The sequence below is a fragment of the Williamsia herbipolensis genome, from assembly GCF_000964005.1.
Classification (GTDB): domain Bacteria; phylum Actinomycetota; class Actinomycetes; order Mycobacteriales; family Mycobacteriaceae; genus Williamsia_A; species Williamsia_A herbipolensis.
On record NZ_JXYP01000021.1, the window covers coordinates 57,672 to 288,357 of the forward strand.

Below are 230,686 nucleotides of genomic sequence, written 5' to 3' on the forward strand. Positions count from 1 at the left end.
CCAAGGCCCTGGCGCTCGCACGCGCGTTCCACGCCGCCGGCCACCGTGTGGTGCTCGTCGAGTCGACGAAGTACCGCTGGACCGGACACCGGTTCTCCCGCGCCGTCGACGCCTTCCACTGCACCCCCGAACCGACCGCACCCGGATACGCACAGGCCCTGCGCGACATCGTCGTCGACGAGGGCGTCGATGTGGTGGTGCCCGTGTCGAGCCCGGCGTCGAGCATCCACGAGGCGGCCGCCCACACACTCCTCGACGAGCACTGCGAGGTCGTGCACGGCGACGAGAAGACGGTGCACATGCTCGACGACAAGGACGAGTTCTCCGCCCACGCGGCGTCCCTGGGTCTGGCGGTCCCGCACTTCGCGCGCATCACCGATCCGGTACAGATCGACGACTTCGACTTCCGTCCGGGCCGCGAGTACATCCTCAAGCGGATCGCCTACAACCCCGTGGGCCGGATGGACCTCACGCGCCTGCGACGCGAGACCCCCGAGGAGAACACCGCTTTCGCCCGCAGCCTCGGGATCTCGCCCGACGATCCCTGGATCCTGCAGGAGTTCATCGAGGGCACCGAGTACTGCACGCACGGCACGGTGCGCGACGGGCGTCTCCAGGTGTACGCCTGCTGCGAATCGTCGGCTTTCCAGATCAACTACGAGATGGTCGACAAGCCCGACATCCGCCGCTGGGTCGAGACCTTCCTCGCACCGCTGGACCTGACGGGGCAGGCGTCGTTCGACTTCATCGAGGCCTCCGACGGCACCGTCTACGCCATCGAGTGCAATCCGCGGACGCACTCGGCGATCACGATGTTCTACGACCACCCCGGCGTGGCGGCGGCGTACCTCACCGACGACCACCCCACCGTGGTCCCGACGGCATCGTCGCGCCCGACGCACTGGATCTATCACGAACTGTGGCGACTGCTGACCGAGCGGGGACGTCGTGCACGGCTGGCGAGCATCCGGCGCAGCACCGACGCGATCTTCGACCGAGACGACCCGCTGCCGTTCCTGATGGTGCACCACGTGCAGATCCCGTCGCTGCTGGTGAAGAACCTGCGTGCGCGACGCGGGTGGAGCCGCATCGATTTCAACATCGGCAAGTTGGTGGAGAACGGTGGCGACTGATCCCGTGACCGACGTGCCGAGGCGGCCCGAGCGCACCCTGGTGCTGCACCTCGTGGGGTCGCCCGTGGACGAGGCGTTCGCCGACCTGTCCCGCCTCTACGCATCGGGGTGCCTGGAGTCCCTGCGCGCCGACACGCGGTACGACAACCGGATCGCCCACGTGGCGCCGGGAGGTCGGTGGTCGTTCCCCGACGACCTGACCCCGCCCGGGATCGCCGCGGCCGAGGAGTTCTCCGCTGCTCGGGCGTTGGAGATGATCGAGTCGTGGGGCGTCGACGTCGTCGTGCCGCAGATGTTCTGTCGACCCGGGATGACCTCGTACCGTTCGGTGTTCGACGTGCTCGGTATCGGGCGACTCGGCAACTCCGGTGAGGTGATGGCCATCGCCGCCGACAAGGCGGCCACCCGCGCGATCGTCGCGGCGGCGGGGGTCGCCGTGCCCGACGGCGAGGTGGTGCGGCGCGGCGACGCACCGACACTGTCGCTGCCGGTGGTGGTCAAGCCCGTCGACGCCGACAACTCCGACGGCGTGACGCTGGTCCGGGACGCCTCGGAGCTGCCCGCGGCCCTCGATACCGCTCTCGCACTGGGGGATTCTGCGCTGGTCGAGTCCTTCGTCGAGCTGGGGCGTGAGGTGCGATGCGGCATCATCGTCCGCGACGGTGAGCTCGTCTGTCTCCCACTCGAGGAGTACGCCGTCGATGCGGAGACCAAACCGATCCGCGATCGCGCCGACAAGCTGGCACGCTCCGACGACGGTGACCTCTTCCTCGTCGCGAAGGACGCCGACCACGCCTGGATCGTCGACGACGACGATCCGATCGTGGCGGTGGTGCACGAGGCCGCGCGTCGGTGCCACCGCGCGCTGGGGTGCCGCCACCACAGCCTGTTCGACTTCCGGATCGACCCGGAGGGCACGCCGTTCTTCCTCGAGGCGGGGCCCTACTGCTCGTTCGCCCCGGGCAGCGTGATCGCGGTCATGGCGAAGGCCGCGGGTATCGGGCTCGACGAGGTGTTCGCCATCGCGCTCGCGGAACTGCGCGCCGAACAGGAGAAACGATGAAGCACACCGCACTGGACCCGCTGGGCGCCGAGGTGACCGGCGTCCGCGTGGGGCCGCTGGAACCCGCCGACACCGACGAGTTGCGGACGCTGCTCGCCGAGCACGGGGTGATCATCCTCCCCGACCAGGACATCAGCGACGACGACTTCCTCGCGTTCCTGCGCAACTTCGGCGAGACGGTGTTCACCGTCGGGGAGACGCCGGTGGCGGGGCGTCCGGAGTTGAACGTGATCAGCAACGTGGGACGCTCGACCCCGCCGCGATCGCAGTTCCACGTCGACACCAGCTACGTGCGACATCCACCGGTGTACACCGCGTTACGAGCCGTCGACGTCCCCCTCGAGGGCGGTCAGACCCTGTTCAGCAACCAGTACCGGGCGTTCGAATCGTTGCCGGAGATGGTGCGTGAGGATCTGTCGGGGCGGACGGTGACCCACGTGGTGACCGGCCTCGACCTCGACGACGACGCGGAGACGTCGGCGGTGCACCCGCTCTGCGCGACGCACCCGATCTCGGGCCGCACGGCGCTGTATCTCTCGACGCCGCAGCGGTGTGCGGAGGTGAGTGGGCTCAGCGAGGAGGAGGCCGCCGACACGGTGGCGTCGCTCCTCGAGCACAGCACCCGTCCCGACAACGTCCTCGCCCACCGGTGGTCGCCGAAGGATGTCGTGATGTGGGACAACCGCTGCGTGATGCACAAGGCGGACCACTCGGGTGTGGTGGGCGACCGCATCATGCACCGCGGGATGGTGGGCGGGTAGGACACCGCGGGATGGTGGGCGGGTAGGACACCGCGGGATGGTGGGCGGGTAGGACACCGCATGGTTGCGGGGGTCGGACACCGCCGATGATGTTCGGTCCCTGAGGTTTGGTCCGGGGAGTCGCCGGGTACCCGGTTCGCACGGGTGTCGCGGCAACGGCATCGTGGACGTCGACGTCAGAGGTGACAGTGCTCCTCAACCCCCTCCTCCCCTCCCACACCACGCATGTGACCGATCCGCTCGCCTTCGCGGGCGCGTCTGTGCGCGACGCGGTGGTCGCACCGCCGACAGAGGGATTGCTCCCCCACGAGTTCACGCTCGGCGATTCTGTGTACGCGCCCCAGGAGGACTCGTTCCTCCTGATCGAGGCCATGCGGGCCGACAGCGACGCCATCGCGGGTCGGCGGGTGCTCGATCTGTGTTGCGGCAGCGGTGTCATCGGCATCGCCGCGGCCTGTCTCGGGGCGCGTGAGGTGATCGCCTTCGACATCAACCCCGAGGCGGTGCGCAGTACGGCGGTCAACGCCGCAGACGCCGGGGTCGTCGTCGACGCTCGGCAGGGCTCCATCGCCGAGGCGCTCGCCGCGGGTCCGTTCGACGTGGTGCTCAGCAACCCGCCGTACGTCCCGGCACCGGACGGTGTGGCCGGCGGGGACATGGCGGCGACCGCGTGGGATGCCGGTGCCGACGGCCGCTCGGTTCTCGATCCGTTGTGTCGCGCCGTTCCCGACCTGCTGACGGCGGAGGGGATGTGTCTGTTCGTGCACTCGGAGACTTCGGGTGTCGACACCACCGTGGCGATGCTCACCGCCGGGGGCGTGGGCGCGCAGAGCGTGGCGTCCGGGCACATCCCGCTGGGGCCGGTGCTACGCGAACGCGCCGAGTGGTTGGGTCGCCGCGGGCTGCTCCCGCCCGCGGCACAGACGGAGATGCTCGCGGTCGTCCGGGGTCGTCGATGACCGGGCGGCACACGGTCCGGATGGTGGCGGGCGGTCCGATCATGGTGGAGGGTCCGGTCCGCATCGAGATGCCCGACGGTGCGGTGGTCGAGTCGGACCGATTCCTGGTCGCGATCTGTGCGTGTAAGCGGAGCAAGACGTTCCCGCTGTGCGACACCAGCCATCGGCGGCGGGCGCGCGCCGTCGAGTGAGGCCGCCGCACCCGCCGGTGCTGCGGCTCAAACCCGATCTGTCGGACCCGTTGTCGCTCAGTCGATGTCGATGGCTGCGTCCCCGCGTTGCCACGACTCCATCATGTGGTCGGCCAGCCGACCCTCGACGAGGTCGAACGCGCGCATGCCGAACAGGACGTCGTCGTGCAGATCGGGTTCGTGGGTGATGAGGTCTCCGACCACGTCGGTGCGCATCACCTGTTCGTGCACCGCGTCGGCCTCGACGTGTTCGCGATAGAACGCCGCGCATGCGGCCGGCGCCCCCAGGCGATCCATCGCCTCGGCGAGACGACGTGAACCGGGCGACGAGGTGATCTCGGTGGCGGCCAGATGTCCCACCGATGCGCCGCGCAGCGCCCGGTGCAGGCCGATCATCGACATGAGGTTCACCGTCACCAGGGCCTGCGCGGGCGCGCGGTCGAGGTACCCGAGGTAGGTGGAGTCGAGTCCCGCGGCGTCCATGAGGTCGGCGAACAACTGCTGGTGCATGCGGTCGCCCCGCCCGCCGCCGTACTCGTCGAACTCGACGGCGACGAATGCCGCCTTGCTCCGCCCGGTGAGGCGCGGGATCGCCCAGGCGTGCGGGTCCGCCTCCTTGAGGTGATAGAGCGACCGCACCGCGAGGTACTCACGCATCTGTGTCCAGGTGCCCTCGTCGCGGAGGAAGTAGGAGGGTCCGGTGCCGTCGATGGGTTCGACCGACATCTCCGACATCTCGCGGTCGACGTCGTCGTCGGGGCCGATCGGCGCGATGTCGACATCGAGGGCGGAGCGGAAACGCGCCTCGAGGTGGCGACGCAGGCCCAGGAGTGCCGGGTCCCACTCCCATTCGGGATCGACGCCCGCGAAGCCGCGGTAGTGCAGTTCGTAGCAGGTGTAGAGGGCGAGGTGGAGGTCGACGCCGTACGGGTCGGCCTCGGCGACCGCGGCGAGTGTGACCGGCGACGGTGCGTCGGCGTCCGGTCGCGAGCCCCTGAGGAGTTCGACCACCTCCGACGACAGCGCGCCGCGTCCTGCCGGCAGGGCCGGACCGGTGGACCGGACCGATTCGTGGATCGCGATGCTCACGCATTCTCCTGTTGTTGACGGCACAGGTGTGCCGGATAGCCTGTGCGACGACATCTCAAACCCCGCCCAGCTCACAGCGCCGGCGCGGTGGGTTTCGTCTCCGTGGACCGCGACTTGGCCATTCGCACCAGCACCTCACGGTCGGGGGCGACCCCTGCCACGTCGATGGTGACCGAATCGGCGACGGTCCGCACGACATGCCATCCGAATCCGTCTGTCGACAGTGTCGACGCAGACCGCAACACGCCGCGGACCTCGACGGCGACACCCGCCGGAACGGCCAGGAGCGAGCAACCCACCGTGTCGGTCTCGCGCGAGCGCGTGATGATCTGGGTGGCGATCTCGTCGACCCCGAGGACGACGTCGGAGACATCGGCGATCGAGAAGTCCTCGGTCAGCAGAACGCTCTCCACCACCGACCGGATGACCGTCAGGTTCGACAACGACGCGCCGACGACCAGTTGCGCCGGGACCGCCTGCCGCGCCGACACCCGATCGACCTCGCTCGCGTGGACCACGATCACTCCTGACGTCGATTCACCGACCACCGCATCCCCGGGTATCCCGCCGGCACCGACCTCAAACGCCCCACCGGATCAGCGGCGTCCGGGGGTGCCGGTCGGCACACCGTTTCGATCACGCTCGTGGCGGGTAGTCCTAGCGGAGACAGATCCGATTCGGCGAGAGGCATCAGATGACGTCATTGTGGTTGCAGGATCGGTCCCCGGAGCCGACGACGGACCTGGCCCGGGGCGCGCGATACGACCACGTCGTCATCGGCGCGGGAATCACGGGCCTGGTCACCGCGGTCCTGCTCGCACGTTCCGGTGCGACGGTGGCGGTTCTGGAGGCACGCCACCGGGGCGCGGTCACCACCGGCAACACGACCGGGAAGGTGAGCCTGCTGCAGGGAACGCGACTGTCGTCGATCGCGTCGCATCACGGGATGCGGGCGGTGAACGACTACGTGGCGGCGAATCGTGAGGGAATGGAGTGGCTGCTGCGCTATTGCGCCGACAGCGGCGTCGACGTGGACCGGGAGTCGGCGATCACCTATGCCGCCGGTGCCGATGGCGCGAAAACGGTCCGATCACAGTTCCGTGTGGCCCGCGAGGCGGGTCTCGATGTCGCTCTCATCGACCACACCGAACTCCCGTTCGCTGTGCAGGCAGCCGTCGAACTCGCCGATCAGGCGCAACTCGACCCCATGCCCCTGCTCGACGCGCTGGCCGACGAGGTCCGCCGCCGGGGCGGCACTGTCATCGAGGGGGTGCGGGTGACGGGGACGAGCCTGCTGCGTCCGGCACTGACGAGTCGCGGCGACCTGACCGTCAGCACCGACCGCGGGCAGGTGAGCGGAGGCTCGGTCGTGGTGGCGACCGGCAGCCCGATCCTCGACCGCGGCGCCCATTTCGCGCGCCTCACCGCGCAGCGGTCGTACGCCGGAGCCTTCGAGATCGACGACCCGATGCCCCGATCGATGTACCTCGGGGCCGATTCGCCGTCGGTGTCGCTGCGGTACGCCACCCGCTCTGACGGGACGACCTATCTGCTGGTCGGCGGCTTCGGGCACGAGGTCGCACGCGGTGGATCCGAACGGTCGCACGTCGACGATCTCCTGACGTGGACGCGGCGGACCTTCCCGTCGGCACGGCTGCACGCTCGCTGGTCGGCGCAGGACTACAGCTCCTTCGACCAGCTGCCCTACGTGGGCCCGGTGCTTCCCGGAACCGACCGGGTGCTGGTCGCGACAGGATACGCGAAGTGGGGAATGACCAACGCCGTCGCCGCGGGCCTGGCGATGTCGGCCCACCTGCTGGGCGGCGACATCGACTGGGCGCGGACGTTCCGGAATTCGCGTCCCTCTCAGGCGTTGTCGCTTCCTTCGGCCGCGTCGGCCAACGCCTCGGTGGGCCTGCACATGGCCCGCGGGTGGGCCAAAGTGGTCGCCTCGACCGATCCGGGAACGCCCCGGGAGGGCGAGGCGCGGACCGGACATCGTGGCGGTAAGCCCATCGCGGCGTGCACCGTGGAGGGTGCGACACACACCGTCTCCCCCGTCTGCCCGCACCTCTTCGGGATCGTGGAGTGGAACGACGCGGAGAAGTCGTGGGACTGCCCTCTGCACGGTTCACGATTCGCCGCCGACGGCGCGGTCCTGGAGGGGCCGGCGACGTCCCCCCTCACCGCGATGTGAGGCGCTCGGAGGCCGTCAGACGCCGTCGAGGGCTGCGTCGTCGAGATCTGCTCGCAGCGCGGCCAGTGTCTTCGAAAGGATCCGCGAGACATGCATCTGCGATATGCCGATGCGCTCGGCGATCTGCGACTGTGACATCGAACCGAAGAAGCGGAGCCCGACGATCTGGCGCTCTCGATCGGTCAGCCGTGCGAGCGCGGGCCGCAGCGTGGCGACATGTTCGACAGCACCCATGCGTTCGTCGATGTCGCCCAGTGTGTCCTGTAAACGCATGGTGGACGCATCGCTGGTGATCTCGGCGTCGATGGAGCCCGCGTGGTACGCCGACCGGGCGACGAGGCCGTCGACCACCGCATCGAGGTCGAGATCCATCTCGACGGCGATCTCACTGGGCCGAGGCGCGCGGCCCAACCGCTGCAACATGGCATCGGAGACCTTCGCGATCTGCATATAGTTCTCCTTCGTCCGCCGTGGGACACGTAGAGACCACGTGGAATCCCGGAAGTGGCGGCGTACCTCACCCATCACGGTGGGCACGGCGAACGACAGGAAATCGGAGCCGCGTGCGGGATCGAACCGGTCGACCGCGTTGACCAACCCGAGGCGGGCGACCTGGACGAGATCGTCGAACGCCTCACCCCGCCCTCCGAACCGACGGGCGACGTTGTCCGCCAACGGCAGACACCGTGCGATCACATCGTCTCTCGCGCAGATGAATTCGTGCGACCCACCGTCCAGCTGCGCCAACGCGGCGATACGGTGCGCCACGTCGGCGTAGTCGTCGTCGCGGCGCGGTCGTCCACGCTCACGACGGCCATAGAGCCGTGCGGGCGCGGGGAGCGGCTGCGGGGATGTCGTCGACGGGGAGGAGTAGTCGGGGTGCATGGATCACCTCGTCACACAGAGGAGGGAGGTGGGCACATCCGCATCGAGTTCTACGAAGCGGGACGGGGGTCACTGGATTCGACACCACCCGAGGGCCCTGAGCTGTACGAAGGGGCTCACGCCTCAACCGGTCCGCACGTACTGCTGATCGTGCCATGCCTGCGCCGAGATGACCACCCCCGAGACCGATGGGGCGTCGACGGACAGCAGGCCCCATCGGCTCCGACTTCGTGACCGATCACCATCGGGCATCGTGCCGCGCACGACGTCGACCGCAGCCGAGAAGCAGCGCGTATGCGACCTCCGCAGGCTCGGAGAGGTTTGGGACCCCTCCCATGCGGGGCACCCCCTCAGAGAACGACCGGCAGAGACCGTAGCCGAGCACCACATCGCGATCACGCCGAATTCTGGCTGTGCACAAAAGGATCCGGGGGCCCACGGCCCCTGCCGACGAGAGGTCTCCCATGTTCCGACACACCGACCATCTGCAATTTGACGTGGCCCCGGAGAAGCCGGACCCGGTCTACGCCCACAAACTGCAGGAACTCATCGGCGGCACCTTCGGTGAGATGACCGTGACCATGCAGTACCTCATGCAGGGCTGGAACTGCCGCCTCAAGGGCAAGTACAAGGACCTCATCATGGACGTCGCCACCGAGGAGATCGGTCACGTCGAGATGATCGCGACGATGATCGCCCGTCTGCTCGAGGGCGCTCCGGCCACCGATTCGACGAAGAACGCCGCGGGTGACCCGGTCGTCGCAGCGGTCATGGGCGGGATGGACCCGCAGCAGGCGATCGTGGCCGGTGGCGGGGCGATGCTCGCCAACAGCAACGGGGTCCCCTGGAGCGGTGGTTACATCGTTGCGAGCGGAAACATGTTGGCGGACTTCCGATCCAACGTGGCGATCGAGTCACACGGGCGGCTGCAGACCGCCCGGCTCTATCACATGACCGACGACCCCGGCGTGAAGGACATGGTGAAGTTCAACCTGGCCCGCGACACCTATCACCAGAATCTGTGGCTCGCCGCGATCGAGGAGCTCAAAGCCGACGGGCTCGAGGACACCATCGTCCCGAACGACCTGATGGACGTCGAACACGCCGAACACGCCACCAGCCTGTGGCACCTGTCCGACGGCGCCGATGCGGACAAGGGCCGGTGGGCGTACGGCGTAGCGGCCGACGGGCGTCATGAGAACGGCTTCCTCGCCGACCCGGTCCCCTTGGGGTCCGCCCAGGCCGGGCCGCCGCCGGACCCGAAGCTCTACGCCACCTACGACGGGGCGATGGGTGAACCGCGCACGCCTGCCTTCGGTACCGAGAAAGGCATGCTCGGCAAGATCAAGGACGCCGTGGACCCGGACAAGAACTGAGCTCCGGCGGTCAGTCCCGGGCGGGGAAATGCTTGATCAGTGCCTCCTGCACGACCGTGGTCGCCAATGTCCCGTCGAGGGTGAAGAAGCGACCCGAGGCGAGGCCGCGGGATCCGGCGGCGACCGGCGATTCGGTGGCGTAGAGCATCCACTCGTCGAACCGGAAGTCGCGGTGGAACCACATCGAGTGGTTGACGGTGGCGGCGAACAATCGGTCGATGCCCCAGGACAGGCCGTGGGTGGTGATGATCGAGTCGAGCACGGTGGTGTCGGAGGCGTAGGCCATGGTCGCGACATGGAGCAGCGGATTGTCCGGAAGAGTGCCGTCGGCGCGCATCCACACGCGGTTCTGCTCCAACCGCTCGCCGGTCTCACGGGCCTTCCACGTCGGGTCGTTGGCGAACCGGATGTCGATCGGGTGCAGTGCGTCGACGAACGCGGCGATGCGGTCCTCGTAACCCTTGAAGTGCTCGCCTAGCGGCGGCAACTCGTCGGGATAGGGCACCTCGGGAGTCGACACGGCGTGCTCGAGGCCGGCCGAGCTGTCCTGGAACGCGACCAGCATCGTGAAGACCTCGGCGTCGCCCTGCATCGCGGTGACCTGCCGGTTGGCGAAACTCCGGGCGTCCCGAGAACGGTGCACGTGATAGTGGATGGGTCGCTCGACATCGCCGCCACGGATGAAATGCGCGTGCAGCGCGTGGACGGGCGGCGAACCCTTCACGATGGTGCGTCCGGCGGCGATGACGCCCTGGGCGAGGAGCTGTCCACCGAAGGTGCGGGCGGTCTTCTGTTCGGGGTGTTGCCCCACGAACACGTCGTCGCCGGCGTCGGTCAGATCGAACAGGCCGAGAAGCTTGTCGAGATCACTCTGCATGGTCACTTCCACTGCACGGCCCCCTCGTCGATGCATCCCGCTCGGCGCCGACTCCCACGCCGGACCGAGTTCCCCCGGGATGAAATTCAGGTCAGAACGCTGCGGTTCTCACCCTCAGTGATCCTCTTCACCGATGCGGTGCACGTGGATCAGGTTGGTGGACCCGACCGTACCGGGAGGTGCACCCGCCACGATCACCACCTGATCGCCGACGTTGAGACGGCCGATCCGCAGCAGCGAGGAATCGACCTGGCGGATCATCGCGTCGGTGCTCTCGACGGGGTCGACCAGGAACGTCTCGGTCCCCCAGCTCATCGCCAACTGGCTGCGCACCTCCGGGAGCGGTGTGAACGCCAGCAGCGGCAACCGCGTGTGCAGACGCGCGAGTCGGCGAACGGTGTCACCGGACTGCGTGAACGCGACGAGCGCCTTGGCGTCGAGGCGTTCACCGATGTCGCGGGCGGCGTAGGAGATGATGCCGCGCTTGGTGCGCGGGACGTGGCTCAGCGGCGGGACCGCGCGCGTGCTGTTCTCGACGGCGTTGACGATCCGGGCCATCGTGCGGACGGTCTCCATCACGTACTTGCCGACCGACGTCTCGCCCGAGAGCATGACCGCGTCGGCGCCGTCGAGCACGGCGTTGGCGACATCGGACGCCTCGGCGCGCGTGGGCCGCGAGTTCTCGATCATCGACTCGAGCATCTGGGTCGCGACGATGACCGGCTTGGCGTTCTCGCGCGCCATCTGGATGGCCCGCTTCTGCACCAGGGGTACCTCCTCGAGCGGCAGTTCCACACCGAGGTCGCCGCGGGCGACCATCACGGCGTCGAACGCCAGCACGACGGCCTCGAGGTTGTCGATGGCCTCGGGCTTCTCGAGCTTGGCGATCACGGGCACCCTGCGGCCGACGCGGTCCATCACCTCGTGCACGAGCTCGATGTCGGACGGTGAGCGCACGAACGACAGGGCGATGAGGTCGACACCGAGCGCCAACGCGAACTCCAGGTCGGCGGTGTCCTTGTCGGACATGGCCGGCACCGACACGTTCATGCCGGGCAGCGACACGCCCTTGTTGTTGCTGACCGGACCGCCCTCGGTCACCCGGCAGACGACGTCGTTGCCGTCGACATCGACGACGGTGAGTCCCACCTTGCCGTCGTCGACGAGCAGTCGGTCGCCGGGCTGGGCGTCGACCGCGAGTTCCTTGTACGTCGTCGACACGCGGTCGTGGGTTCCCTCGATCTCGTCGACGGTGATCCGGACCTGCTCGCCGGTCGCCCACTCGGTACGGCCCTGCGCGAAGCGCCCGAGACGGATCTTCGGTCCCTGGAGATCGGCGAGGATGCCGACGGCGCGCCCGGTGATGTCGGAGGCCTCACGGACCCGCTCGTACATCGCCTGGTGGTCGGCGTGGCTGCCGTGGCTGAAGTTCAGGCGCGCGACGTCCATGCCGCTCTCGACGAGTTCTCGAACGCGCTCCGCCGAATCGGTCGCAGGGCCCAGTGTGCAGACGATCTTGGTACGGCGATTCACCCGGCCGAGCCTAGTCTCCCCGTCCGGCCAACTCCATCACTGCGCCAACATGTCATCTCGCGGAAAGACTCGCGGTCGACAGCGGGAGCGCACCCGGATGGACCGGAGCCGGCAGATCGGAGGCGCCCATGAGGAATTCGTCGACACCGCGTGCCGCGGCCCGTCCCTCGGCGATCGCCCACACCACCAGCGACGCGCCGCGGTGCGCGTCGCCGCAGACGAACACACCCTCGGTCGTGGTCTGCCACCCGCTGCCGCAGGAGAGTGTGCCGCGGGCGGTTGTCGACAGGCCGAGGTCGTCGAGCAGCGCCATCGGTTCCACCCCCTCGAAGCCGATCGCGAACAACGCGAGATCGCAGGCGATCTCGAAGTCGTCGCCGATCGGGACCACCGTGCGTCCTCCGTCGCCGTCGCGCCGGACCTCCACCTCGGCCAGCACCAGGTGGGTGACGTGTCCTCCGGCGTTCCCACGGAACCGCTGCACCGCGACCTGATATCGGCGATCGCCGCCCTCGTGGTGCGACGACGACGTCCGCATGACCAACGGCCAGGTGGGCCACGGCGACAGTCCGTCGTCGCGACTGCGCGGGAGTTCGGGGTTGTAGTCGAGCTGGGTCACCGACGCCGCACCCTGACGGTGCGCGGTGCCCAGACAATCGGCACCGGTGTCACCGCCACCGATGATCACCACGTGCTTGCCGCGCGCGGTGATCGGACTGGGTCCGTCGCCCTCGCACTCACGGTTGGCGGGCACGAGGTGCTCCATCGCCAGATGGACCCCGTCGAGTTCGCGTCCGGGGACCACGTTGTCGCGTGCCGCGAGCGCCCCCACCGCGAGGACGACCGCGTCGTGTCGGTCGCGCAGATCGGCGACGCCGAGATCGACGCCGACGTCGACGCCGGTCCGGAACTCGGTGCCCTCGGCGCGCATCTGCGCCAACCGCCGGTCGATGTCGGACTTCTGCAGCTTGTACTCGGGGATGCCGTACCGCAGCAGACCGCCGAGGCGGTCGTCGCGTTCGTAGACGGTGACGTCGTGCCCGGCGCGGGTCAGCTGTTGGGCGGCGGCGAGCCCGGCGGGACCCGAACCGACCACGGCCACCGATCGGCCCGATCGCACCGCGGGCATCTTGGGCTCGACCATGCCCTCCTGCCAGGCCACCTCGGCGATCGTCTTCTCGATGCGTTTGATGGTGACGCTGCCGCCGGTCGTCTCGTCCGAGATCGACAGGACGCACGCCGACTCGCACGGCGCGGGACAGATCTTGCCGGTGAACTCGGGGAAGTTGTTGGTCGCGTGCAGGCGGTCGGCGGCGGCGTCCCACCGCTGTCGACGAACCAGGTCGTTCCACTCCGGGATGAGGTTGCCCAGCGGGCATCCCGCCCCGCCGGAGTGGCAGAACGGGATGCCGCAGTCCATGCATCGCCGCGCCTGCTCGGAGACCTCCGCGCGCAGGGCGAGCGGATCGGGGTGCTCGTAGACGTCGGCCCAGTCGTGCACCCGCTCGGTCGCCGGCCGGGCGCGGTCCTCGCGCTTGCCGACGGTCAGGAATCCGCGTGCGTCAGCCACGTGCCGCCTCCATGATCGCCGAGTCGACGTCGCGACCCTCCGCCTGTGCCATCCGCGCGGCATCGAGCACGCGCTGGTAATCCGTCGGCATCACCTTCGTGAACGCCTGCGACCGCCGGGGCCAGTCGGCGAGCAGGGACGCACCGACACCCGACCCGGTCAGCGCCGTGTGCCGGGAGATCGTCTCGCGCAGCCAGGCGAGGTCGTCGGGGTCGGGCCGCTGCAGCGCGACCATCGCGCGGTTGACCTTCGCCGGATCGAGATCGTGCACGAACGCGATACCGCCCGACATCCCCGCGGCCATGTTGCGTCCGGTGGGTCCGAGGATCACCACCCGTCCCCCGGTCATGTACTCACAGGCGTGGTCGCCCACGCCCTCGACCACGGCGGTGGCACCGGAGTTACGCACCGAGAACCGTTCGCCGACGCGGCCGCGCAGGTAGACCTCTCCCGAGGTGGCCCCGTAGAGCAGGGTGTTGCCGGCGATCACCTGGTCCTCGGCGACGAACGACGCCTCGGGATCGGGCCGCACGATCACGGTGCCCCCGCAGATCCCCTTCCCCACGTAGTCGTTGGCGTCGCCACGCAGGTCGATCGTGACACCCGGCGGGAGGAACGCACCGAGCGACTGTCCGGCCGAACCGGTCAGGTTCACCCTGATGGTGTCGGCGGCGAGCCCCGCCGCACCGTAGCGCCGCGTGACCTCGGCGCCGAGCAGCGTGCCCACGGTCCGGTTCACGTTGCGGACCGGCAGGTCGAGGGTGACCGGGTGCGCGTCCTCGAGTGCCCCCTCGGCGAGCTGGATGAGCGTCTGGTCGAGGGCCTTGTCGAGCGCGTGGTACTGCTCGCCGGTCCGGCGGCGGGCGCCGGGGACGTCGGGCATCGCGAAGATGGGCGACAGGTCGATGCCCCTGCTCTTCCAGTGCGCCACACCGTCGGCGGTGTGCAACACGTCGGCCCGCCCGACGGCCTCGTCGATCGACCGGAACCCGAGCATCGCGAGGTGTTCGCGGACGTCCTGGGCGATGAAGCGGAAGAAGTTCACGATGTGGTCGGCCTGGCCGGTGAACCGCGCACGCAGCACCGGGTTCTGTGTGGCGACCCCGACCGGACAGGTGTCGAGGTGGCAGACACGCATCATGATGCAGCCGGCCACGATGAGCGGCGCGGTGGAGAAGCCGAACTCCTCGGCCCCGAGGAGCGCGGCCACCATCACGTCGCGGCCGGTCCGCAGGGCGCCGTCGCACTGGACGGTGATGCGGTCGCGTAACCCGTTGAGCATCAACGTCTGCTGCGCGTCGGCCAGACCGATCTCCCACGGTGTGCCCGCGTGTTTCAGCGAGGTCAGGGGCGAGGCGCCGGTCCCGCCGTCGTGACCGGAGATCAACACGACGTCGGCGTGGGCCTTCGACACCCCCGCCGCGACCGTGCCCACACCGACGGCCGAGACGAGCTTCACGTGGATGCGCGCGTCGGAGTTGGCGTTCTTGAGGTCGTGGATGAGCTGCGCGAGGTCCTCGATCGAGTAGATGTCGTGGTGCGGGGGCGGTGAGATGAGCGCGACACCGGGCGTGGAATGCCGGGTCTTGGCGATCCACGGGTACACCTTGTACGCCGGGAGTTGCCCTCCCTCACCGGGTTTCGCACCCTGGGCCATCTTGATCTGGATGTCGGTCGCGTTGGTGAGGTAGTCGCTGGTCACCCCGAATCGACCGGAGGCGACCTGCTTGACGGCGCTGCGCCGCGCCGGGTCGTACAGCCGGTCGGTGTCCTCGCCGCCCTCGCCGGAGTTCGACCGTCCGCCGATCCGGTTCATCGCGATGGCCATCGTCTCGTGGGCCTCGGCGGAGATCGACCCGTAGCTCATCGCCCCGGTGTTGAACCGGGTCATGATCGACTCCACCGACTCGACCTCGTCGATCGGTACCGGCGAACGGCCACCCGCGCCGTCGCCGGCCGCGACGAAATCGAACAGGCCACGCAGCGTGCCACCCTCGGCGGAGAGGCGGTTCACCTCGTCGCAGTAGCGCCGGTACACCTCCTGTTTGCCACTGGCGGTCGCGTGCTGCAGCAGGAAGACGGTCTCGGGGGTGAACAGGTGCAGCTCGCCCTCGCGGCGGAACTGGTACTCGCCACCGACGTCGAGGCGACGGAAGACCTGCTCGGTGGGGTTGTCGGGGAAGGCGCGGCGGTGTCGGATCGCCACCTCCTCGGCCAGTTCGGCCAGCCCGACACCCTCGATCCGCGACACCGTGCGCGTGAAGTACTCGGCCACGAGATCCGACGACAGGCCGACAGCCTCGAAACACTGTGCGCCGGTGTAGGAGCTGACGGTGGAGATGCCCATCTTGCTCATCACCTTGAGCACACCCTTGCCCAGGGCCAGCAGGTAGTTGCGCACGGCTCCGGTGGGGGCGACGCCGGTCAGCTCACCCTCGCGGATGAGGTCCTCGATGGACTCGAACGCCAGGTACGGGTTCACCGCCGCGGCCCCGAATCCGATCAACAGCGCCACATGGTGCACCTCGCGGGCGTCACCGGTCTCGACCACCAGCGCGACCCGCGTGCGCTCCTTGGTGCGCACCAGATGATGGTGGACCGCCGAGACCGCGAGCAGTGACGGGATCGGGGCATGATCGCGATCGGCCTCGCGGTCGCTGATCACCAGGGTGGAGTGCCCGTCGGCGATGGCCGCGGACGCGCGGTTCCGCAGATCGTCGAGGGCGCGGGCGAGTGCCTCACCGCCGCCGCCGATCTCGAAGTGCGCCCGCAGGACACGGGCCGACAACCCTCGGTGATTGCCGTCGTCGTCGATGTGCACGATCTTGGCCAGCTCGTCGTTGTCGAGGACCGGCCACGGCAGCACGATCTGTCGGCACGACGCCGCCGAGGGCTGCAAGAGGTTGTGTTCGGGGCCCATGACCCGCGCCATCGACGTGACGATCTCCTCGCGGATCGCGTCGAGCGGCGGGTTGGTGACCTGCGCGAAGAGTTCGACGAAATAGTCGTAGAGCAGCCGTGACCGGCGGGAGAGCACCGCGACCGGGGTGTCGGTGCCCATCGACCCGAGTGGCTCGGCACCCCCGGCGGCCATGGGCGTCAACAGGATTCGCAGGTCTTCCTCGGTGTACCCGAACGACACCTGCCTGCGCACGACCGACTCGTGGGTGGGGACGAAGCGAGGTCGGTCGGGAAGGGTGGCGATCTCGAGGAGTCCGGCGTGCAGCCATTCGGCGTAGGGCGCGGCGGTGATGAGATCGGACTTGATCTCCTCGTCGCCCACGATGCGACCGATGGCGGTGTCGACGAGGAACATCCGACCGGGCTCGAGGCGTCCCTTGGCGACGACGTCGTCTTTCGCGACGTCGAGGACACCGGACTCCGACGCGAGTACCACACGGCCACTGCGGGTCTGCCACCACCGGCCGGGGCGCAACCCGTTGCGGTCGAGCACCGCACCGACCACGGTGCCGTCGGTGAAGGTGACGCACGCGGGGCCGTCCCATGCCTCCATCAGCGATCCGTGGAACTGGCAGAACGCCCGCCGGTCGGGGTCCATGTCGGCGACGTTCTCCCAGGCCTCGGGGACCATCATCATCACGCTGTGCGCGACGCTGCGACCGCCCAGGTGCAGCAGTTCGAGGACCTCGTCGAGGGACGCGGAATCCGACGCGTCGGGGGTACAGATCGGGAACAGTCGCCGCAGATCGCCGGGGATGAGGTCGCTGTCGAGCATCGCCTCCCGTGCGCGCATGCGGTTCCGGTTGCCGCGGACGGTGTTGATCTCGCCGTTGTGCGCCACGAAGCGGAACGGGTGCGCGAGTGGCCACGAGGGAAAGGTGTTGGTGGAGAAACGCGAATGGACGATGGCGATGGCGCTCTCGCATCGCTCGTCGCGCAGGTCGGCGTAGTACAGCGGCAACTGGGTGGTGGTGAGCATGCCCTTGTACACCATCGTGCGACTCGACAGGGACGCGAAATACACTCCGCTGCCCTGCGATTCGATCATGTCGTCGGTCTGCTCGGCGCGCTTGCGCAGGGGATAGACGATGCGGTCGAGATCGATCCCCGCCGGCCGGGGCATGCCCTCGGCGGTGTCGACCGTCACGAACAGCTGCGCCATGTGCGGCATGCACCCGCGGGCGGTGGCGCCCAGATCGGCCCCGTCGGCGTCGGTCGGCAGGTCGCGCCAGCCCAGGACGGTGACACCCTCCTCGCCGGCGATCGACTCGATCCTCGCGATCGCCGCGGTGCGCGCGGCCACCTCGACGGGCAGGAAACAGACACCTGCCGCGTAGGTGTGGTCGCCCGACAGGGCCGGATCGGGAAGGTCGAATCCGGTCTGCGCACGCAGGAGGGCGTCGGGCAGTTGGATCAGGATCCCCGCACCGTCACCGCTGTTGGTCTCGGCGCCCGCCGCACCACGGTGGTCGAGGTTCTCGAGCGCGAGCAGGGCGTCGGAGACGATGCCGTGCGAGCGCCGACCGTGGATGTCGCAGACCATCGCGACGCCGCACGAATCGGACTCGGCGTCGGGATCGTAGAGGCCCTGCGCGGGTGGGAATGCGGAGAACAACACCGGTGACAACCTCCACGACAGGCCTGGTGGCCATCAGGGATGGGTCCTCAGGACTGCACCGGCCTGCGGGAGATACGGGCTCGCGGACGACTCACAGACCCGCGAATCCCGATGCTAACACCGCCGTCGCGCCACCGTCGGGTGGATTTCGCCCGGTCAGGACGGCGTGCGCGTACCGCTGGTGTCGTCGCTGTCGGTGCTGTCGGCGCCGGGCTCGTCGGGTTCGGGCGCCGCGTCGCTCCCCGGGGTTTCCGCGGGGTCGGTGTCCACGGGTTCGGTGGCACCGGAGTCGATCTCGTCGGGTTCGGTGACCGTGGAGTCGGCGGCCTTCGAGTCTGCGCCCTTCGAGTCTGCGCCCTTCGAGTCTGGGGCCGCGGGGTCGGCAGACGCGTCGGTGACAGGGGTCGACTCGGGACCGGCGCCGTCGCGATAGATCTCGGCGGGCGATTCGCGGCCCTTGCGGGCGAGGATCACATAGGCGATCGCGCAACAGAAGACGATCACGGCCGTGAAGACGTTGATGCGGATGCCGAAGATGTGGGTGGCCTGGTCCTCACGGAGCAGTTCGATGAAGAACCGACCCGCGCAGTACCCGGCGACGTAGAGCGCGAACAGACGGCCGTGGCCGATGCGGAACCGGCGGTCGATCACCACGAGTGCGATGACGACGAGGACGTTCCAGATCAGCTCGTAGAGGAACGTCGGTTGCACGACGTCGACGACGGTGCCGGTCGACGTGCCGTCGATGAGCCCGGGCCCGACATTGCCGTTGCGGTCGACGCGTTCGTAGATCTCCAGGCCCCACGGCAGCGTGGTGTGCGCGCCGTAGAGTTCCTGGTTGAAGTAGTTGCCCAGCCGACCTATGGCCTGCGCCAACAGGATCGGCGGTCCGATCGCGTCGCCCATCGCCGGCAGCGAGATGCCGGCGCGGCGCGCCCCGATCCAGGCGCCGAGTGCTCCGAACAGGACCGCACCCCAGATGCCGAGTCCGCCGTCCCAGATCTTGAAGGCGTCGATCGGGGTCTTCGGGCCGTCGCCGAAGTACGTCCGCCAGTCGGTCGCCAGGTGGTAGAGACGACCTCCGACGAGTCCGAACGGCACCGCCCAGATCGCGATGTCGAGCACCTCACCGTTGCGGCCACCGCGTGCCTGCCAGCGCTTGCTGCCCCACCACACCGCGACGACGATGCCGACGATGATGCACAGCGCGTAGGCCCGTAACGGGAAACCACCGAGGTACCAGACACCCTGTGAGGGACTCGGGATGTAGGCCAGGACAGCGGGGTCGGTCACCGTGCCACAGTAGCCGAACGCACTCCCGCGGCCAGCTCCTCGACGAGCGTGGAAACCGCCTCGACGCCGTCGGCGGCCGCACTGACGAGAGCGGATCCGACGATCACGCCGTCGGCGTAGGCGGCGATCTCGGCCGCCTGCGCGCCGCTGCGCACACCGAGCCCCACGCCGATCGGGATGTCGGAGTGTTCGCGGATCCGCTTGCAGAGGCCGGGGGCGGCGTTCGACACGGCGTCGCGTGCACCGGTGACGCCCATGGTCGAGGCCGCGTAGACGAAACCACGGCTGGAGTCGACGGTCATCGCCAGGCGTTCCTCCGTCGAGGACGGCGCGACGAGGAAGATCGGATCGAGGTCGTGCTCACCGGCCGCGGCCAACCAGCCGTCGGCCTCCTCCGGGATGAGGTTGGGGGTGATCAGACCACGGCCACCGGCCGCGGCGAGGTCACGGGCGAAGGCGTCGACCCCGTAGCGCAACACAGGATTCCAGTACGACATGACCACCGGGGCTCCCCCGGCGTCGGCGACCGCCTCGGCCGCGGCGAACACGTCGCGGACCCGGGTGCCCGCGCGCAGCGCCGTGTCGGCGGCGTCCTGGATGGTCGGCCCGTCCATCACCGGGTCGGAATACGGGATGCCGAGTTCGACGATGTCGCACCCCGATCGCACCAGGGCGCGCACCAGCTGCAACGAGGTCGGGACGTCGGGATAGCCGACGGGCAGATAACCGATGAGCGCACTGCGGTTCTCGGCCGAGCACTGCGCGAAGACCGGGGCCAGGCGCGACGCGCTCACGGGGTGATGCCCGGGGCCGGCGGCTGCGCCTCGGACGTGGTGCCCGCTGTGGCGTCGGCCGCTGTGGTGTCGGCCTTGGAGGGGTCGCCGAGGGTGGTGCCACTGCCGTCGCTGCCGGCCGGCTTGTCGAGCAGTCCGAACCAGCGCGCGGCGGTGTCGACGTCCTTGTCCCCGCGGCCGGACAGGTTGACCACGATGACGGCGCCCGCACCGAGTTCGGCGCCGAGTTCGATGGCGCCCGCGACGGCGTGGGCGGACTCGATGGCCGGGATGATGCCCTCGGTCTTGCTCAGCACCGACAGTGCGTCCATGGCGGCGGTGTCGGTGACCGGGCGGTACTCGGCCCGACCGGTCTCCAACAGGTGGGCGTGCTCGGGACCGACACCGGGGTAGTCGAGACCCGCGGAGATGGAGTGCGACTCGATGGTCTGGCCGTCGTCGTCCTGCAGCAGGTAGGAGTAGGCGCCCTGGAAGGCGCCGGGGGTGCCGCCGGCGAAGGTCGCGGCGTGCCGTCCGGACTCGACGCCGTCGCCGGCCGCCTCGAAACCGACCAGGCGAACGTCGGCGTCGGCGATGAACGGGTGGAAGATGCCGATCGCGTTGGATCCGCCGCCGACGCAGGCCACGACGGCGTCGGGCAGCGCACCGGTCTGTTCGAGGATCTGTGCGCGGGCCTCGAGTCCGACGATGCGCTGCAGATCGCGCACCATCAGCGGGAACGGATGGGGGCCGGCCGCGGTGCCGAAGCAGTAATACGTGGTGTGCGCGTTGGTGACCCAGTCGCGCATGGCCTCGTTGATCGCGTCCTTGAGGGTGGCCGAACCGTTGTCGACGGCGATGACCGACGCACCGAGAAGTCGCATGCGGGCCACGTTGAGCGCCTGTCGTTCGGTGTCGACGCGACCCATGTAGACGATGCACTCGAGGCCGAGCAGCGCGCAGGCGGTCGCCGTGGCGACGCCGTGCTGACCGGCACCGGTCTCGGCGATGACGCGCGTCTTGCCCATCCTCTGGGCGAGCAGCGCCTGACCGATCACGTTGTTGATCTTGTGCGAACCGGTGTGGTTCAGGTCCTCACGCTTGAGGAAGATACGGGCGCCACCGGCGGCGGCGCTCAGCCGTGTCGCCTCGAACAGCGGCGAAGGCCGACCGCTGTAGTCGCGCTGCAGGCGGTCGAGTTCGGCGAGGAAGTCGTCGTCGCTGCGGACCTTCTCGTAGGTCGTCGTCACCTCGTCGATCACGGCCATCAACGCCTCGGGCACGTGCCGACCGCCGAAGCTGCCGAAGTATCCGCGGGCGTCGGGGTCGAAGGCGGTGCGCTCGGACAGGCCCACGCTGGCGGTGGGGAAAGGACGTGCGGCGTGCTCGGTGGACACCGGTCAGCGCACCGGCTTCGGGCACGACGGGTGCGTCCCGGCGGTGACGAGCTCGCGTACCGCGGCACGGGGGTCACCGCTGGTGACCAGTCCTTCGCCGACGAGCACGGCGTCGGCACCCGCGCCGGCGTAGGCCAGCAGGTCTGCCGTGCCGCGGACACCCGACTCGGCGATGCGGATGGTCTCGGTGGGCAGCCCCGGTGCGATGCGCGCGAAGGTGTCGGTGTCGACCTCGAGGGTCTTGAGGTTGCGTGCGTTGACACCCACGACCGAGGCCCCGGCCTCGAGGGCGCGGTCGGCCTCCTCCTCGGTGTGCACCTCGACGAGCGCGGTCATGCCCAGCGACTCGGTCCGGTCGAGCAGCGAGGCGAGGACGTTCTGTTCGAGCGCGGCCACGATCAGCAGGATGACGTCGGCGCCGTGGGCCCGCGCCTCGTGGATCTGGTACGGCCCGACGATGAAGTCCTTGCGCAACACGGGGATCTGCACCGCCGCGCGGACCGCGTCGAGATCGTCGAGGGAACCGCCGAAGCGACGTCCCTCGGTGAGCACGCTGATGATGCGCGCGCCGCCGCTCTCGTAGGCCTGGGCGAGGGCGGCGGGGTCGGCGATGGCGGCGAGATCGCCGCGCGACGGGCTGGCCCGCTTCGCCTCGGCGATGACGCCGATGCCGGTCTCGCGCAACGCGGCTGCTGCGTCACGCGGATCGGGGGCGGCGGCGGAGGCGACCTTCACGGCGGCGAAATCGAGCACCGCCTCGCGGGCGGCGACATCGGCCTTCACCCCGTCGATGATCGAGTCGAGGACAGTCGGCGTACTCATGGGTGCGCGGCCCCCTTCCGGCGGTGACGGGCGGGAATCGGTGGGTGGTCCACGTCATCCGGTGTTCGCATCAGGGTATCCCGCCAACCGGAGTCGCCCCTCAGGCGGGGTGGGCTCGGGTCGCAGGTGTCAGCGGGTCGACCGACCGGGGTCGTCGTCGCTGGTGGACGGCCCGCCACTGCGACCGTCCGGTCGTATCCGGGTCGGGTCGGCGCCGTTGTCGAGGGCGTCCCACAGCATGCGCTCGGTGAGATCGTCGTCCGGTCCGTCGGCCGCCGCGGGTATCTGCGTACCGGGTGTCTTCGCGGGGTCGGCGGTCCGGTCGCGGTCGGCGAACACCTTCTCCTCGAGTTCGGCGCGACGTGCGGCGGGCGAGCGGTACTTCGACGACATCGGCGCTGCGCCCCGCGCCCCCCGCAGCAGGACCACCGCGGCCGCCACGGCGAGCAACCCACCGATGAACACGACGATCGCCGCCTGGTCGTGGGTGTCGACCGACACCACCTGGTAGCGGCCGGGCACGTCGACGGCCTTGGCGGCGTAGGCGCCCGGGTTGTCGCCGGTGAGCAGCGAGATGGCGGGCAGCACCCCGAGGATGCCGATGAGGGCGACGATGAGCGCCGTGATCCGCAGCGCCCAGCCGCGCAACGACACCGCCGCCGCGATCGCCGCGACGAGCACGATGGCCACCGGCGTGAGCCAGGGACTCCAGTCGGATCCGTGGACGGTGAAACCGCGTTCGGGACCGAGTCCGTCGCTGGTGGACAGCGACGCCCACGTCAGTCGCGAGGCGGCCCACAGCGCCGCGGCCGCGGCGGCCAACAGGATCGACGCGGTGGTCAGCGTCCGGCGGCGATGCGCACGTTCGGCGGCCGCGACGTCGACGGTGCCGGACCCGGCACGCGGGTCGGGCTCGTCGGTCGGCTGCCGGTCTGGGGTGTGGGGCTGGTCGGGCGTCTCGGTCATGACGTGTGGTCGCGCTCCTCGCTGGTGGTCGTCCGGTCGGGGCCGGCGCCCGGTTCGTCGGTCGAGGCGCCGTCGACGCGACGCATGGTCTGCGCCGCGGCGACCGCGGAGAGCACGGTGCGTGCCTTGTTGCGCGCCTCGTTGAACTCGTAGACGGGGTCGCTGTCGGCGACCACACCGCCGCCCGCCTGCACGTACGCGGTGCCGTCCGCCATCACCGCGGTGCGGATGGCGATCGCGGTGTCGGCGTCGCCGGCGAAATCGAGGTACCCCACGATCCCGCCGTAGAGGCCTCGTCGGGTCTGCTCGTGTTCGTCGATCAGCTCCATCGCCCGCACCTTGGGCGCGCCGGTCAGGGTCCCCGCGGGGAAGCACGCCGACACCGCGTCGAGGGCGGTGGCGTCCTCGCGCAGACGTCCGGTCACCGTCGACACCAGATGCATCACGTGGCTGTAGCGCTCGATGTGCCGGTAGTCGTGCACCGTGACCGTTCCCGGCTCACACACCCGGCCCAGGTCGTTGCGTCCGAGGTCGACGAGCATGAGGTGCTCGGAGTTCTCCTTCTCGTCGGCGAGGAGGTCCTTGGCCAGCAGCACGTCCTCCTCCTCGGTCGCACCGCGCCACCGGGTACCCGCGATCGGATGTGTGGTGGCGACCTGGTCGTGGACGGTCACCAGCGCCTCGGGGCTCGACCCGACGACGGTGAACGGATCGCGTCCGCCGTGCTCGGCGCCGATACCTGGGACCCGCAGGAGGTACATGTACGGACTCGGGTTCGATGCGCGCAGCACCCGGTAGACGTCGATGGGATCGGCGTCGGTGGTCATCTCGAACCGCATCGACGGCACCACCTGGAAGGCCTCACCCGCCTCGATCTCGCCGACCAGGGCGGTGACGACGGTGCCGTACTCCTCCTGGGTGCGTTGGCTGCGGTACTCCGGGTCGGGCGTGGCGAAGGTCGACACGGTCGACGGTGTCGGTGCCGCCAGGTCCGCGGTCATGCGGTCGAGGCGCACGACGGCGTCGTCGTAGGCGGCGTCGACGCGGTCGTCGGAGCCGTCGAAGTTGATGGCGTTGGCGATGAGGGTGATCGCGCCCTCGTGATGGTCGACGGCCGCGATGTCGGCGGCGAGCAACATCATCATCTCCGGCAGGTGCAGGTCGTCGATCGTGGTGTCGGGCAGCTTCTCGAGTCGCCGGACCGCGTCGTAGGCCAGATATCCGACGAAACCGCCGGTGAGGGGAGGCATACCGGGCAGCCGGTCGGTGGCGAGCAACCGTAGCGACTCCGCGAGTGCCACCAGCGGATCGCCGTCGAGGGGCGCGCCGTCGGGGACCGTGCCCCACCAGTGCGCCTGACCGTCGACGACGGTCAGCGCCGCCGGTGAATTGACGCCGATGAACGACCACCGCGACCACGAACGACCGTTCTCGGCCGACTCCAGCAGGAAGGTGCCGGGCCGGTCACCGGCGAGCTTGCGGTAGGCCGACAACGGCGTCTCGGAATCGGCGAGGACCTTGCGGGTGACGGGGACGACGCGATGATCACGCGCGAGTTCGACGAACACCTCGCGCGGGGTGGTCCCGTCGGTCGGGTGACGTCGCGAGGTCGGGCGGGTCGAGGTGGGCACGCCCTATTGTCCCAGCGGTTCCCCGCCGACGCCCCAGTGGGACCGGGGGACCTCGGTGATGGTGACCCACACCGAGTCGGGATCCTTGCCGGTGGCCTTGGCGTAGGCCTCGGTGACCGCGGCGATGGTCTCGCGCTTCACGCGGTCACTGGATCCGGGGGTCTGCGAGATCTGGATGAGGGGCATCAGGGGCCTTTCACGTCGAGTGCGCGCGACGGGTCGAAACAACTGTGCGTCCCGGTGTGACAGGCGGGACCGGTCTGGTCGACGATCACCAGCAGGGCGTCACCGTCACAGTCCAGCCGCACCTCGTGCACGGCCTGGACGTGTCCGCTGGTCTCCCCCTTCACCCAGTATTCCCGGCGTGAGCGCGACCAGTAGGTGGCCCGACCGGTGGCCAGCGTCCGCGCCAGCGCCTCGGCGTCCATCCAGGCGAGCATCAGCACCTCGCCGGTGGAACGCTCCTGCACCACCGCGGCGACCAGACCGTCGTCGGTGCGGCGCAACCGCTGTTCTATGGCCGGGTCGAGGCCGCTCACCGGACGATCACCCCGTCACGGCGCATCGCGTCCTTGACCTCGCCGATCCGCAGCTCGCCGAAGTGGAAGACCGAGGCGGCCAACACCGCATCGGCGCCCGCGCGGATCGCGGGTGTGAAGTGCTCGACACGCCCGGCACCGCCGCTGGCGATCACCGGGACGGTGACGGCGGCACGGACCGCACCGATCATCGTCAGATCGAAACCGTTCTTGGTGCCGTCGGCGTCCATCGAGTTGAGCAGGATCTCCCCCACGCCCAGATCCTGTCCGCGACGGGCCCACTCGACCGCGTCGATGCCGGTACCGCGGCGACCACCATGGGTGGTGACCTCCCAGCCCGACGGTGTCGGGGCCGCTCCGTCGGGGACGGTGCGCGCGTCGACCGACAGCACGATGCACTGCGACCCGAAGTGGCGACTCATCTCCTCGAGCACCTCCGGGCGCGCGATGGCCGCGGTGTTGACGCCGACCTTGTCCGCACCCGCCCGCAGCAACGTGTCGACATCGGCGACGGTGCGCACACCACCACCGACGGTGAGCGGGATGAACACCTGATCGGCGGTGCGACGGACGACGTCGAGCATCGTCGACCGGCCCGAACTCGAGGCGGTGACGTCGAGGAAGGTCAGTTCGTCGGCGCCCGCCGCGTCGTAGGCCGCGGCGAGTTCGACCGGGTCGCCGGCGTCACGCAGGTCGACGAAGTTGACTCCCTTGACCACCCGGCCGGCGTCGACGTCGAGACACGGGATGACCCGCACGGCGACGGTCATGACCGACCCTCCGGCGGGCCGACCTCGGCGATGATCGACGCCAGCTCGGCGTGCACCCCCGGTGCGCCGACCAGCATCGACGGCGACGACACCGTCCACGGCGCCCCGGCGAGGTCGGTGACCTCTCCCCCGGCGGCCAGGACGAGAGCGGCACCGGCCGCGTTGTCCCAGGCGTGGTGTCCGAAACACACTGCGCCACCGATGTTCCCGGCCGCGCACAGCGCCATGTCGATGCCCGTGCTGCCGAGCAGGCGCAGCCGCGACACCCGTCGGGAGAGCTGCCCGAGGATGTCGACCCGCCACTGTCCGGGGTACCGGCCGCGACTGTCGACGTTGAACGCGCCGAACGCGATCATCGAGTCCTCGAGGCGGGTGGTGCGCAGCGGCGGGAGCTCCTCGCCGTTGCAGACCACCGGCCCGTCGACGAACGCGGCGTAGCGGCGGTCGAACAGCGGGAGCCAGGTGAGGCCGAGCACCGGCGCACCGTCGTGCAGCAGGGCCACGAGGGTGCCGGCGAGAGGCAGACCGGCCGAGTAGTTGGCGGTGCCGTCGATCGGGTCGACCACCCACACCGTCCCCGAGGTGACGTCGGGTCCGCCGTATTCTTCACCGTGGACCGCGATCCCGGTGGCGTCGGACAGCCTCGCCGAGAGCAGTCGTTCCAGTTCGAGGTCGAGTTCGGTCGCGAAGTCGTTGCCGCCCTTTTCGACCGCACTCGGCGCGCCGAGCCCCTCGACGAACCGCGGCGTGATCTCGTCGAGCAGGTCCGCGGCGATCGACAGCAGCCGCGGCGGGTCGAGATCGGCGGGCAGGGTCCCGACGACGGTCGAGGCCATCACCGCCCGGCCACTGCGGCCAGCGCCTCAGACAGCGTGAACCGCCCGGCGTAGAGCGCCTTCCCGATGATCGCGCCCTCGACACCGCGGTCGACCAGCGTCGCGATGGCGGTGAGGTCGGCGACGGCCGACACCCCGCCCGACGCGACCACCGGCGCGGAAGCGGCGTCGGCGACCTGCCCGAGGAGCTCGAGATTCGGCCCGGTGAGCGTGCCGTCCTTGCTCACGTCGGTGACGACGTAGCGGCTGCACCCGTCGCGTTCGAGACGCTCGAGGACCTCCCAGAGGTCACCGCCGTCGGAGACCCAGCCGCGTCCACGCAGCCGCCAGCCACGGTCCTCGTGAACCGCGTCGAGCCCGATGGCGACACGATCGCCGTACTCCCCGACGACCCGTGCGCACCAGTCCGGGTCCTCGAGCGCCGCGGTGCCGATGTTGACGCGGGTACAGCCGGTGGCCAGCGCCGCGCGCAGCGAGTCGTCGTCGCGGATCCCACCCGAGAGTTCGACCTTCACGTCGAGTTCGCCCACGACCGCCGCGAGGAGTTCGCGGTTGTCGCCGCGGCCGAACGCGGCGTCGAGGTCGACCAGATGGATCCACTCGGCGCCGTCACGCTGCCAGGCCATCGCGGCCTCGCGCGGCGACCCGTAGGACGTCTCCGACCCCGCCGCCCCCTGGACGAGCCGGACGGCCTGACCGTCGGCGACGTCGACCGCGGGGAGGAGTTCGAGCGTGGACGGCATCTGGTGGGGCCTTTCGTCGGGAGTGACCGCGGGACGCGGGGTCTCAGTGGTCGTCATCGGCGGGCGACGACGGTGAGGTGGGGGTCTGGGGTGGTGCTGGGTGCGGGTCGGACTCGAGGGAGCGGGCGGCTGCGTCGACCATCCGGTTGGCCACCACACCCATCACGGCGATGGCGACCGCGACGGCCAGGAGCGCGACGACCAACGCGGCGGGCGCCGACACCCGTGTCACCCCGTAGATGACGGGCACCGAGACGACCAACACCGACGTTCCGGCGCCGAGCACCGCGAGCGCGAGTCGCGCGTAGGAGAACGCGCGGGGGGCCGGTCGATCCCGGTCGGTGCTCACAACGACCGGACCCAGTTCTCGAGCAGCTGCGCGCCCGCGTCCCCCGATTTCTCGGGGTGGAACTGGGTGGCCGACAACGGTCCGTTCTCGACCGCGGCGAGGAACGGTCCGCCGTGTTCGGCCCAGGTGGTGATCGCCGGCGCGAGGCGCGAACCGTCGCTGTCGAGGTCCCACGACTGCGCCGCGTAGGAGTGCACGAAGTAGAAGCGCGTGTCGGCGTCGAGGCCGTCGAACAGGACCGACCCGGCACCGGCGGCGACGGTGTTCCACCCCATGTGCGGCAGCACCGGAGCGGGGAGTTGCGTGACGGCGCCGGGCCATTCACCGCAGCCCGCGGCCTGCACACCGAACTCGACACCTTCGTCGAACAGGATCTGCATCCCGACACAGATGCCGAGCACCGGACGTCCCCCGGCCAACCGCTGATCGATGATCCGGTCGCCGCGGGCGGCGGTCAGACCCGCCATGCACGCGGCGAAGGCACCGACCCCGGGTACGACGAGACCGTCGCACTCGGTGGCCACCTCACGGTCGGCGGTGACGGTGACCTCCGCACCGGTGCGCTCGAGCGCCCGCTGCGCGGACCGGAGGTTGCCCGACCCGTAGTCGAGGATCGTGACGCGGGGACTCATGAGCGCCGCCGCATCTAGAGCGCACCCTTGGTCGACGGCACTCCCGTGGCGCGGGGGTCCGGCTCGGAGGCGGCGCGCAACGCACGCGCGACCGCCTTGTACTGCGCCTCGGTGATGTGGTGCTGATCGCGTCCGTAGAGCACCCGGACGTGCAGGGCGATGCGCGCGTTCGTGGCCAGCGTCTCGAACACGTGACGGTTGATCACGGTGTTGTAGGCGACACCGGGGTTACCGCCGATCACGGAGGTCAGCAGGTGCTCGGGTTCTCCGGTGTGCACGAAGTAGGGCCGCCCCGACAGGTCGACGGCGGCGTGGGCCAGCGCCTCGTCCATCGGGATCCACGCGTCGCCGAACCGCCGGATGCCGCGCTTGTCGCCGAGCGCGAGATCGATGGCCTGCCCGAGCACGATCGCGGTGTCCTCGACGGTGTGGTGCGACTCGATGTCGACGTCGCCGGTCGCGGTGACGGTGAGATCGAAGCTGCCGTGGGCGCCGAACGCCGTCAGCATGTGGTCGTAGAAGGCCACGCCGGTCGAGATGTTCGTCTTCCCGGTTCCGTCGAGGTCGATCTCGACGGCCACCGAGGACTCGCGGGTGACGCGCTCGACGCGGGCACTCCGCCGTGCGGCGCCGGGATCGGTGGCGGTGTCGGTCATCGCAGTACTCCGTCGGTTCGGGGGTCGGATGCGAGCAGGCCGTCGGCGGCCACCTCGGCGGCGGCGCGCAGGAACGCGTCGTTCTCGGCGGCCAGCCCGATGGTGGCACGCAGGTGTCCGGGGATACGCAGGTCGCGGATCAACACGCCGCGGTCGAGGAACCGCTGCCATGCGATCGCCGCGTCGGTGAGATGTCCGAACAGGACGAAGTTGGCGTCGGAATCGACGACGGAGTAGCCGAGCGCGGTCAGTTCGGCCACCACGCGACCGCGTTCGGCGACGATAGCCGCGACGGTCGCCAAGGTGTCGTCGGCGTGACGCAGGGCCGCCCGCGCGGCGGCCTGGGTGACGACCGAGAGGTGATACGGCAACCGCACCAACAAAAGCGATTCGACGAGTGCCGGGGAGGCCACGAGGTAGCCGAGGCGGCCGCCGGCGAAGGCGAACGCCTTGCTCATGGTCCGGGTCACCACGAGGCGGTCGCCGAACTCGTCGAGGAGCGCGATCGCGCTCGGGCGGTCGGAGAACTCCCCGTAGGCCTCGTCGACGATGACGATGCCCGGCGCCACCGACACGACCGCCCGGATGTCGTCGAGCGACAGCGACTGTCCGGTCGGGTTGTTCGGCGAGGTGAGGAACACGACGTCGGGTGCGCGACGCCCGATCTCGGCCACCGCGGCGGTGACGTCGAGGGTGAAATCGGCCTCGCGCAGCATCTCCACCCAGGTGGTGTCGGTGCCGCCGGTGATGATCGAGTGCATCGAGTACGACGGCACGAAGCCGATCGCGGTGCGGCCGGGACCGCCGTAGGCCTGAAGCAGCTGCTGCAGGATCTCGTTGGATCCGTTTGCCGCCCACAGGTTCTCGACACCGAGCTCGACACCGGTGCGGCCGGTGAGGTAGCGGGCGAGATCGGCGCGCAGCGCGACGGCGTCGCGGTCGGGGTAACGGTGCAGCACCGCCGCCGCCTGCCGCACCGATTCGGCGACGTCGTCGACGAGGGCCTGCGACGGCGGGTGCGGGTTCTCGTTCGTGTTCAGCGCGACGGGCACGTCGAGTTGCGGTGCGCCGTAGGCGTGTTGCCCGCGCAACGCCTCCCGCAACGGCAGGTCGGCGAGGGTGAACCGCGCTCCGGGGGCGCTCACACCGGACTCCCCGACGCCGGGACGTCGACGAAGCGCGCGGTGACCGCGTCGCCGTGGGCGGGGAGGTCCTCGGCCTGGGCGAGCGCGACGACGTGGGGGGCCACGTCGGCGAGTGCGGCGCGGTCGTAGTCGACGATGTGGACCCCGCGCAGGAACGTCTGCACCGACAGCCCGGAGCTGTGCCGGGCCGAACCCGAGGTCGGGAGAACGTGATTGGAGCCCGCGCAGTAGTCGCCGAGGCTCACCGGTGAGTACCGGCCGACGAAGATCGCACCGGCGTTGCGGACGCGGTCGGCCACCGCGGGGGCGTCGGCGGTCTGGATCTCGAGGTGCTCGGCGGCGTAGGCGTCGACCACCGCGATCCCGTGGTCGATGTCGTCGACGAGCACGATGCCCGACTGCGCGCCCGACAGGGCCGTGCGCACACGGTCGGTGTGCCGGGTCGTCTCGACCTGCGCGGCCACCTCGGCGTCGACGCGGTCGGCGAGGTCGACGCTGTCGGTGACCAGCACCGAGGCGGCCAGGACGTCGTGTTCGGCCTGGCTGATGAGGTCGGCGGCGACGGCGGTGGCATCGGCGTCACCGTCGGCGAGGATCGCGATCTCGGTGGGTCCGGCCTCGGAGTCGATGCCGACGACGCTGCGGCACAGGCGCTTCGCCGCGGTCACGTAGATGTTGCCCGGCCCGGTGATGAGGTCGACGGGCGCCAGCTCGGCCCCGGCGGAGTTCTCGGTGGCCCCGATGTCGGTGCCACCGTAGGTGAGGAGTGCGACGGCCTGGGCGCCGCCGACGGCCCACACCTCGTCGATCCCGAGCAGCGCGCACGCGGCGAGGATCGTGGGGTGCGGCCATCCGCCGTGGGCGGTCTGCGGGGGCGAGGCGACGACGAGTGACGCGACACCGGCCTCCTGTGCGGGGACCACGTTCATGATGACGCTCGACGGGTAGACGGCGTTGCCGCCGGGGACGTAGAGCCCCACCCGGGCGACCGGGATCCACTTCTCGGTGACCGAGCCGCCGGGGACCACCTCGGTCCGCGTGGTCGACCGACGCTGGTCGGCGTGCACGATCCGTGCGCGTCGGATCGACTCCTCCAGTGCGGTCCGCACGGTCGGGTCGACCGATGCGAGGGCCTGCTCGAGCACCTGCGCAGGCACCCGCACCGACGACGGCGTCACACCATCGAACCGCGCACCGAAGTCCAGTGCCGCCCGGACACCGTCGTCGCGGACCGCGGCCACGACCGGCGCGACCGTGGCGAGCACCGACTCGATGTCGGTGCCCCCGCGCGGGAGCGCTCGCCGGAGTTCCGCCGCGGTGTGCGCACGGCCACGGAGGTCGGTTCGGGACAACATTGCGCGGGACTCCTGCGGGTCGGGTGCGGGCTGGTCGGGTCTGGCGACGGTCGGGGCTGCCACCTGGCGTGGTCCTGTCAAGGATATGGGGTCCGGCCAGCCGTTTTCGACGCCGGGTACCCGCCGTGAGACGACGACGTCGGCCGCCGGTCACCACCGTGAGGGTGGTGACCGACGGCCGACGGGGGTCGATCTCGGGTCACGTCGTGACCCGGTTCACAGCGATCAGGCAGACGCCAGGGTCGCGGTGTCGATCACGAAGCGGTAGCGCACGTCGGAGGAGACGGCGCGGTCGTAGGCCTCGTTGACCTGATCGGCCGAGATGGTCTCGATCTCGGCGGCGATCTCGTGCTCGGCGCAGAAGTCGAGCATCTCCTGGGTCAGCGCGATGCCGCCGACCATGGACCCCGACAGCGAACGACGGTTGGTGAGCAGCGCGAACGCCGCGACCTGCAGCGGGTTCTCCGGCACACCGAGCTCGACCAGCGCGCCGTCGATGGCGAGCAGTCCGATGTAGTCGTCGAGCGGGAGGTTCACCGACACCGTGTTCAGGATGAGGTCGAACTGGCCGGCCAGATCCTTGAACAGCTGCTTGTTGTCCTTGGTGGCGTAGTAGTGGTCGGCACCGAAGCGCTTGCCGTCCTCTTCCTTGCTGGTGGTCTGGCTGAGCACCGTGACCTCGGCGCCGAGCGCGTGGGCGATCTTCACGCCGACGTGTCCGAGACCGCCCATGCCGATGATGGCGACCTTCTTGCCCGGGCCCGCGCCCCACTTCTTCAGCGGTGCGTAGAGCGTGATGCCGGCGCAGAGCAGCGGCGCGGCGACGTCGAGCTCGATGCCGTCGGGGATCTTCAGGACGAACTTCTCGGTGACGACGACCGACTGCGAGTACCCGCCGTGGGTGAACTCACCCTCGTAGGTCTTCGAGTTGTAGGTCTGGACGACACCCTTCTCGCAGTACTGCTCGTCGCCGTTCTTGCAGGGCGCGCACTCGCCGCAGGAGTCGACGAAGCAGCCGACGCCGACGCGGTCGCCGACGTTGTGCAGGGTGACCTCGGAGCCGACCTCGGCGACAACGCCCGCGATCTCGTGGCCGGGGACGACCGGGTACTTGGTGCCCTTCCACTCATTGCGCGCGGTGTGGATGTCGGAGTGGCAGATGCCGGCGAACTTGATGTCGATACGGACATCCTTGGGCCCCAGTTCGCGTCGTTCGATGGTCGAGATGGTGAGCGGGTCGGTCGCGCTGGTGGCGATAACGGCGTTCACAGTTGGCACAGAAATCGTGTCCTTTCGGGCCTTGCGGAGCGCGCTGTTCAGCGCGCCGGGACACACGTGCCAACAGAGACGTCGACCCTTTTATGCCCGCATGCGCATAAAAGGATCGACGTGTGCCCGCTCCGTCGGGATTGTCGCGCTCTACAGATCGAGTCCGAGATCGAGCACCGTGACCGAATGGGTCAGGGCACCGACGGCCAGGTAGTCGACACCGGTGCGGGCATAGTCACCGGCGACGTCGAGCGACAGTCCGCCGGAGCTCTCCAGCTTCGTCTGCGGCGAGCGGGTGTTGCGGCGCTGCACCGCCATCTGCGTCTCCCACAGCGCGAAGTTGTCGAGCAGGATCAGCTGCGCGTCGAGGCCGAGGGCCTCGTCGAGCTGGGTCAGCGAATCGACCTCCACCTCCACCTCGAGGTGGGGTGCGGCGGCGCGTACCGCGGTCAGGGCCGCGGTGAGCGATCCCGCGGCCGCGATGTGGTTGTCCTTGATGAGCGCGGCGTCGCCGAGTCCCATCCGGTGGTTGGCCCCGCCGCCGGCGCGCACCGCGTACTTCTGCAGCGCGCGCAGACCCGGCAGCGTCTTGCGGCTGTCCCGCACCACGGTGTCGGTGTCGGCGATCTCGTCGACCCAGCGGGCCGTGGCGGTGGCGATGCCCGAGAGGTGACACAGCAGGTTCAGCGCGGTCCGCTCGGCGGTGAGCAGACCCGCCGTCGGGGCGTCGACCCGCAGCACGACGTCGCCCGGGGACACGCGCGTACCGTCGGCGACCCGATCGACCACCGAGAAGTCGTCACCGATTACCGCGTCGAACACGGCGAGCGCCACATCGAGTCCGGCGATCACCCCGGGTTGGCGGCTGGCGATGACCGCCGTCGTCCGCGCGCCGGCGGGCACCGTGGCCGCGGTGGTCACGTCCGGCCCGAACCGCAGGTCCTCGTCGAGGGCCGTGCGGATCAGTGACCGGACCTCGTCCGACGACACCCCGATGGACTCGAAGGCATACGGGGTGCGGGCGCCCGGCGTCATTCGCCGCCTCCTCCGGGAGTGCCGATGGCGATCATGCGCTCGACGCTGGCGCGCGCGGCGTCGGCCACCGATCGCTCGAGGTGCACCTCGTCGGTGCCGTCACGCAGGCACCGGAGCAGCGCCTCGGGGGTGATCATCTTCATGTACTTGCAGGACGCCTTCGGGTTGACGGCCTGGAAGTCGATCTGCGGTGCGGCACGCCGCAATTGGTGGAGCATGCCGATCTCGGTGGCGACGAGGACCTCGCGGGCGCCGGAGGCGCGTGCGGTGTCGAGCATCCCGCCGGTCGACAGGATGTGCACCCGATCCTTCGGCACCGCGCCCTCACCGGCGAGGTAGAGAGCCGATGTGGCACAACCGCACTCGGGGTGGACGTAGAGGTCGGCGTCGGGGTGCGCGTTGGCCTGGTCGGTGAGTTCGTCACCGTTGATGCCGGCGTGCACATGACACTCGCCGGCCCAGATGTGCATGTTCTCCCGGCCGGTCTCGCGCTTGACGTGCGCACCGAGGAACTGATCGGGCAGGAACAGGACGGTCTTGTCCGGGTCGATCGACGCGACGACCTCGACGGCGTTCGACGACGTGCAGCAGATGTCGGTGAGCGCCTTCACCTCGGCGGTGGTGTTGACATACGAGACCACCACCGCGTCGGGGAAGTCGGCCTTCCACTCGCGCAGCTCGTCGGCGGTGATCGAGTCGGCCAGCGAGCATCCGGCGCGGGCGTCCGGGATGAGGACCGTCTTCTCCGGGGCGAGGATCTTCGCGGTCTCGGCCATGAAGTGCACGCCGCAGAACACGATCGTGTCCTCCGGGGCGGACGCGGCGATCCGCGACAGGGCCAACGAGTCGCCGACGTGATCGGCCACGTCCTGGATCGCGGGCAGTTGATAGTTGTGGGCGAGCAGGGTGGCTCCGCGCAGGTCTGCGAGGCGACGGACCTCGGCGGCCCACTCCGGACCGGGATCGGCGGTCGCATCGACGACGGGGACGGCGGGTGCAGCAGCGGTCATGACCGCTCTCCTTCTGGGACGACGATCTCGAACGCGGGCCGGCGTCGAGTGGTTTTCGACTATAAGTCGAAAACCCGATCCCAATGTAGCACCCACCCCCGTGCGGACCGCGCGAAGCGACCCCGGCATCGACATAGACTGTGCGCCATGGAGGCGTCGGGCATCATCCACGAGGTGCTCAGTGCCGTGTTCGCCGTGCGAACCCCGCTCGAGCAGTGCACACCGCATCTCTCGGTGCTGCTGTGGCAACGCGCACGCGATCCCCAGCAGGGCACGTGGTCGCTACCCGGCGGCGTGCTGGCGGCCGACGAGGACCTCACGGCGTCGGCGCGTCGTCAGCTGGCCGAGAAGGTCGATCTGCGCGAGGTGGCCCACATCGAGCAGCTGTCGGTGTTCTCCGCGCCCGACCGCGTTCCCGGCCCCCGCGTGATCGCCTCGACGTATCTCGGTCTCGTGCGGTCGGATTCCACGGCGAACCTCCCCGACGACACCCGGTGGCATCCGGTCGACGACCTCCCGGACATGAGTTTCGACCACCGCGCGATCGTGACCCAGGCACGGAGCCGACTGGCCGCCAAGCTCTCCTACACCAACATCGCGTTCGCGCTGGCGCCGCGCGAGTTCTCGATGTCGACGCTCAGCGACATCTACTGCGCCGCGTTGGGATACCCGGTCGACGCGACGAACCTGCTGCGCATCCTCAGTCGGCGCGGGGTGGTCGGGGCCACCGGCACCACAGGACGCACGGGTCGCTCCGGCGGTCGCCCACCGGCGCTCTACCGCTTCGCCGAGAACGGGTTACGGGTCACCGACGAGTTCGCCACCCTGCGTCCGCCGGCCTGAGACCGGCACCCCGAGATCGGGCTCGCGGTCGCACAGCAGAAGCACCAGGCAGACCACGAGGGCACCGATGGGTGCGACGACGACCAGCGCCCACGACAGGTCGAGGCCGCCGAACATGTCGAGGCGCGCCGATTCGAGGCGCAGCGACGGCGCGGTCTGGAAGTAGTCGCCGACGGCGGTGTCGCCCGGTCCGGCGTGTCGGACACCGGCGACGAGGCCACCGAGCCAGATCCCGACGCCGGCACCGGCCATGGATGCGACGGTGGCAAGGACCGCGGCCGCCGGCCCGCGCAGCCGACGGTCCCACCAGGCGACCACGCCGCTGACGACACCGACGACGCCGCTCACGCAGGCGAACAGCGCGACGGCATCGAATCGGTGCACCGTGTCGGCGCCCAACGACCCGGCTCGGTCGGGCCGGACGACGACACCGGTGACGCCCGGGGTCAGCAGACCCCACACGACACCGCCGAGGGCCCCGAGCAACACGATCGCGACGGCGATCGGCAGGGCACGCAGGACGAGGCCGCGGGGATCGATGAGCTCGGTGTGCGTGCGCTCGTCCACCGTCACGGGCTGCACGGGTGGGTTGGCCGTCGGATCGACGCTCATGCGAATCCGAGGGCGTGGGAGTCAACCGCGCCGTGTCGGGAGCAGCGGGCGGTCCACCCGTCGGGGACCACCTGCACGACCATGCGACGCCCGCACTGTCCGCAGTATCGCGGCGGCTCGAGTCCGAGTTGCGCTGCCGCGGGTACCTTCTCGGCGCCCGGGGTGTCGAGCCGGATGCCCGTGTAGACGGCGTACGACAGCGGCTCGGTCAGCGGCGTAGCCGCACCCGGATCCCGGTCAGCGTTCACGACGGCCATCGACTGCGCTCGCCGTCAGATGCTGTCGTTGAGCGCCTTGATCGGCATCTGCAGATCGACGAGCAGGTCGAGATCGGCCTCGGCCGGGCGACCCAGGGTGGTCAGGTAGTTGCCCACGATGACGGCGTTGATGCCGCCGAGGATGCCCTGCTTGGCGCCGAGGTCACCGAGGGTGATCTCGCGGCCACCGGCGAAGCGCAGGATGGTGCGGGGCAGAGCCAGACGGAACGCCGCGACCGCACGCAGCGCGTCGGACGCGGGTAGCACGTCGAGATCACCGAACGGCGTACCCGGACGCGGGTTGAGGAAGTTCAGCGGCACCTCGTCGGGCTCGAGCGCCGCGAGATCGGCGGCGAACTCCGCGCGCTGCTCCAGCGACTCCCCCATGCCGAGGATGCCGCCGCAGCAGACCTCCATGCCGGCCTCGCGGACCATGCGCAGGGTGCCCTCGCGTTCCTCCCAGGTATGGGTGGTGACGACGTTCGGGAAGTGCGACCGTGCGGTCTCGAGGTTGTGGTTGTAGCGGTGGACGCCCATCGCGGCGAGCTCGTCGACCTGCTCCTGCGTGAGCATGCCGAGGCTGCAGGCGATCTGGATGTCGACCTCGTCGCGGATGGCCTCGATGCCCGCGGCGACCTGGGCCATCAGGCGCTTGTCGGGGCCACGGACGGCGGCGACGATGCAGAACTCCGTCGCACCGGTCTTCGCGGTCTGCTTGGCCGCCTCGACCAGCGACGGGATGTCGATCCACGCGCTGCGCACCGGCGAGGTGAACAGGCCCGACTGCGAGCAGAAGTGGCAGTCCTCGGGGCACCCGCCGGTCTTGAGCGAGATGATCCCCTCGACCTCGACCTCCGGGCCGCACCACTTCATCCGCACGTCGTGGGCGAGCTGCAGCAACTCGGTCAGGCGGTCGTCGCCGAGACGGAGGACCTCGAGCACCTGATCCTGACGCAACGCCTCGCCGCCCTCGAGGACCTGGGCACGCGCCACCTCGAGGATGTCGGCCGCGTCCCCGGGGACCGCGGGAGCGGCACCGGAAGCGGTCTGGGGAACTTCTTGGCGGACAGGAGCCTGGGTCACAAGCCCTCCTCGATCACGTCGTACGGACAGCGGATGTCTGGTCAGTGTGCCCTATCCCGACACGAGTCCTGTGACCCACTCGGTGTCGAACCAGGACGGCGCCTGCGAGCAGAACTCCGGTCGCGTCATCGCGCCGGCGCCCGCGGGGACCGCCCCGGCGACCGTTACACCGGTCAGACGCGGCAGGTCGTCGCGGTTGCAGCGGGTCGCGAGGTCGGGCTCGGCCGGCCACGACCCGATCACGATCCCGGCCGTGGTGAGGCCGCGCCCGCGCAGCGCATCGACGGTGAGCTCTGTGTGGTTGAGCGTGCCCAGCCCGCCGTCGGCGACGACGACGACCGGCGCGTCCAGGGCCGAGGCGACGTCGAGCATCGTGAGGTCGGTGGCGAGGCGGACGAGCACGCCACCGGCACCCTCGACGAGCACGAGGTCGTGGCGGGCCGCCGCGTCGGCCACCGCGGCGGTGATGTCGTCGAGCGCCACCATCGGCATCCCCGCGCGGGTCGCGGCGGTCTCCGGGGCGAGCGGTTCGGGATAGCGCGCGCACTCGACGAGTGAGGTCACCCCGGCCAGTCGCCCGACCTCGGCGAGGTCGCCCGGTTCGTCGGCGCCCATACCGGTCTGCACGGGTTTGCACACCGCGACCGTCAGGCCGGCGTCCACCGCGGTGGCGGCCAGGGCTGCGGTGGCGACGGTCTTGCCGACGTCGGTCGACGTACCGGTCACCACGACGACGGTCACCGCTCACCTCGCGAGGGTGTTCCGGTCACCTCGGCGCGGGCGTCGTGGAGCACCTGCGCGACGTGGTCGATCTCGGCGTCGGTGAGGTCGGCGCGCACGGTGAGTCGGATGCGCGAGGTGCCCGGCGGCACCGAAGGCGGGCGGAAACACCCGACGAGCACCCCCCGGTCGCGGCAGGCGGCCGCGACGGCCACGGCATCGGCCGGCTCACCGATGACGACCGAGACGACCGCGCCGTCGGGAACGGGCGCGCCGCACCGGTCGGCGAGACGTCGGGCGGCGGCACGTACCCGATGGGGCAGCGTCGGTTCGGACCGCAGCACCTGCAGTGCGGCGGCCGCGGCACCGACGGCCCCCGGTGCGAGACCGGTGTCGAAGATGAAGCTGCGTGCGCGGTCGACGAGGTGATCGCGCACGGCCGTCGATGCGGCCACCACGCCGCCCTGCGACCCGAGCGACTTCGACAGCACGGCGGTCACCACGAGATCGGCGGCCCCGGCGAGCCCGAGTTCGTCGACCACTCCCCTCCCGCCGCGACCGCGGACGCCGAGCGCGTGCGCCTCGTCGACCACGAGCACCGCGCCGTGTGCGCGCGCGGCGTCGTGCAGTTCGGCGACCGGCGCGACGGCGCCGTCGATGCTGTAGACCGAGTCGGTCACGACCATCGCGCGGGCCTCGGTGCGTGCGGCGAGGATCTCGGCGACGGCCCGGTGGTCCCCGCGGTCGGTGACCACGACCCGGGCCCGCGACAGGCGGCATCCGTCGATGAGGGAGGCGTGCGCCCCTCCGTCGCTCACGATGAGATCGCCCCGGCCCATCAGCGAGGAGATGACGCCGACGTTGGCGAGGTATCCCGAGGAGAACACCAGCGCCGATTCGGTGCCGAGGAAGTCGGCGAGATCGGCCTCGAGCGCGGTGTGCGCCCCGGTGGTCCCGACCACCAGCCGCGACGCCGTCGCGCCGGCACCCCAGCGCGTGGTCGCCTCTACCGCGCCGGCGACGACACGCGGATCCGACGACAGTCCGAGATAGTCGTTCGAGGCCAGGTTCAGTGCGGCGTCGTCGGCGGCGCGGGGGGCGAGGACACGGTGCAGGCCGGCGTTCTCGCGCACCTGCGCAGCCTCGGTGAGCCAGTCCAGCGCCGAGGCGGTCCGGACGGTCGGGTCGGAGATCTCGCCGGCGGTCATCGCCGATCAGCGTCTCACATCACGCGGGGGCCGACGCCGCCTCGTGGGTGTCGACGACCGCGGTGATGCCGGCGACGATCGAAGCGAGGTCGGCGTCGTCGCAGATGAACGGCGGCATGGTGTAGACCAGCCGCCCGAACGGTCGCAGCCACGCCCCCGCGTCGAGGGTCGCGGTGGTCGCGGTGGCCATGTCGACGGGTTCGTGGAGTTCGACCACGCCGATCGCGCCGAGCACCCGGACGTCGGCGACACCCGGGCGGGCCCGCAGCGGCTCGAGCCCGGCGGCCAGGACGTCGTGGATGTGGGCGACCCGCGCGCGCCAGTCGCCGTCGAGCAACAGCTGCACCGACGCGACCGACACGGCGCACGCGAGCGGGTTGGCCATGAAGGTCGGCCCGTGCGCCAGCACCCCCATCTCGCCCTCGCTGATCACGGTCGCGACGTCGGCGGTGCACAGCGTGGCCGCCATCGACAGGTAGCCGCCGGTGAGCGCCTTGCCCACGCACATGATGTCGGGTGCGACACCCGCGTGGTCGGCGGCGAACAGTTCACCGGTGCGACCGAACCCGGTGGCGATCTCGTCGAAGACGAGCAGCAGGCCGTGGTCGTCGCAGATGCGCCGCAGCTCGACGAGGTAGCGCGGATCGTGGAACCGCATCCCGCCCGCGCCCTGGACGACGGGCTCGACGATGATCGCCGCCAGCTCGTCGCGATGCGTCTGCACGAGACGCTCGATCTCGGCGACGTGAGCGGGATCGAAGCGCGCGGGCGGGGCGGGCGCGAACACCTGGTCGGTGAGGACACCGGTCCACTGCGCGTGCATGCCGCCGTCGGGGTCGCAGACGCTCATCGGGGTGAACGTGTCGCCGTGATACCCCCCGCGCCACGTCAGCAGCCGACGTCGGCCGGTGACGCCCTGGCCGCGCCAGTACTGCAGCGCCATCTTCACCGCGACCTCGACCGAGACCGATCCGGAGTCGCAGAAGAACACCCGCTGCAGGGGGTCGGGGGTGATGTCGACGAGAAGACGCGCCAGACGCGCCGCGGGTTCGTGGGTGAGGCCACCGAACATCACGTGCGCCATCTTCTCGATCTGGGCGCGCACCGCCGCGTCGAGCACGGGGTGGGCGTAGCCGTGGACCGCGGCCCACCAGGAGCTCATCCCGTCGACGACCGAACGGCCGTCCGCGAGATGCAGACGGGTGCCGCGGGCGGAGTCCACCACGACCGGCGGGAACGTGGTCGCGGTCATCGAGCCGTAGGGGTGCCAGATCAGTTCGCGATCGGTCGCGACGATGGCCTGCGCGGACAGGGGCTCGGCGGTGCCGGAGACGACGGCGGGGGGTGGATCGACGGGCATCGGTCGAGCGTATCGGGCCGTTGTGCCAGGTCCGACCGGCGTGCCCGGGCGCCGCCGACGTGGAATTCACGCGCACGAAAGGTACATTGCAACGCGAAGAACAGTTGTGTGGATCGGCGAGAGAGCAGTGGGACTGACGACGTGGTGACCGCCCCGGCACGCTCTGAGGAGCGGACGCAGACCGACGTCGATCCGGCGTCGGCGTACCGCACCGACCTCGACGGGCTCCGCGGGATCGCAATCGCGCTGGTCGCCTGCTTCCACATCTGGTTCGGCCGGGTCTCCGGTGGTGTCGACGTGTTCCTCACCCTCTCGGGCTACTTCTTCGTCGGTTCACTGCTCAAGCACGTGATCGTCAGTCAGAGCCCGTCGGTCTCGCTCGCGACAGCGGTCAACCCGCTGCGCCGCCTCACCCGTCTGGCCCGGCGTCTGCTGCCCGCACTGGTCACGGTGCTCCTGGTCGTCACGGTGCTCACCGTCGTCGTCCTGCCGCAGACCCGCTGGGTCGCCACCGGCCGTGAGGTGATCGCGAGCGCGCTGTACTACCAGAACTGGTTCCTGGCCTTCAATTCCCAGGACTACACCGCGGCCAGCTCGGCGAACAGCCCGCTGCAGCATCTGTGGTCGATGTCGGTGCAGGGCCAGTTCTTCGTCGTCACCATCCTCACCGCCCTGGCGTTCGCCGGTCTGCTCAAGATGGTCTCGTCGGTGCTGCCGGCGGTGCGCCGACCCGCCGTCATCCGCGCGATCGTCGGGCTGGCGATCCTCGCGGTCGCGGCCGTGTCGTTCTACTGGGCGCACATGCGGATGCCGATCAACCAGCAGTTCAACTACTACGACACGATCGCGCGGACCTGGGAGCCTCTCGCCGGCGGACTCCTCGCGGTGTGGATGCCCCGCGTGCGCGTACCGCTCTGGATCCGTAACACCGTCGCCGTCGCCGCGCTCGGGCTCATCGTCACCTGCGGGTGGTGGATCGTCGGCGTCGAGTCCTACCCCGGACCGCTGGCCCTCGTCCCCGTGCTCGCGACGCTCGCGATCATCTGGTCCGGTGCCACCGCGACCCAGCGCGGCGACCGTGTCGCGATGCCCGTCGTCAACCGCGGCCTGGCCTCGCGGTTCCCGGTGTGGCTCGGTTCGATCTCCTACGCGCTCTACCTGTGGCACTGGCCGCTGCTGATCTTCTACCTGGCCTGGCGGCAGAAGAACTCGGCGTCGTTCGTCGAGGGTGTCGTGCTGATCGCCGTGTCGATCGGGCTGGCGTGGTCGACGAAGCGATGGGTCGAGGATCCGCTGCGTGCACCGCGCTCGGCGAGCACGTCCGGTACGGGCACCGACCATCGGCCCGCCGACGGTGCGGGCACCGCCGCCTCGCTGCGCGACCCGGTGCTCGGCGGCGGGGCCCGCCACCGCCGCGCGCGCCGTGCGGTCTCCTACGCGGGCGCGCTGACCTCACTGCTCGTGGTGGGTGTGCTGGTGGCCGGGGTCGGGATCACCGCCTGGGAGCGACACGTCGACGGCATCACCGTCGACACACGCAACCTCGACCCGACCATCTATCCCGGTGCCCGCGCGTTCCTCGAGGGCGCACCGGTCCCCCACGTCGACCCGGTACCGAAGGCCCTCGAGGTCCTCAAGGACCTGCCCGAGACGTCCTACGACGGCTTCATCAGCAACTTCACCGACCCGGAGCTGCGCGTCGGCGTCTACGGCGACCCCACCGCGACGCGCACGATCGCGCTCGCCGGCGGCTCCCACGCCGAGTACTGGATCTCCGCGCTCGATCTGCTGGGCAAGCAGTACCACTTCAAGGTCACCACCTATCTCAAGATGGGCTGTCCCCTCTCGACCGATCCCGCACCGGAGGAGAACGGCGTCCCCTATCCGCAGTGCGCCGAGTGGGTGCGCGGCACGATGCGGCGCATCATCGCCGACCGACCCGACGCCGTGTTCACCAACTCGACCCGTCCGCGCGACGGCATCGTCGGCGAGTGGGTGCCGCCGGACTACCTGGGCATCTTCGATCAGTTCAACCGCGCCGGCATCCCCGTCCTCGGCGTGCGCGACAGCGTGTGGCCACACAACGGCAAGGGCGCCATCGACAGCCCCACCTGCCTGGCCAACGGCGGCAGCGCCAGGAGCTGCGGGACCTCCCGCTCCACGGCGTACGGGGCGGTGAACCCGACCGAGGCCGTGGTCGCGCAGTTCCCGAACCTGCACCCGATCGACCTGAGCCGGGGCTGGTGTGACGAGACCTTCTGCCCCGCGATCATCGGCAACGTCACCGTCTACCACGACTGGCACCACCTCAGCGCCACCTTCGTCCGCAGCCTGGCCCCCGAGCTCCAGCGCCAGCTGCAGGCCGTGTTCCCCTGGGCCTGAACCTCTTTCGTTCGCGGCACCGTCACGGTCGCCGCTGTCGTCGGCGGGCACCGAGCACGGTCCGAGATGAGCGGACGGCCTGCGGCGGCTAGTGTCGGTGCATGAACTCGCGAGGGTGGGAATGACCGAAACTCCCGGCACCACCGACACCGGTGCCACGGCCCCGACCGATACCGCCAACGCCGGGCCGGTGATCCCGGCCCCCGACCAGCTGATGGTGTGGCCCGGCACCGCCTATCCGCTCGGCGCCACCTACGACGGCGCCGGCACCAATTTCTCGGTGTTCTCCGAGGTCGCGACCGCGGTCGAGCTGTGCCTGATCTCCCCCGAGGACATCGAGACCCGCATCCGGCTCGACGAGGTCGACGGCTACGTGTGGCACTGCTACCTGCCGTCGGTCGCGCCGGGGCAGCGGTACGGGTTCCGTGTGCACGGCCCCTACGATCCGGCGAACGGGCTGCGGTGCGACCCGTCGAAGCTGCTCGTCGACCCGTACGGCAAGTCGTTCTTCGGTGAGTTCGACGGCGATCGCTCGCTGTACTCCTATGCGATCGAGCTCCCCGGCGACGAGGACCGGGCCGACGCGGACGCCGACGACACCGCCGCTGGCAGTACCGGCGCCGAGGGGGCCGTGGAGGTGGCCGACGGTGTCGTGACCGCGCCGGAACAGCAGCAGAAGCAGGCGCAGACCGCAGCGCCGGCCGAACCCGAGCCCGCACCCGAGCCCGTCGAACCCGAGGAGGAATCGGTCCACGACGGCAACGCCATCGACGCCGACTTCGCCGACCCCGAGGTCCCCGGCCTCCCTGGTCTCGACTCCCTCGGCCACACGATGACGTCGGTCGTCATCAACCCGTTCTTCGACTGGCAGCACGACCGCGCGCCGAACCGGCCGTACCACGAGACCGTCATCTACGAGGCCCACGTGAAGGGGATGACGGCGACGCACCCGGAGGTGCCCGAGCAGCTCCGGGGCACCTACGCCGGCCTCGCACACCCGGCGATCATCGACCACCTCACCGATCTCGGCGTCACCGCGATCGAACTGATGCCGGTGCACCAGTTCCTCCAGGATCAGACGCTACTGGACCAGGGGTTGCGAAACTACTGGGGCTACAACAGCTTCGGGTTCCTCGCCCCGCACGGCGGGTACGCGTCGAACACCCGCGCCGGCGGCGAGGTCACCGAGTTCAAGGCGATGGTGCGCTCGTTCCACGAGGCGGGCATCGAGGTGATCCTCGACGTGGTCTACAACCACACCGCCGAGGGCAACCACATGGGCCCGACCATCTGCATGCGCGGGATCGACAACGCCGCCTACTACCGCCTCGTCGACGGCCAACCCGAGATGTACATGGACTACACCGGGACCGGCAACAGCCTCAACGTGCGTCACCCGCACACGCTGCAGCTGATCATGGACTCGTTGCGGTACTGGGTGCTCGAGATGCACGTCGACGGCTTCCGCTTCGACCTGGCCTCGACGCTCGCCCGCGAACTCCACGATGTCGACAAGCTCTCGGCCTTCTTCGATCTGGTGCAGCAGGACCCGGTGGTCAGTCAGGTCAAGCTGATCGCCGAGCCGTGGGACGTCGGTGAGGGTGGCTACCAGGTGGGCAACTTCCCGGGCCTGTGGACCGAGTGGAACGGGAAGTACCGCGATACGGTGCGCGACTACTGGCGCGGGGAGCCTGCGACCCTGGGCGAGTTCGCCTCCCGGCTCACCGGCTCGTCGGACCTGTACGAGGACACCGGCCGCCGTCCCAGCGCCAGCATCAACTTCGTCATCGCCCACGACGGTTTCACACTGCGGGACCTGGTGTCCTACAACGAGAAACACAACGAGGCCAATGGCGAGGACAACCGCGACGGGGAGAGTCACAACCGCTCGTGGAACTGCGGCGTGGAGGGCCCCACCGACGACCCGCAGATCGAGGAGTTGCGCGGACGTCAGCAGCGCAACATCCTCGCGACGCTGGTGCTCAGTCAGGGCACGCCGATGATCGCCCACGGCGACGAGATGGGCCGCACCCAGCAGGGCAACAACAACGTCTACTGCCAGGACTCCGAACTGTCGTGGATGGACTGGTCGTTGGCGGAGAAGAACTCCGACCTGATCGCCTTCACCCGCGCGGCCATCGCGCTGCGCGCCGAGCACCCCGTGTTCCGGCGTCGACGCTTCTTCGCCGGCCGTCCCATCCGCTCGGGCGACCAGGCCCGAGACATCGCGTGGCTCACCCCAGCCGGCGCGGAGATGAACGAGGAGGACTGGGACTCGGGCTTCGGAAAGAGTCTCGCGGTCTATCTCAACGGAGAAGGCATCGGCGAGAAGGACGTTCGTGGCCGACCGGTCGTCGACGACACGTTCCTGCTGTGCTTCAACGCCCATCACGAACCGCTCGACTTCGTGCTGCCGTCGAGCTACTACGGCTCGGAGTGGGTCGGGGTCCTCGACTCGGCGTCGGCCACCGGCGCGACCACCGTCGCCGCGTCGCACGGACACACGGTGACCGTGCGCGATCGCTCGCTGCTCGTGCTCCGCAAGGTCGGCTGAGCGGTGGCCGGCACCACGGCCACGGGCGACGCCGAGATCACCCCCGTCCCACTACGACCCGCGTTCGTCGCGACCTACCGTCTGCAACTGACCGCCGACCTCACCTTCGCCGACGTCGTCGATCTGCTCCCGCACATCGCCGCACTGGGCGTCAGTCACCTGTACCTGTCGCCGATCGGCACCGCGATGGCCGGTTCGACACACGGATACGACTGGGTGCCGCCACCCGAGGTGTCGCCGGTCCTCGGGGGACTCGACGGCCTACGCGCGCTGCGCGCCGCCGCACGGTCGGCCGGGCTGGGCATCATCGTCGACATCGTGCCCAACCACACCGGTGTCGAGGACCCACGACAGAACCCGTGGTGGTGGGACGTGCTCACCCACGGTCGTGACTCTGAGTACGCCACGTATTTCGACATCGACCTCGGCAGCGACAACGGCGTCGACGGCCGCATCGCGTTGCCGGTTCTCGGCGAGGCCGCCGACGTGGACGCACTGACCATCGACACCGCCTCTGCGACACCGGAACTGGCGTTCTACGAACACCGGTTCCCCCTGGCACCCGGCACCGACACCACCGATGCCCGCACGGCCCACGATGCGCAGCACTACCGTCTGGTGCCCTGGGACGCCGGCCTCATCGGGTACCGGCGGTTCTTCGCCGTCAACGGCCTGGCCGGGATGCGGCAGGAGGATCCCGCGGTCTACGACGCGACACACACCCTGGTGCGCCGGTTGATCGAGGAGGATCTCACCGACGGCCTGCGCGTCGACCATCCCGACGGTCTCACCGACCCGGTCGGTTACCTCGCCCGCCTGCGGGCCGACATCGGCGAGGACCGGCTGCTGTTGATCGAGAAGATCCTCTCCACCGACGAGGATCTCGACCCGTCACTGCCGGTCGACGGGACCACCGGTTACGAGGCGCTGCGCGTGGTCGACGGCGTGCTGATCGACCGCTCCGCCGCCGAGTCGTTCACCGACATCCACCGCTCGGTGACCGGCAACGCCGGCGACCGGGCCTGGATCGACGATCACGAACACGCCGTCAAACTCGACACCCTCGCGGAACTGTTCAGCGCCGAACGCGCGCGTCTGCGGCGCGCCATCGTCGCGACCACCGATGCCGGCGCACCGCCGGTGGAATCCGCCGAACTCGACGCCGCCATCGGCGAGGTGGTGGCCTCGCTCGGCGTGTACCGCGCCGACTACCCGACGCTGCGCCAGCGGCTCATCGACACCTTCGCCGAGGTGGAACGCCGCCGCCCCGAGCTGTCGGCCGCACTCGACACGATCGAGGCCGCGGTGGCCGTCGACGGCGAGGCGTCGGCACGACTGGCCCAGGTCTGCGGGGCGACGACGGCGAAGAGCGTCGAGGACTGCCTGTTCTACCGGACCGCGCGTCTGGTGAGCCTGCAGGAGGTGGGGGGTGACCCCGGCCTGTTCGGTACCTCGGTCGCCGACTTCCACGCCTTCTGCGTCGCCCGCGCCCGTGACTGGCCCTCGGCGATGACGACTCTGTCGACCCACGACACCAAACGCGGCGAGGACGTCCGTGCGCGCATCGGTCTACTGACCCGGCACCCCGACCGGTGGTGGGCACTGGTCGAGCGGATGGTGTCGACGACCCCGCCGCCGGAGCCGACGACCGGACTGTTCCTGCTGCAGAACATCATCGGCGTGTGGCCGCTCGACGGGGCGCCCGTCTCGACCGGACTCCGCGAGCGGCTGCACGACTACACGACCAAGGCGATCCGCGAGGCCGGGACGATCACCACCTGGACCCGTGTGGACACCGAGACCGAGGGGCAGGTGCACGCCTGGGTCGACGACGTGCTCGACGGACCCGTGGGCGCCGACATCGCGACGCTCGTGGCCGAACTGCGGGACGAGATCGTCGACGCCTGCGTCGTCCACAAGGCGCTGGGGCTGTTCATGCCCGGCTTCGGTGACGTGTACCAGGGCACCGAGTGGTTCGAGGACAGCCTCGTCGACCCCGACAACCGCCGGCCCGTCGACTACACGCAGTCCCTAGACCACCCCAAGACCGCGATGGTCACCGTTGCGCTCGCCGTGCGACGCGGTCACCGCGAATCCTTCGGCCCGGGATCGCGGTACGTGCCGCTGACGAGCCACGGCGCGGAGTCCGAGGAGGTCATCGCGTTCGCGCGCGGACACGGCGACGACCTCGACGTGGTCGTGGTGGCCGCCCGCGCGGCGGTCGAACGCCTCGGTGATCCGACGGGGACGACCGTCGAACTCCCCGAGGGACGGTGGCGTTCCCCGATCACCGGTGCGGCCGCGGCCGGTACCGTCGACGTGGCGACGCTGTGGTCCGCCGGACCCGTCGCCGTTCTCGAACGCGTCGCCTGAGAGGAACCGCCGTGGGGCTCGTCGCCGGAATCGACTCGTCGACCCAGTCGTGCAAGGTCGTCGTCCGCGACGCCGACGACGGAACCCTCATCCGGTCGGGACGCGCCGATCACCCGCCGGGCACCGAGATCGACCCGCGTGAGTGGGCGCAGGCGATGGACGCCGCGATCAGCGCCGCAGGCGGTCTCGACGACGTCGACGCCGTCGCGGTCGGCGCCCAACAACACGGCATGATCTGTCTCGACGAGGCCGGGAACACGGTGCGGGATGCGTTGCTGTGGAACGACACCCGCTCGGCGCCCGCCGCGAACGACCTCATCGACGACCTCGGTGGCGCCGCCGCCTGGGCCGAACGCATCGGGGTCGTCCCGGTCGCGTCGATCACCGCGACCAAACTGCGGTGGCTCGCCGACACCGAACCCCACCACGCCGACGCGACCGCCGCGGTCTGCCTGCCCCACGACTGGCTGACCTGGCGACTGCGCGGGAGCACCGACATCGCCGACCTCACCACCGATCGCAGCGACGCCAGCGGCACCGGCTACTTCTCGGCCGTGACCGGCGACTACGACCACAACCTGCTGTCGATGGCGCTGCGCGGTCGCACACCGATGCTCCCCGCGGTACTGGGCCCGCACGACTCCCCCGGCGACGCCTCCGGCGGGGCCCGTCTCGGCGCCGGCGCGGGCGACAACGCCTCGGCCGCACTGGCGTTGGACGCGCGACCCGGAGATGTCATCGTCTCGCTCGGCACGTCGGGTGTCGTGTCGGCGGTGACCGACGTCGGCTCCCACGACGCGGACGGCTACGTGGCGGGATTCGCCGATGCGACCGGACGCCAGTTGCCGTTGGTCTGCACCCTCAACGGGGCTCCGGTGCTGGCGTCGATCGCACGGATGCTCGGCGTCGACCTCGACACCTTCGCCGACCTCGCGCTCTCGGCGGAGCCGGGATCGGGTGGGGCCAGCCTCATCCCGTATTTCGAGGGCGAACGCTCACCGAACCTCCCCGACGCGCGCGCGACCCTGGCCGGCCTCTCGATCGCCAACTCCACCCCGGCGACCATCGCACGCGCCGCCGTGGAGGGTCTGCTGTGTTCCCTCGCCGACGGCCTCGGGTTCATCGTCGCCCAGGGCGTCCGCGCCCAGCGCGTCATCCTCGTCGGCGGCGGCGTCCGCTCCCGTGCGGTCCGCGAGATCGCCCCGACCGTCTTCGGTCTGCCGGTACTGGTACCCGAACCGGGCGAGTACGTCGCCGACGGCGCCGCACGCCAGGCCGCGTGGGCGCTGACCGGCGCCGACACCCCACCGACGTGGGCGCTGTCGACGACCGAGCGGTTCGAGGCCGAGCACGCCCCGGCGATCCTCGAGCAGTACCGCGCCGCGCAGGCGCAGACCTACCGGTGACCCACCGCCCGACGGTGCGCCGCTACGAGTCCCCGAGCAGCGCGACCAGCGTGTCGTGCGCACCGTTCTCGCGCAGGCTCCGCAGCGCCCACGTGTAGGGCTCCATGAAGTCCGCGCGGTCGGCGAGGTCGCCGAAGAGGTCGGTGACGCCGACGAAGGCACGGGGATCGGTCCGACTGGCCTGCGCCAGCGGCATCAGGAGATCCCGCCGCTGATCGACGATCTCGATCGGCGAACCCTGCTCGTCGACCCCCTCGGCGTACCGGGTCCATGCCGCCACGACCGCGGCCGAGCACGCGACCGAGCCACCGTCGTCGAGACGCTCGACGATGACCGGCACCAGCCACTGCGGGATCCGGTCGGAGGACTCGGCGCACAGTCGCGCGATGGTGTCGCCGATGGCCGGATTGGCGAAGCGCTCGAGAAGGGTGTCGATGTAGTCGTCGAGGTCGACTCCCGGGACGGCGGCGAGCGTGGGGCGTCCCTCGTCCTGCATGTAGGTGCGCAGCAGTTTCTCCAGCAACGGATCGCGAGCCGCCTCGTCGACCAGCCGATGGCCCAGGAGATGACCGAAGTAGCACAGCGCCTGATGGCCGGCGTTGAGCAAGCGCAGCTTCATGAGTTCGTACGGCGCGACATCGGCGACCATCTGCACGCCGACCGCCTCGAACGCCGGCCGTCCCGCGGAGAACTCGTCCTCGAGAACCCACTGGGTGAACGGCTCGGCCACCACCGGCCATCGGTCGGCGATGCCGGTGCGGGCGGCGACCTCGTCGGCCAGTCCGTTCGGCGTGGCCGGGGTGATGCGGTCGACCATCGAGTTGGGGAACGCGGTGTGCAGCTCCATCCACTCGGCGAGTTCGGGATCGGCGGCGCCGGCGAAGGCGGTGAAGACCCGTCGTGCCATGTGTCCGTTGCCGGGGATGTTGTCGCACGACATCACCGTGAACGACGCGACACCGCGGGCACGCCGCCGTCGCAACGCCTCGGTGATCAGTCCGAACGTGGTGCGCGGGATCGCGTTCGGGGTGAGATCGGCCGCGACGTCGGGCGCCGACAGGTCGAACTCACCGGTCGAGCTCGAGATGTTGTACCCACCCTCGGTGACGGTCAGCGAGACGATGCGGGTGGTCGGCGCGGCCATCGTCTCGATCACCTTTTCCGGGTCGTCGGGGGCGAAGAGGTAGTCCACGATCGACCCGACGACCGAGGTCTCGACGACCCCGTCGGGGTGTTTCAGCGTGAGCGTGTAGAGCCCGTCCTGCGGCGCGAGGGCATCGCGCATCCTCGCGTCGCCCGGGAGCACACCGACCCCGCAGATCGACCACGGCGGCGAGGGTGTCGCGGCGAGCAGACGATCGACGTACATCGCCTGATGGGCCCGGTGAAATCCTCCGACCCCGAAGTGGACGATTCCGCAGGGGTTCTCGTGCCGCGCGTACTGCGGCACCGTGACCGATGCGATCTCTCCGAGGTGTTCGTCGTCGAGCGTGGTGACCGGCCCCGCCGATGCACCGTCGATCGTCTGCGTCATGACGCCATCTCCTCGTTCCGTTCCCCGTGTCCTGATGTCTGCTGTCCTGATACCTGCTGATCCGATGCCCGCTGCGCTGTTGTCCCGTCTTCCGTCATGGCCCCGTCGCGGGCGAGACGCTGAGGGAAGACCACCGCTTTGATACTGCCCGCGACGCGGTCGGCGTCGAGGGCGTCGGCCACCTCGTCGAGCGCGAAACGCCCGGTGACCATGGCGTCGAGGTCGACCAGCCCCGCGGTCACCAGCGCGGTGGCGGTGGGCCAGGTGTTGGCGTAGCGGAAGACGCCGGTGAGGACGAGTTCGCGGTTCTGCACGATCGACACCGGGATGGTGAGGTCGGAGGCACCCATACCGACGAGGACCACCCGTCCACCCGGCCGCACCGCGCCGATGCCCGCGGTGATGGCCGACGGCGCACCGGAGGCGTCGACGAACGCGTCCACCGGCTCGAGGTCGGCGACCTCGTCCGGACCGACGGTGGTCGTCGCACCGAATCGCGTGGCGGTGTCGAGCCGGGCGGGATCGATGTCGGACACCACGATCCGGGTGGCCCCGTGCGCGCGCGCGACCTGCGCGCAGACCAATCCGATCGGACCCGCCCCGGCGATCAACACCGATCCGCCGACGCTGACGCCGGACTTGCGGATCGACGCGATCCCCACCGAGAGGGGTTCGAACAGTGCGGCGGCCACGTCGGTGACGGAATCCGGCACCGGGTGGGCGAAGGCCGCACCGATGGTCGCGTACTGGGCGAGCGCACCGTCGATGGGCGGGGTCGCATAGAACTCCATGTGCGGACACAGGTGGTAGTCGCCACGACGCGATTCCGCCGAGTTCGGGTCGGGGCGTTGGGGTTCGATCGACACCCGCTCGCCGATCCTCGACTCCGAGATCCCCTGTCCCACAGCGACGATCCGCCCGGACGCCTCATGGCCCAAGACCATCGGGGCCGTCACCACGTGGTCGCCGATACGGCCGTGGCGGTAGTAGTGCGCGTCGGAGCCGCAGACGCCGACCGCGGCGATCTCGACCAGGACGTCGCCGGGCCCCGGGGTCGGGACGGGCCGTGTCTCGGTCTCCACACGCCCGGTCTCGACCAGCACCGAGGCGGTCATCGTGTCGGGAGGATCCGGTTTTCCCGGTGAAAGTGTTGTGTGCGTCACATTTCAGATGCTAGCGTACTGAACATATGAACCGCTAGTGAGCATTTGCTCACCCTCAGTGTGGAGGAGGTCACCGATGACCGCACCGCAGGCCCCGCGTCAGTTCCCGCAGTCGGGGAGCGCCGGGACCGAGACGGGCCAGGACGTGCGACTGCTGCTGCGCGCGGCCACGATGTACCACCTCGAGGGCGCCACCCAGGCCGAGATCGCCGCACGACTCGGCGTCTCCCGGCCCACCGCCGGACGCCTCGTGGCACGTGCCCGGGCACAGGGACTGGTCACGGTGACCGTCGCCGCGCCCGCCGGCGTGGGCGCGTCGATCCATCCCGAGACCGAACGTGCCGTCGAGAATGCATTCGGCCTCGACGAGGTGTTCATCATGGACTCCCCCGCCGACGGGACGGCGTCGGGCGACGCCGCGCTCGGTCGCGCCGGATCGTCGGTGCTGGCCCGTCGCATCAACCCGACCGACACCCTCGGGTTCACCTGGGGTCCCGAGCAGCTGGCCGTCGCCGACGGCCTGTCGAACCGGACCGCATCCTGTCGCCGGGTGGTGCAGATGGACGGGTCGATGACGTCGGTCGAGTACCACACCGGTGTCGATCAGGCTCTGTCCCGATTCGCCGAACAGCTGCGCGCACAACCGATGCGCCTCATCGCACCGCTCTACGCCGACATCGACACCGTCGCGGCGATGCAACGCGACTCGATCCTGTCGCAGCCCCTGCGGGCGGCCGAGAACGCCGACGTGATGCTCTTCGGCGTCGGATCGGTGTCGACCTCGACCACGCTGTTCGAGGGTGCGTTCATCGACGCGGCCGTGCTCGACGAACTGACCGATCTCGGAGCCGTCGGCGAGATCGGCGGTCGCTTCTACGACAGCGACGGCACCCCCGTCGCGTCGTCGCTCGTAGGACGCACCGTGTCGGTGCCGCTGGCCTGCGTCCACGACTGCGCGACCACCATCCTCGTCTCCGGCGGAGCCCATCGCCAGGAGTCGATCCTCGGAGCACTGCGAGGCGGGTTCGCGACCATCCTGGTCACCGACCTCGACACCGCTCGATGGCTGCTCACAGAACAGAAAGGTCAACGGTGACTGAACAACTCACGACCAGGGGCGCCGGGCGCCGATGGTCCCCACGCCGCATGACGGCGGGTGTCGCCATGGCGGTCACCATAGGTCTCGCGGCCACCGGATGTGCGGGCGCGGGCTCGTTCACCGACGGTGGCGGCGAGTCGGTCACCATCGCCCTGGTCTCCAATTCGCAGATGACCGACGCCATCTCGCTGTCGGGCCAATTCGAGAAGGAGAATCCCGGGGTCAAGCTCAAGTTCGTCACCCTCTCGGAGAACCAGGCGCGCGCGAAGATCACCGCATCGGTGTCCACCGGCGGCGGCGAGTTCGACGTGGTGATGATCAGCAACTACGAGACCAAGCAGTGGGCCGAGAACGGGTGGTTGGTCAACCTCACGCCGTACATGGACTCCGTGCCCGACTACGACGCGAACGACTTCATCCCCACGCTCAAGGACGCCCTGTCCTACCAGGGCGGGATGTACTCCGCACCGTTCTACGGCGAGTCCTCGTTCCTCATGTACAACAAGAAGATGTTCGCGCAGGCCGGCGTGAGCCTGCCCGCGAAGCCGACCTGGCCTCAGGTCGCCGAGGTCGCCGCGAAGCTCAACCGCGGCAACGTCTCCGGCATCTGTCTGCGCGGCAAGCCCGGATGGGGCGAGGTGCTCGCACCGCTCGACACCGTCATCAACGCCTTCGGCGGTCGCTGGTACGACGAGAACTGGAATGCGCAGCTCACCAGCCCGCAGGTCACCGCGGCCGTGAAGTTCTACGTAGACACCGTCCGCAAGTACGGCGAGCCCGGTGCGGCATCATCGGGCTTCCAGGAATGCGGAAACCTGTTGTCCCAGGGCCAGACCGCCATGTGGTACGACGCGACGTCGGCCGTCTCGGTGCTGGAGAGCCCGGACACCTCCACCATCGCCGGCGACGTCGGCTACGCCCAGGCACCCAGTATGGCCAAGGGCGACAACGGGTGGCTCTACACCTGGTCGCTCGGCATCCCGTCGAGCAGCACGAAGAAGGACGACGCCTGGAAGTTCATCAACTGGATGACGAACAAGAAGTACATCTCCTACGTCGCCGAGAAGCTCGGCGCCAGTCACGTCCCACCCGGCAGCCGACTCTCCACCTACCAGCTGCCCGCCTACAAGGCGGTGTCGACGGCCTACGCGGAGCCGACGCTGTCGGCCATGAAGGCGGCCGACCAGCTCAAGCCGTCGCTGGAACCCGTGCCCTACACCGGGGTGCAGTTCCTCGCGATCCCCGAGTTCCAAGATCTCGGAACGCGCGTGAGCCAACAGATCTCGGCTGCCATCGCAGGACAGATCAGCGTCGAGGACGCCTTGAAACAGTCACAGACCTACGCCGAGACCGTCGGCAAGACCTACCAGAAGGAGAGGTGACCCATGGCCACCGCACTCGTCGAACCGGCTCAGGCACCGCGCGACTCCGCGCCGTTGACCTCCGGTAGAGATCACATCAGCCGCGCCGAGGGATGGCGACGGAGGGGACCGCTGCTCCCGGCGCTCATCTTCATGGTGATCGTCACCCAGATCCCGTTCGTGGTGACGCTGTACTACTCCACCCAGTCCTGGAACCTGGTGCGCCCCGGTTCACGGGAGTTCAACTGGCTCAACAACTACGTCCAGGTCTTCCGCGACACCCAGTTCTGGACGGTCACCCTCAACACGGTCCTGCTCATCGTCGGGACGGTGATCATCTCGGTCGTCTTCGGGTTGATCTTCGCGCTCCTGCTCGACCGGAAGTTCATCGGCCGCAGCATCGTCCGCACCCTGCTGATCACCCCGTTCCTGGTGACCCCGGTCGCGTCGGCGCTGCTGTTCAAGACGAGCCTGCTCTCCCCCACCAGCGGCCTGCTGAACTACGCGCTGAGCCCGTTCGGCGTGAAGACCGACTGGCTCAGCGAGTACCCCCTCGCGAGCGTGATGGGTGAACTCGTCTGGCAGTGGACACCGTTCATGATGCTGCTGATCCTGGCCGGCCTGCAATCGATGCCGAAGGACATCGCCGAGGCGGCGAAGGTCGACGGGGCCACCAGCTTCCGGCTGTTCCGTGAGCTGACGCTGCCACACCTGCGTCGCTTCATCGAGCTCGGCACCGTGCTCGGCGCGATCTATCTCGTCAACACCTTCGACGCCGTCTACATGATGACGTCGGGTGGACCGGGCGTCGCGAGCTCGAACCTGCCGTTCTACATCTACCAGCGCGCGTTCCTGGGCTTCGACATCGGTCAGGCGGCCGCCATGGGCGTCGTCACCGTCGTCGGCACGATGGTCGTCGCGACTCTGGCCCTTCGCCTTCTGTTCAAGAGCTTCAGCGTCACCGAGGAGTCGGTCTGATGGCCACCACAACGCCCACCCGTCCCACCACCGCCGCCACGACGACGGCCCCGGCGATCCGTCGCAAGCGGAACCCGAGAGGTGGACTGCTCACCGCGTTCACCTGGATCCTGGCCATCGGGTTCTTCTTCCCCGTGCTGTGGATGGTGCTCACTGCGTTCAAGAAGGAGAGTGACGCGAACACCAATCCGCCGACCTTCTTCTTCACCCCGACGCTCGACCAGTTCCGCAACGTCTTCGACGCGGGAATCGGCACGCCGCTGCTGAACTCGGTGTTCGCCACGGTGGCGTCGACGATCCTGGTGCTCCTGCTCGGCGTTCCCGCGGCGTTCGCGTTGTCGCTGCGACCGGTCCGTAAGACCTCCGACGCCCTGTTCTTCTTCCTGAGCACCAAGATGCTGCCGATCGTGGCGGCGATCATCCCGCTGTACGTGATCGTCGGCAAGATCGGGATGCTCGACAACATCTGGACGCTGGTCATCCTCTACACGGCGATGAACCTGCCGATCGCGGTGTGGATGATGCGGTCGTTCTTCATGGAGGTCCCCAAGGAGCTGCTGGAGGCCGCGAGCATCGACGGCGCGAGCCTGTGGACCTCGGTCCGCGAGGTCATCCTCCCGCTGATCTCCCCCGGGATCGCCGCCACGGCACTGATCTGCGTCATCTTCTCGTGGAACGAGTTCTTCTTCGCGGTCAACATGACCGCGGTGAACGCGCAGACCATGCCGGTCTTCCTCACCGGGTTCATGTCCGGGCAGGGACTGTTCTGGGCGCAGCTCTCGGCCGCGTCGGTGTTGGCCGCCTTGCCGGTCGTCATCTGCGGCTGGATTGCCCAGAACAAGCTCGTCCGCGGTCTGTCCTTCGGCGCCATCAAGTGACCCCCGCCATCAGATGAGCGCTGCCACCACGTAAACCCCGACCCACACTTCCTTCCGAATCACAGGAGAAACCCATGGCTTCCATCACCTACGACAAGGCGTGCTGCGTCTACCCCGGCGCCGACAAGCTCGCGGTCGACTCGCTCGATCTCGACATCGCCGACGGTGAGTTCGTCGTCCTCGTCGGCCCGTCCGGTTCCGGCAAGTCCACCGCCCTGCGCATGCTCGCCGGCCTCGAGGAGATCGACAGCGGTGCGATCACCATCGGTGGCTCGAACATGGTCGGCGTCGCACCCAAGGATCGCGACATCGCGATGGTCTTCCAGAACTACGCGCTGTACCCCAACAAGACCGTCGGCGAGAACATGGGCTTCGCGCTGAAGATGCGCGGGATCGGCGTCGAGGAACGCAAGCAGAAGGTCGCCGAGGCCGCCAAGCTGCTCGACCTCACCGACTACCTCGACCGCAAGCCGGGCAAGCTCTCCGGCGGCCAGCGTCAGCGCGTCGCCATGGGTCGCGCCATCGTCCGCGACCCGCAGGTGTTCTGCATGGACGAGCCGTTGAGCAACCTCGACGCCAAGCTCCGCGTGCAGACCCGCACCCAGATCGCCGCCCTGCAGCGTCGCCTCGGCACCACCACCGTCTACGTCACCCACGATCAGGTGGAGGCCATGACGATGGGCGACCGCGTCGCGGTGCTCCGCGACGGGAAGCTGCAGCAGTTCAGCTCGCCCACCGAGCTGTACGACCGACCCGTGAACGCGTTCGTGGCCGGGTTCATCGGCTCGCCCGCCATGAACCTGTTCACCGCGCCGCTCACCGACGACGGCGTCTCGATCGGCGGCGCCACCGTGGCCGTCCCCCGCACCGCTCTCGCCGAGATCGGTCGTCTCGGTCTCGACTCCGCCATCGTCGGCGTGCGCCCCGAGGCGTTCACCCTCGGCGACTCCGGCGAAGGCGTACCGGCCACCGTGAGCCTGCTGGAGGAACTGGGCAGCGAGACCTACGTGTACGCGACCGTCGACGATCCCGCCGTGCGCACCATCGACGGCGGCGAGGTCACCCTCGTCTCGCGCACCGCCGTGCGGGGGCCGGCCAAGATCGGTGAGCAGATCCGGCTGCGACAGACCGAACCGACCGTGCACCTGTTCCACCCGACCACCGGCGAGCGCCTCGGCGACTAAACCGCACCCCGGGCACCCGGGGCGGCTACGGTCGAGACGTGGCACAGCAGCAGACGTACGAGGTGTGGGCACCGGACGCGACGAGTGTGTCGGTGGTGATCGACGACGGCGCCCCCGTCGCGATGCAGGCCGACGGACCGTGGTGGCGGACATCAACGGCACCAACGGGTCCCGGCCGGTACGGGTTCGTGATCGACGGTGACCAGAGCAGCGGGGCGGGCGGGGACGTGCTCCCCGACCCGCGCTCACCCCGCCTGCCCGACGGCGTCCACGGCCTGTCCGCACCGTTCACCGTCGACGAGGACCTGTGGACCGACGGGGAGTGGCAGGGTCGCGCCATCGCAGGAGCGGTGATCTACGAGCTGCACATGGGCACCTTCACCCCCGGCGGGACCTTCGACTCGGCCGTCGAACGGCTCGACCACCTCGTCGATCTGGGCGTCGGGTTCGTCGAGGTGATGCCCGTCAACGGGTTCAACGGCACGCACAACTGGGGTTACGACGGCGTCGCGTGGTACGCCGTCCACGAGATCTACGGCGGACCCGCGGGATTCGCACGGTTCGTGGACGCCTGCCACACCCGCGGTCTCGGGGTGGTGCTCGATGTCGTCTACAACCACCTCGGCCCATCGGGCAACTACCTCCCCCGCTTCGGGCCGTACCTCACCGACGGCGCCAACACCTGGGGCCAGTCACTCAACCTCGACCAGGCGCAGTCGGACCCCGTGCGGGAGTACATCCTCGACAACGCGCTGCGCTGGTTGCGCGAATTCCACGTCGACGCACTGCGATTGGACGCCGTCCACGCCCTGGTGGACCACACCGCCATCCACCTGCTCGAGGAACTCGCCGTCCGCACCGACGCGCTGGCGGCAGAACTCGGGCGTCCGCTGTCGCTGATCGCCGAGAGCGACCTGAACGACCCACGACTGATCACCGACCGCGGCCTCGGCGGCTACGGCCTCGCCGCCCAGTGGGACGACGACGTCCACCACGCGATCCACACCACGGTCTCGGGCGAACGGCAGGGCTACTACGGCGATTTCGGGAGCTACGAATGCCTCGCCACCGTTCTCACCGGGGGTTTCTTCCACGCGGCGACATACTCCTCGTTCCGCCGGCGTCGCCACGGTCGCCCCATCGACCCCGCGGTGGTGCCGTCGACGTCGCTCGTGGTCTACACCTGCAACCACGACCAGATCGGCAACCGCGCCATCGGTGACCGCCCCACCGCCTATCTGACCCCGGGGCAACTCGCCATCAAGGCGGCCCTGGTGCTGACCTCGGCGTTCACCCCCATGCTGTTCATGGGCGAGGAGTGGGGCGCGAGCACGCCGTTCCAGTTCTTCACGTCCCACCCCGAACCCGAACTGGGAGAGGCCACCGCGACCGGCCGCATCAAGGAGTTCGCCGACCACGGATGGGACGCCGAGGAGATCCCCGATCCACAGGATCCGGCGACGTTCACCCGGTCGAAGCTTGACTGGTCCGAACCCGACGAGCCGGCGCACCGACGCATCCTCGAGTTCTACCGGTCGCTCATCGCACTCCGCGCCGGCTCGCCGGACATCGCCGCGAACTCACTGACCTCGGTGGAGGTCGAGTTCGACGCCGACGCGGGCTGGTTCGCGATGCACCGGGGAGAGCTGTCGACCGTCGTCGTGCTGTCCCCCGCCGACACCGTCGTGCCGATCGCGCTCGAACCGGTGCTGCTCTGGGATCCCGTCACCACCACCGACACCGGCTTCGCCTCGACCGGCCACAACGTCGTCATCGGGCGGCGGATCGACGCGTAGAGGGTTCGACGAGCAGACGGGGGCGAAATACCGGCATGACCGTGGGTGTTGCACCCACCATGAGCGTTCCCTACTCCGTCCTGGACATCGCACCCGTCGTCGAGGGCACCACCGTCGGTCAGGCCCTGCAGAACGCCGTCGCCCTCGCGGTCGCCGTCGAGGGGTGGGGTTATCGACGGTTCTGGCTCGCCGAGCACCACAACATGCCCGGCATCGCCAGCTCCAGTCCCGCCATCGTGATCGGTCAGGTCGCGCGAGCCACCCAGACGCTCCGTGTCGGATCGGGCGGCATCATGCTGCCCAACCACGCGCCGCTGGTGATCGCCGAGCAGTTCGGCACTCTCGACGCCCTGTTCCCCGGTCGGATCGACCTCGGGATCGGTCGCGCGCCGGGCACCGATCAGGTCACCGCGCACGCGCTGCGCCGCGCGCCAGGAGCGCTCTCGGCCGATGACTTCCCCCAGGAGCTCGCGCAGCTACGGGCGTTCCTGGCCGGCGCGTTCCCCGACGAGCACCCGTACTCGGCCATCACCGCCGTCCCCGGTGAGGGCGCATCGCCCGACATGTGGTTGCTCGGGTCGTCCACGTACAGCGCACAACTGGCGGCGTTGCTCGGTCTGCCGTTCGCGTTCGCCCGCCACTTCGCGCCGCGCGAGACCTTCGCGGCGCTGGCGACCTATCGCGACAACTTCCGGCCGAGCGCCGTCCTCGACGCCCCGTACGCCATGGTCACCGCGACCGTCGTCGCGGCGTCCGACGACGAGACCGCCCGCTACCACGCCGGTCCGCAGCGCCTGGCGATGGCACGGTTGCGCAGCGGGACCGCCGGGCGCTACCCGACGGCGGAGCAGGCCGCGGCCACGCCGCTGACCCCGATGCAGGAATCGGCTGTCGCGGAGACGAGTTCGGCCTGGATCGTCGGCGGCCGCGACCATGTGGCGACCGAGTTGCGGATTCTCGTCGACTCCACCGGAGCCGACGAGATCATGATCAGCTCGACCCTGGCCGATTTCGATGCCCGCCTCGAATCGCACCGCATCGTCGCCGACATCCTCACCTCTCTGGTGCCCGCCGCCTGAGGATCCGGCATGCGGGTGTCAACCCACCATAGTCAGCGATGTTTCCCGCTCAGCGGGAAACATTGCTGACCAACTCGTCGACTCTCGGTTCCGGTGAAGCAGATCCGCGGCGCACGCCTGAGCCGTAGGTGGGTCGCTCAGGTCAGGTAGCGGTAGGCCGGTGACCCGGGTACCAGACGCTCGGCCGTGAGGCGCGACTCCGTCATGCGGTCGAGCAAGGGCGACAGTCCATCAGCAGAGTTCAGCTGGACGCCGACGAGAGCGGCACCGGTCTCGCGGTTGTTGCGTTTGACGTACTCGAACAGGGTGATGTCGTCGTCGGGACCGAGGACCTCGTCGAGGAAGCCACGCAATGCGCCGGGCTCCTGCGGGAAGTCGACGAGGAAGTAGTGCTTGAGGCCGCGGTGGACGAGCGAACGCTCGATGATCTCGCCGTACCGGGAGACATCGTTGTTGCCGCCGGAGAGCAGTGACACCACCGTCGTCCCGGGTGCGAAGCGCAGACCGTCGAGACCCGCCACCGCCAGCGCCCCGGCCGGCTCGGCGATGATGCCGTCGTCCTGGTAGAGCTCCAGCATCACCGAACACAACGCACCCTCGTCGACGTGGACGATGTGGGCGCTACCCGGGCTCAGATCCCGTCGCGACGGCGAGATGGTCAGTGCAGCAGGGAGATCGGGGTGGTCGGCGACCGTTGGGGACAACGGTGACAGCACGCGATGCGCAAGGTCACCGACGCGCTTGACCGCCGCACCGTCCACGAACGGGTCGATCACGTCGAGGGTCACCGGACCGCCGTGCACCAGAGCCGCGGCCAGTGATGCCGCGCCCGTCGGCTCGACACCGACGAGGACGACGTCGGGGTCGAGGGCCCGGAGGTAGGTCGCCATCCCGGCCAGACATCCGCCGCCGCCGACAGGCGCGAGAACCACATCGGGCACACGGCCGAGTTGCTCGACGATCTCGAGCGCGATGGTGCCCTGTCCGGCCGCGGTGCGGACATCGTCGAACGCGTGGATCCAGGTGGCGCCGGAGGTCATCACGTCGGCCTGCGCCGCGGCCGCGGCCGCGTCGTAGGTGTCCCCGACGGGGATCAGCTCGATGAAATCACCCCCGTGCCACAGGATCCGGTCACGCTTCTGCTTCGGAGTGGTGGTGGGTACGTAGATGCGTCCCCGCACCCCCATCGACTTACAGGCGTAGGCGACGCCCTGTGCGTGGTTGCCCGCGCTCGCCGCGACGACACCGGCCGCCAACTCCTCGGCGGTCAACAATCCCATCGTGTTGTAGGCGCCGCGGATCTTGTACGACCGCACCGACTGCAGGTCCTCGCGCTTGAGGTACACCTGCGCCCCGGTCGCCGCCGACAGGCGCGCGTTCGCCTGCAACGGGGTGCGGTCGACCACCACCTTCGCGCGGTCCGCGGCAGCACGGATCGACTCGACGTCCAGGGTCGGTGCGGACGGGGTGACGAGGCGCGGCGGACTGCTCACGCTCCCATCGTCTCACCATCCGCGCCGATCACGGCGATCAGCTCTCGGGTGTGGCCTCGAGGACGAACACCGGGATCTGGCGGTCGGTCTTCTCCTGGTACTCCGCATACGGCGGGTAGGCCTCGACTGCGCGGTCCCACCAGATCTGCTTCTCGCCGCCGAACACCTCCCGGGCCACCATGTCCTGGACGAGCTCACCGTCGCGGAGTTCGACGTGCGGGTTGGCGGCGACGTTGTGGTACCAGACGGGATGCTTGGGTGCGCCGCCGAGCGAGGCGACCGCGGCGTAGGCACCGTCGTGCTCGACCCGCATGAGCGGGGTCTTGCGGAGCTTCCCGGTCTTGTTGCCGACGGTGGTGAGCAGGATGACCGGCATGCCGTTCATCTCCGTGGCCTCGGTGCCGTTCGAGTTCTCGATCTTCTCGGCCTGTTCACGGGCCCAGTCGCTGGTACTCGGGGCGTATTCACCTTCGAGCGGCATGGCGGATCTCCTTTGTCGGTCGGATCGGCGTGCTGTCGAGCACCATCGACTCTAGCGAAACACCGACCGCGGCGAGGGCGTCCGCACAACCGATCCTGAGCTGCGGCGACATGCCGAGATCGCCTGGTTTCGGCTACCCGAAAACTTTTGCTCGAGGGGGCGGTACACTGGTGTTCGCACACCCCGACGACGCCCGTCGCGCCCGCACCCAGGAGGCCACCCGCCCATGACGACGATCAGCGTGAACACCGCACCCGCTCGTTCCGAGCGGGCCGCGGCGCCCACCGTCTCGATCGCCGGTGTCGCGTGGCCGGTGCACAAGGCGGCCGCGGTGCTCACCGCCCTCGTGGTCGCCGTCGTCGTCGGCGTGATCACCGGCTCCGGCGAGGTCACCGCGTGGGCCGTGACCGTCGCCGCCACCGCGGTCTGGTGGTCCGGACGCCTCGGTGCGACCCTCCGCGCGACTAGCCGCTGAGGCAGGTCGGCCCGAGAAGCGCCTTCAGGTCGCCCATCAGAGCCGAACTCGGCGTCACCCGGAGGTTGTTGTCGAGTCGCAGCGTGGTCGCCGACTCGCCGCTGATGAGCCGCACGTGGACATCCGAGGTCCCCGGATGACGGATCAGCACCTGCTTGAGGGCACTCACCCGGTCCTGCGTGCACAGTCGTGTCGACATCGTCAGGGCGAGCGGGCGCGCCTCCCCCACGTGTGAGAGGTCGGGCACCGCCAGATCGTTGGCGCTGATCATCATGTTGTCGTCGTCGCGGATGTTGACCCGGGCCTTGATGAGCACCACCGCGTCGGCCACGATGTCCATCCCGTAGGCCTGGAACGCGCGCGGGAAGAAGTACACCTCCACACCACCGACGAGATCCTCGAGGGTGACCACCGCGTACGGCTCGCCCTTCTTGTTGACTCGTCGGGTGACCGCGGAGATGATGCCGCCGATGACGATCTGCGCGCCGTCGGAGACGTTCTTCTCCAGCAGGCTGGTCAGCGAGGTGTCGGTCTGCGCCGAGATGACGTGCTCGATGCCGCCGAGCGGATGCCCGGACACGTAGAGCCCCAACATCTCCCGTTCGAGCGCGAGCTTGTGCTTGGTGTCCCACTCCTCATCGGGCACCCGGACGGCGAAGACGTCGTCGATCACCGCACCGGCGTCGTCGGCACCGCCGGCGTCACCGAACAGGTCGAACTGGCCGACGGCCTCGGCCTTCTTCGTGCCCAGCACCGCGTCGACGGCGTCGACGTGCACCAGGAACAACCCCTTGCGGGGGTGTCCCAGCGAGTCGAAAGCGCCTGCCTTGATGAGGGATTCGGTGACCTTCTTGCTGCACGCGGTGACGTCGATCTTGCCGAGGTAGTCCGAGAAGCTGTGGAACTTCCCCTTCTCCTCACGCGCGGCGAGGATCGCGGTGACCACGTTCGTCCCCACGTTGCGCACCGCGACCAGGCCGAAGCGGATGTCCTCGCCGACGGCGGCGAAGTACCGCTGCGACTCGTTGACGTCGGGCGGGAGGACCGTGATGCCCAGCTTGCGGCAGTCGGCGAGGTAGATCGCGGCCTTGTCCTTGTCGTCGCCGACCGAGGTGAGCAGTCCCGCCATGAACTCGGCCGGGTAGTTGGCCTTCAGGTACGCGGTCCAGTACGACACCAAACCGTAGGCGGCCGCGTGGGACTTGTTGAACGCGTAGCCGGCGAACGGGAGAATGGTGTCCCAGAGCGCCTTGATGGCCGCCTTGGAGAAGCCGTTGGCGACCATGCCCGCCTCGAACCCCTCGAACTCCTGGGCCAGCACCGACGCCTTCTTCTTGCCCATCGCGCGACGCAGGATGTCGGCTCGACCCAGCGAGTACCCGGCCACCTTCTGAGCGATCTGCATGATCTGCTCCTGGTAGACGATGAGGCCGTAGGTGTCGCCGAGGATGTCCTTGAGGGGTTCGGCCAGCTCGGGGTGGATCGGCTTGACGTCCTGTCGACCGTTCTTGCGGTCGGCGTAGTCGTTGTGGGCGTTCATGCCCATGGGGCCGGGCCGGTAGAGGGCGCCGACGGCGACGATGTCCTCGAAGGTGGTGGGCTGCATGCGTTTGAGCAGTTCACGCATCGGCCCACCGTCGAGCTGGAACACGCCGAGGGTCTGCCCGCGCGCCATCAACTCGTAGGTCGTGGTGTCGTCGAGGGGCAGCGTGTCCATGTCGATCTCGATGCCGCGGTTGGTGGTGATGTTCTCGAGCGCGTCGTTGATGACCGTCAGGTTGCGCAGCCCGAGGAAGTCCATCTTGAGCAGCCCGATGGCCTCACACGACGGGTAGTCCCAGCCGGTGATGATGGCACCGTCCTGGGCGCGTTTCCACACCGGGATCGCCTCGGTGAGCGGCTCCGAGGACATGATCACCGCGCAGGCGTGCACGCCGGCGTTGCGGATCAGTCCCTCGAGACCCAGTGCGGTGTCGTAGATCTTCTTGACGTCGGGGTCGGTCTCGATGAGCGCACGGACCTCCGAGGCCTCGCCGTAGCGATCGTGGTCGGGGTCGGTGATCCCGGCGACCGATATGTCCTTGGCCATGATGGGCGGCGGCAGCGCCTTGGTGATCCGGTCGGCGATAGCGTAGCCGGGCTGACCGAACTGCACCCGCGCCGAGTCCTTGATCGCGGCCTTGGTCTTGATGGTGCCGAAGGTGATGACCTGGGCGACCTTGTCGCTGCCCCAGCGTTCGGTCGCGTAGCGGACCATGTCCCCGCGGCGACGGTCGTCGAAGTCGATGTCGATGTCGGGCATCGACACACGCTCGGGGTTGAGGAACCGCTCGAAGAGCAGACCGTGCGGGATGGGATCGATGTTGGTGATGCCCAGCGCCCACGCGACGAGCGATCCGGCGGCGCTGCCGCGGCCGGGGCCGACGCGGATCCCGACCTCATGGGCGTGCCGGATGAGGTCGCCGACGACGAGGAAGTAGGCGGGAAAGCCCATCTGGATGATGACGTCGAGTTCGTAGTTCGCGCGGTCGGTGTAGTCCTGCGGCACGGGTGCGTCGGGGAAACGCCGGGCCAACCCCGCGGTGACCTCCTTGCGCAGGAACGTCTCCTGGGTGTCGCCCTCGGGCACCGGGAAGATCGGCATCCGGTCGCGCGGGGTGAACACCTCGGCGTAGCTCTGGACCCGCTCACCGATCTCGACGGTGTTGTCGCAGGCGCCGGGCACCACGTCGTCCCACTGCTCGCGCATCTCCGCGGCCGACTTCAGGTAGTACCCGTCGCCGTCGAACTTGAAGCGCGTGGGATCCGACAGCGTCTTGCCGGTCTGGATGCACAGCAGCGCCTCGTGGGTCACCGCGTGACCCTTGGTGACGTAGTGGCAGTCGTTGGTGACGATCGGCTTGATGCCGAGCTGCCTGCCGATCTCGAGCAGACCGTCGCGGACGCGGCGCTCGATCTCGAGGCCGTGCTCCATCAACTCGAGGTAGAAGTTCTCCTTGCCGAAGATGTCCTGCCACTTCGCGGCGGCCTCGAGGGCCTCGCGCTGATGGCCGAGCCGCAGCCGGGTCTGGACCTCACCCGACGGGCAGCCGGTCGTGGCGATGATCCCCTCGGCGTGGGCGGCGATGAGTTCGGCGTCCATGCGGGCCCACTTGCCGAGCTGACCCTCGATCGACGCCAGCGAGCTCAGGGTGAACAGGTTGCGCAGGCCGGTCGCGTTCTCGGCGACCATCGTCATGTGGGTGTAGGCGCCGCTACCGGAGACGTCGTCGCTCTTCTGGTCGCGGTCGCCCCACAGGACGCGTTTGGTGTCGAAGCGCGAGGCGGGGGCGATGTAGGCCTCGATGCCGATGATCGGCGTGATGTCGTGATCCTTGGCGACGTTGTAGAACTCGCTGGCGCCGAACATGTTCCCGTGGTCGGTCATGCCGATGGCGGTCATCCCGAGACGTTTGGCCTCGGCGAACATCGGCGCCACCTTCGCGGCCCCGTCGAGCATGGAGTACTCGGTGTGGTTGTGCAGATGGACGAACGAATCCGACACGTGGAATACCTCTCGACGAACGCTGCGGGGTCCCCGCCGATGCACTGCCGCGCGCGGTCCGATGGCCGGCTGCGACGTGTCGTCCAGTTTAGGTGCGGGCACCCACAAGACCGGTGAGCCACACAGTGCGGGCGTCCGCCGGTCGTGTGCACACCGCCGACACACCGCGACACGCCGAGCGGGCTGTGACGCGTGGGACTCGAGCCATGGGTCAGCCTGCGGGCACCGGAGCGGTGTCGGAGAGCGGACCGACACGATCGGACTGTTCGGGGAGCAGCGCCCCGACGGTGAACCGCCCGCCCGCGTCGGCCGGGAGGACCTCGACCGCACGGACCCGCCGGTCGCCCGCGATCACGCGCAACCGGTCGGCGTCACCGCGCACGACGAGGGCGACCACGCACGCGCATCCCGCGCTGAGCCGTGACCGCACGAGTGTGGCGATCTGTCGATCGCGCCCCACCGCGTCGGGACCGACCGTCCGCTCGACGTCGTCGACGGCGAGGTCGCGCGCGGTCTGCAGCGATCCCCGATCCCGGGTGAGGGGTTCGAACGTGGTCGGTGTGGCGACCGCGTCGACCGTGACGTGGAACGCGACCCGCGACGGTCCCGTACGGGCGATCAGCGACCACGCGGTGTCGTCGTCGAGGGGTGCTCGTGGCGACACCAGCGCCCACCGGGTGCCCGTGGCCCGCGCGGTCCCGGCCGAGGCGGCGGCGATGTACTCGTCGACCGACTGCCCGCCGGTGGGACCGAGTCGGTCGGTGGTGACCGCGGGACGTCGGGGCGGATGGGCCGCGCCCAGGGCGTACAGACCGCCGAGGACGACCAACACGACGACCGCGCACACGGCGATCGACCCGAACGCGCGGCGCAGACCGTCAGGTCGCACGCAGGACGTCCAACGCACCCCGGAGATCGTCCGGGTAGGGGCTGGTGAACTCGACCAGCCGCCCGTCGGAGGGGTGGGCGAACGACAACGCGCGGGCGTGCAGCCATTGACGTTCGAGCCCGAGGCGGGCGGCCAACGCCGGATCGGCGCCGTAGGTGAGGTCTCCACAGCACGGGTGGTGCATCGCCGAGAAGTGCACGCGGATCTGGTGGGTGCGACCGGTCTCGAGGTGGACGTCGAGGAGGCTGGCCGCGGCGAACATCTCGAGGGTGTCGTAGTGGGTGACGCTGGGCTTGCCCGCGGTCGTCACGGCGAACTTCCACTCGTTGCCCGGATGGCGGCCGATGGCGGCGTCGATGGTGCCGCTCGACGGGTCGAGGTGGCCCTGCACCAGGGCGTGATAGCGCTTGTCGACCGTGCGCTCCTTGAAGGCCCGCTTGAGCAGTGTGTAGGCGCGCTCCGACGTCGCGACCACCATCACCCCGGACGTGCCGACGTCGAGACGGTGCACGATGCCCTGTCGCTCGTGCGCGCCGGAGGTGGAGATGCGATACCCGGCGGCGGCCAGACCACCGATCACCGTCGGTCCGGTCCATCCGACCGAGGCGTGCGCGGCCACACCGACCGGCTTGTCGACCACCACGATGTCGTCGTCGGCGAACAGGATGTCCATGTTCTCGATCGGCTGCACCAGGTTCTCGACCGGGCGTGCCGGCTCGGGCAGCAGGACCTCGAGCCAGGCGCCCGCGGTGAGTCGATGGGACTTGCCGACGGCGGTGCCGTCGACCTGCACGTCGCCGTTGTCGGCGAGCGCGGCGACCGCGGTGCGCGAGAACCCCATCATTCGCGAGACACCGGCGTCGAGTCGCATGCCGTCGATGCCGTCGGGGACGGGCATCGACCGGCTCTCACGCATCAGGCGCCACCGGCGTGCGCGCGTCGTCGCGGGTGCGGGTCGACGCCCGCGTGCCGTCGAGTTCGACCCCGAACAGCGTCAGGCCGACCAGCAGGACCGCGCCGCACACCACCGCCGAGTCGGCCACGTTGAACACCGGCCACCAGCCGATGGACACGAAGTCGACCACATGCCCGCGGAGCGGGCCGGGATCGCGGAACAGACGGTCGACCAGGTTGCCCAGCGCGCCGCCGAGGATCAGCCCGAGGCCCAGCGCCCACAGCGGAGACCGCAGACGGGAGCTGTACCGGATGATGCCGACGACGACCGCGAGCGCGACGATCGTCAGGATCCAGGTGTAACCGGTGGCCATGGAGAACGCGGCGCCGGAGTTGCGAACCAGGCGCAGCGTGACGGTGTCGCCGATGATCGAGATGGGACGCAGCGGATCGATGGTCGCGACGACCACGATCTTCGTCACCAGATCGGCCACCAGGACGAACAGCGCGACCGCGGGCAGCAACGCGATCATTCTCGTCGATCGCGGCGCCGGTCGGCTCGTGGCGGTGGCATCGGCGGACCCACCGACTCCGGCGGTGGTGTCGGGTCCGGCGGGTTCATCGGTCGGGTCGTTGCTCACGCCGACCATTGTCCCCTAAGCGGAGTCGATAACCTTCAATGCGTGCCCGACGCCCTCATCACCCGCCCCCTTCTCCGTCGAGCGCAGGCAGTGGGGGTGTGCGCGGTGATCACGGCGGTCGTGGCCGGGTGCGGTTCCGGTGATCCCGGCCCCGACGGCGCGAGCAGTTCCTCGGCGGCCGCGGGGTGCACGACCGAGTCGACCGTCGGCGCGTCCGGTGCGTCGCTGCTGCCGGTGCCGCCGGCGACGGTCGAGGTCCTCGACGCAGGCGCCGCGCCGCGTCTCGCACCGGTAGGCGCGCCGAGCACCGCCTCGGCCCAGCAGGTCCGGCTGGTCACGACGTCGTCGTCGACGAGCCTCTCGCAGGGACAGGCACCGAGCGACGACGCCCAGACCGTGGACCTGCCGATCACCGCGCAGGTGCTGTGCGGCGACCCGACCGACATCGAACTCACCCTCGGCGCCGCGTCGTCGCCGTCGCCGGACCTGTCGAGGTCGCTCGCCGCGGTCCGCGGCTCGCGGGCGGGTCTCGCGGTCGCGGCCGGGTCGGTGCCGATCGCCCTGCGCATCGTGCCCGCCGCCGCGGCCGACGACACCGCCCGCTCGGCGATCGAACAGACCCTGGTGCAGGCGCTGCAGCGGTCGGTGACACTCCCCCGCGACCCGATCGGCGTGGGCGCGCGCTGGCGGTCGGTACGCACGATCACCGGCGCGGCCACGGTGCGGCAGACCATCACCTCGACGCTGCGCGCACGCACCGGATCGACACTCCAGATCGATGTCACCGTCGACGAGGAACCGGTGAACGCGGTGTTCACCATCCCCGGATCCGATCAGACACTCACCATCGCCTCGTACACGATGGCCGGGTCGGGCTCGATGACCCTCGACCTGACGCGCGGGCTGCCGATCAGCGGCGAGCTGACGATCGACGGCGGCCGGTCACTGGTCGGGTCGGATCCCGCCCGGCCGCTCGTCCAGAAGACCGGCGTCGACATCCGCTGGGAGACGACCCGCTGACACACGACTGCCCCCGAACCGTGGGGTTCGGGGGCAGTCGCTGCGAGCGGTGTGCGGGACGGGGTCAGTTGGCCGCCGGGCACATGGCGCTCTGCACGTTGTTGGCGAGCAGCAGCGGGCACACCGTGGTCTTGGCGAGCTTCCACTTGCCGCTGTCGTAGACGATCGCGGCGTCGACGGTCTGCTCGGGCACGTTGGGCAGCTTGACCTTCACCTTGACCGTCGCCTGGCCGTTGCCGGTCGCGATGACCGGGGCCTGCAGCGAGTAGGTGATGTCGGGGTTGTCCTGACGGGCCTTCACGAGCTTGTCGAACAGCTGCGGGTCGGCGTCGGAGCCCTGGACGAGATCGGTCTTCTCGCTCGCCGGCACGCTCGGGTTGAGGGCCTTCTCCAGCAGTCCGTTGAGCGTGGAGGCACTCGGCGGCTTCGAGGGGTCGGTCACCGAGGTGCCGCCGGTGTCGCCCGACGCGGTCGACGAGCTCGTGGTCGACGTGGGCTGCGCGGTCGTCCCGTCGTCGGAGTTGTCGCTGCACGCACCGATCATGAACACGGCTGCGACGGCCAGGCCTGCGGTGGCGATCTTCTGGAGCTTCACGAAATGTCCTCTTCTCGTCTGTCGTCGTCAGGGCTGACGAACCCGGGGCCGGCGGCACGGGGCCACCGACATGCTGCGCCGATGTCGTCGAGCCCGGGGACTCATGTGTACCGATGGGGGCGGTCGCGGACGACCACGTTCCCCCCGGATCGGACACCACTATGCCAAACCGATGTGTGGGCGAACGACAATCGGGCGAACCGCACACGCCTCCTGGCCCGGATTTGACCACGACGACCGAGGTCAGCAAGCTTTCGTCCCATGTCGGTCACACCTGTCATCGCGGTACTCGGCACCGGCGGGACCATCGCGTCGCAGCACGGTGCGGGCGGTGTCGTGCCCGCGGTCGACGTCCGGGATCTGGTGCGGGCCGATCGCGCCGGTTCCCCTGTCTCCGGCGTCGCGGTGCGTCCGCGGACAGTGCTCTCGCTCGACAGTTCGGCGATGACACCCGACGACCAGTGGACCCTTGTGCGGGCGATCTCCACCGAACTCGCCGACCCCGCGGTCGCCGGTGTCGTGGTGACCCATGGCACCGACACGCTCGAGGAATCGGCGATGCTCGCCGACCTGGTCATCGACGACCCCCGCCCCGTGGTGTTCACCGGCGCGCAACGGCCATCGGATGCCAAGGGCGCCGACGGTCCTGCCAATCTCGCCGCGGCCGTCGCGTGCGCCGCCGACCCGGACTCCCGGTCGCGCGGGGTGCTGGTGGCGTTCGGCGGTCGTGTCCTGCCCGCGCGGGGGACGGTCAAGGTCAGCGCATCGGACCTCCGCGCCTTCGACTGCGCCGCACCCGGGCTCGCGCGTCCGCGGATCGATGTCGGCGCGCTCTCCCCCGTGAGTGCTCGGGTCGACATCGTCACCGTCCACCCGGGGTTCGCGCCCGACGTCATCGCGCACCTGGTCGCATCCGGGGCCCGCGGGCTCGTGGTCGCCGGCCTCGGATCGGGCAACGTCGGTCCCGGTGTGCGTGACGCGGTGGCCGACGCGATCAGCCGGGGCGTGGCGACGGTCATCTCGACCCGCGTGCCGTTCGGGGAGGTGGTCGCCACCTACGGCGGCGGCGGTGGCGCGGTCGATCTCGTGGCCGCAGGGGCGATCGTGTCACCGTGGTTGCGTCCGCCGCAGGCGCGGGTGGCGTTGGCGGCGCTCCTGTCGGCCGGCGCCGATCACGACGGGATCGCGGCGTTCTTCGCGGCCGGACCGGTCGCGGCGGACGGCGCCTGACCGCTGAGTCATGTCCAGTCGAGGCTGGCGAGTGGATCGGCGGCCGTCAGGTCGGCGGTGTCGGAGGGGAACGTCGCGGTGCGGCCGGGCCCGGTCGCGCGGGTCTCGAACCGGACCGACACGACGCCGTGGCCACTGCCCTGCACCCAGCCGTGGCCGAAGTCGGGATGCGTCACGTCGGTTCCGGTCGCCCACGTCACCGCACCGTCGGGACCCACGACACGACCCGACGCCTTCTGCACCCCCACCTCGGCGACCGGACCGCCCGGTAGCGGCTCGGCGGGGTCCACACCGTCGACGGCGGTGACGATGACCGGCTCCTCGGGGGCTTCGGCGGTGGTCACCGCGCGGTCGGAGGCGTCGCCGCCGAAGAGCAGGAACTGTTCGTCGGTGGTGAGGCCGGAGAACCCCACGCCGACAAGGCGAACGGGTCCGATGTCGACGGGGTCGAGGGCGAGGCGCTGCGCCGCTGCGGCCAGGGTCGCGAGGTCGGTGGTCGCCGGGGCGAAGGTGGTCGACCGGGTGAGCACCGACATGTCGGACTTCTTGAGTTTGAGGACGACCGTGCGCGCCCCGCGGCCGTCGTCGAGAAGGCGCCGGTGCGCCGACGCGGCCGAGGTCGCGATGGCCTCCCGCAGTCGCGGCATCGTCACGACGTCGTCGGCGAAGGTCGATTCGGCGCTGATCTGTTTCGCCGAGGTCCGTTCGGCGACCTGTCGGTCGTCGAACCCCTGCGCCAGTCGGTGCAGCGCCGGACCCACCGTCGAGCCGAGCACCGACGCCACCTCCATCGGTGACAGGTCGGCGAGATCGCCGATGGTGTCGATGCCCAGGCGATGCAGCCGGTCGCCGGCCACCGGTCCGATGCCCCACAACTTCCGCACCGACAGCGGGCGGAGGAACTCCTGCTCGGATCCGGGTGAGATCACCGTCACGCCATCGGGTTTCGCCATCCCCGAGGCGATCTTGGCGATCTGCTTCCCACTGCCCGCCCCGATCGACGCGGCCAGGCCCAGTTCGTCGGCGATCCGCGACCGGATCTGCTCGGCGAACGTGATCACGTCGCTGCGTGCGGCGCCGACGAGGGCCTCGGGTTCACCGAACGCCTCGTCGAAGGACAGCATCTCGATGACCGGTATCGCCTCGCGGATCATCGCGAACACCCGGGCGCTGACCACGCGGTAGACCGCGCCGCGGGGTGGCACGACCACCGCCGACGACCCGATCAGTCTGCGCGCCTGATGCATGGGCATCGCCGAATGCGCACCGAAGCGCCGCGCCTCGTAACTCGCTCCGGCGACCACACCTCGGCCACCGACCCCGCCGACCAGCACCGGACGGCCGCGCAGGGTGGGACGGGTCAGCTGCTCGACCGAGGCGAAGAAGGCATCCATGTCGATGTGCAGCACCCACCGCGCTCCACGTCGATCCTCGGTGCCCACCACCCGTCGAGCCTATCGAGTCCGACTTCGTCGCCGACTGCACGGAAGCCACGCCCCGCCTTCGCGTTTCCACACGGTCTGTCACCCGCTCAGCGGGTGAGGGCTCCGGCACCGATCGCCACCAGGCCGCAGGCGGTGAACAGCGCGTACGGGATGAGGGACGAGCCGCTGTCACCGAGGTACAGCTGGCGCACCAGGACCGCGCCTGCGTCTGCGGTCAGCAGCACACCGCCGACGATGAACCAGGTCGGCCGCGCGAACCCGACCGCCAGCGTGACCGCAGCGACGCCGGCGACGATCCCGAGGCCGAGCCGCAGCGACGTCGACGGCTCGATGCGGGTCAACTCCGTGAAACGTTGACTCCACGAGCTCATCCCGGTTAGCGCGGCGATCGAGGACAACGCCATCTCGAGGAGTCCGATCGCGACGATCACCCCGACCCCGATGCGGACGGCGGGTGTCATCGCGCGCCGCCTCCGACGGACACCAGTTCGAAGACGGGAACCGCGGGGGCGACGGCGGCGAGTTCGGCGTCGGTCGAGGTGTGCGAGACCTTCGCCGGCAGGTAGCTCGCGACCTCCCAGCCCCAGCGCCTGAGGTAGGGACGCAGGAGAGCGATCTTCGCGTCGTCGGCGATCTCGGTGGCCCGGAACTCATCGGTGCGACGACCGTGACCGATGGTGGCGACTCCCGCGACACGCAGGTTGCGCGACCACTGGGTGTTGCCACGCGGCGAGATCAGGTAGGTGCGCCCGTCGATGACGAGCGGGTTGACCGGCGTGGTCTGCGGGGTGCCCGACTTTCGTCCGACAACGGTCAGGGTGCGCGCACCGGCAAGGCCGATCCCCCGGGCCGACAACCAACGGACGAGATCGTTGAAACCGCGCTGCATGCGGCCGCTGGGCGCTGCGTAATGGGTTGTGGTCATGGCTACTCCTCGTCTGGATCGGAACGAGAGCACTGCTCTCGTTTCTCACCATGACACGGCATCGGCCAGAATGCAAGAGCACTGCTCTCATTTCTGGCAGGATGGTGCCCATGCAGTCAGACGCACCGTCGACCCCCCGCGCTGCGGCACGGGCTCAGACCGAGCAGGACATCATCCGGGTGGGTCGGGAACACCTCGCCGCACACGGCGCCGCGTCGCTGTCGTTGCGTGCGGTCGCCCGCGACCTCGGCATGGTGTCCTCCGCGGTGTACCGCTACGTGCGCAACCGCGACGACCTGCTGACGTTGCTGGTCGTCGACGCCTACGACGAATCCGCCGACCGCGTCGAGGCCGCCCTCGCCGCGACACCCGCCGACGCCGGGACACGGGAGCGCATCCGGGTGGCCGCGCATGCACTGCGGACATGGGCGGTCGCCGAACCGTCGCGGTACGCGCTCATCTACGGCAGCCCGGTCCCGGGCTACTCCGCCCCGGGCGAGCAGACCACGGGCCCGGGCACCCGCTTCGTCGCGTTGCTGCTCCGGGAACTGCGCGACACCGTGGTCGACGCACCGTCACCGATCTCCGCGGGACTGGCCGCCGAATTCGACGCCATCAACATCGAATTCGGCCTCGAACTGGATCAGGCGACACTGGCCGTCGGCACCTGCCTGTGGTCGGTGGTTCTCGGCGCGATCAGCCTCGAGGTGTTCGGCCAGTACGGCGCCGACACCTTCGCGCGGCCGGAGGATCTCTTCGACCTCCAGCTCACCACCGTGGTGACCCGGCTACTGCCCTGACCGGCTGATCGACGCGACGACACCGTCGCCCAACTCGACCGACGAGCCGCGCACCTCCTCGGGTGCGACGACCTCGAGAGCGGTGGCGAGCACCTCGCCCGCGATCAGGTCGCGGTGACGCTGCGCCCACGCACTGCGTTCGGCAGGCACCCCGAGTTCCACGCTGATGCGGTCGGACACGTCGAGCCCCATGGTCCGCCGCGCCTCCTGCAGTTCGCGCACACGGTCCTTCGCCCAGCCCTCGGCCTCGAGATCCTCGGTGACCGCGGTGTCGAGCACCACCAGTCCCCCACCGGACGGCAGTTCGGCGGTCGAACTCGGCTCCACCGCGACGAGTTTGCGGGTGAACTCGCCACCGGTCAGCTCGATGCCGTCGGCGACGACCTTCTCCGACACGATCCCGTCGGCATCACTGACGGTGGCCAGCGACCAGTTCCCCGACTTGATGGCCTTGATCGCCTTCTGGACGTCCTTGCCCAATCGCGGTCCGGCGACGCGCGCGTTGACGACCACCTCGACACGACCGTAGGCGTCGGCGTCGTCGGCGAGGTGCACGGCCTTGACGTTCATCTCGTCGGCGATCAGCGCGGTGTAGTCGGCCAGACGCGCCGCAGATGGACCGGCAACGGTCAACGCGGGCAACGGGAGTCGGACCCGCAGGTTGTTCGCCTTGCGCAGACTCGACGCCGTCGAACACACACCCTGCACCTCGTCCATGGCGGCGACGAGCTCGGCGTCGGCGGGGAGTTCGTCGGCGCGCGGCCAGTCCGCGAGGTGCACCGACCGCTCGCCGGTGAGCCCGCGCCACATGGCCTCGGTCATCAACGGCAGCAGCGGAGCGGCGAGTCGGCACGCCACCTCCAACACCGTGTAGAGCGTGTCGAAGGCGTCCGATTCGGTGTCCTGCCCGGCCCAGAACCGTTGGCGTGAACGCCGGACGTACCAGTTGGTCAGCGCCTCGCAGAGCTCGCGGAACGCGTCGCACGCCCCGGACACGTCGTAGGTCTCCAACGCGGTCGTCATCGCCTCCCGCGTCGCGGCCAGCTTCGCCAGGATGTAGCGGTCGAGCACGTGCGTCGAATCAGTCCGCCACGTCGCGGGCCGGTCGGCGTAGAGCGCGAGGAAGCTGTAGGCGTTCCACAGCGGCAGCATGGCCTGGCGCACACCCTCGCGGATGCCGCGCTCGGTGACGATGAGGTTGCCGCCCCGCAGGATCGGCGACGCCATCAGGAACCACCGCATCGCGTCGGAGCCGTCGCGGTCGAACACCTCGTTGACGTCGGGGTAGTTGCGTTTGGACTTGCTCATCTTCTGGCCGTCGTCACCCAGCACGATGCCGTGGGCCGCCACGGTGCGGAACGCCGGCCGGTCGAACAACGCGGTCGCGAGCACATGCAGGTTGTAGAACCACCCCTTGGTCTGGCCGTTGTACTCGACGATGAAGTCACCCGGGTTGTGCGGCTCCAGACCGGACTCGGGGTTCCCGTCGAACCAGTCACGGTTCTCGAACGGATAGTGCACCTGGGCGTACGGCATCGAGCCCGACTCGAACCAGCAGTCGAGCACCTCGGGCACCCGACGCATGGTCGAGCGCCCGGTCGGGTCGTCCGGGTTCGGTCGGGTCAGCTCGTCGATGTACGGCCGGTGCAGGTTCGTCGGACGCACACCGAAGTCACGCTCGAGGTCGTCCAGCGACCCGTACACATCGACACGCGGGTACGCCTCGTCGTCGGACATCCACACCGGGATCGGCGCGCCCCAGTAGCGGTTTCGGCTGATGTTCCAGTCCTTGGCACCCTCGAGCCACTTGCCGAACTGGCCGTCGCGCAGGTGCGCAGGCGACCAGGTGATCTGCTTGTTCAGCTCGAGCATTCTCGGCTTGAACTCGTTGACCGCGACGAACCACGACGGGACGGCCATGTAGATCAACGGCTTTCCCGACCGCCACGAGTGGGGGTAGGAGTGCTCGATGGTCTCGTGGCGCAGGATCCGTCCGGTGCCCTTGAGGTCCTTGATGATGACCGGGTTGGCGTCGAAGACCATCAGGCCCTCGTACGGCGGCACCAGCGAGGTGAACTTGCCACCGGGATCGAGCGGCTGCACGACCTCGATGCCGTTCGCCGTCGCGAGCTCCATGTCCTCCTCACCGAACGCCGGTGCGAGATGGACGATCCCGGTGCCGCTGTCGGTGGTGACATAGTCCCCGAGCAGCGTTCGGTGTGAGTTCGGGTGACCGGCGAAGAAGTCGAATGGCGGGGTGTAGGTCGCATCGGCGAGGTCGCGACCGATGTAGGTGGCCAGCACCTCGGGGTCCTCACCGAGTTCGCGCGCGTAGACGCCGACCCGCGCCGAAGCGAGCAGATACTGCTCGCCGTCGGATCCCCGCACATGCGAGTACTCGACGTCCGGGTTGACCGCGATCGCCAGGTTGGACGGGAGCGTCCACGGCGTGGTGGTCCAGATGAGCGCGTTGACGCCGAGCAGGGCGTCGGGAACGCCACCGGTCAGCGGCATCGACACCGTCACCGCCGGGTCCTGGCGCATCTTGTAGGCGTCGTCGAGCTTGCTCTCCTGATTGCTCAGCGGGGTCTGCTCGTACCAGCTGTAGGGCAGCACCCGGTAGCCCTGATAGACGAGCCCCTTGTCGTGCAGGGACTTGAACGCCCACATCACCGACTCCATGAAGTCGATGTCGAGGGTCTTGTAGTCGTTGTCGAAGTCGACCCAGCGGGCCTGCCGGGTCACGTAGTCGCGCCACTCACCGGTGTAGCGCAGCACCGACTCCCGGCAGTAGTCGTTGAATTTTTCGACACCCATGGTCTCGATCTCGGACTTGTCGGTGATGCCGAGCTGGCGTTCGGCCTCCAGTTCGGCGGGCAGGCCGTGGGTGTCCCAGCCGAACCGACGGTCGACCTTCTTGCCGCGCATGGTCTGGAAGCGCGGGATGAGGTCCTTGACGTATCCGGTGAGCAGGTGGCCGTAGTGCGGGAGCCCGTTGGCGAACGGAGGTCCGTCGTAGAAGACGAACTCGTCGGCGTCGGATCGCTGCTGCACCGACGCGACGAAGGTGTCGTCGGCGGCCCAGTAGTCGAGAACGCGGGTCTCGAGGTCGGGGAAGGACGGCACGGCCGAACCGGTGCCCGCGACGTCGACGATCGGATAGACGCGACGCTGCTGGGGGGTCGATGCGGGGTCGGTGCTCACTGCGGTTCTCCTCGTGCCGGTGGGCGTCGCGCTGCGACGCTGGGCACGGGGACGACGAGTGTTCGCCGCGGTACCACCCCGCTTGCACCGGTGGATCTCCGGTGCCGCTCACCGACCTCATCGGTTCTGTCGATCCGATGGGTCTGCGGCTGTGTCGGGCCGCTCCCGTCCGGTTCTACTGCGACGCCGCCCGGTCGTGGTGGTGTCGGTTCTTCCGGATGCTCCCCGGTGATGGCCGGATCAATGCGGGTCCAGTGTAGACGGTGTCCGACGCCGGTCAGTCCGCCGCGTGGCGATGCCGGCGGGGTGCCGACTCCTCCGTGTCGGTGTCCGGCCCGACGACCGTCGCGGTCTCGGGATCGTCGCCGGAGTGTCGGGTGTGCCGTCGCGGTGCGGCGGGGGTGAGCCACGGCATCGTCGACGGCGGGTCGGTGTCGCGCCGGACATGCGCGTGGGTGTCGACGGGCTCGTCGTCGGGGCTCTCGTGCCGGCCGTGGTGGGCGGCCACATACGCGGCTGCCACCTGTGCGTCGGTGGCCGACGACGGGCGTTCGACCTCGGCCGGTGCCGAGGGCTCGGGGTGATCCGCGGCGGGGTCCGGCACCGGCTCCTCGACGACCCGGGGCATCTCGGTGGTGATCGTGGTGTCCGGGTCGTCGTCGGTGAGAGCATCCGACCTGTCGTCGGTGCCGGCCACAGATGTACGACGGGAGGGCCTCCGGGGCCACCTCAGCCGAGGACGCAGCCGTGCCAGGGACGGCCCGAGCCCGAGGATGTCGGCAAGGAGGAGCAGCGCCCCGAGGACACAGACGACGATGCAGGCGATCGCCAACCACAGGGTGCCGGTGACGAGTGCCACCACCAGGAGCCCGAAGCCCACCAGCGTGGCGACCAGCGCCGAGACGAGCACCGCGTTGACCTTTCCGCCGACTACCGGGGGCGAACCGACATCAGTCGATCCCGGCCCGCCACGGTTCTACCGACGGGGCCGTCAGTTGGAGGGCTTGGAGAATCCACCCGAGTTGGTGAACCCACCGTTGCCCGGGTCGGAGGAGAACGCGTCCCCGCCAGAGCGTGCGTTGTCGACCGGGGCCGCACTGCCTCGCTGCTGCAGCTCCTCGAGCTGCGACTCCAGGTAGGTCTTCAGACGGGTGCGGTACTCGCGCTCGAAGGTCTTGAGCTGCTCGATACGACCCTCGAGGACCGAACGCTGCTGGTTGATGGTGCCCATGATCTCGGTGTGCTTGCGCTCGGCGTCGGCCTGCAGCGCGTCGGCCTTCTCCTGCGCCTGGCGCGTGGTGGTCTCGGCGCGGGTCTGCGAGTCGGCCAGGATGGCCTCCGAGCGCTGGCGCGCGTCGGTGAGCATCGCCTCCGACTTCGACCGGGCGTCGCCGATCATCGCGTCGGCGCGACCCCGCGCGTCGGCGAGCAACGACTCGGACTCGGTGGTCGCGTTCGCGGTGAGGCGATCGGCGGTGTCCTGGGCGAGGCTGAGCACCTTCGCCGCACGGACGTGGTGGTCCTCGCCGACCGGGGCGGCAGGTGCAGCAGGGGCTGCGGGCTCGGAGTACGCGGGGGCCTGGGCGGCACTGAACGCCTGCGTGGGCGCGGGCGCCTCCTCCTCACGCGGTGCCGAGGTGGCGTTCGAACGGGCCTGCGACAGATCGCCTTCGAGATCCTCGACGCGCTGCTTGAGTTCGGTGTTCTCCTCGAGCAGTCGAGCGAGCTCGGCCTCGACGAAGTCGAGGAACTGATCGACCTCGTCCTCGTTGTAGCCGCGCTTACCGATCGGCGGTTTGCTGAACGCGACGTTGTGCACATCAGCCGGTGTGAGCCGCATGTCGGTCCCCTTTAACAATGTTGTGGCGAGTGGTGGCCTGGTCTCGATGCGATCTCTCGCGGGACCTCGTTAACGATGCGTTGTGGAGGTCCACAGCTTCGTCAGTGTAACTGGCGTCCCATCCTGTCACATGAGAACCGTTCGTCGCACTTCGTCGAGCTTCTTCTCCGACAGGAGCGGATCATCTCCGCCGAGTACGTCGGATCGTCGCGCGAACTGGCTCTCGGTGTGCCCCTCCAGGATGACGGACTCCGGTCACAATATCCGGCGTCCGGCATTGTGCGATCACCCCGGTGGGGTCGATGAGCGATTCGGGGTCAGCCCGGTGCCACGAGGCTCATGCCGATCAGCACGACGATCATGGTGATCATCAGCGAGAGGTCGAGCCGAACCGGTCCCAACGGGATGGGCGGCAGGACCCGTCGCAACGCCTTGATCGGCGGATCGGTGGTGGTGAACACGCCCTCGATGACGACGACGGACACACCCGTCGGGCGCCATTCACGCGCGAACGTCCGCACCAGCTCGATCACCAGGCGGCCCAGCAGCAGCAACCAGAAGATGAAGAGCAGGTAGTAGATGACCTCTCGGGCTATCGTCACGCGTCAACTCTGCCTGATTCGGTCACGGGATGCCGAAAAGCGCAGCTCGCAGGGGTGTCAGCTGTGATTGTAGAAACCGGTCTCGGCCAGCTTGCGACGATCCTCGGGCGAGACGTCGACGTCGGCGGGCGAGAGCAGGAACACCTTGGTGGCCACTTTGTCGAACGTGCCACGCAGGGCGAAGGCGAGCCCGGCGGCGAAGTCGACGAGGCGCTTGGCGTCGTCGTTGCTCATCTCGACCAGATCCATGATGACGGGGCTGCCGTCGCGGAAGCGCTCGCCGATCGTCCGGGCCTCGCTGTAGTCACGCGGGCGCAACGTGGTGATCTTCGCCAACGGGTTCCCCTCCTCGAAGACGCGATCCATCGTGTCGATGGCCAGTGCGCCACGGGTGGCCACCCGGCCGGCCGAGGCCCGCGAGACGCCGCCACGGGCACCCAGCGGCTCCAGGCGTCCCGATCGGCCGAGGCGCTCCATGGGCACGCCACGATCCCCCGCGAGTGAGGTGTGGGTCTGGGCCGCGCGAACCGGACCCGCGTAGGCGTAGTCGGGCACGTGGTCGTAGGTCTGATCGAACTGTGCGGCACCCTCGTACTGCGCCATCTCGTCCTCGTATTCGCGCATGCCGTGGTCGACACCGGCGAACCCGCGCTGCGGCGCGCGCCCGTAGTACTCGTCGCGGTACTCGCGCTCGTAGGGGTCGCGTCGGGTCGCGCCGGGCTCGTCGAGGTAGTCGTCCTCGTAGTCGCCGGGCGGGACCATGCCGAAGTACGCCTTGAACCGCTGCATCGTGGTCATGTTGCTGCCTTCCTCACCGTCGGCGCGCCGTACGAGAGCGATTGTGAAAAGTGGTGTCGCTGGTTCTCATGTGGCTCATATGGTTTAGCTACGGGGAGCGTATCGGCCGCGCGCCCATGATCGCGGTACCGACACGCACGCAGGTGGAACCGTTGCGGACGGCCTCGTCGAGGTCACCGGACATCCCAGCCGAGAACTCGACGGCATCCGGACGGTGGTCGAGGAAACCCGCACGGATCGACGCGGCCCGCTCCATCCACACCTCGGGCGTCTCCGACTGCGGTGCGATCACCATCAGACCCCGGAGACGCAGATGGTCGCACCCGGCGACGTGATCGGCGAGCGCCTCGAGATCATCGACGACCACTCCGCCGCGGTCGGGATCGGAGTCGAGGTTGAGCTGCAACAACACCTCGAGAGGGGTGTGCCGGTCACCGTCGTCGAGTGCGGCGGCCACGGCGGTGTCGAGTGCGTCGGCGAGCCGTTCGGAGTCCAACGAATGGACCCGGTCGGCCCAGCGGCCGACGGTCTTGGCCTTCTTGCGCTGAATCTGCCCGATCATGTGGAACGCCAGGGACTCGGCGGTGTCGGTGCGCAGTTCCGCCGCCTTGCGGCCGGCCTCGGGTTCCCGCGATTCGCCGAAGGCACGCACACCGAGTCCGATCAGCGCGCGGACGTCTGCGGCGGGGAAGAACTTGGTGACGACGAGCAGGTCGACGTCGTCGACATCACGCCCGGCAGCCGTGCATGCCCGCGCCAGCCGTGCGCGTGCGGCGTCGAGGTTGTCGGAGAGCTCGGCGACCCGCTCTGGGGTCGCGATCTGCGGTGCAGCGGTGGTGTCGTCGTCCGCTAGGTGATCGTCGGCGGGGCTCACGGCGCGACGCCGGACGTGTCGTTCCAGATCACCGAGGCCAGGCGCCCGGTGGGGGCGCCGCGACGGTGACTGAACAGTGTGCGGTCGGAGATCGTGCACCGGGGATCGATCGCCACGCCGGAGACACCCGCCTCCAGCAGCTGCCGTCGGATCCCTGCACGGAGGTCGAGCCCCGGGGTGCCCTTCGTGGTGCGCGATGCACTGCCGGGCAGATGCTTCTCCACGTCGCGCTGCATGGCGGCCGGCACCTCGTACTGCTCACCGCTCGCCGCGGGACCCAGGAACGCCCCGATGCGGGAGAGCTCGGCACCCTGGTCGGTCATCGCCTCGAGAACTCGGCGGATGATCCCCACCCGTGCACCGACACGGCCGGCGTGCACGGCGGCGATCACACCGGCGGCGTCGTCGCTCAACAACACCGGCACGCAGTCGGCCGTCACGACCACCAGCGCGAGGTCGGTTGCGGTCGTGACCAACGCATCGGTCGCCGGGACCGGACCGTCGACGGGTCCGTCGACCACGGTCACGGTGGGACTGTGGATCTGCTCCATCCACACCATCCGCGCGGGCGCCACACCGATCCGCTCGGCCAGACGCAGACGGTTGGCGCGTACGGCGGCGGGATCGTCCCCGACATGATCGCCGAGGTTGAACTCGTCGTACGGAGCGAGTGACACACCACCTCGGCGGGTGGTGGTCACCCGACGGACCCGGCCGACCCGACCCGGGGCCGTCGTCACGTCAGCGCTTCATGAAGGGCGGGACGTCCACATCGTCGTCGTCGTCGAGGGTGACGGCGTTGCGGCGTGGGGCCGGTGCGTCGGCGAACGGGTCGCCCGCGGAGCGATCGGCGAAGGCCGACTCGGCGGCGGGTGCCGCCGTCGACGAGGAGACGTTGCCGGCGGTGGCCGAGCCGACGGCTCCCCGGCCGGAAGCGGTGCGGATCCGCGACGGTGCACCGGCATCGAACCCGGCCGCGATCACCGTGACCCGGACCTCGTCGCCGAGGTTGTCGTCGATGACCGTGCCGAAGATGATGTTCGCGTCCTCGTGCGCGGCCTCCTGGACGAGGGTCGCGGCGTTGTGGATCTCGAACAGCCCGAGGTCACTGCCACCGGCGATCGACATCAGCACGCCGCGGGCGCCCTCCATGGACGCTTCGAGCAGTGGCGAGTTGATAGCGGCCTCGGCGGCCTTCTTCGCGCGGTCCTCGCCGCGGGACGACCCGATGCCCATCAGCGCGCTGCCCGCGTCCTTCATGACGCCCTTGACGTCGGCGAAGTCGACGTTGATCAGGCCGGGCGTGGTGATGAGGTCGGTGATGCCCTGCACACCGTTGAGGAGGACCTCGTCGGCGCTGCGGAACGCGTCCATGAGCGACACGGCGGCGTCGCCGAGCTGCAGCAGACGATCGTTGGGGATCACGATGAGGGTGTCGCAGGACTCACGCAGCGACGAGATGCCCTCGTCGGCCTGGCCGCCGCGGCGCTTGCCCTCGAACGAGAACGGGCGGGTCACGACGCCGACGGTCAGCGCCCCGAGCTTGCGGGCGATGCTCGCGACGACGGGGGCGCCACCGGTGCCGGTGCCACCGCCCTCGCCGGCGGTGACGAACACCATGTCGGCGCCCTTGAGCAATTCCTCGATCTCGTCCTTGGCGTCCTCGGCGGCGCGACGACCCACCTCGGGGTCGGCGCCGGCGCCGAGACCGCGGGTGGAGTCACGGCCGACGTCGAGTTTCACGTCGGCGTCGCTCATCAGCAACGCCTGCGCGTCGGTGTTGATCGCGATGAACTCGACACCCTTGAGGCCCTGTTCGATCATGCGATTGACGGCGTTCACGCCACCGCCGCCAATGCCGACGACCTTGATGACGGCCAGGTAGTTGTGCGGTGGCGTCATGTCACTCGCCTTCTGTGCGTGGATTGCTCCGCCCCGTGTGGGAACGGATGTCTGCCGCAGACCGCCACCGGCGACACCGGCGAACCGGATCGGAAAACCCTCAACCTCAACCACAGGCTTAGAGTTATGTCAAGTAGCGGACTGCTGGGACAAACGGTAGGCACCGAACCCAGCTCCGGCCAGCAAGCGCTCGGCGTGTCGCGGCCGCAATCCGGCCGCGGCGTCAGCGGAAGGTCGGGTACTCGGGTGACGAGACGTTGAACTGGGTGCCGTCGCGCGGCAACAGGTACTTCAGGGTGCGCGCCTTGTCGGCGGTGCGATCGGCGTCGCCCCACACCACGGTCCGGCGGTCGCGCAGGGTCAGGCGTACGTCGGCGGCCGAGGACGCCCCGACCTCGATGACCTGACGGCGTAGGACGTCGGGCAGCTCCGACACCACCTTCAGGGCGGCGAGGGTGGCGCGGTCCGACGACGACGGGTTGCCGATCGTGATCCGCGGCACCGGCGGCAACTGCTTCTGCGAGGCGAAATCGACACCACCGACATCGAGCAGATGGGAGGCGCCGTCGCGGATGACGAACGCCACGGCGACGCGTTCGACGACGTCGATGTCGATACCCGACGGGTAGCTGCGGGTGACGCGGACGGACTTGATGCGCGGGATGGCGGCGACGCGCTCGGCGGCAGGACGCGTGTCGACCTGGAGCAGGGGCGTGCCGAGCGCGATCCGCGACGCGGCGACGATGCTCGCCGGGTCCACGGCCGATTCGCCGCTGACCGAGATCGACCGCACCGACATGAGCGGCGTCGCATAGGCGACCACGCCGGCGGCGATCACGAGGACGATCGCGGCGATGGTCCCCAGGAGCTTGCGGGTGCCGCGCACAGGGCGCCGTCCACGGCGCGGGCGACGTCGTCGTTCGCGTTCGTCGGTGTCGTCGTCGAGGAGGTCGTCGGCGTACCCGTCGTCCAGGTCGGCGTCGTCCACATCGGCGTCGTCGACGTCGGGATCGTAGGTGCTGGTGGTGCGGCTCATGGTGTCTCTCCTCGCCTGCGCAGCGCTTCGACGATCTCGGGGCCCTGCATGGTGATGTCGCCGGCCCCCAGGGTCAACACCACGTCACCCGGCGCCGCGAGGTCGGCCACCAGTTCGGCGACCTGCGAGAGATCGGGCGCGAAGACGACCGGGACGGTGACGAGATGGGCGATGGTCCGCCCGCTGATGCCGTCGAGCGGTTGTTCGCGCGCGCCGTAGACGTCGAGGACCACGACCTGGTCGGCGATGTCGAGCGCCTCGGCGAACTCCGCGGCGAACGTGGCTGTGCGCGAGTAGAGATGGGGCTGGAACACCGCGACGACGCGGCCGGTTCCGGCGGCGGCGACCAGCTCGCGGGCCGCGGTCAGCACCACCCGCACCTCGGTCGGGTGGTGGGCGTAGTCGTCGTACACCGCGACGTCACCCACACGACCGCGCAGCTGGAACCGTCGGTGGACCCCGGTGAAGCTCTCCACCCCGGCGATCACGCCGTCGGTCGGCGCGCCCGCCGACACCGCCGCCGCGATCGCGCCGAGGGCGTTGAGCGCCATGTGGACTCCCGGGACACCGAGGGCCACCAGGTGTTCGGAGTCCTCCCCCCGGCCCGCCGTGCCGGAGGCGCGCGAGCCGCCCGTGCCGGAGGCGCGCGAGCCGCCCGTGCCGGAGGCGAGCATTCCTCGCAGGGTGATGGCGGCCTGTCCCCCGACGCCGTGGACGTTCCAGCTGCGCAGGACCGCCGCGTGGTCGACCTCCGGGACACGATCGGCGAAGGTGCCTGCGCCGTAACCGATCACCCGCACCCCACGATCGAGCAGGCGGTGCACACTGCGGGCGGCGAGGTCGACCGATCCCGGGTCGTCGAGGCAGACCACCACGACGCCACCGGGTTCGGTCCGTTCGAGGAACTCGTCGAACACCGCCACGTAGGCCTCGGTGGTCCCGAAGTGGTCGAGGTGGTCGGATTCGACGTTGGTGATGACGACCACGTCGGGTCGGTACTGCAGCAACGAGCCGTCGCTCTCGTCGGCCTCGGCCACGAAGACGGCGCCGGTGCCGTGGTGGGCGTTGGTCCCGGATTCGTTGAGCTCGCCGCCGACGGCGAACGACGGGTCGAGCCCGCAGTGCTGCAACGCCACGACCACCATCGACGTCGTGGAGGTCTTGCCGTGGGTGCCCGCGATCAGCGCGGTGCGGTAGCCCTCCATCAGGGTGGCGAGCACCGCGGGGCGCAGCGTCACGGGGATACCCCGCCGATGTGCCTCCACCAGTTCGGGATTCGTCTTCGGGATCGCCGCGTGGGTGGTGACGACGACGGTGGGACCGCCGTCGAGCTGGTCGAGCGCCGAGGCGTCGTGGCCTATACGGACCATGGCCCCGCGGGTGCGCAGCGCCTTCACGCCACGGCCGTCCTTCGCGTCCGATCCCGACACCTGCGCGCCCCGGGCGAGGAGGATCCGCGCGAGTCCCGACATCCCGGCACCGCCGATACCCACCATGTGGACCCGGGCGAGTTCGGCGGGCAACGCGGGCACGGGCGGCGTCGGGGGCGTCACGACGACCCCCGCCGCGCCCGGGCGGCGTCGAGTCCTGCCTGTGCGACGGCGGCGGCCGCGTCGCGGTGCCCGACCTGACGGGCGCCCTGCGACATCACCGCAAGGCGGTCGGGGTCGCCGAGGAGACCGGGCACGGTGTCGGCGACCCACTGCGCGGTCAGGTCCGCGTCGTCGAGCAACACACCGCCGCCGGCCTCGACGACGGGCAGCGCGTTCAGACGCTGCTCGCCGTTGCCGTGGGGCAACGGGACGTAGACGGCGGGCAGACCGGTGGCGGAGATCTCGGCGACGGTCATCGCGCCGGACCGGCAGATCACGAGATCGGCTGCGGCGTAGGCGAGATCCATGCGTTTGAGATAGCCGACCGAGACGTACGGGGGCGCCCCGGGCGGCGACGACGGTGCCACGGTGTTCTTCGGACCGTGCGCGTGCAGTACACCGATCCCGGCTCGACCGAGTGCGTCGGCGGAGTCGGCGACCGCCTCGTTGATGGTGCGCGCGCCCTGCGATCCACCGAAGGCGAGCAGGGTCGGCGCATCGGGGTCGAGTCCGAAGTAGTGACGGGCCTGGGCGCGGGTGGCGGCACGGTCGAGGCTCGCCAGGGATCCACGCACGGGGATGCCGACCACCTCGGCGTCGAGGCCGGAGCCGTCGACGGCGGCGAGGACCCGGTCGGCGAAACGCGCACCGACCTTGTTGGCGATGCCTGCGCTGGCGTTCGCCTCGTGGATCACCACCGGGATCCGCGAGCGACGCAGGACGTGTCCCCGCGCGGCGAGGTACGCCGGCAGCGCCACGTACCCGCCGAAGCCGATGACCACGTCGGCGTCGACGGCGGCGAGGATGCGTCGGGTGGCGCGCACCGACGACCGCAGACGCAGCGGGACCGAGAACAGGTCGCGATTGACCTTCCGCGGCAGCGGGACCGGCGGGATCATCTCGAGGGTGTAGCCGCGGTCGGGCACGAGGGTGCGTTCCAGCCCACGCGGTGTCCCCAGGGCGGTGATGCGTGCGTCGGGCTCGATCGCCCGGATCGCGTCGGCCACGGCCAGGGCCGGCTCGATGTGGCCGGCGGTGCCACCCCCGGCCACCACGACCGAGATCGGCCCGTCGCGGTCGGTGCGGCTCACCGGCGGTACCTCGGGCTCACGGTGCCGTCGTGACGCGAAGCGCGGGCCGTCGGCATCGCCTCCGGGTAGGTGCGGTAGCGCACGCGCGGGGCCGAACGGCCCTGTCCCCCGGTGTCGTATCGGCGTGGACGTCCGGCGTCGTGGGCGTCGGCCCCGTACCACTCGGGGGCGTATCGGGTGCTCGGGTACTCCGCGCGTGCCCGGACGCTACGGCCCGACCGTGCGCCGCGGCGACCGGTGGGTTCGGGATGGGGTGCGGAGGCACCGAACCCGAAGTAGGCGGCCGGCCCGCGGCGGGCGGTGCGGCGGTCGGGGGGGCGGGGATCGGTCGCGGCGGTGCGGACTCGCGGGGGTGCGGTGCGCGACGGCAGACCCGACGGATCGGCCAGGCGGTCGCGGCGCGCGCGCCAGGCCTGGACGCGCGGTGCCGCGTACGACTCGGGTTGCGGCAGGCGCAGGAACCGGCCGATGCGTCCGTCACCTCCCGCGGCGAGCGCGGCGACGGCCTCGGGTTCGTGGCGCGCGGCGTTGGCGAGCAGGCCCAACATCACCAGGACGGTGAACGTCGACGTACCTCCGGCCGACAGCAGGGGCAGCTGGATACCGGTGACCGGGAGCAGGCCGATGACGTAGCCGATGTTGATCAGTGCCTGGGCGCTGATGAGCACGGTGATGGTCGCGGTCATCATCCGCAGGAAGGGGTCGACGGCCCGCAGTGCGATGCGCAGTCCGACGAAGGCCAGCAGGACGAACAGTCCGATGACCAGCAACCCGCCCAGCAGGCCCAGTTCCTCGCCGATGATCGCGAAGATGAAGTCGTTGTGGGCGTTGGGCAGATAGTTCCACTTCGCGCGGCTCTGCCCGAGACCCTGACCGAACAGTCCGCCGTTGGCGAGCGCGTACCGGGCCTGTCGCGCCTGGTATCCCGCACCCTGCGGGTCGTCGATGTTGCCCAGGAAGCTCTGCACGCGCTCGGAACGGTATCCCTCGACCATCGCGAGCACGATCGCCATGGCCGCGCCGGAGACCACGAAGATCGCGAAGACCTTGAGGTGCAGGCCGGCGAACCACAGCAGGGTGCCGACGATGATGGCGATGGTGATGGTCGTCGAGAGGTTGGGCTCGAGGATGATCAGCGTGCAGATGAGCATCGCGACCGGCACCAGCGGGACCAGCAACTCCTTGAGCGACGCGTGGTCACGCAACCGCGCGGAGAGCAGGTGGGCCCCCCACACGCAGAGGGCCAGCTTCACGAGTTCGGAGGGCTGGATCGAGAGGCCGCCGACCACGAACCAGCGCTGCGCGCCCTGGCTCTCGGTGCCGACGCCCGGGATGAGGACCAACGCGAGCAGCAGCGTGGTCACGAAGATCGACGGCACCGCGAGGCGACGCATGAACCGCACCGGGATGCGCAGTGCGACATAGAACAGCACCGTGCCGAGGATCGCGAACACCACCTGGGTGGTGAACAGGCCGTAGGCCGAGCCGCTCTTGGAGTAACCCTCCACCGACGACGCCGAGAGGACCATCACCAGGCCGAACACGGTGAGGATCACCGTGAGCGTCACGATCAGGTGGAACGACGCGAGCGGCCTGCGCAGGACGGCGTCGATGACGCCGCGCGGGCCGTCCCACCACGCTCCGGCGCGGCGTACGCCGTCGGACGCGGCGGTCATCGGCGTACCGACGAGTCGCTCGGGCCCGCCGGGGTGGCACCGATCGCGACGGCGGCCCGCGCGAAGGAGTCACCGCGCACCCCGTAGCCGGCGAACATGTCGAGGGAGGCCGCGGCCGGGGCGAGCAACACGGCATCGGGCCGGCCACCGGCGGCGCGGTCGGACTCGATCATCGACCAGGCCGCGACGAGAGCCGCATCCATCACGCGGTCGGCCGCGGGCGCCTCGTCGCTGCGTCGCGTGTCGGCCTCGTGGGCCGAGCGGGCGGCGGCACGGGCGGCCTCGACGCCGTCGGACGGGGCGGTCGCGAGGCCGTCGACGGCGGGTGGCGCGAGCGGCGTGGCTGTCACCCGGCCATCGTCCCCTGTGAACAGTGTGACTGTTGGGATTGCAGGGGCGTGTCGCGCAATCGCCGACGCCACCAGCTCGCGGTCGGTACCGATCGCCACCACACCGGCCAGTCGATCGGCCGTCGCGGCGAACAGATCGTCGACCGCGGCACCCTTCAGCAGTCCGCCGGCCACCAGGACCACACGCTCGTGCGCGTCGATCGACGCGTGCGCCGCGTGGGGGTTCGTCGCCTTCGAGTCGTCGACGAACGCCACCCCGTCGAGCGTGGCGACGGTCTCACCCCGGTGACGGCCCGGGACGAAACCGGCGAGCCCGACCGCGACGGCATCGATGTCGACGCCCACGGCCAGACACAGCGCTGCGGCCGCGGCGGCGTCGACGATCCCCGACGGACCGGCCGGGCGGATGTCGTCGATGGGCAGGATGGTGCGCGGCGACTCCCCCGGCGCGGTGAACGCGCGGTCGGTGAGGACACCGGCCTCGACACCGATGTCGTCGCCGATCGGAGCGCCGACGCGCACGCCGATCGTGCGGGCGCCCGGCGTCGTGGCCGACAGTGCGCCCGCGACGGGGTCGTCGGCGCCGACCACCGCGATCGGTCCGCGCAGGGCGCCGACCTTCGCCGTGACGTAGGCATCCATCGAGCCGTGCCAGTCGAGGTGGTCCTCGGCGATGTTGAGCACGACACCGGCGTCGGGGACCACCGACGGCGCCCAGTGCAACTGGAACGACGACATCTCGACGGCCAGGATCTCGACCCGCGGTGTGCGGGTGAGGGCGTCGAGCACCGGCAACCCGATGTTGCCGCAGGCGGCCACCGTGTGCGGCGACGCCTCGACGATGGCCTCGACCATCGAGGTGGTGGTGGTCTTGCCGTTGGTCCCGGTGATGACCACCCAGGTCCGTCGTGGGCCGAGGAGTCCGGATGCGTCCACGCGCCAGGCGAGTTCGACCTCACCCCAGATAGGTATCCGCGCGGCGCGAGCGGCGAGCACCAGCGGCGAGTCGGGCCGGAACCCCGGTGACACGACCAGGAGGTCGGCCCGCAGGTCGGCGACCGCGGCGTCGACGCTCACCACCGCGACACCGGCGTCGGCGAGGGCCGCACCTGACGCGGGTCGGCCGTCGGCGACGGTCACCACCGCGCCGTGTGCGGCGAGGAACCGGGCGGCCGACGCGCCCGCGGTCCCGGCTCCGGCGACGACGACGCGCAGACCGGGGAGATCGGGCAGCGTCGCGGGAGCAGCGGCGCCTCCTCGGCTCACCTCACCCACCGTTGGACGTCAGGAACTCGCTGTAGAAGAGCGACAGGCCCAGCGCGCACGCGATCGCGGTCAGCAGCCAGAACCGGATGATGACCGTGGTCTCCGCCCAGCCACCGAGCTCGAAGTGGTGGTGGAAGGGCGCCATGCGGAACACCCGTCGCCCGGTGGTGCGGAAGAACGCGATCTGCATGACCACCGAGACGATCTCGGCGACGAAGAGCGCGCCGACCACGACCATGAGCAGCTCGGTGCGGGTGGTGATCGACAGCCCCGCGAGCATGCCACCCAGCGCCAGCGAGCCGGTGTCACCCATGAAGATCTTCGCCGGTGCGGCGTTCCACCACAGGAAGCCCAGGCACGCGCCACCACCGGCCACCGCGATCAGCGCGAGGTCGAGGGGGTCGCGCACGTTGTAACAGCCCGCGCTGACCTCCGTGCCCGCCTTGGGGCCACCCGAGCATGCGTTGCGGTACTGCCAGAAGGTGACGAGCACGTACGAGCCGAGGACCATCGCCATCGAACCGGCGGCCAGGCCGTCGAGACCGTCGGTGAAGTTGACCGCGTTCGACCACGCGGCGACGACGAGCCAGCAGAAGATGACGAAGGCGACCGAGCCGAGGGTGACCGCGTTGATGTCGCGGACGTACGACAGCTTCACGCTCGCCGGCGCGTCACCGTTGCCGTTGCGGAACTGCAGGGCCAGCACGCCGAACAGCAGGGCGGCGACGAGCTGCCCGACCGATTTGGCGGTCTTGTTGAGGCCGAGGTTGCGTTGCTTGCGGATCTTGATGAAGTCGTCGAGGAACCCGACGCCGCCGAGGACGGTCGCGAGCGAGAGCACCAGGATCCCCGAGGCACTCGGACCCTGACCGCCGTTGATGAGACCGGTGAGGTGCGACGCCCAGTAGCCCGCCCACAGGGCGGCGATGATGGCGACGCCACCCATCGACGGGGTGCCGCGCTTGGTCTGGTGGCTCTGGGGACCCTCGACGCGGATCTCCTGCCCGAAACCCTGGCGCGAGAACACCCGGATGAGCACCGGGGTCAGCAGGATCGACACCGCGAGCGCGACCGCGCCCGCTATCAGGATCTGCGTCACCTTCTCGTCTCCGTCCGGGGTCGTCTCGAGGGCAGTGTCTCGGGTGGGTGGGTCAGCGTTCGGTCCCGTCCGGGGACTCCACGAGTGTGGCCACACACCGTTGGTCATCCAACAGGTTGCGCGTGACCGCCGACAAATCGGATCCGTCGCCCGCGACGAGCACCACGTCGCCGTCGCCGATCTCGGCCACCAGCATCTCCACCGCGGCGTCGGCGTCGGCGACCATCCGCGCCTCGTCGCCCCACGAACCCTCCATCACCGCTCCCTGATGCAGCGCGCGCACGACACGGGTCTCACCCACCGCGATCACGATGTCGACGGCGAGTCGCACGGCCAGCCGACCCACCCGATCGTGGGCGACGGCACGGTCGTTGTCGGGTTCGGGGCCGTTCCATTCCCCGAGCACGGCCCAGCTGCGACCGCCGCCCGCGTCGCGGCCTCCCTCGCGGGCGGTCTGCACCAGCGTCCGCAGCGCGTCGCGCACGCGGTTCGTCGCCTCGTCGGTGCCCGACACCGCCGTCGTCGGGGCGCCGGCGAGGTCGATCACGCGGATGTGGGGGGTCATGTCGTCTCCTGACGGTCGGCGAGGGCCCGCCGCACCACGTCGCGGTCGTCGAAGGGGTGCTTCACGCCGGCGATCTCCTGCCCGCTCTCGTGGCCCTTGCCCGCGACGAGGACGGTGTCGCCGGCCCGCGCCCACGCGACCGCGTGGGCGATCGCGGCCGCTCGGTCACCGATCTCGACGATCGGCTCCGATCCGGTCGGTCGCTCGCCCCGCGCCACCTTCTCTGCGCCGGCTCGCACCTCGGCGCGGATGGCGGCGGGGTCCTCGTCGCGGGGGTTGTCGTCGGTCACGATCACCAGGTGGGCGCCCCGGGCCGCGGCCTCCCCCATCAGCGGACGTTTGCCTGTGTCGCGGTTGCCGCCGGCACCGACCACGACCGCGAGTCGACCGCTGGTCTGTCCCCGCAGGGTCGCGATGACCGCCTCGACGGCGGCGGGCTTGTGGGCGTAGTCGACGACAGCGAGGAAGTCCTGGCCCTCGTCGACCAGCTCGACACGACCCGGGACCGCGACCCCGGCGATGCCCGCGACGGCGTCGGTGATCGACACCCCGGCGGCGTCGGCGATGGCCAGCGCGATCAGGGCGTTGGCGACGTTGTACCGACCGGGAAGGGGCACCCGCAGGGTGTGTGGTGTGCCCTGGGGGTCGCGGACGGTGACGACCTGCGACCCGTCGTCGCGCAGCCGGGACGGTCCGGCGTACCAGTCGGCCGAGCTGTGGCGTGTCGACACGGTGACCACGCCGTGACCGACGATCTCCGACATCCTGGCACCCCACTCGTCGTCGACGCAGACGACCGATCGGTGGGCGTGCTCGGGCGAATCAGGCCGGAACAGACGAGCTTTCGCCTCGAAGTAGTCGACCATCGTGGGGTGGAAGTCGAGGTGGTCCTGCGAGAGATTCGTGAAACCGCCGATGGCGAAGGAACTCCCGCGGACCCGGCCGAGCTCGAGGGCGTGGCTCGACACCTCCATCACCACGGTGTCGACACCCTGTTCGCACATCGCGGCGAGCATCCCCTGCAGCGCGGGCGCCTCGGGGGTGGTGAGCGAACTGTCCTGGCGCACACCGGCGACGCGTGTCTCGACGGTGCCGATGAGTCCCACGGTCTGACCCGCGGCCATCAGGGCGGCCTCGGTGAGATAGCTCGAGGTGGTCTTGCCGGAGGTCCCGGTGATACCGATCAGACGCAGTCGCAGCGACGGGTTCCCGTACACGCGGGCGCTGAGGTCACCGAGGACGCTGCGCGGATCGGGATGGACGAGCAGTACGAACGACGGCGTCGGCGTGTCCGCGGCGGCCATCGCCTCGGTGACGAGCGCGGCACCGGCGGAGTCGGTGAGCACGGCCGCGGCGCCTGCGGAGATGGCCTGGGCGGCGAACTGCGCTCCGTGGGCGCGCGCGCCGGGCAGGGCCGCGAACAGATCTCCCGGGCGGGTGTCCTGTGCACGCAGGGTCACTCCGGTGACGCCGACGTCCGGTGACGCCGACCCGACGAGATCGATACGGGCGCCCGACGCGGCGGCCAGCGTGTCGACCCCGCAGGGTTCCACCCGGCCCGGTCGGGTCGGGTCGGCGGGCGCCGGGATCGGTTGCGGGTGTCGCGTCCCCGATTCGGTCATCGCGCACCCCTCTCGTTCGCCTCGTTCGCGGCGGGCGTCCCCGCACGAGTCCTGCTGTTCGGTCGAGCGACCGCCCGGCAGATCACCCTACGCGGCGTCGGTCCGGGTCCGGATCGTCGGCGACGGCGCGCCGGAGGTCAGACCGCCTGCAGGATCATCTTCGGTGTCGGGCTCGTCGAGAGCGGGACGCGGTCGCGCTGCAGCATCCACGCGGCGATGCTCTCGAACAGCGGTGCGGCCGACTGGCCACCCGATCCGTCGGTGCTCCGGGTCGGGCGGTCGAGCATGATGCCGACGACGAAGCGCGGGTTGTCGGCGGGCGTGATGCCCGCGAAGGTGATGTTGTAGTTCGAGTTGGAGTAACACCCGCAGTTGGGGTCCACCTGCTGTGCGGTACCCGTCTTCGCGCTGACCTGATATCCCGGTACCGCACCCTTCGATCCGGTGCCCTGCTGTTCACCGGTCGGATCCGACTGCACGATGGCACGGAACATGTTGCGCACGGTGGTCGCCGTCTGCGGGCTGACCACGCGCACACCCGCCGGCGGATCGGCGGCGTCGTCGCCGGTGGACTTGATGATCCGCGGGGCGACACGCAGCCCGTCGTTGGCGATCGTCTGGTACATGCTCGTCATCTGCAGCAGCGTCATCGAGAGGCCCTGTCCGATGGGGAGGTTGGCGAACGTACCCCCCGACCACTGGCTCCGGGCGGGAACGTCGCCCGCGCTCTCGCCGGGCAGGCCGACCTGCGTCCGCTGGCCGAGACCGAAGCGCTGCAACATGTTCGCGAACCGGTCCTGACCGACCTGCTTGGCCAGCATCAGCGTCCCGACGTTCGAGGACTTCCCGAAGATGCCGGTGGTGGTGTACGGCGCGACGCCGTGCACCCACGCGTCGCGCACGGTCACCCCGGCGAGATCGATGCTGCCCGGCACCTGGTGCACCTGCGTGGGATCGGTCAACCCGTATTCGATGGCCGCCGAAGCGGTCACGAGCTTGTTCACCGAACCCGGTTCGAACGGCGACGTCACCGGCAGGTCGCCCAACTGGGCGCTGCCCTGTTCGGCCAGCGGCTTCGCGGGGTTGAAGGTGTTGTCGTTGGCCATCGCGATCACCTCGCCGGTCTTGGCGTCGAGCACCACCGCCGAGGCGTTGCGGGCACCGGAGAGCTCCTTGGCCTTCTGCACCTGGTTCTGCACGAACCACTGCACGTCGGAGTCGATGGTCAGCTCGACGGTCTTGCCGTTCTCGGCCGGGTGCACGTTGCGGGTGCTGCCGGGGATCACCGCACCGTCGGAGCCGCGGTCATAGGTCTGTGAACCGTCGGTGCCCGCGAGCGCCGAGTCCATCGACGACTCCAGGCCGATCAGCCCGTTGCCGTCGAAGTCGACGTCGCCCACGATGTTCGCGGCGAGCGGGCCCCCGGGGTAGAGACGGATGTCCTGCCGTTCGGCACCGACCTCCGGGAACTCGTCGGTGATCTTTCCCGCCACCTCGGGGCTGACCGACCGCGCGAGGTAGACGAAGGGCTCGGAGCTGGCCAACTGCTGCTGGAGCGACTCCTGCGACACCGCGCCGCCGAGGAGATCGTGGACCCGGGAGGCGATCTGGCGGATCCGGGTCGCCGAGTCCGGCACCGACGGATCCTTGGCGTGGGCGGCGTCGATCGCCGCGCGCTCACGTACCGGCTGGAAGGTGAGGGCTCGCGCCTCGTCGGTGTAGGCGATGGGCTTGCCGTTGCGGTCGACGATGGCGCCCCGCTTGGCGGGCAACGTCTCGACCACGGCGCGCTGGTCGGCGGCCTGCGCCGACAGCGACGACGACTCGACCGTCTGCAACATCAACAGCTTTCCGGCAACCAACGCGACGGCGAGACCCATCACCAATGCACCGAGACGCGTTCGCGTGATGAACTGCCGCGCCCCGTCGCCGCGCGCGGTGACGCCGGCGTCGTCGCGGATACCCGCCGAGTACGCGCGGCGGGGCCGTGCCCGTGAGTCGGCACGGTTGGCCGCTCCGGACGCCGACTTGCGCGCGGCCGCCGGTGGTCGTCGTCGCTTGTCGGCGCTCATCGGCGACCGCGATCACTCGACGCGAGCACACCGGGACATGGCGCGTCGTCGACGCACATGCGAGAAGCTGACATGACCCAATTCTCCACTGTGTGAACGATTTCGGCCCGCATCACCATCGGCGTGGCGTGGTCGCGATCAGCGCGGGGTCTGCGAATCGGCCGAACCGGGCGCGGTCTGCACGGACCCCGACGGGGTGGTACCCGTTCGCGGCGCGCCCGAATTCGTGGACGGTGCAGCCGATCCCGAGGGCGCCGAATCGGCGGTGGGGTTCGGGGCCGTGGTGTTCGGAGCCGTCGCGCTCCCGGAGGCGCCCGGCAACACGTTCGAGGCCATCGGTTCGTCGGCCGCAGCTCCCGGCACCCCTGCCGACGCGGGGAGCGACGCGGTGTTGCCGGCGGTGGACGAACCCGGTTGCGGGGTCACGGCGGTGGGCCGACCGGCGTTCATCGACGGTGCCGCGGTCCCGGTGGCGGGCGCGATCTCGCCCTCGACACGGGTGCGACCGTCGGGTGCGACGACGAGACGTGGCACGTTGCTCGCCGGGATCATCCCCAATGCGGTTGCCTTGTCGGACAGTTCGGGTGCCGAGTCACCGGACTCGAAGGACTTCTTCAGGGCGTCCCGGCGGTCGATGAGCGTCTGGTTCTCCTGGCGTTTCGCGGAGAGTTCGTAGGACGTCTGTGCGGCGGTCGTCGACAGCCACAATGTGAGACCGAGACCGACGGCGAGGATCGCGACGACCAGGACGGCGAACGGCATCCGCCGCAACAGATCTGCGGGCGATGCGATGATACGGGCGAGGACGCCACCGGTCGGCCGTTCGCGGCGGTCGACGAGAGTGGTCGTCGACCGCTGGGTCGCGCGACGACGGCGGCGATCGATGGCACGCTGCGCCGCCGGAGACCGGTTCTCCCGCGGCCGGTCGGCGACACCGGTGCGATCGCGACGACGCCGCGTCCCCGATGCCGATCCGCCCGCCTCGTCGAGATCGGGATCCCAGTCGGTGTCCGTCGCATCGGAGTTCGGCGAACCGCTGTGGGGCGCATCGGTGTCGGTCGCCCCGGCGACGAACGCGCCTCGGTCTGCCACGGTCATCGCCGTACCTCCATCGTCACGACATCCGTCGCCGTCTCGTTCATCTCGTGCGTCGTGCGTGCGTCCTCGGGTGCCCGGGTCGCGCTCATCGAGGGGCCAGTCGTTCGATCGCGCGGAGTCGAACCGGAGCCGACCGCGGGTTCGACGCGATCTCGGTCTCGTCGGCACGCTCGGCCCCGCGGGTGACCAGCCGGTACTCGGGCGCGGTGCCGGGGAGGTCGAACGGCAGTCCGGGCGGCGTCGTCGAGGTCACCCGATGTGCGAACTCCCGCTTGACGATGCGGTCCTCGAGCGACTGGTAGCTCATCACCACCAGACGGCCACCCACGGCGAGGTGGTCGACGGCCGCAGGGATCGCCAGCTGCAGCGATTCCATCTCGCGGTTGACCTCGATGCGCAGCGCCTGGAAGGTGCGCTTGGCCGGGTGGCCACCGGTCCGACGGGTGGCCGCGGGGATCGCCCGATAGAGCAGCTCCACCAGTCGGGCGCTGGTGTCGAAGGGTTGGTGCTCCCGCTCACGGAGGACGGCCGAGGCGATCTTGCCCGCGAATCGTTCCTCGCCGTATTCCGACAGCACACGGGCGATCTCGCCGTGGGAGTAGGTGTTGAGGATGTCGGCGGCGGTCAGCGTGTCGTTGTCGTTCATCCGCATGTCGAGCGGGGCGTCGACGGAGTACGCGAACCCGCGATCGTGCTGGTCGAGCTGCATCGACGAGACGCCGAGGTCGAACAGGGCCGCGTCGTATCGGGTTCGACCGCTGTCGGTGAGGACATCGGCGATCTCGTCGTAACGTCGCCGGACGATGGTGACGCGATCGGCGAAGGGCGCCAACCGCTCCGACGCCGACGACACGGCGTTGCCGTCGCGATCGATGGCGATGATCGCGACGCCGGGGAACCGCTGCGCGACGAGTTCACTGTGGCCGCCGGCACCCAGTGTCGCATCGACGAACGTGGGGCCGGTGCCGTCGGGGGCGGTGTGCGTGAGGGCGGGAGCGATGAGGTCGATCATCCGGTCCGCCATCACCGGTATGTGACCGTGTTCGCCCGACTTGTGCTCCACCGGAGGCCTTTCGGAGTGGCTGCGCACTGCGGTGCGGGTCGATCGGACCGGTCGCCGGCAGCACGACATGACGTCGTGCTGTCGGCGCGGCCGGGAGGTCGCTGCGGTGAGTACGGGTCCCTGCCCGATGACGGACCTGGCGCTGGGGAAGTGCGCCAGGGACGTCTCGGGCAGAGGCCTGAACTCGCCGAGGCGAACCGGGCCGTGCGGTCCCGCCGAGGTCCTCCGGCGGCGGGACCCGGTGATCACAGGATGTTCTCCAGGGACGGGTTGTCGGCACGCGAGAAGCTCTCCTCGTGCTGGGACTCGTACTGCTCCCAGGCCTGGGCATCCCAGATCTCGACGTAGTCGTAGTTGCCGATCACCGCGCATTCCTTGGTGAGGCCTGCATAGGTCCGGTGCTTGGACGACAGGGTGATCCGTCCCTGTGCGTCCGGCACCATCTCCTCGGTGCTGGAGTTGAGATGACGCTGATACATCCGCGCCTTCTCGTCCACCTTGGACGCCGCGGCGGCTCGTTTCGCCCGCTCCACGAAGTCCTCGGGCAGGTAGATCGCGAGGCTGTGGTCCTGACCGCGAGTGACCATCATCCCTCCTGCCAACTGCTCTCGAAACTTCGCGGGAAGCGTGAGCCGCCCTTTGTCGTCCAACTTGTGCAGGTGTGTGCCGAGGAACATGTTCTCCCCACACCTCCTGCCGGGCGGAGTCGCGAGTCCGGCACTCTCTCCTCCGTGCACCACAGTACCCCACTTCGCCCCACTTTCCACCCCCAGATGGGCAGTGAGTTCGGACCGGAGTACAAAACAGCAGGTCAAAGATAGGAAAAGTGGTGGGGCGACCGGACGCCCGTCGGTCGATGCCGGTTCAGTCGACCTGGGCTTTCGTCATCAGAGAATGCCCACATCAGCCGCCGAGCGCCTGTGGGCGATCGCGGTGGAGGAAAGTGGGGATCGGTGGATACGCGGGGGACGCGGTGGCGGCCCGGCCGGCGGTCACCCCGAGAACGACGAAACCGCGCACCGGGAATCGGTGCGCGGTCTCGTGTGTGAGGTCAGTGCGGGACTGTCGAGGCCCCGCAGAGGATCATTCCTGTTCGAACCGTCGGTTGAAGCGCTCTTCCATCCGCTCACTGAACGAGCGTGAGCCGTTGCCCCGCGGACGACGTCCCGTCGAGGACTCCGAGGTGGCTCCCGACGCCGGCGGCGCGGACGAGCCGATGCCCCACAACGCGATGAGCCCGGCGGCGAACATGACGAGGAATCCGACGAGGCTGAGGATCGGGAACCCGCCGACCGTGACGTCGACGACCAGTCCGCCGATCAGCAACAGCAACCCCACGACGAACAGAACCGCGGCCTGCAGACGTTTACGCGTGGTCGACCCGCCGCGTACCCGCCGACGCCGGACATTCGACGCGAACTTGGGATCTTCGGCGTACAGCGCGTTCTCGATCTGTTCGAGCATTCGCTGCTCGTGCTCCGAGAGTGGCACCGCCCCTCCTTACAGCACTTCGGTCCGGTGACCGGACGGTGTCCAACGCATACCCGCGGCAGGTGTGTCGGGGTCGGTGGGCTCGTGTCGCGAGCCCTGGTGTCGATGATACGAGGTGATCGAGAAACCGACCACCATTACCCGGCTGAGAGTTCGGTCCGAGTCGCCGACCGGTGGCCTGCGGTCACCCGCGTCCCGTGCTCGAAGGCGACGACCTGCGCCCGCACGTCCTCCAGGAAGTCGGCGAGACGGGTCCGGGTGGCCTGCACACTCCGGGGATCGACATCGCGGACGACGCCCAGTTCGATGTCGGCTCGCAGACGCGAGAGCCCCGCGAAGTAGGTGGCCCAGGTGGTGAGCTCCGGCAGGGCCCGCGGCAGGCGCGCCCAGGCGCTGACCGGGCCCCGACGTGGGCGGGCGGTGGATTTCTCCCCGACCACCAGGGCGGCACCGGCCGCACGCAGGGCGGCGAGGTACAGCGCGCGGAGCTGCTCGGTCGGTTCGGGCGAGTCGTCCGCGTGCGCAGCCATGGCCTCGGCGCGACCGAGCAGTTCGCGGGCGCGCAGTGCGAGTCGTGGGTCGACCGTGGTGGTGCGCCGTGTCGTCGTACGTGTCCCCGTCATCGTCACACCCCTCTCGTGGTCTGTCTTCGTGTACCTGTGGAGGTTCAACCTCATCGGACGGATCAGTCATACCGCCGTCCACCGACAACGTGAGCAATGGAACAGCCGTTGCCCACCGGGACCCGGACGGACCGGACGACGATCGGACCGGCCCGGCCGCAGACGCTTCCCTCGTCCACCGCCGGACCGGCCGTCGGTCGTCGGGTCACGATGAGACTCGTCGCGGAGGTTGAGTACTCGAACACCCGTTCGACCTATTCAATATAGCTACCCCCCGACAAGGTCTCAAGAGGAGGCGCAGAACGGTGTCTGTTCGCCTGGTCGGCCTCGTCCCCGACGACGCCGGGGACTGGTTGAACCCCGCTCTCGACGTGTACGTCGAGGCCATGGGATACCCCCGGGGAACCCAGACACACCGCTCCCCGCTGTGGCGCGACCACATGCGACGACCCGGCTGGACCGCGGTCGGCGCCTACCGCTCCCCCGACGACGCGACGGGAGGGACGGCGGGCGGCGGGTCTCTGGTCGGCATCGCCTACGGCTACACCGGCGCGGGCGACCAGTGGTGGCACCAGCAACTCTGCGCGGGACTCCGACACGGCGGCTACACCCGCGAGCAGATCGACGAGATCACGCGCGACTACTTCGAACTGACCGAGCTCCACGTACATCCCCGCCTGCAGGGTCACCGCATCGGCGAGGCGCTGCTCGCGCGACTCCTCGAGGGACGGAGCGAGAGCAGCGTCCTGCTCTCCACACCGGAGGTGCCCGCCGACGACAACCGCGCGTGGCGCCTCTACCGACGGGTCGGTTTCGCCGATCTGCTCCGCCACTTCAGCTTCGCAGGCGATCCGCGACCCTTCGCCGTCCTCGGACGCCGACTACCGATGGGCCCCCATGACGACCAGCAGTGACGCCCGCATCCACGACGCGATCGTGGTGGGTGCCGGTCACAACGGACTCGTCGCGGCGACGTACCTCGCGCAGTCGGGCCTCGACGTGGCCGTCGTCGAACGCGACACCATCCCCGGTGGCGCCGTGTCCACGGTGGCCCGGTTCCCCGGCTACCGGGTCGATCGCGGATCCTCGGCCCACATCATGATCAGGCACACCTCGATCATCGACGACCTCTCGCTCGGGTCGCACGGCCTGCGCTACATCGACTGCGACCCATGGGCGTTCGCGCCCGCCGACGGCGACTCACCGGCGATCGTCTTCCGGACCGACCTCGACGCGACCTGCGTCTCGATCGAGGCCGCGTGCGGCGCACGCGAGGCCGACGCGTACCGACGGTTCGTCGCCGTGTGGGGACCGCGGTCGGCGGCGGTCATGCGGATGTTCGCCCACCGCCCCACCGTCGGCGGGTTCGCGCGCTCGTTCTGGGGCATGCCCACCCGCGACGGGGTCACCGGCCGGGCCGCGGGGGCCAATCTCGCCCAGGAGTTCCTCCGCTCCGGAGATGCCCTGCTGGACAGCTGGTTCGACTCCGAGCGCCTCAAGGCCGCACTCGCGTGGTTCGGCGCGCAGTCGGGACCGCCGATGAGTGAGCCGGGTACCGCGCCGATGGTCGGCATCGCAGCGCTGATGCACACCCTGCCGCCCGGGCGCGCGGTCGGCGGCAGCGGCGCGCTCACCGAGGCGCTCGTCTCGGCCCTGGGGTCACACGGCGGCGAACTCGTGCTCGACGCCCCGGTCGAGTCGCTGGCGTGGACCGGCGACCACTGGCGGGTGACGTCGGCGGGCGGTGCGGTGCGCCGCGCGCGATCGGTCGTCGCGGCGTGCCACATCCTCACCACGCTCGACGCGCTCGCCGCCGGTGGTGTCGCCCCCGAGCAGGTGCGCCGATGGCAGAGCCGGATCGAGGTCGGCCCGGGTATCGGCAGTGCCGTGCGGATCGGTGCCACGGCACTCCCCGACTACCCCGGACTGCCGTCGGACCTCCCCACCCACGGCGTGCACTCGGGCCTCGGGCTGCTCGTCTCCGACCGGGCGCATCTGGCCGCGGCCTACGGCGACGCCCGCGCGGGCCAACTCCCCCGTCGCCCGGCACTGGTGGCCATGAGCTACTCCGCCATCGATCCGGGACTGGCACCGCCGCAACGACACTCGATCACCCTATGGTCGCAGTGGCACCCACGTCACCTCGCCGAGAACCGTTCGTGGACCGACCTCGCGCAGCGCGCCGGCGACGACATCATCGCCGAGATGGATCGACAGGCCCCCGGGTTCTCGTCGACCGTCGAACACGTGCACGTGCAGACCCCGGACCGCATCGAGGATGAGCTGGGCCTTCTCGGTGGCAACGTGATGCACGTCGAGATGTCGATGGACCAGATGTTCGCCTTCCGACCCCATCCCGACCTCGGCGGCCATCGGGTGCCCGGGGTACCGGGCCTCTACCTCGCCGGCGCCTCGACCCATCCCGGTGGAGGTGTCAGCGGCATCAGCGGTGCGCTCGCCGCCGACCTCGTGCTCTCCGATCGCGCCGGTCTCGCCGACACCGTGCGCGAGGCCCTGGGTTCGGCGTGGACGGCGTTGCGTCACAGGGCACCGGTGGGCGGCAGGCCACGGACGTGACCGCCCCCACGGCCGCCCGCGACATCACCGGTACCGCCCGTGTGGTGTCGCTGGCCGCCGTGGCCGCATGGGTGCTCGCGCAGATCGTCTACACGCTCGTCGAGGGATCGGCGCGTGATGCCGCGACCGTGGTGGTCCTGTGCGCGGGGTCGATCGCGATGATCGTCGACGTCGTCGCACGCCGGGGCGTGGGTCGAGCGGTGGCGATCATCGCCCCGGTGGCGGCCATCGTGTTCGCCGCCGAGGTCGTCGGTACCCGGACCGGATTCCCCTTCGGCGCCTACGGATACGTCACCGACCGCATCGGTCCGGCCGTCGCCGATGTCCCGATCCTCATCACCGCCGCGTGGTTCATGGGCGCGTACGCGGTCTGGCGGGTCGCGGCCTTCGTGCTGCCGACCGCGCGGGCGGGCCGTATCGCGATCGGGGTCGTCGGTCTGGTCAGCTGGGATCTCTACCTCGATCCGCAGATGGTCGCGGCGGGTCTGTGGAGCTGGGACGCCAAGGACGCGGGACTGCCGGGGATGGAGGCCATCCCGCTCACCAACTTCGCCGGGTGGGCGGCGGTCGGACTCGTCGTCATGCTGGTGTTCGAACTGCTCGACCCTCCCGACGCCGCACGGGGCGCGACACCGGTCGTCCCCCTGGTGTGGCTGTGGTGGACCTGGGCGGGCTCTGCGTTCGCGCAGATCTTCCTTCTCGAGAACGGCGCGCTGCGTTCGGGTGTCGCCTACGGCATCGTCGGCATGGGCGTGTTGGCGGTGCCCGCGGTCGTCGCCGTCGCGACCTCGCGACGCCGCCCCACTCCCGACACCGCGACACCCACCGACGCACCGCACGCGGCGGGTCGTCGTCGGTGACCCGGTCGACCTGGCACGATGTCGTGGTGCCCGCCTCTCCGGTCCTTGCGCCCCACCGTCTCGCCCCGCGGTCCCGCACCCGCCGACGCCCCGTGCGCATCGCGGCCGCGGTGCTGCTCGTGCTCATCGGTTCGCTGTCGTTGACGTCCTGCATGGAACGCTCGCCGTACGTCGGTGATCGGCTGTGGGGCGAACTCGTGGTCGCCGCGAAGGCCTCCGGGGACAGCAAGGGACCGCAGATCGAGATCCCGCAGTCGATGGCGGGCAGCGTCGTCGCCGACGCCTACTCCGAGAACGGCATGGTGGGCACCCGCGTCACCTACAGCGCACTTCCGGTCGGACAGTTCAACGAACTCGGCGACCTCCTGCTCGAGGCATACCCGAACAGTCCGGTGAGCATGGACCTCAGCACCAAACGCAACGGCGACGTGGTGCGGTTCCGCGGCTCGACCGACCTGAGCAGCCTGACCGCCGGGCAGGACCTGGTCTCGTTGACCGTGCAGTTCGCCGGGCCGATCAGCGCCACCAACGGCAAGCAGTCGTCCGACGACACGGCGACCTGGGCACCGGATGCGGGCAAGGTGACCGATCTCAGCGCCGAGGCGAACTACGCCGATCCCGGCACCGCGGCGTTCGGCGACTGGACGTGGCTGCTGGCCGGCATCACGCTCGCGGTCGTGCTGATCGTCGGCGGCGTCGCCTACACCACGCGCGACGCCTCACCCCGCGCCGGCCGAACCTGACGGTGCGGCCGGGGACGGTGGTCGGGTGAGGAGGGTCCGACGGCGCCGGCGGCCGATGACCGCCGCCGACATCGTCCCCCTCGCGCTCGCCGGTTCGGGCCTGGCGATGGCCGCGGTCAACGCCCGTCACGTCCACGCGCTGAGCGCACCGCGGCACCCGGTGGCCGCTCCCGTCGTGGTGCTCGTCCCCGCCCGCGACGAGGCCGACGTGATCGCCGACGTGATCGCCGACCTGCGTGTCCAGCGCGGTGTGGACGACCTCAGGGTGCGGATCTACGACGACGAGTCGACCGACGGGACCGCGGAGGTCGCCCGACGTGCGATCGACGGCGACGATCGTGTCGTCGTGGTCGACGGGGCACGCACACCGAAGCCCGCGGGCTGGACCGGAAAGGCGTGGGGGCTGCACCGGTTGACCACCGACCTCGCCGACGACCCGCCGAACACGCGGCTGTGTCTCGTCGACGCGGATGTGCGCCTGGCTCCCGACGCCGTCGCCGCGGCGGTCGCGGTGTTCGACGCCCTCTCCGACGCGCCGGGACCGCCGCCCGGGCTGTTGTCGGTGTGGCCCGCCCAGATCGTCGGATCGGCGCTCGAGCGACTCGTGCAGCCGCTGCTGTTCTGGTCGTGGTTCTCGATGCTGCCGCAGTCGGTCACCGAGCGGCAGTTGCGGACCTCGACGGCCGTCGCCAACGGGCAGTTCCTCACCACGACGCTCGGCGCCTACCGCGACGTCGGTGGGCACCGTTCGGTGGCCGCGGAGCCGGCCGACGACATCGCACTGGCACGGGTGTTCCGCCGCGCCGGCATGCGCACCGTCAATCGCAGTGGCGGGCATCTGGTGCGGTGTCGGATGTATCGCTCCGGCGATGACCTGTGGGCGGGGTATCGACGCTGGACCGCAACAGAATTCGGTGGCGCACGCGGATCGTGGGCGGTCGTGGCCGCACTGCTGCTGGGTCACGTGGCCCCGGCCGTGCGCGCCGCGATCGGCCCGCGACGCACGCCTGCAGTGCTCGCGCTCGTGATGGGTGCGGCCGGACGTGTCGTCTCCCGCCGCGTGGAGACCGACGCTCTCACACCGTCGGATGTCCTCGACGCGACGGCACACCCGGTGTCGATGGCGGTCGCGGCCGCACTCATCGCCGATTCGGCCGTGCACACACGCACCGGCCGACTCGAGTGGAAGGGCCGGTCGATCAGCTGACCGGTACCTCGGCGGTCAGGGGACGAGGACGTTCATGCCGAGGCGGTCGAGCACCTCGGTGGTGGCGCGCGCGAAGTTCAGGCTGCAGAAGTGCAGGCACGGCGCTCCCTCGGCGATGAGTCGCTCCGACATCTCCGTCGCGAGGTCGATGCCGACCGCGCGGATCGCCTCGCGGTTCGCCTCCTCGTCGTTCCCGGCTGCCGCGGTGAGGCGGGCGTCGACGTCGGCGGGCAGCTTCGACCCCGACAGTTCGAGCATGCGGCGCACCGACGCCAGCGACGTGATCGGCATGATGCCCGGGATGATGGGCTTGGCGCCCTGTTCGGGGTCGGCGGCGACCACCCGGTCACGGAGGCGGAAGTAGTCCTCGACGTCGAAGAACATCTGCGTGATCGAGTACTCCGCGCCGGCGCGCAGCTTGCCGAGCAGGAAGCGGGTGTCCTCGTCGAGCGTCGGCGAGCGGTGGTGCCCCTCGGGGAACGAGGCGACGCCGACCTGGAAGTCGCCGAGCTCGCCGACCAGTCGGACCAGTTCCTCGGCGTAGGCGACACCCTCGGGGTGTTTGACCCACTCGCCCATCGGGTTGCCCGGCGGGTCGCCGCGGAGCGCGAGGACGTTGGTGATGCCCTGATCGGCGTACGAGCCGACCATCGCGCGGAGCTCGTCGAGGCTGTGGTTGACCGCGGTGAGGTGGGCGACGGTCGTCAGGGTGGTCTCGCGGGCGAGCTCCCCGGCGATCCGCACGGTGCGGTCGCGGGTACCGCCGCCGGCGCCGTAGGTGAGCGACACGAACGCCGGGCGCAGACGCTCGAAGATGCGGACGGCGCGCCAGAGGCGTTCCTCGGCCGGCGCGTCCTTCGGCGGGAAGAACTCGACCGAGAACGGCACCGGGCCGCTGTGCGGCTCGGACAACCGCGAGACGACGGTGGGCGAGGCGATCGGTGAGGTCACGTACCGATCATACGGTGGGCGTCCGCGCCTGCGACGTGGCCGGATCGTCGGGGTCGGTAGTGTCGAGGTCATGGTGTGCACCGGTGAGACCCTTGGGGGAGATCGGTGACCGGTGCGCCGGGTGCCGAACTCACCATAACCTCGACCGACGTCGGCCCGATGCCGGTGTCGTTACGTGATGTCCCGGCCGCGGCCGAGGCACGGCTCCGTCGGGTCTTCGCCGCGCGCCGCGAACAGACCTCGGCCATCGCGCCCGAGGTCGCCGACCTGACCGACCTGATCACGACGTTCACCCTGAGCGGGGGCAAACGAGTCCGCCCGGTGTTCGCGTGGTCGGGATATCGGTGTGCCGGAGGCGTTCTCGACACCTCCGCCGCCGTCGCCGCGCTCGATCTGTGCGCGGCACTCGAACTGATCCAGGCGTGCGCACTGATCCACGACGACGTGATCGACCTGTCGGACACCCGGCGTGGCAACCCGACCGTGCACCGGTCGGTCACCGCGACCCATCGCCACCGGTCGTGGTCCGGCGACGCCGACCACTTCGGCATGTCGACGGCGATCCTTCTCGGCGACCTGGCTCTGAGCTGGGCCGACGACCTCATCATCGCGGCGGATCTCGGTCCCGGCATCCGCGCGCGGATCGGTCCGGTGTGGTCGGCGATGCGCACCGAGGTCCTCGCCGGACAGATCCTCGACGTCGTCGGCGAGGCGGGCGACGACGAATCGGTCGACGCCGCGTTCCGTGTTATGCGTTTCAAGACCGCCGGGTACACCGTCGCCCGACCGCTGCAGCTCGGCGCCGTCGCCGCCGACGCCCCCGACGACCTGGTCGCGACGCTCGGACAGGTGGGCGACGGCCTGGGCATCGCCTTCCAGCTCCGCGACGACCTGCTGGGCGTGTTCGGCGATCCCGAGCGGACGGGCAAGCCGTCCGGCGACGACCTCGTCGCGGGCAAGCGCACCGCGCTGCTCGCCCTGGCCCTGCAGAACGCGGACGCCGACGCCCCGCGCGTCGCGGCCGAGCTCCGGGGCCTCGTCGGGCGTCCGCTCGACGCCCGCGAACTCGATCGGGCGCGCGCCATCCTGCACGACGTCGGCGCCGTGCGCGCCGTCGAGGACCACATCACACGCCTCGTCGACGAATCGGTCGACATCCTCACCTCGGCTCCCGTCGAGGCAACAGCGCGTGCGGAATTGGTGGCGTACGCCACCGCTATCGCCGGGAGGCGCATGTGACCGGAGACCGTAGGGTGACCGGGCCCGTCGAGCACGTCGTCGTGGTGGGAGCGGGCCTGTCCGGGCTGTCGGCCGCGCTGTACCTGCGCGGTCAGGGCGTCCGCGTCACCGTGGTGGAGGCACAACACACACCGGGCGGACGGGTGCGCACCGAGAAGCTCGGCGACTCGCTGTTCGACACCGGCGCATCGGTGTTGACGATGCCGGCGCTCATCGAGGCCCCGATGGCCGCCGTCGGTATCTCCGCCGCGAGTGCGCGGGCCATGCTCGACCTGATCCCGCTCGACCCGAGCTATCACCTGCGCTACGCCGACGGCACCGACTTCGCCGTCCCGCGCGACACCGACGAGCTCGCCACCGCGATCGGCAAGACGTTCGGTCCCGAGCAGGAGGCGGGATACCTGCGTCTGCGCAGCTGGCTCCAGCGGCTCTACGACGTCGAGTTCGACGACTTCATGGACCAGAACACCGACGGACTCCTCGACTACGTGACCACGCGCCGGATGCGCACCGGCGTCAAGGATCTCGTCACCATGGGCGCCGTGCGGCGACTCACCCCCGCGATCAACCGGTTCGTCACCGACACCCGACTGCAGCGCGCGTTCACCTTCCAGGCGCTCTACGCGGGCGTCCCACCGTCTCAGGCACCGGCCATCTACGCCGTCATCTCGCACATGGACATCGGCATGGGCGTCTCCTATCCGCGTGGCGGTATGGGACGTGTGGGCGCGGTGATGGCGCGTGCGCTCGCCGAGGCCGGGGGCACCATCGTGTACGACACCCCGGTGCAGTCGGTTCGCGTCGACCGCACCGCACCGGGCGGACCGCGCGCGGTGGCCGTCGTGACCGGTGACGGCGAGATCGGCTGCGACGCCGTGGTGATGACGACCGACACCCCCGTCACCGACCGACTGTTGGCCCACGCCGGGGCTCCGACACGACGACGTCGTGTCCGGCACTCCCCGAGCGCGGTGGTGGCGCACCTCCGGGTGCCCGCCGACCTCACCGCGGTCTGGCCCGGGGGTCACCACACCATCGACTTCGGCGACGCCTGGACCGCGACGTTCCGTGAACTCACCGCCCGCTCGGGACGACTGATGACCGATCCGTCGCTGCTGATGAACCGGCCCGCGATCAGCGACCCCGGCAACTTCGTCGTCGACGGGATGGAATCGGTCACCGTGTTGGCGCCGTGCCCGAACCTCGACAGCGCCGATCTCCCGTGGGACGCGTTGGCCGGACCCTATGTGGCCGAGACCCTCTCGGTTCTGGAGAGCCGCGGTTACCGTGGGATCGCCGAGCACGCCGAGATCATGCGCATCGACGATCCCGGGGTGTGGGCCCGGGCGGGGATGTCGGCGGGCACACCGTTCGCGGCGGCACATACCCTGTCGCAGACGGGGCCACTGCGCACCCGCAACCTGTGGCCCGGTGCGGTCAACGTGGTGCTCGCGGGCAGCTCGACCGTCCCCGGCGTCGGCATCCCGCCGGTGCTGGTGTCGGGCCGGCTCGCCGCCGAGCGCATCACCGGGTGACCCCGGTGTCCGCCGACGCGACGACCGTCGCGACGTCGCCCCCCGCCGGCCTGCGTCGACCGGTGGTCTCGTCGCTGCGACTCGGTCTCGTGGCGTCGATCCTCGTCACGCTGGGCAGCTACGGGGTCGGCGACATCCCCCGCGCGAACACGTGGCTGCAGGACGCGTCGATGGCGTGGGTCACCTACGGGCACGGGAAATCGGTTGCCGGCCTGCTGTTCTGGGCCGGTGTGGCGCTCATGGTGTGGGCCTGGGTGCGGTTGGGGCGGACATTCCTGGCGCACCGGTCCGACGCCGACGTGCCCGACGCCGACGGTTCCCCCACCGCCGAGACGGCGGTCGACGGCGAGGTGTCGGGCTTGCGCTGGTGGGCGGTGGCCTGGGCCCTGCCACTGATGGTCGCGGTCCCGGTCTACAGCCGCGACGTCTACGCCTACCTGGCGCAGGCCGCGTTGCTGCGAGACGGGTTGAACCCCTACGCCGACGGACCGGCCACCTCCCCCGGTCCCCTGCTCGACTCGATGGCGCAGGTGTGGGCGACCACCACCGCGCCGTACGGGCCGTTCTTCGTCGAGATCGCCCGCGGGGTCACCGAGGTCACGGGCGACAACCCGGTCGCCGGGGTGTTCGCGATGCGTCTGGTGATGCTGCCCGGGTGGCTGCTCGCGATCTGGGCGGTACCCGCGCTCGCACGCCGACTCGGACGCGATCCGCGTATCGCACTGTGGCTCGCGGTGTTCAACCCCATGCTCGTCATCCATCTCGTCGGCGGTCCGCATGTCGAGATGCTGATGGCAGGGCTCCTGGTCGCCGGGGTGGCGCTGGTCGTCGCGCGACGACACGTCGTCGGGTTGCTCGTGGTGGCCGTCGCGGTGTCGATCAAGATCACCGCGGGCATCGCCGTCCCGTTCGTGCTCTGGATCTGGTTGGCGCACATCCGTTCGCAACGCGCTGTGCGCCCTCGCGACGTCGTCGCGATCGTGGGGGCGATCGTCGCGACCACCGGGGTGGTGTTCGGCGTCGCGACCCTCGTCGTCGGGCACGGTCTCGGGTGGTTGACGGGCCTGGGCTACGCCGACCGGATCGTCAACTGGCTCACCGTCCCCACCGCCGTCGCACACCTCGTGACGCTGGTGGCGGCACCGTTCACCGCGCTGCCCCTGCCCCCGGTGCTCTCCGTCGCACGAACCGTCGGAGCCGTCGCACTCGCGGTGATCCTCGTCGCGACCTGGTGGCGGTTCCGTCACGACGAGCGCACGGCGGTCGTGGGGGTCGCCGTCGCGATGGCCGCGGTGTTGGCGCTCGAACCGTCCACGCTGCCCTGGTATTACAGCTGGGCGCTGGTCTTCGCCGGCGCCGCTCTGCTCGGTCGGCGATCGCTCGCCGCGATCGTCGCGGCGTGCGCATTCGGGCTGATCGTGTTCCAGCCCGACGACTCGATCCTGCTCTACGAGCCGGTCGATCTTCTCGTCGCGGCGGCGATCGCCGGATTCGCGGGCTGGTCGATGGTGCGGAAGGATTCACCGCGACCACGGAACCTCGTACGACCACAGCGCCGTAGCGGGCAGGGGTCACCATCGACAGGAGCGCCATGACCGTCGCCGAACGCACCGAGCGTGGCTACCTCCGCGGACTCGAGGCGACCGCGACGCACGGTCGGACCTACTACCTCGGCACGCGGTTGCTCCCGGCCGCCCGTCGCCGCGGGGTCTACGCGCTCTACGGCTTCGCCCGCATGGTCGACGACATCGTCGATGTGCCCGGCCATCCCGACCCGGTCGGCGGTGTGGACGCGATCGACGCGCAGCTGTCCCGCGCACTGCGACCCGATCCGAGCGACGACCTCTCCGACGTCGACGAGGTGGTCCTGGCGCTGGCCGACACCATCGCCCGTTTCGACATCCCCGAGTCGTATTTCCGCGCGTTCCTGGCGTCGATGCGGATGGATCTCCCCCAGAGCGCACTGTTCCGGTCGCGCTACCGCACCTTCGCCGAGATCGGTGAGTACATGTGGGGATCGGCCGCGGTCATCGGTCTGCAGATGCTGCCCATCATCGGCACACTCGACCCCGACGCGGCGCGCGAACCCGCCATCGCGCTCGGCGAGGCGTTCCAGCTCACCAACTTCATCCGCGACATCGGCGAGGACCTCGACAGGGACCGGATCTACCTCCCCACCGACGAACTCGCGTCGTTCGGGGTCGATGAGGCCATGCTGTTCGAGGCACGCAGGACCGGTGTCACACCACCGGAGGTGCGCCGCGCGTTGGCGCACTGCATCGCGGTGACGCGCGCCCGCTACCGCGACGCCGAACCGGGTATCGCATTGATCGATCCCCGCAGCCGACCGGGTATCCGCGCGGCGTTCGAGCTCTACCGGGACATCCTCGATCGCATCGAGGCCGTCGATCACCAGATCCTCGACCACCGTGTGGTGGTACCGAACCGTCGTCGGGCACGTCGCGCCCTGGGGGCGCTGCTCACACGCCGCTGACGTCGGTCAGCGGGTCGACGCGCTGCGCAGGTAACCGCGCAGTACGGCGACCGCCTCCTGCAGTTCGGTCCGTGGCGACGCGGGGCGTCCCGCCGCCGGCACGTACCGCAGTCCGTCGCGGAGGTAGTTCACGTGCTGTTGCCCCAGGAGATCGGCTCCGGGACCGAAGCCGCACACCGGATCACCGCCGTGACACAGCGACCATCGGGCGATGCCGGGCAACCGGTAGTAGGCGTCGGCGCCGATCGTGTCGACTCCGGAGATCGCGGCGGTGGCCTCGGTGCGCCAGATACCCGTGCCCGTCGAACCGGCGCCGTGGACACCGTCGGCCCCGGGGACCTGGAAGGGGTCGCCGAACAACATGACCGCACCGACCACGCCGCGCGGCGCCAACCGGCGGGCGACCGTGCGCACCACCGCGGCGCCCTGGGAGTAGCCGAGCAGGACCGCCGTCGGACGGCAGCCGGGGCCGCCTGCCGCCGCCGCTCGGTCGTATCGGTCGACGAGGGCCGAGACCCCCGAGGCGATCGACATCCCGAAAGACCGGTTGCGCGTGCCGTTCTCGATCGACACCGCCTGGTAGCCGGGACCGGTGGTCACCACGGGCACCCCGGCGACGTCCGCGGGCGCCCCGGAGTAGGTTGCCGCCAGCAGGGTGTGGAACAGCGGACCCTCGTAGCCGTCGGAGACCACCCGTCCGTAGCGCTGCGGGGCGAGCACCGGGTCGCCACTGCCCCTTGCGGGCATCACCACCGCGGCCGGACACCGCGCGTCGCCCGGCGTCGACGACGGTGTCGCGCCGGCGACCCCGGCCGAGATCCCGGATGCGACGACGAGCGTCGAGCACAGCGCCACCACAGAACGCACGACACCACTTCCCATACGCCCGATCATGCCCGACCCACCGGCCGTCCCGGGTGTGAAAAGGGCCTGCGCGGCCGGTTTGCCCACTTTCGGTGTCGTCGAGGTTACGGTCGGATCAGTTCCGATCAGAACAGTTCGTATAGCTAGTTACTCTTCCTCATCAGCTGATAACTTTCCCGTCATCGAGGAACACGCGGCAGGTCGCCGACCGGCGAACCCGCGCGTGCACAAGGGAAATGAGTCACATACATGGCATCGAGACGCCTGATCCCGGTCACCGCGGCAACGGTGGTCGCCGTCGCCCTCGGCTCGGGAGTCGCGTGGGCGGCACCCTCCGGTGACGCACCGGTGGCACCGGTCGACAACGGACGCGCCCAGGTCAGCCCCCGCGTGGCACGGTCGGCAAAGGTGGGTGGCGCCCCTACACAGGAGCGTCGCACGGTGACGGTGGCCCTCGCGTCGCGAGATCCTCAGGGATTGGCCGACTTCGACACATCGGTGAGCGACCCCGCGTCGGCGCAGTTCCGGAAATTCCTGTCCCCCAGGGAGTTCGCCGATCGTTTCGGCCCCTCACCCACCCAGGTCTCGACGGTCTCGAACTACCTGACGTCGCACGGTCTCCAGGTCGGCAGCCTCACCCCGGGCACACAGACCATCACCGCGTCGGGAACGGTGGGCCAGCTCGGGGACACCTTCGGGACATCGCTCTCGCAGTACCGGGATCCTACGAACGGCGCGAAGTTCATCGGTGCCGACAGCAGTGCGAAGGCATCGCCCGCGGCGGCGTCGATCATCACCGACGTCTCCGGGCTCACCGACAACCCTCTACCCGTCACCCCGCCGCCGACGACGCAGATCACCCAGACCCCCAAGGTGGTGCCGAACGCGGCGACGGACAAGGGCACCGGGCCCAAGGGCGGTTTCACGGCGAAGGAGCTGGCCTCCGCGTACGCGACATCGTCCATCGGAGGCAACGGCGGCGCCGGTCAGACCATCGCACTCGTCGAGTTCTCGGGGTACCACCCGGCGAACTACCAGGCCTACGACGCCCAGTACGGCATCACCGCTCCCGCGGTCCAGACAGTAAACGTCGACGGCGGACCCGCCGGCGATCTGTCCGGTCAGGGTGAGGTCGACCTCGACATCGAGGTGTTGCACGCCATCGCCCCGAAGGCGACGATCCTCGACTACCAGGCTCCCAACACCGACAGCGCCGACGTCGATCTCTACGGCAGGATCGTGTCCGACAACCGCGCGTCGATCGTCTCCATCAGCTGGGGCGCGTCCGAACAACGGGAAGGCGCATCGGGTATCCGCGCGCTGTCGAACATCATCGCCCAGGGTGTGGCGCAGGGACAGACGTTCGTCGACGCCGCGGGCGATCACGGCGCATCCGACCAGTGGGACCCGAGTTCGCGCGACACGACCATCACCGTCGACTACCCGGCATCCGACCCGAACGTGACGAGCGTCGGCGGCACCCGCCTCTACATCAACTCGACCACCGGGGCCTGGGCCAACGACAAGGTGTGGAACGACTACGCGACCGGCACCGACACGTCGTTCCGCGGCGCCGGCGGCGGTGGCGTGTCGACCTACTTCGCCCGACCGTCCTGGCAGACCGGCACCGGCGTCGACACCGGCGCCAAGCGGCAGGTGCCCGACATCTCGGCCGTCGCCGCCGAATACCAGTTCAGTGTCCGCACCGAACTGATCGACCAGAACGGCAACGACAACGGCGGCGGCTGGAGCGCGTCGGCGGGCACCAGTGGTGCGGCCCCGCTCAACGCGGGTCTGTTCGCGCTGGCCGCCGCCAAGGCGGGAGGTGTCCGCTTCGGCAACATCAACCCGACGCTCTACAAGGTCGCCACCGCCACCCCGACGGCGTTCCACGACATCACCACCGGGACGAACTCCATCACCGGGAACGCACAGGTCTATGCGACGACCGCGGGGTACGACAAGACGACGGGCCTGGGCACCCCGTCCAACCCGGCGTACGCGACGGCGATCATCTCGCCCTAGCGGGACGCCGTGTCAGAACCCGAGTGCCTGGGCCCGTCGGATCATCTCGCGGGCGGAATGTCCGTGCAGCGCGCGGGCGGGGTACTCGCCGAGGTCGTCGTGGACGGTGAACAGCCACCGCATGACCCCGTCGCGGTCGAATCCACCGTCGTAGAGCACGGCGATCAGTCCGGTGAGGTGCTTCGCGATGCCGTCGTCGTCGAAGAAGACCTCGGGGATCATCGGCTGGCCCTCGACGTTGACCGCCAGCAACTCGTGCTCGGCGACCATCGTGCGGATCTTGCCCGCCGAGAGCCCGAGGCGCCGGGCCGCGCCGGTGATGTCGAGCAGCGGCTCGCCGTCGGGCAGGTCGACAACGGTCATCGGAAGGGAGGCCACGCGGGAAACCCTACCGAAACGTGACGTCGGCACGAACACGCCTGCACCGGAGAGACACCTGTGGCTCGCTAGGCTGATCGGATGGACATCGCAGAGCCGGACGCACGCGGATGAGTGCCGTACGCGACGTCCTGCTGGGCGCACGACTCGAACGCCGGTACCGGATCGACGCGCTCATCGCGCGCGGCGGTATGTCGAGCGTGTACCTCGGGATGGATCTGCGCCTCGACCGACCGGTCGCGGTGAAGGTGATGGACCCGCGGTACAGCGCCGACCCGCAGTTCCTGTCGCGGTTCGAGTTCGAGGCACGCTCGGTGGCCCGCCTCAAGGATCCCGGTCTGGTGCCGGTCTACGACCAGGGCGTCGACGGCGAATACGCCTTCCTCGTGATGGAACTCGTCGAGGGCGGGACGCTGCGCGAGCTGCTCACCGAGCGCGGACCGATGCCCCCGCATGCGGTCGCGGCCGTGGCGGTGCCGGTGCTCGGTGGTCTGGGCGCCGCGCACGCCCACGGTCTCGTCCACCGCGACGTCAAACCCGAGAACGTGTTGATCTCCGACAGCGGGGATGTGAAGGTCGTCGACTTCGGCCTGGTGCGCGCGATCGCCGCTGCGGGCATCACCTCCGACAGCGTCATCCTCGGCACCGCGGCCTACCTGTCGCCCGAACAGGTCGAGTCGGCCGATTCCGACGCCCGCAGCGACATCTACTCCATGGGCATCCTCGTCTACGAGATGCTGACCGGGACAACACCGTTCACCGGAGACACCTCGCTCGCGCTCGCGTACGCGCGATTGCACCGCGACGTCGGACCGCCGAGCCGGGTCATCGCCGGGGTGCCGCGGGAGTTCGACGATCTCGTCCTCACGGCGACCGCCCGCGACCCGCAGGCGCGTTTCGCCGACGGCGACGACATGCTCGACGCCCTCGAGTCGATCATCGACGACCTGCGCCTCCCGCCGTTCACCGTTCCCGCCCCGACACGATCGGCCGAGCGCGAGACGGTGGTCGCTTATCGCAACGGCCGCGCACCGGTGGCCCCGCCGACCCCGCGAGGACCCGTGCCGCGCACCGACACCCGGATGATGGACTCGGGCCCGGTCGGTCCGCCGCCGACCTCGCACACACGCATCGACGACGGGGACGATCCGCGCGACGACCCTCGGTTCGATCGTCCACGGTTCGACGAGGAGGACCGTGCACGTCCCCGCCTGGCCGCGCACGCCGTGGAGTTCGCCGAGGCCCGGCTACGGGCGCGCCGACGGGCCCGGGTTCTGACCGTGATGATCGCGATCCTCGCGATCGCCATGGCCGTCGGCGGCTGGTGGCTCGGGACGCAGTTCGCCTGAACGCGCCTCGCGCCACGGACGGATCGGCCTCAGCCGCGCAACATCTCCGCGACGAGGAACGCCAGCTCCAATGACTGCTGGGTGTTGAGGCGCGGGTCGCAGGCGGTCTCGTAACGGCCGGCCAGATCGAGGTCGGAGATGTCCTGTGCGCCACCGAGGCATTCGGTGACGTCCTCGCCGGTGAGCTCGATGTGCACGCCACCGGGGTGTGAGCCCAGGGCACGGTGGACCTCGAAGAACCCCTGCACCTCGTCGACGATGCGGTCGAAGTGCCGTGTCTTGAACCCGGTCGACGCCTCGTGAGTGTTGCCGTGCATCGGGTCGCACTGCCAGATCACCTTGTGGCCGGTGGCCTCGACCGCCGCGACGATCGGCGGCAGTACGTCGCGTACGTTGCCGTTGCCCATCCGCGCCACCAGTGTCAGACGCCCGTCGACACGATGCGGGTCGAGTCGCTCGACGTACTCGACGGCCTGTTCGGGCGTCGTCGTCGGGCCGATCTTCACACCGATCGGGTTGGCGATCAGCTCGGCCAGCGCGATGTGCGCGCCGTCGAGCTGGCGGGTCCGCTCGCCGATCCACAGGAAGTGGGCCGACAGGTCGAACAGCACCGGGTCGCCCTCGGGGTCGGCGGGGTTCTCGGCCAGACGCAGCAGTCCGCGCTCGTAGTCGAGCACCAGCGCCTCGTGGGAGGCGAAGATGTTGGCCGACTCCAGGTTCGAATCACGCACCTCGCACGCGTCCATGAACCGCAGCGCCCGGTCGATCTCGGAGGCCAGCGCCTCGTAGCGGGCCCCCGCGGGCGAGGTCCGCACGAACTCGCGGTTCCAGTCGTGGACGCGGTGCAGATCGGCGAGGCCCGCACCGGTCAGGGCGCGCACCAGGTTCATGGCTGCGCTCGCGTTGGCGTAGGCGCGCACCAGGCGTGACGGATCGTGTGCGCGCACCGCCTCGTCGGCGACGAAACCGTTGACCATGTCGCCGCGGTACGACGGCAGGCCGAGGGCGTCGGTGTTCGACGACCGGGGCTTCGCGTACTGCCCGGCTATGCGGGCGACCTTCACCACCGGCATGCTGGCGCCGTAGGTGAGCACCACGGCCATCTGCAACAGCGTGCGGATGTTGCCCTTGATGTGTGGTTCGGTGTTGTCGACGAAGGTCTCGGCGCAGTCGCCGCCCTGCAGGAGGAACGCCTCACCGCGTGCGACCTGGGCCAGCTGACCCGACAGGCGGTGCACCTCCTCGGGCATGCAGATCGGCGGCACGCTCTCCAGCACGGTGCGCATCGCGCGGGCCTTGTCCTCGGGCCAGCTCGGCTGCTGCAGCGCGGGCCGCCCGAGGGCCGCGGCGAAGCGATCGGCCAGAGCGCCGGGAATCGGGGGCAGCTCGGGCAGTTCGTCGAGCGGTACGTCTACGGTCCAGTTCACCACCGGCCCAGCTTAGTGCCCGCGCGCCGCAGCCCCTCCCGCGGTCGTGCGCAGGTCAGGCGGTGAGCTCGGTCATGGCCTTCCATCGGGCCAGATTGTGTCGCGCGTCGACGAGGGCGTCGTGGGCGTCGGCGGGCGACGGCGGCAGCGGCGGCCGCCCCAGCGACTCCCAGTGCTGTCGGAGCTCGCGGGTGAACCGCGGGATCGGCCGTGGCAGCGCCGTCATCGATCCCCAGAGCTGGCACAACACCACGTGGTCGTAGGCGCCGATCCACGCCCACAACTCGATGTCGCCACCTGAGGCGGTCAAGAAGTTCAACAGATCGTCACGTATCTGTCGCCTGCTACGCCACACCTTCGACGACGGCGACGGCAAGTGTGGCAACACATGAGCCCTGACCCAGTCCCCGGCGCGCTCGGGATCGAACTCCGAGGAGACCGCGTAGAACTCCCGACCGTCCTCGGCGACGACACCGATCGAGACGAGCTCGATGGTGCGTCCGTCTTCGATGAACTCGGAGTCGTAGAAGAAGCGCATTCGGAAAAGCCTAGGCGTATCGCGGCGCGGGCGGTGACCGCCGTGGTCGTGGCGATGTTCGTCGCCACCGCGCTGGTCCGGGTGGTCGGGATGCCGCTGACCCGTTCGTTCGGTGACTTCGCGCGCATCGACATCGACGTGTACCGGCTCGGGGCGCAGCTGTGGCGCAACGGCGGATCGTTGTACGCCGCGGGGTCGATGCCGTTCACCACCGACGGGATCTGGCTGCCGTTCACCTATCCCCCGTTCGCGGCTCTGTCGTTCCTGCCGTTCACCGTGGTGCCTCTGGTGGTCGCCGGCGCGGCGATCGCGCTGGCGACCGTCGCGGCGACGGTGGTCGTGTCACGCATCGTCGTCATCCGGCTGGAGATCGGACCCGCCACCCGCCGCGGGACGACCACCCTCGCGGTCGCGACCGCTGCGCTGTGGACCAACCCCTACTGGATGACACTCGGCTTCGGACAGGTCAACGTCGTGCTGATGGTGCTCGTCGCCGTCGATCTGTTGGTCTTGCCGACCGGTTCCCGGTGGCGCGGCACGCTCATCGGGGTGGCGGCCGCGATCAAGCTGACCCCGCTCGCGTTCGTCCTGTTCCTGATCGTGCGACGCGAGTGGCGGGCGACGTCTCGCGCGATCGGGACGTTCGTCGGCCTGGCTCTGCTGGGACTGGTGTGGGCGCCGGTGGATTCGGTCCGCTACTGGGGCCACACCGTCTTCCACACCGATCGCATCGGCGACCTGTCCGGCGGTATCAACCAGAGTGTCAACGGGTTCTGGATCCGGGTGCTCGGCTGGTCCGGGCCGGCCGAGCAGGTGGTCTGGGCGGTGTCGGTGGTCGGCCTGACCGCGTTGGCCGTCATGGCGCTGCGTCGGTGCGACCGCCTCGGCGGCGACGTGCTCGCGGTGTCGGTGGTCGCGGTGTGGGCGGTGATGGTCTCACCGACGTCGTGGGCGCACCACTGGGTGTGGGCGGTCCCGGCGATCATCGCGCTGGCCGTGGTGGCGACGCGTACCGACGATCGCCTGGTGCGTCGTTCCCACGCGGCGCTCGCCGGCGTCGGCACACTGGTGATGGTGGCCGGGCCGTTCCAGTTCCTGCCCGTCCACTCGTCGCGCTGGTCGGTGGTCGAGGCCGTCGCGGGAAACGCGTACTGCCTGTGGGGACTGGCGGTCCTCGTGACGATCGTCGTGGTCGGTCAGGCGGCGGGTTCCGAGCGCTCCCCCGGGATCGCCGGCGCGGCACCCTCGGGGGCGTTCTTCAGACTGGCGGCGTAGATGTCGACGTACTTCTGACCGCTCAGGCGCATCAGTTCGTACATGATCTCGTCGGTCACCGCACGCTCGATGAAGCGGTTGCCGTTCATGCCCTCATAGCGCGAGAAGTCCAGTGGCTTACCGATCTTCACCGTGATCTGCGCCCGCCGGGGGATGGTGGTGCCGGGCGGGTTCAGCTTGTCGGTGTTGATCATCGCAACCGGGATCACGGGGACGCCGGTCTCCATGGCGATGCGAGCGAGGCCGGTCTTGCCCTTGAACAACCGTCCGTCGGGTGAGCGTGTGCCCTCGGGGTACATACCCATCAACTCACCGGACTCGAGTTTGCGGCGCGCGGAGATGAGCGCGTTCTCGGCGGCGTCGGCGCCGCTGCGATCGATCGGGATCTGGCCGACCGCGGTGAAGAACCACCGCTGGAAGCCGCCCTTCAGTCCGGTGCCGGTGAAGTACTCGCTCTTGGCGAGAAAGTAGATACGACGCGGAACGGCCATCGGAAGGTAGAAGCTGTCGACGACGGCGAGGTGATTGCTGGCAAGGATCGCCGGGCCACGCGACGGGAGATTCTCGAGACCCTCGACACGGGGTCGACCGACCAGCTTGAGGACCGGCCCCAACAGGACGTACTTGAACAGCCAGTACCACATACCCCAGCAACTCCGATCGACCCGACGTGCCCCGAATCCGCAACCACTCGCAACTGCGGACGACTCTACTCACCCACGCAGTACGGGGACACCGTCGGCGAGATCGGATCTGGCGACCGCCGCGGCACCGATCATCCCGGCGGCCTCGCCGAGTTGGGTGCTGCGGATGCGGGCCAGCCGTCGGTGACCGCTACCGGTCACCATCGCGCCGTAGTGTTCGCGCGCCTCGTCGAGGAACAGGCCACCGGCGGCACCGACACCGCCGGCCAGCACGATGAGATCGGGGTCGAAGATGTCGGCGATCATCGCCATGCCCTGACCGAGCCATCGGGCGAAGTCGGCGAACGCCGCCACCGCCACCGGGTCGCCGTCGTGCGCCGCGGCGGCCACCCGCCGACCCGTGAGCGAACCGGGGTCCTCGGCGATCTCGCGCGCGAGGGCACTCGTGGGCACCCTGCCGTCGGCAACGATCTCGACGACGTTGTCGACGAGAGCCGTTCCGCTGCAATATCTCTCCCAGCATCCGCGTTTACCGCACGAGCAGGGACGACCGTCGACGACCACCTGCAGGTGGCCGAGCTCGGGCGCCACACCGTGACTCCCGCGGTAGATCTCCCCCTCGAGGAGGAACCCGACGCCGATGCCGGTACCGATGGCGAGAACGATGGTGTTGTGGCCACCGGCGGCGGCACCGAAACGACGTTCGGCGATGGCGGCGGCATTCGCGTCGTGTTCGCACGACACGGGAAGCCCTGTGCGACGCGACATCTCGGCCGCGACGGCGGTCTCACGCCAGGGCAGGTGCGGGGCGAAGCGGACCACCGAACGGTCCGGGGTGAGGAAGCCGGCGATCGCGAGCCCCACCGCCACCACCTCCGACCGCGACCGCAGCCGGTCGACCATGTGGTCGAGACACTTCTCCAGCGCCCACGCGGTGGCGGGTGTCTGGGCACGTGCGGTGTCGACGATCTGACCCCGTTCGTCGACCACGGCGGCACGGATGCTGGTGCCGCCGATGTCGATCCCGATGGTCAGATCGCCGGTCACAACTGCGGCTCCCCGGTCTCGACCTCGACGGTGATCGGCACGAACCCGGTCGTGTGCGCCGGTCGGGTCGAGGCGGTGCGTTGTGCCCGTTCGCCGACGGCTTCGGTGAGACCCGCCGAGATGGCCTCCAGCACGGCGATCGCCGCCACGATGAGGCGGTTCACGATGTCACCGATCTCGGCGATCATCTGGTCGACGGCCTGTCGGATGGCCGGACCGAGATCGGCCGACGAGCGGTCGCCGTTGGCGGGCGGTCCCCCGTCACGATCGCTGATGACGGTGGTCGCGAACTGTTCGATCCGGTCGAGCATCGCGAGGACGAGTGCACGCATCGGATCCGCGTCGGGAGGTCTCTCCCCGCGGGCCGATTCGTCCATTCCTTCTCCCTGGCGTATTCGCCGACACATGTCGGCAGGACACGCGTCATCTCCTCGTCGTGGTTCTCGCCGGTCGCACTGTCCCGACGACGGCGGATGTCAGTCGACACCCTGCCCGGTCCGGGGCCACACCGCAGGATCGGGCCGGAACCGGATGTTCAGCATGCCATCCTCCCATCGGGCATCGGTCACCGTGCACCGACGCAGGACCGACGGCAGCGACACACGGTGGCGGACACCGCTCAGCGTGACCAGGAGGTCGTCGCCGCTGCGGCCGAGGGCGAGTGATCGTGGATCGGGCAGCGGTTGCCGCCACGAGAGACGGTAGGTCGCGGTCACCCCGGTGCCCGAGAGGTGCTCGACCTCGGCCGCCCGGCTGCCCACCGCGACACCCGGCCCATCGGAGACCGCGACACCCAGTTTGCGCAGGGCGGCGACGGTCCGTGGCGGGGTCGGGAGGGACGCGACGCCGACGACGCCCACGCCGTCGCGCGGCGGTGTGGTGTCGATGTCGGCCGCCGGTTCGGCGGAGGCGACACCGGGGTTGCGGAAGACCTCCGCGGTGACGATGCCCATGAGGTCGAGGACGGCGACGTGGCGTTGCGCCATCTCGGTGCCGTGGACACCGGTCGGGACGACCACGTGCGCGTGCACACACGTCGGGTCGACGAGGAGCTCGACGATGTCGAGGCAGTCGGCCACCAGTGCGTCCACGACGGCCGCGCCACCGGTGAGTCGGGGGTTCTCGGCCGCACCGGCCAATCGTCGGTGTCGGGGCCAGAGTCGCTCCACGTAGCCGGCCACCATCGCCGGGACACCGAGGAAGCCCAGTGCGTCCATCTCCCCGGAGCAGTCGAGCACGATCCGCGACCAGCGGCCGGAGACGGCCTCGTCGCGGATGCGGCGCCAGGCGAGGAGTTCGGCGATGCCGGGTAGCCCCGTCAGCTCCTCGGGGTCGATGTCGCCGAGACCCTCGGTGACGGCGCCGCCGGCGAGGGAGACCGGGCTCCGCAGACCCGACCAGGCCTCACCCAACAGCGCGAGGGTGTCGATCTCGAGCAGTGCCGCACCCTGCGAGATCGGAACGGCAACGCCCGGAGTCGAGTACACGCCGAACACCCGCGACGCCTGCCGGAACCGGTCGAGGGTGATCAGGAGTGCGCGGCCGTCGGGGCCCCCCCGCACCGGCCCGACTGCGGCCGCCGCGGCGATGGTCGACACACCCGCTCCCCCCGGTCCCAGCACGAGGTGGACCGGCGCCAGATCGATCAGCCCTCGACTCGCTTCTTGAGTTCCTTGAGGGCGACGTCGGTGATGGCCTTCTCCGCGCGCCGCTTGAGCGCCCCGATGATCGGGATCGCCAGATCGACCATCAGTTCGTAGGTCACCTTCGTCGAGCCCGACGTCTGCTGGACGAGGGAGTACCGACCCTGCTGGGCGGTCTGCAGTTCGCTGCTGATCAGGTCCCACTCGACCGCGTCGCCGGCGGGCGCCCAGGTGTAGGACAACTCGTAGGTGTCGCGTAGGACCCCGGCGTCGAGGCGGAAACGCACCTGCTTGGCACGCCTGCCGTCGCCGGGATCGGTGACGGTGACCTCGTCGGCCGCCGACACCCATTCGGGGTAGCGCGCGAAATCGGCGATCACCGCCATGATCGCCTCGGCGTCGGCGTTGATGACTATCGATTGTTCGGTGCGGTCGGCCATCGACTCACCCTCTCCCCACGGCCGGTTCCCCGGCCGCTCGTCCGGCTTCGAGGCGGTCTTTCACCTCGGTGGACATCGCGCGTCCGGCGACGCGTCGACGGTGGTTGGCCGACGCCAGCCATGTGGCGCGGCGGCGCGCGGAACCCTCGGCGACACCGTCGTCGGTCTCGGCGGGTTCGGCGTGCATGAAGTAGTGCAGGACGAAACCGTCGAGCACCTCCTCGAGCCAGACCTCCATGGTGCCGTTCGCACCGCCGGAGATCGACCACCGCATCCCCTGTTCGACGCGGTCCTCGACGACGGTGAGGTGCAGGTCTGGCCACCAGCGCCGCCACCGCGACCGATCGGCGAGGACCCGAGGAGCGTCGTGTGCCGACGCGGCGACGAACGTCTCGTCGGCCACCTGGATGCTGCTCACCGCACTAGCTTCACACATCGACCCCGGCACACACACGCAGCGTGCCGCATCCGCGCGGCCGTCCGCGACGGGTCTGTGTGGCGGTGGACATCGGTTCGCGGTCCATGGATCTACAGCAGCTGCATCAGTCGAGCGGCCATGGAATCCCACTGCCATTCGGACACAACGACATCGCGCCCCGCGGCGCCCATCGCGGCCGCATGTGGCCGATCGGAGAGGATCGCACAGATCGCCAACCCGACGGCCGCGACGTCGCGACCGTCCACCACCGTGCCGGTCACGCCCTCGCGCACGGTCTCGGGTGCACCGCCGGAGTCGCCGGCGACGACCGGCACGCCACACGCCGAGGCCTCGAGGAACACGATGCCGAGCCCCTCCACGTCGAGTCCGCCCCCGCGGGTCCGTGTCGGCATGGCGAAGACGTCGGCGGTCGCGTGGTAGGCCGGTACGTCCTCCGACGCCACCGATCCGGTGAACACCACGTGCTCGGCGACGCCCGCCTCGCGTGCCCTGCGTTCGAGCGTCTCGCGATACGGTCCGCCGCCGACGATGAGCAGCCGGGTGCCGGCAACGTTGCGCCGGATGTCGGCGAGTGCGTCGATCAGGGCGTCCTGCCCCTTGCGCGGGACAAGTCGTGACAGACACAGCACCACCGGAGCGTCACCGAGATCGTGACGGTCCCGGATACGTTCGCGCGCAGCATGATCGGGAACGAAACGCCGACTGTCGACCCCGGGGGGCAGGTGTTCGAGCGCGGCGTCCGCACCGAAGGCGGCGGCGAAACGGTTGCGGGTGTAGCGACTGACGTAGGTCACCACGTCGGCGTGGGAGCCGATGTGGCCGAGCACCTGGCGGGCCGCGGGGAGCATCGACCACCCCACCTCGTGGCCGTGTGTGCTGGCCACGATCCGCCGCGCGCCGCCGGCGCGGAGATGGGGGGCGAGCACCGCCAACGGTGCCGCCGCGCCGAACCAGACCGTGTGGATGTCGTGTTCGGCGATGAGGGCGCGGGCCCGTCGCGCGACCGCCGGAGTCGGCAGCATGAGGCTGGTGCGGTGGCGCACCACGGTGAACGGTTGCGCCGCGTCGAACGCCTCGCAGTCCCGCCACCGCGGCGCGTAGACGACGATGTCGCGCGCGGGCATCCGCTCCACCAGATTCAGCAGATACGACTGGATTCCGCCGGCACGCGGCGGGAAGTCGTTGGTGACCAGCAGGGTTCGGTTCATCGATGGCTCGCGCGTCACCGTCGGGCGGCGTCGCGCAGCCACTGCTGCCAGCCGGAGATGACCGCGGCGCCGGGACCGCCGAGAGCGGCGGTCATGGCCTGCGCCTGTTGGGCCGGGGTGCTCGGCCCGCCCGCGAGGGACAGATAGAGCTTCTTCAGATCGGCGGCGCCGTGCGTCTGCGCCACGTAGGCCGCGAACGACCATGCTGTCTGATACGCGATCGGCGCCCCGGCCCCGGACACCGTGAACGCGTCGTCGGCGGGCAGTCCGGTCGGCACCGATCCGGCGGCGACCTCGGCCATCAGGTCGGGCGCGGCGTCGCTGATCGACCGGTAGGTGCCCGCCCGTCCCACGTACTCGGCGACGCCCTCGGTCACCCAGGTCGCCGCGGTCGGTTTCGTCGACGTGCGGGCGGCGACGTGGGTCAGTTCGTGTCGCAGCACCACGTCCAGAGCGGGCCCCGGCAGTCGGGTGATCGCGCCGGGGGTGAACACCACACGCTGGCCCACCGTGTATCCGCCCACCGCGTCGTCGGAGGCCGAGACGGTGGCGGCCGCAGCGGCGCTCGCGTCGGCCGGCGCACTGCGCGACAGGGCGGAGAAGACCGTGGTCGAGTCGGTCGCGACGACGACGGTCCGGCGCGGCCAGTCGGGGCCCCAGAACGCCGCGACCGCGGCGACCGCTCCCGGCATCGCCGACTGCAGGCGTGCGCCCAGCGCGCGACTGCCCGGGTAGTCGAGCACCACCGACTGCTTCCCACCGGTCGCGACACGACGCGCGGCCACCCCCGGGAAGTCGAAGAACTCCGGCGATGGGGCGGCCGAGGTCCCCAGCAGCGGCCCCGCCTGGCCCACGATCTTCCAGTCGTCGCCGTAGCGCGCGAACACGAGCGGATCGGTGACGGTTACCGGCGGCTCGTCGACGCCGGCGAGGGCGTACCGCAGGACGGTGGGGACGACCCAGGAATCGGAACTGCCCGCGTCGTCGAGTCGGGACTGGACCGCCTCGGGGAGCAGTTGTTCACCCAGACCGCCGGAGCTGGCCGGGTCGATGCGGTACTCGAGCGTCGAGAGTCCGACGTCGTGGATGGCGGTGCCCTCGGCGACGAGGGTCTGGCGGAACGCCGGGGCGGCGGTCACGTCGACCAGTGCCCCGATCGCGTTCGCATCACCGGCTTTCTGTGCCGCGCTCAGCTTCGCCAGCGTCGCCTGCACACCGTCGGTGCGCTGTTGTTCGAAGACATTCTGTGTCTGCGACGTCGGTGTCGTGGTGTCGCCACCCCCGTCACCGCAGGCGGCCAGGACCAGCAGTGCGACCGCGATCGGGACCGCACCCCATCGGCGCGTCACCGTCAGTAGCGCCGGGCGGAGTTGTACGGGCCGGCCTGGTCGATCGGCACGACCTTGACCGGGACGCCGAACGTCGAGGCGTGCACCACGTACCCGTCGCCGACGTACATGCCCACGTGGGACGCGTCCGGGTAGTAGATGATCAGATCGCCGGGCCGCAGATCACCACGGGCGACCGGCGTTCCCCCGGAGAGTTGGGATTCGCTCGAGCGCGGCAGGGTCTCGCCGGCCTGCTTGAACGCCCACACCATCAGTCCCGAGCAGTCGAACTGGGTCGGCCCGGTGGCGCCCCACACGTAGGGGTCGCCGATGCGGGTGAGCGCGGCCTGCACCGCGACGACGGCTGCGGCGGTGCCCTTCGGGATCAGGGACGGGTCGAAGTCGATGTTCGGCCCACGAAGGGCGGCGAGCTGCTTGCCGGTGAGCGATTCGTAGATGGCCTTGACCTGGGCGATCTGGAGCTGCAGATCGCTCTGCTTGGCCTGCAGGTCGCCGCGGGTCCTGTCGACGGCGGCGAGGGCCTTCGCGGCGGAGTCCCGGGCGGCGACGGCCTCGGCGCGGGCCGCGGTCGCCGAGGCGCTGGCCGACTTGTAGGCCCGCAGGTCGGACGAGGTCTGACGCGAGACCATCTCGAGGCCGGACATCTGGTCGAGCAGTGACTGCGGGGAGTCGGAGACGAGCACGGCGTAGAGACGGTTCACGCGTGCACCGCGGTAGCTGGCGCGCACGAGCGCGTCCACGCGGTTCTGGAGTTCGTCGAGTCGTGACGACAGACCGTCGAGAGTCGCGGTGGCCTTCGCGGCACGGGCATCGGCGGCGGCGACATCACGACGTCGCTGGCCGAGCTCCTCCTCGGCGCGGTGCATGGCCTCGGCCGACTGCTCGGCCTCGCGTCCGAGGGAGGTGTAGCGGGTCAGCAGTTGATCGGGCGAGCGGGGTGCGGGCTCGGCGCCCGCCGGTGTCGCGAGGGTGACGGCGAGGACCAGGGCGACCGCGAGCACGAGGGTCATCTGGACCGCCGAGATCGCACGCGCCATCGCGTTGTCGCTCACCACACGCATTCGTCGACTCACCACTTCCACCACACCGGTTCCCGGTTTCACGTCACCCGAGGGGCAGTCCGCACAACCGGGAGGAGATCAGCGCCCCCCGCCGTCCGCCGGGAAGGATACGGGTCACCGAACCCCCGCGATGGATGTTCGGTGACAGCCGGATCGGCCGACGGCCGGATGTCTCTCAGTAGCGACGAGCGGCGTAGAAATCCATCGACTTGAGGCTCGCCTTCTGCACCGGCACACCCTCGGTGCTCGAGTGCACGATCATGCCGTTGCCGATGTAGAGGCCGGCGTGCGAGCCGCCGTTGAAGATGACCACGTCGCCGGGGCGCAGGTCGCTCTCCGACACGGGACGACCGCCGCCGAGCTGGCCGTAGCTGTCACGCGGGATGGTCTTGCCGGCCTGCTTGAACGACCAGTAGACGAGACCGGAGCAATCGAAGGCGCGGGGACCCGCGGCGCCGTAGACGTACGGCGAGCCGATGCGGGTGAGCGCGGCCGACGCGGCGCGCTGACCGAGAGCGCCGTTGCGTCCGAACAGATCGGGCGACGACTCGGGGCCGTTCGGCTTCGGCTTGGCCTTGAACTGCGGGGGGATCTGGTTCTCGGTGATGCCGGGGATCTCGAACGTCCCGATGCCGGGGACGGTCACCGGGGCGGCCAACGCGGGTCCTGCCCCCATCGCCACGGTGCCCAGGGTGATCGACCCTGCGATCACAGCTCCTCGCGCCGTCTTGAGACCGGTGCTGGGCTGTTCCAAACGATGTTTCGCCACGAAGCGAGTTCTCCTCAGATCTTCCTCGACCGCCTACCGGGTTAGCTGTCGGATTCGGGCCGGAAGACTGGCCCTACCCCCGTGAGAGCGCGCGGACGTGCGAGATCTGATCCCGACCGGCCGCTCGAACACACGGAGGATTCACCCCGATCGGACTGGGTCCGAAGTGATGGTTCCCCGATTCGCCCCTGGGGGCGATTGAGCGGTGACCTCGCGATCCGCGACTTGGCGTCGCGGGACACCCCGCAAGGTCTCGGAAAGGTTACGAAACCGTACGTCGATCTGTCCACCGGGACACGAGTTCGGCGCGTTGCCGCGTGAAAGGTCAGCCTGCGCGTAGTTCTCGCACGTCAGCGAGGTGCTGCGAGTCGTGACCACGCGTTTCGGTGACGATCGGTTCGCGACGCGCGGACGGGCCGACCAGTCCCAGGCCGATGAACACATCGACGGCGTCACGGACCGCGTCGACGTCTCCGGCTGCCGGCGGCGGCACCGAGCGCAGACCATCGGTGCTGTTCACCGCAGTGGGCAATCCGACGAACACGGTCATCATGCAGCCGTCGCAGGACCGGGGACGACCGGGGCACGTCGCGCAGTCGATGTGCATTGTGATCTCCATCTCATTTGTGCCGGGAAGGCGTTCGGGCGGAATGCAACGGCGTCGAGCTGTCCGATCCGCGGTCTCTCACCGGTGTCGGCCGGTATGACGGGGACGCTAGACACCCCCTCCGACAACCCGACCGCGCTCGCGGCTGCGGGCGTGGTTGTCGGGGTGTCGAACTAACGTTCGCCTCATGCGTCACCCTCATCACATGGGCACCGCCGAATCGACGACGTCGTGACCGCCGCCGACGTCGACGACCGCGGCGTGCAGCTGGCCTTCGACGAGATCGGGGACCTCGGCAACGACACCCCGTTACGGGAGACGACCTTTGTCGTCGTGGACCTCGAGACGACCGGCGGCAGCCCGGTCGCCGACCGCATCACCGAGATCGGCGCGGTCAAGGTGCGCGGAGGGGAGATCCTCGGCGAGTTCGCCACGCTGATCGATCCGGGATGCGCCATCCCCCGGCACATCGTGGCCCTCACCGGCATCACCGAGGCGATGGTCTACCGGGCCCCGAGGATCGAGGAGGTGTTGCCCGCGTTCCTCGAGTTCGCCGACGGGTGTGTGCTCGTGGCGCACAACGCCCGCTTCGACACCGGCTTCCTGCGCGCCGCCGCGACGGCCCAGGGCCGACCGTGGCGGTTCCGTCGCGTGCTGTGCACCGTCACCCTCGCCCGGCGGGTGTTGCCGCGCGACGAGGCGCCGACGGTGAAGCTCTCGGCCCTCGCCCGCCTGTTCGCCGTCGGCACCACCCCGACGCACCGCGCCCTCGACGACGCCCGCGCCACCGTCGAGGTGATGCACGCCCTGTTCGAACGGGTGGGCAACCTCGGCGTCCACACCTATCGCGAACTCGTCGAGTTCCTGCCGGGTCTCACCACCGCCCAGCGCGCGAAACGCACCATCACCGACGGTCTCCCGGCACGGCCCGGGGTCTACCTCTTCCGCGGCCCCTCCGGTGAGGTCCTCTACGTCGGCACCGCCACCGATCTGCGCCGACGGACACGGCAGTACTTCACGGGCTCGGAGACACGGCCCAGGATGCGCGAGATGATCTCGCTCGCGACCCGGGTCGATCACGTCGAGTGCGCCCACCGGCTCGAGGCCGGGGTCCGGGAACTGCGACTGCTGGCCGCACACGCACCCGCCTACAACCGCCGTTCCAAGACGCCGCACGCCGGGTGGTGGGTGGTGCTCACCGACGAGGCCTTCCCCCGCTTCACGGTGAGCCGCCGTCCCGGCGAGGTGTCGGTGGGGCCGGTGCGGGTGCGCTCCGACGCCGCCGCCCTGGCCGATCTCGTGGCCGACGTGTGCGGGTTGCGGACGTGCACACGGCGGATCGGGGCGTCGGGTCGGCACTCCTGCGGGCTGACCGATGCCGGCCGACGACCGGTCGGCGGGTGTCGCGGCGCCGGCGCCGAACCGGTGAGCGCAGAGGAGTACGCACCGGTCGCGGCGCGCGCCCGGGCGATCCTGGTCGGCGACGACGACTCGCCGTTGGAGTCGGTCCTCGACCGCCTCGACGTCCTCGCCGCGGCGGAGATGTTCGAGACCGCGGCGCGCCTGCGCGACCAGCTGTCGACGACGCTGTCGTCGCTGGAGCGCTGCCAGCGGCTGGCGTCGCTGTGCGCCATCGCCGAGCTGGTCGCCGCGCGGTCCGACGGCGCGGGCGGTTGGGAACTCGCGGTGATCCGCCACGGCCGACTCGCCGCGGCGGGGGTCTCCGTGCGCGGGGCCCCACCGGTCGCGATCGCCGAGGCGTTGGCGGCGTCGGCCGAGACGGTGGTGCCCGGTCCGGGTCCCCTGCGGGGGGCGGCGTCCGAGGAGGCGGCGCTGGTGCACGCGTGGCTCGTGACGCCGGGTACCCGGATCGTCTGCAGCACCGATGGTTTCGTGATGCCGGTGCGGTCGACGGCGCGGTGGTCGCAGTGGCGTGACCGTGCGGGCGTCGCGCGGTCCCGATCGCGGGAACTGCTCTCGCTGGCGGGCTGATCGTGCTGTCGCGGCCGTTCGGGGTCCGCGGCGCCATAGACTCGGACAGATGATCACGGCCATCGTCCTCATCTCCGCCGACGTCCACGCCATCGACGAGACCGCGCAGGCCGTGGCCGACGTCGAGGGCGTTCGCGAGGTCTACTCCTGCGCAGGCGACGTCGACCTCATCGCGACGGTCGCGGTCCGCGACCACGAGCAGATCGCGGCGGTCGTCACCGGCACCATCAACAAGCTGCCCGGGGTACGCCACACCGCGACCCACATCGCCTTCAAGACGTTCTCCAGCTCCGACGTCGACGCCGGGTTCTCGATCGGCGAGTGACCGCCGGGGGCGCGAGGCGAACTACGTGAACGCCGCCCACCGGGTCAGCAGGTCGGCGGCCGCCCCGCTGTCGATCGCGCCGGCCGCCCGCGTGATCGCGGACTCGATGCGGCCGTAGAGGTCGTCCTCGCGGAGTGCGACGGTGTCGGACCGGTCGTCGGCGGCGAGATCGTGGGCGACGATCGCCCCCGCGGCGTTGAGCAGCACCGCGTCGCGCACCGGACCGGGACCGCCCGCGACCAGATCACGGGCCACTCCGGCGTTGTGCTCGGCATCGCCACCGCGGAGGTCGGCCGGATCGCAGCGCGCCACCCCGATGCGGGTCGGGTCGAATGTCGACACCTGTACCGAGCCACCCGCGGCGACCCATACCGTCGAGGTCGTCGTCGTGGTCAGTTCGTCGAGACCGTCGTCGCCCCGCACCACCAGGACCGAGTTGCCCCGACGCGCGAAGGCCTCGGCGACGACCGGCGCCAGATCGGCGAACGCACACCCCACGAGCCCACTCGAGGGCTGCGCCGGGTTGGTGAGCGCGCCCAACACGTTGAACACCGTGGGGATGCCGATCTCCTTGCGCGGAGCGGAGGCGAATCGCAGCGCCGGGTGGAACACCGGCGCGAAACAGAAGCCGATCCCCAGTGTCGCGACACTGCGGGCGACGTCGTCGGCGCGCAGCGTGATGTCGACACCGAGGCTCTCCAACACGTCGGCGCCACCGCTGCGCGACGACGCCGACCGGTTGCCGTGTTTGACCACCGGGACCCCCGCCGCGGCGACCACGATCGACGCCATCGTCGAGATGTTGACCGTGTTCGACCGGTCACCGCCGGTGCCGACGATGTCGACCGCCGGCCCGTCCACCGCGACCCGCACCGAGTGCGCGAGCATCTCCGCGGCGAGCGCGTTGAGTTCCTCGGCCACGGGCCCCTTGATCTTCAGAGCCACACCGAAGGCGGCGATCTGGGCGGCGGTCGCGTTGTCGGACATGATCTCGTTCATCGCCCAGCGTGCCCATCCGGCCGACAGGTCGCCGCCGTCGGCGAGTGCGCCCAGGACCGACGGCCAGGTCGCGGCAGCGGACTCCACGACACCGGACTGAGCGGCCGTACTGCGGTCACCACGGGGATTCATGACGGTGAGCGTATTCGTCCCCCCGAGTGCCCGACACGCGCCGGTTGGGGCGACCGGTCAGGACTCCGGCCGCTGGAGCACCTGCCACCCGAGCACGGTCCCGTCGTGGCGGGCACCGAGACCCGCCATGCGCGACCGCTCCTGCGAACAGTGCAGCGCGTCGACGAGCTGCGTGCGCGCCAACGCGACACGCTCCATACCGGGCCCCGACTTGACCTCCGGACCGTCGATGCCGTCGGCGTCGACGACCTCGTAGCCGTCCTGCGCCGCGGTCTCCGCGACGGCCTCCATCTGTTCGGACGGCACCACCAACAGGTGCCGCAGCACCGCCTGGTCGGGCTCGCGCCACGCCGAGTCCGCGAGCACCGACGAGGCCGCCGCGGTGTCGTCGAAACACTCGGCGACGACGACGAGATCGGGATCACCCGGGGCCGGCTCCGATGCCGCCGCCGAACCACCCCGCAGGCGCCCGAACAGGCGTTGCAGACCCCCGGTCGCAACCGGGTGTCCGTTCAGGTCACGGGCCATGAGCAGCACTCCTCGATCATTTGCGACATTTTCTCCCACCCAGCTGGTGTTCGGTTACTACGAACCGTCATACTTCAATCTGTGACTAGCGCTGCAGGTACCTCGGGCACAGCCATCACCTCGAGGGTGCACTCTCTGAACCGTCCCAACATGGTCAGCGTGGGCACCATCGTCTGGCTGTCCAGTGAGCTCATGTTTTTCGCGGGTTTGTTCGCGATGTATTTCGTCGCCCGAGCGAACTCGGGTGGCAACTGGCCCCCGGAACCGACGGAGCTGAACCTCTTCCTGGCCATCCCGGTCACGGCGGTGCTCATCCTGTCGTCGGTGACCTGCCAGATGGGCGTGTTCGCCGCCGAGCGCGGTGACGTCTTCGGTCTCCGCCGCTGGTACATCCTCACCTTCATCATGGGCGCGTTCTTCGTCGGTGGTCAGGGCTACGAGTACTACCACCTGGTGCACGAGGGGACGACGCTGTCGTCGAGCGCCTACGGGTCGGTGTTCTACATGGCCACCGGGTTCCACGGTCTGCACGTCATCGGCGGCCTCATCGCCTTCATCTTCCTGCTGATCCGCACCAAGCTCAGCAAGTTCACCCCGGCGCAGGCCACCGCGGCGATCGTCGTGTCGTACTACTGGCACTTCGTCGACATCGTGTGGATCGGCCTCTTCGCGACCATCTACTTCATCCGGTGATACGACGCCGAGACATCTCGGCCGACGATCGCACGCTCGCAGCCCGCAACCACCAGAGAGAGCAGAGATGAGTTCTTCTCCCCCGCCCACCACGGCCGACGACTCGGTCGACGGGGTCGGCGCCGGCAACCCCGGCACCCAGCGCACCGATGCCCGGCGCGCGAAGTCGCGTCGCAAGCTCCGTCGCCGCGCGACCGGCGCCCTGCTCCTGCTCGCGGGCCTGATGGTGGCCGGTGGACTCGCCACGGCGATCACCCCGACCCCCCAGGTCGCCACCGCCGATGCGCAGACCAACGCCGCCCTGATCCAGGACGGCAAGAAGCTCTACGAGACCTCGTGCATCACCTGCCACGGTCGCAACCTCGACGGCGTCCAGGACCGCGGGCCCTCGCTCGTCGGTGTCGGTGACGCGTCTGTCTACTTCCAGGTGTCCTCGGGCCGCATGCCCGCGGTGCGCGGTGAGGCCCAGGCCGCCCGCAAGCCGGCCAAGTTCACCGAGGCCCAGGTCGACCAGCTCGGCGCCTACGTCCAGTCGGTCGGCGGCGGTCCGTCGGTCGTCTACGAGCACAACGCCGACGGCACCGTGAAGGTCGAGAACGGCTACCCGGTCAAGGCCATGGGCGAACTGCGCGGCAACGACATCGGGCGCGGCAGCGAGCTGTTCCGCCTGAACTGCGCCTCGTGCCACAACTTCACCGGTCGCGGCGGAGCCCTGTCCTCGGGCAAGTACGCGCCCACCCTCGACCCGGCGAACGAGCAGCAGATCTACACCGCGATGCTCACCGGTCCGCAGAACATGCCGAAGTTCTCCGATCGTCAGCTCACGGAGGACGAGAAGAAGGACATCATCGGCTACGTGAAGTACGCCAGCGAGACCAACCCGCAGGGTGGCTACGCGCTCGGCGGGTTCGGACCGGTGTCGGAGGGAATGGCGATGTGGGTCGTCGGCGTCATCGCCGTCGTCGCATCGGCGATGTGGATTGGATCGCGTTCATGAGCGACGAGCAGAAGCCGAGGGATCCGGACGAGGAGATGACCCCGCAGAACGCGGAGGGCACCGACCATCCGCCGACCTTCACCCGCGACGAGCTCGAGAAGATGAGCAACGACGACCTGGTGAAGCTCGGTACGAACCTCGACGGTGTGGAGATCATCCACCGCCGCGAGCGGTTCCCCGTTCCCGGCACCAAGGCCGAGAAGCGCGCCGAGCGTTCGGTGGCGATCTGGTTCGCACTGTCGGGCATCCTCGCCGTGGCGTGCTTCGTGATCTTCCTGTTCAACCACTGGCACTTCGTGCTCCCGGGCGGCAAGAACTACTTCCTGTACACGCTCAACACGCCGTTGCTGGGCATCACCTTCGGTGGCTCGATCCTCGCGATCGGCATCGGCCTGGTGCAGTACACGAAGAAGTTCATCCCCGAGGAGATCTCGGTCCAGGACCGCCACGACGGCGGGTCCAACGACGTCGACCGCGCGACCACCGTCGCGCTGCTGTCGAACGCCGGCAGCACCTCGACCATCGGTCGTCGCAAGCTGATCATCGGGTCGGCCGCGTTCGGTGTCGGTGCGTTCGCGCTGACCGGCGTCGTCGCGCTGCTCGGCGGCATCGTCAAGAACCCGTGGGCCAAGGGCAAGGACTCCGATCTCTGGCACACCGGCTGGTCGCCGATCTACAACGATCCGAAGTCGCCGAACGAGACCGTGTTCCTGCGCCGCGACACCGGCAACCCGAACCAGGTCGTCCTGGTGCGCCCGGAGGATCTCGACGCCGGCGCCATGGAGACCGTGTTCCCGTGGCGAGTGTCCGACGGTTTCGGTGAGACCGAAGAGTCACGTGAGAAGTTGCACAAGGGCCTCAAACTGGTCCGCAACCCGGTCATGTTGATCCGCCTGCGCCCCACCGACACCGCCAAGGTGATCAAGCGCAAGGACCAGGAGAGCTTCAACTACGGCGACTATTTCGCCTACACAAAGGTGTGTTCGCACCTCGGATGCCCCACGTCGCTGTACGAGCAGCAGACCAACCGCATCCTGTGCCCGTGCCACCAGAGCCAGTTCAACGCGCTGGAGTACGGCAAGCCGATCTTCGGACCTGCTGCGCGGGCACTGGCGCAGCTCCCGATAACGGTGAACAATCAGGGATACATGGTTGCAGCAGGTGACTACATCGAGCCCGTCGGACCCGCCTTTTGGGAGCGGGGCCAGGGGAAGGACAAGCCATGAGCGTCATAGCTGACCGCGCGGCCACACAGGCCAACGAGGTCGACTCCCGTTACCACCTCGCCGCAGGCGTCCGGCGACAGATCAACAAGGTGTTCCCGACGCACTGGTCGTTCCTCCTCGGAGAGATCGCCCTGTACAGCTTCGTCATCCTGCTGATCTCGGGTGTCTACCTGACGCTGTTCTTCGACCCGTCCATGGCCGAGGTGACCTACAACGGGTCCTACCAGCCGCTCAACGGCGTCGAGATGAGCAAGGCCTACGCCACCGCGCTGGACATCTCGTTCGACGTGCGCGGCGGTCTGTTCGTCCGTCAGATCCACCACTGGGCGGCACTGCTGTTCGCCGCGGCGATCATCGTGCACATGGCCCGCATCTTCTTCACCGGTGCGTTCCGTCGCCCGCGTGAGGCGAACTGGGTCATCGGCTGCTTCCTGCTGATCCTGGCCATGTTCGAGGGCTTCTTCGGCTACTCGCTCCCCGACGACCTGCTCTCGGGCACCGGCGTCCGCGCCGCGATGTCGGGCATCGTGATGGGTATCCCGGTGGTCGGCACGTGGGTCCACTGGGCCCTGTTCGGTGGCGACTTCCCCGGCGAGATCATCATCCCGAGGCTCTACATCCTTCACGTGCTGCTGTTCCCGGGCATCATCCTGGCGCTGATCGGCGCCCACCTGGCGCTGGTCTGGTACCAGAAGCACACCCAGTTCCCCGGCCCCGGCCGCACCGAGAAGAACGTGGTCGGTGTCCGCATCCTCCCGGTCTTCGCGGTCAAGTCCGGCGCGTTCTTCGCCGTCACCTTCGGCATCCTCGCGATCATGGCGGGCGTCTTCCAGATCAACCCGATCTGGGTCCTGGGTCCGTACAACCCGGCGCACGTCTCGGCCGGTTCGCAGCCCGACATCTACATGATGTGGACCGACGGCATGGCGCGACTGATGCCGGCGTGGGAGATCTACTTCGGCAACACCTACACGATCCCGGCCATCTTCTGGGTGGTGGCGATCATCGGTGTGGTGTTCACCGTGATGTTCGCCTACCCGTGGATCGAGAAGCGCCTCACCGGCGACGACGCTCACCACAACCTGCTGCAGCGTCCGCGTGACGTCCCGGTCCGCACCGCGATCGGGTCGATGGCCCTGGCGTTCTACGTGGTCCTGACGCTGTCGTGCATGAACGACATCATCGCGCTGAAGTTCCACATCTCGCTCAACGCGACCACGTGGATGGGCCGTATCGGCCTCATCGTCGTGCCGCCGCTGGCGTACTTCATCGCCTACCGCTGGGCCCTGGCACTGCAGCGCAGTGACCGCGCGGTCCTCGAACACGGCATCGAGACCGGCATCATCAAGCGGATGCCGCAGGGCGAGTACATCGAGGTGCACCAGCCCCTCGGCCCGGTCGACAGCCACGGACACCCGATCCCGCTCCCCTACGAGGGCGCGGCTCTGCCCAAGCGGATGAACAAGCTCGGGTCCGCCGGCGCACCCGGTACCGGTTCGCTGATGGTGGCCGACCCGATCGAGGAGCAGAAGCGCAACGCAGAGATCGAGCACGAAGCCCATCGACAGGAGCACGAGGCACTCGCCAAGCTCCAGTCGCGCGGCGGGAACATGCTCGAGAAGTAGGGGTCCACTCCCCCACTCCGCACGCCACGACGGCCGGTGAATCCCTCAGGGGTTCACCGGCCGTCGTCGTTCGCCCCCTCGTCGTTCGCCCCCTCGTCGACCGTCCACGTCGTCGCACCGACCGAAGCGGTCAACTGGCCGATCGACGGGTCACCACGGGTCGCCGCGGCGGCGATCGGCCACCAGGACCGCGCCGAGATCGATCGCGCCCGTCCGGATCGGCGCTCCGAAGACGAGGACACAGTCCTGGTCGTCAGGCGTGTCCACGACGCCCTCGGCAGCGACAGCACGGAGAGGCCCCTCCCAGGGCACCCAGCCGCGAGACCGATAGAGCCGCATACCCGCCTCACTGGCCGCGAGAGCGCCGATGTCGTACGCGGCGTCCACGATGTCCTCCACGGCCGCCATGAGGGCTGAGCCGAGTCCCTGGCGCTGCGCTGCGGACGACACCGCCACCGCCTCGACGTAGCCGACCCGACAGACCCGGTCCCCCACGGCGAGCTGTCGTTGCACCACCGCGGCGTGTCCGAGGACGTCACCCGACGCTCCCTGCGCGATCACGTGCACCCCGCCGAGGGCGTGGTCGAAGTCGTCGTCGTCGAAGTCGCCGGCGAAAGCGTCGGTCATCAGCGCGCGGATCGCGGCGAGATCGGACGCCGAGAGGTCGGCGGTGTGGGCACGACGAAGGGCAGGTGCCGCGGCACCTGCCCTGTCGATGTTGCGTTCGTGCGGCTCAGCCGGCACGAGAGGTGATCGTGATCAGTGCTTCTCGGCTCCGACGTGGTACTCGAAGACGAGTCCGCCGACGGCCATGATGATCGCGACGACCGCGGTGGCGGCGAGCCAGAAGTTCACCGTGGCCATGGCGACGGCCAGCAGGGCCGCACCGAGGGCGATCGCGATGGGCCACCAGCTGCCGGGGCTGAAGAAGCCCAGTTCGCCGGTGCCGTCCTCGATCTCGGCCTCCTCGTAGTCCTCGGGCCGGATGTCGACACGACGGGCCACGAAGCGGAAGTAGGTGCCGATGATGAGCGTCAGACCGCCGGTCATCACCATGCCGGTGATGCCCACCCACTCGACGTTCTTGCTCGACAAGCCGGTGCAGACGCCGTAGAGAATCGCCGCGCCGAAGAAGAAGATCGTCAGGATCTCGAAGAGACGAGCCTCGATTTTCACTGCTGAGCTCCTACCGTGCAGCCGGGGATCGATGTGTTGTTCGCATCGCCGTTCGTCTGCGGCGTCGTCGTCCCATCAGTGCTGCGACGGGTGTCGAACGGATGCGTGGTGATCGAGACCGGGGTCTCGCAGATGTTCTGCAGCGCCTGGGCGTTGGTCGCCGTCGGGTTGGCCGCACGGTAGGAGATGTAGGTGTCGAACTTCTCCTTGCTGACCGCACGCACCTCGAAGTTCATCATCGAGTGGTACGTGCCGCACATCTCCGCACAACGACCGACGAAGGCACCGGGACGGTCGATGGAGCTGACCTGCCAGCGGTTGTCGGTGTGGTTCTGCTTCGGGAACGGCATCACGTCGCGCTTGAACAGGAACTCGGGAACCCAGAACGAGTGGATGACGTCGGCCGAGGCCTGCTCGAACTCGATGCGCTCGCCCACCGGGAGCACCAGCACCGGGATCTCGTCGGACGTGCCGACGGTCTCGATGCGGTCGAACTTCAGGTAGTTGCGGATGTCATCGTCGCGGCCGTTGGCGGGCAGCGGGACCTCTTCGCCCTCTTTGTTCTCGCGGGGCAGCTGCTCCTCGTAGGGGCTGCCGTTGCGCAGGAAGCCCTCGTACTTCTGACCGTTGCCCATCTCGACCGTGCGGTAGCCGAACTTCCAGTTCCACTGGAAGGCGGTGATGTCCACGACGACCTTGGGATCGGACTTCTTCGCCTCGACGCTGTTCTGCACGATGATCGTGAAGTAGAAGAGCACGGCGATGATCACGAACGGGATCGCGGTGTAGGTGAGCTCCAGCGGCACGTTGTAGGCCGTCTGGCGCGGGAACTCCTCGTCGGCGCTGAGCTTGCCGGTGCCCTTGCGGCGGTGGAACGAGATCGTCCAGAAGGTGAGCGCCCAGACGATGATGCCCATCACGAGCGCAGCGATCACCGACCACGTCCACAGGTGCCGCATGTCCTCGGCCTCCGGCGTGACGCCTTCGGGCCACCCGAAACGCATCGCCTCCGAGGCGCTGCACCCCGACATCAGCAGTGCGCCGACTCCCAGGAGGAGCAACGCGTAGACCCTCTTCACCCTGCGACGACCTGTACCGGTCGCCGTCAGCCGTGGCCGTCCACCGTGTGTCACTGTCACGCCTTCCCGCATGTCGAACACCCACTCGCGCAGATGCGCTGCGCCGGTCCGCTGTGGGCGTTCTCGGCGTGGTGCATCCAGTACTACGCAGCGTAGACCAAGTGTCGCCGACTTTCGTGATCGGGGTTTGGTGGGCATGGCCACCCCTGCCGAGTGCGGCATACTCGACGGCGTCCGAGCGGTCGCCGAGCACCCGTCCCCGACCCCTCGCGGGGTCGGATCCCCGGGTCCGACGGCACCGATTCCCGACCTCGATCGGAGTGTTCTCACGTGTGTGGCCTGGTGGGCTTGCTGACCAGCGACGGCTCCGGCCGGCGCCTGCGCGAAGGGTTCCCCACGGCGCTGCACTGCATGCGACACCGGGGTCCCGACGAGCCCGGCGGGACGTGGAGCGACGACGATCTCGTCCTCGGGTTCAACCGGCTCGCGTTCATCGACATCGAACACTCGCACCAGCCGCTGCGGTGGGGACCGCCGGAGTCGCCCGACCGGTACGCACTGACCTACAACGGCGAGGTCTACAACTACCTCGAACTGCGGGCGCAGCTCGCCGCCGACGAGGGCGCGGTCTTCCACACCGAGGGTGACGGCGAGGCCGTCGTCGCGGCGTTCCACTACTGGGGGCCCGGCGCGGTCGCCCGGCTGCGCGGGATGTTCGCGTTCGCGATCTGGGACACCGAGACCCGGACGCTCTTCCTGGCCCGCGACCCGTTCGGCATCAAGCCGCTGTTCATGGCGACCGGCCCGGGCGGCACCGCATTCGGCAGCGAGAAGAAGAGCATCCTCGCGCTGCTGGACTCCGTCGGCGGCGACCGCGACCTCGACCCCCGCGCGATCGAGCACTACACGGTCCTGCAGTACGTGCCCGAGCCCGAGACATTGCACCGCGCCATCACCCGGTTGGAGTCCGGATGCCACGCGACGCTGACGCCGGGCTCGGCGCCGCGGATCCAGCGCTACTTCACCCCACAGTTCGACATCCGGCCGTTCACCTCCGGCGGTGAGCAGCGTCGCTACGACGAGATCGCCGAGGTGCTCTCGGACTCGGTCGCCAAGCACATGCGCGCCGACGTCACCGTCGGCTCGTTCCTCTCCGGCGGCATCGATTCGACCGCCATCGCCGCACTGGCCATCCGCCACAACCCCGACCTCATCACCTTCACCACCGGATTCGAACGTGAGGGTTACTCCGAGGTCGACGTGGCCGCGGAGTCGGCCGCGGCGATCGGTGCTCGGCACATCGTGAAGGTGGTGGGTCCGGCCGAGTTCGCGTCGGCGATCCCCGAGATCGTCTGGTACCTCGACGATCCCGTCGCCGACCCGGCGTTGGTGCCGTTGTACTTCGTCGCCCAGGAGGCCCGCAAACACGTCAAGGTGGTGTTGTCCGGCGAGGGGGCCGACGAGCTGTTCGGCGGCTACACCATCTACCGGGAACCGTTGTCGCTCAAGCCGTTCGATCGTCTCCCCGGCGGACTGCGTTCGGCGGCCGGACGGCTGTCGGCGCGCATCCCCGAGGGCACCCGCGGCAAGAGCCTGCTCCACCGCGGGTCGATGACCCTCGAGGAGCGCTACTACGGCAACGCCCGATCGTTCGACGATGCCCGACTGCGCGCGGTGCTGCGCGGATACCGGCCCGAGTGGACCCACACCGACGTCACCGCCGATCTCTACGCGACGACCCGCGGCTGGGATCCGGTGGCGCGCATGCAGCACATCGACCTGTTCACCTGGTTGCGGGGCGACATCCTCGTCAAGGCCGACAAGATGACGATGGCGAACTCGCTGGAGCTGCGGGTGCCGTTCCTCGACCCGGAGGTCTTCGAGGTCGCACAACGGCTGCCCACCGACCAGAAACTGGCCCACGGCACCACGAAGTACGCGCTACGGCGCGCACTCGAGCAGATCGTCCCCGGCCACGTACTGCATCGCAAGAAGCTGGGTTTCCCCGTGCCGCTGCGGCATTGGCTCGCCGGCACCGAGTTGCACGACTGGGCGCGCGAGACCATCGCGCACTCGCAGACCGATCAGATCTTCGACAAGGCCGCGGTGCTGGCCATGCTCGACGAGCACCGTGCGGGCACCGTCGACAACAGCCGGCGGCTGTGGACGGTCCTGGTCTTCATGGTGTGGCACGGCATCTTCGTCGAGGGCTCCATCACCCCGACCATCGCCGACCGCGAATACCCGGTCACCCTGTAGCCCCACGACGCCAGACGCCGCCCGGAAGGGGAACGATCCCCCGCCGGGCGGCGTGTCTGTCGGTGAGGTGACGCGTCAGGCGACGACGGCACCGATCTCGGTGGCCGCGTCCTCGCCGTAGGCGTCGGCGATACGCGCCAAGGCCGATTCGCGATCCCAGGTCCAGTCCTGCGGGGCGACGGTCTCCAGGACCAGCACGGCCACGAGCGACCCCAGCTGCGCCGACCGCTCGAAGCTGAGTCCGGCGGCGTTGCCGACCAGGAAGCCGGCGCGGAAGCCGTCGCCGACACCGGTGGGGTCGACCTTCTTCGTCTCGGGGACCACCGCGATGTGCGTGCGGGTGCCGTCGCGCTCGATGATCTCGGCGCCGTCCTTGCCGAGGGTCGTGATGCGGGTCTGCACCTGCTCGGCCACCTGCTCGGAGGTCAGGTCGGCCTTCTTCTGCAGCAGGCCCCACTCGTACTCGTTGGTGAACAGGTAGGTGGCGCCGGCGATGAGCGTGCGGATCTGCTCGCCGTCGAGCAACGCGAGCTGCTGCGAGGGGTCGGCGGCGAACGGGATCTCCAGATCGCGGCACGCCTGGCTGTGGCGGACCATGGCCTCGGGATCGTCGGCGCCGATCAGGACCAGTTCGGGCTTGCCGACCTCGTCGGAGAGGTCCGACAGCGAGATCTGCCGGGCCTCGGCCATCGCGCCGACGTAGAAGCTGGCCAGCTGGGCCATGTCGTCGTCGGTGGTGCACATGAACCGCGCGGTGTGGGCGTTGCGCGACACCCGGACACCGCTGCAGTCGACACCCTTGCTCTCGAGCCACGACCGGTAGTCGTCGAAGTCACTGCCGACTGCGCCCACGAGCAGCGGTGACGCACCGAGGACGCCCATGCCGTAGGAGATGTTGCCGGCCACGCCGCCGCGGCGGATGACCAGTTCCTCCACCAGGAAGCTCAGTGAGATGTGATGCAGGTGCTCTTCGAGGAGCTGCTCGGAGAACTTTCCCTTGAACCGCATCAGGTGATCGGTCGCGATCGACCCGCAAATGGCGATGGCCACGGCAGTCAAACCCTTTCGTCTGCGTTTATCGGCACACCCCCGAGCACGCACGACGCCCCCGGGGTTCGTGGCCGAACCCGGGCCCAACGCTACAGCGCCCGGCACACACACCTGTGGCCCGCACCGAAGTCGGTACGGGCCACAGGGACGAGCACGTCGTGGTGGCGGTGATCACACCGCCGTCGGCGTCAGTTGAACGAGTCGCCGCAGGCGCAGCTGCCGGTCGCGTTCGGGTTGTCGATGGTGAAGCCCTGCTTCTCGATGGTGTCGACGAAGTCGATGGACGCGCCCTGGACATAGGGCGAGCTCATGCGGTCGACGGCCAGCTTCACGCCGCCGAAATCGGAGATCTCATCGCCGTCGAGGCTGCGATCGTCGAAGAAGAGCTGGTAGCGCAGGCCGGCACATCCGCCGGGCTGGACGGCGATGCGCAGGGACAGGTCGTCACGACCCTCCTGGTCGAGCAGTGCCTTCGCCTTGCTCGCGGCGGCGTCGGTCAGCCGGACGCCACCGGTGGTGGTCGTGGTGTCGGCCGTGGCCTGGTTGTCGACAGTCATAGCGGTCTCCTCGGTGTGCAGACAGTGTACGAGCGAACGATGTTCTCGATTCGACGCAGATGACGGGCGGTTGGCCGCCTCACGCCGATGTCGCACGGGTGTCGTCGTACTCCTCGGCATCAACGGTACCCCTACGACTGCTATTCCGGCGGTCCGCCGGGGCCGCCGCGGGGCGTCGTCCAACCGCGCGCGATGTCTGCCACCAGTCGTTCGAGCAACGGCCCCGCCTCTCCCATCGCGTGCTCGGTCGAATCGGCGATGTCGACGATCGCGTGCGCCTCGGCGATCCCGGCGTCGCTGATCGCCGAGCGCGCCAGCGTGACCTGCCCGGCCACCACGACCACCGGCACCGCGTGCGCCGCCGCGGCGGACGCGGCGGCGGCCACGACCTTGCCGCGCAGCGTCTGGCTGTCGAACCGGCCCTCGCCGGTGATGAGGACATCGGCGGCCGCGACCAGCGACTCGAAGCCGATGGCCTCGGCGATCACGGTCGCGCCCGACACCCGACGGCCCCCCAGAGCGAGCAGCGCCGCGCCCAGCCCCCCGGCCGCTCCCGCGCCCGGTTCGTCGGACACCACGCGCCCGGCCAGTGCGGTCAGACGCTCGTCCATCTGAGCCATCCGCGTCTCGAGACGCGCGACGGTGTCGGCGTCGGCCCCCTTCTGCGGTCCGAAGACATGCGCCGCGCCCCATTCCCCGAGCAGCGGGTTCTCCACATCCGACGCGACGATCAGGTCGAGCGGGGTGACGAGGTCGGCGGCGGCCGCGAGGTCGGTGCCGGTCGAACCGGCCGCCGCGGCGAGCGCCTCGAGCATTCCCACGCCGCCGTCGGTGGTGGCGCTGCCTCCCAATCCGACGACGACGGCGGTCGCACCCCGGGCCAGGGCCGCGAGGACGAGCTCCCCGACCCCGTGGGTCGTGGCCGCCCACGCGGTGTCGGGTGTCGGGCGCCCCACCTGGTGCAGGCCACATGCCTGCGCGCACTCGATGTAGGCCGTGACATGCCCGTCGTCGTGGTGGAGCAGCCACCGGGCATCGACCGGATCGCCGAGCGGACCGCGCACGGTGGTGGTGATCACCTCACCGAACCGGGTGGCGAGCACGTCGACGAAACCGGGACCACCGTCGGACAGCGGCGCGCGGACCACGTCGTCGTCGGGCCGGCCGAGGATCCAACCGGCGGCGATCGCGTCGGCGGCGGCCACCGCCGTGAGGGTGTCGCCGAACGAATCCGGAGAGATCAGGGCCCGCATGGCCGAAGTATAGGAACGTGGCCAGCACCCGGCAGGCCGAGCGGACACCGTCTCGTGGGGGCACAGTTCTCACCGGATGGCGGCGCCGGCGCCGCGATCAAATATCCTGACGGGGTGAAGCTGCCCTGGAGCAAGGAAGACGCCGGCAACGGCGACGGACGCGAGACCGACGGACCCGGAAGCGGGGCCGACGGCAACGGGGCGGGCCGTTCGACCACCGCGACCACATCCGCGACCGCACCCAAGCGGACCGAGGGCAAGGGACGACCGACGCCCACCCGTCGCGAAGCCGAGGGGCGTCGCCGCGGCCCGGTCGCCCCGGCCCCGCTGACGCGGGCCGAGGCACGTGCTCGCAAGAAGACGGTGGGCGGGCCGAAGCTGAGCCGCGCCGAGAAGAAGGCCCAGTCCGACACCCGACGGACCGCCCGTGCCGAGCAGCGTCAGCGGATGATGGACGGCGACGAGAAGTACCTCATGCCGCGCGACAAGGGCCCGGTCCGCAAGTACGCGCGCGACGTCGTCGACTCTCGCCGCAACTTCGCGGGACTGTTCATGCCGTTCGCGATCCTGTTGATCGTGGTCATGTTCCTGCCCGCGATCGCGGTGTACGCGACGCTGATCATGCTGATCTTCGCGCTGTTCCTCGCCGTCGACGGCGTGATCCTCGGTCGCATTGTCAACAACCGTGTGCGCGAACGGTTCCCGGACACCCCCGACGGCGGTTTCAAGCTCGGGTGGTACTCGTTCAGCCGGTCGATGCAGATGCGGTTCATGCGTGCGCCCCGTCCCCAGGTCAAGCCCGGCGACGCGGTCTGACGTCGGTGCGCACGTTGGTTCTGGGCGGTATCCGCTCGGGTAAGTCGGCGTACGCCGAACAGATCATCTCTGCACGCGGCGATGCCGTCCGCTACCTCGCGACCGCGGCAACCCCTGCGACCGGCGACCCGGACTGGGCGTCGCGTATCGACGCCCACCGGGATCGGCGTCCCTCGACGTGGACGACCGTCGAGTCCGCCGACGTCGCCGGCGCGCTCCGGTCGGACCCCGCGACGCCCACCCTCGTCGACGACCTCGGCAGCTGGGTCACCACCTACCTCGACGAGATCGGCGGATGGGACGCCCCGACGGTCGACCTGTCGTCCCGCACCGCCGACCTGTGTTCGGCGCTCGCCGCGACGACCGGTGACGTCGTGGTGGTCAGTCCCGAGGTCGGGTTGTCGCTCGTGGCACCGACGCCGGCCGGACGTCGGTTCCAGGACGAACTGGGCGCGGTCAACGCCGCTGTCGCCGCCGTGTGTGATCGCGTCGTGCTGCTCGTCGCCGGGCGGGTCGTCGAGCTCGACGACGCCGAGACCGTGTCGGTGGTCGCCGAGGCGCCATCGCGCGCCATCGATCCCGAGCCCGAGCCGACGGCCGTCGCGTCGACCCCGGAGCCCTCGACACCCGCGCACACCCCGTCGCCGCACACACCCGACGCCGCGCCGAGCACGGTGGGCGACCACCACGACGCCGCCGACGAGTTCGACATCGTGCCGTCGCCGGATCACACCATCGGCGACGAGGCCCGCGGCCGACACATGATCCTGACCAAGCCCGCGGGGTCGCTGGGTCGGCTCGAGGAGATCTCCATCTGGGCGTCGGCGTGCCAGGGTGTCTGTCCGCCTGCGCCTTTCGCCCACCCGACGGTCGTGGTGTTCGCCGGCGACCACGGTGTCGCGCACGCGGGTGTGTCGGCGTACCCGCCCGAGGTGACCGGCCAGATGGTGGCCAACATCCTCTCCGGTGGTGCCGCGGTGAACGTGCTGGCGCGTCAAGCCGGGGTGGCCGTCCGCGTGGAGGACATCGGTGTCGACGCCGACACCGACGAGTCGGTACGCCGGTTCAAGGTGCGGCGCGGTTGCGGCGACCTGCGCACCACCGACACCCTCACCGCCGCCGAGACCAACGCCGCGCTCGCCAACGGTCGGGCGATCGCCGACGAGCTCATCGACTCCGGTGCCGATCTGCTGATCGCCGGGGACCTCGGTATCGGCAACACCACGCCGGCCGCGGTGCTCGTGGGCACCATCACCGACACCGAACCGGTGGTGGTGGTCGGGCGCGGGACCGGTATCGACGACGCCGGCTGGATCCGCAAGACCGCCGCGATCCGCGACGGCATGCGGCGGGCCCGCGCGGTGTCGCGCTCCCCCATCGCGCTGCTCGCAGCGGTGGCCGGTGCCGATCTGACGGCCATGGCGGGATTCCTCGCCCAGGCCGCCCAACGCCGCACACCCGTCGTCCTCGACGGCCTGGTGGTCTCCGCGGCCGCGCTCGTCGCCGAGGATCTCGCGCCCGGTGCGGCGCAGTGGTGGATCGCCGGTCACCGTTCGGCCGAACCGGCGCATTCGATTGCGCTGCAACACCTCGCACTCGAGCCGGTGCTCGAGTTCTCCATGCGGCTCGGCGAGGGCAGCGGCGCGCTCACCGCCGTGCCGATCGTGCAGGCCGCCGTGGCCACGCTCGCCTCGATGGCCACCTTCAGCGACTCCGGGGTCAGCGAGCGATCCGCCGAGGCGGCGTCGACCGGGCGACGGTGACGACCGCCGGCCCGCTGCGCTCGGTGTGGCTGGCGGTGTCGTGGCTGACCGTTGTCCCGGTGCCCCAGCCGCGCACGGAGATCGACCGTGCGGCCGGTGCCGGTGCCATCGCGGCGAGTCCGCTCGTCGGTGTCGGTCTCGGAGGGGTGACCGGGGGTGTCGGGGCACTGCTGTCGCAGACGGCGCTGCCCCCGATCGTGGTCGGCGCGCTCGTCGTCGCCGTGCTCGGATTGCTCACGCGCGGAATGCACATCGACGGGCTGGCCGACACCGTCGACGGACTCGGGTGTTACGGCCCGCCGGACCGTGCCCGTGAGGTGATGCGCAGCGGCGGCGTGGGTCCGTTCGGTGCGGCTGCCCTCGTCGTGGTGATGCTGGCGCAGGCCGGATCCCTCGGCGCGCTGGTCGAGGGCCACCACTGGTACGCGATCGCCGCCGCCGTCGCCGTGGGTCGCCTGACCGTCCCCATCGCGTGTCGCCGCGGACTACCGGCCGCGACAGGAGGATTCGGTGAACTGGTGGCCGACAGTCAGCGGTGGTCGATCGGTCTGTGGTCTCTGCTCGCCGTGGCGTGTGCGGTGGCGGTCGACCTCGACAGCTGGTGGCGCGGTGTCGTCACGGTGGTCGTGATCGGCGCCGGCGCCTGGTTGCTGTCGGCGCACTGCGCCCGCCGGCTGGGCGGGGTCAGCGGCGACGTGCTCGGCGCAGGTGTCGAGATCGGGACCGCCGTCGCGCTCGTCGCCGTCGCGCTCTGAGACCAACGACCGGACCGGTCAGCCCCGGTGGAGCTCGGTCATCCAGCCGTGCGTGTCGGCGAACGTGCCGCGCTGGATGCCGGTGAGGGTGTCGCGCAGCGCGGTGGTGACCTCGCCGGGGCCGCCGTCGCCGATGCGGTAGTCGTCGGTGTCGCCCTTGACGCGACCGACAGGGGTGATGACCGCCGCGGTCCCGCAGGCGAAGACCTCGGTGATGTCACCCGACGCCACACCCTTGCGCAGTTCCTCGCTGCTGACCTTGCGCTCCTCGACCGAGATACCCGCGTCGACCGAGAGCGACAGCAGCGAGTCGCGGGTGACACCGGGCAGCAGCGATCCCGACAGCTCAGGGGTCACCAGACGTGCGTCGGCGCCCGACCCGAAGACGAAGAACAGGTTCATCCCGCCCATCTCCTCGATGAACCGGCGCTCGATGGCGTCGAGCCACACCACCTGCTCGCATCCGTGCTCGGCGGCCTGCGCCTGCGCGAGCAGCGATGCGGCGTAGTTGCCGCCCGTCTTGGCGTCACCGATGCCGCCCGGCGCGGCACGCACGTACTCCGACGACAGCCACACGCTGACGGGCTTCACGCCCTGGGCAAAATAGGCGCCGGCCGGCGAGGCGATCACCACGTAGCGGTAGGTCTTCGACGGGCGGACACCGAGCGCGGCCTCGGTGGCGAACATGAACGGCCGGATGTAGAGCGAATCCTCACCGCCGGCCGACGGCACCCAGGCGTTGTCGGCGTCGAGGAGGGCGCGCAGCGAGGCGAGGAAGTCCTCCTCGGGCAGCTCGGGCATGGCCAGCCGCCGCGCCGACGAGTTGAGCCGACGTGCGTTGGCGTCGGGCCGGAACGAAGCGATCGACCCGTCGGGCTGCCGGTAGGCCTTGAGCCCCTCGAAGATCTCCTGCGCGTAGTGCAGGACCATCGCCGACGGATCGAGGGCGATGGGGCCGTAGGGCAGCACCTGCGCCGAATGCCAGCCGCGGTCGGCGTCGTAATCGACGCTCACCATGTTGTCGGTGAAGTAGTTGCCGAAGCCGGGCGCCGCCAGGATCTCGGCACGGCGTGCCTCCGACACCGGATGCGGGTGCTCGGTTCGGGTGAACTCCATGGTCATCGGGCAATCCTAGCGCGTGGCACCTGTGCGCCGGCGTCGTCACCCGCGCCCACGCGCGTGACGACTCAGCTGGTGCTGGTCTCCACGAACGGCGGTGCCACGACCTCGCATTCGAGGTCGCGACCGCGCACGTCGACGACCACGCGGTCACCGTCGGCGACACCGGGAGCGGTGTCGATCAGCGCGAGCGCGATGCCCTGCTTCAACGTCGGCGAGAAGGTGCCCGAGGTGCACAACCCGATCGCCGTCCCCGCGGCGTCGCGCACCACGCAGTCCGCGCGCGGGACACCGCGGCCGACCGCCTTGAGACCGCGCAGGCGTCGCGTCGGTCCCGACTCCTTCTCGGCCAGAAGCGCGTCACGACCGAAGAACTCGTCCTTCTTCCACCCGACGGCCCAGCCACACCGCGCCTGCAGCGGACTGATGTCGAGTGACAGTTCGTGTCCGTGCAGCGGGTAACCCATCTCGGTGCGCAGGGTGTCGCGCGCGCCCAGACCCGCGGGCAGCCCGCCCGCCTCGGTCACCGCGGCGAGCACCACCTCGAACACCTCGGCGGTGTCGTCCCACGCCGGCAGGAGCTCGAACCCACGCTCGCCGGTGTAGCCGGTCCGGCACACCCGGATCGTGCGCGAACGTCCGCCGATCGCGAGTTCGGCGTCGACGTAGGACATGTACCCCATCTCGGTGGGCAGCCCGATCGCGGTCAGGACCTCCGCCGAGCGCGGTCCCTGCACGGCGAGCACACCGTACTCACGGCGACGATCGCGGACGGAGATGTCGGCGGGCGCGGCCGCGGCCAGCGCGGCCACGACGGCGGCGGTGTTCGCGGCGTTGGGGACGAGGAACACCTCGTCGTCGGACACCCAGTAGGCGATGAGGTCGTCGATCACGCCGCCGGACTCGTCGGTGCACAGGGTGTACTGCGCCCGACCCGGTTCGATCTTCCTCAGATCGTTGGTGAGACAACGGTTCACGAACTCCGCGGCCCCCGGACCGGTCACCGACGCCTTGCCGAGGTGGCTCACGTCGAACACACCGACGACCTCCCGCACCGCGGCGTGCTCGGCTACGGTGCCGGAATACGACACCGGCATCAGCCATCCGCCGAACTCGGCGAACGCGGCGCCGATCCGCTCGTGGACGGCGTGGATCGGTCCGTGCAGGGGTGCGTCACTCATGGCAGACAACCTATCTGCCCTCGCCCACGGCCGTCACCGCCGCAGCCGCGCACGCCCACTAGGCTCGATCCCGATCACCGCGAACGAGAGATGCCGACGAAAGAGATGCCCGTATGAGCAGCGCCCCGGACCGACAGCTCGGACCCGATCTGGCCATCGCGACCTCGATCGGCGAGACCGCCGACGTGCTCGTCATCGGGCTCGTGAACGGCGCCGAGGGTGACTCGCCCCAGGAGCCCGTGGTCGGTGACGGTCTCCTCGACGACACCCAGCTCTCCGAGATCTCGGCGTCGCTGACCGCGGTCGGCGCGTCGGCCGGGGCCGGCGAGGTCAGCCGGATCGTGGCGCCCGCCTCGATCGGTGCGGCCAGCATCCTCGCCGTCGGCATGGGTGCGCGGTCGGCACTCGACGAGCCCGACACCGTGCGCCGGGCCGCCGGTGTCGCCGCACGCAACCTCACCGGCGTCGAGCGGGCGCTGACCACACTGTCGACGGTCGACCTCGGTGCCGCGGCCGAGGGGTTCTTCCTCGGCGCCTACCGATTCGAGGAGTTCCGCTCGGACAAGACCCGCTCGACGAAGGCCCCGCTGGCCTCGGTGGCGTTGCTGCCCGGCGGCGCGACCGGCGACGCCCCACGCCGTGACCCCGCGGCCGAACTGGACCGCGCGCGATCGATCGCCACCGCCGTCGCCGTGGCCCGCGACTTCGTCAACACACCGCCGAGTCACCTCTATCCCGAGGAGTTCGCCGACCGTGCCCGCGCGCTGGGCGAATCGGCCGGGCTCCAGATCGAGATCCTCGACGACACCGCCCTGATCGAGCAGGGGTACGGCGGCATCGTCGGTGTGGGCAAGGGCAGTTCGCGCCTGCCGCGTCTCGTGCGCCTCGCCTACCGCAGTGGTGCGACCGACGCGAAGAAGGTCGCGCTCGTGGGCAAGGGCGTCACCTTCGACACCGGCGGCATCTCCATCAAGCCCGCCGCGGGCATGGAGAACATGACCTCCGACATGGGCGGTGCCGCGGCCGTGGTGGCCACGGTCGTGCTCGCCGCGCAGCTGGGAGTCGGTGTCGATGTGACCGCGACGGTCCCGATGGCCGAGAACATGCCGTCGTCGACCGCGCAGCGTCCCGGCGACGTCCTCACCCAGTACGGCGGCATCACCGTCGAGGTCATCAACACCGATGCCGAGGGACGGTTGATCCTGGCCGACGCCATCGTCCGCGCCTGCGCCGACGACCCCGACTACCTCATCGACACCGCCACGCTGACCGGCGCGCAGATGGTCGCGCTGGGTACCCGCACCCCGGGCGTGATGGGCACCGACGACTTCCGCGACCGCGTCGCCGGGATCTCGCGGCGCATCGGCGAGAACGGCTGGGCGATGCCCTTCCCCGAGGAGCTGTCGGCGGACCTCAAGTCCCGGGTGGCCGATCTCGCGAACGTCACCAACCATCGCTGGGGCGGGATGCTCTCGGCGGGGATCTTCCTGCGCGAGTTCGTCGCCGACGGTGTCGAGTGGGCGCACATCGACGTCGCCGGCCCCGCCTTCAACACCGGCGGCCCGTGGGGCTACACACCCAAGGGCGGTACCGGTGTCCCGGTGCGCACGATGATCAGCGTCATCGAGGACATCGCCGCACTCGGCTGAGCCCGCCCGACACGTCCGACGCCGTCGCATCGCGATGCCCACTCGGCGGCGACAAGCCGGTGGTCCACACCGCCCCCGCGAACGCCGACCCTACGGGTAGGGTTTCGACACGGAGGCGTTCGCGCCTCCACCGACCTGCTGCCTGTGCGCCACACCCGCTGCGAACAGGTTCGCGACCGAACCACCGGAACACGAGTCGAGGAGTCGACAATCATGGCCTTCTCCGTCCAGATGCCCGCCCTGGGTGAAAGCGTCACCGAGGGAACAGTCACCCGGTGGCTCAAGCAGGAGGGCGACGAGGTCACCGAGGACGAGCCGTTGCTCGAGGTCTCGACCGACAAGGTCGACACCGAGATCCCCGCTCCCACTTCCGGTGTGCTGACGAAGATCCTGGCCCAGGAGGACGACGTCGTCGAGGTCGGCGGCGCACTCGCCGAGATCGGTGACGCCGACGAGGCGAGCGGTTCGTCCGACGACTCCGGCTCCGACGATTCCGGTTCCGACGACTCGGCCGACGAGGCCGGCGGAACCGCACCCACCGACGCCGAGGGCGACTCCCCCGCCGACGAACCCGAGCCGTCGGCCGACGCCGACGAGCCGGCGAAGAAGCCGACCGCGGGCACGAAGTCCGGCGGCAGCTCCGAGGGCACCGACGTCACCATGCCCGAGCTCGGCGAGTCGGTCACCGAGGGCACCGTCACCAACTGGCTGAAGTCGGTCGGCGACGAGGTCGCCGAGGACGAGCCGCTGCTCGAGGTCTCCACCGACAAGGTCGACACCGAGATCCCGTCGCCGGTCGCCGGCACCCTGCTCGAGATCATCGCGAACGAGGACGACGTCGTCGAGGTCGGTGGCCGCCTGGCGGTCATCGGGTCCGCCGACGCCGCATCGTCGGGTTCCGACGAACCCGAACCCGAACCCGAGCCCGAGCCCGAGAAGGAGCCGGAGCCCGAGGCGAAGTCCGAGCCCGAGAAGCCCGAGCCCGAGAAGGAGCCCGAGCCGACGAGCACGAAGACCGAGGAGTCGAAGCGCGAGCCCGAGACCCCGCCGTCGTCGTCGGAGACCGGTGAGAAGCCCGAGCCCGATGCGGAGGCATCGGACTCCTCGTCCGAGAGCACCTCGTCGACGCCGTACGTGACCCCGCTGGTGCGCAAGCTCGCGGGTGAGAACAACGTGGACCTCGACTCGATCAAGGGCACCGGTGTCGGCGGACGCATCCGCAAGCAGGATGTGCTGGCCGCGGCCGAGGCCGCCAAGGCGCCCGCCCAGGAGGAGAAGGCCGCTCCCGCGGCCTCGGCCCCCTCGGCTCCCACCGAGACGAGGTCGGCGCCCAAGGGCGTGCGTCCCGAGCTCGCCGAGCTGCGCGGGACCACCCAGAAGGTCAACCGCATCCGTCTCATCACGGCGAAGAAGACCCGCGAGTCGCTGCAGACCAGCGCGCAGCTCACGCAGGTCTTTGAGGTCGACCTGACCCGCGTCGTCGCCCTGCGCGCCGCGGCGAAGGCGTCGTTCAAGGCCTCGGAGGGCGTCAACCTGACCTACCTCCCCATCATCGCCAAGGCGACGGTGGAGGCACTCAAGGCGCACCCGAACGTCAACGCCAGCATCGACGAGGACGCCAAGGAGATCACCTACCACGGGTCGGTGAACCTCGGTATCGCGGTCGACACCGAGCAGGGACTCCTGTCGCCGGTGATCCACAACGCCGACGACCTGTCGATCGCCGGGCTCGCCCGCGCGATCGCCGACATCGCTTCGCGGGCACGGGAGAACAAGCTCAAGCCCGACGAGTTGGCCGGTGGCACGTTCACCATCACCAACATCGGCAGCCAGGGCGCGCTCTTCGACACCCCGATCCTGGTCCCGCCGCAGGCGGCCATGCTCGGTACGGGTGCCATCGTCAAGCGCCCCACCGTGATCACCGCCGAGGACGGTTCGGAGTCGATCGCCGTGCGCTCGATGTCGTTCCTGCCGTTGACCTATGACCACCGGCTGATCGACGGCGCCGACGCCGGCCGCTTCCTCACCACGGTCAAGCATCGTCTGGAAGAAGCGGCGTTCGGGGCGGACCTGGGAGTCTGATGCGGGTGGCGATCGCCGGTTCGTCCGGCCTGATCGGTACCGCACTCACCGCGTCGCTCCGTTCCGACGGGCACGAGGTGCGGCGCCTGGTGCGCCACGAGCCGCGGACGCCCGACGAGATCGGTTGGGCGCCGGAGTCGTTCGGGTTGACCCCGGACGCGCTCGACGGAGTCGACGCCGTGGTCAACCTCTGCGGAGTGGGCATCGGCAACCGGCCGTGGTCGGGCGAGTTCAAGCAGAAGCTCCGCGACAGCCGCATGGTGCCGACGCAGGTGCTCGCTGACGCGATCCTCGCGACCGACGTCCCGGTGTTCGTCAGCTCCAGCGCCACCGGCATCTACGGCTTCGGATCCGACGGCGCCGGTGATCACGCGAGTGGGGACCTCGCGAGCGGTGACGGCGCCTTCCCCGAGATGACCGAGGACAGCCCGGCGGGCAGCGGCTTCCTCGCCGAGCTCGCCAAGGACTGGGAGCGCACCGCGGCACTGGCGACCGACGCTCGTGTCGTCGCCATCCGTACCGCGCCGGTGCTCTCGCCGTCCGGTGGTCTGCTGGGCAAGTTGCGTCCGCTGTTCAAGCTCGGACTCGGCGGCAAACTCGGTGCAGGCCACCAGTACATGTCGTGGATCACCCTCGTCGACCACGTCCGCGCGGTCCGGTTCGTGCTCGACAACGACCTGTCGGGACCGGTCAACCTCACCGCACCGCAACCGGTCACGAACACCGAGTTCACCGCCGCCTTCGGTCGTTCGGTGCACCGACCGGCCATCCTGCCGGTGCCGGCCCCACTGCTGCGCCTCGCCGGCGGCGAACTCGCCCGCGAGATGCTGCTCGGCGGCCAGCGCGCCGTCCCGAAGGTGCTCACCGACAACGGGTTCACCTTCGTCCACCCCACCATCGACGACGGCATGGAGTACGCCAATGCCTGACCGGCCGCTCGGCGGTCGGGCGGCGGCGAGCGCCCGCCGCGTCGACACTCCCATCGAGGTCCGGTCGTCGGGACTCGTGGAGTACGCCGAGGCCTTCGCCGAGCAACACCGTCTCGCGGCCGACCGCGCCGACGGAATCCTCGACCACGACGTGCTGGTGCTGCTCGAACACCCGCCGGTCTACACCGCGGGCAAGCGGACGGCGCCCGAGGACAGGCCGTCGGACGGAACCCCGGTCGTCGACGTCGACCGCGGCGGCAAGATCACCTGGCACGGACCGGGACAACTGGTGGGGTACCCCATCGTCGCTCTCGCCGAGCCGCTCGACGTCGTCGACTACGTACGCCGCATCGAGGAGGCCATGATCGCGGTCTGCGCATCGCTCGGTGTGACCGCCGGACGCGTCGAGGGACGGTCCGGCGCCTGGGTCGCGGCCGATCCGGCGACCGGGCGTCCCGAACGCAAGGTGGGGGCGATCGGCATCCGCGTGGCCCGCGGTGTCGCGCTGCACGGTTTCGCGCTGAACTGCGAACCCGATCTGTCGGCCTTCGGGACCATCGTCCCGTGCGGGATCCCCGACGCCGGGGTGACCTCGCTCGCCGCCGAACTCGGTCATCGCGTGCCGGTCGACTCCGTCCGCGAAGCCGTCGCCGACGCAGTCGCCGCAGCGCTCGACGGCACGCTCACGGTGGGTGCCGCCGACGCCGAGCGCGCCGCGGCGGCGAGCACCGCGCCCGAGGTGCCGCTGGTCGGGCACGGCGTAGCATCGACACGGTGACTGTTCACCAGGACCATTCCCCGAACACCGCCCCGGCCACCACCGATGCGGCCGCCACGGCCCCGGCGGGCCGTAAGCTCCTGCGCCTCGAGGTGCGCAACGCGCAGACCCCGATCGAACGCAAGCCCGAGTGGATCCGCACCCGCGCGACGATGGGCCCGGAGTTCACCGAGCTCAAGAAACTCGTCAAGCGTGAGGGCCTGCACACTGTCTGCGAGGAAGCCGGCTGCCCCAACATCTACGAGTGCTGGGAAGACCGTGAGGCCACGTTCCTCATCGGCGGCGAACAGTGCACCCGTCGGTGCGACTTCTGCCAGATCGACACCGGCAAGCCCGACGACCTCGACCGCGACGAGCCCCGTCGCGTCGCCGAGAGCGTGCAGGCCATGGGTCTGCGGTACTCGACCATCACCGGGGTCGCGCGCGACGACCTGCCCGACGGCGGGGCGTGGCTCTACGCCGAGACCGTCCGCGAGATCAAGCGCCTCAACCCGTCGACCGGTGTCGAGCTGCTGATCCCCGACTTCAACAACGAGCCCGATCAGCTGGCCGAGGTGTTCGGGTCGCGACCGGAGGTGTTGGCGCACAACGTCGAGACGGTGCCGAGGATCTTCAAGCGCATCCGCCCCGCCTTCCGGTACCAGCGCAGCCTCGACGTGATCACCGCTGCCCGCGACGCGGGCCTGGTCACCAAGTCGAACCTGATCCTCGGCATGGGAGAGACACCCGACGAGGTGCGCGAGGGTCTCGCCGACCTGCACGACGCAGGCTGCGACATCATCACGATCACCCAGTACCTGCGCCCCTCACCCCGTCATCACCCGGTCGACCGGTGGGTCAAGCCCGAGGAGTTCGTCGAGCACTCCGACTTCGCGACCGAACTCGGCTTCGCCGGCGTGATGGCCGGTCCGCTGGTGCGGTCGTCATACCGCGCGGGACGCCTCTACGCGCAGGCGATGCGGCGCCACGGTCGCGAACTGCCGGAGTCGATGGCGCACCTGGCCGACGAGTCGGGCGCCTCGCAGGAGGCCACCTCGGTGCTCTCCCGCCTCGCCGCCCGCTGACCCAGGAGCCGTCGGCGACCGATCCCACCGCCCGCGACGATCGGTGTGCGTGCCGCCAGTATCCTGAACCCCATGGCTAAGGCACAGGCGACCAAAGAGGCGAAGGCGGCTGCGAAGGCCGCCCGCAAGAAGGCGTCGCGCGACCGGCGCAAGCAGCTCTGGCAGGCCTTCCAGATGCAGCGCAAGGACGACAAGCTGCTGCTGCCGCTCATGATCGGCAGCCTCGTCGCGAGCGTCGCGGTGTTCACCGTCGTCGGTCTGCTCGTCGGTGCGCTGTTCTTCCTCATCCCGCTCGGCGTGGTGCTCGGTCTGCTGATCGCGTTCATCATCTTCGGACGTCGCGTACAGAAGAGCGTGTTCGCCAAGGCCGAGGGACAGGCCGGTGCCGCGGGGTGGGCGCTGGACAACCTGCGCGGTCAGTGGCGTGTGAAGCAGGCCGTCACCGGCACCTCGCACCTCGACGCCGTGCACCGCGTCATCGGTCGACCCGGCGTGATCCTCGTCGGCGAGGGCGCACCCTCGCGCGTGAAAGGCCTGTTGGCGCAGGAGAAGAAGAAGATCGCCCGCGTCGTCGGCGACACCCCGATCTACGACGTCATCGTCGGCAACGACGACGGCCAGGTCCCCCTCAAGCGCCTCGAGCGGCATCTGAACAAGCTCCCCAAGAACATCAATGGCAAGCGGATGGACGCACTCGAGTCACGTCTCGCAGCACTGGGTGGTCGTCAGGGTGGTCCGGGTATCCCCAAGGGCCCGATGCCGGCCGGCGCGAAGATGCGCAACGTACAGCGCTCGATGCGACGTCGCTGACCGTCCTCACCGTGCGGGGTGGACCGGCAGGACCCGTCCGATCCCGGTGATCCGCAGGCGGATCTCACGGCGCAGTCGACCGATCGCGAAATCGAAACGCGCACCCGACGAGTTCCGCAGAGTCTGTTCGAACAACTGCGTCGGCGACCCGGGCTCGATGCCCAGCAGCTCGGCCGTCCGGGCGTCGGCGGCCTGCGCGGTCATGTCGATGTCGTGGTCGTGCATGTCGACGCCGTGGTGGTCGAGCAGCGCATAGAAATCGTCTCCGAAGTCCTCCGGTGACATCCCGGCGGACTCCCCCGACCGCAGGTAGTTGGTGATGAGGCCCATCGGCGTGCCGTCGATGGTCAGCACGTACTCCATGCACAGCGTCGCGTCGCCGCAGGCGATGTCGTCGAGGCGGTCGGCGATCACCGCCGGAACCGGGCCCCGACGCCAATGGAGCAACCGCGCACCCACGGCGCCGATCGCCGCGTGGTCGCTCAGCGAGGTCGATGTCCCCGGCAGTGTGCCGTCCACGGTGTAACTCGAGGCGACGATCACCGTGCCCACACCGCGGCGGCGCTGGATGAGACCTTCGTCGGCGAGCAGCGACAGGGCTTCGCGCACCACGTCGCGCGGTTCACCGAACTCGCGCATCAACTCGGACTCGTTCGGCATCCGCGCTCCCCCGGCGGCCGCGGCGGCGGTGGCGTCCACGACGGTCACCCGGAGGAGATCGCGCAGCCGTTCCACGTGCAGCCCCCGGTCCTCGGCCGACCACCGCTGGATACCGGGCGGACGCGGTGGGCTGCGTCGTGCTCCGGCCGGAATACGACCGTGGGCGTTCATCTCCCGAGAGTCGGCCGGATCGCGGGGTGTTCGCAATCCCCGCCCCGTAAAACCTGTGTGACGCGTGAGCGCGGTCGACGCACCCGTGGCAGGGACGCTCACGCCGCCCGTTCGTCGTCGAGCAGCGCGGCGACGGGGGGAACACACCGATGCCACCGGGTCAGGCGCTGGAACGCATCCGCCGCCCGCAACACCGCGATTTCGTCGAACGGGCGACCGGCCAGCTGCAGGCCGAGAGGGAGCCCATCGGTGGTGAAACCCATCGGGACCGATATCGCGGGGTTGCCGATGCAGTCCCAGTACTGGGTGAAGATCGTCCGGAAGTCGTCACCGTCGACGACGTCGACCGGGCGGTCGAGCGGGGTCGCGCCCGTCGATGCGGTCGGGGTCGCGATGAGATCGACGTCGCGGTAGATCTCACGCACCTGTTCCTGGGCCACCGTGCGCACGCGCTGCGCCTGCACGTAGTCGGCCCCGGTGAACGCCAGTCCCGCCGCGACCAGCGACCGGGTCTCGGCGAAATAGTCCGACCAGCGCGCCCGAAGGTCGGGCAGGTGGTAGGCCAGCGCCTCGCTCAACATGATGACCATGTTGGCCGCGCGCATCTCGTCGTAGAGCGGCAACTCGACGGGCACCACGACGGCGCCGGACGCGGCCAGGGCGTCCACCGCGTCGGCGAAGACCTTCTCGGCGGCCGGGTCGGCCGCCGACCCCGCGTGATCGGCGAGCGACGTCACCCCGATCCGGACCCCGCGGAGATCTCCGTCGAGCCCGCCGGTGTAGTCGCCGACCGGGATGTCGGCGGCCGTCGCGTCGGAGGGATGATGGCCTGCGATGACCTCGAGGACGGACGCGCAGTCCGAGGCGGAACGGGCCATGGGGCCGATGTGATCGAGGGTGTACCCCAGCGGGACGCACCCGGATTTCGGTACGCGTCCGAACGTCGGCATCAGTCCCGAGATGCCGCAGAAGGCGGCGGGGATCCGGATGCTGCCGGCGGTGTCGGTGCCGAGTGCGCCGAACACCATGCCCGTGGCCACGGCGTTCCCGGAGCCGGAGCTCGACCCCCCGGCCCAGCGGGACAGGTCCCACGGATTGCGCGGGATCGGGAACGGTTTCGAGGCGTCGGGGGATCCGATCGCGAACTCCATCGTGGTGAGTTTGCCGGTGATGACGGCGCCCGCGGCACGCAGCCGGGCAACCACCACCGAGTCCTCGTGGTTCCACATCGGATCGTGCACGACGCTCTGCGCGGTGGTCCCCGCTTCCGCCGTGGTGATGATGTCCTTGATCCCGAACGGGATCCCGTGCAGCGGTCCCCGATCGTGCCCGGTCCGCAGTTCGGTGTCGGCGCGTGCGGCAGCCGCGCGGGCCTGATCGTCGAATCGGCGGACGAAACCGCCCACCTGCGGGTCGAGTGCCCCGCTCCGCTCGATGGCGAGCTCGGTCAGCTCCGTCGCCGAGGTCTCACCGGCGCGCAGTCGCGCAGCGGTCTCCCCGATGGTGGACATCGCCGCCGTCATCGCAGCGGGTTCATGGTCAGCGCCGGAACGGCGTAACGCGCCGCCTCGCACGCATGCAGCAGATCGGCCATCGCGCGGAACTGCGGCAGCGTCGTCTCGAGGCGAACCCGGTCCTCCGGCGTGGGCGCGAGCCCGCTCACCGTGATCACCGAACGGGCGTGGGCTGCGGTCGCGTCTGCCGCGATCGTGTCTGCCGCGATCGTGTCTGCCGCGATCGTTTCTGGGGAATCGGTCATCGAGATGCTCCTTCGGGACTGTCAGGTCCCCTCGAGCATCACCGGGGATCGTGTTACGCGGCACCGGCAGCACGCAAAGATCAGGTTTCGCGGGGTTAACCGAGCGCGGACCTGCGACGGAGACGGCGAACCGCCGGGTTCCGCGGGTGTGTGGGAGCGCCCGGGTCAGCGGGCGCGGACGAGCGCGGTGCCGGTCGCACGGTCGTGCATGCCGCGACCGATCGCGTCGTTGACCAACGGCGGCACGATGAACACGATCAGGATCTGACGCGCGACGGCGCGGACGATGCCGACCGATCCCCCGCCGTCCACGCGGGCGACCCGCATCCCGACGATGAACTGACCCGGGGTGAACGAGAACAGGGTCACGGTCACGACGCCGACGACGAACCAGACGGCGAGCACCACGGTCGACAGGGACGGCGAAAGGAATCCGACGAACAGCAGCGAGACGCCGTAACACATGACCCAGTCGACGAAGAGCCCGAGAACACGCTGCCACGACGACACCAGTGAACCGGGACCGGATTCGGGCAGGCCGAGGGTCTCGCCGCGATATGCCCCGACGTCGGTGTTGTCGAGGCCAGCCTGCGGACCCGACAGCCACGATCCAGTTGTACGACCCATGAATGCATCATAGGCCGCCGATCAGCGCAGACGCGGCGGCTAGTGTATGGGGTGCGCAACACCCCGTAACCGACCGTCTGTGACCACAGCGGTCGACAGCATGAAGGAGTCACCGACAGGTGTACAACACACAGGAAGAACTTCTCGAAGGCATCAAGAGCGAGGGCGTCGAGTACGTCGACATCCGCTTCTGTGACCTCCCGGGAGTGATGCAGCACTTCTCGATCCCGGCCTCGGCCTTCGACGAGAGCGTGTTCGAAGACGGTCTCGCGTTCGACGGTTCGTCGGTTCGCGGCTTCCAGTCCATCGACGAGTCGGACATGATGCTGCTGCCCGACCCGGCGACCGCGCGGATCGATCCGTTCCGCAAGGCCAAGACGATGAACCTCAGCTTCTTCGTCCACGACCCGTTCACGCGCGAGGCCTACAGCCGCGACCCGCGCAACGTCGCCCGCAAGGCGCAGGACTACCTCGCGAGCACCGGCATCGCCGACACCTGCTTCTTCGGCGCCGAGGCCGAGTTCTACATCTTCGACTCCGTGTCGTTCAGTTCCGACATCAACTCGACCCACTACGAGGTCGAGTCGTCATCGGGATGGTGGAACGCCGGATCACCCGTCGACCCCGACGGCACCCCGAACCTCGGCTACAAGGTCCGCCCCAAGGGCGGGTACTTCCCCGTCGCGCCCTACGACCACTACGTCGACCTGCGTGACGAGATCTCCACCAACCTGATCAACTCGGGCTTCGAACTCGAGCGCGGCCACCACGAGGTCGGCACCGGCGGGCAGACCGAGATCAACTACAAGTTCAACACCCTGCTGCACGCCGCCGACGACGTGATGCTGTTCAAGTACATCTGCAAGAACACCGCGTGGGCCAACGGCAAGTCGGTCACCTTCATGCCCAAGCCCCTGTTCGGCGACAACGGCTCGGGCATGCACGCCCACCAGTCGCTGTGGAAGGACGGCAAGCCGCTGTTCCACGACGAGGCCGGCTACGCGGGCCTGTCGGACCTGGCGCGTCACTACATCGGCGGCATCCTGCACCACGCTCCGTCGCTGCTGGCGTTCACCAACCCCACGGTGAACTCCTACAAGCGCCTGGTCCCCGGCTACGAGGCCCCGATCAACCTGGTCTACAGCCAGCGCAACCGTAGTGCGTGCGTGCGTATCCCGATCACCGGCAACAACCCGAAGGCCAAGCGCCTCGAGTTCCGCTGCCCCGACAGCTCGGGCAACCCGTACCTCGCGTTCGCCGCGATGATGATGGCCGGCCTCGACGGCATCAAGAACAAGATCGAGCCGCACGAGCCGGTCGACAAGGATCTCTACGAGCTCCCGCCGGAGGAGGCCAAGGGCATCCCGCAGGCCCCCACCTCACTGTCGGCGGTCATCGACCGACTCGAGGAGGATCACGACTACCTCACCGCCGGCGGCGTGTTCACCGAGGACCTGATCGAGACGTGGATCAACCTCAAGCGTGAGAACGAGATCATGCCCGTGCAGATCCGTCCCCACCCGTACGAGTTCTCCCTGTACTACGACTGCTGAGTTGCCTCCGGCAACGGACTGCTGAGTTGCCTCCGGCAACGGACTGCTGAGTTGCCTCCGGCAACGGACTGCTGAGTCGCGAGCAGCGCTCTGACCTCTCCACCCGTCCTGTGCACACGCAGGGCGGGTGGAGTCGTCTGCGGGGCCGGTGTGCGTCGATAATGTCCCCATGGCCGTCATCAATCCGCGCTTCCGCCGCAAGGAGCGCCCCGGACCGCAGTTGCCGCCCGGTCAGTACCTCACCACGGATTTCCCGGTGATGTCGCTGGCCGCGACGCCGGTGGTGCGCACCGAACGCTGGGCGCTGACGCTCACCGGCCCGGACGGCGCGGGCCACCGGTGGACGTGGTCGGAGTTCACGGACCTGCCGCAGCAGGAGATCACCGTCGACATCCACTGCGTCACACGCTGGTCCAAACTCGGCACCACCTGGAAGGGGGTGTCGATCGACACCCTGCTCGACGCCGCCGGCCTGCGCGACGCGGGAACGCACGTGATGGCGAGCTGCTACGGCGGCTACACCACCAACATGCCACTCGCCGACCTCGTCGACGGGAAGGCGATGATCGCCCACACCTTCGACGGGAAGCCGCTCGCCCCGGAACACGGTGGACCGGCCCGACTCCTGGTGCCGCACCTGTACTTCTGGAAGAGCGCGAAGTGGATCCACGAGCTGCATCTGATGTCGGCGGACGAACCGGGCTTCTGGGAGGCCAACGGCTACAACATGTACGGCGACCCCTGGCGTGAGCAGCGCTATGCGTGACAGGCCGGCACGATGACCACGTGGCAGGTCGCGACCGTCGTGGGGGCGGTACGCGAGACCGACACCGCCCGGTCGATCTGGCTGCACATCCCCGGGTTCCCCGGCGCTCGCGCCGGACAGCACATCGACATCAAACTCACCGCGCCGGAAAGCTATTCGACGTCGCGGTCGTATTCGCTGTCCGATGTCCGGGAGGGCGACACCGTCGCGGTCGGGGTCGAGGAGCTCGACGACGGCGAGGTGTCGCCGTTCCTCGTCCATGACCTCGAGATCGGTGAACAGGTCGAGATCGCCGGCCCCATCGGCATACAGTTCGTATGGCCCCCGCTCGACACCGGCGCGGGCGCCGACAGTGGTACCGGCGCGGGCGCCGACACCTCGCGGCCCGTGCAGCTCGTGGCGGGCGGTTCGGGAATCACCCCGCTGATGGCGATGATCCGGCTGCGCGAGACCACTCGCCCGGAGGCGACGATGCGGCTGCTGTACTCCGCGCGCTCCCCCGAGCAGGTGTTCTTCCGCGACGAGTTCGCCGCCTTGGCCGCCGCCGATCGGCTCCGCGTCGACTGGTTCTTCACCCGCACCGCCGGTTCCGGCCCCCGCCCGGCCGGGCGGATCACCCGGGAGGAGTTCGCGGCGGCGATCCTGCCCGTCGCATCCCGTCCGCTGCTCTACCTGTGCGGCTCGACCGAGTACGTCGACACCCTCGGCGAGTGGCTGCTCGACGCCGGATATCCGATCGACGACATCCGCATCGAACGGTTCCTCGCCGCCTGACCCCGACGATCCCCACGCCGACCCGGCCCGCGAACCTGGGCCCTGTCAGTAGGGTCGTCGCAGAGGGGTCGCGTCGACGACCCACCCGCGTGACGACAGAGAAAAGGTGAGCGATCGTGAGCTTTGAGCAGGCAGCAGAACGTGCCGACACCGCGGCAGGGATCGCCGCGATCGCGAAGTCCCACCTCGACGGCGATCGCGGGCACGCGTTGCTCGCGGAGTCGGTCGAGACACTGGCCCAGGCGGTCGCCGCCCTGGCGCGCGCCCAGACCACGGACTGACGCGGCGTCAGTTCACCGCGAGCCGCACCACCAGCGCCCGGTGATCTGACCCCGACACCGAGACGGTGTGCAGTGATCGCGCGATGAAACCGTGCGACACAACGTGATCGATGGCGATCACCGGAGGGAACCATCGGTCGGCCGGGTAGGTCATCGCCCAGCGCGCCCCGGCTTGATCGGTCGCGTCACCGAAACCGTTGTCGGCCAGCGCCCGGAATTGCTGGTGATCCCAGGTGGAGTTGAGATCGCCGCTGACGATCACATGATCGCCGCGGGTGCCGTGGACGGTCTCCCGCAGGGTGCGCATCTCCCGCACCCATCGATCGGGTGCGTAGGGGTACGGCGGGATCGGGTGCACGGCGAACACCGTCGTCGCCGGCGCGCCGGGCAGATCGACGACCGCCCGCAGATTGTTCAGGGAGTAGCCGTCGAGGGCGATGGTGTCGCGCAACGGGTATCGGCTCGCGATGGCCGTGCCGACCCCACCTGTCCCCGGGACCGCGTACAGGTAGGGCAGCGTCGTCCGCAGATCGGTGGCCTGCAGTCGCGTGAGTGCCTGCGGTGTCAGCTCCTCGATCGTGAGCAGATCGGCGCGCTCGCGCGACACGATGTCGACGACCTCACCCACATCCCCGGCTCCGAGCTTGATGTTCGACTGCACCACGACCACGTCGCGACCCGCCGGCGCGGTCGACGCGACCAGCAGCGGTAGCTGTGTGGTGAGACCGGCGACCGCGAGCAGCAGTGTCAGGGCCACCGAGATCCACCGGCGCGTCAACCCCAGCAGGAGTAGTGCGGGCACCGCGGCGAGCAACAGCCACGGGACCGCCGAGGCGAGGGCCGTCGAGACGCGGCCGCGTCCCGGATACCAGTGCAGCCACAGAGCCATCACCACGGCCGCGGCCAGCGCCCAGCCGACGAGCGCCGCGACGACTGTCGCCGTGCGAGCCAACGGACCCCGCTCGCGCGCGACCGTTCTCACCACGCGCGCACCGACAACCGATCAGGCACCGAAGACCTTCAGGACCACGGCTTTCGCACGGCGGGTGACGCGCAGATAGTTGTCGAGGAACTCCGAGGCCTGGTCCTCCGGCCATCCCGCGGCGAACGCGACGGCGCGCAGTTGCTGCCCCGGCCCGGGCAGTTGATCGATCGCCTTGCCGCGCACCAACACCAGGGCGTTGCGGGCCTTGGTCGCGGTCAACCACGCCTCCTTGAGCAGGCCGACATCGGTCTCGGAGAGGATCTCGGCCGATCCGATCGCGTCGAGGCACTGCAGTGTCGAGGTGTTGTGCAGTGACGCCAGGCGGTGGCCGTGGCGCAACTGGAGCAGCTGCACCGTCCACTCCACGTCGGCGAGACCGCCGCGACCGAGTTTGGTGTGCGTCGCCGGATCGGCCCCGCGCGGCAGACGCTCGGCGTCGACACGCGCCTTGATCCGACGGATCTCGCGCACCGCGTCCGCCGAGACACCGCCGTCGGGATACCGGATGCGATCGGCCATGTGCAGGAACGCGACACCGAGATCCTCGTCGCCGGCGACCTGGTGGGCGCGCAGCAGCGCCTGGATCTCCCAGGGCTGCGCCCACTGGGTGTAGTAGGCGCGGTACGCCGCCAACGTCCGGACCACGGGGCCGTTTCGCCCCTCCGGCCGCAGACCGGTGTCGATCTCGAGCGGCGGGTCGGCGCTGGGGGTGTTCAGCAGGGTGCGCACGCGGTCGGCGATGGTGTTGGCCCAGCGCATCGCCGCCGCCTCGTCCACCTCGTCGTCCCCGCCGCCCTCGGGCCGGATCGGATCGCACACGAACAGCACGTCGGCGTCGGAGCCGTAGCCGAGTTCCTGACCGCCGAGGCGGCCCATGCCGATCACCGCCATGCGTGCGGGGGCGGGCACGCCACGGGCGGCGGCCGATTCGGCGATGACCACCTTGAGCGCCGCATTGAGGACCGCGGCCCACACACCCGACAACGCCGCACAGACCGCCGGTGTGTCGAGCATTCCGAGGATGTCGGCCGACGCCACCCGGACGAGCTCGGCCCGTCGATGCGACCGGGCGACGGCGATGGCGCGCTTCGCGTCGGGCTGGCGCACCGCCGAGGCGACCAGGCCGTTGGCGACGTCGGCGATCGGCACCTCGCAGAGCTTCGGCCCCGACGCGGAGTCGGTGTAGAGCCGGATCACCTCGGGTGATCGCATGAGGAGCTCGGAGACGTACGCCGACGCCCCCAGGACGTGCATCAGCCGCTCGGCGACCAGACCGTCGTCCCGCAGCAGCCGCAGGAACCAGTCCTGATCGGCGAGGCTCTCGCACAACCGGCGGTAGTTCAGCAGGCCGGCATCGGGATCGGGTGTGTTGCTGAGCCATTCGAGCAGGGTCGGGAGCAGCAACTCCTGGATCTGCCCGCGGCGACCGGCCGACGACAGCAGTGCCCGCAGATGACTCAGCGCGTGGTCGGGTTTGGCGTAGCCGAGCGCGGCCAGGCGCTTGGTCGCCGCCGCGTCCGACAGCCGCAGTTCGTCGGCGTCGATGCGGGTGACGGCGTCGAGCAGCGGGCGGTAGAACAGCTTCTCGTGCAGACGCCGCACCCGCAGCGACTGCCTCCGGATCTCGGCGCGCAACGACGCTGCCGCGTCGAGGTCGCCCTCGGGCCGGATGTGGGCGGCGCGGGCGAGGAACCGCATCGCCTCACGGTCGTCGAACTCGGGCAGCAGGTGCGTGCGCTTGAGCTTCTGCAGCTGCAGCCGGTGTTCGAGCAGTCTCAGGAACTCGTACGACGCCGTCAGGTTGGCCCCGTCGTCGCGGCCGACGTATCCCCCGGCGGTGAGCGCGGTGAGTGCCTCGACGGTCGACAGGACACGTAGCGAGTCGTCGACGCGACCGTGCACCAGTTGCAGGAGCTGGACGGCGAACTCGACGTCGCGCAGGCTGCCGCTGCCCAGTTTGAGTTCCCGGGACCGCAGGTCGGGGGGCACCATCTTCTCGACCCGCCGGCGCATCGCCTGGACCTCCGGTACGAAGTCCTCGCGTTCGGAGGCCTCCCACACCATCGGTGACACCGCGTCGAGGTACTCCGCGCCGAGGCCCATGTCGCCGGTCATGGGACGCGCCTTGAGCAGCGCCTGGAACTCCCAGGTCTTGGCCCACCGCTGGTAGTAGGCGACGTGGCTGGCCAGTGTGCGGGTGAGCGCGCCCGCCTTGCCCTCCGGTCGCAGGGCCGCGTCGACCTCGAAGAACGCCAGCGTCCCGATCCGCATCACCTCGCCGGCGATGCGTGCCGACATGCCGTCGGCGGGGTCGCTCACGAAGATGACGTCGACGTCGCTGACGTAGTTCAGCTCGCGCGCACCGCATTTGCCCATCGCGATGATCGCGAGACGCACCGGTAGCGGCGCGTCGCCGCACACCTCGCGGATCGCGACGGCGAGCGAGGCGGTCAGCGCGGCGTCGGCCATGTCGGCGAGGTACCGGCCCACCTGCGGGAACCACAGCACCGGTTCGTCCTCGACGGCGGGCGCGAGATCTCGGGCTGCCAACTGCACCAGGATGTTCCGGTAGGCGGTCCGCAGCGCGACGACCGCGGCGGGCCCGGACACCCCGGCGCGGTAGATGCGGTCGCCGCGTTCGAGGGCGCCGGGTTCGGGTGCCGCGTCGACCGCGGCCAGCATGGTGGCCAGCACCTCGTCGAACCCGGGCAACCCGTCCTCGGTGGTGCCGTCGGGGTCGAGCAGATGCCAGGTGTCGGGCTCGGCGACGAGGTGATCGCCGAGGGCCTCCGACGCACCGAGCACCGCGAACAGCCGCCCACGGAAGGTGCGTCGCATGCGGATGCGGTCGTCGACCTCGGCCCACGCGTCGCCCACTGCGGCACGCAACCGGATGAGCGCCCGCAGCGCGAGGTCGGGGTCGGGGGCGCGCGACAACGCCCAGAGCACATCGAGGTGGGCGGGTGTGGTCCACCCGAGCGCCGCGAGGTCACCGGGGGCGGAGTCGTCGATCAGTCCGAGACGTGCCGGCCCGGGCACCACGGCCCGAGAGGAGAGGGAACTCACGGACACGACCGTAGTCGCCGCCACCTCCGCCGCGTGCGCGCGAGGCTGCCTCGCGTCGGTCCTACAGGGCCAGGTAGCTCTTCAGCTCGAACGGCGTGACCTGGCTGCGGTAGTTGTTCCACTCGGTCCACTTGTTGCGGAGGAAGTAGTCGAACACGTGCTCGCCGAGCGCCTCGGCCAGCAGTTCCGACGACTCCATCGCCTTCAACGCGTCGCCGAGGCTCCCCGGGAGTTCCTTGTAGCCCATGGTGCGACGCTCCGCCGACGTCAACGCCCACACGTCGTCCTCGGCCTCGTCGGGCAGTTCGTACTGCTCGGCGATGCCCTTGAGTCCGGCGGCCAGCAGCACCGCGAACGTCAGGTACGGGTTGCAGGCCGAGTCGGGGCTACGGACCTCGATGCGTCGCGACGACGCCTTGTTCGGGGTGTAGAGCGGCAGACGGATCAGTGCCGAGCGGTTGGCGCCGCCCCAGCTCGCGGCGGTCGGGGCCTCACCACCGTGGATGAGTCGCTTGTAGCTGTTGACCCACTGGTTGGTGACCGCGCTCAGCTCGGAGGCGTGGTGCAGGATGCCCGCGATAAAGTGCTTGCCCGTCTGCGACAACTGCATCGGGTCGTCGGGGTTGTGGAAGGCGTTGGTGTCGCCCTCGAACAGGCTCATGTGGGTGTGCATCGCCGAGCCGGGATGCTCGCTGAAGGGCTTGGGCATGAACGTCGCCCACACGCCCTCACCGATCGCGACCTCTTTGACGAGATAGCGGAACGTCATCACGTTGTCGGCCATCGACAGGGCGTCGGCGTACCGCAGGTCGATCTCCTGCTGACCGGGCGCGCCCTCGTGGTGGGAGAACTCGACCGAGATACCCATCGACTCCAGCGCGTCGATGGCGTGGCGTCGGAAGTTCGGCGCGCTGCCGTGCACGACCTGGTCGAAATAGCCGCCGGTGTCCGAGGGGGTGGGTGGCGACCCGTCGGTCGGGGCGTCCTTCATGAGGAAGAACTCGATCTCGGGGTGGACATAGCAGGTGAACCCCTGATCGGCTGCCTTGTTGAGCTGGCGTCGCAGCACGTGGCGCGAATCGGCCCACGACGGCGTGCCGTCGGGCATCGCGATGTCGCAGAACATGCGGGCCGAGTGGTGCTTGCCGCCGCTCGTCGTCCACGGCAGGACCTGGAAGGTCGACGGGTCGGGCTTGGCGATGGTGTCGGCCTCCGACACCCGCGAGAAGCCCTCGATCGACGAGCCGTCGAAGCCGATCCCCTCGGCGAAGGCGCCTTCGAGTTCGGCCGGCGCGATGGCCACCGACTTCAGATATCCCAGCACGTCGGTGAACCACAGACGGACGAATCGGATGTCCCGTTCTTCGAGGGTACGAAGGACGAATTCCTTTTGGCGGTCCATGGATCAGAGGCTAGAAGCGCGCTGTTAAATCTGTGTTACGGACACGCATCGAGCCCGCCCAACTGGGGCTGCGGTGACCCCGTCTCAGCATGTGACACCCACCGGCGGCAGCGTGAGATCGACGAGGTACTTCGTCAACGGGTCGTCGAGGCACGCGTTGCCCTCGAACGACGCGGTGTGCTGGGTTCCCCGGAACGTCATCAGGCGGGCGCCGAGCTGCCCGGCCAGCGAGACCCCGGCCGCGTACGGCGTGGCGGGGTCGTCGGTGGTCGAGACGACCACCGTGGTCGGGAGACCGGCCGCGGCGATCCGGTGCGGTTGTGAGGTGGGGGGCACCGGCCAGAACGCGCACTCGTCGGCCGAGCCGCGCCCGGTCCCCCGACCGTCGTCGCGGAACGGTGCCGCGCGACGCAGGTCGGTGTCGAGCCGGTCGAGCGTGGCGCGGTCGGTGATGGGTGGACCGTCGACGCAGCGGATGGCGGTGAAGGCGTCGGCGCTGTTGTCGTAGCGGCCCGATCGGTCGCGACCCTCGTAGAGATCGGCCAGCCGCAACAGGGTGTCACCGCGCCCACCGGCGAGTTCGGCGAGGCCGTCGCGCAGGTACCGCCAGAGGTTCTTGCTGTAGAGCGCCTGCCCGGTGCCGGTGAGGGCGTCGCCGTAGGTGAGCCCGCGCGGATCGGTCGTCGGCGTCGGCCGCCCGATGAGCGGGCGCGTCAGCTCCTGGTAGCGAGCCGTGGCGCGCGCCGGATCGGTACCCAGCGCGCACCCGCGTCGGGTGACACAGTCGGCGGCGAAGCCGTCGAACGCGCGCTGGAATCCCGCGGTCTGCGCGACGACGTCGGCGACCGGGTCCGCCGACGGGTCGACGGCGCCGTCGTTGACCATCGCCCGCACACGGGTCGGGAACCGCTCGGCGTAATCGGCGCCGATGAGCGTGCCGTAGGAGTAGCCGAGGTAGTTGAGCTGCTCGTAGCCCAGGGCTCCGCGCAGGACGTCCATGTCGGCGATGACGTCCGCGGTGCCGACGTGGGCGAGGAAGTCACCGCCCATCTGCCGCGCACACGCCGAACCGACCGCGGCGTTGCGTTTCTCGACCGCGGCGATGCCCGCGGGGCTGGTGTCGACCCAGTCCCGGGCGCGCACCGCGTCGCGCTCGGCGTCGGTGCGGCAACGGATCTGCGGCGTCGACAGTCCGACACCACGGGGGTCGAACCCGACGATGTCGAGGGTGCGACTGACATCGCGGTCGGCGAAATCCGAGGCCACCGAGGCCATGAAGTCGACGCCCGATCCCCCGGGCCCGCCGGGGTTGGTGAGCAGGATCCCCGTCGCGCGCTCGGCGGCCTTGAGCCGGAACACCGCGAGCGACGCCGTCGCGCCGCTCGGATCGGCGTAGTCGACCGGGACGGTCAGTCGTCCGCACTGACTGCGTTGCGCCGGGTATCCGCCGTCCGGGGCGAACTCCGCACACGACCCCCACGCGATGCGCTGGCCGTAGAAGCGGCCGAGCGGACCCCCGACCGGCGCGGCCGACGGGTCCGGCGCGACCGAGGTGTCCGAACCGTTCGACGTCGAACCCGTCACCGGTGTGCCCTGATCGAAGCGCTGCGTGGAGGTGCTCGCGCATCCGGCGAGCAGCAGCACCGCGGCGAGAACCGACCAGCGCAGGCCCCGACGGTGCCGGCGGGACGATTCGACTGGCGACGTCGGGAGCGGCATCGACCCATCGTGGCACGGCACGTGACGGCTCGACCTCCGCGAGCGCCACGCACCGGCGGTGTGAGACACGGCACACCGCGCAGACCTGGGATGTCGCGGTGTACGGGTGCCACACTGGTGGCGTCCACATCCACCCGGGTACTCGCGCATCGCGAGACTCGAGGCACGAAAGAGACGATGATGTCCGACAGCTCTGTCTACGGCGCCCCTTCCACCGCGCCGACCTCTCCCCGCCGCGCGACCCGCGTCCACCACCTGGCCCAGATGAAGGCCGAGGGTGAGAAGTGGTCGATGCTCACCGCCTACGACTACTCGAGTGCCCGCATCTTCGATGCCGCGCAGATCCCGGTGCTGTTGGTCGGCGACTCCGCGGCCAACGTGGTCTACGGCTACGACACCACCATCCCGGTCTCAATCGACGAACTCCTGCCGCTGGTCCGCGGCGTGGTGCGCGGCGCCCCGCACGCTCTGGTCGTCGCCGACCTGCCGTTCGGCAGCTACGAGGGCGGCTCGGCGCAAGCACTCACCTCGGCCATCCGTTTCTTCAAGGAGGGCGGGGCGCACGCGGTGAAGCTCGAGGGGGGTGAGCGCGTCGCCGACCAGATCGCCACCCTGAGTGCCGCGGGCATCCCGGTGATGGCCCACATCGGGTTCACCCCGCAGAGCGTGAACGGACTGGGCGGCTTCCGCGTCCAGGGCCGTGGCGACGCAGGCGACCAGCTCGTCGCCGATGCCATCGCCGTCGCCGAGGCCGGGGCGTTCGCCGTCGTGATGGAGATGGTCCCGGCCGATCTGGCCGGCCAGATCACCCGCAAGCTCACCATCCCCACCGTCGGCATCGGCGCCGGTAACGAGACCGACGCCCAGGTCCTCGTGTGGCAGGACATGGCCGGCTTCACCCACGGCAAGACAGCCAAGTTCGTGAAGCGCTACGCCGACATCGGCACCGACCTGCGTGTCGCGGCCGAGCAGTACGCCGACGAGGTGCGCCGGGGACAGTTCCCCGGACCCGAGCACAGCTACTGAATCGACACCGCGCGCCGAGCCCGGCGCGCATGATCGCGATCCGATCGTCACCGACGGACGTGCCGCCACCTCGGGCACACCCGGCATGATGGACCGATGCGCGATTTGTACCCGGCGATCGAGCCGTACCAGCAGGAGATGCTCGACGTCGGTGACGGACAACGGATCCACGTCGAGTGCAGTGGCGACCCCGAGGGCAAGCCGGTGGTGTTCGTCCACGGCGGTCCCGGTGGGGGCACGTCACCGGATCAGCGTCGGTTCTTCGATCCGACGGCCTACCGGATCATCCTGTTCGACCAACGCGGGTGCGGACGATCGACCCCGCACATCGCCGACGGCGCCGATCTCTCGGTCAACACCACCGCGCACCTGATCGCCGACATGGAACGCATCCGCACCCATCTCGGGGTCGAGCGGTGGCAGGTGTTCGGCGGATCGTGGGGTTCCACGCTGGGACTCGCCTACGCCCAGACCCACCCGGAGCGTGTCACCGAGCTGGTGCTGCGGGGCATCTTCCTGCTGCGCCGCAGCGAGATCGACTGGTATTACAACGGTGGCGCCGCACACCTCTTCCCGGACCTGTGGGAGGGCTACCTGGCGCCGATCCCCGAGTCCGAACGCGACGGCGACCTCGTGGCGGCCTACGGGCGACTGCTCGCCTCCGACGACCCCGACGTACGGTCCGCCGCCGCCACGGCGTGGACGAACTGGGAACAGAGCACCAGTCATCTGCTGCCGACCCCGGACGCCGACGACGTCGACACCCGTTTCGATCTCGCCTTCGCCTCGATAGAGAACCACTACTTCACCCACGGGGGCTTCCTCGACGACGGTCAGCTGCTGCGCGACATCGAACGCATCGCCCACATCCCCGGCGTGATCGTGCAGGGCCGATACGATGTGGTCTGTCCGATGCGCAGCGCGTGGGATCTGCACCGCGCGTGGCCCTCTGCCGATCTGCGCATCGTCGACGATGCCGGCCATGCCTCCTTCGAGGCCGGGATCAAACACCATCTCGTCGAGGCGACCGACCGCTTCGCACGCACACCCGCCACGACCGACGACAAGGACGCACGCCAGTCATGACCGCGCACGAGCAGATCGAGATCGAGCTGAAGTTCGACGTCGCGGCCGGGCGACCGATCCCCGATCTCACCGCGCTGCCGGGTGTCGCCTCGACGTCGGAGCCGATCGAGGAGAACCTCGACGCCACCTACTTCGACACCGAGAACCTCGATCTCGCCGACAACCGGATCACGTTGCGTCGCCGGACCGGTGGCCATGACGAGGGGTGGCATCTGAAGCGGCCGGCGGGCGCGGGCGGGCGCCGCGAACGGCAGGTCCCGCTCGATCCCGACGATGCCGATCCGGCGACCGGTATCGCCCACGCCACGGTCCCCGCCGAGCTGCTCGAACCGGTCCGCGTACACGTGCGCGGCCGGACGCTGTCGCCGGTGGCGGTGATCGGCACCCGACGTCAGATCACCGAGGCACGCGGCGACGACGGCCGTCTGCTGGCCGTGTTGTGCGCGGACCTGGTGACCGCACGGTCCCTGCTGCCCGGCGGCACCGGACAGACGTGGTCGGAGTGGGAGTTCGAACTCGTCGGCGAGAACGGGGGCGACACCGATCTGCTCGGGCCCGCCGAGGAGCTGCTCCGCGGGGCCGGCGCCACCACCGCCTCGAGCGCGTCGAAACTCGCCCGCACCATCGGCGCGATGCCCGGCCACCGCTCGACGAAGCCGCTGCCGACGAAGCCGACCGCACTCGAACTCGTGATCACCGAACTGTCCCGACACCGCGATCAGCTCGTCGAGTGGGATCCGGCGGTACGTGCCGACGCCGACGACGCGGTCCATCAGATGCGGGTGGCGACGCGCAGACTCCGCAGCGTGCTGCGCGCGTTCGACTCGGTCCTCGGCGGCGCCGCCCGCGACACCATCGGCGACGAGCTCAAGGAACTGGCCTCGGTGCTCGGGGTCGCACGCGACGCCGAGGTGACCGCGCAGCGCTACGCCGAACTCCTCGCCGACGAGAACGCCTCGGACGCACTACGCGCGGCGCTCGTCGACGAACAGACCCGCCGGTACCGCCGAGGGCTGCGTGTCGCGGTCACGGGGATGAACTCCGCCCGCTACTTCGCCCTGCTCGACGCCATCGACGAATACCTCGTCGATCCCGTCGCCGGTCCCGACGCCGAGCGGCCCGCGAAGAAAGCCCTGCGTGACGCCGTGGACGCCAGCCGCCGTTCGGTGCGCAAGGCGCAACGGAGGCTCGCGAGGCACGACCGGGACACCGAGGAGTGGACCGAGCAGATGCACACGGTCCGCAAGAAGGCGAAACGGCTGCGCTACATCGCCGAGGCGGGCGCGACGCTCGGCATCTCCCGACACAAGCAGGTCGGCGCGACAGCGAAGAAGATCCAGTCGCTGCTGGGTGACGCCAACGACGCGACGCTCAGTCGCGAGCTGCTCGCCGAGGTCGCGACGACTCTCAGCTCGCCCACCGACGCCTTCGTCCTGGGCCGTCTCGACGCCCGCGAGGAGGAACGCCACGCCGAGGCGCTGCGCCGCTACGACGCCATCGCCGACGACCTGTAGCGCGTCGGCCCGGGGAGCGGGCATCCACGAGGGGGTGCGAACGAGTCGACCTGTAAGCCGGATCCTGTCCCGACCGCGAGGGTCGTGGGCGATCATCCATCTGGACACACCGTCGCCGGGTGCCTCGAGCGGTCCACCCGCAGGCTCGGGCGAGCAGCCCTCGAACGCCTGCGCAGCCGCACCTCGCGGTGCGACCTTCGACCTTGCTCCGGGTGGGGTTTACCGAGCCGCCGTGGTCACCCACGGCGCTGGTGCGCTCTTACCGCACCGTTTCACCCTCACCGACCCCCGCACCCGAGGGCGCGGTGTCGGCGGTCTGTTCTCTGTGGCACTTTCCCGCGGGTCACCCCGGGTTGTCGTTAGCAACCACCCTGCTCTGTGGAGTCCGGACTTTCCTCGATCACGGGCGTGTCACCCTCGCGGGTGACCGTTCCCGCAGACCGCGATCGCCCGGTCGGCTCGTTCGCCGGTTTATGATAGCCGCCGTTCGTCCCATGCCCGATCGTCGTCGCGCCCACGGCGGGATCGGCATCGGACCGGCGACGCGCATCAACCTGGGGGGTTGGACCTTGAACACACCGCACACGACGACGTCCGACACGGCAACGGCTCCGACGAGGGCCCTCGCGGTCCTTCTCGCCCTGGTCGCGGTCGTCACCGCCGCCGCGATCTCGCCGTCGATCGCGCAGGCGGCGCCTCCGACACTCACACCCGGCGTCACCACGACACCGCCCGCCGCGGGCGCCACGGCCGCACGGGTCGTGTCGGTGGTGATGACCGCGCCCCAGAAGGCCCGGCTGCGCGTGTTCTCCCCGTCGATGCGGAAGATCATCTCGGTCGACGTGCTCCTCCCCCGTGACCGGAGCCGGCCGCGACCGTCGCTCTACCTGCTCGACGGCATCGACGCCGGCGTCCTCACCGGATACCGCCAGAGCGGGTGGACCGATCAGACCGACATCGCGCGCTTCATGGCCGACAAGTCGGTGAACGTCGTCCTCCCGATCGGCGGGACCGCGAGCTACTACACCGACTGGGATCGGACCGATCCCGTTCTCGGCGTGAACAAGTGGGACACGTTCCTCTCGTCGGAACTGCCCCCGGTCATCGACCGGACGTTCGCGGGCAACGGCGTCAACGCCATCGGAGGTGTCTCGATGGGCGCCACGGGCGCGATGATGCTCGCCGTCCGTCACCCCGGTCTCTATCGCGGCGTGGCCGCGTTCAGCGGATGCCTCGATCTCCTCGATCCCAACGCCGCGGCGGCCACGCAGGGCAGCATCCTGACCCGCGGCGGCAACCCCGACAACATGTGGGGCCCGCCCGGTGACGCACAGTGGCGGGCACACGACCCCGCCTCGCAGGTCGGCGTGCTGAAGGGGACCTCGCTCTATCTCGCCGTCGGGAACGGTCTCCCCGATTTCTCGCTGGGCCTCGCCGGCCTGGCATCGCCTGTCGGTGGGGTGTTGGAGAGCGGCGCGTTGACGTGCACCCGGTTGTTCGCCGGCGCCGCCCGCCGGGCCGGGGTGGCGACCACGATCAACTATCGATCCGGCCTGCATTCGTGGGGCTACTGGAATCAGGACCTGCATCGCTCGTGGCCGACGGTGGCCCGCGCCCTCGGGGTGCCCGTCGGCCGACGGTAGCGTCCACTGCCGCGACGGCCGCGGGGACGACGGCGCTCCGACGACCGGGGCCGGGGCGCTACCCTGACGCGGTGGCCCGCTACGTCGCTCTGCTCCGAGGCATCAATGTGGGTGGCGTCCGGGTCGGAATGTCCGATCTGCGAGACGAATTCGGACGTCTCGGGTTCGCCGACGTGCGGTCGGTGCTCGCCACCGGCAACGTCGTGTTCGACGCCGGAGACGACGCCGCACCGTCGCAGTTGCGCGCAGTGATCGAACCGGCCCTCGGACAACGGTTCGGCTACGAGGCGTTCGTGTTCGTCCACAGCGTCGACCAGGTCGCCGCGGTCACCGCTGCGTATCCGTTCGACGAGAGTGACGGCGTCCACGCCTATGTCGTGTTCGTCGCCGACACCGCGGTCCTCGACGAACTGCTCGGCGTCGACATCGACGGCGACGTCGAGTCGGTGGCCCGTGGGGACGGTGTCGTCTACTGGTCGGTGCCGCGGGAGCAGACGCTCACGAGCGCTTTCGGCAAGGTGCTGGGCGAGTCGAGATACAAGGCGACGACCACCAATCGCAACCTCCGCACCCTCCGCAAGATCCTCGCCTGAGGCCCCGGGGACGACAGACATGATGGCAGCGGGCGCCGTGGCGCTCATGGTGGTGGCGCTCGCGTTCGCGGTGTGGCGTCCGCGGGGGCTCCCCGAGGCGACGGTCGCGGTCCCCGCGGCCGCGATCGCGATCGCCGTCGGCGCGGTGACACTGGGTGAGGCGTTCGACGAGATCCACCGTCTGACGTCCACCGTCGCCACACTCGCTGCGCTGCTGGCGCTCTCGCACGGGTGCGAGGTCCTGGGCGTGTTCGAGTGGGTGTCGCGGCAGATCGGCCGCGCCGGCGCGGGCAACGGTCGACGACTGTTCGCGTTGGGCTTCGTCGGGGCCGCCGTCACGACCGCGGCCCTGAACCTCGACGCCACCGTTGTGCTGTTGACGCCGGTGCTCATCGCCGTGACGCGGGGACTCGGCGTCGGCCCTCGCCCCCTGTCGGTGGCGACGATCAGCCTGGCCAACGCGGCGTCGTCGCTGATGCCGGTCTCGAATCTCACCAACCTGCTGGCGTTCTCGGCGACGGGCCTGAGCTTCGGGCGCTTCACCGTCCTCATGGCGCTCCCCTGGCTCGCGACGCTGGTGGTGCAGTACGCGGTGCACCGCTGGTGGTTCCGTCGCGAGATCGCCGAGATGCCCGAGAGCGATCCGCAGGAACCCGGACCGCCGCCGGTCACCGCGCTCTGCGTCCTCGGCGCGACTCTGCTCGGTTTCGTCCTGTCGTCTCAGGTCGGCGTGGAGCCGGTGTGGTTCGCGACCGCCGGAGCTGTGGTGCTGACCGTGATCGCGATGGCGCGCAGGAAGTCCGGGGTGACCGACGTCGTCCGCGCCATCAACCCGCTGTTCCTCGTGTTCGTGTTCGCACTGGGGGTCCTGGTCGCGGCGATCGCCGACGGCGCGATCGGTCGGTGGTTGGCGGGAATCGTGCCGAACGGGTCGGGACTGCTCGCGCTGCTGGGCATCGCCGCGATCGGCGCGGTGGTCGCGAACGTCATCAACAACATCCCGGCGACGCTGTTGCTCCTCGCCGCGATGTCCGGCGCCCCGACCGTCGCGCTGCTCGCGATGCTCCTCGGGGTCAACATCGGTTCCAACTTCACCTACGTCGGCTCCTTGGCGAACCTGCTGTGGCGGCGCATCGTCAGTCGCGACGGCGTGGCCGTCTCCGCCGCGGGATTCTCCGCCCTCGGCCTCGCCGCCGGACTCCCGTCGATCGTCGCCGCGGTCACCGCGCTGTGGTTGGTCGCCTGAGCGCGCGGTCAGCCACGGCATGGCATGGCCACTGCATCACGCCGCGTAGGTGACGAGACCGCGTGGCCAGGTGACGTCGAAGGAACGCCGTTCCGGCGTGGCGTCCGTCGACGGTTCGGCGATGTCGTCAGACGTCGGAGCGGGTGGCGCCACCGATCCTTCGAGCGTGTCCCGGTGTCGCAAGAGCAATTCGTCGATCCGGTGCAGGTGGTTGGCGCGGATCTGGTCGGGCGGGTCGGTATTACGACGCCACCCGTAGCGACCCTTGTCGGGGCCGTCGGTGATCTTCCCCGTCGCCCATTGGTGGGGTTCAGAACCGACGGCGCGGTTGTGTCGGCCGCACGCCGGTGCCATGTGTGGCGAGTCGGTAAGTCCGCCGTCGGCCCAATCGCGTTCAGCGTGATGCATTTCGGTGTGCGCGAACGGTGTCGTGCAGTCATCCTTGCTGCAGCCCTTGTACTGCGAGAAGGCCATCAACCGCTGCGCTTGGGACGCGAGCCGGCGGCCGCGGCCGAAGAACAAGGGCTCGTTGGTGACGTCGTCGAACACGGCGAGGTGGGGCTGTGCATCGGCAGCCAGCTTCACGACATCGCTGATCGGCAGGTCACTGCCCGTGGCGGTACGTGCGACACCGGCGTGCTCGCGTAACTGTGCGTCGGTGATGGAGACGATGATCTGCGGCGGCAACCCCCGGTGCGACCCACCGAGGAGGCCACCGTTGACGGCGGCATCGAGCAGGGCTGTGAAGGCGTCGTGGTTGCGTTGGCTCTGGCTGCGGTAGTCCCGGTCAGCTGCGTCTTTGAGCAGTTCCGGGTCGGCATCGCCGTGATCACCCTTCGGTGACTGGTCGTCGTCAGGATTGTTCATCCCGGGCGCCGCCCACTTGGCGAGCACGACGTCGAACAGGGCCCGCGTGATCGGATCGAGTGTGGCGGTGAGTTTCGACATCAACTGGCTGTCTTGGCAGCCGAGGTTGAGTTTCCGGTTGCGTGCGCGATCGCGGTCGTCGGTCAGGGTGCCGTCGGGATCGAGGTGGGCGAGGATCCGCACGCCGGCGGCGCCGATCTCTTTCGGCGTCAACGTCGTCGCGAACTCGGCGAGAGTCTGTTCGGCGAACGCCCGGTGTTCGGCATCCACCGCTGACGGGATCTTCTTCAACACGTCGAGAACCGCATGCACGTGATCGGGTCCGATCGTTCCGGCCGCCAACTCGCGAGCGGTGTTCGGGCACACCGGCGGCAGCTTCTCACCGTTCATCGCGTGCATGGGTTCCAGCGATCGGACTGCGTCGAGCCTCTTCTTGGGGTGGGTGATGCGCAATTTCGTCTGCAGGAACTCGAAGACGGTCACGCATCCCACGGTCCGGTGGGCGTCGCGATCGGAGACCTCGAGGATGCGCTGGTTGCCGATGGATTCCATTCGGCGGATGGTGTGTTCGTGGCGGATCGCCAATTCGGCGACGGTCTCCTCGTCGCACGCTGAGGAGTCGGATTCAGCGATCTTGTTCAAGATCTGTTCCAGGGCAACGTAATCCGCCACGAGATCGTTCACCGGCTGTCCCCCTCCCCAGGTGTGACTGTACGTCTATTCTAGCACGCGTGTTCGAGGGTGTGGGAGGTTGATTATCGTGAATAGTGTTGAACGTGAGTGTATTTCGGGTGGATGGTTGCGTTCTACCGCCGCTGACGGTGCGGAAGCCGGCCGTCGAGTGTGCGTTGTCTCCTCGTCGGCGTGCGGTGTGCTGTCAGCACACTCGACGACCGTTTCCACACAGTCAGCCGTGTCGGCATACTTCCCGCTGTGGCCATCTTCTGCTACCGCTGACGGTGCGGAAGCCGGACGCCGAGTGTGCGTTGTCTCGTCGTCGGCGTGCTGCGTGTTGTGAGCACACTCGACGACCGTTTCCACACAGTCAGCCCCGCTGTAGGCGCGTCAGGCGAGGTGGTTCGTGTCGTTGACGAGACGGACCGAACTGCCTCCGTCGGCGTAGAACTCGGCCGTCGAGAGCGACGCCAGGTCCAGGTGGAGCTTGAAGAGTATCGACGGACCGACGTCGAGGGCATGGCGCAGAACGGTTTTGATCGGCGTGACGTGACTGACCACCACGACGTTGCCCGGCCCGTACTCCGACACCACCTGCTCGGTGGCGACCCGGACGCGCTCGGTGACCACCTCGAAGCTCTCACCACCGGGCGGGGCCACGGTGACGTCGGACATCCACGCGCGGTGCAGCTCCGGGTCACGCTGCATCGCCTCGAGGAACGTCAGGCCCTCCCATTCGCCGAAGTCGGTCTCGGTGAAGCCCTCCACCTCGTGCACCGGCAGTCCGACGCGACGGGCGATGGCGTCGGCGGTGGCCCGCGCCCGCGACAACGGGCTCGACACGATGGCCTTGATCCCGCCGCGCGTGGCGATCCGATGCGCCACCCGATCAGCCTGCTGCACACCGAGAGCGGTGAGTTCGGGGTTGCCGCGGCCGCTGTAGCGCCGGTCCACCGACAGCGCCGTCTGTCCGTGACGGACCAGCACCAACCGGGTGGGCTCCCCCATCGCCCCGGTCCAGCCGGGACCGGTCTTCGCCGCCGCACCCTTCTCGACGGGCGCGGCCGGCTCGGGGGAAGTCGCGACCTGACCGTCGGTCTGCATATCCATCGCCTCGTTGGCGAGGCGGTCGGCGTGCGAGTTCTCGGCACGCGGAATCCAGGCGAAGTCGACGCTCGAGAACTCCGCGACGAGATCCCGCGCCTGAGCCGCGAGGGGGATCATGTCCGGGTGCTTGACCTTCCAGCGCCCCGACATCTGTTCGACGACGAGCTTGGAGTCCATCCGGACCCGCACCTCGTCGGCCCGGATGTCGCGCGCGGCATCGAGCCCGGCGATGAGCCCGCGGTATTCGGCGACGTTGTTGGTGGCGCGGCCGATGTACTCCTTGCGCTCGGCGAGCACGGCCTCGTGATCGGCGTCCCACACGACGGCCCCGTATCCGGCGACGCCGGGGTTGCCACGCGAACCGCCGTCGGCCTCGACGATCACACGCACGCTAGACCCCGGACTCGTGGGTGCGCACGATGATCGCGCCGCACTCGTCGCACCGCAGCACCTCGTCGGCCGGTGCCTGGCCGTAGCGGCTGAGGGTTCCGCGGTCGATCTCCATGCGGCAGGCCCCGCACCGCGCCTGCCGCAGCAGGCCCGCACCGATCCGGCCCTGCGACACCTGCTTGTCGTAGACGGCGAGCAGGGCGTCGTCGATCTGTGCGCGCAGTTCGTCACGGCGGGTGCGCGCGGCGTCGGCGGTCACGTCGATCTCCGACATCGCCGTCGCCGCGGCCGACTCGGCCCGCGCGATCTCCTCCTCGGTCTGCGTCACCAGTGCCCCGCAGCGCAGTTCCTCCGCGGCGGTGGCCTCCTGGCGTTCCATCACCTCGAGCAACTCGTCCTCGGCGACCCCGCGCCGACGGTGCAGACCGGCGATCTCGTGCTCGATCTCGGTGAGCGCCTTACCGGTGAGGGTGCCGCCGTTGAGAAGGGCCGAGTCCTTCGACAGGCGTGTGGCGAGAACGGCGATGTCGTTCTCGAGTCGCCGTACCTCGCGGGCGAGGTCCTCGGCCGCGATCTGGGCGGCGATGGTCTGATCGCGGTACTCGCGCAGCGCCTCGGTCAGCTCGGCGACCCGCGCGGCCTCCGGCGAATGGGACCGCCGATGGGTGGCCCTCGAGACCCCGGCATCGACCTCGGCCAGGTCGAGGAGAGCTCTCTGATCGGCCGGATCTGCCTTCATGTCGCGAGGGTGTCCTGTTCTGTAGGGGTTCTCGCGACACTACCGGTCGGCGTCGGTCCTCTTCGTGACACCGCTGGTCCGGGGTGCGCTGTGCAGCGTGAACGGGTCGGTCGGCCGGTCGAAGACCGTGATCACCACCCCTGCGTCGTGGGCGTCGAGAACCCCGGCGACCTGCTCACACCAGGGGAACTCGGTCGCCCAGTGTCCGGCGTCGACGAGCGCCGGGCTCCCGGCCCGCAGGTGTTCGTCGGCGGGGTGGTGTCGCAGATCCGCGGTCACGTACACGTCGGCGCCGGCACCCGCCGCGGCGTCGATCAGCGAGTCGCCGGCTCCACCGCACACCGCGACCGTCGAGATCATCGCGTCCGGATCGCCCGCCGTCCGCACGCCCCACGGCGCGGTCGTCAGCGAGGTCGCCACGTGATCGGTGAACGCGCGCAACGACATCGGCTCGGCGAGGGTGCCCACCCGCCCGAGACCGATGCCGGAGGGGGTCGAGGCGAGTTCGATGAGGTCGAAGGCGGGTTCCTCGTAGGGGTGTGCCGCGCGCAGGGCCGCGAGCACCGCGTCGCGCCGGCTGCGGGGTGCCACCATCTGCATCCGGTCCTCGGCGACCGAGGTGATCTCGCCGACGGCACCGATCGCCGGTGTCGCCGCGTCCCCCGGCAGGAACTCCCCGGTGCCGGCGACGGTGAAGCGGCATCGGCTGTACTCGCCGATGGCCCCGGCGCCCGCGGCGAACATCGCCTCGGCGACTGCGTCGGTCGCGGCGCGCGGGACCATCACCACCCACGAGTCCAGCGGCGGGCTCGGCGCCGGCGACAGCGGTCGGGTGTCGGTCACGCCGAGCGCGTCGGCGAGGGCGTCGGACACCCCGGGGCGGGCGATGTCGGCGTTGGTGTGCGCGGTGTAGAGCCCGCACCCCGAGCGGATGAGGCGGTGGATCAACCTGCCCTTCGGGGTGTGGGCGCCGACGGTGTCGACACCGCGCAGCAGGAGCGGATGGTGCGCCACGATGAGTTCGACGCCGGTCGCGACGGCCTCGTCGACGACCGCGTCGGTGACGTCGACGCAGATCAACACCGCGGTGACCGTGTCGCCGGGATCGCCGCAGACGAGACCGACGCTGTCCCAGGACTCGGCGTGTCGGGGCGGGTAGGTCGCGTCGAGCAGTTCGATCAGATCGCGTAGGGCGGCCACGTCAGTTCCCGTCGTCGATGTCAGTGCCTGGGGTGTCGAGATGCTGGTCGGCGTCGTCGCCGCCGCGCCAGGCGGCGATCAGCCCGGCGACGACGTGGGGTTCGCGGACGGCGAGCCGGAGGTGGTCGGGACCGAGACCGGCGAAGTTCGCGCAGCTGCGCACCGCGTGACCCGCCCGCGCGAGGTGGTTCTTGCGCGCGGTCCCGTCGATGGTCCGCACCAGCACGAACGACGCCGCGGGCGTGCCGCACACATCGATGCCGGCGTCGGTCAGGGCTGCACACATCGCCTCGCGGTCGGCACGCACGATGCGGGCCTGCGCGCGCGCGTGGGCCCTCCCCCGGTCCGACAACGCGGCGCGCAGAGCGGTCAGCTGCAGGGTGCCCACCGGCCAGTGCGGGCGACCCGCGGTCAGGTCGGTGATCACATCGGCTGTCGCGCAGAGGTATCCGGCACGCAGCCCCGCCAGGGCGAAGGTCTTGGTGATGCTGCGGATCACGATGACGTCCGGGTGGGCGATCCCGACGAGGGATTCCGGTTCGTCGATCTCCTCCCCTGCGCGCACCGTGAGGGTCACGTCGGCGAACGCCTCGTCGACCACGACGATCCGTCCCGGACGCCGCAGGGACTCGATCGCCTCGCGGGTGTGCAACACCGAGGTCGGGTTGGTGGGGTTGCCCACGATCACCATGTCGGCGTCGTCGGGCACGTCTGCGGCGGCCACGTCCCACGGCTCCGGGCACACGACACGGGTCACCTGCACGCCGGCCGAGGTCAGCACCCGTTCGGGCTCGGTGAAGGTGGGGGCGATGACGACGGCGGTGCGTGGACGCAGCCGGGCGAGCAGCGCGAATCCCTCGGCGGCCCCGGCGAGGGGCAACACCTCGCGGCGGTCGCGGCGATGGGCCTGGGCGATCGCGTCGACCGCGGCGTCGTGATCGTCTCGCAGGGGATAGCCGGCCAGGTCGGGGAGCCGCGCGGCGAGTGCATTGAGCATCCAACCCGGAGTCCGGCCGCGGACGTTGACGGCGAAATCGACCATGCCCGGGGCGACGTCGTCGTCGCCGTGACGGTCGAGTGCGGTGAGGTCGCCGGCCGCGGCGGTCCGGTGGTGCGTCGCCGACGGGATCACAGCTCACGACTCTACTTCGCGCCCCTGCGTGGCCCGGGCGGCGCACGTCGGGTGACAATGGTGGTGTGCCGGTCTCCACCGATCCCGCCGCGGCGACGACGACCCTGTTGTTCGACCTCGACGGCACCATCACCGATTCCTTCGACGGCATCGCCAACAGCTTTCGCCACGCGCTGGCGACCATCGGCCATCCCGAGCCCGATCCGACGCTCGTCGAGGGCATCGCCGGGCCGCCCATGCTGGACACGCTGCACACGCTGGGTCTCGACGACGACCGTGCGGCCGCCGCGATGGACGCCTACCGGACGCGCTACACCGACATCGGGTGGCTGGAGAACTCGGTGTTCCCCGAGATGGACGCGATGCTCGGCGACCTGGCCTCGGCCGGACGCCGGATGGCCGTGGCCACCTCGAAGAACCAGACGACGGCGACGCGCATCCTCGAGCACTTCGGTCTCGCCGACCATTTCACGGTGATCGCCGGCGCCAGCGACGACGGGACCCGCCGCACGAAGGGCGACGTGGTGGCGCACGCGCTGTCCGGGCTCGGGGTCGCCCCGACCGCGTCGGCCGACGGCGGGACACCCGACGTGGTGATCATCGGTGACCGCTCCCACGACATCCATGGCGCCGGCGCGTTCGGGATCCCCGCGGTCCTCGTCGGCTGGGGCTACGCGCTCGAGGGCGAGGGCGCCGACGCGCGCTGGCAGGTGTCGACGGTGAGTGAGCTGCGCGAGGTGCTCGGTGTCTGATCGCCTGCACATCACGTTCGTCTGCACCGGCAACATCTGCCGGTCTCCGATGGCCCAGAGCATCGTGACCCACGCCGTCGCCGACGCCGGGCTGGCGGATCAGGTGCTGATCGACAGCTGCGGCACCGGCTCGTGGCACGTCGGCGAACCGGCCGACGATCGGGCGCGGGCCGAACTGCGCCGGGTCGGCTACTGCGACGAGCACTCCGCGGCGGTCCTCGGCTCCGAACACGTCGGCGCCGACCTGCTGGTGGCACTCGACCGCAGCCACCTGCAGGCGTTGTCGCGCAAGCGGCTCGGCGACCGGGCCCGCCTGCTGCGCAGTTTCGACCCCGCCGCGACCGAACCCGACGTGGCCGACCCGTATTACGGCGACCAGGCCGATTTCACCCGCGTCCGTGAACAGATCGAGGCCGCCGTACCGGGCCTGCTCGACTGGATCCGCGAGCAGTTGGCCCGGTAGGGCGGTCGATCACCCCTGCGGGTCCGGCACAGCCCGCGGGATCAGATGGTGACGGGCTCGATCAACGAGTGCGCGAAGCGCATCTTCTCGAGCACCTTGGCCGGCAGCACGAACGGGTAGAGGTCCTGGTGACCCATCGAGCGGTTGATCTGGTTCAGCGACCACGACAGCGGCAGCCACCACTCGATGATGCGGTCGAAACCGACGTCACCGGTCAGTGAGCTGGCCAGCGTCGCGCCGGCCGGGGCCATCGCGAAAGCCGCTGCGGTGTCGAGGGTGTCGCGGATGTGGAGGTAGTGGGCGAAGGTCTCGGCCCAGTCCTCGGCCGGGTGCATGGTGGCGTACGACGAGACGTAGTCGGACTTCCAGTCCGAGGGCGGGCCGTCGTTGTAGTGGCGGTCGAGCGCGGCCTGGTAGTCGTCGTCGGGGTTGCCGAACAGCTCCTCGAACCGCTGGCGGTGCTCGCCGTCGCCGACGAGTGCCATCTGGTAGTAGTGGCCGATCTCGTGGCGGAAGTGGCCGATCAGCGTGCGGTAGGGCTCGTCCATCGAGACGCGGAGCTGTTCGCGGTGCACGTCGTCGCCCTCGGCGAGATCGAGGGTGATGACCCCGTTCGCGTGACCGGTGATGACGTTCTCGTGCGCGCTGGACAACAGGTCGAACGCGAGACCGGTGCTCGTGTCGTCGTCGCGTCCGACGATGGGCAGGTTCAGTTCGGTCAGCTCGAGCACGACCCGGCGCTTGGCCGCCTCGGCGTCACCGAACTCGGTGAGTGCCTCGGTGTCGCCGTCGCCGGGGCGTGTGCGTGTGAGCCGGCAGGACTCGCAGAGACCGTCGTCGTCGGCGTCCTTCGTCACGAGCCAGTTGCACTTGGCGACGACGTTGTTCGCGCACCGGATCATGGTCGACCCGTCGATCTCGGTCTGACCGTTGTCGTCGAGGGTGACGATGGTGCGTGAGGGGAGGTGGAAGCCGAGCGCGCTGGCGCACTTGAGGCAGAGGGTGTTCTCGAAGGAGAGCTGCTGGCCGCAGTTGCGGCAGGCGAAATCACGCATGATGGGGGTGGGTCCGTTCGGTGAGGCACCTGCGCCCTGCGGGCGCCGAGGTGAGGTTCGCCGGACCGCGAGGCGCGCTCACGGCGGCGGCTTCGCGTGAGGGCCTGTCGGGCTCCGGCCGTCTCAGCGTAGTCGACACATGCAGGTCGGCTCACCGATCTGGCGCACCCGTCGACCCATGCGGGAGGTTGTACCGTCGAGGTATGCGAGTGCTCCGCGCCTTCCTGCGTCCCGGTTGGGTGGTTCTCGCGCTCGTCGTCGTCGCGTTCGCGGTGGCCTGCTTCTGGGTGCTGGCGCCATGGCAGCTCGGCAAGAACGGTCGCACCGAACACCAGAACGATCTGATCAAGAGCGCGGTGTCGAAGGCGGCGGTCCCCATCGACACCGTCTACCCCGGCTCGGGGCCGGTACCGACCGACACCGAGTGGCGGGAGGTCTCGGTGACGGGCAGCTACCTGCCCGAGGCGCAGGCGGTCGTCCGGCTGCGATCGGTCGACGACAGTCCCGCGTTCGAGGTGCTCACACCGTTCCGCACCTCCGACGGCCGGATCTTCGTGGTCAACCGCGGCTACGTGCGCCCGCAGCAGGGCACCGCACTGCCGCCGGTGACCGCGGCGCCCGCCGGCACGACCACCATCGACGCCCGGATCCGCCAACCCGAGGGCACCAGCCCGGGCAAGGGGCCGCGCACCGAGTCCGGGGTGCTGCAGGTCTACACGATCGACCCGGCCGTGCTCGGCCGGACCGTCGGGTTGACCACGATGCCCGCCTATCTGCAGCTGTCGTCGGGGCAGCCCGGCAGCCTCGCCGAGATCCCCATCCCCCAGCTCGACTCCGGCCCGTACCTCTCCTACGGCCTGCAGTGGATCGCGTTCGGCGTGATGGCCCCGCTGGGCCTGTTGTATTTCGTGCGATCGGAGATCCGGCATCGACGCGCGGCCAACGCCGCCCGCGCCGAGACCGCCGAGCGCATCCGCACCGGAGCCGCACCGCCCGATGCCCTCGAGTCCGCGGCGCTGGCCGAATCGGCGCTGTCGGAACGCGCGGCCCGGGCAAGACAACGGCGCAAGGAACTGACGTCGGCGTCGTCGACGGGGATGGGACAGACGCGGGTGCGCGGCACCATCGGCGCCGGCCCCGATCAGGCCGTCGCAGGCGAGGACCGGGTACGCGGCAAGCTCGCCGACCGGTACGGCGACTAGTTCCCACGCCTCCGGGGGCGCACACCGACGGTGCTCGCCGCCGAGGCGAGGACCGCACTCACCAGCTGTACCCGCCGCGAGAGCGTGATCGCCCGGCGCAGGTCGGCCACGTCGGGTGCCGGACCGTCGCCCAGGCGCGGCCGCTCCTCCACACGGTGGCGATATACCGTGGTGCCGCCGAGTCCGATGCCGAGCGCGCCGGCGAACGACGACTCGACGACACCGGCGTTCGGGCTCGGGTGCGCTCGCGCGTCGCGGCGCCACGCCGACGCGGCGCCGGTGGGCCGGCCACCGATTGCGATCACGATCACCCCGGCCAGACGCGCGGGCACCAGATTGGCGACATCGTCGAGACGTGCTGCTGCCCAGCCGAATTGCTCGTAGCGCGGCGTGCGGTGGCCGACCATCGCGTCGAGGGTGTTGATCATCCGGTACGCGATGAGTCCGCGCACCCCACCGACAGCACCCCACACGAGCGGCGCGACGGTGGCGTCGGAGGTGTTCTCGGCCACCGATTCCACGGTCGCGCGGATCATCCCGGCGCGATCGAGGCTCTCGGGATCGCGGCCGCACAGGCTCGGGATGAGTGCCCGGGCCGCCTGCTCGTCGCCGGCGTCGAGGGCGTCGGCCACCGCCGTCGCGACGCGGGTGAGTCCGGTTCCGCCCAGTACCGTCCACGTCGCGGCCGCCGTGGCCGCCGCCGCGCCCGGGCCGCCGACACGTCGCAGGGGCTCGGCGATCGTCAGGACCGACACCAGGCAACCACCGACGAACACGACGCCCGCCCAGCGGTTGTCGCGGTACACGACCCGCTCGAGACGCCCCGCGAGGGTGCCCATGCCGGCCACCGGATGCCCACGCCGCGGATCGGCGAACACCAGGTCGACGCCGAGGCCGGCCACCAGCCCGAGTGCACGTGCGACACGGCGGGCCGACGGGGGGTTGTTCACCGACACCACCCTGCCACGCGGTGTCTGCTCCCGGCGTCCGGCCGTAGGGTCGTGGGCGTGGCCGGACGCCGAAGACCTCGCAGACCACCCGCCCGGACCGCGGCGGGCACCCCGGTCGCCGCCGACGCGTCGCCGACGCCCGAGGGTGTCTTCGACATCGACTCCGGGACCGCGAGGATCACCGCCGACGACGACGGCACCGGCTGGCTGATCGAGGTCAACGGCGTGCAGAGTTCCCACATCGTCACCGACGACCCGTTGCGCCTGGAGTTCGAGTACATGCGCTGGATCGCGGCGGTGATCGACGACCGCCACCACCCCGACGACCCGATGCGGGTGCTGCATCTCGGCGCCGGCGCCTGCACGCTGGCCCGCCGACTCGCCGCGGCGTATCCGCGGTCACGACACGTGGCCGTCGACGTCGACGCGGCGCTGGCGACGCTGGTGCGCGACCGTTTCGACCTCCCCCGGGCGCCGGTGCTGCGTCTGCGTGTCGGCGATGCTCGCGAGGTTACGACCGCCCTGCACACCGACAGCCGCGACATCGTGATCCGCGACGTGTTCGCGGGCGCGACGACCCCGGCGAACCTCACCACCGCCGAGTTCGCCGAGGAGGTGCATCGCGTGTTGCGACCGGGCGGGCTCTACCTCGTCAACTGCGCCGACACCCGCGATCTCGCCGGCGCCCGCGCCGAGATCGCCACCATCGGAGGACGATTCGCGCATATCGCGCTCGTCGCCGATCCGGCGATGCTCAAGGGCAGGCGCTATGGGAACATCATCATCGCCGCGAGCGACGACGAGATCGAGGTCTCGGCCGCGGTGGTGAAGACGCTGCTCGCCGGGGCGGTCCCGGCGTCGATGCGCGACGACGCCGACACCCGCCGATTCGCCGCGGGCGCAACCGTTCTGCGAGATGCGGGCAGTGACGACACGGCGCCGGACGGTGACGTCAGTCCGACGTCTCCAGCAGCGCCTTCTTGACGACCTTGCCCATGGCGTTGCGCGGCAGTTCGTCGACGAAGTGCACCTCGCGGGGTCGCTTGTGCACCGACAGTGCCGTCGCGACGTGCTCGATCAGCCCCTCGGCGGCGGCGGCGTCGGTCGCCGCATCGGGCCGGACGACGACGTAGGCGACGATCCGCTGGCCCAGGTCGTCGTCGGCCGGGCCGACCACCGCGACCTCGGCCACCGTCGGGTGCTCGAGCAGGGATGCCTCCACCTCGCCCGCACCGACCCGGTACCCGCCGGACTTGATGAGATCGGTGGACAAGCGCCCCACGATGCGGTGCATCCCACCGGGTTCGATCAGTGCGGCGTCGCCGGTCGCGAACCACCCGTCGGGCAGCCACGATGCGGTCGTCGCCTCGGGTCGGTTCAGGTATCCCGCCCCGAGCATCGGGCCCTGCACGAGCAGTTCACCGACCGCGTCCCCGTCGTGGGGCAGTTCGTCGCCGGACTCGTCGCGCAGACGGGTCCGGACCCCCGCCACCGGCGATCCGACCCACCCCGCCCGGCGCGGACCGTCGGCGCGGGCGCTGAGGGTGATGAGTGTCTCGGTCATGCCGTAGCGCTCCACCGGCTCGTGTCCGGTGAGCTCGGCCACCGCGTCGAACACCGTCGGCGGCAGTGGCGCGCTGCCCGAGATCAGCAGTCGGGCACCGGAGAGCGAGCGTGCGTGCTCGGGATCGGCGACGATTCTCGACCACACGGTCGGGACGCCGAAGTACATCGTGCCCGGGTGCTCGCCCTGCGCCGCGGCGGCGTACGCCTCGGGTCGGGGTCGCACGGTGTGGTGCAGTCGGCTGCCCACCCGGAGTGGGCCGAGGAGTCCGAGGATCAGACCGTGGACGTGGAACAGCGGCAGGCCGTGCACGAGGGTGTCGTCGGCGGTCCACGCCCAGGCGTCGGCGAGTGCGTCGATGCCGGCCGCCAGCGACCCGTGGGTGCTCACGACGCCCTTGGGCGCCCCGGTGGTGCCGGAGGTGTACATGATCATCGCCACGGTGTCCGCGGGCGGCTGGGGATGTCGGTGCCACGACCGGGCGTAGAGCCGCACCGGGAGGTGGGGCCGGTCGCACGGATCGGTGGGTGTCGCACCCAGCCAGGCCTGCGCGCCGGAGTCGTCGAGGACGTGACGTCGTTCGGCGTCGCCGCTGTCGGGTGCGACCGGCACCACGGTCACACCGGCCAGCAGCGCGGCGACCACGGCGACGACGGTCTGCATCGACGGCACCGCCTCGACCGCGACGCGGCTCAGTCCGCCCAGTCGCTCGGACGCCGACGTCGCCGCCCCGACGATGTCGGCCTGGGAGAACGACTCGTCGCCGACGGTCACGAAGGCGGGGACATCCGGCCGATCGGCCACGAAACCCGGTGTCAGGAGAGGGAACAGCACCCCGCCACTGTTGCACACCCCGGGCTGTCGGTACCCGCACCTAGTCTCGGGCCCACGAGCAACCATCGCGTCCCACTGCCACCGGCGGGGTCGCATGATCCACCAGGAGCCGCCATGTCGTCGCCCACCACCGATGTCGACTTCGACGACGTGATCGACCGCGCGTGGGCGGGGTTCGCCACGGCGCTGACCGAGCGGCTGAGCGGCCCCCGTGACGATCAGTCGATCGACCTCAGTCGCGAGCACGTCGCGCGCTGCTCGACGAGTGATCTGCGGTTCCGTCGTCTTCCCACCGGGATGGTCTGCGCGATCGTGGCCGTCCCGGCCGGACGGCGGGCGACGATCGCGGTGCCGCCGGGATGGTCCGACGCCGACGGTGGTCATCTCGTCCGGATCGTCGGCCACGAGAAGATCGCCACCCTCGTCGGCGAGGCCGTCGACCTGGCCCGCACGCTGCTCGCGCTGCCGCACCCGAGTTTCCTGCGCGACGACGCGTCGGTGCGCGCGCGGGCGCAGTCCATGGCCGACCACCCCTCGGCCGGGTTGTCCCGTGTGGTCGGGCGCGTGGTGCGTGACCGGCTGGCCGGTGTGGTCGGTATCGACGTGCACGACGCGGTCGAGCTGACCTATCCCGACGCCACCGCCCATCTGCAGGTGTGGGGGCCGCAGCGCAGCGCGATGCTGTGGACCACCATTCGCGGCGCGGTCGATCCCGACGCCGTGGGCCACGCCCGGACGGTCGTCGGCGCGTGGCCGGGTTTCGAACTCGTCGTCGACGGTTCGGTGGTCGACGTGGAGTTCGCCGTCGACCTCGGCGCCGACCCGCGCACCGCGATCGGCGAGGCCATCGATCGGTGGCACGCCTTCATGACCGACGAACTGCCCGCCCTCACCATCGCGCTCACCGCGCCGTCGTCCCCCGACGAGATCGCCATGCCGGCTGCGCTGCGTGTGGCGGTGGACCGGGGTCGTGCCGGGTCGCTCCCCGACGCCGCCGGGGTGGCGCACCTGTGCGGCACCGACCGCGGTGCCGCCGTCGACTCGATGGAGGTCTGCCGGACGCAGTCCCTGCAGTGGCTCCACCGTGCCGACTCCGCCGGCGCCTCGGGCGACACCGAGGGGGCCGATGAGGCCCTGCGCTCCTCGGCGAGCTGGGACGCGCTGTACTCCGTCTTCGCCGACGCGGTGCGGATCATGGTGCGCGACGCCGCCTGAGCGGGCCGATCGCTACGGTTGGTCGATGCGAACGGTCGGGGTGGACCTCGCCGCCGAGCCCGCGAAGACGGCGTGCGCGGTCGTCGAGTGGGAGGCGGGCGGCGCCCGGGTGACCGCGCTGCGCCTCGGGGCCGACGACGGCGATCTGGTCGCCGCCGCCGACGGGGCCGACCGCGTCGGCATCGATGCACCGTTCGGTTGGCCCGATGCGTTCGTGGAGTTCGTGGTGGCCCATCACCACGGCGCCGCGCCCACCACCGGCCCACTCAACACGCGTGCGGCACGGGCGCCGCTGGTGCGTCGCCACACCGACGAGGTTGTGCGCGCGGAGACCGGCCTGATCCCGTTGAGCGTGTCGGCCGATCTCATCGCCCATGTGGCGCTGAGGTGTTCGAGCATCTTGCGCGCGCTCGGCGTGTCCGATCGCGTGCACGGTGCGGCCGCCGAGGTGTATCCCGCAGCCGCGCTGCACACATGGGGTCTGCGCTCGCGTGGGTACAAGGGCACCGCGAACACCGGTGTCCGCGCCACCCTGCTCGCCGACCTCGCCGTCGCGGCACCGTGGCTCGATCTCAGTGATTTCGCGGCGCTCTGTCACGCGAGCGACGACGCCGTCGACGCGGTCCTCGCCGCACTCCTGGCCCGTGCGGTGGTGTTGGACGCCACCGGACTCCCGTCGCCGGACATGGCCGATGTCGCGGCGCGCGAGGGGTGGATCCACTTGCCGCGGATCACGTTGGCCGAGCTCGTCGCAGACTGACGCGGGGACCCTCGTGTCTCACCGGGTGGCGGGCAGCCCGAACGTGCGGGTGGCGTCGACGTAGATCGACAGCTGCGCATCGAGCAGCGGCGGCAGCAGCGCTTCGGGCCAGCCCTCGATCTGCGACGAGACGCCGATGACCGGCAGACCCGCGATGACGAAGTCGGTGACCGCTCGGCGGACGTGATTGGCGCTGCTGACCACGATGGCGTTGACCACTCCCCGTGGCTTGACCAGCGCGGCGGTGAACAGCGCGTTCTGCACCGTCGAGCCCGCCCGTGATTCGGTGAGGATGCGTGAGGCCGGGATCCCGCGCGCCACCAACCAGTTGCGCATCGCGGCGGCCTCGGTGACGCCGTTGTGCGGCGCGCCGCCGGTGACCACGATCGGCGAGAGGGGCGCGATGATCGCCTGGCGCCACACCGCACCCATGCGCTGTTCCAGTTCGGGCCGCATCGCACCGTTGTCGAGCAGTCCGTATCCGAGGGCCACGATCGCCGTCTGCGGACCGACCACGCTGGGCAAGGGGTTGGGCAGGGTCGCGATACCGGCACCGATGGCACCGAACACGCGGTTGACCCCCGCCGCCGTGGCCGGCGACACCGCGTTCAGGCGTCCCTGAGCTCCTGCCTTGAGGGGGAGGTCGTACACGTAATCGGCCCAGATCGCCTGCAGCGCAAGCGCTTGGGCGTCGTTGGGTGCGATCCGTAGCAGTGCCGCGATGTCGCCGAGGCCGCCCGGGACGTCGCGATGGGCGAATTTGTACTGGGCGGAGTTGTACAGCGAGGTGGTCGGCGCAGCCGAGGCCACTGCCGGCACGAACAGCGCCTGACCGGCTCCGAGGCCCGCCGCGCACACCACCGCGACGCCGAGCGTCGCGGCGAGGTTCTGCAGACGCGTCCATACACGCATGCCGTGTTCCTTTCGTTCCCCCAGCCGCCTGAGTGCGACCCACGACGGACCGCGGATGCACAGCAATGGGATACCGGTGAGGCTACTGGGACTGAAGTGACCGATGAGCACGAAAGTGCCACGGAATGATCACGGGTCGGAATCGACGCGGCGTGGCGTCCCGTATGCGTACGACGACGGCTCTGACCTCTCGGCCATCGAGGACTGGAATTGTCCGCAATGCCTGGGACACTTCTCGACATGGTCATCGAGTCCTCCGCGAGGCTTCTCCGCCTGCTCTCGTTGCTGCAGATGCGTCAGGACTGGTCGGGTGCCGACCTCGCCGATCGGCTCGACGTGACGACGCGAACCGTCCGTCGCGACGTCGACCGGCTCCGCGAACTGGGCTACCCGGTCGACGCCACGGTGGGCGTGGGTGGCGGATACCGCCTGGGCGCGGGAGCACAGATGCCGCCGCTCCTGCTCGACGACGCCGAGGTGCTCGCCGTCGCCGTCGGATTACAGTCGGGGGCAACCGCTTCGGTCACCGGTCTCGACGATGCCGCCGCGCGGGCGGTGGCGAAATTGCGACAGGTGATGCCGTCGCGGCTGCGTCATCGGCTCGATGCGCTCCAGGTGGACACCGTCGCATCGAATCCCCCGCGATCATCGGTCGACGCGACCGTGCTGTCGGACCTCGCTGCCGTGTGCCACCGCGCCGAGCGACTGCGCTTCGATTACGCCGACCGTTCGGGTACGCGCTCACGGCGCGAGGTGGAGCCGTATCGATTGGTGCGCAATGGTTCTCGCTGGTATCTGTTCGCCTGGGACCTCGGTCGCGCCGACTGGCGGTCGTTTCGCGCCGATCGGGTCAGCCCGGTGATACCCACCGGTCCGCGGTTCACACCACGGCCTCTCCCCGAGGGCGGGGCGGCGGCGCACGTGGCGGCGAGTCTCGGGGCGATCGCACGGGCCGCGGTGGCGCGGGTACGCGTGCACGCCCCGGCGAGCGAGATCGCCCCGATGGTCTACGACGAGTGGGGGACGATCGAGGCCTCCGACGAGACCTCGTGTGAGATAAGACTGTTCGGCTGGTCGATCGAGTCGATAGCCTGGTGGCTCCACCGCTTCGAGGCGGGGTTCACCGTGATCGAGCCGCCCGCGCTACGGGACGAGTGCCGCGCATTGGCGCAGCGCCACCGCGACATCAGTCGACGCTACCTCGATGCGGTTGAGCTGGAGTGAGTCTCAGCGTCGGTCCGACGAATCGTGCCGGGCCTTGGTCGAATCGGAGTCGGAGAACACCGGCATGTGCGCCGGTGCGTCACCGGTCGTCGCCGGGGCCTCGGAGACCGAGGTGTGCGAGAAGAGTTCGGTGTAGTCCATTGGTGTCCTCACGGGCGTGCCCTCGTCGTGTCGACGTACGAGCGTGATCCGACGGGGCGTACAGGCGGCGATCGAAGGATTTCCATCGCCGGCGCAATCGGTTCGATCCTGACTCCGAACGAACCGTGTTCTGTCACTCACGCTACACCCGCACCGGCCGACGGGGATCGATTGCGTGTGATGCGCCGATACGGCGCGTCGAGGCGATGGGCTCCGGCGCATCGTGGACCGGCGGCGACGCATCGACCCGGGGTGCGCGCAGAGGGATTCGAACCCCCGACCGCTGGTGTGTAAGACCAGAGCTCTAACCACTGAGCTATGCGCGCTCATGCCGCCGCCACCGGGCCACGACGCAGACGAATCTAGCGTGCGTCGCGGGCGAGCCGAAATCGGCGGACCGGGCCGGTCAGGGCCGCAGCGCCTCGACAACGCGGGTCCACAGGGCGTCGTCGCGCGCCTCGCCGGGACCGACCATGTCGGAGAACGCGATCACACCGTCGAGACCGACGACGAAGGTGCCGCGGTTGGCGTACCCGGCGTGGGCGTTGAACACCCCGTAGTCGCGCGCGGTCGCGCCGTGCGGCCAGAAATCGGACAGGATCGGGAAGAGGAATCCCTGCGCCGACGACCAGACCTTGTGGGTGGGCGGCGGACCGACCGACACCGCGACCACGGTGCTGCGGTCGTTGTCGAACTCGGGCAACCGGTCGCGCAGGGCGCCGAGTTCGCCCTCGCAGGTGCCGGTGAAGGCCAGCGGGAAGAAGACCACAACGACCTTCTTGACGCCCGCGTGGGCGCGCAACGACACCTTCTGGTTGTTCTGGTCGCGGAGCTCGAAATCCGGTGCGAGAGCGCCGGGTTGCAGTGGACCCACGGGGAGCTCCGCGTCGTCGACGATGCGGGACACGGGATCGAGGAACGGCGTCGCGGGCGGGCTGGTCATGGACGCTTTGGGGTGCGCGCCTTGGGCTGCACCAGCCGCGAACCCGACCAGTCGCCGAGGTTCATCGCGGAGGTCTGCGTGAGTCCGGCGGTGGGTGCGGCCTCGGCGATCTCGGCCGGGTCGACGTAGCCGTCGGTGCCGGTCTTCGGCGAGAACACCCACACGTAGCCGTCGTCGGCGAGGGGGCCGATCGCGTCCATCAGGGCATCGACGAGGTCGCCGTCGTCCTCCCGCCACCAGAGCACGACGACGTCGATGACGTCGTCGGAATCCTCGTCGAGCATCTCCGCCCCGACGACATCCTCGATGTCGGCGCGTAGTTCGTCGTCGGTGTCGTCATCCCACCCGAGCTCCTGCACCACCATCCCGGCGGTGAACCCGAGCTTCTCGGCGCGACTTCCGTGCGCGGCGGCAACCAACGCGAATGACCTCCTGTGGCGTGTCATGACCGTGTGTTCCACCCGGTCGGTTCGACCCGACAACGGTGTACCGGTTCGACTTCTTCTAGAGAACAGTCTGCATGGCGAAGTTGCAAGCCGAGTCACAGTTCGCGTGGCGCGTCCCGCCGGGTCGCCGCACCGCCGGTCTCGGTGCGGCGATCAGCCGCCGGGCGTCGCGGCCGACGGCTGCGCACCGACGGGCCCGCCGCCGGAGACGGGACCACACGCCGACAACGCCGTGTCGCGGGCACGCTCCCACGCCGTGGAGGAGGCGTTGAGCGCGTCACGCTGCTTTCCCGCCACCACACGGGCCAGGTCGGTGCTGCGCGCGGCGAACCCGCCGGCGGTGGAGCGGACCTGGTCGGAGGTCGATCCGGTGATCGCACCGGTCACCGCGGATCCCGCCCGGTTGAGCGCATCGACGGCGCCACCGTCGGTCCGTGCGAGGTCGTCGAACGATTGTGTGGAGTTCAGCCGCGCCACGAACGCGTTGTACGCGCGCGAGGCGGAGGCGGCCGCCGACGTCACCGCGGCACAGGTCGCGTAGTCGGCCGCGGTCTGCGCGTCGGCACTCGCCCGCGCCGAGGCCGAGGACCGGGTGGCCAGATAGTCCGACACCTGCACCGGATCGACCCGACCGGACCCGTCGACCGTGGTCGCGCACGCCGAGAGCACGACGACCAGCGCGCCCGTCGCAGCACCGACAGCGCATGCGCGGACCCACCCGCACCCCCCGAGTCGATTCACACAGGAGATAGTGCCCCAGCGCTCACCGCGCTCACAACACCGCCGCCGAGCGCGCCTCACCTGGGCGATCGGCGTCCGCACCGGCGAGGTACGCCACACCTTCGCCAATCCTGCGTCACATACGGCACGATTGGTGACGTACCTCCCACTCGGGCGCACCCATGCCCGCACCGAGGCCACACCGGCTCCGATACACACACCATCCGCGCCGGACCACCGCACGCCCCGGCCGTCACTCCCCTGCGCCGGACGACTTGAGGAGACACTCACCAGTGACCGAGAAAAGCACCCAGGACGCACCGAAGACGACCGGCAGCGATCGGGTGCGTGTCATCCGCGAGGGCGTCGCCTCGTACCTTCCCGACATCGACCCGCAGGAGACCGACGAGTGGCTCGCCTCGTTCGACGGCCTGCTCGACCACGCGGGCCCGGGTCGCGCGCGCTACCTGATGCTGCGGCTGCTCGAGCGCGCCAGCGAACGCCGCGTGTCGATCCCCGCGCTGACCTCCACCGATTACGTGAACACCATCCCCACCGAGAGCGAACCGTGGTTCCCCGGTGACGAGGAGGTCGAGCGTCGGTTCCGCGCGTTCATCCGCTGGAACGCCGCGATCATGGTGCACCGCGCACAGCGACCCGGCGTCGGTGTCGGCGGGCACATCTCCACCTACGCGTCGTCGGCCGCGCTGTACGAGGTCGGCTTCAATCACTTCTTCCGCGGCCAGGACCACTCCGGCGGCGGCGACCAGATCTTCATCCAGGGCCACGCCTCCCCCGGCATCTACGCCCGCGCCTACCTCGAGGGGCGCATCGACGAGCACCGCATGGACGGCTTCCGTCAGGAGCACAGCCACGCCGGCGAGGGCGGCGGCCTGCCCTCGTACCCGCACCCGCGACTGATGCCCGACTTCTGGCAGTTCCCGACCGTCTCGATGGGTCTGGGCCCCATGAACGCCATCTATCAGGCGCGGTTCAACCACTACCTGCACGATCGGGGCATCAAGGACACCTCCGAGCAACACGTGTGGGCGTTCCTGGGCGACGGCGAGATGGACGAGCCGGAGTCGCGCGGCCTCGCGCACGTCGCGGCCACCGAGGGCCTCGACAACCTCACGTTCGTCGTCAACTGCAACCTGCAGCGGCTCGACGGCCCTGTGCGCGGCAACGGCAAGATCATCCAGGAGCTCGAGTCGTTCTTCCGCGGCGCCGGATGGAACGTCATCAAGGTCGTGTGGGGCCGCGAGTGGGACGCCCTGCTCCACGCCGATCGCGACGGCGCCCTGGTCAATCTCATGAACACCACCCCCGACGGCGACTTCCAGGGGTTCAAGGCCAACGACGGCGCGTTCGTCCGTGAGCACTTCTTCGGGCGCGACCCGCGCACCAAAGAGTTGGTCAAGGACATCAGCGACGCCGACATCTGGAAGCTCAAGCGAGGCGGACACGACTACCGCAAGGTGCACGCCGCCTACGCCTCGGCGATGGCCCACAAGGGGCAGCCGACGGTGATCCTGGCGCACACGATCAAGGGCTACACCCTCGGCAAGCACTTCGAGGGCCGCAACGCGACGCACCAGATGAAGAAGCTGACGCTCGACGACCTCAAGGACTTCCGCGACAGCTGCCGCATCCCGATCACCGATTCCCAGCTCGAGAAGGACCCGTACCTGCCGCCGTACTACCACCCCGGTGCCGACGCACCGGAGATCCAGTACATGCTCGATCGCCGCAAGACGCTCGGCGGATTCCTGCCGGTACGACGCACGCAGAGCAAGGCGCTCACGCCCGCGACCGACGGCGTCATCAAGGCCATGGCGAAGGGCTCGGGCAAACAGCAGGTCGCCTCGACGATGGCACTGGTGCGCATCTTCAAGGAGCTGATGCGCGACAAGGAGGTCGGCAAGCGCGTCGTGCCGATCATCCCCGACGAGGCACGCACCTTCGGTATGGACTCGTGGTTCCCGTCGCTCAAGATCTACAACCGCAACGGTCAGCTCTACACCTCGGTCGACGCCGACCTCATGCTCGCCTACAAGGAGAGCGAGGTCGGTCAGATCCTGCACGAGGGGATCAACGAGGCCGGTTCGACGGCGTCGTTCACCGCGGTCGGGACCTCGTACGCGACCCACGACGAGCCGATGATCCCGCTGTACATCTTCTACTCGATGTTCGGCTTCCAGAGGACCGGCGACGGCCTGTGGGCCGCCGCGGACCAGATGGCGCGCGGCTTCGTGATCGGCGCGACCGCGGGCCGGACCACGCTCACCGGCGAGGGGCTGCAGCACGCCGACGGACACTCGTTGGTGCTGGCGTCGACGAATCCCGCTGTGGTGGCCTACGACCCGGCCTACGCCTACGAGATGGCGCACATCGTCGTCGACGGACTCGGGCGGATGTTCGGCGACGACCCGGAGAACATCTACTACTACATCACCGTCTACAACGAGCCGATCTCCCAGCCGCCGCAGCCCGAGGACCTCGACGTCACCGGCGTGCTCAAGGGCATCTACAAGTGCCACGCCGCGCCCGAGAAGAAGCAGTACCCGGCCAACATCCTGGTCTCCGGCGTCACGATGACCGACGCGGTCCGTGCGCAGGAACTGCTCGCCCAGGACTGGGACGTCGCGGCCGACATCTGGTCGGTGACCTCGTGGGGTGAACTGACCCGCGACGGTGTCGCCTACGAGAAGGCGTCACTCCGCGATCCCGACGGCGAGCACGAGCAGCCGTTCGTCACCTCGGCACTGTCGTCGGCGCAGGGACCGTTCGTCGCGGTCAGCGATTTCATGCGGGGGCTCCCCGAACTGATCCGCGCGTGGGTGCCCGGCACCTACCTGACCCTGGGCACCGACGGGTTCGGTTTCTCCGACACCCGGCCGGCGGCGCGACGCTTCTTCAACGTCGATGCCGAGTCGATCGCGGTGGGCGTGCTGGCGGGGTTGGCCCGTGACGGCCACCTCGACACCTCGGTCGTGGCGGAGGCGGCGCAGCGCTACGACATCACCGACGTCCTGGCGGCACCCGAGCAGACCAGTGATCCCGGCGTGTCGTGAGTCGGTGCGACGTGACCTCGGGGCGCACTAGTGTGAACCGGTGACCGAGACCCCCCACGCCCCCGAACAGAGTCCGGGTGACCTGTTCAGCGAGCGGGGGGCTCGGGTACCGGCTCCGGCCGACGTCCACGACGCGTTGCCCGACACGCTGCTCAAGCGGGTCAAGCAGTACAGCGGTCGTCTGGCCACGGAGGCCGTCCACTCGATGCAGGACCAGCTGCCGTACTTCGCCGAGTTCGAGGCGGGGCAACGCGCGAGCGTGCAGCTGGTGGTGCAGACCGCGGTGGTCAACTTCGTGGAGTGGCTGCAGGATCCCGACGGCAACCTCAAGTTCACCGTGCAGGCCTTCCAGGTGGTCCCGCAGGACCTCACCCGACGCATCAGCCTCCTGCAGTCGGTCGAGATGGTGCGCGTCGCGATGGAGTTCTTCGAGAAGTGGCTGCCCCTGCTCGCCCGCAACGACGCACAGCTGCGGGCACTCACCGAGTCGGTGCTGCGCTACGGCCGCGAGATCGGGTTCGCGGCGGCCGCGATCTACGCCTCGGCGGCCGAGTCCCGCGGCGCCTGGGACTCGCGGGTGGAGGCACTGGTCGTCGACGCCGTCGTCCGCGGCGACACCGGCCCGACCCTGCTGTCCCGCGCGGCCGCCCTCAACTGGGATTCCGACGCGACGGCCACCGTGGTGGTCGGCTACCCGCCGCCGGAGCAGAACGTGTCGGTGCCGCTCGCGATCCACAACAGTGCGCGTCGGCACGACCGGTCGGCCCTGTCGGTGGTGCAGGGTACGTTGCTGGTGGCCATCGTCAGCGGTGAGATGGACTCGTCGGATCCGTTCGTGACGACCCTGCTGACGCATTTCGCCGATGCGCCGGTCGTGATCGGTCACACCACCCCGTCGCTGGGTGCGGCCCACAGCAGTGCCGTGGAGGCGTTGGCCGGCATGGAGGCGGTCGCGGGATGGCCCGGTGCCCCGCGGCCGGTGCACAGCTGGGAGCTCCTGCCCGAGCGTGCGTTGCTCGGCGACCGGGCCGCGGTGCGGACTCTCAACGACTTCTTGGTGACGCCGTTGGCCAAGGGCGGCGACACACTCACCAACACCCTCGATGCGTATCTCGATTCGGGCGGATCGGTCGAATCGTGCGCGCGGGAACTGTTCGTTCATCCGAATACTGTCAGATATCGACTAAAACGGATCGCCGAGGTGACCGGTCGGGACCCGACCAACCCGCGCGATGCGTACGTGCTGCGGGTCGCATCGACGGTCGGGCGTCTGGCGCAAGTGCACCAGGGAACGCTCTCATGAGCCCCATGAGTAACGTGCGTCACAATTTTGTGTGTATTTTCCCATCGCGTGCGAGATGAGTCTGTTGCGGATCACGAATCTCGAACCGGTGACGAAGTGGATACGTCCGCACAGTCGTTTGTAGGAACCGCACAAAAGCCGGCGACAAGGTTCGGTGCCCTCCACACCAGCATCGGGCGCCCGAAGGGTGTTCTCTGATCAGGTGCTCTCATTGCTTGCGCCCGGACAGGGCTCCCAGACTCCCGGAATGCTCGAGCCGTGGCTCGAGCTCCCCGGTGCGGCCGACCAGGTCGCCACGTGGTCCAAGCTGACCGGGCTGCCCCTCGAGCGGCTCGGGACGACCGCGACCGCCGAGGAGATCACCGACACCGCCGTGACCCAGCCGCTCGTCGTCGTCTCGGCGCTGTTGGCGTTCGACGAGCTCGGCAAGCGTCACCGGATCCCGGCCGACGTCGTCGTCGCCGGGCACTCCGTCGGCGAACTGGCTGCCGCCGCGATCACCGGCGTGATCACCCGCGACGAGGCCGTCTCGCTCGCGGCGATCCGCGGCGCGGAGATGGCCAAGGCGTGCGCCGAGGTGCCCACCACCATGGCCGCGGTGCTCGGGGGCGACGAGGAGCAGGTGCTCGCCCGTCTCGCCGAACTCGATCTGGTGCCCGCCAACCGCAACGCGGTCGGGCAGATCGTGGCCGCCGGCACCGTCGAGGCGATCGACACGCTGATCGCCGACCCGCCGGAGAAGGCGCGAACCCGTAAGCTGTCCGTGGCCGGAGCGTTCCACACGCACTTCATGGCGTCGGCCCAGGATGCGGTCGCGGCAGCGGCCGCGGCCATCACCCCGCAGGATCCCACCGCTGTGCTCCTGTCCAACTTCGACGGCAAGCCCGTCACCTCCGGTGTCGAGGCGCTCGCGCGACTCGTCTCGCAGGTGACCAACCCGGTTCGATGGGATCTCTGTTCGGCGACGATGCGTGAACTCGGCGTCGACTCGCTCATCGAACTGCCGCCCGCCGGAGCGCTCACCGGGATCGCCAAACGCGAGCTGAAGGGGACGCCCACGCGCGCCCTGAAGACGCCCGACGACCTCGAGGGCATCACAGAACTTGGATAGTTGCTCCCGCACACGCGGGGGTACCCGGAAAGGCGCCGCAGGCGCCCGTCCAGACGGTGGCCAGGCCACCGTTCCGGAACATGTCAGGACGAACACGACAAGAAGGGAGCCACCCCGTGGCGACTCAGGAAGAACTCATTGCCGGCATCGCGGAGATCATCGAAGAGGTCACCGGTATTGAGCCCTCCGAGGTCACGCTCGACAAGTCCTTCGTCGACGACCTCGACATCGACTCGCTGTCGATGGTCGAGATCGCGGTGCAGACCGAGGACAAGTACGGAGTGAAGATCCCCGATGAGGATCTGGCCGGTCTGCGCACCGTCGGTGACGCGGTGGGCTACATCCAGAAGCTCGAGGCCGAGAACCCCGAGGCCGCTGCCGCCATCGCAGCGCAGGTGGAAGCCAACAAGAAGGCTGAGTGACGTAATTGACCTCCACTCTTCGTGAATTCTCCACGGCAGCCGGGAACTTCCCCAGCGTCGTCGTGACCTCCATGGTCGCGACGACGTCGGTCGGTGAAGATCTCGACTCCACGTGGAAGGGTCTTCTGGCCGGCGAGACCGGTATCAAGGCCCTCACAGACGACTTCCTGACCAAGTACGAACTCCCGGTTCGTATCGGCGGGAAGTTGGTCAAGGACCCGACCGAAGAGGTGTCCCGCGTCGAAGCCCGTCGCATGAGCTATGTCGAGCGCATGGCCCACGTGATGAGCAAGCGCCTGTGGAAGCAGGCCGGCGAGCCCGATGTCGACAAGGACCGCCTCGCGGTCGTTCTCGGCACCGGCCTCGGCGGCGGCGATGCGCTCATCGCCGCACACGACGCGATGACGCTGACCGGCAACTACCGCAAGGTGTCGCCGTTGGCCGTCCCGATGACCATGCCGAACGGACCCGCCGCGGTCATCGGCCTGAACGTCGGGGCCCGCGCGGGCGTCATCACCCCGGTCTCGGCGTGTTCGTCGGGCTCGGAGGCGATCGCCCACGCATGGCGGCACATCGTGCTCGGCGACGCCGACATGGTCGTCACCGGTGGTGTCGAGGGATTCATCGACGCCGTGCCGATCGCCAGCTTCGCGATGATGCGGGCGATGAGCACGCGCAACGACGACCCCGCCGCGGCGTCGCGACCGTTCGACAAGGACCGCGACGGTTTCGTGTTCGGCGAGGCCGCCGCGCTGATGATCCTCGAACGCGAGGATCACGCCCGGGCCCGTGGTGCGCACATCCATGCGCGTCTGCTGGGTCAGGGCATCACGTCCGACGGGTACCACCTCGTCGCACCCCATCCCGAGGGACTGGGTGCGGCACGCGCGATGGCGCGTGCACTGGAGACCGCAGGTCTGCAGCGCACCGACATCACGCACGTCAACGCCCACGCGACGTCGACGTCGATCGGCGACACCGCCGAGGCGCTGGCGATCAACTCGGCAATCGGCGAGCACGCTGCGGTGTACGCACCGAAGTCCGCGCTCGGGCACTCCATCGGCGCGGTGGGTGCATTGGAATCGGTCCTGACGGTCAAGGCCATCGAGGACGGGGTCATCCCGCCCACGCTGAACCTCGACAACATGGACGCGGAGTGCAATCTCGACGTCGTCGCCGGTGAGCCGCGGTACGGGCACATCGACTACGCCATCAACAACTCGTTCGGATTCGGTGGGCACAACGTGGCGCTCGCCTTTGGGCGTTACTGACACCCGTCACCAACACACAGTTGCCTGTGGTGCGTGACTCGCCGGAACTGTTAGGAGAATCGATGACAACCATGGCTCCGATCACCTCGCACGAGGACTCGGCAGATCCTCGTGATCCGCTGCTGCGACTGACGAACTTCTTCGACGAGGGTTCGATGTCGCTGCTGCACTCCCGCGACAAGTCGGGCGTGCAGGCGGCCGTCGGTCGCGTCAACGGCGTGCGCACCATCTCGTACTGCACCGACGGCACCGTCATGGGCGGCGCCATGGGTGTGGTCGGGTGTGCGCACATCGTCAACGCCATCGACACCGCGATCGCCGAACAGGCCCCCATCGTGGGGATCTGGCACTCGGGAGGCGCGCGCCTCGCCGAGGGCGTCGAGGCGTTGCACGCCGTCGGCAAGGTGTTCGAGGCCATGGTGCGTGCCTCCGGGTACGTCCCGCAGATCTCCGTGGTGGTCGGTTTCGCCGCGGGTGGCGCGGCGTACGGCCCCGCGCTCACCGACATCGTGATCATGGCGCCGGCCGGTCGGGTGTTCGTCACCGGACCCGACGTCGTCCGCAGTGTCACCGGTGAGCAGGTCGACATGGAGTCGCTCGGCGGACCGCTGACGCACGGCAAGAAGTCGGGCGTCAGCCACATCACCGCCGACTCCGAGCCCGACGCCCTGTGGCGTGCCCGTCGCCTCGTGGCGACGTTCAGCCAGCAGGGCCACTTCAGCAGGCAGCGCGCCGAGGCCGGCGACACCGACCTCAAAGCGCTTCTGCCGGAGTCGAACCGACGGGCGTACGACGTCCACCCGGTCGTCGCGGGCCTGCTCGACACCGACCTCGCCGCCGATGGCGAGACCGAGATCTCCAGCTTCGAGGAGATCCAGGCGAAGTTCGCGCCGAACATCGTCGTCGGTTTCGGCCGACTGTCGGGACGCAGCGTCGGCGTCGTCGCCAACAACCCGTTGCGCATGGGTGGGTGCCTCAACTCGCTCAGCGCCGAGAAGGCGGCCCGGTTCGTGCGTCTGTGCGACGCCTTCGGGATCCCGCTGATCGTCCTCACCGACGTCCCGGGGTACCTGCCCGGTGTCGGCCAGGAGTGGGACGGCGTCGTGCGTCGTGGCGCGAAGCTGCTGCACGCGTTCGCCGAGTGCACCGTTCCCCGCGTCACGCTCGTCACCCGCAAGATCTACGGCGGGGCCTACATCGCGATGAACTCCCGCGCGCTGGGGGCGACCGCGGTGTTCGCGTGGCCGGGATCCGAGGTCGCGGTGATGGGCGCCAAGGCGGCCGTCGGCATCCTGCACAAGAAGGCGCTGGCGGCTGCGGCCGACGACGAGCGTGAGGCCCTGCACGATCGCCTCGCGGTGGAGCACGAGGCCATCGCCGGCGGCGTGGGTCGCGCGCAGTCGATCGGTGTCGTCGACGAGATCATCGATCCGGCGAAGACCCGCAGCATGATCGCCGAGGCCCTGGCCTCGGCACCGGCACGGCGAGGACGTCACAAGAACATCCCGTTGTGATCCGATCCTGAACACGAGAAAGGCCCTGGACCTCAGAGGTCCAGGGCCTTTCTCGTCGTATGGATCGCGTCGAGAGGGTCCGGTCAGCCGACGCGCTGGTGCAGCCAGGTGACCTCGGCGCCGGCGCCACCCATGCGGAACTCCTCGAGCGCGGAATCCCAGGCGGTGCCGAGCGCGGCGTCGAGACGTCCGGCGAGTCCGATGCCGTCGGCCTGGGCGTCGAGCATGGCGCGCAGCTGCATCTCGCCGATCATCACATCACCGTTGGCGCTCATCGAGCCCCGCCACAGACCGAGTCCGGGGACATGGCAGAACCGTTCGCCGTCGACGCCGTCACTGGCGTTCTCGGTGACCTCGAAGCGCAGGGGCGACCACTCACGCAGGGCGTTGGCCAATCGTGCGCCGGTACCGACCGGACCGGTCCAGTCGACGGTCGCCCGTTGCAGGCCCGGCGCCGCCTCCTGCGCGGACCACTTCAGGTTCGCGCGGGCATCGAGGGTCGACGACAGAGCCCACTCCACATGCGGGCACAACGCGGTCGGCGACGAGTGGATGTAGACCACGCCCGTCGTCCGGTCCGCGAACTGTTCGAGAGTGCGCACTGTTCCAACCTCCGGGATGTCGACGAGGAGCGTCTTCCCCAACGACCTTGCGACATCCGGCGATAGCACACTGCGCACCACAAGTGTGCCTCATGTGACCCGTGTTGCGCCAGTGCACAGTGTTATCGATCGTGAATCGCTGCGACAACCTCGTCGTTGAACTCCGACCACAGGGGCTTGGCCCACGCCCCGAAGTCGCGGTCGGTGAGCACCACGCAGGCGGCATCGATCGTGGGATCGACCCACAGGAACGTCCCGGACTGTCCGAAGTGGCCGAACGTCGCGGGCGAGTTCGACGTCCCGGTCCAGTGCGGCGACTTCTCGGCCCGGATCTCCATCCCGAGACCCCAGTCGTTGGGCCGATGCCTCCCGTACCCGGGCACGAAGCCGTCGAGGCCCGGGAACTGCACCGATGTCGCCTCGGAGACGGTCGACGTGGCGAGCAGTCGGGGTGCGAGGAGTTCGGCGGCGAACACGGCGAGGTCGTCGACCGACGACTCCGCACCGTGACCGGCCGGCCCGCTCAGCGCCGTCGCCCCCAACCCGAGCGGGGCACACACCGCCTCGTGCAGGTAGTCGGCGAACCCGATGCCGGTCGCGGTGGCGACCTCGTCGGCGAGCACGGCGAAGCCCGCGTTGGAGTAGATCCGCTTCTCCCCCACGCCGGCCTCGATCGCCGCGGTGTCGCCGTCCACGGCGTCGAAGGCCAGACCGGAGGCATGCGCGAGGAGGTGGGCGACCGTCGACCCGGGTGGGCCGGCCGGCCGGTCGAGGGTGACGGCCTCCTCCTCGACGGCGACCAGCACCGCGTACGCGCTGAGCAGTTTGGTCACCGACGCGAGGCGGTACGCGCGTCCGGTGTCCCCGTGGCGCGCGACGACCTCGCCGCCGACCACCACCGCGGCCGACACCGAGTCCACCGGCCATCCGTCGAGCTGATCGAGTACGGGCACGCGATCATCGTGTCAGACGGTTCAGCGATCCCCCCGTCGGAGACGGGTTCAGCGGTCCTCGTCGGTGAAGCGGATGACGCCGCGGATGTTCCTGCCGTCGAGCATGTCCTGGTAGCCCTCGTTGATCTGCTCGAGGCGGTACTGCCGGGTGACCATGTCGTCGAGGTTGAGCTTGCCAGTCTTGTACAGCGACAGCAGCATGGGGATGTCGAGCTTGGGGCTCGAGCCGCCGAAGATGGTGCCCTGCAGGTTCTTCTGCAGCAGGGTGAGCATGGCGAGGTTGAGCGTCACGTCGGTCTCCATCATGGAGCCCATGCCGGTGAGCACGCAGGTGCCCGCCTTGGCGGTGATGCCCATCCACAGGTCGACATCGGAGCCGTGCACCTCACCGACGGTGACGATGACCTTCTTGGCCATACCGCCCTCGGTGACCTCGGCGATGGTCATGGCCGCCTCCTCCACGCTCGCGAAGGCGTGGGTGGCGCCGAACTTCATGGCCTGCTCGCGTTTCCACTCGACGGGGTCGATGGCGAACACGTTGCGGGCACCGGCGAGCACCGCGCCCTGCAGGGCGGAGATGCCCACGCCGCCGCACCCGACGATCGCGACGTCCTCGCCCACCTGCACCTTGGCGCTGTGGGTGGCTGATCCGAACCCTGTGGGGACACCGCAGCCGACGAGGCAGGCGACCTCGAAGGGGATCGACGGGTCGATCTTCACCACCGAGGTCTCGTGGACCACCATGTACGGCGAGAACGTCCCGAGCAGTGTCATCGGGTAGACGTTCTCCCCCGCCGCGGTGTGCACGCGGAAGGTGTTGTCGGACACGGCCTCGCCCTGCAGGAGCATCGCGCCGAAGTCGCAGAGGTTGCTGAGCCCCGAGCGACAGGACGGACATTTGCCGCACGAGGGGATGAACGACAGCACCACGTGGTCGCCGACCGCGAAGTCGGTGACACCCTCTCCGACGGCCTCGATGACGCCCGCGCCCTCGTGTCCGCCGAGGACGGGGAACCCGGCCATGGGGATGCCACCGGTCACGAGGTGGTGATCGGAGTGGCACATCCCGGCCGCCTCCATGCGGATGCGCACCTCGCTGGCGCGGGGCTCGCCGATCTCGATCTCCTCGATCGCCCACTTCTCGTTGAAGTTCCTGAGCAGTGCACCTTTGGTCTTCACGAACAACCTCCACATCGTCGCCGGGGTGATGACCCGACGTGTCCTAGCGGTGACACTAGTCACTCCGGGGCAAAAATGGAACGTGTTCTATTTCCGCATCGGCGAGTCGTCGCGCCGGGCCGGGGCCGGTCGCCGGTGACACCCGTCGTGGCACGCCGGTAGTGTCGCGATCGATCTCGTCGCGGGCCGAGTCTGGAGTGGATGATGGCGCCCCTGATCGAGCGATTCCCCTCGCACTGCCCGCTCGGCCACCGTCTGGGCGGCCGCCGGATGCTGGTCGGCTGGGACAACCGGAGCGATCCACCGCAACGCATCTGGATCTGCGGTCGCTGCGACATCGTCATGCACAGCACGGATTACCCGTGGCCGTCGGCCGACTGACTTGTGCGCGGTCACAGCGTCGGCGACACCGATATGGAAAGCTCCGGTAACGATGGGTGACACCGTCCCACCACCCCGGGTGTCCGGCATGCGGACCTGTGACGAAACCGCGATGAACAGGGCATAGTTGTCGGCGTGCACACGGACCCGGAGACGCCGCGCGGCCGTGCGGCGAGCACCGATCCGCCGCCTCCCGTCGTGTCCCCGCGCCTTCCGTCAGCCCCGCCTCGGGAACCGGACAGGCGCGCCGATGCGGCGGTCGACGAGTCGCGGCAACGCCGGATGCACTCCATCGCCGAACTCGACAGCGATCCACGCACCGAGGTCGTCGCCGGGCGGGGTCGCGGTTCGGCCACCGCGAGACTGATGCGCCGGTTCGACGCCCGCTCGGCCGCGGTCCTGCTCAGCACCAGCGGATCACTCCCCCTGCCGGTCCTGGCCTTCCTGCAGCCGGCCTTCATCCGTGAGGGCGGGCTGCCCTGGCTCGTGACCGTCTGGTTGTTCACGCTGCTGGTCTTCAGCACGACGCTGGTCGTGGGACGCCTGGGCGACCGACTGTTCGCCGCCTTCGGCTTCATCGGGATGGTCGGGATCGCGGTGGCCGCCTACGTGGTCACCGAGCCCGCCGCGTCGGGGGTCATCATCACCCTGCTCGCGGCGATACCGGCGATCGCGGCGATGTCGTCCTCACGCCGCGTGGTCGTGTCGTTCGCGATGTTTGCCGTCGCGCTCGCCATCGGTCTGGCGTTCATCGACGTCACCTCGGTTGTCGGCGTCATCGTGCGGTGCGGTGCCGGTGTGGCCAACGTGATGGTCCCGGTGTTCATCGTCGCGGCGCTGCGCAACTCGCTCGAGGTGACGATGCAGCGGTACGCCGTCCTCGGCGACACCGACCCGCTGACGGGTCTGCTCAACCGGCGCGGATTCCTCGCCCGCAGCGGCGATCTGCTGACGACCGTCGCGACCGCAGGTGACCAGGTCGGGTTCCTGCTCATCGACGTCGACCACTTCAAGGCGATCAACGACCGCCTCGGACACGCCGTCGGCGACACCGTCCTCGTCGACACCGTCGCCGCGATCACCGCCTCCGCACCCCGCAGCAGCCTCATCGGGCGGTTCGGCGGCGAGGAGTTCGTCGTCCTGTGCGGCACCACCGGTCAGGCCGCATTGTCGGCCACGGCCGAGCGGATCCGCGAGGCGGTCGCCGCGGGGTCGACGGTCACGGTGAGCATCGGTGCCGTGGCGGCGCCGCTGTCGAGCACGCGATCGGGTCGCCCGAACATCTCGCACGTGATCGATCACCTCACCCACCTCGCCGACCGGTGGGTCTACGTGGCCAAGAGCGCGGGACGGGACCGCGTGGTGTGCCTGTCGTCGTCACCGATCCACTTCGTGGACGGCGACGCCGTCGGCACCGCGGCCCCCGCCCGCCGGATGGCGTGAGGGATCAGGCTGCGTGACGGCTCCGGTCCACCGCGTCGATCCGCTCCGCGCTACCGAGCAGGGCGTCGGGACCCAGCAGACCCGCGGTGTCGTGACGCATCTGGGCGTACACGGTCGGGTCGGCGTTCCGGGCCAGTGTCGTGGCGTCCCACCACATCAGACTCGTCCGGTAGCGGTCGTCGGGGTACGGCGACGCGGGGACGGTCCGGTCGACGCGGCCACCCGACGACGACCACCGACGCAGGACGTGCTCGGCGGCGGTGGCCATGAGGTACCGCACGCCCATCGCCGAGACGACGGGCAGGGCCACGCGGGCGAGCAGCGACGACACCGCCGACGGATCGTCGGCGAGCGGGTTGACCCATGCGGTCTTCAGCTCGACGACGCCGGCGTCGAGGCGCCGGTCGATCGCATCGATCAGCGCGTCGCGGCCGTCGCACCCGGCCCATTCCTGCACCGCGTGGGTCTGGTCCACCGAGACGTAGGCGCCCTGCACCCGCAGTCCACCGAGCAGGACGTCGTGGTCGTCGGTCACCGCGAAGAACACGCTCGTCGAGGTCCCGTCGGCGACGGCGTCGTAATCGAGTGCGGCGGAGACCCGATGTGCCCGGTAGACCGCGCGGGCTCCGTCGAGATAGCGGATCCACAGGTCCGGTGCGGCATCGGGGGTGGCCATGGTGAGTCGACACCCGCTCGACGGGTCGGTCATCGTCGTCAGTCCGACCCCGGGAAGTCGGTCGGTCAGACGGGATGAGGACTGCACAGCTGTTGCGAGGGACATCGCACACCTTTCTGCAACGTGAGAACTCCGAGCTCGGGACACGGAGACGACGTCGACCGAAAGACCATTCTTCAATGTCGAATAATGCACAGAATTCATCGGAATACATACGCCATACGCGTTGGTGAATGCCCCCCGACAACCCCTGTACGACTGTCGATGATGATTCTCGACATCGCCCCCGAGAAACCATTAAACACGCTTTCGGAAAAGAGGGATCGACATGTCCGATCATTCATCGACGAGTTCTTCGCGCCCGACGTCGGATCTCGCATCGGTGGAGATCCTCGACCCCTCCGACGATCGCGACCGTCTCCGCATCGCCGCCCTCCGAGACGATTCCGCCGTACAGGTGACCGACACACTCGCGGCGCAACGGATCTCGTTGAGCGAGGTGGTCCCCGCCCCTGACGACCATCACCTGCGCGACTCGCGGTGGGTCTTCTATCCGTGGCGGTCGACTCTCGTACACCTGTTGGGGCCCAGCGGGTTCCGGCGCCTGCGGCTCGATCGGAACCAGAACAAGATCACCCTCGCCGAGGACGCCGTCCTGCGCTCGCGCCGGGTCGGTGTGGTGGGTCTGAGCGTCGGACACTGTGTCGCCCACACCATCGCGATCGAGGGACTCGCAGGCACGCTGCGGCTCGCCGATTTCGACGAGATCGACCTGTCCAATCTCAACCGTGTCCCGGCCACCGTCTTCGACATCGGCGTCAACAAGGCGGTGGTGGCTGCGCGACGCATCGCCGAGATCGACCCCTATCTGACCGTCGAGATCATGCCGGTCGGCATCGACGAGACCACCGCAGCGCAGTTTCTCGACGGCCTCGATCTCGTCGCCGAGGAATGCGATTCCTTCGACGCCAAGGTGCTCATCCGCGACCGGGCACGCGCCGCCGGGATACCCGTGATCATGGAGACCAGCGACGGCGGGGTGCTCGACGTGGAGCGGTTCGACCTGTCGCCGGACCGCCCGCTGTTCCACGGACTGCTCGGCGACATCGATGCGGCCGGCCTGACCGGCCTGACCGCGGGCGAGAAGGTGCCGCTGGCGCTGGCCCTGCTCGACCCCACCCGTGTCACCTCGCGGATGGCCGCCTCGGCCCTCGAGGTCGGGGCGACGCTGGCGACCTGGCCGCAACTCGGCGGCGACGTCGCGCTCGGTGGCGCATCGTGCGCGGCCGCGGTGCGTCGCCTCGGGTTGGGCCTTCCCCTGCCGTCGGGACGGGTGCGCATCGACATCGAGGCCGCGCTCGATCGCGTGTACGACCCCCTCGACGACCTCCCGACCACACCGCCCCCGACACCCGCCACGCCCGCGACCCCGGACCTCGCCGCGATCTTCGACCGACTGCCCGACGACGAGGCTGTCGCGTTCGCCGCGTCGCGCGCGCCGTCGGCCCACAACGGGCAGCCCTGGTCGATCGGGATCGACGGCGACGGGATCGACGCACGCATCCGGGAGACCGCACCGCCGCGCACCACCGACCTCGCACGCAGGATGAGCGCGGTGGCCCTCGGTGCGCTCGCCCACAACATGGAGGTCGCGGCCTCTGCGCGAGGTCGGCTGGGACGCACGACGATCCACGACGACGGGATGCGTGTGCGCCACGAGATGGGCACCGGCGCCGACGGCCGCGCCCACGACATCGGTCTCGTGCTGCGCCGCGCCACATCTCGACTCCCCGGTGACGGCTCGCCGCTGCACCCCGCCGAGATCGAGGCGCTCACCGCGGCCGACGCGCGTGTGCACCTGCTGACCGACCGGGCGCGACTCGAGACGTGTTCGGCACTGCTGGGCGACGGCGCCCGGATCCGACACCTCACACCGGCCCTGCACGCCGAGATGACCGAGGCGCGGCGACGACCGGGATCGGCCGATCCCGACACCGGTGTCGACATCGAGTCCCTCGGTGTGCCGGTCGCGGCGCGCGGGATGCTCGACCTCGTCTCCCGACCGGACGCGATGGCCCACCTCGAGGCCTGGGGCGCCGGATCGGTGCTCGGCGCGCCCACCGCGGGTGCGGCACGCTCGTCATCCGCCCTCGTCGCGATCAGCGTCGAGGACTGGGGCCGGGAGAGTTTCGTCCGCGGCGGGATGGCGACCGAGGCGGTGTGGCTGTGCGCCACGGCCCTGGGGCTCGCGGTGTCACCCGCGGTCCCCCCGTCGCTCTATGCCGCGAACGACGATGAGCGACAGCAGATCTCACCCGCCCACGCCCACACGCTGGGAGTGATCGACCGAGGGGTGCGACAGTCGTTCGGACTCGACGACGACGCTGCGGTGGCGGTGATCCTGCGGGTGTTCCGCAACCCGACGCCCGTGCCGGTCAGTCGGCGAAGGCCACCCCTGGCGTGAGGTGTTCGTCGCGACAGCCGCGACGGGCGGCGCGGGTCAGTAGGCGCCGTCGCGGGAGACGACGGCCTTCGCGGTGCGCCACAGGATGAGGATGTCCTGCATGATCGACCAGTTCTCCACGTAGGAGAGGTCCAGACGCACCGACTCCTCCCACGAGAGGTCCGAGCGACCCGAGACCTGCCACAGTCCGGTGATGCCGGGACGCACGAGCATCCGGCGCGTCACGACGTGGTCGTAGGTCTCGACCTCCTCGCGGAGCGGCGGACGCGGTCCGACGAGGCTCATGGAGCCGCCCATCACGTTGAACAACTGCGGCAGTTCGTCGAGGCTGTACTTGCGCAGGAACTTGCCGACGCGGGTGACGCGGGGATCGTCGGCCATCTTGAACAGGACGCCGTTGCCTTGACTCTGGCCTGCCAACATCTGACGCTGCGCATCGGCGCCGACGACCATGGACCGGAACTTCCACATCGGGAACGGCTCGTTGCCCAGTCCGACGCGTTCGCCGCGGTAGAAGACGGGCCCCGGCGAGCTCAGCTTGATGGCGATCGCACACGCGAGCATCACCGGCGAGAGCAGGATCAGCAGGACCGCGGTGGCACTGCGGTCGAAGGCCGACTTGAGGAAACGGTTCGCGCCCTCGTAGGCGGGCTTGTCGATGTGCAGCAGCGGGAGTCCTGCGACGGGCCGCACCATCATGCGCGGGCCGGCGACGTCGGTGACACCGGGCGACACCAGCATCTCGACGTCCATGTCGTCGAGATCCCACGACAGTTCCCGCATCGCGGAGTGCCCGAGGACCTCGGCGGAGGTGACCGCGACGGTGGTGGCACCCGACAGGGCGACCGCGCTGCGGGCGTCGGAGAAGTCCCCGAACACCGGGATCAGCCGTCCGCACGACTCGATGATCTCGGGATCGGTCGGCTTCTCGACCGGCACGCACAGACCGACGACCTCGAACCCCAGCTCCGGACTGGCCTCGAGTCGGTCGATCAGCGGTCGGGCGGAACGCACGCCGCCCATGATGAGCACGCGTTCGAGGTACTTGCGGGATCGACGCATGCTGACGAGGTAGCGCCGCATGCTCCAGCGGCTCAGCAACAGCAGTGCCGTGCCGAGCGGGAACGCGATGGCGAGGAAGCCGCGCGCGACGCTCAGGGCCATCAGCTGATCGACGATCGCGAACACGCCGAACGTGGTCACCGAGGAGGTGAGCACCCGGCTGTACTCGTTGGGGCCGCTCCCCAGCACACGACGGTCCGAGCTCTGGGTGATGCGCAGCATCCCGAACCACCACACGACGATCGCGCCCGCGACGAAGATGGCGGGCCAGCTGAAGCGACCGAGGGTGTGGGTCAGGTGATATCCGAAACGCACGATGAGAGCGGTCGCGACGGCCACCGTGATGACGACGAGGTCGACGATGCGGGCGCGGGCGGCGTACTTGTACATCCAGTGCCGGGAACGCGGCTGGACGAAGCGGGCGTCGGTCACGGGGACGGTGGAGCGTGCGTGCGGGCGGAAGGGCAGCGAGGTCACGACACTCCTCTCCTGTCGAGCACCGGCGTGCCGGTGTCCGACCTACTCCGATGGCGACGAACTGGTTTGACAGCCTAACTGGTTTCCCCGCGCGGTGAGCGTGCTTGTACGGGGTCTTGACGGCTACATCTCATTCTGCGGGACCGGCGTTACGTACAGACGTCCATCAGGGGCGCCGCCAGGTGAACTGGACCCACCGATCGGGGAGGTCAGCTCCGCTGCTCGGCGGCGGCGCGCGCCATCGCGACGAGCAGATCGCGCACCCGCGGGGTGGGCACGTCGCGCAGCCGTGGCGAGGAGTTGATCAGACCGAAGACCGCGTGCGCCCTGGTCCGCGCCTCGTCTCGGGGCACCTCGAGGTGCTCCACGAGGACGTCGGCCCAGATGTCGACGTATTCGCGCTGCAGTCGGCGCACGAGGTGCCGTGCGTCGGTGTCGAGCGAGGACAGATCGCGGAACTGGACCTCGATGAGATCGGGTTCGGACACCGCGAAATCGACGTGCCGGTCGATCAGGGCTCCCAGGACCTCTGCCGCCCCGGGCGCGGCGCGCGCGGCCCGTCCGCCGTCGAGCAGCCGACGCGACACGTCGATCAGCAGCTGCGCGAGCAGGTCGTGTTTGCCGTCGAAATGCCGATACATGGCCGGACCGCTGATACCGACCTCGGCGCCGATGTCCTCCAACCGAACGGCCGCGTACCCGCGGCGAGCCATGAGATGGGCTGCGGCGCGCAGGATCTCGGCACGGCGTGCCGCCTTGGCGACATCACGTGCGGTGGGCTCGGATCGACCGTTCCCGACTACCGCCGACACAGCGGTTCAGCAGTCCTGCTCGGAGGTCGCGCCGGCGAACCGCGACTGCAACCACGGCAGCGCGTTGTCGAGGTCGATGTCGCCGTGCCCCTTGCCCGCCTGCTCACTGATGGTGAGGCGGTCGCCGAGCGCGCAGGCCTTCGCGACCGCGGCCTTCGTCCAGGCCTTGTCGATGTAGGTGTCGGCATCGCCGTAGAGCACGTACATCGGTGCACTGATGGCCTTGCGTGGCAACGCGTACGACCTCAGGAGGTCGGTGAGACGCGCGGCCGCCTCATCGGTGCGCGGGGCGAGGTCGAACGGCCCGAGCGCGTCGGCGGCGGCGTTGCGTCGACTGACCAGCGGGCCCGCGCACGCCGAGAGCACGTCCCAGTTCGTGACCGCGCTGCCGCTGCGGTAGTCGTCGCGGACGATGTCGGGGTGTGATCGGGCGGCCGCCTCGACGATCCATTGCAGGGCCGGGGCCTGATCACGGGTGAGGGTGCCGGCGCGGGCCTTCGCGACGAGTCCCACGACATCGGCGGCGGGGACGCCGGCGACGACGCCGACGAGATCGAGCTCGGGTGCGTAGGTGCGCGCGCCCTCGTCGGCGGCCCAGATCGCGCCACCGCCCTGCGAGGATCCGAAACCTCCCCATCGAGGGGAGATGTCGTCGAACACCGAGCGCAGTGCACGCACCGAGTCGATGACGTTGCGGCCCGCCGTGTCCGAGTCCAGGTAAGGGTGGACCCCTGCTGCGCCCAGTCCCTGGTAGTCGGCGATCGCGACGGCGTACTTCGCGCCCAGGAGTCCCTGCGCGAGGCCGATCAGCCCGTGCAGGTCGCTCGACAACGACGGTCCGCACTCGGTGTTGATGCCGAGCGTCCCGTGCGCCACCGCCACGACGGGCCACCCGCCCGCAGGCGCCTCACCGCCGGGTTTGAAGACGGTGCCGCTCACGCGGGTGCGCTTGCCGGACGAGTCGGTGGACACGTACTGGATCACCGAGCCCTTCACCTTGCCGAGCTTCATCAACAGCGGGAGGTCGTCCATCGGCTTCGCCGAGAGCACCGAACCGGGGGTGTCACCGCCGCGGGCGGGATTGTCGGTGCCGTCGGGGGTCGACAGCCCGACGACGAGAACGACCACCACGGCCACGACGAGCACCAGGATGATCGCGATGCTCCATGTGACCGGTCGGGTGAGCCCTGCGGGCCTCTTCACACCGGGTCCACGGTCACCGAGCCACGACCCGGTCTGCGCAGGGTCGCGAACTGGCACCGGACCACGGTGGTGTCGCCGTCGCGGAACTCATCGGTCATCGGTAGTCCGAACTGCGGTCGCCATGCGTCCAGCATCTCACCCGACAGCGGGTGCGCGCCGGTCTGCGGTGACCAGAAGTACTCGGTGGGCACCAGATCGTCGACGGGCTGCCGTCCGTCGACCATCGGACCGGTGGGCGTCGATCCGGCCCGGTCCATGGCGGTCACCACGGCGGTCGGCGAGGCGAAGCAGCGGTCCATCCAGCAGGTGACCGCTCCCCCGGTGAACTCCTGCCGGATCTGTTGCGTCCCGCGCGGTGACGACTGGCGGTACCACGGGGTGACCGGGCCGCCGATCGGGAACTGGGCACGCGAGGACGCCCCCAGCACGCGCTGGTACACGACGTCGTCGTTGCGGTTGCCGGCGATGAGGCTCTTGAGTGAGGTGTAGAGCGGCTTGGCCGAGAAGTCGACGCGCATGATGCCGAAGGTGTCCTCGCGGTCGGAGGAGTCGTCTTTGCGGTCACGCAGTTCCTGGACCAGGATCGGGCCCGCGAACGACAGCTGCGACCACTCGCGGATCGACTCGGTGATGATCGCCGCCTGCGTCGCGGCGTCGGAGATCGGTGTGCCCGAGGTCGGGAAGCCCACCTCGGTGGCCCAGATCTTCTTGTCGCCGTCGCCGTGTGCCTGCATGACCGAGTACATCCCGGCCACCATCCGCATCGCCCCGTCCGGGTCGAGGGGGTCGGTGGAGTACGAGGTGGGATAGGAGTACGGATGCACCGACAGCGCGTCCATGTACCGCCCCGCCCCGGCGGCGTACATCTTCTCGACGAACGTGCGGCCGTTCATCGTCGTGGAGGTGTCGACAGCGGTGGCGACCGAGCCGCCGAGGACGGTGATCCGTGGGTCCGCCGCCTTGATCTGCCGGTAGGCCGCCTTGAGCATCGACGTGTAGAACACCGGGTCGGGCCCCGGACGGAAGAAGTACCCGCCGTTGGGTTCGTTCCAGATCTCGAGCGTGGACACCCGACCCGAGTAGTGCTCGGCCACGTCGCCGGCGAAGCGGCCGAATGCGGTGGCCGAGGCCGGGCGGCGGGTGAACTGCGTGGATCCACCGATCTGCCAGCGCGGGGTGTAGTCGATCACACCGACGACGTCGATCCCGTGGGCTCTCGCGGCGTCGACGACCCGGTCGACCGGCGCCCAGTTGAAGACACCCTCCACGGGTTCGACGAACGGCCAGGCGATGTCCAGACGCAGACTGCGGACCCCGAGGTCGTTCATCGCCGACATCGACCGCTCGAGAACGGTGTCGTCCTCGACGATCAGCATGCTGCCGCCGTTCACGCCGATGGGCACCAGTTCCGGTGCCGCGGCCACGGGTGTGGGACGGGTCGATTCGGTCGAGGTGGCGGTGTCACCGGCGGGATCGGTTCCGCACGCGGTGGTGAGCACGATCAACGCGACGAGGACAGCGACCATCGCCGACGGAGCGCCCCGGCCGTGACGTCGTCTAAATGGACGTTGATGGTCGTTAATAAGTTGACTCTAGCGAAACCTCGCTACTTGATACGCAACTTGCGGGCGTATTTCAGCCCGGGCTCCTCCACGAAGCGGTAGGTCACGGCGGCACAGGCCACGGAGAGGACGCCGACGATGGCCAGGTTGCCGAGCATGCCGCCCACGCTGTCACCCGCGAGCAGGCCCCATCGTCCCAGTGCGATCAGCAGTGGGAAGTGCCAGAGGTAGATGCCCAGCGAGATCTTGCCCAGGTACTCGAACGGCGCGAAGTCGAGGATGTCGGCCATCCGGGAGCGGCGCCCCTCGGCCAACGGCAACACGATGATGAGGATGAACAGGCCTGCGGCCAGGCCGGTCGCGGTCACCTGGAAGTTCGACTTGAGCGCGAGGAGCGCCAACATCGCGACCGTCGACACGACCAGCCCGGCGACCGACCACCGCCGCAACCGCGTGCCGAGTCGCGATCCCTCGGGGCCGTCCTCGACGGCGACGAACAGCACGGCCGCCGCCATACCGAAGGCGAAGGCGTCACTGCCGCCGAGGAAGCTGCGCAGCACCACCGCGGACCAGTTGGCCCCGAAGTTCTGCTCGGCGATGTCGGTGATGCCGGCACGGTGCGCGAGGTAGTAGGCGAACACCTTGCCTGCGATACCGATGATGACGAACAGGATCGGGGGGATCAGCCCGATGACGACGGGGTTCCACCTCATCCGCCGCCGTAGCGCGAACATCAGCGCACCCACGATCGGCAGCGCGAAGTAGAACGCGTACTCCAGTGTCAGCGACCACGACGGGTTCACGCCGGTCTGGATGAGGCTCGGGAAGTACGTCTGCACCAGGAAGAGATTGGCGACGAACGTCCACGGGTCGGTGATCATGCCGGTGCCGGCCTGCGAACCGATGACCAGCGACTTCTCCGCGTTGGTGAGGTAGGCGGCCTGCAGGGCGAAGTTCGCGATCAGGAAGATGACGATGTAGACGGGGAAGATCCGCAACAGGCGATGGATGACGAACTGTCGCACGTCGGGCTGCTTCGGGGCGCCGAGGAACAGGGCCCGGACGAAGGGCAGGAAGAGTAGGAAGCCCGAGAGTCCGAAGAAGAAGATGAGCGCCTGACCCAGGATCCCGATCTTGCTGTCCACGGTCGTGTCGGGCGAGTAGTGCGCGGCCACGTGCACGACGAGAACGGCGATGCAGGCGAGACCACGTGGTCCGTCGAGGCCCTTGATGCGACCGCGGCGACGCGGCGCCACCGTGGCCGTGACCGGTGTCCCGGAGATCGCGGAGGCCGCCACGACCGGGATGTGTCCGGTTCGGTGCGGGGTGTCGGCGGTCACGGCGTCGGCCCCGCCACACGCCACACGGTGGCGGGTCGAGCGGTCGTCGACGAACTGGCGGCCCCGGTCTCGAGCTGCGCTGAGGTGTTCACCGTCACCGTCCGTTTCGTGGTCTGCGGGCCCCGGCACAGGTGTACGCGGAGACGAGCTGGCGTCACGGACCGGCACACACTGCCGATGCATCACCGCGACGAGGTCACGAGAGTGATGGTAGAAGCCGTCGCACGGTTTCGCAGGCCCCCCGGCCACCCCCTGTGGGAGTCGGTGTACCCGGCCCCACGCGGCAACCCTAACCGCCGTACGACACGGTCACCACTCGGACGAACCGCCCGACTCAGGTCAGGCGACCGCAGTCGTTGACGACGGCCCGGTTGTTGAACCGGTTCTGCAGCCAGCTCGTCGCGATCGAGATGTCGATGTCGGCGTGGCCGCGGTCGGGCTGGAGCACCGACTGGATGGTGTCGCCCAGACGGCACGCGCGCACGACGGCGTCGGTGGTCCACTGCGGCGTCACCAACTGATCGCGTCCGCCGTAGAGCACCAGGATCGGTGCCGCGGCCCGGCGCACCGGCAGGCTGCGCCGCGCGAGGAGTTCGGTGAGCGCGGCGGTGGCCTCGGTAGACGACGGCGTGAGGTCGTCGGGAGTGATCTCCTTGATGACCGCCGCGCGACGCCCGGTGAACGCAGGGCTGCACTGCGACAACAGATCCCAGTTCGATTCCACGACACCACGACGGTACGAGTCCAGGTCGAGGTTCGGGTTCTCGTGCTTGAGCACCAGCAGCATCCACTGCATGAGGCCGCGCTGGTCCTCGGTGAGCTTGCGCTGTGCCGCAGCCTGCGCCAGTGGCGCGATGTCGAGCGGCGGCGACGCGGCTGCGGTGCCGAGGAGGTCGAGATCGGGGGCGTAGGTGCCGGCGAGCTCGTTGGCCGCGAACACCGCCTGCCCGCCCTGCGAGGTGCCGAGAGCCGCCCATCGGTTGGACACCGACGGCGACAGACGACGAGCGGCGCGCACCGAGTCGATGACGTTCATGCCCTCGGTCGCGGCGTCGAGATACGGGTGTGTCGGTTCGGTCACACCGGGTGCGCCGAGGCCCTGATAGTCGGAGACGGTGACCGCGAAACCCTGGCTGACGAGACCGCTGGCGATGATCGAGATCCCCAGCAGGGTCGGATCGAGGGTCGGTCCGCACTCGCCGAGCACACCGGTGGTGCCGTGGCCGAGCGCGATGACCGGCCACCCACCGGCGGGAGGCGTTCCCGACGGGATGAAGATGGCGCTCGAGACCTCGGTGCGGCTGTCGTCGATGCCCGAGGTCGAGCGGTAGACCACGCGGGCGGCGATCGACGACGCGGCGCTCACGCGCCGGTCGAGCAGCGGCATCTCGTTGGCGCTGACGATGGAACCGACCCCGGTGTCACGGGTGTCGACGGCCAGTGGCGCGCCGATGGTCGACTGGGCGGGATCGGAGTCGGCGCTGTCGGAATCCGAGCCACAGGCCACGGTCGTGGCGAGCACCGCTGCGACACAACCGATCACGGCGAGTGAGCGCACCCGCCCGACCACCGGTCCGCGCGATCGGTCGGTGTCGCGCTTCGTCACAGGTCTCCGCATCGTCATGTTTTCCTCAGTCCTCGGACATCGCGCAGTGTGTGCAGGGCGTCGCGGCCGTCACCGACCCGGTTGCCGATCATGTTCGCCCCGATGAGCGCGATCGCCGCGACGGCGAACCCGATGGCGCCGCCGAGTCCGATCGCCTGCGTCAGGCTGGTCTCGGTGGCGGCGCCCGCCGGGGTGGCGGCGTCGACGACGAACAGCTCCGACTGCACCGACTCGGTGCCCTCGGGTTCGAGTTCGCTCACCACCTGTCGCATCTGATCGGCCATCGACGAGGCCAGCGTGGTGGCCGCCTGCGCGGTGTCACCGGTGGTGACGATGCGGAACACCGCGCTGTTGGGCACCGGGAAGACGGTGATGCGCGAGGCGAGATCGGCGGTGGTCGCGCCCTCACCGAGCACCTTCGCCCGGTCGGCGACGAGAACCCGCGACAAGACCTGTTGCGACAGCGCGAGGTTGCGCATGGTCTCGATCTCGGCGCGACCGGACAGATCACTGGCGTACGCCGCGACGACCGACGGCGGTCCGGGCGCCTTCGCGACCATCACGGCCTGGCTCGTGTACTCCGGCTTCTCCATGCTCTGGGCGAACCATCCGACGGCCATGCCGCCGACGACGGCGATGAGCACGGTGATCCACGACCGGCGCAGGATGCGGCCGTAGTCGGTCATGGTCGACGTGGAGGGGGACTTCACGGGCGATCCCCGCAGTTCGTCACGTTGCCGCCGCCGAGTCGCAGGGTGTTGACGAAGTCCACGGCCTGGTCGGCCTTGAGGTCCTCCTGGGTCTCCCCCGCGCGCCGGACCACGAACAGTCGCTGACCGTCCTGGCAGGCCTGGGTGATGGCGGCCTCGGTCGGACCGACGTCGGCGACCTGATCGTCGGTACCGTAGATGATCAGCGCCGGCTGCTTGTTCGCCCCCACGGGGAGTGCACGGGCGGCGATGCGCGACTTCAGGAACGCCGCGGCGGCGATCGAGTTCGGTTTGAGATCGTCGGGGCCCAGCGAGGTGATCGCCCGCCCGATGTCCTCGACCGACGTGCGCGCGGTGGGCAGACACTGCAGCAGGGTCGGCCAGATGCTGCGCGCATACGGCGAGCGGTAGTCGTCGAGGTTCATCGACGGGTTCGAGTCGGCGATCGACTGCAGGGTGTAGATGTACACCGAGTACTGCGCGGGGTTGAGGGTTCCGCTGACCGCGCGGTCGACCAGTCCGGTCATGTTGGCCCAAGGGGCGATCGACGCGGAGCCGAGCAGGTCGAGCCCCTGGCCGTAGGCCACCGAGCGGTCACCGGCGGCCCACGATGCCAGACCGCCGAGGGCGCCGCCGTAGGAGATCCACTTGGTGCTGATCACGGTCGGGTTGAGGGCGTGTGCGGCGCGCACGGCGTCGATGAGGTTGTTGCCGTAGGTCGTCGCGTCGAGGAACGGTACGACCGGACCGCTCTGACCGATGCCCTGGTAGTCGGACATGACCACGACATAACCGGACACGGCGATGTTGGCCATGACCTCGGCGTTGCCGAGCATCGACCCGAACAGCGACGGCGCGCACTGCGGCTGGATGCCCGAGTTCGGGCGACCGTAGGCGACGACCGGCCAGCCACCGTCGGGCGGAGGACCGTTGGGCACGACCACGATGCCCGACACCTCGGTCGGCGAGTTGTCGAGTCCGGAGGTCGAGCGGTAGACGATCCGCCGGATCGACACCCCGACCGAGGTGAGGTCGGGGTCGACGGGGGTGGGCGGGTCCTGGAGTGCGACGACGCCGCCCGGGCCGCGCGAATCACGCGGAGCCGTGAGCGTCACGTTCGGATACTGCGACACGAGCGCGGGCCCCGACACCGAGGGGTTGATGGGCACCGAGGTGTTGTCCGGCGGCGACACCGAGCAGGCCGCGGTCACCGCGACCACGAGCATCGTGGTGGCACCGAGCAGGATCGACCGAGCCGTCCGACGATGCGGACGGCGCCGCACCGATGCGGCGTCCGTCGACCGCCGGTGCGGTCGTGTCATGCCCGTGACCCGCTCATCCACGCTCCGAGCCGGCGGTGGCCTTCTCCGATGCACCCGACACCGTGGCGTGGGTGACGGCCACACCGACCACCTGGACACCGAGCGCGACCAGCGACTCGACCGACGACTTCAGGCCGGGTCGGGTGGTCCGGTTGAGCCGCGCGAGCACCACGGTCGCGTCGGAGAGCGCGGCGCACACCGCCGCCGACGTCGAGGCGTCGGTGGCGGGGGTGTCGAGCACGACGAAATCGAAACGGCGACGGGCCTGGGCGAGCACCTCGTCGAAGCCCTCCGAGGAGATGAGCTCGCCGGCGGTCGGCGGTCGCTTGCCCGCGGGCAGCACGGCGAGGTTCTCGCGCAGACGCACCACGTTCGACACGAGGTCGCCCTCGCCCACCACGGCCGACGACAGACCCTTGTCGGAGGTGATGGAGATGGCCCGGGCGATGCCGTTGCCCGCGAGGTCGGCGTCGATGAGCAGGACGTCGTGGCCGGAGTCGGCGAGCACGCCGGCGAGTCCGAGCGCGACGGTCGTGCGACCGACACCTGCGCCGGGGCCGGTGACGGTGATGACGCGCGGCGAGGTCCCGTTGGCCGACGCGGCGGCCCCGATGAAGCGGATGTTGGTGCGCAACGTGCGGAAGGGCTCCATGCCCTCGCCACTGCCGGTGACGGCGGCCTCGACGTAGAGGTCGCTCGTCGGGATCTCGGCGAGGAGGTGGTGTCCGCTGCTGGTGGTGACCGCGGCGCTGTCGCGCACCCGGCGGTCGAGCAGGGCCAGACCGACCGCGACGAGGATGCCCACGACCAGACCGGCCGCCACACCCATGATCAGCAGGATCCACACCGAGAACCCGACGGGGGTCGACGGCAGATCCGCGTCGTCGAGGACGATGGCCGTCGCCGCGGCGCCACCGCCACGACGTGACGTCTCGAGTTCCTGGACCACGACGGCGGTCTGCTGCGCGACGGCGTTGGCATAGGACTGCGCGCGGCGCGGCGAGGCGTCGGTGACGGTCACGGCCATGATGACCGTCTTGTCGATGGCCGCCGCGGTGGTGTGGGCGCGCAGGGTGTCGGCGCTGACCGCCCCACCGAGTGCGGCCGACGCGCGGCGCGCCACCTGATCGCTGGTGGCGATCGCGGCGTAGGAGTTGACGCGCTCCTGTGCGAAGAGGTTGTTCTGGTAGGACTCGCCCACCGACGACCCACCCTCGGCCGTCGCGAACAGTCGCGACGTCGCGGCGTACCCGGAGTCCTGGAAGAAGACGCTGTAGGCGTATCCGCCGGCCGCGCCGATCACGGCGAACACCACGATCACCCACCAGAACTTCACGAATATCCGTACATACTCGCGAATAGCCACGCGATGGACTCCCTTCAGGCCGGATGGAGATCCGGCCAGAAAACTGATGAACGATTCGTCGTCGACAGGAACATGGTCCATCTCCGACGGGGCCACGATCGAACACGACCACCGACCCGAACGATACGACAATGCGCAATGGAGAGCTCGCCTGCCATGCCCGGACAACCCTAACCCGACGTTCACCGACGCGCCGGGGATGCCCGAACGACCATACCGACTTGCACTCCCGGATCGAGATGCAAAGATTGCCCACGTGAAGGTCGTCTATCGCGTCATCGTGGTCGCAGTTGCTCTGCTCGCCGCATTCGGTGCGATTTACCTCGGCGGGTCGGCCCTGAAGGCGACCCTGGCCGGTCTGGCGATGATCGTCGGCGTGTACGTGGGATTACGTCACCCCATCTGGCTGCTGTGGCTCCTGGCGTTTGTCGCCGGGATGTTCCCCGCCGGATACCTGCCGGGTGTACACGTCCCCATGGTCTTCAGTTTCGCGATGGGTTCCCTGCTCGCCACGATCATCCATCCGTGGGAGGTCACGGGGTTCAGCACCCTCGAACGCTGGGTTCTGGCCCTGGTCGGGGTGTCGTTCGTCTCGCTGGTGGCGAGCGGTTTCAACCTCATCGCCATCATGGAGTACGTCAAATGGACCACCGCGACGCTGCTGATCATCGTGCTACTGCGTCTCCCCCGTGACCAACTGCGCAGGTTCGGTCAGGTCTACGTGGTCTCGGCCACCGCGGCCTCCCTGCTCGCCATCGGCATCGTGTTCGGCGACTCGGGCGGTCGCGTGCTCAAGGCACTGTCGATCCTGGGTTACGGCGTGAAGGACAACAACTTCTTCGTCTACACCGAGAGCGGTGCGGTGGCCCGCCTGGCGGGCACCTTCCTCGAGCCGAACTCCGCGGGCATCGCCATCCTCGTGGCCGCGCTGATCTGTGCCGTCGTGTTCGACGGCTGGCGACGGGTCGCCTGTGGCGCGATCCTGCTGCTCGCCCTCGCGCTCACATTGAGCCGCGCGTCGCTGTTCGCCGTGGTCGTCGGCGTGGTCCTCATGCTGGTGTTCGCGAGCCTGAGCGCCCGCCAGCGCATGGCGATCGTCGGCGTCTTCTTCCTCGGGTTCTGCGTCGCGATCGCGGTACCCAAGATCCGCAACCGCATCTTCAGCTCCTTCGGGTCGCAGGACGCCGGCTCGAACGCGCGTCTCGACGCCCTCAAGGACTTCCCCGGCTACATGGGTGGGAAATGGGTGTTCGGGCGCGGATGGGGGCTCATCGAATTCAAGGACCCGTCGAAATCGATCGCGACCAATTTCGTGGCGAATGCGCCCCTTTTGGCGACATATCGCGGCGGCGTGATCGTGGCGACAGTATTTGTGCTGACATTCCTCTATGCGAGTTATCTCGCATATCAGTGTCTGCGGACGACCCATTGGAATCTGGCTTTCTACGGCGGCGGTTTCATCGGATTCTTCTTCCTCACCATGCAATTGGACATCGGCACGGTCACCATTCCCGCCACGGTCGCGGCGCTGTCATTGTTGGTGACTTTCTTGAAATACACGCATGAATTGGCGATGGACCTCGACGACGTCGGACGAGGCAGACCCGGCCCCGTCTCGCCGCCGCTGCCGAGACCCGCTCCGCGGACACCCGTCGTCGACATCGTGCCCCCGCGCGTGCCCGCGCACGCCCGGGCGCAGTGAGGCGTCGGGCACCCGCACACTCACCTCCAGCGCGCGGGCCTCGGCACCCCACCTCCATCGTGGCGCTGCTCGTGTCGATGGTCCTCGTCTGTCTGACCGCGGCCGCATGCGGCAGCGATCCGACCGCCGTCCCCGGGGTGCTCATCGCACCGAGCGACCGTGTCGCGTCCAACCCGATCGCCGTCGACGAGTCCAGGACCACCCAGGGCATCGCGCTGTCGACAGCTCCCTACTTCGACTCCGCCGAGCAGACCCGCAGCAGCTATGACCTGGCTGCTCGCACGGGACTGGACTCGATCCGACTGCCCATCCAGTGGGGGCTGATCCAGCCCGACAACGAGAACTCCTTCGACTGGACGGTCACCGACCGCATCGTGGACGACGCCGTGCGAGCGAAGGTGAAGATCCTCGCAACCCTGTCCTCGACCCCCGCCTGGGCCGCCGCACCCGGGGGCAGCGGACCCTACGTCCGGCCGCGTGACCCCGGTCAGTTCGCGGCGTTCGCCGGCGCGGTGGCCCGTCGCTACCAGGGGAAGATCGCCGACTACGAGATCTGGAACGAGCCCAACGCGGAAATGTTCTACGGGCCGCAGCCGGATCCGGTCACCTATACCGCCCTGCTGACGGCGTCCTACAAGGCGATCAAAGCGGTGGATCGATCTCTCGTCGTCGTGGCCGGCGGCCTCGGGCCGGTGATCGATTCCGCATCGACGATCAACCCTGTCAAATTCTTGGGCGCGATGTACGCCAACGGTGCGGCCGGCAACTTCGATGCGTTGTCGTTCCATCCCTACAAATACGACCTCAGCCTCGCCGACGGGTGGCGCCTGCCGAACTCCCCCGGCCGACAACTGTCGGGACTCCGACAATTGATGATCGCTAATGGCGATGAGAGAAAAAAGATCTGGGCGACCGAATTCGGCATCCCCACCGTCGACGTCTCCGAGGCCGAACAGGCCCGGCGGATCCCCGAGTTCATCCAGAAGTGGATCGAACTGCCCTACGTGGGCCCGGTGTTCTACTACACCGACCGCGACCGGGCGACAGGCGACGGCGACACCGAGAACAACTTCGGCCTCGAACGCTCCGACGGGACCCCCAAACCGGTCGTCGCGACCCTCTCGGCCTACGCGCGCAACGGGATACCCGACGCCGTCGTCGACCGCCGGATCCGTGCGGCCGCCGCCGAACCCGGGTGGGGCCGCATCCTCAGTCCCGTCGTCCCGGTCACCTCGACCGGCATCCTGGGGCGCTACTACGAGAACGTCACCGTCTTCTCGACACCGATGGGGCTGATCTCCTCGCCCGCGGAGATCGCGGCGCGGATGGCGGCCTACGACACCTATCCCGTCGCGTTCTTCGTCGACGGCTACCAGGACACCGCGGCGGCACTACGGATCTACAGCTCACCGTCGACCGGCACCCACGTCATCGGCAACGGGATCGTCTCGGCGTGGGATCCGCGCTACGGGCTCGCGACCACCGACGAGATACCTCTGCCCGGCGGGGGCGTCCGCGTGCAGTTCCAGAACGGATCGATCACCTGGACCCCCACCCGGGGAGGGATGGGGATGCTCCAGCGCTGAGGCCATGGGGATGGTCGACCGCTGAGCGGTCAGGGGCAGATGAGGTCCTGCACGGCCCGCTGGGGGACCCCGTCGGCCCATCGTTGCGCGTTGCGGTCGTGCAGTGTGCGCGACTGCGTCTCGGCGTGGGCCGCATCGCGCAGGTAGCGGCGGGCCTGCTCGACGAACTGCGCCTCGTCATCGAACGGGTCGAGGTCGAACACCGGACCGAGTGACCCGATGGCCGCCGACGTACCGATCACCGGCAGCCCGCGGCTGGCGGCGTCGAGGATCTTGA

General features: G+C 69.7%; 205 protein-coding genes, 1 tRNA gene, 1 other RNA gene, 1 pseudogene and 1 riboswitch (2 of these 209 only partly in view). Of the genes and pseudogenes, 79 read left to right on the forward strand and 129 right to left on the reverse strand.

The annotated features are described in order from the left end of the window. From TU34_RS11540 to TU34_RS11560, 5 genes are all read left to right on the forward strand, one after another. A protein-coding gene (locus tag TU34_RS11540; RefSeq protein ID WP_238981257.1) for an ATP-grasp domain-containing protein crosses the window boundary here: on the forward strand, window positions 1–1,133 show its 3' portion. 190 nt of this gene lie to the left of the window's left edge; 1,133 of the gene's 1,323 nt are visible here — the last part of the coding sequence; the start codon falls outside the window, past its left edge; its stop codon occupies window positions 1,131–1,133. After that, window positions 1,123–2,196 carry a D-alanine--D-alanine ligase family protein gene (locus TU34_RS11545; RefSeq protein WP_238981258.1) on the forward strand — a complete coding sequence of 358 codons (1,074 nt, stop codon included), beginning with the start codon at window positions 1,123–1,125 and terminating at the stop codon, window positions 2,194–2,196. Before TU34_RS11540 ends, TU34_RS11545 begins: the two co-directional genes overlap by 11 nt. Further along, on the forward strand, window positions 2,193–2,957 hold the full coding sequence (locus TU34_RS11550) for a TauD/TfdA dioxygenase family protein (RefSeq protein ID WP_045823027.1): 765 nt from the start codon (window positions 2,193–2,195) through the stop codon (window positions 2,955–2,957). Before TU34_RS11545 ends, TU34_RS11550 begins: the two co-directional genes overlap by 4 nt. A 227-nt stretch (window positions 2,958–3,184) precedes the next feature. Continuing rightward, window positions 3,185–3,916: a HemK2/MTQ2 family protein methyltransferase gene (locus TU34_RS11555; RefSeq protein ID WP_238981259.1), complete on the forward strand. Its 732-nt coding sequence runs from the start codon at window positions 3,185–3,187 to the stop codon at window positions 3,914–3,916. After that, entirely contained in the window at window positions 3,913–4,107 is a 195-nt protein-coding gene (locus tag TU34_RS11560) for a CDGSH iron-sulfur domain-containing protein (RefSeq protein ID WP_045823028.1), read from the forward strand. Before TU34_RS11555 ends, TU34_RS11560 begins: the two co-directional genes overlap by 4 nt. A gap of 57 nt (window positions 4,108–4,164) precedes the next feature. Here TU34_RS11560 and TU34_RS11565 read toward each other — a convergent pair whose 3' ends face one another. Both TU34_RS11565 and TU34_RS11570 read right to left on the reverse strand, forming a co-directional pair. Further along, the gene (locus TU34_RS11565; protein ID WP_238981260.1) at window positions 4,165–5,196 is read right to left on the reverse strand and encodes an iron-containing redox enzyme family protein; all 1,032 of its coding nucleotides are present in this window, start codon (window positions 5,194–5,196) and stop codon (window positions 4,165–4,167) included. A gap of 71 nt (window positions 5,197–5,267) precedes the next feature. Further along, window positions 5,268–5,714: an ATP-binding protein gene (locus TU34_RS11570; protein WP_150116500.1), complete on the reverse strand. Its 447-nt coding sequence runs from the start codon at window positions 5,712–5,714 to the stop codon at window positions 5,268–5,270. Between the two features lie 176 nt (window positions 5,715–5,890). Here TU34_RS11570 and TU34_RS11575 point away from each other — a divergent pair, with 176 nt between their 5' ends. Next, window positions 5,891–7,393 (forward strand): FAD-dependent oxidoreductase, encoded by a 1,503-nt coding sequence (locus TU34_RS11575; protein ID WP_052688877.1) that lies wholly within the window; start codon window positions 5,891–5,893, stop codon window positions 7,391–7,393. A 15-nt stretch (window positions 7,394–7,408) separates the two neighbouring features. Here the strand turns inward: TU34_RS11575 and TU34_RS11580 are convergent, their stop codons facing one another. Continuing rightward, window positions 7,409–8,278, reverse strand: coding sequence for a SigB/SigF/SigG family RNA polymerase sigma factor (locus TU34_RS11580; protein WP_082080183.1), 870 nt, complete (start codon window positions 8,276–8,278; stop codon window positions 7,409–7,411). 464 nt (window positions 8,279–8,742) lie between these two features. Here TU34_RS11580 and TU34_RS11585 point away from each other — a divergent pair, with 464 nt between their 5' ends. Beyond that, window positions 8,743–9,654, forward strand: a complete 912-nt coding sequence (locus tag TU34_RS11585; RefSeq protein ID WP_045823029.1) for a manganese catalase — start codon at window positions 8,743–8,745, stop codon at window positions 9,652–9,654. A gap of 10 nt (window positions 9,655–9,664) precedes the next feature. Here the strand turns inward: TU34_RS11585 and TU34_RS11590 are convergent, their stop codons facing one another. The 23 genes and pseudogenes from TU34_RS11590 to nadA all read right to left on the reverse strand — a co-directional run bounded on the left by TU34_RS11590 (window position 9,665) and on the right by nadA (window position 35,434). After that, complete coding sequence (locus TU34_RS11590) at window positions 9,665–10,531, reverse strand: acyl-CoA thioesterase (RefSeq protein ID WP_045823269.1); 867 nt, start codon at window positions 10,529–10,531, stop codon at window positions 9,665–9,667. 114 nt (window positions 10,532–10,645) lie between these two features. Then, on the reverse strand, window positions 10,646–12,064 hold the full coding sequence (gene pyk / locus TU34_RS11595; RefSeq protein ID WP_045823030.1) for a pyruvate kinase: 1,419 nt from the start codon (window positions 12,062–12,064) through the stop codon (window positions 10,646–10,648). A gap of 52 nt (window positions 12,065–12,116) precedes the next feature. Continuing rightward, window positions 12,117–13,634 (reverse strand): glutamate synthase subunit beta, encoded by a 1,518-nt coding sequence (locus tag TU34_RS11600; RefSeq protein WP_045823031.1) that lies wholly within the window; start codon window positions 13,632–13,634, stop codon window positions 12,117–12,119. After that, on the reverse strand, window positions 13,627–18,213 hold the full coding sequence (gltB, locus tag TU34_RS11605) for a glutamate synthase large subunit (RefSeq protein WP_045823032.1): 4,587 nt from the start codon (window positions 18,211–18,213) through the stop codon (window positions 13,627–13,629). The genes TU34_RS11600 and gltB overlap by 8 nt, the downstream gene beginning before the upstream one ends. A gap of 429 nt (window positions 18,214–18,642) precedes the next feature. Beyond that, window positions 18,643–19,506: pseudogene (lgt, locus tag TU34_RS11610) on the reverse strand (prolipoprotein diacylglyceryl transferase); the annotation flags it as partial. Then, window positions 19,503–20,300 (reverse strand): tryptophan synthase subunit alpha, encoded by a 798-nt coding sequence (trpA, locus tag TU34_RS11615; RefSeq protein WP_045823033.1) that lies wholly within the window; start codon window positions 20,298–20,300, stop codon window positions 19,503–19,505. The gene trpA and the pseudogene lgt, both read right to left, overlap by 4 nt. After that, complete coding sequence (gene trpB / locus TU34_RS11620; RefSeq protein WP_045823034.1) at window positions 20,297–21,676, reverse strand: tryptophan synthase subunit beta; 1,380 nt, start codon at window positions 21,674–21,676, stop codon at window positions 20,297–20,299. The genes trpA and trpB overlap by 4 nt, the downstream gene beginning before the upstream one ends. Before the next feature lie 3 nt (window positions 21,677–21,679). After that, on the reverse strand, window positions 21,680–22,498 hold the full coding sequence (gene trpC / locus TU34_RS11625) for an indole-3-glycerol phosphate synthase TrpC (RefSeq protein WP_045823035.1): 819 nt from the start codon (window positions 22,496–22,498) through the stop codon (window positions 21,680–21,682). A 129-nt stretch (window positions 22,499–22,627) separates the two neighbouring features. After that, window positions 22,628–23,464: a TIGR02234 family membrane protein gene (locus TU34_RS11630; RefSeq protein ID WP_045823036.1), complete on the reverse strand. Its 837-nt coding sequence runs from the start codon at window positions 23,462–23,464 to the stop codon at window positions 22,628–22,630. Beyond that, the gene (locus TU34_RS11635; protein WP_082080187.1) at window positions 23,461–25,095 is read right to left on the reverse strand and encodes an anthranilate synthase component I; all 1,635 of its coding nucleotides are present in this window, start codon (window positions 25,093–25,095) and stop codon (window positions 23,461–23,463) included. Before TU34_RS11635 ends, TU34_RS11630 begins: the two co-directional genes overlap by 4 nt. Window positions 25,096–25,098: 3 nt before the next feature. After that, the gene (locus TU34_RS11640; RefSeq protein WP_045823037.1) at window positions 25,099–25,281 is read right to left on the reverse strand and encodes a tautomerase family protein; all 183 of its coding nucleotides are present in this window, start codon (window positions 25,279–25,281) and stop codon (window positions 25,099–25,101) included. After that, window positions 25,281–25,634 carry a phosphoribosyl-AMP cyclohydrolase gene (hisI, locus tag TU34_RS11645; RefSeq protein WP_045823038.1) on the reverse strand — a complete coding sequence of 118 codons (354 nt, stop codon included), beginning with the start codon at window positions 25,632–25,634 and terminating at the stop codon, window positions 25,281–25,283. Before hisI ends, TU34_RS11640 begins: the two co-directional genes overlap by 1 nt. Next, complete coding sequence (gene hisF, locus TU34_RS11650; RefSeq protein ID WP_045823039.1) at window positions 25,631–26,404, reverse strand: imidazole glycerol phosphate synthase subunit HisF; 774 nt, start codon at window positions 26,402–26,404, stop codon at window positions 25,631–25,633. The genes hisI and hisF overlap by 4 nt, the downstream gene beginning before the upstream one ends. Then, on the reverse strand, window positions 26,401–27,240 hold the full coding sequence (locus TU34_RS11655; RefSeq protein ID WP_045823040.1) for an inositol monophosphatase family protein: 840 nt from the start codon (window positions 27,238–27,240) through the stop codon (window positions 26,401–26,403). The genes hisF and TU34_RS11655 overlap by 4 nt, the downstream gene beginning before the upstream one ends. Beyond that, the gene (priA, locus tag TU34_RS11660; RefSeq protein ID WP_045823041.1) at window positions 27,240–27,983 is read right to left on the reverse strand and encodes a bifunctional 1-(5-phosphoribosyl)-5-((5-phosphoribosylamino)methylideneamino)imidazole-4-carboxamide isomerase/phosphoribosylanthranilate isomerase PriA; all 744 of its coding nucleotides are present in this window, start codon (window positions 27,981–27,983) and stop codon (window positions 27,240–27,242) included. The genes TU34_RS11655 and priA overlap by 1 nt, the downstream gene beginning before the upstream one ends. A 43-nt stretch (window positions 27,984–28,026) precedes the next feature. Continuing rightward, a complete protein-coding gene (locus tag TU34_RS11665) occupies window positions 28,027–28,332 on the reverse strand; it encodes a hypothetical protein (protein ID WP_065973573.1) in 306 nt (101 codons plus the stop codon). Further along, window positions 28,329–28,964, reverse strand: coding sequence for an imidazole glycerol phosphate synthase subunit HisH (gene hisH / locus TU34_RS11670; RefSeq protein ID WP_045823042.1), 636 nt, complete (start codon window positions 28,962–28,964; stop codon window positions 28,329–28,331). The genes TU34_RS11665 and hisH overlap by 4 nt, the downstream gene beginning before the upstream one ends. A 14-nt stretch (window positions 28,965–28,978) precedes the next feature. After that, on the reverse strand, window positions 28,979–29,620 hold the full coding sequence (gene hisB, locus TU34_RS11675) for an imidazoleglycerol-phosphate dehydratase HisB (RefSeq protein ID WP_045823043.1): 642 nt from the start codon (window positions 29,618–29,620) through the stop codon (window positions 28,979–28,981). Next, window positions 29,617–30,765, reverse strand: a complete 1,149-nt coding sequence (locus tag TU34_RS11680) for a histidinol-phosphate transaminase (RefSeq protein ID WP_045823044.1) — start codon at window positions 30,763–30,765, stop codon at window positions 29,617–29,619. The genes hisB and TU34_RS11680 overlap by 4 nt, the downstream gene beginning before the upstream one ends. Then, window positions 30,762–32,120: a histidinol dehydrogenase gene (gene hisD, locus TU34_RS11685; RefSeq protein WP_045823045.1), complete on the reverse strand. Its 1,359-nt coding sequence runs from the start codon at window positions 32,118–32,120 to the stop codon at window positions 30,762–30,764. The genes TU34_RS11680 and hisD overlap by 4 nt, the downstream gene beginning before the upstream one ends. Window positions 32,121–32,345: 225 nt before the next feature. Continuing rightward, a complete protein-coding gene (locus tag TU34_RS11690; RefSeq protein WP_045823046.1) occupies window positions 32,346–33,398 on the reverse strand; it encodes an NAD(P)-dependent alcohol dehydrogenase in 1,053 nt (350 codons plus the stop codon). Between the two features lie 141 nt (window positions 33,399–33,539). Continuing rightward, window positions 33,540–34,424 carry a carboxylating nicotinate-nucleotide diphosphorylase gene (gene nadC / locus TU34_RS11695; RefSeq protein ID WP_045823047.1) on the reverse strand — a complete coding sequence of 295 codons (885 nt, stop codon included), beginning with the start codon at window positions 34,422–34,424 and terminating at the stop codon, window positions 33,540–33,542. After that, window positions 34,421–35,434: a quinolinate synthase NadA gene (gene nadA / locus TU34_RS11700; RefSeq protein WP_045823048.1), complete on the reverse strand. Its 1,014-nt coding sequence runs from the start codon at window positions 35,432–35,434 to the stop codon at window positions 34,421–34,423. Before nadA ends, nadC begins: the two co-directional genes overlap by 4 nt. 147 nt (window positions 35,435–35,581) lie before the next feature. Here nadA and TU34_RS11705 point away from each other — a divergent pair, with 147 nt between their 5' ends. Next, window positions 35,582–36,277, forward strand: coding sequence for an NUDIX hydrolase (locus tag TU34_RS11705; RefSeq protein ID WP_045823049.1), 696 nt, complete (start codon window positions 35,582–35,584; stop codon window positions 36,275–36,277). Here the strand turns inward: TU34_RS11705 and TU34_RS11710 are convergent. Genes TU34_RS11710 through TU34_RS11735 form a run of 6 tightly spaced genes read right to left on the reverse strand, consistent with a single transcriptional unit; the run spans window position 36,233 to window position 41,469 of the window. Further along, complete coding sequence (locus tag TU34_RS11710) at window positions 36,233–36,889, reverse strand: DUF2567 domain-containing protein (protein ID WP_052688878.1); 657 nt, start codon at window positions 36,887–36,889, stop codon at window positions 36,233–36,235. The genes TU34_RS11705 and TU34_RS11710 overlap by 45 nt on opposite strands. Beyond that, window positions 36,886–37,146, reverse strand: a complete 261-nt coding sequence (gene bsaP, locus TU34_RS11715; RefSeq protein ID WP_045823050.1) for a biotin synthase auxiliary protein BsaP — start codon at window positions 37,144–37,146, stop codon at window positions 36,886–36,888. Before bsaP ends, TU34_RS11710 begins: the two co-directional genes overlap by 4 nt. Window positions 37,147–37,161: 15 nt before the next feature. Continuing rightward, window positions 37,162–38,229 carry a biotin synthase BioB gene (gene bioB, locus TU34_RS11720; protein WP_082080189.1) on the reverse strand — a complete coding sequence of 356 codons (1,068 nt, stop codon included), beginning with the start codon at window positions 38,227–38,229 and terminating at the stop codon, window positions 37,162–37,164. 51 nt (window positions 38,230–38,280) lie between these two features. Continuing rightward, window positions 38,281–38,970 (reverse strand): dethiobiotin synthase, encoded by a 690-nt coding sequence (bioD, locus tag TU34_RS11725; protein WP_045823051.1) that lies wholly within the window; start codon window positions 38,968–38,970, stop codon window positions 38,281–38,283. Further along, entirely contained in the window at window positions 38,967–40,157 is a 1,191-nt protein-coding gene (locus TU34_RS11730) for an 8-amino-7-oxononanoate synthase (RefSeq protein WP_045823052.1), read from the reverse strand. The genes bioD and TU34_RS11730 overlap by 4 nt, the downstream gene beginning before the upstream one ends. Before the next feature lie 19 nt (window positions 40,158–40,176). Beyond that, window positions 40,177–41,469: an adenosylmethionine--8-amino-7-oxononanoate transaminase gene (locus TU34_RS11735; protein ID WP_420835181.1), complete on the reverse strand. Its 1,293-nt coding sequence runs from the start codon at window positions 41,467–41,469 to the stop codon at window positions 40,177–40,179. Between the two features lie 189 nt (window positions 41,470–41,658). Here TU34_RS11735 and TU34_RS11740 point away from each other — a divergent pair, with 189 nt between their 5' ends. From TU34_RS11740 to TU34_RS11755, 4 genes are all read left to right on the forward strand, one after another. Beyond that, window positions 41,659–43,899 (forward strand): acyltransferase family protein, encoded by a 2,241-nt coding sequence (locus tag TU34_RS11740; RefSeq protein ID WP_082080191.1) that lies wholly within the window; start codon window positions 41,659–41,661, stop codon window positions 43,897–43,899. Between the two features lie 121 nt (window positions 43,900–44,020). Beyond that, window positions 44,021–46,453, forward strand: coding sequence for a glycogen debranching protein GlgX (glgX, locus tag TU34_RS11745; protein WP_045823054.1), 2,433 nt, complete (start codon window positions 44,021–44,023; stop codon window positions 46,451–46,453). Window positions 46,454–46,456: 3 nt separating this feature from the next. After that, window positions 46,457–48,826 carry a malto-oligosyltrehalose synthase gene (gene treY / locus TU34_RS11750; protein ID WP_082080192.1) on the forward strand — a complete coding sequence of 790 codons (2,370 nt, stop codon included), beginning with the start codon at window positions 46,457–46,459 and terminating at the stop codon, window positions 48,824–48,826. A gap of 11 nt (window positions 48,827–48,837) precedes the next feature. After that, window positions 48,838–50,232 carry a xylulokinase gene (locus TU34_RS11755; RefSeq protein WP_045823055.1) on the forward strand — a complete coding sequence of 465 codons (1,395 nt, stop codon included), beginning with the start codon at window positions 48,838–48,840 and terminating at the stop codon, window positions 50,230–50,232. A 22-nt stretch (window positions 50,233–50,254) separates the two neighbouring features. Here TU34_RS11755 and TU34_RS11760 read toward each other — a convergent pair whose 3' ends face one another. Beyond that, entirely contained in the window at window positions 50,255–51,766 is a 1,512-nt protein-coding gene (locus tag TU34_RS11760; protein WP_045823056.1) for a mannitol dehydrogenase family protein, read from the reverse strand. Then, the gene (locus TU34_RS11765; protein ID WP_082080193.1) at window positions 51,763–52,881 is read right to left on the reverse strand and encodes an NAD(P)-dependent alcohol dehydrogenase; all 1,119 of its coding nucleotides are present in this window, start codon (window positions 52,879–52,881) and stop codon (window positions 51,763–51,765) included. The genes TU34_RS11760 and TU34_RS11765 overlap by 4 nt, the downstream gene beginning before the upstream one ends. 124 nt (window positions 52,882–53,005) lie before the next feature. Here TU34_RS11765 and TU34_RS11770 point away from each other — a divergent pair, with 124 nt between their 5' ends. From TU34_RS11770 to TU34_RS11800, 7 genes are all read left to right on the forward strand, one after another. Then, window positions 53,006–54,025, forward strand: coding sequence for a sugar-binding transcriptional regulator (locus TU34_RS11770; protein ID WP_045823057.1), 1,020 nt, complete (start codon window positions 53,006–53,008; stop codon window positions 54,023–54,025). Window positions 54,026–54,093: 68 nt separating this feature from the next. Next, window positions 54,094–55,410 carry an ABC transporter substrate-binding protein gene (locus TU34_RS11775; RefSeq protein ID WP_238981261.1) on the forward strand — a complete coding sequence of 439 codons (1,317 nt, stop codon included), beginning with the start codon at window positions 54,094–54,096 and terminating at the stop codon, window positions 55,408–55,410. Between the two features lie 3 nt (window positions 55,411–55,413). Next, window positions 55,414–56,367: a carbohydrate ABC transporter permease gene (locus TU34_RS11780; RefSeq protein ID WP_045823059.1), complete on the forward strand. Its 954-nt coding sequence runs from the start codon at window positions 55,414–55,416 to the stop codon at window positions 56,365–56,367. Beyond that, the gene (locus TU34_RS11785) at window positions 56,367–57,245 is read left to right on the forward strand and encodes a carbohydrate ABC transporter permease (protein ID WP_045823060.1); all 879 of its coding nucleotides are present in this window, start codon (window positions 56,367–56,369) and stop codon (window positions 57,243–57,245) included. Before TU34_RS11780 ends, TU34_RS11785 begins: the two co-directional genes overlap by 1 nt. A gap of 74 nt (window positions 57,246–57,319) precedes the next feature. Beyond that, window positions 57,320–58,429 (forward strand): ABC transporter ATP-binding protein, encoded by a 1,110-nt coding sequence (locus tag TU34_RS11790; protein ID WP_045823061.1) that lies wholly within the window; start codon window positions 57,320–57,322, stop codon window positions 58,427–58,429. 38 nt (window positions 58,430–58,467) lie between these two features. Continuing rightward, window positions 58,468–60,225 (forward strand): malto-oligosyltrehalose trehalohydrolase, encoded by a 1,758-nt coding sequence (gene treZ, locus TU34_RS11795; RefSeq protein ID WP_150116501.1) that lies wholly within the window; start codon window positions 58,468–58,470, stop codon window positions 60,223–60,225. 59 nt (window positions 60,226–60,284) lie between these two features. Further along, window positions 60,285–61,304, forward strand: coding sequence for an LLM class flavin-dependent oxidoreductase (locus TU34_RS11800; protein WP_045823279.1), 1,020 nt, complete (start codon window positions 60,285–60,287; stop codon window positions 61,302–61,304). A gap of 137 nt (window positions 61,305–61,441) precedes the next feature. On the opposite strand, the gene ilvA is transcribed toward TU34_RS11800, so the two are convergent. Together ilvA and TU34_RS11810 are read right to left on the reverse strand one after the other, a co-directional pair. Continuing rightward, window positions 61,442–62,797, reverse strand: coding sequence for a threonine ammonia-lyase IlvA (ilvA, locus tag TU34_RS11805; protein WP_045823062.1), 1,356 nt, complete (start codon window positions 62,795–62,797; stop codon window positions 61,442–61,444). A gap of 37 nt (window positions 62,798–62,834) precedes the next feature. After that, the gene (locus TU34_RS11810; RefSeq protein ID WP_045823063.1) at window positions 62,835–63,278 is read right to left on the reverse strand and encodes a nitroreductase family deazaflavin-dependent oxidoreductase; all 444 of its coding nucleotides are present in this window, start codon (window positions 63,276–63,278) and stop codon (window positions 62,835–62,837) included. A gap of 226 nt (window positions 63,279–63,504) precedes the next feature. Between TU34_RS11810 and TU34_RS11815 the strand changes: the two genes are divergently transcribed. Continuing rightward, on the forward strand, window positions 63,505–63,753 hold the full coding sequence (locus TU34_RS11815; protein ID WP_045823064.1) for a hypothetical protein: 249 nt from the start codon (window positions 63,505–63,507) through the stop codon (window positions 63,751–63,753). Here the strand turns inward: TU34_RS11815 and dnaE are convergent. The 4 genes from dnaE to lspA form a co-directional block, all read right to left on the reverse strand. Next, window positions 63,743–67,297, reverse strand: a complete 3,555-nt coding sequence (gene dnaE, locus TU34_RS11820; protein WP_045823065.1) for a DNA polymerase III subunit alpha — start codon at window positions 67,295–67,297, stop codon at window positions 63,743–63,745. The two genes, TU34_RS11815 and dnaE, sit on opposite strands and share 11 nt — an antisense overlap. A 211-nt stretch (window positions 67,298–67,508) precedes the next feature. Then, a complete protein-coding gene (locus TU34_RS11825; protein WP_052688879.1) occupies window positions 67,509–68,186 on the reverse strand; it encodes a hypothetical protein in 678 nt (225 codons plus the stop codon). Next, window positions 68,176–69,102, reverse strand: coding sequence for an RluA family pseudouridine synthase (locus TU34_RS11830; RefSeq protein WP_045823066.1), 927 nt, complete (start codon window positions 69,100–69,102; stop codon window positions 68,176–68,178). The genes TU34_RS11825 and TU34_RS11830 overlap by 11 nt, the downstream gene beginning before the upstream one ends. Continuing rightward, entirely contained in the window at window positions 69,095–69,730 is a 636-nt protein-coding gene (gene lspA / locus TU34_RS11835; protein ID WP_045823067.1) for a signal peptidase II, read from the reverse strand. Before lspA ends, TU34_RS11830 begins: the two co-directional genes overlap by 8 nt. 33 nt (window positions 69,731–69,763) lie before the next feature. On the opposite strand from lspA, the gene TU34_RS11840 reads away from it, so the two are divergent. Continuing rightward, window positions 69,764–70,741: a hypothetical protein gene (locus tag TU34_RS11840; RefSeq protein ID WP_238981263.1), complete on the forward strand. Its 978-nt coding sequence runs from the start codon at window positions 69,764–69,766 to the stop codon at window positions 70,739–70,741. A gap of 64 nt (window positions 70,742–70,805) precedes the next feature. Here the strand turns inward: TU34_RS11840 and TU34_RS11845 are convergent, their stop codons facing one another. Then, window positions 70,806–71,336, reverse strand: a complete 531-nt coding sequence (locus TU34_RS11845; protein WP_238981264.1) for a WKL family lipoprotein — start codon at window positions 71,334–71,336, stop codon at window positions 70,806–70,808. Between the two features lie 261 nt (window positions 71,337–71,597). On the opposite strand from TU34_RS11845, the gene TU34_RS11850 reads away from it, so the two are divergent. Next, complete coding sequence (locus tag TU34_RS11850; RefSeq protein WP_045823068.1) at window positions 71,598–72,566, forward strand: asparaginase; 969 nt, start codon at window positions 71,598–71,600, stop codon at window positions 72,564–72,566. Window positions 72,567–72,574: 8 nt separating this feature from the next. Here TU34_RS11850 and TU34_RS11855 read toward each other — a convergent pair whose 3' ends face one another. The 3 genes from TU34_RS11855 to TU34_RS11865 all read right to left on the reverse strand — a co-directional run bounded on the left by TU34_RS11855 (window position 72,575) and on the right by TU34_RS11865 (window position 74,936). After that, complete coding sequence (locus TU34_RS11855; protein WP_045823283.1) at window positions 72,575–73,960, reverse strand: DNA polymerase IV; 1,386 nt, start codon at window positions 73,958–73,960, stop codon at window positions 72,575–72,577. A gap of 137 nt (window positions 73,961–74,097) precedes the next feature. After that, the gene (locus TU34_RS11860) at window positions 74,098–74,472 is read right to left on the reverse strand and encodes a hypothetical protein (protein ID WP_045823069.1); all 375 of its coding nucleotides are present in this window, start codon (window positions 74,470–74,472) and stop codon (window positions 74,098–74,100) included. Then, complete coding sequence (locus tag TU34_RS11865) at window positions 74,469–74,936, reverse strand: nitroreductase family deazaflavin-dependent oxidoreductase (RefSeq protein WP_045823070.1); 468 nt, start codon at window positions 74,934–74,936, stop codon at window positions 74,469–74,471. Before TU34_RS11865 ends, TU34_RS11860 begins: the two co-directional genes overlap by 4 nt. 110 nt (window positions 74,937–75,046) lie before the next feature. On the opposite strand from TU34_RS11865, the gene TU34_RS11870 reads away from it, so the two are divergent. Further along, window positions 75,047–75,736, forward strand: a complete 690-nt coding sequence (locus TU34_RS11870; protein WP_045823071.1) for a TetR/AcrR family transcriptional regulator — start codon at window positions 75,047–75,049, stop codon at window positions 75,734–75,736. Here TU34_RS11870 and ileS read toward each other — a convergent pair. The 22 genes from ileS to TU34_RS11980 form a co-directional block, all read right to left on the reverse strand. Beyond that, the gene (gene ileS / locus TU34_RS11875) at window positions 75,725–78,940 is read right to left on the reverse strand and encodes an isoleucine--tRNA ligase (RefSeq protein ID WP_045823072.1); all 3,216 of its coding nucleotides are present in this window, start codon (window positions 78,938–78,940) and stop codon (window positions 75,725–75,727) included. The two genes, TU34_RS11870 and ileS, sit on opposite strands and share 12 nt — an antisense overlap. A gap of 277 nt (window positions 78,941–79,217) precedes the next feature. Beyond that, window positions 79,218–79,850 (reverse strand): hypothetical protein, encoded by a 633-nt coding sequence (locus tag TU34_RS11880; protein ID WP_045823073.1) that lies wholly within the window; start codon window positions 79,848–79,850, stop codon window positions 79,218–79,220. Between the two features lie 81 nt (window positions 79,851–79,931). Further along, a complete protein-coding gene (gene wag31 / locus TU34_RS11885; protein WP_045823074.1) occupies window positions 79,932–80,780 on the reverse strand; it encodes a DivIVA-like cell division protein Wag31 in 849 nt (282 codons plus the stop codon). A 317-nt stretch (window positions 80,781–81,097) separates the two neighbouring features. Continuing rightward, a complete protein-coding gene (locus TU34_RS11890; RefSeq protein ID WP_045823075.1) occupies window positions 81,098–81,382 on the reverse strand; it encodes a YggT family protein in 285 nt (94 codons plus the stop codon). Between the two features lie 57 nt (window positions 81,383–81,439). Beyond that, window positions 81,440–82,180 (reverse strand): cell division protein SepF, encoded by a 741-nt coding sequence (locus tag TU34_RS11895; RefSeq protein WP_045823076.1) that lies wholly within the window; start codon window positions 82,178–82,180, stop codon window positions 81,440–81,442. Window positions 82,181–82,268: 88 nt separating this feature from the next. Continuing rightward, complete coding sequence (locus TU34_RS11900; protein ID WP_045823284.1) at window positions 82,269–83,000, reverse strand: YggS family pyridoxal phosphate-dependent enzyme; 732 nt, start codon at window positions 82,998–83,000, stop codon at window positions 82,269–82,271. Window positions 83,001–83,050: 50 nt separating this feature from the next. Then, window positions 83,051–83,794 carry a peptidoglycan editing factor PgeF gene (gene pgeF, locus TU34_RS11905; RefSeq protein ID WP_045823077.1) on the reverse strand — a complete coding sequence of 248 codons (744 nt, stop codon included), beginning with the start codon at window positions 83,792–83,794 and terminating at the stop codon, window positions 83,051–83,053. A 1-nt stretch (window position 83,795) separates the two neighbouring features. Continuing rightward, window positions 83,796–84,956: a cell division protein FtsZ gene (gene ftsZ, locus TU34_RS11910; RefSeq protein ID WP_045823285.1), complete on the reverse strand. Its 1,161-nt coding sequence runs from the start codon at window positions 84,954–84,956 to the stop codon at window positions 83,796–83,798. Window positions 84,957–85,179: 223 nt separating this feature from the next. Then, window positions 85,180–85,992 (reverse strand): cell division protein FtsQ/DivIB, encoded by an 813-nt coding sequence (locus TU34_RS11915; protein WP_052688880.1) that lies wholly within the window; start codon window positions 85,990–85,992, stop codon window positions 85,180–85,182. Beyond that, window positions 85,989–87,488, reverse strand: a complete 1,500-nt coding sequence (locus tag TU34_RS11920) for a UDP-N-acetylmuramate--L-alanine ligase (protein WP_150116517.1) — start codon at window positions 87,486–87,488, stop codon at window positions 85,989–85,991. The genes TU34_RS11915 and TU34_RS11920 overlap by 4 nt, the downstream gene beginning before the upstream one ends. A gap of 53 nt (window positions 87,489–87,541) precedes the next feature. Then, window positions 87,542–88,675, reverse strand: coding sequence for an undecaprenyldiphospho-muramoylpentapeptide beta-N-acetylglucosaminyltransferase (murG, locus tag TU34_RS11925; RefSeq protein ID WP_045823079.1), 1,134 nt, complete (start codon window positions 88,673–88,675; stop codon window positions 87,542–87,544). Next, window positions 88,672–90,351: a putative lipid II flippase FtsW gene (ftsW, locus tag TU34_RS11930; protein ID WP_082080197.1), complete on the reverse strand. Its 1,680-nt coding sequence runs from the start codon at window positions 90,349–90,351 to the stop codon at window positions 88,672–88,674. Before ftsW ends, murG begins: the two co-directional genes overlap by 4 nt. Next, the gene (gene murD, locus TU34_RS11935) at window positions 90,348–91,976 is read right to left on the reverse strand and encodes a UDP-N-acetylmuramoyl-L-alanine--D-glutamate ligase (protein ID WP_082080198.1); all 1,629 of its coding nucleotides are present in this window, start codon (window positions 91,974–91,976) and stop codon (window positions 90,348–90,350) included. The genes ftsW and murD overlap by 4 nt, the downstream gene beginning before the upstream one ends. Beyond that, the gene (mraY, locus tag TU34_RS11940; protein ID WP_045823080.1) at window positions 91,969–93,066 is read right to left on the reverse strand and encodes a phospho-N-acetylmuramoyl-pentapeptide-transferase; all 1,098 of its coding nucleotides are present in this window, start codon (window positions 93,064–93,066) and stop codon (window positions 91,969–91,971) included. The genes murD and mraY overlap by 8 nt, the downstream gene beginning before the upstream one ends. 52 nt (window positions 93,067–93,118) lie before the next feature. Further along, window positions 93,119–93,631 carry a glutamate ligase domain-containing protein gene (locus TU34_RS11945; protein WP_065973575.1) on the reverse strand — a complete coding sequence of 171 codons (513 nt, stop codon included), beginning with the start codon at window positions 93,629–93,631 and terminating at the stop codon, window positions 93,119–93,121. Then, window positions 93,628–95,253 carry a UDP-N-acetylmuramoyl-L-alanyl-D-glutamate--2,6-diaminopimelate ligase gene (locus TU34_RS11950; protein ID WP_045823081.1) on the reverse strand — a complete coding sequence of 542 codons (1,626 nt, stop codon included), beginning with the start codon at window positions 95,251–95,253 and terminating at the stop codon, window positions 93,628–93,630. The genes TU34_RS11945 and TU34_RS11950 overlap by 4 nt, the downstream gene beginning before the upstream one ends. 137 nt (window positions 95,254–95,390) lie before the next feature. Further along, window positions 95,391–97,325 (reverse strand): peptidoglycan D,D-transpeptidase FtsI family protein, encoded by a 1,935-nt coding sequence (locus TU34_RS11955; protein ID WP_082080200.1) that lies wholly within the window; start codon window positions 97,323–97,325, stop codon window positions 95,391–95,393. Between the two features lie 138 nt (window positions 97,326–97,463). After that, entirely contained in the window at window positions 97,464–98,423 is a 960-nt protein-coding gene (ftsL, locus tag TU34_RS11960) for a cell division protein FtsL (protein WP_052688881.1), read from the reverse strand. Window positions 98,424–98,508: 85 nt separating this feature from the next. Further along, window positions 98,509–99,555 carry a 16S rRNA (cytosine(1402)-N(4))-methyltransferase RsmH gene (gene rsmH / locus TU34_RS11965; protein WP_082080249.1) on the reverse strand — a complete coding sequence of 349 codons (1,047 nt, stop codon included), beginning with the start codon at window positions 99,553–99,555 and terminating at the stop codon, window positions 98,509–98,511. 176 nt (window positions 99,556–99,731) lie between these two features. Then, window positions 99,732–100,163 carry a division/cell wall cluster transcriptional repressor MraZ gene (gene mraZ / locus TU34_RS11970; RefSeq protein WP_045823082.1) on the reverse strand — a complete coding sequence of 144 codons (432 nt, stop codon included), beginning with the start codon at window positions 100,161–100,163 and terminating at the stop codon, window positions 99,732–99,734. Window positions 100,164–100,569: 406 nt separating this feature from the next. Beyond that, window positions 100,570–100,977, reverse strand: a complete 408-nt coding sequence (locus TU34_RS11975) for a DUF3040 domain-containing protein (protein ID WP_045823083.1) — start codon at window positions 100,975–100,977, stop codon at window positions 100,570–100,572. A 137-nt stretch (window positions 100,978–101,114) separates the two neighbouring features. Beyond that, window positions 101,115–101,600: an SAV_6107 family HEPN domain-containing protein gene (locus TU34_RS11980; RefSeq protein WP_045823084.1), complete on the reverse strand. Its 486-nt coding sequence runs from the start codon at window positions 101,598–101,600 to the stop codon at window positions 101,115–101,117. 305 nt (window positions 101,601–101,905) lie between these two features. Here TU34_RS11980 and TU34_RS11985 point away from each other — a divergent pair, with 305 nt between their 5' ends. From TU34_RS11985 to TU34_RS12005, 5 genes are read left to right on the forward strand one after another with little or no spacing between them, the layout of a single operon-like run. Beyond that, window positions 101,906–102,514: a GNAT family N-acetyltransferase gene (locus TU34_RS11985; RefSeq protein WP_045823085.1), complete on the forward strand. Its 609-nt coding sequence runs from the start codon at window positions 101,906–101,908 to the stop codon at window positions 102,512–102,514. Next, window positions 102,498–104,177: a phytoene desaturase family protein gene (locus TU34_RS11990; protein ID WP_065973577.1), complete on the forward strand. Its 1,680-nt coding sequence runs from the start codon at window positions 102,498–102,500 to the stop codon at window positions 104,175–104,177. The genes TU34_RS11985 and TU34_RS11990 overlap by 17 nt, the downstream gene beginning before the upstream one ends. Next, on the forward strand, window positions 104,174–105,037 hold the full coding sequence (locus TU34_RS11995; RefSeq protein WP_238981265.1) for a carotenoid biosynthesis protein: 864 nt from the start codon (window positions 104,174–104,176) through the stop codon (window positions 105,035–105,037). Before TU34_RS11990 ends, TU34_RS11995 begins: the two co-directional genes overlap by 4 nt. A 26-nt stretch (window positions 105,038–105,063) precedes the next feature. Then, window positions 105,064–105,780, forward strand: coding sequence for an LppM family (lipo)protein (locus TU34_RS12000; protein ID WP_150116502.1), 717 nt, complete (start codon window positions 105,064–105,066; stop codon window positions 105,778–105,780). Between the two features lie 55 nt (window positions 105,781–105,835). Further along, a complete protein-coding gene (locus tag TU34_RS12005) occupies window positions 105,836–106,987 on the forward strand; it encodes a glycosyltransferase family 2 protein (protein WP_045823086.1) in 1,152 nt (383 codons plus the stop codon). Between the two features lie 15 nt (window positions 106,988–107,002). Here the strand turns inward: TU34_RS12005 and metF are convergent, their stop codons facing one another. Beyond that, window positions 107,003–107,938 carry a methylenetetrahydrofolate reductase [NAD(P)H] gene (gene metF, locus TU34_RS12010; protein WP_045823087.1) on the reverse strand — a complete coding sequence of 312 codons (936 nt, stop codon included), beginning with the start codon at window positions 107,936–107,938 and terminating at the stop codon, window positions 107,003–107,005. A 159-nt stretch (window positions 107,939–108,097) separates the two neighbouring features. Between metF and TU34_RS12015 the strand changes: the two genes are divergently transcribed. Genes TU34_RS12015 through TU34_RS12030 form a run of 4 tightly spaced genes read left to right on the forward strand, consistent with a single transcriptional unit; the run spans window position 108,098 to window position 113,206 of the window. After that, window positions 108,098–109,177 (forward strand): polyprenyl synthetase family protein, encoded by a 1,080-nt coding sequence (locus TU34_RS12015; protein WP_045823296.1) that lies wholly within the window; start codon window positions 108,098–108,100, stop codon window positions 109,175–109,177. Window positions 109,178–109,191: 14 nt separating this feature from the next. Then, the gene (gene crtI / locus TU34_RS12020; RefSeq protein ID WP_238981266.1) at window positions 109,192–110,712 is read left to right on the forward strand and encodes a phytoene desaturase family protein; all 1,521 of its coding nucleotides are present in this window, start codon (window positions 109,192–109,194) and stop codon (window positions 110,710–110,712) included. Then, window positions 110,709–112,307 carry an alpha-(1->6)-mannopyranosyltransferase A gene (locus TU34_RS12025; RefSeq protein WP_065973579.1) on the forward strand — a complete coding sequence of 533 codons (1,599 nt, stop codon included), beginning with the start codon at window positions 110,709–110,711 and terminating at the stop codon, window positions 112,305–112,307. The genes crtI and TU34_RS12025 overlap by 4 nt, the downstream gene beginning before the upstream one ends. Continuing rightward, the gene (locus TU34_RS12030) at window positions 112,304–113,206 is read left to right on the forward strand and encodes a phytoene/squalene synthase family protein (RefSeq protein ID WP_045823089.1); all 903 of its coding nucleotides are present in this window, start codon (window positions 112,304–112,306) and stop codon (window positions 113,204–113,206) included. Before TU34_RS12025 ends, TU34_RS12030 begins: the two co-directional genes overlap by 4 nt. Window positions 113,207–113,212: 6 nt before the next feature. Here the strand turns inward: TU34_RS12030 and TU34_RS12035 are convergent, their stop codons facing one another. Then, entirely contained in the window at window positions 113,213–114,073 is an 861-nt protein-coding gene (locus tag TU34_RS12035; protein WP_160298523.1) for a cutinase family protein, read from the reverse strand. Window positions 114,074–114,319: 246 nt separating this feature from the next. Here TU34_RS12035 and TU34_RS12040 point away from each other — a divergent pair, with 246 nt between their 5' ends. Continuing rightward, window positions 114,320–116,095 (forward strand): S53 family peptidase, encoded by a 1,776-nt coding sequence (locus TU34_RS12040; RefSeq protein ID WP_082080201.1) that lies wholly within the window; start codon window positions 114,320–114,322, stop codon window positions 116,093–116,095. 12 nt (window positions 116,096–116,107) lie between these two features. Here TU34_RS12040 and TU34_RS12045 read toward each other — a convergent pair whose 3' ends face one another. Then, on the reverse strand, window positions 116,108–116,473 hold the full coding sequence (locus tag TU34_RS12045) for an Rv2175c family DNA-binding protein (RefSeq protein ID WP_045823092.1): 366 nt from the start codon (window positions 116,471–116,473) through the stop codon (window positions 116,108–116,110). 110 nt (window positions 116,474–116,583) lie between these two features. Here TU34_RS12045 and TU34_RS12050 point away from each other — a divergent pair, with 110 nt between their 5' ends. Then, entirely contained in the window at window positions 116,584–117,822 is a 1,239-nt protein-coding gene (locus TU34_RS12050) for a protein kinase domain-containing protein (RefSeq protein ID WP_045823093.1), read from the forward strand. Window positions 117,823–117,851: 29 nt separating this feature from the next. Here the strand turns inward: TU34_RS12050 and TU34_RS12055 are convergent, their stop codons facing one another. After that, window positions 117,852–119,252, reverse strand: a complete 1,401-nt coding sequence (locus TU34_RS12055; protein WP_045823094.1) for a class II 3-deoxy-7-phosphoheptulonate synthase — start codon at window positions 119,250–119,252, stop codon at window positions 117,852–117,854. Window positions 119,253–119,304: 52 nt separating this feature from the next. Then, window positions 119,305–119,787, reverse strand: a complete 483-nt coding sequence (locus TU34_RS12060; protein ID WP_045823298.1) for a polyadenylate-specific 3'-exoribonuclease AS — start codon at window positions 119,785–119,787, stop codon at window positions 119,305–119,307. Between the two features lie 33 nt (window positions 119,788–119,820). Here TU34_RS12060 and TU34_RS12065 point away from each other — a divergent pair, with 33 nt between their 5' ends. Continuing rightward, window positions 119,821–121,062, forward strand: coding sequence for a glycosyltransferase 87 family protein (locus TU34_RS12065; RefSeq protein ID WP_052688884.1), 1,242 nt, complete (start codon window positions 119,821–119,823; stop codon window positions 121,060–121,062). On the opposite strand, the gene TU34_RS12070 is transcribed toward TU34_RS12065, so the two are convergent. From TU34_RS12070 to TU34_RS12120, 11 genes are all read right to left on the reverse strand, one after another. Next, window positions 120,984–121,706: a lysophospholipid acyltransferase family protein gene (locus TU34_RS12070; protein WP_045823095.1), complete on the reverse strand. Its 723-nt coding sequence runs from the start codon at window positions 121,704–121,706 to the stop codon at window positions 120,984–120,986. The genes TU34_RS12065 and TU34_RS12070 overlap by 79 nt on opposite strands. Before the next feature lie 69 nt (window positions 121,707–121,775). Then, window positions 121,776–122,753, reverse strand: a complete 978-nt coding sequence (locus tag TU34_RS12075; RefSeq protein ID WP_045823096.1) for an ROK family protein — start codon at window positions 122,751–122,753, stop codon at window positions 121,776–121,778. Further along, window positions 122,750–123,130 (reverse strand): hypothetical protein, encoded by a 381-nt coding sequence (locus TU34_RS12080; protein WP_045823097.1) that lies wholly within the window; start codon window positions 123,128–123,130, stop codon window positions 122,750–122,752. The genes TU34_RS12075 and TU34_RS12080 overlap by 4 nt, the downstream gene beginning before the upstream one ends. Window positions 123,131–123,229: 99 nt before the next feature. Further along, the gene (locus tag TU34_RS12085; protein ID WP_052688885.1) at window positions 123,230–124,375 is read right to left on the reverse strand and encodes an ArsA family ATPase; all 1,146 of its coding nucleotides are present in this window, start codon (window positions 124,373–124,375) and stop codon (window positions 123,230–123,232) included. Between the two features lie 23 nt (window positions 124,376–124,398). Next, a complete protein-coding gene (locus TU34_RS12090) occupies window positions 124,399–124,836 on the reverse strand; it encodes an SRPBCC family protein (RefSeq protein WP_045823098.1) in 438 nt (145 codons plus the stop codon). A 4-nt stretch (window positions 124,837–124,840) separates the two neighbouring features. Beyond that, on the reverse strand, window positions 124,841–125,254 hold the full coding sequence (locus TU34_RS12095; protein WP_045823099.1) for a hypothetical protein: 414 nt from the start codon (window positions 125,252–125,254) through the stop codon (window positions 124,841–124,843). Window positions 125,255–125,364: 110 nt separating this feature from the next. Next, on the reverse strand, window positions 125,365–126,483 hold the full coding sequence (locus TU34_RS12100) for a glycosyltransferase family 4 protein (RefSeq protein ID WP_045823100.1): 1,119 nt from the start codon (window positions 126,481–126,483) through the stop codon (window positions 125,365–125,367). Window positions 126,484–126,497: 14 nt separating this feature from the next. After that, the gene (locus tag TU34_RS12105; RefSeq protein ID WP_052688886.1) at window positions 126,498–127,832 is read right to left on the reverse strand and encodes a hypothetical protein; all 1,335 of its coding nucleotides are present in this window, start codon (window positions 127,830–127,832) and stop codon (window positions 126,498–126,500) included. A 2-nt stretch (window positions 127,833–127,834) separates the two neighbouring features. Next, the gene (locus TU34_RS12110; protein WP_420835182.1) at window positions 127,835–128,908 is read right to left on the reverse strand and encodes an NlpC/P60 family protein; all 1,074 of its coding nucleotides are present in this window, start codon (window positions 128,906–128,908) and stop codon (window positions 127,835–127,837) included. Window positions 128,909–129,068: 160 nt separating this feature from the next. Further along, a complete protein-coding gene (locus TU34_RS12115) occupies window positions 129,069–129,662 on the reverse strand; it encodes a C40 family peptidase (RefSeq protein WP_045823101.1) in 594 nt (197 codons plus the stop codon). Window positions 129,663–129,677: 15 nt separating this feature from the next. Beyond that, a riboswitch (cyclic di-AMP (ydaO/yuaA leader) is annotated at window positions 129,678–129,877 on the reverse strand. 110 nt (window positions 129,878–129,987) lie between these two features. Continuing rightward, window positions 129,988–130,269, reverse strand: a complete 282-nt coding sequence (locus tag TU34_RS12120; protein WP_160298524.1) for a hypothetical protein — start codon at window positions 130,267–130,269, stop codon at window positions 129,988–129,990. Window positions 130,270–130,500: 231 nt separating this feature from the next. Here TU34_RS12120 and TU34_RS12125 point away from each other — a divergent pair, with 231 nt between their 5' ends. Next, the gene (locus TU34_RS12125) at window positions 130,501–132,261 is read left to right on the forward strand and encodes a DEDD exonuclease domain-containing protein (RefSeq protein WP_420835179.1); all 1,761 of its coding nucleotides are present in this window, start codon (window positions 130,501–130,503) and stop codon (window positions 132,259–132,261) included. 49 nt (window positions 132,262–132,310) lie between these two features. Continuing rightward, entirely contained in the window at window positions 132,311–132,586 is a 276-nt protein-coding gene (locus TU34_RS12130; protein WP_045823103.1) for an Lrp/AsnC family transcriptional regulator, read from the forward strand. A 21-nt stretch (window positions 132,587–132,607) separates the two neighbouring features. Here the strand turns inward: TU34_RS12130 and trpD are convergent, their stop codons facing one another. Beyond that, window positions 132,608–133,717 carry an anthranilate phosphoribosyltransferase gene (trpD, locus tag TU34_RS12135; RefSeq protein ID WP_045823104.1) on the reverse strand — a complete coding sequence of 370 codons (1,110 nt, stop codon included), beginning with the start codon at window positions 133,715–133,717 and terminating at the stop codon, window positions 132,608–132,610. 57 nt (window positions 133,718–133,774) lie between these two features. Further along, a complete protein-coding gene (locus TU34_RS12140) occupies window positions 133,775–134,245 on the reverse strand; it encodes a hypothetical protein (RefSeq protein ID WP_052688909.1) in 471 nt (156 codons plus the stop codon). 81 nt (window positions 134,246–134,326) lie between these two features. Here TU34_RS12140 and ctaE point away from each other — a divergent pair, with 81 nt between their 5' ends. The 4 genes from ctaE (at window position 134,327) to qcrB (ending at window position 138,786) form a co-directional block, all read left to right on the forward strand. After that, on the forward strand, window positions 134,327–134,938 hold the full coding sequence (ctaE, locus tag TU34_RS12145) for an aa3-type cytochrome oxidase subunit III (protein ID WP_082080203.1): 612 nt from the start codon (window positions 134,327–134,329) through the stop codon (window positions 134,936–134,938). Window positions 134,939–135,005: 67 nt separating this feature from the next. Beyond that, entirely contained in the window at window positions 135,006–135,935 is a 930-nt protein-coding gene (gene qcrC / locus TU34_RS12150; RefSeq protein WP_045823106.1) for a cytochrome bc1 complex diheme cytochrome c subunit, read from the forward strand. Between the two features lie 35 nt (window positions 135,936–135,970). Further along, window positions 135,971–137,161 (forward strand): cytochrome bc1 complex Rieske iron-sulfur subunit, encoded by a 1,191-nt coding sequence (gene qcrA, locus TU34_RS12155; protein WP_045823305.1) that lies wholly within the window; start codon window positions 135,971–135,973, stop codon window positions 137,159–137,161. Further along, window positions 137,158–138,786 carry a cytochrome bc1 complex cytochrome b subunit gene (gene qcrB, locus TU34_RS12160; RefSeq protein ID WP_045823107.1) on the forward strand — a complete coding sequence of 543 codons (1,629 nt, stop codon included), beginning with the start codon at window positions 137,158–137,160 and terminating at the stop codon, window positions 138,784–138,786. Before qcrA ends, qcrB begins: the two co-directional genes overlap by 4 nt. Window positions 138,787–138,936: 150 nt before the next feature. Here the strand turns inward: qcrB and TU34_RS12165 are convergent, their stop codons facing one another. Genes TU34_RS12165 through ctaC form a run of 3 tightly spaced genes read right to left on the reverse strand, consistent with a single transcriptional unit; the run spans window position 138,937 to window position 141,101 of the window. After that, window positions 138,937–139,530, reverse strand: coding sequence for a GNAT family N-acetyltransferase (locus TU34_RS12165; protein ID WP_238981268.1), 594 nt, complete (start codon window positions 139,528–139,530; stop codon window positions 138,937–138,939). 15 nt (window positions 139,531–139,545) lie between these two features. Continuing rightward, on the reverse strand, window positions 139,546–139,962 hold the full coding sequence (locus TU34_RS12170) for a cytochrome c oxidase subunit 4 (RefSeq protein WP_045823108.1): 417 nt from the start codon (window positions 139,960–139,962) through the stop codon (window positions 139,546–139,548). Next, a complete protein-coding gene (gene ctaC, locus TU34_RS12175) occupies window positions 139,959–141,101 on the reverse strand; it encodes an aa3-type cytochrome oxidase subunit II (RefSeq protein ID WP_408068748.1) in 1,143 nt (380 codons plus the stop codon). The genes TU34_RS12170 and ctaC overlap by 4 nt, the downstream gene beginning before the upstream one ends. A 270-nt stretch (window positions 141,102–141,371) precedes the next feature. On the opposite strand from ctaC, the gene asnB reads away from it, so the two are divergent. Beyond that, window positions 141,372–143,300, forward strand: a complete 1,929-nt coding sequence (asnB, locus tag TU34_RS12180) for an asparagine synthase (glutamine-hydrolyzing) (RefSeq protein WP_045823109.1) — start codon at window positions 141,372–141,374, stop codon at window positions 143,298–143,300. A 75-nt stretch (window positions 143,301–143,375) separates the two neighbouring features. On the opposite strand, the gene TU34_RS12185 is transcribed toward asnB, so the two are convergent. The 3 genes from TU34_RS12185 to TU34_RS12195 all read right to left on the reverse strand — a co-directional run bounded on the left by TU34_RS12185 (window position 143,376) and on the right by TU34_RS12195 (window position 146,160). Then, on the reverse strand, window positions 143,376–144,350 hold the full coding sequence (locus TU34_RS12185; RefSeq protein WP_203225451.1) for a carbohydrate kinase family protein: 975 nt from the start codon (window positions 144,348–144,350) through the stop codon (window positions 143,376–143,378). A gap of 188 nt (window positions 144,351–144,538) precedes the next feature. Then, window positions 144,539–144,907 carry a HesB/IscA family protein gene (locus tag TU34_RS12190; protein ID WP_045823110.1) on the reverse strand — a complete coding sequence of 123 codons (369 nt, stop codon included), beginning with the start codon at window positions 144,905–144,907 and terminating at the stop codon, window positions 144,539–144,541. A 140-nt stretch (window positions 144,908–145,047) separates the two neighbouring features. Further along, window positions 145,048–146,160 (reverse strand): glycerate kinase family protein, encoded by a 1,113-nt coding sequence (locus tag TU34_RS12195; RefSeq protein WP_045823111.1) that lies wholly within the window; start codon window positions 146,158–146,160, stop codon window positions 145,048–145,050. Between the two features lie 114 nt (window positions 146,161–146,274). Between TU34_RS12195 and TU34_RS12200 the strand changes: the two genes are divergently transcribed. Genes TU34_RS12200 through TU34_RS12210 form a run of 3 tightly spaced genes read left to right on the forward strand, consistent with a single transcriptional unit; the run spans window position 146,275 to window position 149,494 of the window. Further along, window positions 146,275–146,976, forward strand: a complete 702-nt coding sequence (locus tag TU34_RS12200; protein ID WP_052688910.1) for a DUF3043 domain-containing protein — start codon at window positions 146,275–146,277, stop codon at window positions 146,974–146,976. Window positions 146,977–146,981: 5 nt separating this feature from the next. Next, on the forward strand, window positions 146,982–148,739 hold the full coding sequence (cobT, locus tag TU34_RS12205; RefSeq protein WP_052688887.1) for a nicotinate-nucleotide--dimethylbenzimidazole phosphoribosyltransferase: 1,758 nt from the start codon (window positions 146,982–146,984) through the stop codon (window positions 148,737–148,739). Then, window positions 148,736–149,494: an adenosylcobinamide-GDP ribazoletransferase gene (locus TU34_RS12210; protein WP_045823113.1), complete on the forward strand. Its 759-nt coding sequence runs from the start codon at window positions 148,736–148,738 to the stop codon at window positions 149,492–149,494. The genes cobT and TU34_RS12210 overlap by 4 nt, the downstream gene beginning before the upstream one ends. An 18-nt stretch (window positions 149,495–149,512) precedes the next feature. Here TU34_RS12210 and TU34_RS12215 read toward each other — a convergent pair whose 3' ends face one another. Next, on the reverse strand, window positions 149,513–150,616 hold the full coding sequence (locus TU34_RS12215) for a branched-chain amino acid aminotransferase (protein ID WP_045823114.1): 1,104 nt from the start codon (window positions 150,614–150,616) through the stop codon (window positions 149,513–149,515). Between the two features lie 65 nt (window positions 150,617–150,681). Next, a complete protein-coding gene (gene gcvT, locus TU34_RS12220) occupies window positions 150,682–151,794 on the reverse strand; it encodes a glycine cleavage system aminomethyltransferase GcvT (RefSeq protein WP_045823115.1) in 1,113 nt (370 codons plus the stop codon). A gap of 113 nt (window positions 151,795–151,907) precedes the next feature. Between gcvT and TU34_RS12225 the strand changes: the two genes are divergently transcribed. From TU34_RS12225 to TU34_RS12250, 6 genes are all read left to right on the forward strand, one after another. After that, window positions 151,908–153,443, forward strand: a complete 1,536-nt coding sequence (locus tag TU34_RS12225; protein WP_045823116.1) for a leucyl aminopeptidase — start codon at window positions 151,908–151,910, stop codon at window positions 153,441–153,443. 213 nt (window positions 153,444–153,656) lie between these two features. Beyond that, the gene (gene sucB, locus TU34_RS12230) at window positions 153,657–155,525 is read left to right on the forward strand and encodes a 2-oxoglutarate dehydrogenase, E2 component, dihydrolipoamide succinyltransferase (RefSeq protein WP_045823310.1); all 1,869 of its coding nucleotides are present in this window, start codon (window positions 153,657–153,659) and stop codon (window positions 155,523–155,525) included. Next, window positions 155,525–156,454, forward strand: a complete 930-nt coding sequence (locus TU34_RS12235) for a TIGR01777 family oxidoreductase (protein WP_045823117.1) — start codon at window positions 155,525–155,527, stop codon at window positions 156,452–156,454. The genes sucB and TU34_RS12235 overlap by 1 nt, the downstream gene beginning before the upstream one ends. Further along, window positions 156,447–157,232, forward strand: coding sequence for a lipoyl(octanoyl) transferase LipB (lipB, locus tag TU34_RS12240; protein ID WP_045823118.1), 786 nt, complete (start codon window positions 156,447–156,449; stop codon window positions 157,230–157,232). The genes TU34_RS12235 and lipB overlap by 8 nt, the downstream gene beginning before the upstream one ends. Beyond that, window positions 157,229–158,296, forward strand: a complete 1,068-nt coding sequence (lipA, locus tag TU34_RS12245; protein ID WP_082080205.1) for a lipoyl synthase — start codon at window positions 157,229–157,231, stop codon at window positions 158,294–158,296. Before lipB ends, lipA begins: the two co-directional genes overlap by 4 nt. A 72-nt stretch (window positions 158,297–158,368) precedes the next feature. Then, entirely contained in the window at window positions 158,369–159,106 is a 738-nt protein-coding gene (locus tag TU34_RS12250; RefSeq protein WP_045823119.1) for a DUF4191 domain-containing protein, read from the forward strand. Window positions 159,107–159,112: 6 nt separating this feature from the next. On the opposite strand, the gene TU34_RS12255 is transcribed toward TU34_RS12250, so the two are convergent. The 4 genes from TU34_RS12255 to TU34_RS12270 all read right to left on the reverse strand — a co-directional run bounded on the left by TU34_RS12255 (window position 159,113) and on the right by TU34_RS12270 (window position 162,323). Beyond that, the gene (locus tag TU34_RS12255) at window positions 159,113–159,937 is read right to left on the reverse strand and encodes a GntR family transcriptional regulator (RefSeq protein ID WP_082080207.1); all 825 of its coding nucleotides are present in this window, start codon (window positions 159,935–159,937) and stop codon (window positions 159,113–159,115) included. Window positions 159,938–160,035: 98 nt separating this feature from the next. Beyond that, the gene (locus TU34_RS12260) at window positions 160,036–161,448 is read right to left on the reverse strand and encodes an amidase (RefSeq protein WP_238981269.1); all 1,413 of its coding nucleotides are present in this window, start codon (window positions 161,446–161,448) and stop codon (window positions 160,036–160,038) included. Between the two features lie 8 nt (window positions 161,449–161,456). Further along, window positions 161,457–161,696, reverse strand: a complete 240-nt coding sequence (locus TU34_RS12265; protein ID WP_045823122.1) for a hypothetical protein — start codon at window positions 161,694–161,696, stop codon at window positions 161,457–161,459. 165 nt (window positions 161,697–161,861) lie between these two features. Further along, the gene (locus TU34_RS12270; protein ID WP_045823123.1) at window positions 161,862–162,323 is read right to left on the reverse strand and encodes an RDD family protein; all 462 of its coding nucleotides are present in this window, start codon (window positions 162,321–162,323) and stop codon (window positions 161,862–161,864) included. A gap of 119 nt (window positions 162,324–162,442) precedes the next feature. On the opposite strand from TU34_RS12270, the gene glnA (TU34_RS12275) reads away from it, so the two are divergent. The 4 genes from glnA (TU34_RS12275) to TU34_RS23910 all read left to right on the forward strand — a co-directional run bounded on the left by glnA (TU34_RS12275) (window position 162,443) and on the right by TU34_RS23910 (window position 165,697). Then, window positions 162,443–163,876: a type I glutamate--ammonia ligase gene (gene glnA, locus TU34_RS12275; RefSeq protein WP_045823124.1), complete on the forward strand. Its 1,434-nt coding sequence runs from the start codon at window positions 162,443–162,445 to the stop codon at window positions 163,874–163,876. Between the two features lie 169 nt (window positions 163,877–164,045). Beyond that, window positions 164,046–164,642, forward strand: coding sequence for a sulfite oxidase-like oxidoreductase (locus TU34_RS12280; RefSeq protein WP_045823125.1), 597 nt, complete (start codon window positions 164,046–164,048; stop codon window positions 164,640–164,642). A gap of 12 nt (window positions 164,643–164,654) precedes the next feature. Continuing rightward, window positions 164,655–165,416, forward strand: a complete 762-nt coding sequence (locus TU34_RS12285; RefSeq protein WP_045823126.1) for an FAD-binding oxidoreductase — start codon at window positions 164,655–164,657, stop codon at window positions 165,414–165,416. Between the two features lie 116 nt (window positions 165,417–165,532). Continuing rightward, window positions 165,533–165,697 carry a hypothetical protein gene (locus tag TU34_RS23910; protein WP_160298525.1) on the forward strand — a complete coding sequence of 55 codons (165 nt, stop codon included), beginning with the start codon at window positions 165,533–165,535 and terminating at the stop codon, window positions 165,695–165,697. Window positions 165,698–165,704: 7 nt separating this feature from the next. On the opposite strand, the gene TU34_RS12290 is transcribed toward TU34_RS23910, so the two are convergent. The 4 genes from TU34_RS12290 to TU34_RS12305 form a co-directional block, all read right to left on the reverse strand. After that, window positions 165,705–166,682, reverse strand: coding sequence for an endonuclease/exonuclease/phosphatase family protein (locus TU34_RS12290; RefSeq protein ID WP_052688888.1), 978 nt, complete (start codon window positions 166,680–166,682; stop codon window positions 165,705–165,707). Between the two features lie 18 nt (window positions 166,683–166,700). Continuing rightward, the gene (locus TU34_RS12295; RefSeq protein ID WP_045823313.1) at window positions 166,701–169,748 is read right to left on the reverse strand and encodes a bifunctional [glutamine synthetase] adenylyltransferase/[glutamine synthetase]-adenylyl-L-tyrosine phosphorylase; all 3,048 of its coding nucleotides are present in this window, start codon (window positions 169,746–169,748) and stop codon (window positions 166,701–166,703) included. A 61-nt stretch (window positions 169,749–169,809) separates the two neighbouring features. After that, window positions 169,810–171,150, reverse strand: coding sequence for a type I glutamate--ammonia ligase (glnA, locus tag TU34_RS12300; protein WP_045823127.1), 1,341 nt, complete (start codon window positions 171,148–171,150; stop codon window positions 169,810–169,812). An 84-nt stretch (window positions 171,151–171,234) separates the two neighbouring features. After that, window positions 171,235–172,869, reverse strand: coding sequence for an alpha/beta hydrolase (locus TU34_RS12305; RefSeq protein WP_082080209.1), 1,635 nt, complete (start codon window positions 172,867–172,869; stop codon window positions 171,235–171,237). A 180-nt stretch (window positions 172,870–173,049) separates the two neighbouring features. Here TU34_RS12305 and panB point away from each other — a divergent pair, with 180 nt between their 5' ends. From panB to TU34_RS12320, 3 genes are all read left to right on the forward strand, one after another. Continuing rightward, on the forward strand, window positions 173,050–173,895 hold the full coding sequence (gene panB / locus TU34_RS12310) for a 3-methyl-2-oxobutanoate hydroxymethyltransferase (RefSeq protein ID WP_045823315.1): 846 nt from the start codon (window positions 173,050–173,052) through the stop codon (window positions 173,893–173,895). 96 nt (window positions 173,896–173,991) lie between these two features. Next, window positions 173,992–174,981, forward strand: a complete 990-nt coding sequence (gene pip / locus TU34_RS12315; protein ID WP_045823128.1) for a prolyl aminopeptidase — start codon at window positions 173,992–173,994, stop codon at window positions 174,979–174,981. Further along, the gene (locus TU34_RS12320; RefSeq protein WP_045823129.1) at window positions 174,978–176,495 is read left to right on the forward strand and encodes a CYTH and CHAD domain-containing protein; all 1,518 of its coding nucleotides are present in this window, start codon (window positions 174,978–174,980) and stop codon (window positions 176,493–176,495) included. Before pip ends, TU34_RS12320 begins: the two co-directional genes overlap by 4 nt. Before the next feature lie 37 nt (window positions 176,496–176,532). Here the strand turns inward: TU34_RS12320 and rnpB are convergent. Then, window positions 176,533–176,957: RNase P RNA component class A (gene rnpB, locus TU34_RS22370), an RNA gene on the reverse strand. A 32-nt stretch (window positions 176,958–176,989) separates the two neighbouring features. On the opposite strand from rnpB, the gene TU34_RS12325 reads away from it, so the two are divergent. The 3 genes from TU34_RS12325 (at window position 176,990) to TU34_RS12335 (ending at window position 179,977) form a co-directional block, all read left to right on the forward strand. Beyond that, window positions 176,990–178,138 (forward strand): alpha/beta hydrolase, encoded by a 1,149-nt coding sequence (locus TU34_RS12325; protein ID WP_082080210.1) that lies wholly within the window; start codon window positions 176,990–176,992, stop codon window positions 178,136–178,138. A 71-nt stretch (window positions 178,139–178,209) separates the two neighbouring features. Beyond that, window positions 178,210–178,731, forward strand: coding sequence for a DUF1697 domain-containing protein (locus TU34_RS12330; protein WP_045823130.1), 522 nt, complete (start codon window positions 178,210–178,212; stop codon window positions 178,729–178,731). Window positions 178,732–178,750: 19 nt separating this feature from the next. Next, the gene (locus tag TU34_RS12335) at window positions 178,751–179,977 is read left to right on the forward strand and encodes an SLC13 family permease (protein ID WP_238981270.1); all 1,227 of its coding nucleotides are present in this window, start codon (window positions 178,751–178,753) and stop codon (window positions 179,975–179,977) included. Between the two features lie 36 nt (window positions 179,978–180,013). On the opposite strand, the gene TU34_RS12340 is transcribed toward TU34_RS12335, so the two are convergent. The 5 genes from TU34_RS12340 to cobC form a co-directional block, all read right to left on the reverse strand. Next, window positions 180,014–181,528 carry a DUF222 domain-containing protein gene (locus tag TU34_RS12340; protein WP_052688889.1) on the reverse strand — a complete coding sequence of 505 codons (1,515 nt, stop codon included), beginning with the start codon at window positions 181,526–181,528 and terminating at the stop codon, window positions 180,014–180,016. A 381-nt stretch (window positions 181,529–181,909) separates the two neighbouring features. Continuing rightward, entirely contained in the window at window positions 181,910–183,016 is a 1,107-nt protein-coding gene (locus TU34_RS12345; protein WP_045823131.1) for a bifunctional RNase H/acid phosphatase, read from the reverse strand. Between the two features lies 1 nt (window position 183,017). Next, window positions 183,018–183,755, reverse strand: a complete 738-nt coding sequence (locus TU34_RS12350) for a zinc ribbon domain-containing protein (RefSeq protein ID WP_045823132.1) — start codon at window positions 183,753–183,755, stop codon at window positions 183,018–183,020. A gap of 39 nt (window positions 183,756–183,794) precedes the next feature. Then, entirely contained in the window at window positions 183,795–184,955 is a 1,161-nt protein-coding gene (locus tag TU34_RS12355; RefSeq protein ID WP_045823133.1) for a Nif3-like dinuclear metal center hexameric protein, read from the reverse strand. Window position 184,956: 1 nt separating this feature from the next. After that, window positions 184,957–186,087 (reverse strand): Rv2231c family histidinol phosphate aminotransferase CobC, encoded by a 1,131-nt coding sequence (cobC, locus tag TU34_RS12360; protein WP_065973585.1) that lies wholly within the window; start codon window positions 186,085–186,087, stop codon window positions 184,957–184,959. Window positions 186,088–186,152: 65 nt separating this feature from the next. Here cobC and TU34_RS12365 point away from each other — a divergent pair, with 65 nt between their 5' ends. Continuing rightward, the gene (locus TU34_RS12365; RefSeq protein WP_045823134.1) at window positions 186,153–186,839 is read left to right on the forward strand and encodes an HAD hydrolase-like protein; all 687 of its coding nucleotides are present in this window, start codon (window positions 186,153–186,155) and stop codon (window positions 186,837–186,839) included. Then, a complete protein-coding gene (locus tag TU34_RS12370; RefSeq protein WP_045823135.1) occupies window positions 186,832–187,302 on the forward strand; it encodes a low molecular weight protein-tyrosine-phosphatase in 471 nt (156 codons plus the stop codon). Before TU34_RS12365 ends, TU34_RS12370 begins: the two co-directional genes overlap by 8 nt. 41 nt (window positions 187,303–187,343) lie before the next feature. Here TU34_RS12370 and TU34_RS12375 read toward each other — a convergent pair whose 3' ends face one another. Then, the gene (locus tag TU34_RS12375) at window positions 187,344–188,357 is read right to left on the reverse strand and encodes a zinc-binding metallopeptidase family protein (RefSeq protein ID WP_045823136.1); all 1,014 of its coding nucleotides are present in this window, start codon (window positions 188,355–188,357) and stop codon (window positions 187,344–187,346) included. Between the two features lie 203 nt (window positions 188,358–188,560). Here TU34_RS12375 and TU34_RS12380 point away from each other — a divergent pair, with 203 nt between their 5' ends. Further along, entirely contained in the window at window positions 188,561–189,559 is a 999-nt protein-coding gene (locus TU34_RS12380) for an SURF1 family cytochrome oxidase biogenesis protein (RefSeq protein ID WP_045823137.1), read from the forward strand. Here TU34_RS12380 and TU34_RS12385 read toward each other — a convergent pair. Then, window positions 189,556–190,509 (reverse strand): cobalamin biosynthesis protein, encoded by a 954-nt coding sequence (locus TU34_RS12385; protein WP_238981271.1) that lies wholly within the window; start codon window positions 190,507–190,509, stop codon window positions 189,556–189,558. The genes TU34_RS12380 and TU34_RS12385 overlap by 4 nt on opposite strands. A gap of 57 nt (window positions 190,510–190,566) precedes the next feature. Here TU34_RS12385 and TU34_RS12390 point away from each other — a divergent pair, with 57 nt between their 5' ends. Beyond that, window positions 190,567–191,493 carry a spermidine synthase gene (locus TU34_RS12390; protein ID WP_045823139.1) on the forward strand — a complete coding sequence of 309 codons (927 nt, stop codon included), beginning with the start codon at window positions 190,567–190,569 and terminating at the stop codon, window positions 191,491–191,493. On the opposite strand, the gene TU34_RS12395 is transcribed toward TU34_RS12390, so the two are convergent. Continuing rightward, the gene (locus TU34_RS12395) at window positions 191,462–192,907 is read right to left on the reverse strand and encodes an acyl-CoA synthetase (protein WP_045823140.1); all 1,446 of its coding nucleotides are present in this window, start codon (window positions 192,905–192,907) and stop codon (window positions 191,462–191,464) included. The two genes, TU34_RS12390 and TU34_RS12395, sit on opposite strands and share 32 nt — an antisense overlap. A gap of 114 nt (window positions 192,908–193,021) precedes the next feature. On the opposite strand from TU34_RS12395, the gene TU34_RS12400 reads away from it, so the two are divergent. Then, the gene (locus TU34_RS12400; RefSeq protein ID WP_045823141.1) at window positions 193,022–194,122 is read left to right on the forward strand and encodes a hypothetical protein; all 1,101 of its coding nucleotides are present in this window, start codon (window positions 193,022–193,024) and stop codon (window positions 194,120–194,122) included. A 25-nt stretch (window positions 194,123–194,147) separates the two neighbouring features. Continuing rightward, window positions 194,148–194,882, forward strand: coding sequence for a DUF429 domain-containing protein (locus TU34_RS12405; RefSeq protein WP_045823142.1), 735 nt, complete (start codon window positions 194,148–194,150; stop codon window positions 194,880–194,882). Window positions 194,883–194,900: 18 nt separating this feature from the next. Here TU34_RS12405 and TU34_RS12410 read toward each other — a convergent pair whose 3' ends face one another. Beyond that, window positions 194,901–195,794 (reverse strand): YdcF family protein, encoded by an 894-nt coding sequence (locus tag TU34_RS12410; protein ID WP_045823320.1) that lies wholly within the window; start codon window positions 195,792–195,794, stop codon window positions 194,901–194,903. Between the two features lie 240 nt (window positions 195,795–196,034). Here TU34_RS12410 and TU34_RS12415 point away from each other — a divergent pair, with 240 nt between their 5' ends. Continuing rightward, on the forward strand, window positions 196,035–197,018 hold the full coding sequence (locus TU34_RS12415) for a helix-turn-helix transcriptional regulator (RefSeq protein WP_045823143.1): 984 nt from the start codon (window positions 196,035–196,037) through the stop codon (window positions 197,016–197,018). Between the two features lie 3 nt (window positions 197,019–197,021). Here TU34_RS12415 and TU34_RS23915 read toward each other — a convergent pair whose 3' ends face one another. The 5 genes from TU34_RS23915 to TU34_RS12435 all read right to left on the reverse strand — a co-directional run bounded on the left by TU34_RS23915 (window position 197,022) and on the right by TU34_RS12435 (window position 199,289). After that, entirely contained in the window at window positions 197,022–197,171 is a 150-nt protein-coding gene (locus TU34_RS23915; protein ID WP_160298526.1) for a hypothetical protein, read from the reverse strand. Between the two features lie 241 nt (window positions 197,172–197,412). Then, a tRNA-Val gene (locus TU34_RS12420) sits at window positions 197,413–197,485 on the reverse strand. Window positions 197,486–197,565: 80 nt separating this feature from the next. Further along, the gene (locus TU34_RS12425; protein ID WP_045823144.1) at window positions 197,566–198,102 is read right to left on the reverse strand and encodes a redoxin domain-containing protein; all 537 of its coding nucleotides are present in this window, start codon (window positions 198,100–198,102) and stop codon (window positions 197,566–197,568) included. Further along, window positions 198,099–198,521 carry a DUF3052 domain-containing protein gene (locus TU34_RS12430; protein ID WP_045823321.1) on the reverse strand — a complete coding sequence of 141 codons (423 nt, stop codon included), beginning with the start codon at window positions 198,519–198,521 and terminating at the stop codon, window positions 198,099–198,101. The genes TU34_RS12425 and TU34_RS12430 overlap by 4 nt, the downstream gene beginning before the upstream one ends. 180 nt (window positions 198,522–198,701) lie before the next feature. After that, window positions 198,702–199,289, reverse strand: coding sequence for a hypothetical protein (locus TU34_RS12435; protein WP_150116506.1), 588 nt, complete (start codon window positions 199,287–199,289; stop codon window positions 198,702–198,704). A 272-nt stretch (window positions 199,290–199,561) separates the two neighbouring features. On the opposite strand from TU34_RS12435, the gene aceE reads away from it, so the two are divergent. The 6 genes from aceE (at window position 199,562) to TU34_RS12465 (ending at window position 207,963) form a co-directional block, all read left to right on the forward strand. Next, window positions 199,562–202,342 (forward strand): pyruvate dehydrogenase (acetyl-transferring), homodimeric type, encoded by a 2,781-nt coding sequence (gene aceE, locus TU34_RS12440; protein ID WP_045823146.1) that lies wholly within the window; start codon window positions 199,562–199,564, stop codon window positions 202,340–202,342. 40 nt (window positions 202,343–202,382) lie between these two features. Beyond that, a complete protein-coding gene (locus TU34_RS12445) occupies window positions 202,383–203,645 on the forward strand; it encodes a PucR family transcriptional regulator (protein WP_045823147.1) in 1,263 nt (420 codons plus the stop codon). A gap of 202 nt (window positions 203,646–203,847) precedes the next feature. Further along, window positions 203,848–204,756, forward strand: a complete 909-nt coding sequence (locus TU34_RS12450; RefSeq protein WP_082080263.1) for an ACP S-malonyltransferase — start codon at window positions 203,848–203,850, stop codon at window positions 204,754–204,756. Between the two features lie 116 nt (window positions 204,757–204,872). Then, window positions 204,873–205,178, forward strand: coding sequence for a meromycolate extension acyl carrier protein AcpM (gene acpM, locus TU34_RS12455; RefSeq protein WP_235456734.1), 306 nt, complete (start codon window positions 204,873–204,875; stop codon window positions 205,176–205,178). A 5-nt stretch (window positions 205,179–205,183) separates the two neighbouring features. Further along, window positions 205,184–206,449, forward strand: a complete 1,266-nt coding sequence (locus TU34_RS12460) for a KasA/KasB family beta-ketoacyl-ACP synthase (protein WP_045823150.1) — start codon at window positions 205,184–205,186, stop codon at window positions 206,447–206,449. 62 nt (window positions 206,450–206,511) lie between these two features. After that, a complete protein-coding gene (locus tag TU34_RS12465; RefSeq protein ID WP_045823322.1) occupies window positions 206,512–207,963 on the forward strand; it encodes an acyl-CoA carboxylase subunit beta in 1,452 nt (483 codons plus the stop codon). A gap of 83 nt (window positions 207,964–208,046) precedes the next feature. Here the strand turns inward: TU34_RS12465 and TU34_RS12470 are convergent, their stop codons facing one another. The 3 genes from TU34_RS12470 to TU34_RS12480 form a co-directional block, all read right to left on the reverse strand. After that, window positions 208,047–208,565 (reverse strand): DUF3145 domain-containing protein, encoded by a 519-nt coding sequence (locus tag TU34_RS12470; protein ID WP_045823151.1) that lies wholly within the window; start codon window positions 208,563–208,565, stop codon window positions 208,047–208,049. Window positions 208,566–208,687: 122 nt separating this feature from the next. Next, window positions 208,688–209,518: a serine hydrolase domain-containing protein gene (locus TU34_RS12475; RefSeq protein WP_045823152.1), complete on the reverse strand. Its 831-nt coding sequence runs from the start codon at window positions 209,516–209,518 to the stop codon at window positions 208,688–208,690. Window positions 209,519–209,566: 48 nt separating this feature from the next. Further along, entirely contained in the window at window positions 209,567–210,697 is a 1,131-nt protein-coding gene (locus TU34_RS12480) for an NDMA-dependent alcohol dehydrogenase (protein WP_045823153.1), read from the reverse strand. Window positions 210,698–210,898: 201 nt separating this feature from the next. Here TU34_RS12480 and TU34_RS12485 point away from each other — a divergent pair, with 201 nt between their 5' ends. Next, window positions 210,899–211,078, forward strand: a complete 180-nt coding sequence (locus TU34_RS12485) for a hypothetical protein (RefSeq protein ID WP_045823154.1) — start codon at window positions 210,899–210,901, stop codon at window positions 211,076–211,078. Between the two features lie 135 nt (window positions 211,079–211,213). Continuing rightward, entirely contained in the window at window positions 211,214–212,521 is a 1,308-nt protein-coding gene (locus TU34_RS12490) for a GGDEF domain-containing protein (RefSeq protein ID WP_150116507.1), read from the forward strand. Window positions 212,522–212,525: 4 nt separating this feature from the next. Here the strand turns inward: TU34_RS12490 and TU34_RS12495 are convergent, their stop codons facing one another. Next, window positions 212,526–213,302 (reverse strand): hypothetical protein, encoded by a 777-nt coding sequence (locus tag TU34_RS12495; RefSeq protein ID WP_203225453.1) that lies wholly within the window; start codon window positions 213,300–213,302, stop codon window positions 212,526–212,528. Between the two features lie 223 nt (window positions 213,303–213,525). Here TU34_RS12495 and TU34_RS12500 point away from each other — a divergent pair, with 223 nt between their 5' ends. Beyond that, window positions 213,526–215,661: an Rv1355c family protein gene (locus TU34_RS12500; protein ID WP_045823155.1), complete on the forward strand. Its 2,136-nt coding sequence runs from the start codon at window positions 213,526–213,528 to the stop codon at window positions 215,659–215,661. A gap of 36 nt (window positions 215,662–215,697) precedes the next feature. On the opposite strand, the gene TU34_RS12505 is transcribed toward TU34_RS12500, so the two are convergent. The 9 genes from TU34_RS12505 to TU34_RS12545 form a co-directional block, all read right to left on the reverse strand. Beyond that, entirely contained in the window at window positions 215,698–217,200 is a 1,503-nt protein-coding gene (locus TU34_RS12505) for a sugar transferase (protein WP_338062998.1), read from the reverse strand. A gap of 209 nt (window positions 217,201–217,409) precedes the next feature. Then, window positions 217,410–218,012, reverse strand: a complete 603-nt coding sequence (locus tag TU34_RS12510) for a TetR/AcrR family transcriptional regulator (RefSeq protein WP_045823156.1) — start codon at window positions 218,010–218,012, stop codon at window positions 217,410–217,412. 6 nt (window positions 218,013–218,018) lie between these two features. Then, entirely contained in the window at window positions 218,019–219,215 is a 1,197-nt protein-coding gene (locus tag TU34_RS12515; protein ID WP_045823326.1) for a lipase family protein, read from the reverse strand. Beyond that, window positions 219,212–220,741 carry a beta-galactosidase gene (locus TU34_RS12520; RefSeq protein ID WP_052688892.1) on the reverse strand — a complete coding sequence of 510 codons (1,530 nt, stop codon included), beginning with the start codon at window positions 220,739–220,741 and terminating at the stop codon, window positions 219,212–219,214. Before TU34_RS12520 ends, TU34_RS12515 begins: the two co-directional genes overlap by 4 nt. A gap of 80 nt (window positions 220,742–220,821) precedes the next feature. After that, window positions 220,822–222,117 (reverse strand): acyltransferase family protein, encoded by a 1,296-nt coding sequence (locus TU34_RS12525; RefSeq protein WP_160298527.1) that lies wholly within the window; start codon window positions 222,115–222,117, stop codon window positions 220,822–220,824. 334 nt (window positions 222,118–222,451) lie between these two features. Next, window positions 222,452–223,723: an alpha/beta hydrolase gene (locus TU34_RS12530; RefSeq protein WP_052688893.1), complete on the reverse strand. Its 1,272-nt coding sequence runs from the start codon at window positions 223,721–223,723 to the stop codon at window positions 222,452–222,454. 14 nt (window positions 223,724–223,737) lie between these two features. Continuing rightward, window positions 223,738–224,433 carry a YveK family protein gene (locus TU34_RS12535; RefSeq protein ID WP_150116509.1) on the reverse strand — a complete coding sequence of 232 codons (696 nt, stop codon included), beginning with the start codon at window positions 224,431–224,433 and terminating at the stop codon, window positions 223,738–223,740. Then, window positions 224,430–225,755 carry an alpha/beta hydrolase family protein gene (locus tag TU34_RS12540; RefSeq protein ID WP_150116510.1) on the reverse strand — a complete coding sequence of 442 codons (1,326 nt, stop codon included), beginning with the start codon at window positions 225,753–225,755 and terminating at the stop codon, window positions 224,430–224,432. Before TU34_RS12540 ends, TU34_RS12535 begins: the two co-directional genes overlap by 4 nt. A 13-nt stretch (window positions 225,756–225,768) precedes the next feature. Continuing rightward, entirely contained in the window at window positions 225,769–227,121 is a 1,353-nt protein-coding gene (locus TU34_RS12545; protein WP_160298528.1) for a tyrosine-protein kinase domain-containing protein, read from the reverse strand. 256 nt (window positions 227,122–227,377) lie between these two features. On the opposite strand from TU34_RS12545, the gene TU34_RS12550 reads away from it, so the two are divergent. Beyond that, on the forward strand, window positions 227,378–228,823 hold the full coding sequence (locus tag TU34_RS12550) for a hypothetical protein (protein WP_052688896.1): 1,446 nt from the start codon (window positions 227,378–227,380) through the stop codon (window positions 228,821–228,823). Between the two features lie 59 nt (window positions 228,824–228,882). Then, window positions 228,883–230,409, forward strand: a complete 1,527-nt coding sequence (locus TU34_RS12555) for a cellulase family glycosylhydrolase (protein ID WP_052688897.1) — start codon at window positions 228,883–228,885, stop codon at window positions 230,407–230,409. A gap of 29 nt (window positions 230,410–230,438) precedes the next feature. Here the strand turns inward: TU34_RS12555 and TU34_RS12560 are convergent, their stop codons facing one another. Continuing rightward, on the reverse strand, window positions 230,439–230,686 hold the end of the coding sequence (locus tag TU34_RS12560) for a glycosyltransferase (RefSeq protein ID WP_045823158.1). It continues 859 nt past the right edge of the window; 248 of the gene's 1,107 nt are visible here — the last part of the coding sequence; the start codon falls outside the window, past its right edge — the gene reads right to left on this strand; it ends in the stop codon at window positions 230,439–230,441.

Bases quoted from the DNA above. Each gene is read 5' to 3' on its own strand.
- TU34_RS11550 (WP_045823027.1), top strand. From the start codon at position 2,193: ATGAAGCACACCGCACTGGACCCGCTGGGCGCCGAGGTGACCGGCGTC.
- TU34_RS11560 (WP_045823028.1), top strand. From the start codon at position 3,913: ATGACCGGGCGGCACACGGTCCGGATGGTGGCGGGCGGTCCGATCATG.
- TU34_RS11575 (WP_052688877.1), top strand. From the start codon at position 5,891: ATGACGTCATTGTGGTTGCAGGATCGGTCCCCGGAGCCGACGACGGAC.
- TU34_RS11580 (WP_082080183.1), bottom strand. From the start codon at position 8,278: ATGCACCCCGACTACTCCTCCCCGTCGACGACATCCCCGCAGCCGCTC.
- TU34_RS11585 (WP_045823029.1), top strand. From the start codon at position 8,743: ATGTTCCGACACACCGACCATCTGCAATTTGACGTGGCCCCGGAGAAG.
- TU34_RS11590 (WP_045823269.1), bottom strand. From the start codon at position 10,531: ATGCAGAGTGATCTCGACAAGCTTCTCGGCCTGTTCGATCTGACCGAC.
- trpC (WP_045823035.1), bottom strand. From the start codon at position 22,498: ATGAGTACGCCGACTGTCCTCGACTCGATCATCGACGGGGTGAAGGCC.
- TU34_RS11630 (WP_045823036.1), bottom strand. From the start codon at position 23,464: ATGACCGAGACGCCCGACCAGCCCCACACCCCAGACCGGCAGCCGACC.
- TU34_RS11640 (WP_045823037.1), bottom strand. From the start codon at position 25,281: ATGCCCCTCATCCAGATCTCGCAGACCCCCGGATCCAGTGACCGCGTG.
- hisF (WP_045823039.1), bottom strand. From the start codon at position 26,404: ATGACCGTCGCCGTGCGGGTCATCCCGTGTCTCGACGTCGACGCCGGC.
- TU34_RS11655 (WP_045823040.1), bottom strand. From the start codon at position 27,240: ATGGCCTCGACCGTCGTCGGGACCCTGCCCGCCGATCTCGACCCGCCG.
- priA (WP_045823041.1), bottom strand. From the start codon at position 27,983: ATGCCGTCCACGCTCGAACTCCTCCCCGCGGTCGACGTCGCCGACGGT.
- hisH (WP_045823042.1), bottom strand. From the start codon at position 28,964: ATGAGTCCCCGCGTCACGATCCTCGACTACGGGTCGGGCAACCTCCGG.
- hisB (WP_045823043.1), bottom strand. From the start codon at position 29,620: ATGACCGACACCGCCACCGATCCCGGCGCCGCACGGCGGAGTGCCCGC.
- hisD (WP_045823045.1), bottom strand. From the start codon at position 32,120: ATGTTGTCCCGAACCGACCTCCGTGGCCGTGCGCACACCGCGGCGGAA.
- nadC (WP_045823047.1), bottom strand. From the start codon at position 34,424: ATGACGCCGGGCGCCCGCACCCCGTATGCCTTCGAGTCCATCGGGGTG.
- nadA (WP_045823048.1), bottom strand. From the start codon at position 35,434: ATGACCGCTGCTGCACCCGCCGTCCCCGTCGTCGATGCGACCGCCGAT.
- TU34_RS11705 (WP_045823049.1), top strand. From the start codon at position 35,582: ATGGAGGCGTCGGGCATCATCCACGAGGTGCTCAGTGCCGTGTTCGCC.
- TU34_RS11710 (WP_052688878.1), bottom strand. From the start codon at position 36,889: ATGAGCGTCGATCCGACGGCCAACCCACCCGTGCAGCCCGTGACGGTG.
- bsaP (WP_045823050.1), bottom strand. From the start codon at position 37,146: ATGGCCGTCGTGAACGCTGACCGGGATCCGGGTGCGGCTACGCCGCTG.
- TU34_RS11730 (WP_045823052.1), bottom strand. From the start codon at position 40,157: ATGACCGCCGGCGAGATCTCCGACCCGACCGTCCGGACCGCCTCGGCG.
- glgX (WP_045823054.1), top strand. From the start codon at position 44,021: ATGACCGAAACTCCCGGCACCACCGACACCGGTGCCACGGCCCCGACC.
- TU34_RS11760 (WP_045823056.1), bottom strand. From the start codon at position 51,766: ATGACGCAGACGATCGACGGTGCATCGGCGGGGCCGGTCACCACGCTC.
- TU34_RS11765 (WP_082080193.1), bottom strand. From the start codon at position 52,881: ATGACCGCCTCGGTGCTGGTCGAGACCGGGCGTGTGGAGACCGAGACA.
- TU34_RS11770 (WP_045823057.1), top strand. From the start codon at position 53,006: ATGACCGCACCGCAGGCCCCGCGTCAGTTCCCGCAGTCGGGGAGCGCC.
- TU34_RS11775 (WP_238981261.1), top strand. From the start codon at position 54,094: ATGGCGGTCACCATAGGTCTCGCGGCCACCGGATGTGCGGGCGCGGGC.
- TU34_RS11780 (WP_045823059.1), top strand. From the start codon at position 55,414: ATGGCCACCGCACTCGTCGAACCGGCTCAGGCACCGCGCGACTCCGCG.
- TU34_RS11785 (WP_045823060.1), top strand. From the start codon at position 56,367: ATGGCCACCACAACGCCCACCCGTCCCACCACCGCCGCCACGACGACG.
- TU34_RS11790 (WP_045823061.1), top strand. From the start codon at position 57,320: ATGGCTTCCATCACCTACGACAAGGCGTGCTGCGTCTACCCCGGCGCC.
- TU34_RS11800 (WP_045823279.1), top strand. From the start codon at position 60,285: ATGAGCGTTCCCTACTCCGTCCTGGACATCGCACCCGTCGTCGAGGGC.
- TU34_RS11810 (WP_045823063.1), bottom strand. From the start codon at position 63,278: ATGCCGCTCGAAGGTGAATACGCCCCGAGTACCAGCGACTGGGCCCGT.
- TU34_RS11815 (WP_045823064.1), top strand. From the start codon at position 63,505: ATGACGACGATCAGCGTGAACACCGCACCCGCTCGTTCCGAGCGGGCC.
- TU34_RS11830 (WP_045823066.1), bottom strand. From the start codon at position 69,102: ATGCGTGAGAGCCGGTCGATGCCCGTCCCCGACGGCATCGACGGCATG.
- lspA (WP_045823067.1), bottom strand. From the start codon at position 69,730: ATGGTCGGCGTGAGCAACGACCCGACCGATGAACCCGCCGGACCCGAC.
- TU34_RS11850 (WP_045823068.1), top strand. From the start codon at position 71,598: ATGTCGGTCACACCTGTCATCGCGGTACTCGGCACCGGCGGGACCATC.
- TU34_RS11855 (WP_045823283.1), bottom strand. From the start codon at position 73,960: ATGGATGCCTTCTTCGCCTCGGTCGAGCAGCTGACCCGTCCCACCCTG.
- TU34_RS11860 (WP_045823069.1), bottom strand. From the start codon at position 74,472: ATGACACCCGCCGTCCGCATCGGGGTCGGGGTGATCGTCGCGATCGGA.
- TU34_RS11865 (WP_045823070.1), bottom strand. From the start codon at position 74,936: ATGACCACAACCCATTACGCAGCGCCCAGCGGCCGCATGCAGCGCGGT.
- TU34_RS11870 (WP_045823071.1), top strand. From the start codon at position 75,047: ATGCAGTCAGACGCACCGTCGACCCCCCGCGCTGCGGCACGGGCTCAG.
- wag31 (WP_045823074.1), bottom strand. From the start codon at position 80,780: ATGCGGCTCACACCGGCTGATGTGCACAACGTCGCGTTCAGCAAACCG.
- TU34_RS11895 (WP_045823076.1), bottom strand. From the start codon at position 82,180: ATGACCACGATGCAGCGGTTCAAGGCGTACTTCGGCATGGTCCCGCCC.
- ftsZ (WP_045823285.1), bottom strand. From the start codon at position 84,956: ATGACGCCACCGCACAACTACCTGGCCGTCATCAAGGTCGTCGGCATT.
- TU34_RS11915 (WP_052688880.1), bottom strand. From the start codon at position 85,992: ATGAGCCGCACCACCAGCACCTACGATCCCGACGTCGACGACGCCGAT.
- TU34_RS11920 (WP_150116517.1), bottom strand. From the start codon at position 87,488: ATGGTGGGTATCGGCGGTGCCGGGATGTCGGGACTCGCGCGGATCCTC.
- ftsW (WP_082080197.1), bottom strand. From the start codon at position 90,351: ATGACCGCCGCGTCCGACGGCGTACGCCGCGCCGGAGCGTGGTGGGAC.
- TU34_RS11945 (WP_065973575.1), bottom strand. From the start codon at position 93,631: ATGACCCCCCACATCCGCGTGATCGACCTCGCCGGCGCCCCGACGACG.
- TU34_RS11950 (WP_045823081.1), bottom strand. From the start codon at position 95,253: ATGACCGAATCGGGGACGCGACACCCGCAACCGATCCCGGCGCCCGCC.
- TU34_RS11955 (WP_082080200.1), bottom strand. From the start codon at position 97,325: ATGAGCGCCGACAAGCGACGACGACCACCGGCGGCCGCGCGCAAGTCG.
- ftsL (WP_052688881.1), bottom strand. From the start codon at position 98,423: ATGACCGTGGCAGACCGAGGCGCGTTCGTCGCCGGGGCGACCGACACC.
- rsmH (WP_082080249.1), bottom strand. From the start codon at position 99,555: ATGTCGTGCTGCCGGCGACCGGTCCGATCGACCCGCACCGCAGTGCGC.
- mraZ (WP_045823082.1), bottom strand. From the start codon at position 100,163: ATGTTCCTCGGCACACACCTGCACAAGTTGGACGACAAAGGGCGGCTC.
- TU34_RS11980 (WP_045823084.1), bottom strand. From the start codon at position 101,600: ATGACGGGGACACGTACGACGACACGGCGCACCACCACGGTCGACCCA.
- TU34_RS11990 (WP_065973577.1), top strand. From the start codon at position 102,498: ATGACGACCAGCAGTGACGCCCGCATCCACGACGCGATCGTGGTGGGT.
- TU34_RS12005 (WP_045823086.1), top strand. From the start codon at position 105,836: ATGACCGCCGCCGACATCGTCCCCCTCGCGCTCGCCGGTTCGGGCCTG.
- TU34_RS12015 (WP_045823296.1), top strand. From the start codon at position 108,098: ATGCCGGTGTCGTTACGTGATGTCCCGGCCGCGGCCGAGGCACGGCTC.
- TU34_RS12030 (WP_045823089.1), top strand. From the start codon at position 112,304: ATGACCGTCGCCGAACGCACCGAGCGTGGCTACCTCCGCGGACTCGAG.
- TU34_RS12040 (WP_082080201.1), top strand. From the start codon at position 114,320: ATGGCATCGAGACGCCTGATCCCGGTCACCGCGGCAACGGTGGTCGCC.
- TU34_RS12050 (WP_045823093.1), top strand. From the start codon at position 116,584: ATGAGTGCCGTACGCGACGTCCTGCTGGGCGCACGACTCGAACGCCGG.
- TU34_RS12060 (WP_045823298.1), bottom strand. From the start codon at position 119,787: ATGCGCTTCTTCTACGACTCCGAGTTCATCGAAGACGGACGCACCATC.
- TU34_RS12070 (WP_045823095.1), bottom strand. From the start codon at position 121,706: ATGTGGTACTGGCTGTTCAAGTACGTCCTGTTGGGGCCGGTCCTCAAG.
- TU34_RS12080 (WP_045823097.1), bottom strand. From the start codon at position 123,130: ATGGACGAATCGGCCCGCGGGGAGAGACCTCCCGACGCGGATCCGATG.
- TU34_RS12090 (WP_045823098.1), bottom strand. From the start codon at position 124,836: ATGGCCGACCGCACCGAACAATCGATAGTCATCAACGCCGACGCCGAG.
- TU34_RS12100 (WP_045823100.1), bottom strand. From the start codon at position 126,483: ATGAACCGAACCCTGCTGGTCACCAACGACTTCCCGCCGCGTGCCGGC.
- TU34_RS12120 (WP_160298524.1), bottom strand. From the start codon at position 130,269: ATGCACATCGACTGCGCGACGTGCCCCGGTCGTCCCCGGTCCTGCGAC.
- TU34_RS12130 (WP_045823103.1), top strand. From the start codon at position 132,311: ATGATCACGGCCATCGTCCTCATCTCCGCCGACGTCCACGCCATCGAC.
- trpD (WP_045823104.1), bottom strand. From the start codon at position 133,717: ATGAATCCCCGTGGTGACCGCAGTACGGCCGCTCAGTCCGGTGTCGTG.
- TU34_RS12140 (WP_052688909.1), bottom strand. From the start codon at position 134,245: ATGGCCCGTGACCTGAACGGACACCCGGTTGCGACCGGGGGTCTGCAA.
- qcrC (WP_045823106.1), top strand. From the start codon at position 135,006: ATGAGTTCTTCTCCCCCGCCCACCACGGCCGACGACTCGGTCGACGGG.
- qcrA (WP_045823305.1), top strand. From the start codon at position 135,971: ATGACCCCGCAGAACGCGGAGGGCACCGACCATCCGCCGACCTTCACC.
- qcrB (WP_045823107.1), top strand. From the start codon at position 137,158: ATGAGCGTCATAGCTGACCGCGCGGCCACACAGGCCAACGAGGTCGAC.
- TU34_RS12190 (WP_045823110.1), bottom strand. From the start codon at position 144,907: ATGACTGTCGACAACCAGGCCACGGCCGACACCACGACCACCACCGGT.
- TU34_RS12195 (WP_045823111.1), bottom strand. From the start codon at position 146,160: ATGCGGGCCCTGATCTCTCCGGATTCGTTCGGCGACACCCTCACGGCG.
- TU34_RS12215 (WP_045823114.1), bottom strand. From the start codon at position 150,616: ATGACCATGGAGTTCACCCGAACCGAGCACCCGCATCCGGTGTCGGAG.
- gcvT (WP_045823115.1), bottom strand. From the start codon at position 151,794: ATGAGTGACGCACCCCTGCACGGACCGATCCACGCCGTCCACGAGCGG.
- TU34_RS12225 (WP_045823116.1), top strand. From the start codon at position 151,908: ATGAGCAGCGCCCCGGACCGACAGCTCGGACCCGATCTGGCCATCGCG.
- sucB (WP_045823310.1), top strand. From the start codon at position 153,657: ATGGCCTTCTCCGTCCAGATGCCCGCCCTGGGTGAAAGCGTCACCGAG.
- TU34_RS12235 (WP_045823117.1), top strand. From the start codon at position 155,525: ATGCGGGTGGCGATCGCCGGTTCGTCCGGCCTGATCGGTACCGCACTC.
- lipB (WP_045823118.1), top strand. From the start codon at position 156,447: ATGCCTGACCGGCCGCTCGGCGGTCGGGCGGCGGCGAGCGCCCGCCGC.
- TU34_RS12250 (WP_045823119.1), top strand. From the start codon at position 158,369: ATGGCTAAGGCACAGGCGACCAAAGAGGCGAAGGCGGCTGCGAAGGCC.
- TU34_RS12255 (WP_082080207.1), bottom strand. From the start codon at position 159,937: ATGAACGCCCACGGTCGTATTCCGGCCGGAGCACGACGCAGCCCACCG.
- TU34_RS12260 (WP_238981269.1), bottom strand. From the start codon at position 161,448: ATGTCCACCATCGGGGAGACCGCTGCGCGACTGCGCGCCGGTGAGACC.
- TU34_RS12265 (WP_045823122.1), bottom strand. From the start codon at position 161,696: ATGACCGATTCCCCAGAAACGATCGCGGCAGACACGATCGCGGCAGAC.
- TU34_RS12270 (WP_045823123.1), bottom strand. From the start codon at position 162,323: ATGGGTCGTACAACTGGATCGTGGCTGTCGGGTCCGCAGGCTGGCCTC.
- TU34_RS12280 (WP_045823125.1), top strand. From the start codon at position 164,046: ATGGCCGTCATCAATCCGCGCTTCCGCCGCAAGGAGCGCCCCGGACCG.
- TU34_RS12285 (WP_045823126.1), top strand. From the start codon at position 164,655: ATGACCACGTGGCAGGTCGCGACCGTCGTGGGGGCGGTACGCGAGACC.
- glnA (WP_045823127.1), bottom strand. From the start codon at position 171,150: ATGGACCGCCAAAAGGAATTCGTCCTTCGTACCCTCGAAGAACGGGAC.
- TU34_RS12305 (WP_082080209.1), bottom strand. From the start codon at position 172,869: ATGCCGCTCCCGACGTCGCCAGTCGAATCGTCCCGCCGGCACCGTCGG.
- panB (WP_045823315.1), top strand. From the start codon at position 173,050: ATGTCCGACAGCTCTGTCTACGGCGCCCCTTCCACCGCGCCGACCTCT.
- pip (WP_045823128.1), top strand. From the start codon at position 173,992: ATGCGCGATTTGTACCCGGCGATCGAGCCGTACCAGCAGGAGATGCTC.
- TU34_RS12320 (WP_045823129.1), top strand. From the start codon at position 174,978: ATGACCGCGCACGAGCAGATCGAGATCGAGCTGAAGTTCGACGTCGCG.
- TU34_RS12325 (WP_082080210.1), top strand. From the start codon at position 176,990: ATGCCCGATCGTCGTCGCGCCCACGGCGGGATCGGCATCGGACCGGCG.
- TU34_RS12335 (WP_238981270.1), top strand. From the start codon at position 178,751: ATGATGGCAGCGGGCGCCGTGGCGCTCATGGTGGTGGCGCTCGCGTTC.
- TU34_RS12350 (WP_045823132.1), bottom strand. From the start codon at position 183,755: ATGAAGGCAGATCCGGCCGATCAGAGAGCTCTCCTCGACCTGGCCGAG.
- TU34_RS12375 (WP_045823136.1), bottom strand. From the start codon at position 188,357: ATGCGTGATTTCGCCTGCCGCAACTGCGGCCAGCAGCTCTCCTTCGAG.
- TU34_RS12380 (WP_045823137.1), top strand. From the start codon at position 188,561: ATGCGAGTGCTCCGCGCCTTCCTGCGTCCCGGTTGGGTGGTTCTCGCG.
- TU34_RS12400 (WP_045823141.1), top strand. From the start codon at position 193,022: ATGTCGTCGCCCACCACCGATGTCGACTTCGACGACGTGATCGACCGC.
- TU34_RS12405 (WP_045823142.1), top strand. From the start codon at position 194,148: ATGCGAACGGTCGGGGTGGACCTCGCCGCCGAGCCCGCGAAGACGGCG.
- TU34_RS12410 (WP_045823320.1), bottom strand. From the start codon at position 195,794: ATGCGTGTATGGACGCGTCTGCAGAACCTCGCCGCGACGCTCGGCGTC.
- TU34_RS12415 (WP_045823143.1), top strand. From the start codon at position 196,035: ATGGTCATCGAGTCCTCCGCGAGGCTTCTCCGCCTGCTCTCGTTGCTG.
- TU34_RS12425 (WP_045823144.1), bottom strand. From the start codon at position 198,102: ATGACCAGCCCGCCCGCGACGCCGTTCCTCGATCCCGTGTCCCGCATC.
- TU34_RS12465 (WP_045823322.1), top strand. From the start codon at position 206,512: ATGACAACCATGGCTCCGATCACCTCGCACGAGGACTCGGCAGATCCT.
- TU34_RS12485 (WP_045823154.1), top strand. From the start codon at position 210,899: ATGATGGCGCCCCTGATCGAGCGATTCCCCTCGCACTGCCCGCTCGGC.
- TU34_RS12495 (WP_203225453.1), bottom strand. From the start codon at position 213,302: ATGTCCCTCGCAACAGCTGTGCAGTCCTCATCCCGTCTGACCGACCGA.
- TU34_RS12500 (WP_045823155.1), top strand. From the start codon at position 213,526: ATGTCCGATCATTCATCGACGAGTTCTTCGCGCCCGACGTCGGATCTC.
- TU34_RS12520 (WP_052688892.1), bottom strand. From the start codon at position 220,741: ATGGTCGCTGTCCTCGTCGCGTTGATCGTGCTCACCACCGCGTGCGGA.
- TU34_RS12540 (WP_150116510.1), bottom strand. From the start codon at position 225,755: ATGACACGACCGCACCGGCGGTCGACGGACGCCGCATCGGTGCGGCGC.